This window comes from Streptomyces sp. NPDC107454, from assembly GCF_055582885.1.
On record NZ_JBVJPA010000001.1, the window covers coordinates 726495 to 928724 of the forward strand.

Sequence of the window (202230 nt, forward strand, 5' to 3'; positions counted from 1 at the left end):
AAGGTGACCGGATCGCCCAGGCCGACGACCGCAGCGCCCTGCTGACGGCGCTCGTCCAACTGCCGCCGCGCCAGCGCGAGGCGGTGGTCCTGCGGTACTGGGAGGACCTGAGCGAGAGCCAGGCGGCGGAGGCGATGGGCTGTTCGGTGGGCGCGGTGAAGAGCAACGCGGCGAAGGGGATCGCGAAGCTGCGCGCCATACCGGGTCTGGCGGACATGGTGACGCACGGAGGGCGGAAGTGATGAGCGCGGACCGGGAGACGAACCACGACATGGCAGACAGGGACATCGCCTTCCTGCTGGCCGACGCCGCGGACGAGGCGGAGATCGGCATAGCCCCCTACCAGGCGGTGGTCCGCGGTGGCCGCCGCCGCAAGGCCCGCCGCTGGGCACTGGCGGCAGCGGCGGCGCTGGTGATCGCCGGTTCGACGGGCACGCTGGCACTGGCCGGGGGGCTGGACGGCGAGGGGCACCGGGTGGTGCCGGTGACCACGCGGCCGCCGACGGCTGAGGAACGGCACGTGTTCACCGCTCAGCGGACCACGCTCGCGGTCGGATACGAGGACGGCAAGACGTGGGAGGTGTTCATCGATGTGTGGGGAGTCCCGCAGGACGAAGTGGAAGCGGAAGCCCAACTGGACGCCATGGGCGGGTACCAGGAGCGGCCGGCGGACGTGCGTCAGGCTTCCGACCTGATCGGTAAGACGACGTACTTCCTGCGCCGGAGCGTGAGCGGGCTTGGCACGGAGATCATGATGTTCAACACGGCGAAGGAGGAAGGTCTCTCGGGCACGGACCTCCAGTCCTTCGCGGGCCCGTTGCTGGGGACCGCCGCCCATAGCCCCGAGCGACTGGTGGCAGGTCAGGTCGGCAAGGCCGCCCAGCGCGTCACCTGCACATGGAAGGACGGCACGACGACCGATGTGCGCAGGGTGCCCGAGGGGTACGGCGTCAACAGCGACGAGATGGTGATCCGCCCGGCGGCCGGGTCCCGGGCGAACTGGTTCGTGTGCCTGGCGCCGAAGGGCACGACCTTCAAGTCGGTGGCGGTGACGAAGTGACGGGGAGCGCGGGACGGGAGCGGCATCGCGGGTTGTCGCCCCCTCGGTGACTACAGCCAGCCCTGCTGGCGGGCCTCCCGCATCGCCTCCATGCGGTTGCGGGTGCCCGTCTTGCCGATCGCGGAGGAGAGGTAGTTGCGGACGGTCGACTCGGAGAGGTGGAGCTTGGAGGCGATGTCGGCGACGGTGGCGCCGTCCACCGAGGCCTTCAGGACGTCGCACTCGCGGGCGGTGAGCGGATTGGGTCCGGCGCTCAACGCGGCTGCGGCGAGCGCCGGGTCGATGACGGTCTCGCCGGTCAGCACCCGCCGGATCGCCTCGGCCAGGTCCTCCACGGGGCCGTCCTTGACCAGGAACCCGGCGGCGCCCGCCTCCATCGCGCGCCGCAGATACCCGGGCCGGCCGAAGGTGGTGAGGATCAACACCCGGCAGCCCGGCGCCTCTTCGCGCAGTACGGCGGCGGCGTCCAGGCCGCTCATCCCGGGCAGCTCGATGTCCAGCAGGGCCACGTCCGGGCGGTGCATCAGCGCCGCGTCCACGATGGCGTCGCCCGCCGCGACCTGGGCGACGACCTCGATGTCCGGCTCCATCCCCAGCAACAGGGCGAGCGCGCCCCGCATCATTCCCTGATCCTCGGCAAGCAGGACACGCACGGACTTCGTGGGCCGGTGGTCCCGGGGCATCTCGTTCACGGGGCCAAGCGTAAGGCGGGGGAAGGCGCGTGCCCCGTTGTGGTGCGCACTTCGCCGGTCATTAAAAACTCTCCATGGTTCGACTCCGCGTGTCTTGACGGCCCTTGACTCCGGGCAAACAATCGCCTCGACATTCCGCGATCTCCTTTGCCGTTCCTGTGTCGGGCCGATATTCGCAAACGTTCGGCATTTCGACCGGGAATGGTTCGGTATTTCGATCGAACGATGTCCGGTATTTCGACCGGATACCCGCACTGTCCTACCAGGAACGGAAGAGGTGCATGGTGTTAACAAGATCGTCGCGCCCGAGAAGCGCCGTGCTGGCCGTGCTGTCGGTGCTGGCGGCCGTCGTCGCGCTCGCCGTCGGGACCCCGGCGGCCACCGCCGCGGGATCGCTGCCCTGTGACGTCTACGCCGCCGCGAGCACGCCCTGTGTCGCCGCGCACAGCCTCGTCAGAGCGCTCTACTCGTCGTACAACGGCTCGCTCTACCAGGTGCAGCGCGCCTCCGACAGCGCCACCGCGAACATCGGTCTCCTGGCGGCCGGCGGGTACGCGAACGCGGCGGCACAGGACTCCTTCTGCTCCGGCACCACCTGCATCATCACCAAGATCTACGACCAGTCCGCGCGCCACAACGACCTCACCGTCGAGGGCGCGGGCGGGGCGGGCGCGGCCGATGTCGGGGCACCCGCGGACGCGCTGCCGGTGACCGTCGGCGGCCACCAGGTCTACGGCCTGGAGATCTCGGCCGGCATGGGCTACCGGGACAACTCCACCTCGGGCGTGGCCACCAACGGGGCGGCCGAGGGGATGTACATGGTGACCTCCGGCACCCATGTGAACGGCAGCTGCTGCTTCGACTACGGCAACGCCGAGACCAACAACAAGGACACCGGCAACGGCCACATGGACGCGATCAACTTCGGCACCGAGTGCTGGTTCTCGCCCTGTTACGGCCAGGGCCCCTGGGTGCAGGCCGACCTGGAGAACGGCCTGTTCCAGTCGGACTCCGGCTACAGCAAGAACACGTCGAACACCGGCACCGGGGCGATGCCGTTCGTGACCGCTTTGCTGAAGAACAACGGTCAGGACCATTTCGCGCTGAAATACGGCAACGCCCAATCGGGGGGTCTCACGACCACTTATTCCGGGGGTGAACCCACCACCAGTGGTTACTCGCCCATGCATCAGGAGGGCGCGATCGTCCTGGGCACCGGCGGCGACAACAGCAACGGCTCCATCGGGTCCTTCTTCGAGGGCGTCATGACCTCGGGCATCCCGACGGACGCCGCCGACAACTCCGTCCAGGCCAACATCGTCTCCGTCGGCTACGGCGGCTCGACCGGCAGCACCGGCTCGCTGGCGGCAGGGTCGGAGATCTCGCTGCGCGCGACCACCTCGTGCTGCACGACCGACTACATCCGCCACCAGAACAACGCGGCGGTCATCTCGGCCATCACGTCGAGCAGTTCGGCGCTCGACAAGGGCGACGCCACCTGGATCGTCCGCAGGGGCCTCGCCGACAGCTCCTGCTACTCCTTCGAGTCACGGAACTACCCGGGCGACTTCCTGCGGCACTACAACTACCAGCTCTACCGACAACCCATGGTCGGCACCACCCAGTTCAGACAGGACGCCACGTTCTGCGCCGGGACCGGCAAGAGCGGGACGGGGAGTTCGTTCGCTTCGTACAACTACCCGACGAGATACCTCCGGCACTACAACTACAACGTCTACATAGCGAGTGACGGCGGTTCGAACACCTTCGACAGCGCCACCTCGTGGACGGACGACGTGAGCTGGGCGGTCACGGCTCCCTGGGCGCCGTAGCCACCGAAGAGGACGCCAGGTCCGCCGCCTCCACCGGGAGTTCGGCGGTCACCGCGAAGCCGCCGCGTGGCGACGGGCCGGCCCTGAGTGACCCGCCCGCCGCCGCGAGGCGTTCCGTCAGGCCCTTCAGGCCGGTCCCGCCGACACCCTCGGCGGGACCGGCCGGGGCGCCCGTGCCGGTGCCGTCGTCCGTGACGGTCAGGCGGACATGGCCGCCCGGTACGCCCTCGACGGTGATCTCGCAGCGGGTCGCGCCGCTGTGCCGTACGACGTTCGTCACCGCCTCCCGGACCACCCAGCCCAGCAGGGCCTCGTTCTGCGGGGTCAGCGGGGCGCCGGACTGGCGGACCACGGGGTCGACGCTCGCCGCGGACAGGGCGGAGCGTGCCCGGTCCAGTTCCGTGGTGAGGCTGCCCTCGCGGTAGCCGGTCACCGCCTCGCGGATCTCGGTCAGCGCCTGCCGGCCCACGGACTCGATGTCCGTGATCTGCGTGAGGGCCGCGTCCAGGTCGCGCGGGGCCAGTCGCCGGGCCGCCTCCGACTTCACCACGATGACGGAGAGCGTGTGGCCGAGCAGGTCGTGCAGATCGCGGGAGAAGCGCAGGCGTTCCTTCTCCACGGCACGGCGGGCCAGCTCCTCGCGGGCGGCGCGCAGCTCACGTACCGCCTCGGAGAGGGAGAGGATCGCCGCCGTCACCATGGTGGACAGGAAGGTGCCGTACGCGACGTTCACCGCGTCCCAGCCCGCCCGGACGAAGGAGACCACCGCCGCGAGCGCGGTCAGGCCGAGACCGATCTGACCGAGCCGCGGGCCCCGCAGCACCGCGCCGGTGGCCAGGCCGAGGAGCGGGAAGAAGTACAGCCAGCTGCCGCCGTATCCGAGGGCCAGCCCACAGGTGACCAGGCCCATCAAGGCGAGCGCCACCTTGGTGGAGCGGGCCTCGCGGGCCTCCTTCACGAAGGCGCGGAACGTCACGTAGATGTAGAGGGAGTTGAAGATGAACAGTCCCAGGCCGCCGATCCAGGGGTTCGCGGTCCTGCCCTGGAGGAGGTTGGAGAAGGCGCCCATCCCCATCAGCAGCCACGGCAGCAGCGCGAAGCCGGTGGGCGGCGGGCCCGGGTTCTCGGGCATCTTCCCGCCGCTCCTGCGGGCGGCCCGCTGCTCGGCCTTGAAGCGTTCCATGTCGGCTCGCCAGCGCGCCCGCGCCGCTCGCCACCCCTTCACCTGACAGCTGACCTCTCGTATCCAGGACATGTCCCCGCTCCCCCTTCGGACGGTCCGCTTCAGATGGTCCGCGCGGCCCTGCGGTACGAGACCACAGCGTACGAACCGAAGGCCAGTAGCCAAGCCGTGAGAACCGCCACCGCGCCGAGCGCCGGTGCGCCGCCCTCGGCGACGGACACGCCGAGCTGCGCGATGCGGTTCGTGGGGGTGAAGCCGGAAAGGGACTGGAGCCAGCCCGGGAAGAGCGTGAGCGGGAACCACAGACCGCCGACCACCGAGAGCCCCAGGTTGCACACCATGTTCGCGACACCGGTCGTCTGCGCGGTGAGCCGGTAGCCGTTGCCGAGGCCGAGCAGGGTGAAGGGTATCGAGCCGAGCCACAGCAGTACCGCGACGGCGGCCCACTGCCAGACCTCCAGCCGTACGCCGTTGACCAGGCCGCCCGCCGCCAGCACCGCGGCGATCGCGGGCAGCACCGTCACCGAGCCGGTCAGCGTCCGCCCGAGCACCACCTCGCGCGGGGTCATCGGGGTCACCCGCAGCTGCCGCAGCCAGCCGATCGACCTGTCCTCGGCGACCCCGCCGCCGGTGTTCAGGGCCGAGCCCACCGCCCCGTACGCGGCCATGCCGATCATCGAGCCGGTCTGCCAGCCGCCGTCACTGCCGCCACCGAGGTTGGTGAACAGGAGGTACATCATCACGGGCATCGCGATGCCGCCGATGACGAAGCCGGCGTCACGCAGCGTCCGGCGCACTTCGAGGCGCAGATAGTCCAGCATCACACCGTCTCCAGAACATGTGAGGTGAGCGTCATGAACGCGTCGTCCAGGGACGCGGGGACGACCTCCAGGCCGCGGACCGCACCGAGCTCCGCCAGCGCGAGCACCGTGGCGTCCGAGTCGTCCGTGCGCAGCCGGGCCCGGTCCCCGCGCACCTCCACCGACACCACACCGGGCAGCAGGGCCAGCCCCTCGGTGCCCCGGCCCGCGAGGTCGAAGGAGACCAGGTTGCCGCCCACCGACCGCTTGAGCTCCTCGCCGGTGCCGTCGGCGACGAGCCGGCCGCGGTCGATGACGAGGATCCGGTCGGCGTGCGCGTCGGCCTCCTCCAGGTAGTGCGTGGAGAACAGGACGGTGTGGCCACGCCGCGCGTAGGACCGCATCGAGTCCCAGAACGCGCGCCGCGCCTCCACGTCCAGCGCGGAGGTCGGCTCGTCGAGCACGATCAGGTCGGGGTTCCCGGCGAGCGCCACCGCGAACCGCACCCGCTGCACCTGTCCGCCGGAGAGCCGGTCGACGCGCCGTCCGGCCAGATCCGCGATCCCCGCGAGCTCCAGCGCGACGGCGACCGGAAGCGGCGCGGGATAGCGGCCGGCGACGAAGGAGACCAGCTCACGGACGGTCACGCGGGGCACCGGCCGGGCCTCCTGAAGCATCGCGCCGACCCGCCCGGCGCGCACCGCCGCCTCCGGGGGGCCGCCGAAGAGCGCGACCGTCCCCTCGTCCGGCTCGTTCAGACCGAGCAGCAGGGAGATCGTGGTCGACTTCCCCGCGCCGTTGCGCCCCAGCAGCGCCACCGTCTCGCCGCGGCGGATCTCCAGATCCACCCCGTCCACGGCGCGCACCGCGCCGAACGCCTTGACCGCCCCCGTGAAGGACACGGCACGCTCTGTCCCACCTGTCTGTGTCATGTCTGAGACGGTACGAATCCGCGGCCCCTGCCCGGCAGATGCGCTTGTACGGACTCCGGCAGGACAAATGTCACGGCCGGGCGGACGGACCGTTGACCTGACAGGGCGTCAGGAGCCTTCACAACTGCCGAGTGCTGGGCTATACAAGGGGCGCCGGACTGGAACGCGTTCTAGATCGGCCAGTGTCGACCTCGGTGCGGCCGACGGTGCGGACGGCCGCACCGAGGTCTTTCGCGCTACTGATCAGGAGCCCCATGCCCATCGACGCCGCCAAGGCCCTCGCCGCCGAACCCCGCAGCGGCGAGATCATCTGGGACCGCAAGGACGTCCAGCTCTACCACCTCGGCCTCGGAGCGGGCGTCCCGGCGACGGATCCCGACGAACTGCGCTACACCCTCGAATCGAAGCTGCACGTCCTGCCGAGCTTCGCCACCGTCGCGGGCGCCGGTTCCCCCGGAGTGATCAGCGGCCTGTCCATGCCCGGCGTCGACGTCGACCTCGCCCGCGTCCTGCACGGCGGCCAGACCGTCGAAGTGCACCGCCCGATCCCGGCCGAGGGCAAGGCCCTGGCCACCGGGCGGATCGCCGCCATATACGACAAGGGCAAGGCGGCCGTCCTGGTCATGCGCACCGAGGTCGCCGACGCCGAGGGACCGTTGTGGACGAACGACGCCCAGATCTTCGTACGGGGAGAGGGCGGCTGGGGCGGCGACCGCGGCCCCTCCACCCGCCTCGAGGAGCCCGCCGGTGCGCCGGACCGGACCGTCGAGCGCCCGGTCCGCGAGGAACAGGCGCTGCTCTACCGGCTGTCCGGCGACTGGAACCCGCTGCACGCCGACCCGGAGTTCGCCAAGCTCGCCGGGTTCGACCGGCCGATCCTGCACGGGCTGTGCACGTACGGGATGACGCTCAAGGCGGTCGTCGACACGCTGCTCGGCGGGGACGTGGCGCGCGTCCGCTCGTACACCACGCGCTTCGCCGGGGTCGTGTACCCGGGGGAGACCCTGCGCATCCGTATGTGGCGGCAGGAAGGCAGCGTCCGGGTGGCCGTGAGCGCCGCCGCGCGGGACGACGCGCCGGTCCTCGCCGACACCGTCGTCACGCACTCCTGAGCCCAGCCCGTCAGTGATCAGCCCGTTGTCGAGGGGAGCCGCACCATGCGCGCAGCCGTACAGCACGAGATAGGCCAGGACAAGCTGGAAGTCCTCGACGACATCGAGGCGGTGGGCTTCGGGCCGGGCAAGGTGCGGATCCGGGTGCGGGCCACCGGGCTGTGCCACTCCGACCTGTCCGCGATGAGCGGCGTACTGCCGCAGCCCGCGCCGTTCGTACCCGGTCACGAGGGCGCCGGGGAGATCGTCGAGGTCGGCGAGGGCGTCACCCATCTCAAGCCCGGCGACCGGGTCGTCGTCTGCTGGCTGCCCGCCTGCGGCGTCTGTCCCGCCTGCAAGCGCGGCCAGAGCCAGCTGTGCCTGGCCGGCTTCATGAACGCCGGCACGCCCAACTTCAGGCGCCCCGGCGGAGACGTCTTCGGCTTCGCCGGGACCGGCACCTTCACCGAGGAGGTCGTGGTCGACGCGGGCTCCGCCGTACCGATCCCCGACGACGTGCCGTTCGACATCGCGGCCCTCATCGGCTGCGGAGTGACGACCGGCCTCGGCGCCGCCCTCAACACCGCTGACGTGGCCGCCGGTTCCTCGGTCGCCGTGATCGGCTGCGGGGGCGTCGGCATCTCCGCGATCCAGGGCGCGCGCCTCAAGGGCGCCGCCGAGATCGTCGCCGTCGACCCGGTCGCCTCACGCCGGGAGGCCGCGCTGCGGTTCGGCGCGACGAAGGCGGTCTCGCCCGACGAACTCCCGGGCGCGAAGCAGTCGGTGACCGGCGGCGAGGGCTTCGACTACGTCTTCGAGGTCGTCGGCCGCTCCGCCACCGCTCGCACCGCGTACGAGAACACCCGCCGCGGCGGCACCCTCGTCATCGTCGGCGCGGGCGCCATGGACGACTTCCTGCAGCTCAACATGTTCGAGCTGTTCTTCGACGAGAAGCGGATCCTGCCGTCCATGTACGGCGGCGGAGACGTCCTGCGGTCGTACGAGCGGACGGTCGCCCTGTGGCGCGCGGGCCGCATCGACCTGGAGAGCCTGATCACCCACCGGGTGCCGCTGGCCGGGATCAACGAGGCGCTGGACCAGATGCGGACGGGAACCGCGCTGCGTACGTGCATCGAGATCTGACCCCCACGGCCGCTTCCGGCTGACCCCCACGACCGCCCCCACGACCGCCGCCACGATTGCTGAGGACTTCGATGCCACTGCCACTTGAAGGGCTTGCCGCGATCGTCACCGGCGCGGGGCGCGGGCTCGGCCGGACCGAAGCGCTGGAACTGGCCCGCCTGGGTGCCGCCGTCGTCGTCAACGACTACGGGCAGCCCGGACGGGACGGCTCCGGCGCGGCCTCGGCCACCCCCGCCGAGGAGGTCGCCGCCGAGATCCGCGCCGCGGGCGGCCACGCCCTCGCCCACACCGGGGACGTCTCCGACCGTGAAGAGGCTCGCGCGCTGGTCGACCTGGCGATCGGCGAGTTCGGGCAGCTGGACATCGTCGTCAACAACGCGGGCATCCTGCGCGACCGGATGGTCTTCTCGATGTCCGAGGACGAGTGGGACTCCGTCATCCGCGTGCATCTGAAGGGGCACTTCAACACGACCCACTTCGCGTCCGCGCACTGGCGGGCGCGGTCCAAGGCGGCGGACGGGCCGGTGTACGGGCGGATCGTGAACACCTCCTCGGAGGCGTTCCTCGCGGGCTCGGCGGGACAGCCCAACTACGCGGCGGCCAAGGGCGGGATCGTCGGGCTGACGACCTCGACCGCGCTGGCGCTCGCGAAGTACGGCGTGACGGCCAACGTCATCTGCCCGCGCGCCAGGACCCGGATGACCGAGGACGTGTTCCACGGGTTCGAGGTGCCCGAGCAGGGCCTCGATCCCCTCGCCCCCGAGCATGTCGCCCCCCTCGTCGGCTACTTGGCCTCGCCCGCCGCCGCGCACGTCAACGGACAGCTGCTCGTCGTGCACGGCGGCATGGTCGCCGTCGTCGAACGGCCGCGGGTGGCCGTCAAGTTCGACACCAAGCAGGACGCCTTCACCTACGACGAACTCGACGCACTGCTCGGCCCGTACTACGCGGAGCGGCCACCGGGGGAGACGTTCGCGGCGGCGGAGGTACTGGGACTCAAGCACCTCTAGTTCCCGCAGTTCCCCCTGCTTCCCCCGGCCTGTCCGCCCCGCACGAAAGGGCCCCGCTCGCGCCGAGCGCGAGCGGGGCCGTATCGCTGGTCCTGCTTACCGTCAGGCCGATGTGTTCTGCTGGTCGGACGGCTTGCGGTGGCGGCCGTGGGGGGTCGCCTCGTCGTCCCGGCCGGAGACCGGGCCGCGGTGCTTGCCGTGGCCTTCGTCCTGGACCGTCGCCTCGTGGGCGTCGGTGGCCGGCGGTTCCATGGTGCTGGTTTCGCTCATGTGGAAGTGTTCACCCCGTCAACAAGATCCTTCTTTGCAGCCGGGGGATTCTAACCGGTCGCTCACGCGGGAACGGGGGCGGGTGACCTGTTCTCTCCTCCGGGCCCCCCTTCGGCCCGGACGGCCTCGTCCTCGGGTGCGGGGCGGGCGGAGAGGGCCCGCCTCTTCACGGGGGACCGCCCGCTCAGCGGTGCCTGTTGGAGGGGGACCGGGCGCGCCGCGGGCCGTTCCGGCGGAGGGGGTGTCTCCGCCGTCATCGCGGCGGAGGGTGCCGTCACCTTCGTCACCCCGCACTGCACCGACCCCGTCGCGTACGGCAGTTGGAGGACCCCCTCCCTGGTCCACAGGCCCGCGCCCGCCAGCCAGCCCTCCGGGGCCGCGAGATGGTGGACCTGGCGTTCGACGGGCCGCCACACACCCACCCAGCTGCCGGCCGGCCCGTCGATGCACAGGGCCACCGCGCAGCGCTCCGGCGTCAGTACCTGCCCCGGCTGGATCGCGAACGGCGTCACCGTGCAGTCGGTGGCGCGCAGACAGTCGGGGAAGCGGATCGGCAGGGTGCTGCCGAGGACGCCCCAGCCGAGGCGGTCGTGGCCCGGGGACGGCGCGTCGGAGCGGACCAGCAGCAGTCCGCTGTCGGCGTCCGCGAGCAGCAACCGGTCGTCGCTGTCCTCGGCGATCTGCAGCAGTGGCGTTACTTCACCGCCGCGCCCCAGGTCGACGACCACCGTCTTGGTGCGGCCGTCCTGGTGGCGGTCCAGGGCCAGCAGGCGCCCCGTGCCGTCCAGCCAGACCCCGCCCGAACAGCGGCCCGGCACCTCGGTCAGGTGCTCGGGCCCGAACGCCCCGCCCACCACCAGCCACACCGCCGTGGAGTCGCGGCCCGTGGCGAGGGCGTACGCGTGCTCCCCGTCCGGCGCGGGCGGCAGCAGCCGCAGCCGGGTGCCCTCGTCGTGGCACTCCACCGCGCCGAGGAGCAGCTCCCCGGTGCCGGGCCCGGTCGGGTACAGCAGCGAGAACGTGTGCCGCCCGTCCGCGACGCGGTGGATCAGCACCCGCCCGTCGGACATCGGCAGCACCTCGGTGCCGGGCTCCTCCGGCTGATGGGACGGCAGCGGTACGGCGTAGGGCTCGGGGCCGTCCAGCGTCCAGCGCTCCGGGAACCAGCATTCGCCGTCGAGGGCGAGGCGGGCCGCGTAGGTTCCGTCCGCGGCGATCACACAGGTGGGGCGGGCGGTCGCGTCCGCGGGGCGGGCGATCGCATCCATGGGGCAGGCGGTCGCGTCCGCGGGGTGGGCGGTCGCATCCGTGGGGCGAGTGGCCCGCTCGTCCCCGGGTTCCGCCGCAGGCTCGGTGGCACAGGCCGTCATCGTTCGGTCACCTCCGGCGACGAAGCTAGTTTTCGCACGCACAGACGTGGGACCGGCGGGCGGGCGCTTCACACATAAGGGTGGCCGTGCCGCGATTCGCCTGAGGGAACGGGGACGCGTGTGCTGAACGGTGCGGGGAGAAGGGGGTGGAGCCCGGATCACCGGGGGCCGCCCGCCGCCGGGATCCCTGGTCGCGCATCCCGGGACCGGCCCGCGACCGGTGGGACACCGGCCCGAGCCAGGTAGCCTTTTCCCCGTGCCCCGTCTGTCTGAAGTCATCGCCGCGCTCGACACCCTCTGGCCCCCCGAGAGGGCCGAGGGATGGGACGCGGTCGGCACTGTGTGCGGCGAGCCGGACCAGGAGATCACCCGCGTCCTGTTCGCCGTCGACCCCGTTCGGGAAATCGTCGACGAAGCGGTGAAGCTGGGCGCGAACCTGCTGGTCACCCACCATCCGCTCTATCTGCGCGGGACGACGACGGTCGCGGCCGACACCTTCAAGGGCCGGGTCGTGCACACCCTCATCAAGAACGACATCGCGCTGCACGTCGCCCACACCAACGCCGACCGCGCCGACCCGGGAGTCAGCGACGCCCTCGCCGGGGCGCTCGACCTCCGGGTCGTACGGCCGCTCGTGCCGGACCCCACCGACCCCGAGGGCCGCCGCGGCCTCGGCCGTGTCTGTGAGCTGGACCACCCGCTGACCGTCCGTGAACTCGCCGCGCGCGCCGCCGGGCGACTGCCCGCCACCGCGCAGGGCATCCGCGTCGCCGGTGACCCGGAAGCGGTCGTACGGACCGTCGCGGTCAGCGGCGGCTCCGGCGACAGCCTCTTCGACGACGTGCGCGCCGCGGGCGTCGACGCCTTCCTCACCGCGGACCTGCGCCACCACCCGGCATCGGAGGCCCGCGCCCACAGTCCTCTCGCGCTGCTCGACGCGGCGCACTGGGCCACCGAGTGGCCCTGGTGCGAGCTGGCCGCCGCCCAGCTCGACGAGATCTCCGACCGCGAGGGATGGGGCCTGCGGGTCCACGTCTCCAAGACGGTCACCGACCCCTGGACCGCCCACGCGGCGTCCACCGAAACACCTAACGCAATGGGAGCCCCCAACTGAACGCCGCGCCCGCCGACCAGATCCGACTTCTCGACGTCCAGGCCCTCGACGTACGCCTGCAGCAGCTCGCGCACAAGCGGAGGTCCCTTGCCGAGCACGCCGAGATCGAGTCGCTGAACAAGGACCTCACGCAGCTGCGCGACCTGCTCGTCGCCGCGCAGACCGAGGAGAGCGACTGCGCCCGCGAGCAGACCAAGGCCGAGCAGGACGTGGACCAGGTGCGCCAGCGCGCGGGCCGCGACCAGCAGCGCCTGGACTCCGGTGCCGTCACCTCCCCCAAGGACCTGGAGAACCTCCAGCGCGAGATCACCTCCCTCGCCAAGCGGCAGGGCGACCTGGAGGACGTCGTCCTCGAGGTCATGGAGCGCCGCGAGTCCGCGCAGGAGCGGGTCGCCGAGCTGACCGAGCGGACCTCCTCCGTGCAGTCGAAGATCGACGACGCGACCGGCCGCCGGGACGCCGCCTTCGAGTCCCTCGACGGCGAGAGCGCCTCGGTGACCAAGGAGCGCGAGGTCGTCGCAACGTCCATCCCCGCCGACCTGCTGAAGCTCTACGACAAGCTGCGCCAGCAGCAGGGCGGCGTCGGCGCCGCGCGGCTCTACCAGCGCCGTTGCGAGGGCTGCCGCCTGGAGCTCAACATCACCGAGGTCAACGACGTGAAGGCGGCGTCCCCGGACACCGTGCTGCGCTGCGAGAACTGCCGCCGCATCCTGGTGCGTACGTCCGAGTCCGGTCTGTAAGGGGCGCGGGGCGTGCGGGAGTTCATCGTCGAGGCCGACGGCGGTTCCCGGGGCAACCCGGGACCCGCGGGGTACGGCGCGGTGGTCATCGACGCGGTCACGGGGGAGACGCTGGCGGAGCGTGCCGAGTACATCGGCATCGCCACCAACAACGTCGCCGAGTACCGGGGCCTGGTGGCGGGCCTGCGCGCCGCCCACGAACTGGACCCGGCCGCGCGCGTCCGGGTCCGGATGGACTCCAAGCTCGTCGTCGAGCAGCTGTCCGGCCGCTGGAAGATCAAGCACCCGGACATGAAGCCCCTGGCCGCGGAGGCGGCCCGCGTCTTCCCGCCCGACCGCATCACCTACGAGTGGATGCCGCGCGAACAGAACAAGCACGCGGACCGACTGGCCAACGAGGCGATGGACGCGGGCAGGCGGGGCGAGCAGTGGTCGCCGGCGGGATCGACGGCGGAACTGCTGAGGCAGGGTTCTGCAGCGCCCCGAGAGGGGCGCGGGGAACTGCGCGACCAGCCACACGCGGCCCGCACTTCCACGACTTCCGTCTCCACCCCGTCACCCCGCGGCGAAGCCGCGAAGCCCGAGGACGACGCGCGGGCCGCGCGCAACGTGGCCACACCGGCACCGTCGACCGGCTGGGGCGCGGCCCCCGACATGGGCGCCCCCACCACCTTCGTACTGCTGCGCCACGGCGAGACCCCCCTCACCCCCCAGAAGCGTTTCTCCGGCAGCGGCGGCACCGACCCGTCGCTCTCGGACGTGGGCCGGGAACAGGCCGAGCGCGTCGCCGCCGCGCTGGCCGCACGCGGCACCATCGAGGCGATCGTGGCGTCGCCACTCACCCGTACCCGCCAGACCGCCGCCGCCGTCGCCGCCCGCCTGGGACTGGACGTCGCCATCGAGGACGGCCTGCGCGAGACGGACTTCGGCGCCTGGGAAGGCCTGACCTTCGCCGAGGTGCAGGAGCGCCATCCCGAGGACCTGAAGACCTGGCTCGCCTCCCCGAAGGCCGAACCGACCGGCGGCGGCGAGAGCTTCGCGGCGACCGCCCGCCGTATCGCCACCACCCGCGACAAGCTCATCGCCTCCTACGCGGGCCGCACCGTCCTGCTCGTCAGCCACGTCACCCCGATCAAGAGCCTCGTCCGGCTCGCGATCGGCGCCCCGCCGGAGTCCCTGTACCGGATGGAGCTGTCCGCGGCCTCCCTGTCGGCGGTGGCCTACTACGCGGACGGCAACGCCAGCCTGCGCCTCTTCAACGACACCTCTCATCTGCGCTGAGCGGCACGGGCCCGGAGGTCACCCGCGCCGGGCGGCCCGGGCCCGCAGGATCTCGGCGGTCCGACGGTCCGCCGGCAAGAACGCCTCCAGGTGGAGCTCGGCGAGCGTCACGTCGACCGCGGTCGCGAACGACGTCAGCGTGGTGAGCAGTCTCAACTCGCCCTCCGCGCACCGCAGTCGCAGCGGCACGGCGAAGCCGAGATAGTCGGCGCCGGGCTCACTCGCCGGTACGTAGTGCGCCAACTCCTCGACCAGGGAGGCGAGCCGGGGATCGGGACTGCGCACGGCACGGCCCCGCAGGTTCTCCACGATGTGCTGCCCCCACGCGTCCAGGTTCACCACCCGCGAGCCCATCCCGCGCGGATGCAACGCGAGCCGCAGCACATTGACGGGCGGCGCGAGCAGCGCGGGGTCCGCGCCCTCGGTGAGCACGTCGAACGCCTCGTTCGCCGCGACGAGTTCACCCCGCGGCCCCGCCACCACCGCCGGATACGGCAGATGCCCTTCGAGGATGCTGTCCAACGCCTCCCGTACGGGCTTCAGCGCGACCGCGTCGAGCGGTGACTCCGCGAACGCGGGCGCGTAACCGGCCGCCAGCAGCAGCGAGTTGCGCTCCCGCAGCGTCAGGCCGAGCGACTCGGCGAGCCGTATCACGATCTCCCTGCCGGGCACCGACCGCCCGCGCTCGATGAAACTGACGTACCGCTGGGTCGTCCCCGCCCGCGAGGCGAGCTCCAGCTGACTGACCCGGCGCGCGGTGCGCCAACGCAGCAACTCACGGGCGAAGGGCGGGGGTTCGGTCACCGAGGCGGCGGTGCTGATGGTCATGGCTCAGTTGTACGTCACGGGTACGACAGTCCGGCCATACCTCACGGGGAATTGAGCGGCGTACCCCGTCCGAGCAGCATGGACGCATCCACGGAGCACACGCCAGGGAGCCGACATGCGCGCCTACCACCTCGAAACGCCCGGCACGGTCGACGGCATCGCCGCGCGCGAGACGGACCGCCCCGAGCCCGGCCCCCGCGACATCCTCGTCCGCGTCCGCGCCGTCTCCCTCAACAAGCGCGATCTGCTGATCCTGAACGGTACCTATCCGCTGAAGGCCGTGCCGGACGTGATCCCGCTGAGTGACGGAGCGGGCGAAGTCGTCGCGGTGGGCGCGGAGGTTTCCCGGTTCGCGGTCGGGGACCGGGTGGCGAGCACGTACTTCCCGCAGTGGATCGACGGCAGGATCACGCCCGCGCTGATCGACCAGCCCGGCGCCACCCTGCCCGGCATGCTCACCGAGCACGCGCGCCTCGACGAGAACGCGGCGGTGCGGGTGCCCGGCCACCTCGGCTGGGAGGAGGCCGCCTGCCTGCCCTGCGCGGGCGTCACGGCCTGGCACGCGCTGACCGGCGGCGAGGCGGTGGTCCCCGGCGAGACGGTGCTGACACTCGGAACGGGCGCGCTCTCGCTGTTCGCCGTGCAGTTCGCGAAGCTGCTGGGCGCCGAGGTCGTCGCCACGACATCGAGCCCGGAGAAGGCCGAGCGGCTCAAGGCCCTGGGCGCCGACCACATCGTGCGGTACGCCGACCACCCCGCGTGGGGACAGACGGTCCGCGACCTCACGGGCGGGCGCGGCGTGGACCTCGTCGTCGAGACCGTGGGCCCGGAGACGATCGAGCAGTCGGTCCGCGCCTCGGCGCTCCACGGCAGGATCGTCCTGGTCAGCGCCAACAGCCCCCGCAAGGCCTCCCTGGAGATCACGACGGACGCCCTCGCGTCGAGCCTGGTGACGATGCGGCGGCTCTTCGTCGGCAGCCGCACCCACTTCGAGTCCATGAACCGGGCCCTCACCCTGCACGGCACCCGCCCGGTCGTCGACCGGGTCTTCGGCTTCGACGAGGTCCACGAGGCGTTTTGCCACTACGCGTCCGGCGTGGCCTTCGGCAAGGTCGTCATCCGCGTGGCCTGAGCGCGGCCGCCTCGCGCGCCAGGCTCTCCACACGCCCCCAGTCCTTCGCCGTGATCGCGTCCTCGGGAAGCATCCACGTCCCGCCCACGCAGCCGACGTTGGGGAGGGCGAGGTAGTCCGGCGCGTAGGTGGGGCCGATACCGCCGGTCGGGCAGAACCTGGCCTGCGGCAGCGGTCCGGCGAGCGACCTGAGGTACGCCGTGCCGCCCGCCGCCTGCGCCGGGAAGAACTTCATCTCCCGCACCCCGCGCTCCAGCAGCGCCACCACCTCCGAGGTCGTGGACACCCCCGGCAGGAACGGCACCCCGGACGCCTTCATGGCACCGAGCAGTACGTCGGTCCAGCCGGGACTGACCAGGAAGCGGGCGCCCGCGGCCACGCACTGCGTCACCTGCGCCGGCGTGATGACGGTGCCCGCGCCGACCACCGCGCCCGGCACCCCGTCCGCGATCGCCCGGATGGCGTCGAGCGCGCACGGCGTCCGCAGGGTCACCTCTATCGCGGGCAGCCCACCCGCGACGAGTGCCGTGGCCAGGGGTACGGCGTCCGCGATCTCGTTCACCACGACGACGGGAACCACGGGGGCGAGATCCAGCACGGAGACGGCGGGAACCGAGGGCAGCGGTGAGCTCATGCGCTCATCGTGCCCTCGTCGTGCAACATGCGCAAAGAGCGTTGCGCATGTTGCAACGAACATCCAGGGGACTGCTAGTGCACCTCGTTCACCAGCACATCCAGCGCCCAGGCCGTCCCCGCCCGCGCGGGCGCCTGCACCTCCACCTCGTACCCCAGGTCCCGCAAGGTCTCCACCAGCTCCGCCGGACCGGCGGGCGCGGCCCCCGCCGAAAGCAGACTCCGTACGATCCGCCCCTTCGTCGCCTTGTTGAAGTGGCTGACCACCTTCCGGGTGGGCGCGTGCAGCACCCGGACCGTCGCCGTCCGCCCGGCCACCTCGCCCTTCGGCTTCCACGCGCCCGTGTACGCCGAGGACCGCAGGTCGAGCACCAGCCCGTCGCCGGCCGCCTCGGGGAGCGCGGCGGCCATCGGCGTACGCCAGTGCGCGCCCAGCGCCCCGAGCCCCGGCAGCCGCACCCCCATCGAGCAGCGGTACGACGGGATCCTGTCCGTCACCCGGACCGCGCCCCACAGCCCGGAGAAGACCAGCAGCGAGCGGCTCGCGCGCCGCTTGGCCGCCGTGTCCAGCGAGGCCAGGTCCAGGGCGTCGTACAGCACCCCCGTGTAGATCTCCCCGGCCGGGCGCGCCCCCGCGCTGCGCAGCTCCGTGTTCTTGGCGATCTCGCCGCGCAGGCCCTCGCTCAGTCCGAGCACCTCGCGGGCCTTCTCCTCGTCGCCGGCGCACAGCTCGGCCAGCTCGTCGAGGACCGCCCGACGCGCCTCGGTGAGCCCGGGCAGGGACAGCGACTCCAGCTTCAGCGCGGTTCCCCGGCGGGAGGGTGCCTTGCCCTCGGAAGGCGGCAGCAGCACGAGCACGGTGGTGTTCTCCTAACGGTGGGTGTGGCCCGGCGCCAGCCTAAGGGGTGCGGTCGGGGTGCCCGCCGCGTGCGCGCGACCTACGCTCGACCCATGCCGTGCCGCCACATCCGCGCCACCTGCGTAGCGGGGGCTCCTCTGCAGGCCGCCCTGTCCGCCCTGCGGACCGGTCTCGGTGTGCCCGGGAGCTTCCCGCCCGGTGTACTGAAGGAGGCCGGCCGGCCACCCCGCCTGCCTCCCCACGACGCGACGGACATCCCCTTCCTCACCATCGACCCGCCGACGTCCGCCGACCTCGACCAGGCGATGCACCTGTCCCGCCGCGAGAACGGCCACGGCTACCGCGTCCGGTACGCGATCGCCGACGTCGCCGCCTTCGTCGCCCCCGGCGGCGCCCTGGACGCCGAGGCGCACCGCCGCGTGACGACGCTCTACTTCCCGGACGAGAAGGTCCCCCTCCATCCGACCCGGCTCTCCGAAGGCACCGCGAGCCTCCTGCCCGACCAGACCTGCCCGGCCGCGCTCTGGACGATCGACCTGGACGCGGACGGCCGCACGGAGAGCGTCGACGTACGCCGCGCCCTCGTCCGCAGCCGCGCCAAGCTCGACTACGCGCACGTGCAGAAGCGGATCGACGACGGTACGGCGGAGGAGCCGCTCGCCCTTCTCAAGGAGATCGGGACGCTGCGCGAGCGTCTGGAGGTGGAGCGCGGCGGGATCTCCCTCAACGTCCCCGAGCAGGAGATCGTCGAGAAGGACGGGACGTACGAACTCGTCTACCGCGCCCCGCTTCCCGCCGACGCCTGGAACGCGCAGATCTCCCTGCTCACCGGGATGGCGGCGGCCGACCTGATGCTCGCGCACGGCACCGGCGTCCTGCGCACGCTGCCCGCCGCCCCCGACGGCGCGGTCGGCCGCCTCCGCCGCACGGCCAGGGCCCTGCACATCGACTGGCCGCACCACGTCTCGTACGCGCGGCTCGTCCGCTCCCTCGACCCGCACCTGCCGCGCCACGCGGCCTTCCTCCAGGAGTGCACGACGCTGCTGCGCGGCGCGGGCTACACGGTGTTCCGGGGCGGCGCCCTCCCGGACGTCACCTCGCACGCCGCGGTGGCCGCGCCCTACGCCCACTGCACGGCCCCCCTGCGCCGTCTCGTCGACCGCTACACCTCGGAACTCTGCCTGGCCGCCGCCGCGGACGAACCACCCCCCGACTGGGTGCTCACCGCCCTCGACATCCTCCCCAAGGAGATGGCCGAGGGCTCCCGGCGCGCGGGCACCGTGGAACGCGAGTGCGTCGACATCGTCGAGGCCGCGCTCCTCAAGGACCGGGTCGGGGACATCTTCGACGGATGTGTCGTGGACGTGATGGAGCGTCAACCCACGGTCGGTACCGTCCAGTTGGAGTCCCCCGCGGTCGTCGCCCGCATCGAGGGCGGCACCGGGACGCTGCCGCTGGGGGAGCGGTTGCGGGTCCGCCTCACCCAGGCCGACCCGGGGACGGCGAAGGTACGGTTCGCGCCCGCGTGAGGGTCCGTGCGAGTGCGTCGGGGTCGTCCGCGTGCAGCCGTACGAGACGGACCCGACGTTCCCGTCCCAGGAGGGTGAAGTGCGCTACCGGGGCGGCCAGTTCGATGGTCACGTCGGTCTGGGCGCCCACGGCGAGGTTCAGTTCGCCCCCGGCGCGCTCGTGTGTGGTGCGCAGCTCGCGGCGCACCGCCGCGATGTCCGCCAGGGGTATCCGCAGATCCACGTGCGCGCCGTTGCGGACGCGCAGGTGCGTGGAGTCGAGGACGTGCGGGCGCGTCGCACCGGCCGCGTGCAAGCCGACGACCATCAGCACGGTGTAGACGTCGAGGACGAGGACGACCGCGTGGACGAGCGGCCACCCGCGCAGCAGCACCGCCATCCCGGCCGTCTCGACGACGCACACGAAGGCGAACCCCCACATCATGGCGCCCTGGCCCCGCGCGTAACCGAAGGGGCGGCCCTCGCGCGTGCCGTGCGTCCGCCGGGTCACCCACAGCAACAGGCTCGCGAACAGGCGCAGTTCATGCCGTACGACGCCGCGCACGATCCTCATCGCCCGCCCTCCGTGACCATCCGCATCGCCCGCCGGATCGCCTCCGCCTGGGCAGGCGCGACGTCGGCGTACAGGGCACGCAGAAAGCTGTCGTCGAGGCCGGGAGCGAGGTCGGCCTCCGCGAGCAGGGAATCGGGCAGGCAGCCGGCGAGTGCCCGGGCCGCCTCGTCCACGCGCGGGTCGGCGGGGTCGTCCGGATCGGCGTCGGCGAGCGCGTCGAGCAGCGCGTACACCTCGTGCGCCCGCGCCACGGCGGCGGGCGTCTCGAAGGCGCTGCCCAGCGCCGCCATCAGCCGCTTCCGGTGCTCGGGCGAGGCCACGGTGTCGATCAGAGCGAGCACCTCGCGGTCCCTGACGGCCATGGGGGACTCGGGGCCGTGCGCCATCCCCGTGAGCAGCGCGGCCAGTTCGGGGGAGACGGGACCCTCGGCGGGCAGGTTCCCGTCCCGGTCCAGCAGGGCGCGCAGCCGCTCCCGCCGCTCCCGGATCGCCGCCTCCTGCCGGGCGAGATCGGCGTCGAGCTCCGCGAGCACCTCGGCGAGATCGCGCCCCGCGTCGTCCGCGAGCACGTCGCGCACCTCGGCGAGCCCGAGTCCCAGCTCGGTCAGCCGCCGGATCCGGGCGAGCACGACGGCGTGCCGCAGCGTGTAGTCCCGGTAGCCGTTGGGGCGCCGCTCGGGCTCCGGCAACAGCCCGAGATGGTGGTAGTGCCGTACCGTCCGCGTGGTGACACCGACGGTGACGGCGAGTTCTCCGATCCGCATGCCCTCAGTAGAAACGTTGACGTTGCGGCAAGGTCAAGCGAGGAGGCCCCCGGCGGCATGAAAACGCGGGCCGCCGGCGTTGCACCCCTGAGGGGACGACCGGGGAGGTGGCCATGGGGGCACGACGTGAAGAGGCCCGCTGGACCCGGGCCGCTCTCGGCCATGACGGTCCGCCCCTCGACCTGCTGACCGCACACTTCGACCAGCACCGCTACGCACCGCACGCCCACGACGAGTACACCGTCGGAGTCTGCGTCGGCGGCTCCGAGATCATCGACTACCGGGGCGGCCGCATCCACACCGGCCCCGGCTCGATCGTCGTCCTGGCTCCGGGCGAGATGCACACCGGCGGCCCGGCCGCTTCCGACGGCTACGCCTACCGGGCGCTGTACGCCGAACCCGCCCTGCTCACCGAGGGAATTCTGGGCAGCCCCCCGCACTTCCGGGACCCCGTCCTCGACGACCCCGAACTGGCCGCCGCGCTGCGCACCGCCCACGCGGACCTGAGCGCCTGCCCCGACCCCCTGGAGACCGAGTCCCGCCTCCCCTGGCTGCTGGCCGCCCTCGCCCGTCGCCACTCCACGGCCCGCCCGGTGTGCGACACGGTCCCGGGAGCGGCCCCCATAGCCCACGCCGTACGCGACCGCCTCGCCGACGAACTCCAGGCTCCCCCGTCACTCGCCTCCCTCGCCACCGACCTGGGCCTCTCCCGCTACCAGCTCCTGCGCGCCTTCCGTACGACGATGGGGATACCGCCGTACGCCTGGCTGGCCCAGTACCGCGTGAACCGGGCCCGCGCCCTGCTGGAGACCGGCCTGCGCCCCGCCGAGGTCGCCCCGCTCGTGGGCTTCGCGGACCAGGCACACCTGACGCGCTGGTTCCGCAGGGTGCTCGGGGTGACACCGGCGGCGTACCGGACAAGCGTGTCGCCGACGGCGTAGCGCAACAGCGTTCAAGACACCTGACCCCGCGGCGGCCGAAACTCCCCCCATGACTGCACGCGGCTGGTTCCTGTTCTCCCTGATGGGAGTGGTCTGGGGCATCCCCTACCTGATGATCAAAGTGGCGGTGGACGGTGTGTCCCCGTCGACGGTGGTGTTCACGCGCTGCGCGGTGGGCGCGGCGCTGCTGCTCCCCTTCGCGATCCGTCAAGGGGGCCTTACCCGGACGGTACGAACGTACTGGCGCCCGATGCTGGCCTTCGCGTGCGTCGAGATAATGATCCCTTGGTGGACCCTCACGGACGCCGAGCGTCACCTCTCCAGCTCCACGGCGGGCCTGCTGATCGCCGGGGTGCCGATCGTCGGCGTGGCCGTGGCCCGCCTCTTCGGCGACGCGGAGCGCCTCGGCGCCCGCCGCGTGTCGGGCCTGGCCCTCGGCCTGTCCGGCGTCGCGGTCCTCACCGTCCCGCACCTGACCGGCGGCGACGCCCGCTCGCTGGCCGAGGTACTGCTGACGGTGATCGGATACGCGACCGCCCCCGTCATAGCCGCCCGCCACCTCAAGAACGTCCCCTCGCTCCACCTCACGGCCGCCTGCCTGACCCTGGCGGCCCTGGTCTACGCCCCCGCGGCGGCCGCCACCCGCCCCTCCGGGCTCCCCTCCCCGCAGATCCTGGCCGCCCTCGCCGGCCTCGGCGTCATCTGCACCGCGGTCGCCTTCGTGGCCTTCCTGGAACTGATCAAGGAGGCGGGCCCGACACGGGCGACGGTGATCACGTACGTCAACCCGGCCGTCGCGGTGGCGGCGGGAGCCGCCTTCCTGGACGAGAGCCTGACCCCCGGCGTCCTCGCCGCCTTCGCCCTCATCCTGGCCGGCTCGGTCCTGGCGACGGCGACGGCGGGCCCGAGGCGCACCACACGCCCGGTACCATGGTCCACACGGCAGACGAGCCGGGCGGACGGCCGCGTGGAGGTCCTTGCGGACCTTCCCGAGGAACGTCCGGGCTCCACAGGGCAAGGTGGTGGCTAACGGCCACCCGGGGTGACCCGCGGGACAGTGCCACAGAAAACAGACCGCCGGGAACTTCGGTTCCCGGTAAGGGTGAAACGGTGGTGTAAGAGACCACCAGTGCTCAGGGTGACCTGGGCAGCTAGGTAAACCCCACCTGGAGCAAGGTCAAAAGGAAACACCCCGGTGTTTCTGCGCGGACGTTCGAGGGCTGCCCGCCCGAGTCCGCGGGTAGACCGCACGAGACCGGCGGCAACGCCGGTCCTAGATGGATGGCCGTCTCCCCGGCCGCCGCGAGGCGCCCGGGCGACAGAACCCGGCGTACAGCCCGACTCGTCTGCCGGCTGGGCCCTGACTCGTATCCATGGTGCGGTCGGGGCCTTTTCGCCCAGGTCGCCGTCCGTGCCGTGCAGCGGTTGGCGCGGCACGCCGAAGGGCTCGGTCCTCATGTGCGACGTACGTATTCGCCCCCCGGGCCGGCCGGCCGGTACCGGTAGCTCCTGGCCAGCAGGGCCGTGGACGTCAGGTGCAGCACGTTGACCACGAGGATCGCCGGCGCGACGATCGCCACGGCGGCGGGCAGCCCGGGCTCCAGGAGGAGCGCCAGGATGATCGCCGTGATGCCGTTCTGCTGGCTCAGACAGAGCGCGGCCCGGTCGCGGCTCGAGAACCCGAGGCCGACCACGGCGGCCACGAGCATCTGCGCCACGAAGGTGGCGACCCCCAGCACCGCACCTACGGCGAGGTCGGCACCCCCGGCCAGCAACATGCCCAGCAGGAAAGTGGCCACGACCAGCGCGGTGTTGGTCGCCCGCCCCAGCCACGCGCCGAGTGCGGGCCGGAAGAACAGCGCGGACAGCGCGAGCCCGAGCATGAGGAACTGCCAAGTGGCCGCGGCGAGCAGGGCCGCCAGGGCCGCGTACTGGAGGATCCGCCGGACCTGCCGGGGCCTGCGCAGGGCGGGGAACGGCACGGCGTCGGCCGGTCCGTGCTCCCGCAGTGCCGCCCACACCGTCGCCGCCACCACCAGGAAGACGAGGTTGCCGATCAGTGTCGTCGCGTAGTCCTGGGTGCCGGAGGCGACGCTCACGGTGTTCTCCAGGACCAGCGACCCCAGGATCACCACCAGGACGGTGGTCACCGGGTCGTCGAACGAGGCCCAGGCCGCGAGCAGGGACTTCGCGCGCGGAGACATGTCACGGCTCGCCAGCATCGCGGACACGGACAGCGGATCGATCTGTGCCATGGCCACCGCGAGGACGAGGTACTCAGGACGGTCGGGGAACGCGAGCCACAGCGCCCCCGCGATGAACGCGGCCTTGACCACCACACCGAAGGTGATCGCGACGACGATCCGGTAGAGGTCACCCCGCGCCTGCGGTCGGCTGATTCCCTGGGCGCTGCCGTACAGCCCGACCGCGAGGAGGCCCGAGCTGAGCCAGCCGTACCATCCGCCGTGCGCCCGGACGTCGAGCGTCAGCCACTGGCCGGCCAGACAGCCGACGCCCGCGAGGCACAGCGGCAGGAAGAGCGGGCGCAGGAGCGCCCTCAGGAAGGCGCGCGCCGCTCCCGGATCACTGTTCTGGGGTGCCACGACCGCGTCATCACAGTTCTGGGGTGCCACGACCGCGTCCCTCCGGGCCTGCTGCACGCCCTGTCAGCCCTCGGCCAACTCGCTCCCGAGCCGTGCGACCTGCTGATCCGCCTCCGTGACCCTCGACTGGTCAAGCGTCACCCCCATGAGGAAGCGCCGGCCGGGAAGGGCGTGGAAGTACACGGCGCCCTGCTCCACGTCGAGCACCACCTGGATCAGCTCGCCCTGCAGGATCGCCCGCAGGGACAGGTTCATGCGCTGCGTGACGCCGGGCAGTAGCTGGCCCATCCGGCCGTACCGGCTACGGCGTCGGTCCGGGGTCTGCACCCGGAAGAAGTTCCCGAGCCCCGGATGATCGAAGATGTCGTACCCCCAGGCGGTCGTCGGCGACTGGTGGTAAGCGATGTAGTGCAGGCCCTGGACATCGAGCGCCGACCGCAGGGCGTCCTCGATACCGGGCGCCGGAGCCCGGGTCGCGGGCCGATTCTCGGCCACATAGGGGCCGGCCGGAAGAGACGCGTCGGGGGAGGGCAATGGATCGGGGGCCGAGGTCGAGGGCACGGCGACAGGTTTGCTCACCCATGGCTCGTCGTTGAACCAGGAGCCGTAGTTCAACGGGCTGTACCGCGCGGGCAGCCGCAGACCATTGACGCATTCGGCCATCCTGGCGTCCAGTTCGTCGAGGCGGTCCATGGCCGCGGTGGCGCCGTAGAGATGGAATCCCGGCTCGACGAGGTAATAGAGGACGGCGCCCGTCGGCACGCGCAATACGGTGCGAATGAGTGCGCCGGTGCGCAGCGCCGTGAAATCCGGTTCGAGTTCTTCGAGAATGTAATACAGCTGGCGCCCGGTGCGTTCATGGGAGACGGATTCCGGGGAAAGCGCGAATTCTCCGGCGGACGGTGCCACGGACGCGTCGAGGACGACCTTCGCCGTGTCGCCGTCGTAGAGCACCAAGTGCGCCAGCCCCTCGGAGTGGAGCAACCCATGTAACTGTGCCGCCAGTTGAGCCATCTGTGGCGTCTCCCCGTCCGGAAATCGAGCCGCGGCGCGCGCGGTGGCGCCCTGGGGGTCAGACATTCTGCACCTCCAGGTCCGCGCCCACCCTCTGATACGAATCGACCGGCAGCGCGGCGGCGAGGGGGTGCCCGGCAGGGAGATATTCGGAGACCCGCTGCCGGAGGATTGCCCGCAGCTCGACCTGGTCGTCCGATCCGGAGGCCAGCCGGTTGGCCAGCGCGGTCAGCGTCACCGGATGCCGCTCCCCCCATGCCGTGGCCTGCTCGCAGTCCTCGTGGATCCCTATGTCCTCCGTGCTGGTGTCCTTCCCCAACACGGATTGGCAGTTGATCTGGTTCATGCGCGCGACCAGCGTGTAGCGATGACCGGACCCGAACGAATTTTCGAGCTGGTACACCGCCTTCCGTGCGTGGGAGAGTGCCTGGTCGGGAGCCCCGGCCGCCAGTAGGTACAGAGCCATATTGCTGAGGCAGATGCTCGTGAAGGGATGCGTGGGACCGAACACCTCGACATAGCGGTCGTGCAGGTCCGGCATGCTGTCCGCCGCGTCGGCCAGTCGGCCGGAGGCGTGCAGGCCGATCGCGATGGACAGGTCGCAGGCCATGGTGCTCGGATGCCGGTCACCCCACTGCCGGCTGAAGCCCGCCCGCGCGTCCTGCAACCTTTTCAGACCCTCGTCGGTGTCCCCCTTGCGCACCATGGTCATGCCCAGGCTGGCCAGCACGCCCAGGTAGCGGTGGGAGTCCTTCCCGGTGAGGGTGAGGAACCGCTCGCAGCTTCGGACCAAGTACCGCTCGGAGTCGCCCAGTTCACCGAGCTCCCGGAAGTACGTGCCGAGATTGGCGTACGAGATCCAGGGCCGGAAGTCGTTCTCGCCGTACTGCCGCCTACGGATCGCGTAGGTGTCCCGGTCCAGATCGACGGCGGCCTTGACCGTCTCCATGTAGAACTTGGACAGCGCCAGGTTGATGGAGGCGTCGAGCGTCGCGTTGTGCTCCTGGCCGATCGCCCTGACCAGGCCCTGATAGGTGCGGCTGTCCTCGTCGAAGGCCTCCCGGAAGCGGCCGGTGGCGCGCAGGTCGGCGGCGTAGCCGCGGGCCGTCATCAGGGTGTACACGTCGTTGCTGTTGCGCTCGCGCTGGATCTGGACCGAGTGCTGGGACAGCTCGAGCGCGCGCTCGTACTGGCCGAGGGCCCGGCAGGCCGCCGCCACCTCGGATTCCAGAAGCAGCACCATGGTGTGGCTGTCGCCCATGGCCGGATCCGCGCGCCAACGGTCCAGGATGCGGTTGCCCAGGGCGCGTGCCTCGTCCCACAGCCCCGACGTCCGCCGGTGGTAGACCTGGCTGACGAGCCAGCGGTGCACCTGGCGGTCGGAGCTCTCCAGGGCGCCGGAGGGTTCCAGATGCCGGTCGAGTTCGGCGAAGTCGGACCAGTGCCGCTGCTCATGCCGCTGGAGGTCCGAGGGCACCATCGCGGCCAGTACGGCCAGGAGCTCCGCGCGGGTCTCCTCCCGCGCCTCGGGGGTCATCCAGCTCCGTACCAGGTCCTGGAGGATCCGGTGCACCTTCAGCCGCCCGGCCTTCTGGTCCACCACGGCGAGCGTCGCGCGCGAGAGCTGGTTGACCACGTTCCGCAGGCGCAGGGTGTCCTCGAGGCTCTCGTCGAACCGGACCAGCCGCTCGATCATGCCCGGTGACTCGATGACCCGCATGCCCACGCCGTCCGCCGACAGGAAGGAGCACAGTTCCAGCAGCCGGGCCGCGGCGGGGAACCGCTGACGCAGTCCTTCGTAGATCCCCCGGTAGATCGTGTCCATCGTCCGGTACTGCGGGAGCACCCCGTCCGGGGCGTCGGACTCCCGCCGGTCGATGAGGGCGATGTAGTCGTCCGTGTGCGCGGGATAGGAACTCAGCTCGGCCACAGCCGCGTTGAGCATGAGCGGGTGGTCCCCGAGCCGCTCGGCCAGCCGGTCCAGGGCGTCGGTGTCCGCTCCTCGGAGCCCGCTTCGGAGAAGGTGCAGGCTCTCCTCACGGGTGAACGAGTCGATCTGCTGGGTCTCGTACCCGGGAGACCACACGGGGTTGAGCGAGGTGATCAGCACATGGCCGGGTCCGGTGGTCGGCAGGAAAGGCTCGAGGGCCTCGCTGTCCTTCGCACCGTCGAAGACGAGCAGCCAGCGCGAGCAGTACCGCCCGGTCCGCAGGTCCGCCAGCAGGGCGTCCGGGTCGTCGCCGCTGCGCGCGCCGCCCTTGGCGCCGTTGAGCTCCCGAGCCAGTTCACGCAGCGCGGCCCGGATGGCGTCGTCGCTGCCGGCCGGGATCCACCACACCAGGTCGTACTGGGAGGCGAAACGGTGTGCGTACTCCAGGGCCACCTGGCGTTTGCCGGTTCCCTTCATGCCCCACAGGACGCGTGGAGCGCTGTAGTCGGCCGTAGAGAAGCTCAACAGCCGCCGCAATTCGGCGAGTTGGCGGGTGCGTCCGATGAAGTGGACGTCGCGCATCGGCAGGGACACCACCTCCGGCTGCCGGCCCGGGAAGCGCGTCCGGTCCGCCGGGCAGAACGGGGCGCCGGCGACCTCCGGGGAGAAGCGGGAGAGCAGGGCCTGGTGGGCCGCGCGTTCCTGCTGTCCGGCGAGGTTGACCGCGTCCGGCCAATCGAAGTGCGGGGCGAGTCGCGCGGTGCTGATCCGCAGGCCCACGACCTTCGGCGGCTGGGCGCCCCCCACGGGCGCCCCCACCGCGAGGCTCGCGATCGTCTGGCCCGCCGCGGTGTCCTCCAGGCGTCGGGAGAGCAGGGCGACGACGTAGTCGGAGTCGGGGCCGCAGTCCAGATCGCGGTCCTCGTCGGCGTCCAGGCCGCCGGGGAACGGATCGGTCTCCGGCTGGGCCAGCTGCGCCTTGATGCCGGCAGCGCCGAGCTGTTCGCCGATCCAGTCGGCCCACAGCTGGTCGTCGGGGGCGTTCAGCACCGTCACGGTCGGCGGAGTGACGTCCCGATCCGCATGGCCGTTCCAGTTGACATAGTCCTCGCGCAGATCCCTCGGCGCCTGTTCGAACACGGCCACGGCACCGTCCGTGATGCGCTGGGCGGCCTTGACGCAGGCGTGCAGCAGGCTGCGGGTCTGGAGCGGGTTCTCGATCATGACAGCGAGTTCCTCGCTGAAGGAGAACCGGGGCTGATGGGGGATCAGCACTTCGTTCCAGTAGGCGTTCAGTGCCTCCTCCCCGGTGATGCCCAGATACGGGTCGAGTGTCGTGCGGGCCTCGGCGAGGGCGCGTTCGAAACGGGTCGGCTCGGTGGTGGTGTCGACGCGCATGGGCACCACATGGAACGCGATGGGTCTTGGCTGTGCCTCGATCCGCCGCGCGATGTCCCGGGCCCCCTCGACGGCCTGCCGGTTCAGACTGAGGCCGATGACCACGGTGTCCGGCAGGGCCAGCGTGCAGATACCGGCATCCGCGGAGAACCCGGCGCGGCTGTCGATGAGGATGTAGTCGTACTCGCTCTCGCGCATCCGGGCCCGCAGCGCGGCCAGGAACTCCTTGCCGTCGTCGGTGCCCTGGAACCGGTCCCAGTCGAAGGCGCGCAGCCGGTCGCGGTACCGGTCGTCCTGCCGTCCGGGCCCCAGGTAGTACAGGTGGCCGCCGTTCGGGAACGGATAGTGGACGTCGACGTCGTAGCGCTTGAAGTCGGTGTGCTGGAGGTGCAGTCCGCGCAGATGCTCCGAACCCCGCTCCTGGCTGGTCGCCGTGGCAGCGAAGGTGGAGAACATGTCCAGGATTCCGTCGCTCGTGCTCAGGTCACGGTTCGGGAGGTACTTGGAGTAGTACAGGTGCAGGGCGGGATCCTCCAGATCCCAGTCGACGGTGAGCACCGACTTGCCGTGACTGGCCATGATCCAGGCGATGTTCGCCAAGGTCATGGTGCGGCCCGCGCCCGCCTTGTGCGAGTAGAACGTGATGATCTTCGTCTGTCGACCGGGTGTGCTCATCCCCCGCCCCACGATTCCCTGGGTGTTCCACTGACCAACGGCGGCCAGGGCCCTCGGTGCCTGAGCCAGCCGGCCCGTTCGCGCTCCTTGCGCACGATCCGCTCCGCCGCGTTCTCCAGAGGCGGCTCATTCGCTCTGCCCGGCAGCGGGCCCTCCTCCCCGACGTCGGTGAAGGCATCGGCGATCACCGCCGCCATGGCGTGCGTGAGTGAGCCGGGCGTGCCCGCCTCGTGGTGTGCGGCGCCCAGTTGTCTTGCCGGAGTGCGGGCCAGCGCCTCGCGCAGCTCGCCCGCGTTGCGATGGCTCTCCTCGTCGAACTGCGGCAGTACGGTGATGACCGCCGCGACGCGCGCCCCCGAACGCGCCAGTCGCTCCCAGAGCACCGACAGGGACGAGTCGCCCGTCATCCACGGGTCGACCAGCATCACAACCACGGCGGACGCGTCGACCTCGCGCAGCGGGTCCGTGCCGGTGTCGTCCAGGGCGACGACGGTCAGCCGCTCGATGCCGCAGGCATGTGCCGCCCGGCCGGCGATGGCAGCCGCGGTCTCGTCGCTGTGGGGGCGAAAGGGGCGCCATTCCGTGGCGGTCTCCGCGTAGGTGTCGACGGACCGGCGCAGCCCCTCCATCCCGGCTCGGGTGCCGGCCAGCAGGGCCAGGACCAGATGGCGTTCACCGGGCCGGCGCGGCGGGGGCGGGGGTGCGGTGCGGGAGGCGCGCTGCTCGTGCGCAGGCCCGAAGTACGGTTCCACGGCGCCGCTGTCGGTCGTGGCCATGGCGGGCAGCGGGGTCCGCGCGGCACGGGTGAGGCGCTCGGCGACCCGGCGCACCAGCCTGCGGTACCGCTCCCAGGCGCTCGGGTCGCGTTGCAGCCCGGCCACGCCCGGTCCCTGGTAGCCCTCCCCGAGGTCGTCCAGCAGCTGGCCCGTCTTCGCCACCGCGCGCGGCAGCACCAGGGAGTCGGCCCGCCACAACACGCCGACCAGGGCGTCCGCGGGCTCCCCGGTCCGCCACAGGCGGCGCTGCATGCGCTCACGGAAGACGGACCATTCCAGCGCGCACTGGGAGTCGGTCAGGTAGTCGGCGGAGTAGAGCACCAGCAGGGAACGACAGATGAGGACGGCCGGGTCGGGGCCGAGCGCGGGTTCCGCACGCTGCAGGCTGCCTTCGTTGCGGGGGTGACGGCCGAGCACGCTGTAGATCTCGTTCTGGACGTCCGCGTGGAACCGCTGGACCGGTCCTCTGTCACCGGTCGAACCGGCGTAACTGGTGTAGAACAACGGCCCCACAGCAACCCCCCAAGGGACCAGCCTCCCGTACGACGATGGCCTGTCACCGCCCCATTGCCCCACATCGGCGTCGGCTCGCGCGTCGGTCTGCCCGAGCCTGTCCATCGACGCCAATTCAGGTCTATGATAGGCAATTTTGCCCTCATGGGGGCTGGTTTGAAACCGAGCCATCTCTCGGATTCCTTTGAAGTGGCTAAAAATTTCGGATATCTGGACGGGTTGACACGCGATTTCGGGCGCATGTTCAAGCTCGGTTCACCGGTGCTGTTCGGCGGCCGATGTGCTGGATGAGCCGAGTGAGGTCCAGACAGTACACCGACGGATTGGCGAAACCCTGTTCCTTGCCATAGCGATGAGCACGGAGTCCGCCGCCGCAGATGTCGACCAGGGCGCAGGACCGGCAGGTGGCGCACAGTGATCCGACTCCGTGCTCCGGAGCGCCGGGCAGTGCCAGTACGCCGTCGAAGGAATGGCTGAATATGTTCGCACCGGTGTGTGAGGCGCCATCGGCAACGACGTTGAGCGAGTCCGTCCACACGAGGGCCCCGTCCGTCTCGATCACCGCGACGGCGGCGGGCAGGGTGCCGAGCGTCTCGGCGCTGCTGCCGGTGTGGTCCCGGCACAGACCGATGACCGACTCGAACAACCGCACCCGCACCGGACGTCCGGTGTCGTCCCACCGGTCGAACACCTCGCACAGCCAGTCCCCGTACGGCGCCCGGGTGCCCCCTGCGCCCACCGGTGGGGCGTCCCAGGTCCCGTGCGGCAGCAGGAAGTCGACGGCCGGCGGGCGGTACGACACCAGGGCGTCGTAGGTCTCCCGGGGCGGGTTGGCCAGGTCCACCGTGCACAGCAGGCCGCCGAACAGTCCCCGGTGGCGAGGGGCGTCGAGCCGGGCGAGAGCCGCGTCCACCTGGGCGTGACTGCCGTGCCGTACACCGCTGTCGGTCCCGCGCCGGCCCCGGTGGCGGTCGTGGGCCTGCGCGTCGCCGTCGAGGCTGACGCCTACGCATATCCCGTGCCCCAGCAGCACCTCCAGCATGGCGTCGGTGAGCAGGGTGCCGTTGGTCTGGACGGCCAGCTCCACACGTGCGCCCGTGGCCGCGAGGGCCCGGCGCACGGAACCGGCGAACTCGTCGATCACCGCCGCGCCGGCGAGGAGTGGTTCACCCCCGTGCAGAATCACTCTGATCCGGCGCAGACCGTGCCGGCGTACGTGCTCGGATATTCGGTGCACGACCCGCTCCCGAACGGCCGACGGCATCGTACGCGGACGCTTGCGCCAGCCGGTGTCCCGCAATTCGAAGACGTAGCAGTAGTCGCATGCGAGATTGCATCGGCTGTGCAGCTTGACGACGAATTGGTCGAATGCCGTCAGTGTGGTGCGCCCGTCCCGTGTCACGGAAACGCGAGGCATTGGCCAATGCCCGGTCGGCGGGCAGTTCTGTTCGAAAGTGGGTCCTTGCCATCGGTGCGGAAGGACCGTGCGTGTCGTACTGTCGGTGAGTGTCCGGTCGGGCGGGAGTGGAGTGTCCGAAACCGAAGTCGGTTTCCCTGGAGGAAGGTTCCCTGAACTCTTCATCTCTGCCCCCGATCGACCCGTTGGGGCACGCGCATCTCTCGCCGAAATGATCGACAACACGGTGATGAGAGTCCCCCTTTCAGTTTAGGGATGACTCTTCGATCGCGGTGAGGCGTCAACTGGCCAACGTTCAGGGCTCCCAGGCGTAAGAGGGGGCGCTCGTGGACAAAGGGGAGTGAAGGGGGTTGTCCATGGCAAGCTGCTTCGTCACGAGTTTCGCCGCCGCCGAGAATCCCTCGTACGCGGCGCGCTTCCACGACGACCTGGCGAGGGAGGTGGCCCGGCAGTTGGGCAAGAAGGTCGACGCCCGCAGGTGCGACCCCAATGTGTCGGCCGAGGAGCGCCGCCTGCTCGTCGCCCGTACGGATGTGCTGGTCGTGCTGTGGTCGCCGGACTACTTCGAGGACGGCGGTTGCGTCGGCGACTGGACGCTGTTCGAGCACCGCTTGGCCCACGTTCCCGCCCAGCGGCGCCCGAGCTGCTCGCCGACGCGGGTGTTGGTCCGCTGGCGGACCGTCGACAGCCCCCCGCCCGATCTGCCCCGGCCTCCCATGATCCCCGGGGACGTGATGGCCGATTACAACAAGGACGGGTTGTACAAGGTTGTACGCAAGAACCCCGGCTCCTCCGCCTATCAGTACGCCCTGAGGCAACTGGCCGAACGTGTCCGCGTCGGAATGGCGGCCTCCCTCCCGTCGCTGGCGGCCGACGACATGCCCCTGCCGAACGCGGTCTTCCCCAGGCCCCGACCCACAGGATCCACCGTGCCCCAGCCGAAGGCATCCCACCCGGCCAAGCCGCCGGCCCCCGCACCGCGCGTGCTGATCTCCTACGCGCACGACGAGAATGACCCCGCCCACGCCAAGGAGGTCAAGTCCTTGTCCGAGTTACTGAAGCGCCAGGACATCAACGTGCGGCTGGACCAGGACGTGGACGACGAACCGCAGAACTGGCTGCGCTGGATGCACGACGAGCTGAAGGCGGCTGACTACATCCTGACCGTGGCTTCCCCCACCTACAAGCGCCGGGTTGAGCACCGGGAGAGGCCCGGGACGGGCCGGGGCGCGACATGGGAGGGCGGTTACATTCTCGACGAGGTCTACGAGAATTGGGGCACCTGGCAGAAGCGCATCCTCCGGGTCGTCTTCCCGAGGTTCGACGTGGGCGACCTGCCCACCTTCCCCGGCTCCGCCTCCGTCTCCGTCTATGAGATCGACCCCGACACGGGGGACGGGCACCTGGACCGTCTGCTGAGGTACCTGAGAAAGGGCCCGACGGCGCCCTGACGCCCGGGCCGCCGTGTCGTCAGGACGCCAGACGTCCCAGCCCCAGGGTCACCAGCTCGGCGACTTCGCCGGGGGAGCGGGAAGCGGCCAGACGCCGGTTCTTCTCCTGCGTCAGGCCGTTGGGCGGCAAGGAGGCCGCCGCGCGGGCGCGCAGCCGCTCCAGCCCCGAAAGCAGCCGGGGATCGTCCGGGGCCGCGTCCGGGTCGCCGGGCAGCCAGGCACAGTCGTCGATCCCGAGGGCGCGCACGATGTCGACGGTCACACCGCCGAATCCGGCCGCCGGATAGAGGGGCCGGGGATCGCCGGGGTCCAGCGAGAGGAGCGCTTCCTCCAGCAGACCCGGAAGCTCGCCCTGGAAACCCGCGCGCCGTCCGCCGACCAGGAGCCGGCCGTCGGTGTGGTCCCGCATGTAACGGCGCATGCCGGTGAGCGACGTACGAGCCAGGTCGGGGTCGACCGGCTCGGCCGGCTCCCCGCGCCCGGCGGCCGGGTCGGTCTCACGACCGGCCGGATCGAGGCAGACGACGCGACCCGCCCGGCCGAGAACGAGGTGGGCCCGCAGTTCCGACAGGGGCACCCTGCGGTGTTCCGGCCAGGCCAGGCACACCAGCAGAGGCTGGTCACCGCGGCCGTGCCGAGCCGCCTCGGCGGTGAGCACCGGGGTGTAGCCACCGGGGCCGAGGTGCCCGCCGTAGGCGAGGTGCCCGCCCGCGCCCAGGACCAGCCGGGTGATCTCCCCGAGCGTCAGACGCAGTTGTTCCTCGCTCAGCCCGAGGCGGGCCAGATCAGGGCTTTGCGAGACCGACAGGGCGAGGGTGCGGCCCTTGAGTGTGTCAGGAGGAAGTGAAGTCGCCATACCTCATCCTCACAGGCCGGTGTCCCCGTCGTCGTCACCCTTCCCGAGCGGCGTCAACCACCCTGGGGAAATGGGGATTTCACGGCTAGACTCCTCGGAGTGATCTTCGGATTCTCTGGTAGTCGTGCGGTTCGCGTCCTCGTCGCGGCCGTCGGGGGTGGTGTCGCCGGAACCGCCCTGTACGGGCTGCGCAGCGTCGGTGGCGTCTACGCGTTCGGAGCCGTCGGCGCCGTGCTGGGTGTCCTGGCCGTGCTGGGTGCCCAGTTCTACCGCAGGACGGCCAGCCTCACCGAGGTACGGATCACCGTGCCACAACTGAGCGAGCTGACCTTTGTCGTCAACGACCACACCCGGGCAGTCTCCTGGCAGCTCTTCGTCGAGTCGGTCACCCGTATCTCCACCCAGCGCCTCGACGACGACGAGGGGTTCCTCCGCGAGGCCCTCACCTCGCTGTACGGACTGTTCGCCACGACCCGCGACATCCTCAAGGCCGCACGGCCGACCTCGCACAGGGACGGTGTCACGGTCGAATACTTGGCGGTGAACCTGCTCAACCGCGAGTTGAGGCCGTTCCTGTCCAAGTGGCACCCGCGGCTGCGGGAGTTCGAGAACGCGCACCCCGAACTGAACGAGTCCGCCTGGACGGAGGCGGCGGAGTGCCGCCGTGAACTGGCCCTGCTGCAGGTCAACACCAGGGAATACGTGCTGAGTTTCGCCCGTCTGGCGGGTGTGAGTGATCCCGATCTGATGGTGGGTGGCGCCCACGCCTCCTCCGGATAGGCGTCACCGGCTTCAGCCCGAGGTGCCCCGGTCGGCCTCCTGGCCCCCCGCCGCCCAGGACGCGAGGAAGCGCAGGCCCTCCTGGGTGGGGGTGTCCCATTCGAGGACGAGGGTGCCGGTGTTGTGGGCCGCCTCCCTGTGGAGTTGGGCGACCGCTGCGCGGGCCGTGCTCTCTCAGTCCGCGTACAGCTTTCGCATGGCGGGGGAGAAGATCATGCGGGCGTAGTTGCGTTCCTCGGCCGGGATCTGGGCGAAGTCGCCCATCAGGGCGGCGGCCAGGGGGTTCCACGCCAGTACATCCATCTGGCAGCCCAGGACCATGGCGGGGAGGGAGCCGAGGTCGTCGAGCAGCCGCCGTAACTGCGCCTGGACCGTCTGTACGGCCTGCGGGCGCGGGCGACGGCGCCCAGGACGGGCTCGGACGCCTGGATGCGGCCCTGTTCCAGGCGCGTGTAGTGGTCGGTGCTGATCGCGGCCAGCGTGGCGACTTCCTCCCGGCGCAGACCCGGCACCCGCCGGATGGTCCCGCCGGGCAGCCCCACGGAACGAGGGGTGAGCTCCGCGCGCCGGGCCCTGAGGAATTCGCCCAGTTCGGTGGATGCGTTGGGCGTCATGGCCCCGATTTTTCGCAACTTTCCCAGGAACCCGGGCGGCGACCCCGGAGGGGGCTTCAGGAGCGGTGTTCGGACAGCACGTGTGTCGCCGTGGTCAGGAAGTCGTGCACATGCCCGTCGCGGCGGCCTTCGAGTACGGCGAGGCAGATCTCGGTCGGTGGGACGTCGGTCACCGGGCGGTGTACGAGGTCGGGGCGGGAGTAGGAGCGGGCGACGCTGCGTGGGAGCAGGGCGATGCCCTGGCCGGCCGCGATGAGTTCGAGTTTCTCCTCCACCGTCGCGGTGCGGCGCGCGTGGAAGTCCAGGATGGTTTCGCCGTCGAGGGCGGCCAGGGTCAGTCGGCGGCGGGGCGCCAGGGGGTGCGTGGTGGGCAGGCAGACGACCTTCGGTTCGCTGCCGAGCGGGACGGTGTGGAGCCCGTCCGTGTCGAAGGGCTGGCGCAGGAAGCCGATGTCGGCCCGGCCGTCCCGGAGTGCCTCGCCCTTCTCGTACCAGTTCAGGTGGAGCAGTTCGATCTCGATGCCGGGGTGGGTCCGGGTGAACGCGAGGACCGCGGGGGAGACGCTCAGGCCGGGGGCGAAGCCGATGACCAGACGGTCGACGCGGGCGGCGCCGTGCACCCGGCGGGTGGCGGCCTGCGCGGCGGCGAGTACGCCCGGCGCGTCCTCGTAGAGTTGCCGGCCGGCCGGGGTCAGACGCACGCTGCGGGTCGTACGCACCAGCAGCGTGCAGCCCAACTCCTGTTCCAGCGCGCGGATCTGACGGCTCAGCACTGGCTGTGCGATGTGCAGTTGCGCGGCGGCGCGGCCGAAGTGCTCGTGCTGCGCGACGGCCGTGAAGTACCGCAGTTTGCGCAGGTCCAGATCCATGCCCTGAGGGTATCAATGTGCCCGAAGAGGTATTGGACGCGTGATGTGCGGCGAGCGCAGAGTGACGGGGTGTGGTGTTCGGGCAGCCCGTTCGCCGTTCCTCAGGAGGTTCCTTTTCGTGATCGTCATTACTGCGCCCACCGGACAGATCGGCCGCCAGGTCCTCGACATCGTCCTGGGCGACGTCCTCGACGGCGGGGAGTCGGTTCGGGTGATCGCGCGCGATCCCTCCCGGCTCTTGCCGCGGGTACGCGAGCGGGTCGAGGTCGTGACCGGCTCGCACGGCGACCCCGACGTCGTCGAGTCGGCGTTCGCCGGTGCGGACAGCGTCTTCTGGCTGGCGCCGCCCAACCCGCGGGCCGAGCGGGTCGAGGACGTCTATGTGGAGTTCAGCCGGCCCGCGTGCGAGGCATTCAAGAGGCAGGGGGTCCAGCGGGTCGTGGGAATCTCGGCGCTGGGGCGCGGGGTGCCCGGGAACGCCGGGCTGGTGTCGGCGTCCCTGGCGATGGACGACCTGATCGCGGGCACGGGCGTGGGTTACCGGGCGCTGACGCTGCCCTCGTTCATGGACAACCTGCTGCGTCAGGTCGAGTCCATCAAGAACCAGGGTGTGTTCTTCCAGCCTGTCGCCGGGGACCTCAAGGCGCCGACCTGTGCCACCCGTGACATCGCCGCCGTGGCTGCCGGGCTGTTGCTCGACCACTCCTGGAGCGGGCAGGGCGAGGTCCCGGTGCTCGGGCCCGAAGACCTGTCCTTCGAGGACATGGCGCGGATCATGTCCGAGGTGCTGGGGAAGCCGGTGCGCTTCCAGTACGTCCCGGTCGAGTCGTTCAGGGACACGCTGACGCAGCGTGGGATGTCCGAGGCGATGGCGCAGGGCATGGCCGACATGGCGACGGCCAAGGACCGCGGGCTCGACAACGCCGAGCCGCGCACCCCGGGGGCCACCACCCCCACCACCTTCCACCAGTGGTGCGAGGAGGTCCTCAAGCCGGCTGCGGCTGTTCTCGCCTGACGGCGGCGACGCGCGACGGCCGCACCGCACGAGGGCCTGACGGCGGCACCGTATGAGGGGCTGACGGCGGCACCGCACGAGGGCGGACGGCGCGACCGGAGACTCGGGCGCGCCGTCCGGCCCTGCTGCGTCCGGTGGTCAGGCCTCGCGTACCTCCTCCAGGCGTACGGGGCGGTGCTCGGCCAGTGAAAGGGCGCAGGCCTCGGCGATCCAGCCGGCCTCGATGGCGTCGGCGACCGTGCACGGCGAGGTGGCGCGGCCCGCGACGACCTCTGTGAAGGCGGTGAGTTCGGCGCGGTAGGCGGGCGCGAACCGGTCCATGAAGAAGTCGTGCGGCGGGCCTGCAGGGAAGGTGGCGCCCGGCTCGACGGAACGCAGCGGCAGCTTGTCCTCCAGGCCCACGGCGATGCTGTCGCGCATGCCGTGCAGCTCCAGGCGGACGTCGTAACCCCGCGCGTTGTGGCGGGAGTTGGAGACCAGGGCGATGGTGCCGTCGTCGAGGGTGAGGATCGCGGACGCGGTGTCGACGTCACCCGCCTCGGCGATGTACTCGGCACCCCGGTTGCCACCGGCCGCGTACACCTCGACCACCTCGCGGCCCGTGACCCACCGCACGATGTCGAAGTCGTGCACGCTGCAGTCGCGGAAGATGCCCCCGGAGACCGCGACGTACGCGGCGGGCGGCGGCGCCGGGTCCAGCGTGGTGGACCGTACGGTGTGCAGCTTGCCGAGTTCGCCGCTCACCACGGCCTTGCGGGCGGCCACACAGCCCGCGTCGAAACGCCGGTTGTAGCCGATCTGCACCTCGACACCGCTGTCCCGGACGCTTTCCAGCACGTCGAGGCTCTCCTCGACGGTCCGCGCCACCGGCTTCTCGCAGAAGACCGGGATACCCGCCTTGACCGCGGCGAGGATGAGCGCGGGGTGCGCGTCGGTGGCGGCCGCGATGACGATGCCGTCGACCCCGGCGGCGAGCACCGCTTCGGGGGAGTCCACCGCCGTCGCCCCGAACCGCTCCACCGCCGCCGCGGTGGCCGCCGCCACCGGGTCGCTGACGACCAGGGTGTCCACCGCGTCGAGCCCGGCGAGGGTCGCCGCGTGGAAGGCGCCGATCCGGCCCAGTCCCAGGATGCCGATACGCATGAGATTGCTCCTAAAGCCAGTGAGGGTGTGCCCGCCGAGGGAGGGGCGAGGGGGAGGAGGGGAGGGGGGAGAGAGGAGAGGAGGGGGAGTGCGGTGAGGGGCAGATGGGGTCAGCGGGTCAGGGGATCAGGGGATCAGTCGAGGCCGCCGAAGACGATCTGGTCCCAGTCGATGACCGAGCCCGTGACCACGCCACTGCGGTCGGAGAGCAGGAAGACGACGAAGTCGGCGATCTCGTCGACCTGGCCCAGCTTGCCCATCGGCTGGGTCTTCGCCGCCTTCTCCCGCCAGTCGTCGCCCGCGCCGTGGAAGGCGCGCTGGATCTCCTCCTCGCCCTCGGTGTCCGTCCAGCCGATGTTGAGGCCGTTGATCCGGACCCGGTCCCAGCGGTGCGCGTGGGCGGCGTTGCGGGTGAGGCCCATGAGCCCGGCCTTGGCGGCGACGTACGGGGCGAGGAAGGACTGCCCGCCGTGCGCGGAGGACGTGATGATGTTGACGACGGTGCCCGGCGCCCCGCGGTCCACCAGATGCTGGACGGCGGCCTGCATCGCGAAGAACGGCGCCCGCAGGTTGACCGCCATGTGCGCGTCGAACAGTTCCGGTGTGGTGTCCAGGAGCGTGCCGCGTGACGTCAGCCCGGCCGCGTTCACCAGGCAGTCGATCCGCCCGTGGGCGGCCACGACCTGCTCGACACTGCCACGCGCCTGCGCGGGATCGGTCAGATCCGCCCGTACGAACGTGGCGCCGGTCTGAGCGGCGAACTTCTCGCCGAGCTCGGCGCGGCGCCCCGTGAAGGCGACCGTGGCGCCCTCGCGCAGCGCCGCGCGCACGATGCCCGCGCCGACGCCCTGGCTGCCGCCGTTGACGAGGACGACCTTGTCCTCGAGCAGTTGGTTCATGAGAGTGCTGCCGCCTTCCGGCGCGGTGACATTTCTGCCAGTCTCATGAGACCTGGACCGTCAATCAATCCGCAGAGAACCATCAAAAACCCCTCATTGATCTCCGCGATCACACGATCACGGGACGCAGCGAAGGAAGCCATGGGACATCCGTACACGATCCGCGAGATCGCCCGGCAGGCCGGCCTGAGCGAGGCGACGGTCGACCGGGTCCTCAACCATCGCGGCGGTGTGCGCGAGAGCACGGCGCGGGAGGTGCAGCAGGCCATCAAGGACCTGGACCGGCAGCGCACCCAGGTCCGCATCGGCGGCCGCACCTTCATGATCGACATCGTGATGCAGACCCCGGAGCGGTTCTCCTCGGCGGTACGCGACGCCCTGGAGGCCGAACTGCCGTCCCTGCACCCGGCGATCGTCCGCTCACGGTTCCACTTCCGCGAGACGGACCCCGCGGCGGAGCTGGTGAAGGACCTCGACAGGATCACCGCGCGCGGTTCCCAGGGAGTGATCCTCAAGGCCCCGGAGGTCCCCGAGGTCACCGCCGCGGTCGGCCGGCTGGTGGCGGCCGGCATCCCGGTGGTCACGCTGGTGACGGATCTGCCCAGCAGCCCGCGGCTGGCGTACGTCGGCATCGACAACCGGGCCGCCGGAGCCACCGCCGCCTACCTGATACGCCAGTGGCTCGCCGACCGTCCGGGGCATGTGCTCGTCACGATCAGCCGGGGGTCCTTCCGTAACGAGGAGGAGCGCGAGATGGGGTTCCGCAGCGGGATGCGCGGCGGCGGGCCCGTACGCCGACTGGTCGAGGTCACGGACAGCGACGGGCTGGACTCCACCCAGCGGGCCCTGGTCCTGGCCGCTCTGGAGCGGGATCCGGAGATCAACGCCGTCTACTCCATCGGCGGCGGCAACACCGCGACCATCGACGCCTTCGCGGCGCTCGGCCGGGGGGTGCTGGCCTTCGTCGCGCACGACCTGGACCACGACAACACCCGGTTGCTGGCGGAGGGGAAGCTGTCCGCGGTGCTCCACCACGACCTGCGTCAGGACATGCGGCGCGCCTGCCAGACCATCATGCGGGCCCAGCAGGCGCTGCCGGACGAGGGTCCGTTCCTGCCGTCGGCGATCCAGGTGGTGACGCCGTACAACATGCCGCCGTACAACGTGCCGTCGGTGTGAGAATCCCGCCTCCGCGGGGACGGATTCCCGTACCCGCAGGGGACACGCGGGCGTCTACGCGGTCGGGGGGCCCAGCGGCTGTCCCGCGGGGCCGCTCTCCCGCGCGTGCGCCGCGCCGCCGATGTCCGTGCCCGCCCAGGACAGCGCCGTCCAGCCCTCCTCGGGGGAGCCCTCCAGGATCACGATGTCGGTGTTGTCCAGCCGGTGCTGGGTCGCGAAGGACATGTCGACGTTGTGCGCCCGAGCCGCCGTCCACACCCGGATCGCGGCGCCGTGGCTGACCATGGCGACGCTGCCCGCGCCGGTCGCCGCGGCCTCCGCGACCACCGCGTCGAACCGGCCCAGCGCCTCGGTGCCGTTCTCGCCGCCCGGCATCCGCAGCCCGGTGTCCCCGGCCACCCAGGCGAACGCCGTCGTGAAGTACGTCCTGGCCGCCTCGGTGTCGCCGCGCATCATCTCCAGGTCGCCTGCCTCCAGCTCACGGATGCCGTCGCGTACGACCACCTCGAGGCCGCGGGCGGCCGCCAGCGGGGCGGCCGTCAGCTGGGTGCGGGTCAGCGTGGAGACGTACAGCAGGTCGATGTCCACGTCCGCGAGCGTCTGGGGCAGCGCGGCGGCCTGCTTCTCGCCGAGGTCGGTCAGACCCGGCCCGGGGACGGCGGTGTCCAGGAGGAAGGCCACGTTGGACGGGGTCTGGCCATGGCGGATGAGGATCAGGCGCATACGGTCACCTTCTCAGACGGCGCTACGACGGACGCGGCGGCCCGGGCGGTCGGGCCGCCCCCTGCGGGGAGGAGCCGCCCCCCCCGCGGGGCAGACCCCCCCGCGGGGCAGACCCCCCCGCGGGGCAGACCCCCCGCGGGGCAGAGCCGCCCCCGCCGGGGGGCCGCCCGCGCGGGGCAGGGCCGCGCCCGCGGGGCAGGGCCGCCCCCGCCGGGGGGAGCCGCGCCCGCGGGGCAGAGCCGCGCCCGCGGGGCAGAGCCGCCCCCGCCGGGGGGAGCCGCCCCTGCAGGGCAGACCCGCGCCCGCGGGGCAGAGCCGCGCCCGCAGGGCAGAGCCGCGCCCGGGGGGGGCAGACCCGCCCCCGCAGGACGGAGCCGCGCCCGCAGTGCGGAGTGGCCCCGTGCCCCGGTCGCCCGCCCCGGTCTCAGTTGCCGATCGTGAACCAGGTCGCCCGGGACTTCTTCCACTCGGGGTGGGTGAGGTCCTTGGCCTCTGTGCCGTCGCCGTACAGGTCGGCGGAGCCGTCGTCGGTGATCAGCTGGGCGCGGGCGCCGGGAACGGTGAGATCCGGGACGTCGACGACCGACTCCCAGCCGCCCGGGTCCGAGGTGGGCAGGTCGAGCCGCTTGACCGGGGCGTGCGCCGGGTCGCCGTCCCAGGAGTACAGGGCGTACGGGTCGGAGTTGTCGTCGGCGGCCCAGGAACCCGCGACGATCAGGTACTGGTTCGCGGCGTTCTTGCGCAGGTCGCGCACGGAGAGGCCGCCGAGGTCCAGCTCGACCGGCGTCCCGAAGACGGCCTTGGCGCCGCTGCCGACCACCTTGTCCATGTTCGTGACGGGCACGAGGAGCGCCTTGCCGCCGGCGACCGCCGGGGCGAGCGGCGCGCGGAAGCCCAGGTACGCGGTCGTCGTCGACCCCGGCGCGAACTCCAGCCCCTCCACGTTGAACCCGTCGATCTGCTTGGGGACCTGGCCGTCGGCGGTGCCCGCCGCGAAGCCGTAGCGGTCGCCGTGGGCCTCGTCCCAGGCCACGAGGTCGTCGCGGAGCTTGCCGTACGAGCCGCCGTACGACAGCACGGTCGCCGCGCCCGAACCGCTGACCTTGGTGGTGAAGACGGTGTTGCGGGCGGACTTGTACACGCCGTCCTTGTTGTTGCCCAGCGAGCCCGTCCAGTAGATCGTGTCGCCGACGCGCGTGCCGCCCTCGATGTCGATCTCCTTCGAGACACCGATGTTCGAGCTGAAGTCCCAGGTCTTCACGGGCGCGCCCGAGGCCGAACGGTCGTACAGCCGCAGGGTGTTGGACTCGTCGTCCGCCACCACCGCATAGCCGCCCCCGGCGTCCACGGCGGCGGAGGCGTCGCTGGACCCCGTGAAGTACCTGCTGTCCGCGGCCTGTTGGACGGCGGCCGACGCGGCGTAGTGCAGGGTCTTGGTCGCGGTGGTGCCGTCCACGCCGGTGACCTTCACGGTCAGGTCGGTGTAGCCCCGGCCGCGCGCGGCGATGGCGACCTGGCGGGTGGCGCCGGTGCCGGTGACCGTGACGTCGGCGGTGGTCGCCACCGAGGTCTTGCTGCTCTTGGTCACCGTGACCGTGAGCGCTCCGGCGTCCGCGCCGCTCTGTGCGACCGTCACCTTCACGACCGGATCCCCGCTCGCCCCCACCGCGCCGGACAGATAGGACGCCGACAGCGACAGTGTCGGAGTCCCGTAACTCGCCGCTCGGGCCTGGCTTCCCAGCCCCAGGACGGCGAGCGCGAGCACCCCACTGGCGACGGCGAGCGTCCTGCGGCCACGGGGGAGAAGGTAGTCCTGCACGGGGACCCTTTCGTCGGCGTGATGTCGACGAGAAGGCTCGGCCGTCCCCACCAACTGCCGACGGCCCGCACACGTCCACGGGGTGAACAAGTGCGGGCGCGGCTCACGGAGTTGGATCCGTCCCGAGCGACCGCTGCGTGACGCCCGTCAGATGGGCCATGAAGACCTCGCGCGCGTCCGGCGTCAGCGTGCGCAGCGCGATCAGCGCCGTGATGACGACGTCGCAGAGCTCGGACCGTACGTCGTCCCAGGTGTGGCTGGCGCCCTTGCGCGGGTTCTGGCCGGTCGCGCCGATCACCGCCTCGGCGACCTCGCCGACCTCCTCCGACAGTTTCAGGATGCGCAGCAGCAGGCCCTCCTGGCCGCCGTGCGCGCGGTGTGCGTCCAGCCAGGAGTGCAGGCGGTCGATGGATTCCCAGACGTCGTCATCAGCCATGGGGCAAGCTTCCCGCACCGGCCGTGCGCCCCGGCCCACGTACCCACGCTCCTGCGCCTACTCCTCGAACAGGGCCTCCTGCTTGCCCTCGGCCGCCTGACGCACCCTCTTGTTCCGGGCGCCCACCACGGCCAGCGTGGCCGCCGCCGTCACGCCGAGCGCCACGGGGACCATCCAGCCGCGGTTCACGGTGTGGCCGAGCGCGTGGTCCAGCGAGAGGCGGCCGGGGCCCGCCACCGCGAGGCCCGCCGCCGTCAGGGCCAGCTGCGCCGCGTGCTCGTAGCCGCCGTTCATCGCGAAGAACCCGTTGGGCAGATGCACCGCGGCCGCGCCCACCATCCCCCCGGCCGCCGCCGCACCCGCCGCGGGGGTCGCGAGGCCCAGCGCCAGCAAGGTGCCTCCGCCGGCCTCGGCCAGCCCCGCCGCCACCGCGCTCGCCTTGCCGGGCGTGTAGCCCATGGCCTCCATGGCGGTCCCGGTCCCCTCGAGGCCGCCCCCGCCGAACCAGCCGAACAGCTTTTGCGTCCCGTGCGCGGCCAGCACGCCGCCCGTGCCCAGACGGAGCAACAGCAGTCCCAGATCACTTCGGTCGTAACAGGTCACGGTGGCTCCCAGAGCAGACGGACGGCGGCAGTGGTCAACGCTCCCTCCCGTCGCTCCACCGTCGCACCGATGGCGCGTGAGCGACGTGTTCGGGGTGTCGTTCGGGTGGCGGGCGCGCGGGACCGGTGTGAGGGTGACTCCCATGACGATTCAGGTAGCGAAACTCAGCGACCCGGCCGTCCGGGCCTTCGTCACCGCTGTGAACGCCCATGACCGTGACGCCTTCCAGGCCCTCCTCGCACCCGGCGCGACCATGTCCGACGACGGTGCCGACCGGGACCTCGCCGACTGGACCGATCGGGAGATCTTCTCCTCCCGCGGCCACATGGAGGTCGACAACGAGTCGAACGGCGGCCGTGCCCTCATCGCCCGCTACAGCAACGACACTTGGGGCGAGATGAAGACGAGGTGGAGCTTCGTCGTCGACGACGGCGGCAGGATCATCCGGTTCGAGACCGGCCAGGCGTAGCCCGACCGCCCGGGTCGACGCCCTCAGGGGCATCCTCACCAGCGGCGGCGCGAACGCGCGACGGCCACTCACCGCCGCGCGGCCGGCCGAGACCGACCGCGTGCTGGGACGGTGAGCGGCCCCGGGATGTGCCTACGCGCCTACTGCTGGACGTACTGCTGGGACAGGGGGCGCCGGCCCCCCTGCTCGGTCAGGGTGATCTGCCCGGCCTTGATGGTCGCGAGGCGCGGCGCCCGGCGGGCGATCGACGAGTCGTGGGTGACCATGATGAAGGTCAGCCCGTACTCGTGCCACAGCCCTTCCAGCAGGCCCATGATGTCGTCGCGGGTGCCCTCGTCGAGGTTTCCGGTCGGCTCGTCCGCGAGGAGCACCTTCGGCTTCTTGACCAGCGCGCGGGCGATGGCGACACGCTGCTGCTGACCGCCCGACAGCTCGGACGGCGCATGCGTCAGCCGCTCGCCGAGACCGACCGAACGCAGCGCCTCGGCGGCCCGCTCGCGCCGCTCCGCGGGCTTCACCCCGAGCGGTACGAGCGCGGTCTCGACGTTCTCCTGCGCGGTCAGCGTCGGGATGAGGTTGAACGACTGGAAGATGATGCCGATCTTCTCGGCGCGCAGCCGGGTCAGCTTGGCCTCGCTGATGGAGGCGAGGTCGACGCCGTCCAGCTCGACGCTGCCGGCGGAGGGACGGTCCAGGCCGCCGATCATCTGGAGCAGGGTGGACTTGCCGCCGCCTGTGGGGCCCTGGATGACGAGCTGGTCGCCGTCCTCGATGGTGAGGTCGATGCCACGCAGCGCCTCCACCGTGTCCTTGCCCCGCGTGTAGCGCTTGGTGACGCCGGTGAGCTTGTACATGAGGTTCTCCGAAGATGAAGCAGGCGTTGAAGTGGGAGAGGAGAAGAGAAGAGAGGAGAAGAGGAGAAGAGAAGGCGAGAGGGAAGGGGGTCGCCCGCGGGGACTACGAGACGCTGCGCAGCGCGTCCGCCGGACGCATCCGCGAGGCGCGCCAGCCGCCCATCGCACCGGCGATCAGACCGCCCGCGATGGCCAGGCCCGCGGCGAGCGCGATGGTGGTCACCGAGACCGGCGCGGAGAGCGCGATCTCCATGGTGTTCTTGACCGCCTGCTGCCCGGGACCGCCGCCGCCGGGACCGCCGCCCATGCCGCCACCGCCGCCACCGGTGTTGCCGAGCTCAGCGGTCAGCTTCGGGCTGATCGCCGTCACCGCGTACGCCGCGCCGAGGCCGATGGCGATGCCGAGCGCGCCGCCGATCAGGCCGTTCACGATGGACTCGCCGACTACCTGCCGGGTGACCTTGCGGGAGGGCCAGCCGAGCGCCTTGAGGGTGCCGAACTCACGCACCCGGCGGGACACGGCGGAGGAGGTCAGCAGCGCCGCCACCAGGAACGCGGCCACGAGCACCGCGATGGACAGCCACTTGCCGACGCTGGTCGCCAGGTTCGAGGCGGTCGACAGGGAGCCGGAGACGGTGGAGGCGAGGTCCGCGGAGGTGGTGACCGTCGTACCCGAGATGTTCTTCTGGATGGTCGTCTTGACCGTGGTGATCTGCTTGGAGTCGGTCGCCTTGACGTAGATCGTGGTGACCTTGTTCTTCGCGTCGCCCAGCGTCTGCGCCTGCTTCAGCGGCAGGTAGACGTCGGTCGTCGACTCACTGCTGTCCGGCGTCGCGATCCCGATGACCGTGTACTTGGTGCCGGAGATCTTGAAGGTCTTGCCGACCGTGTACTTGTTCTCCTTGGCGTACGACTTGCTGACCACCGCGACCTTCGCGTCGGTCTGCGCCGCCGTGAAGGTCTTGCCCGAGGTGATCTTCGAGGTGGCGAGCGGGCCGAGGTCCTGGTTGGTGACGTCGACGCCCGCGACGGAGTAGGAGTTCACGTCGAAGGAGGCGCCGCCGCCCTGCACCTGGGGCGCTCCCGTGCTGCCGCCGCCCTGGCCGCCGCCGGGGCCGCCCTGCTGGGAGGAGCCGCCGGACCCCGAGGACGTCGTGGACTTCGCGGTGCCCTGGGTGAAGGAGCCGTCGACCTTGGTGACGTTCAGGCTCAGCGCGCCCACCGCGCTCGCCACGCCCTTCTGCGCGGAGACCTTGGTGACCAGGGAGGAGGCCAGGGACTGTCCGCCCTGCGTCATCACGCGGTCCGAGCTCTGCTTGGTGGAGCTGCTCGACTTGGCGTTGAAGTCGAACTTCGGTCTGCCGGACGAGTTGCTCGAAGGCGCCGTCTGGGCCTTGGTCACCGTCATGTCGGTGCCGAGCCCGTACAGCGACTTCAGGACCTTGTCCTGTGCCTGCTGCATGCCGGCCGACACCGAGTTGACGGTGATGACCAGCGCGATACCGAGCGCCAGACCCATGGCGATCACCAGGGCCGCCTTCTTGCGCCGGCTCAGCTCACGCTTGAGATAGATGCCAAACATCCCGTTCCCCAAAGGTTCTTGGCGCCCGCTGTGGGCGCGGCCACAAGCTATGGAGAAACCTTTGAGCGGGGCTGAGTAAGAGATGTGTGAGAGCTGAGAAAGTAGGGTCCGGAATCAATATTCCGTAAGACAGCTGATTCCTAAGGTCCGGAGGGGCTATTGCCAGGAAACCCCTGTTGGGTGGGGTGCTGAGGGCAGGAGTCGGCCGGATGTGGGGGCGGGGGTGTTCCTTCGCGCTGCCTTGGGGTGCGCTGTGGCCTTTCTTTGAGACCCCGACGCATGGCGACTTCGAGACCCCGGCGTACAGACGAGCGAACTTCTTTTGTACGGTCCCGGGATGCGCGATTCCTCTCCCGTCCCCCCGCGTGACGCTCGGCTGTCCCGCCGTGCCGCCCTCGGCCTCGCCGCGGCCGTCCCGCTGGCCGCGGCCTCCCCGGCGTCGGCCGCCACGCCCGTGATCGGCGGTGAGCGGCTCGCCCGCGCCGGCGTCCAGGTGAGCGACGCCACGGGGCTGCCCAAGCGGCTCACCGCCCGCTCCTGGCTCGTCGCCGACCACCAGAGCGGCGAGGTGCTCGCCTCGTACCACGCGCACACGCACCTGGCGCCCGCCTCCACGCTGAAGATGCTCTTCGCGGACACCGTGCTGAAGAACTTCGAGCGGACCGAGCGACACCGGGTGACCGACGCTGACCTCGCCGACATCCCCTCGGGCTCCAGCATGGTCGGCGTCAAGCCCGGCATCACCTACACCGTCGAGCAGTTGTGGCTCGGCGTCTTCCTGCGCTCCGGCAACGACGCGGTGCACGTCCTCAGCCACATGAACGGCGGCCTCGCCAGGACGGTCGCCCAGATGCAGGCCAAGGCCCAGGACCTACAGGCCCTGGACACCCATGTGGTCAGCCCCGACGGCTTCGACCACAAGGGGCAGGTGTCGTCCGCCTACGACCTGACGCTCTTCGCCCGCCACGGCCTCGCCGACGCCGACTTCCGCGCCTACTGCCACACGAAGACCGCGAACTTCCCGGCGGGCGGCAAGAAGACCTTCCAGATCCAGAACACCGACCGCCTGCTGACGGGCGCGTGGGGTGTGCCGACGTACGACGGACTCATCGGTGTGAAGAACGGCTACACCAGCAACGCCGGCAACACCTTCACCGGCGCCGCGACCCGTGGCGGGCGGACCCTTCTCGTCACCGTGATGCACCCCAAGAGCGGCGGCAGCGGCGTCTACGAGGAGACGGCCGCGCTGCTCGACTGGGGGTTCAAGGAGGGCGCGAAGGCCCGGTCCGTGGGCGCCCTCGTCGATCCGCTCAGCGAGGGCGGCGCCTCCGCGGCTCCCAGCCGGAAGGCGGGCAAGGCGGCGGCCGGAGCTCCCGCGACGGCGGCGGGCGACGGCGGCTCGTCGTCGTGGGAGCTGGTCGGCGGGGCCGGGGGAGCGATCGCGCTGCTCGCGGGCGGGGCGTACGCGTGGCGCAGGCGGCGGCGTGTGGTGGGGGACGAGGCCCCGGAGGGACGCCAGGACGGTCACGAACGTCAGGACGGTCAGGAACGTCACCAGGGCTGACCGCGGTGGCCGCTGGGGGCCGGCCGTTGTTGGGGCAGCCGTTCCGAGGCCCGGAGCTCACCTCGCGGTCCCGCGCGAGGTCCGCCCCCCACCCGGGCCGCGGAACGGCTGCCACCACCCCCCTCGGTGTGGACCGTGGTCGTACCGAAGTCCTCCACTCCAAGTGTGAAGCTCTGGTGGAGAAGCCACGAGCATAAGCCCGCCACCGGCCGGAACGGTACGGACGTTCAGCTTCCGTTTGTGTAGGTTGAGCCGTTGACGAGCCGTCGACGAGCTGTCCGGGGCCCGTCAGCCACGCCCGACATACGGCATCGCGGTGGCCAGTACCGTCGCGAACTGCACATTCGCCTCCAGCGGCAGCTCGGCCATGTGCCGCACCGTGCGTGCCACGTCCGCCACGTCCATCACCGGCTCGACCGCCGTTTCCCCGTTCGCCTGCAACGCTCCCGTCCGCATGCGCTCGGTCATGTCGGTCGCCGCGTTGCCGATGTCGATCTGACCGCAGGCGATCCGGTACGGACGCCCGTCCAGGGACAGCGACTTGGTCAGCCCCGTCAGCGCGTGCTTGGTCGCCGTGTACGCCACCGACAGCGGGCGGGGCGTGTGCGCCGAGATCGAGCCGTTGTTGATGATCCGGCCGCCCTGCGGGTCCTGCTCCTTCATCTGCCGGTACGCGGCCTGCGCGCACAGGAACGCGCCGTTGAGGTTCGTGTTCACGACGTGCAGCCATGCCTCGTACGGCAGTTCCTCGACCGGGACGCCGCCGGGCCCGAACGTCCCCGCGTTGTTGAAGAGCAGGTCCAGCCGCCCGAAGCGCTCGCGCGCCGCGTCGAACAGGGCCGCCACGTCGTCGGGGCGCGAGACGTCGGTGCGTACGACGAGGGAGACCGCCCCGGGGACGAGGGCGGCCGTCTCCTCCAGCGTCTGCGGCTTGCGTCCGGCGAGCGCCACCGACCAGCCGGTGCGCAGCAGTTCGACGGCCACCGCACGGCCGATGCCGGAGCCCGCGCCGGTCACCACCGCGATCTTCGTCTGCGGGGCGGGCAGGGCGTTCGAGTCGTTGAGGGCATTCATGGGCCCGCAGCGTAATCGGGAGGACTGCCGTGCGGTGTCGGCGTCCTGGCCGGCGGTCCTGGCCGGACTGTTCACGCCAGACCGTTCTGGCCGGACGGTTCTAGTCGGTCTCTCCGGGGTAGCGGACGCCGATCTGGGCGCGGATCGTGTCGAGCGTGCGCATCACGGCGAGGCTGCCGTCCAGGGGGACGAGCCGTGACTCCCTCTCGCCGGCCCGCAGGGCGCGCATCACCTCGGCGGCCTCGTGCTTGAGGCTGGTGCGCGGGCCGTGCGCCGGGTCGGCCGTGAACTCCTCGGGGTCGCGGCCGTCGCGGTGCAGCACGAGCCGGTCCGGGAAGAAGAAACCGCCCGGGATGTCGATGCGGCCCTGGGAACCGGTGACGGAGGCCGAGACAGGGGTGCCGCCGTTGACGGAGCAGTGCACCGAAGCGAGAGCGCCGCTCTCCCAGGTGAGCAGTGCTCCGGTCTGGAGATCGACGCCCTCGTCGGAGAGCACCGCTCTCGCGGTGATGCCCGAGGGCTCCCCCAGCAACAACTGCGCGAACGACACCGGATAGACACCGAGATCGAGCAGCGCGCCACCACCCTGCGCGGGGTCCCGCAGCCGGTGCGACGGCGGGAACGGGCCATTGATCCCGAAGTCGGCCTGAATCGTGCGGACTTCACCGATCACACCGTCGTCGACGAGACCCTTGAGCCGCCGGACCAGCGGATTGCAGTACATCCACATGGCCTCCATCAGGAAGCGGTCGTGCTCCTTGGCGAGCGCGACCAGTTCCTCCGCCTCGCGCACGTTCAGCGTGAGCGCCTTCTCGCACAGCACATGGCGCCCCGCCTCCAGACACATCCCGGCGGCGGCCCGGTGCGCCGAGTGCGGAGTGGCGACGTACACGACGTCGACGTCCTCGTCCGCCGCGAGCGAGGCCCAGTCCCCGTACGCCCTCGGAATCCCGAACCGCTCGGCGAACGCCTTCGCCGAGGCGTCCGTCCGCGAGGCCACGGCCACGACCTCGGCGTCCGGCATGTCCACCAGATCCGCCGTGAAGGCCGCCGCGATCCCGCCGGTCGCCAGAATCCCCCACCGCACCCGCTCGCCCACGCCCGTCATTCCCGGCCCTTCGCTCTGCCACGCGCTCTGCCACTTGAAGTTCTGTGACCCCGAACACTCCGTTCGAACTGAGAGCATAGGTGGCGGATTACTCGAAGAGGGAGGGGCTCATGCCCGAGCGCGGGCACACCAGGCGGGACCCGAAGGGCCCGGAAGCCCCGCAGGGGCACATACCGAACACGGCGGTGGCCGACGCACCAGCGGTGGCCGACGCACCCGCGGCGCCCGAAGCGCCGGCCCCCGGTGCCCTCCGCCGCACCGGACTCCTCGTCACCCTGATCCTCGGCGGACTCACCGCCACGCCCCCGCTGTCGATGGACATGTACCTCCCGGCCCTGCCGGAGGTCACCCGCGCACTGCACGCCCCCGCCGCCACCGTCCAGCTCACGCTGACCGCCTGCCTCGCCGGGATGGCGCTCGGCCAGCTCGTCGTCGGACCGATGAGCGACAAGTGGGGCCGCAGACGCCCGCTCCTCGTCGGCCTCGTCGTCTACGTCCTCGCCACCGCCCTGTGCGCCCTCGCCCCGAACGTCGAACTCCTCGTCGCCTTCCGCCTCGCCCAGGGCCTCGCGGGCGCGGCCGGCATCGTGATCGCGCGAGCCGTCGTACGCGACCTGTACGACGGCATGGCCATGGCCCGATTCTTCTCCACCCTCATGCTGATCTCCGGCGTCGCCCCCGTCGTCGCGCCCCTCATCGGCGGCCAGATCCTGCGCGCCACCGACTGGCGGGGTGTGTTCGTCCTCCTCACGGCGGTCGGCATCGCACTCACCGCGCTCGTCTGGACGAAGCTCCCCGAGACCCTCGAGCCCGCGCAGCGCCACGGCGGCGGCGTCGGTGAGGCGCTGCGCGCCATGCGCGGACTGCTCGCCGACCGCGTCTTCACCGGCTACACGCTGGCGGGCGGCTTCGCCTTCGCGGCACTGTTCGCCTACATCAGTGCCTCGCCTTTTGTGATCCAGGAGATCTACGGCGCGTCCCCGCAGACCTTCAGCCTGCTCTTCGGGATCAACTCCGTCGGCCTGGTGGTCGTCGGCCAGATCAACGGCAAGATCCTCGTCGGCCGGGTCAGCCTCGACAAGGTCCTCGCGCTCGGCCTCGGCCTCATCGCCCTCGCCGCGACGGCGCTGCTCCTGCTCGCCACCGGCGTCTTCGGCAAGGCAGGCCTGGTCCCGGTGGCCGCGGCCCTCTTCGTCCTCATGTCCGCCATGGGCCTCGCCATGCCCAACACCCAGGCACTGGCCCTGATGCGGGTACGGCACGCGGCCGGTTCCGCGTCCGCGCTGCTCGGCACCTCCTCCTTCCTCATCGGCGCGATCGCCTCCCCGCTCGTCGGCATCGCCGGGGAGCACACCGCCGTCCCGATGGCCGTCGTCCAACTGGCGGCGGTACTGGTGGCCATCGCCTTCTTCGTGGGACTGTGCCGTCCCTGGCAGACGGGACACACCGTGGACGGAAAGGCGGCGGACAGCTGAGCGCACCGAGACTGCGCGTGGACACCCCGGAACGGGCCGGGCTCGACCCGACGGAACTGCGCCACCTCGTACGGGACGTCCGCACCCTCACCCGTGGGCCGCGCCCCTGGACGGCGGGCCTCGTGCTGGTCGCCGGCCGCGGCCCCGTCATCGCCGTCGAGGAAGCGGCGGGCTGGGCTGTGCGCTACTCCTCGTACGACGAGAAGACCGACACCGGGGTCGAACTGCCGCCCGGGGACCGGCGGCCGATGACCGTCGACACCCCCTTCGACCTGGCCTCCCTCACCAAGCTGTTCACGGCGGTCGCCGCGGTGCAGCAGCTGGAGCGGGGCACGCTGGGGATCGACGCGCGGGTGGGGGCGTATCTGCCGGAGTTCCGCGCGGCCTCCGCCCACGACATCACCGTACGACAGCTGCTCACGCACACCTCCGGGCTGCGCCCCGAACTCCCGCTGTACGACTGCCCGGACGACGCGGCGCGCCTCGCCCTGCTGCGGGCCGAGGCCCCTTCGTCCCCGCCGGGGGAGTACGTGTACTCCGACCTGAACCTGCTCCTCCTCCAACACGTCCTGGAACGCGTCACCGGCCGCACGCTCGACGTCCTCGTCCGCGACGGGATCACCCGGCCGCTCGGGATGACGGCCACGTCCTTCGGGCCGTGCGCGGGGGCGGCGGCGACCGAGGACCAGCGGCGGCCGTGGGGCAAGGTGGACCGGGGGATGCTGCGGGGGGTCGTGCACGACGAGAACGCGTGGGCGCTCGGTGGGGTGGCCGGGCATGCGGGCCTCTTCTCCACGGCTCACGACCTGGCGATCTTCTGCCGGACCCTCCTCGCGGGCGGTTCCTACGGGCCCGCCCGCATCCTCGGCCCCGACTTCGTCGAGCTGATGCTCACCCCGCCGGGCCTCGGCTTCGCCGTCGACCAGCCCTGGTTCATGGGTGCGCTCGCCGGGCGGGGTGCCGCGGGGCACACCGGTTTCACCGGTACGTCCCTTGTACTGGACCCCGCGACGGACACGTTCCTGGTGCTCCTCGCGAACACGGTGCATCCCCGCCGCCGCCCGCCGGACAGCGCGTCCCGGGCAGAGGCGGCGACGCGGCTCGCGCGGGCGGTACGGGGCGCGTGAGCCGGGCGTCTTGTTCACTGCGGGTGAGTGGGGGCTGGTCGGCAGTCGTTCGGCCGCGGCCCGGTGGGGGCTGGTCGCGCAGTTCCCCGCGCTCCTGAAGGGGCGCAGCGCCCCTGGCGGGGGCGAGGGACCCGTTGCGGCGACCGTAGAATCGGCGGGTGAACGTCCCCGTACATCCCGCCGAGACCCTGCGTACCGCCCTCGCCGGACTCCTCGACGGCCTCCCGCCGAAGGCGGCCACACAGGCGGTCGACCGGCTGATCGCGAACTACCGGGGAACGACCCCCACCCACACCCCGGTCCTCCGCGACCGCTCCGACGTGGTCGCGTACGCCGCCTACCGCATGCCGGCGACATTCGAGGCGGTGCGATCGGCGCTGGAGGCGTTCGCGGACGCGGTCGGGCAGTGGACGCCGGCGAGCCACGTGGACGTCGGCGGCGGCACGGGCGCCGCGACCTGGGCGGTGAACGCGACCTGGGCGGGCACCCGCCCCGTGACCGTGCTCGACTGGGCCGAGCCCGCCCTCGCGCTGGGCCGCGAGATCGCCGCGGCGAACCCGGAGCTGAAGTCCGCCGCATGGCACCGCTCTCGTATCGGATCGGCGCTCACCATCGAGAGCACTGATCTCGTCACCGTCTCCTACGTCCTCGGCGAGCTCACCGACGCCGACCGCGCCTCCGTCGTGACCGCCGCCGCGACCGCCGCCCAGGCCGTCGTGATCATCGAGCCCGGTACGCCCGACGGCTACGCGCGTGTCATCGAGGCGCGGGACCGTCTGATCGCCGCCGGGTTCCACGTCGCCGCCCCCTGCCCGCACAGCGCGGCCTGCCCGATCGTCCCCGGCGAGGACTGGTGCCACTTCTCCGCCCGGGTCGCGCGTTCCTCCCTGCACCGTCAGGTCAAGGGCGGCTCCCTGCCCTACGAGGACGAGAAGTTCAGCTACGTCGCCGCCACCCGCTTCCCGCCGGCCCCGGCCCCCTCCCGCGTCGTACGCAAGCCGCAGATCCGCAAGGGCCAGGTACTCCTGGACCTGTGCGGCCCCGGCGAGGCCCTGCACCGCGAGACGGTGACCAAGCGTCACGGACCGCTGTACCGGGCGGCCCGCGACGCGGACTGGGGCGACGCCTGGCCACCGCCGCCCACGGAGGACTAGCAACCGGGGCTCAGCTCCTCAGCACCGCAGCTCCTGTGTGCAGCACTTCACGCTGCCGCCGCCCTTGAGGAGCTCGCTCAGGTCGATGCCGACGGGCTCGAAGCCACGTTCCCGCAGCGGACCGAGGAGCCCCGTCGCGGCCTGCGGCAGCAGCACGTGCAGACCGTCCGAGACCGCGTTGAGGCCGAACACGGCGGCATCCTCGCCGCCGGCGATCAGCGCGTCGGGGAACAGCCGCCGCAGCACCTCCCGGCTGCCGGGCGAGAAGGCGGGCGGGTAGTACATGACCTCGTCCGTCGTGTCGTCGAGGACGGCGAGGGCGGTGTCGAGGTGGTAGTAGCGGGGGTCGACCAGGTCGAGCCCGATCACCGGTCGCGCGAAGAACTCCTGGGCCTCGCCGTGCGAGAGGGGGCTCGCGCGAAAGCCCCGGCCCGCGAGTACGTAGGAGGCGGTGACCGCGAAGTCGCCCTCGCCCTCGTTGACGTGGACCGGCTCGTGGATGTCCGGGAAGCCGTGCGCGCGGAACCACTCCAGGTGGGCCGCCGCCTCCGGTTCGCGCTCGCGGTGCGCGAACCGGGCGGCCAGTACCCGGCCGTCGACGACCGTCGCCCCGTTCGCGGCGAAGACCATGTCCGGCAGGCCGGGGCGCGGGGTGAGTTCCTCGACGGTGTGGCCGAGCGCGAGGTAACGGCTGCGCAGGTCCTCCCACTGGGCGACGGCGAGCGGCACGTCGACCGGCTTGGCGGGGTTCATCCACGGGTTGATGGCGTAGGTGACGTCGAAGTGTGCGGGTGGGCACATCAGATAGCGCCGGGGTGTGGCGCGGCGGGGAGGCTGCAAGGAGGGCTCCTCACGTACCGCAGGGGCAGGTGATGCCCATGGTGCGGTCCGCGGGCCTTGTCGGCCGCCTGGCGAACGGGTGGTCTTCGCCGAGGCCGCCCGCCCACGCCCGCGGACGCCGGACGACGTGAGGCTTTCAGGGGTGCGGGGAACTGCGCGATCAGCCCCCACCGGCCCCCACCGGCAGCCAGCCGGTCACGAGACGCCTCGTCTTGTCAGCCTGTTAAATTCGCCCCATGGCCCACACGCCCCGCCCCTCCGCCAATCCCACCTCCGCCAAACCCACCCCCGACTCCACCCGCCGCAGCGAGAAGTCCCGGCGTGCGATCTTCGACGCCGCCCTCGCCCTCGTCGGCGAGGTCGGCTACCCCAAGACCACGATCGAGGGCATCGCCGCCCGCGCGGGCGTCGGCAAGCAGACGATCTACCGGTGGTGGCCCTCGAAGGCCGCGGTGCTCCTGGACGCCTTCATGGACCTCGGCGAGCGGACCGCGTGTGAGGCGGGCCACGAGTCGTACGACATCCCCGACACCGGCGACCTCGCGGCCGACCTCAAGCAGGTCCTGCGCGCCACCGTCGACGAACTGCTGGACCCCAGGTTCGAGATCCCCGCCCGCGCCCTGGCCGCCGAAGGCCTCGTCAACGAACCGCTCGGTGCCGAGTTCGTGGCGGGGCTCCTCGAACCCCAGCTCCAGCTCTACGTGAAGCGGCTGCGGTCCGCCCAGGACAAGGGCGACCTGCGGCCCGACATCGACCCCCGCATCGCCCTGGAACTCTTCGTCTCCCCGCTCGCGCAGCGCTGGCTCCAGCACACCGGCCCCATCTCGTACGCGTATACGGACACCCTCGTCGACTACGCGCTGTACGGCCTCGCTCCACGGGGATGAATCATGCCAAAGCGCCCCGGATGGGGGGCTCTGTCCATTCGGGGCGCGGGAGAGTGGGACCATAGAGGTTGTCGAAGGCGTTCGTCGGCACGATTGACTGACGTGAACGTGAGCGTGAACGACGTGAACGTGACGGTCGTGAACGTGATGGACGTGGACGCCGCGACACGACCGCTGTCGGCACAACTGCTTGGCGAGGGGATTGATGAGCGCAGAGTTCGGCCGCCGCTCCGGCGCGCAGGGCAGGATCTCCCAGTGGCTGCGTGGTCGCCGTCCGAAGGGCGCGACGGAGATCGCTGCCGACGGCGGGCGCGAGGCCCTGCTGATCGCCGCTGCCGCCGCGGGGCTGCCGCTCGCGCAGGCCGCGTACCCCTCCGGCTACCGCTGTTCCTGTGACCGCGTCGGCTGCCCCACCCCCGCGCGCCACCCCGTCTCCTTCGCCTGGCAGACCCAGTCCACGACCGACCGCGCCCAGATCGAGCGGTGGGTCCGGCACCAGCCGCAGGCCAACTTCATCACCGCGACCGGCATGGTGCACGACGTCCTCGACGTGCCCGTCGACGCGGGCCGCGAGGCGCTGGAGCGGCTGCTCGCCTCCGGTGTGGAGGTGGGGCCCGTCGCACAGAGCGGCGACGGCCGCATGTTCTTCTTCACACTCACCCGCGGTACGCCCGAGGACGAGGACGAGTGGTGGCCGTGCGAGCTGGACTCGCACCCCGAGACGACGGACGAGCACCCCGGTCTGCGCTGGCACTGCCGAGGCTCGTACGTCCTCGTGCCGCCGGCCCAGCTCCCCGGTGGCCTGACGGTCGACTGGGTACGGGGCCCGGAACACGCCCTCCCCGACCCCCTGAGCCTGCTCGAGGCCCTGACGGACGCCTGCGCCCGTTACGCGGGCGAGAACGAGTCGGACGACCAGCTGGCGGCCTGGCCCCACCGCAACTAGGGCCTGTCCGGCGGAACCGGCCGAGCCCCCGGCTACCCGCCCTTCGCCCCCGTCAGCCCCTCGATCCGCCCCAGCACCGCCACCTGCTGCTTCTGCGCGCTCTTCCCGGGGTCCAGGACCGCCTGGTTGGAGACGAACTCCAGGGTGAGGGACTGCTTGATGTCACCGGTCGTCAGAGCCTTGACGTCCGCGCTGGGGGCCGGGATCTCGGTGCCCTGCGCGGCGGTCTGCTTCTCGAAGCGGCGGGTGGTGAAGAAGACCAGCGCGCCGCCGTCCGCGGTGCGCAGCCCCACCGGGGCGTAGTCGCCGGAGGTCAGCGGCTCGTCGATGTACTGCCGGGCGAGACCGGGCTTGGTGGCGTTCTTGGCGCGCTGGGTCCGCCACTGCGAGGTGTGCAGGCCCGGTGCGAAGGTGTCGCCGCCGCTCTTCAGATACGTGGTGTACGACTGGCTCAGCCTGTCCGGCGCGACGGCGAGCGCCGTGTCGTTCCCGGTGACGGGCTGCGCCCAACCGTCCTTGTCCTGCTGGAACTTCGGCACGTCGGCGGCTGCGAGGACCGTCAGATACGAGGCCTGCCACACGTCGTTCGCGCTGCCCCGGGTGAAGACGAGCAGCCAACGGTAGCCCGCCACACCCTTGTTGGCCTCGGCGTCGGCCACGAACCAGCGCGGCCAGCCCGCCTTCGCCGGTATCGAGAACTTCGCGTCGCTCAGCGACAGCGGCGAATAGGACGGGTTGCCGCCCGGATTGTTCTTCTGCCCGGCCGTCAGCTTCGCCCCGTCGATGGCGCCCAGGGCGCCGGTGACGCGATCCGCGTCCAGGGAGCTGTCGTTCGCCTTGTCCGCCTTGTTGTAGGCGGCGGTGAAGTCCTTGAGCGCACGGGCGGCCTCGGTCCGGGTCGCCGTCGGTACGACCTCCCGCTCCCCGTGCACCACCACGCAGCCGCTCGCCGTCAAGGACAGAACGGTCACCGCCCCCGTTGTCAGGGCGAACCGGTTGAGACTACGAAGCCTTCGTGGGCTGCGACCCGCGCGATCCCTGCTCATCAGGTACCTTCACCTTCCCCTTCCCGGAGGCGAACCCTACCGGGGCGAGGAAGATCGCGAGTGTCGGGACCAGGTACAGCGCCCACACCGTGACCTGAAGGACCGTCGGGTCGGGCTGGAAGTTCAACACGCCCTTGAGGAGCGTGCCGTACCAGCTGTCCGGCGGGATCGTGCCACTGATGTCGAAGGCGAGATTCCGCAGCCCCGGGATCCAGTCGGCCTCCTGCAGGTCGTGGACGCCGTACGCGAGCACACCCGCCGCGACCACGACCAGCATGCCGCCGGTCCAGGTGAAGAACTTCGCGAGGTTGATCTTCAGGGCGCCCCGGTAGAAGAGCCAGCCGAGGAAGACCGCGGTGGCCAGGCCCAGGGCGACACCGATCAGCGGGCGCGGGGTGCCGTCGCTCGCCGCGTGCACGGACGCCCACACGAACAGCGCGGTCTCCAGACCCTCCCGGCCGACGGCCAGGAACGCGGTCGCGACCAGCGCGCCCGTACCCATCGCCAGCGCCGCGTCCAGCTTGCCGTGCAGTTCGGACTTCAGGTGCCGGGCGGTGCGCCGCATCCAGAAGACCATCCACGTCACCAGGCCGACCGCGACGATCGACAGCGAACCGCCGAGCGCCTCCTGCGCCTCGAACGTCAGCTCCTGGGAGCCGAACTCGAGCGCGCAGCCGAAGCCGAGCGCGATCGCGATCGCGACGCCGATGCCCATCCAGATGGGCTTCAGGGCGTCCTTGCGGTCGGTCTTCACCAGGTAGGCGATGAGGATGCAGACGACGAGACTGGCTTCCAGTCCCTCGCGCAGGCCGATCAGATAGTTGCCGAACACGGGCTACGCCTCCTTGGAGAACAGCGCGCGCCCCCACCAGTCGTCCTTGTCGAGGACGCCGGGCGGGACGGCGAAGACCGCCGAACTCACGTGCTGGATGTACTCGTTGAGCGCGTCGGAGCGCGCGAGGCTGCGCTGCACCGGGATGAACCCCTTGCGCACGTCACGCTGGTAGGCGAGGAAGAACAGCCCGGCCTCCAGCCTGCCGAGGCCGTCCGTGCCGTCCGTGAAGGAGTAGCCGCGGCGCAGCAGGGTGATCCCGTCGTTGGAGTCGGGATGCGCGAGCCGTACGTGCGCGTCGGGCTTCATCGCCTTCAGGAACGGCTCGTCGCGCTCCTTGGCCTTGCCGACCGGCGCGCCCTCGCCCTTGTCCCGGCCGAAGACGTCCTCCTGCTCCTGCAGCGAGGTCCGGTCCCAGGTCTCGATGTTCATCCGGATGCGGCGCGCCACGAGGTACGAGCCGCCGGTCATCCAGGCGGGACCCTCGTCCTCGCCCACCCACACGAACTTCTTCAGGCGGTCCGGCTCGGTGCCCGCGATGTTGCGGGTGCCGTCCTTGAACCCCATGAGGTTGCGGGGGGTCTGGGCGTCGGGGGTCGTCGAGGAGGTCTTGCCGAAGCCGAGCTGCGACCAGCGGATGGCGACCTTGCCGAAGCCGATCCGGGCCAGGTTGCGGATCGCGTGCACCGCGACCTGCGGGTCGTCCGCGCAGGCCTGGACGCACAGGTCACCGTCGCTGCGCGTCCTCTCCAGGTTGTCACCGGGGAACGACGGCAGGTCGACGAGGGCCTCCGGCCGCTGCCCCGTCAGCCCGAACTTCTCGCCGTACTTCTCGAACAGCGAGGGCCCGAAACCGATGGTCAGCGTCAGCCGGGACGGCTTGAGGCCCAGGGCCTCGCCGGTGTCGTCCGGCGGTGCCTCGGCCAGTCCGCCGTACGCGCCCTCGCCGACCGCGTGTCCCGCGGTCATCCGGCGCGCGGCGGCCGTCCAGTCCTTCAGCATCTGGACGAACTCGGCGCGGTCCTCCGTCTTCACGTCGAACGAGGCGAAGTGCAGCCGGTCCTGCACCGGTGTCGCGATGCCCGCCTGGTGCGCGCCGTGGAAGGCGATCGCGGCGCCGGTCTCGGCACCCGCCGGGTCCACGTCGTTGCCGGTGCGGGTCATCGCCACCGCGCCGCCGGCCGCGGCGGCCCCGAGCGCGAGCCCGGCACCGCCCCAGCCGATCAGCGAACGCCGGGAGGGCGAAGGTCCGCCCGCTGCCTGTGTGGTGTCGTTCGTCATGATGCGCCCCGCCTACTTCACAACAACCGCGGCGAGCTTGGACAGCGGCTCGGCGAGCGCGTTCACCGCGTCCGAGAGCTCCTTGCGCTGGTCCTTGGTGACCTTGTCGTACGACACGAAGCCGTCTGAGGTCTTGTCCGTGCGGTACTTGTCGAGCAGCGTGTTCAGCGCCGAGAACTGCTTGTCGAGCTCCGTGGTCAGCGCCTTGTCGTTCTGCTGTGCGACCGGCTTGAGCAGCTCGTACGACTTCTGCGCGCCCTCGACGTTGCCCTTGAAGTCGCTGAGGTCGGTGTGCGAGTAGCGGTCCTCCTCGCCGGTGACCTTGCCGGTGGCGACCTCGTCGAGCAGTTCCTTGGCGCCGTTGGCCATGGAGGTCGGGGTGATCTCGGCCTTGCCGACCCGCTTCTGCCAGTCCTTCAGGTCGGTGACCAGCTCATCGGCGAGGGTCTTCTGCTCCGCGCCGATCTTCTTGTCCTGCCAGAGGGCCTTCTCCAGCGCGTGCCAGCCGGTCCACTTCTGGCCCTTCTCCAGGTCGTTGACGCGGGTGTCGGTCTTGGGGTCGATGTCCCCGAAGGACTCGGCGATCGGCTCGGTGCTCTCCCAGCCGAAACGGGAGGGGGCGTAGGCCTTCTTGGCGGCCTCGATGTCGCCGGCCTTGATGGCGTCGGCGAACGTCTCCACCTTCGGGATCGTCGCGTCGGCCTGCTCCTGCGCGTACTCGCGGTAGGCGGCGACGGCCTTGTCGAGGCGCGGGTCGCGCTTGGCGACCGTGCCACCGGTCACGGCGAGCTTCTGGCGGACGCCGAGGCCCTTCATGCCGGGGCGGCAGGCTATCTCGTACGAACCGGCCTTGACCTCGGCGGTCAGCGTGTACTTGGTGCCCGGGCCGATGTTCTCCTTCTCGGAGACGATCCGGTCGTCCGGGAAGAGGATCTCGACCTCGGTGGCCTTCGAGCCCTTGTTCTCGATGTTCAGGGTGACCTGGCCGGCCGGGACGGACTTCGAGGAGGTCTCGCACTTGGAGTCGGCGGCGGTCACCTGAATCGCGTCGCCGGACCCGGCGTCGCTCTTCTCGGTGCAGCCCGTGACGGCGGCCAGAGCGGCCGCGGTCGCGGCGGCGGTGACAACTGAGAGTCGGACGGCTCGCATTCAGGCTCCAAGAGAACGACGGACAAACCAGGCGGAAGATCCGCGCTGGCATGGTGAGGCTGCCCTAACTTACCTGAGGCTTACCTCAGTCTTACCCACCCCTACGGTGATTCAGCTCTCACGGTTGACGCACAGGCACGGCCTGATCACGGTGGCTCAAACTGAACCCCAAGGGAAGGTCAAGTAATGGTCAAGTATCTCGTTCGGCGGTCACGGCGCCCCGTTCGGGAGTCACCAGGACGGCACCCGTCCGGGGGTGCGGGGGACACTTCAACGGGCCGGCGGTAGACCTCAGTCGGCAACGCGCCCGTGAAAACCTCGGCCGGCGGCCCCTCGGCGGCGACACGACCGGCGCACAGAATCGCCACCCGGTGCGCGTACACGGCCGCGAGCCCCAGATCGTGCAACATGACGACCACCGCGTCACCGGCGTGCGCCCTTGCCCGGCACACCCGCAGCATCAACTCCTGGTGCCTGAGGTCGAGGGCGGCGGTCGGCTCGTCGAGCAGCAGCAGAGGAGCGCGCTGGGCGAGCACCCGGGCGAACGCGACCCGCGCTCACCGCCGCTGAGCGCGGAGAAGGGGCGCGGTGCGAACCCGGTGACCTTCGCGGGCGCCGTGAACTTCAAGGGCCATGAGGACAACCGCAGTTACGGCCTCTACCTCACTCCCAGCGACCTCAAGGCCGACTCCATGGCGGCACGGGGACGACCGGATCCACCACGGGCGGTGTGGGCGGGGCACTCGCCTCCACCGGCTCGGAGGTACCGCTCGGTGCGGCGGCCGCGGGTGTGGTGGTCGCGGTACGCAGGCGGCGCACGGCGTGGAACGGGTGATGTTTGAATGCTCGGGTGACTGATTTCGACGTACTGCGCGTCTTCTGCGGGCCCGGTGGTGGACACGGCAACGAGCTCGGTGTGGTGCGCGAGGGTTCGGTGATGCCGGATCCGGAGGAGCGGCAGGCGTTCGCCGCGAAGCTCGGGTTCAGCGAGACCGTGTTCGTCGACGACCCCGAGCGCGGGGTCGTCGACATCTACACCCCGACCCTGCGGCTGCCGTTCGCCGGGCATCCCTGTGTCGGGGTGGGGTGGCTGCTCGACATACCCGAACTGGTCACGCCCGCCGGGGTGGTGGGGGTACGGCTGGACGGGGAGTTCAGCTGGATCGAGGCACGGGCGGAGTGGGCGCCGGGGCGTACGTTGCGGCAGTACGGGTCCGCCGACGAGGTCGACGCGCTGGCCGTGCCGGAGCCGGGGGAGTGGGTGTACGCCTGGGCCTGGGAGGACGAGTTGGCCGGGCGCGTGCGGGCCCGGGGCTTTCCCGGACGGGACGACGGCATCGTGGAGGACGAGGCGACGGGGGCGGCGGCGCTGCTGCTCACCGAGCGGCTGGGCCGGGCCCTGAACATCGTCCAGGGCGCCGGCTCCCAGATCCTCACCGCGCCGCAGCCGGGTGGGTGGGTGGAGGTGGGGGGTCGCGTACGACTGCTCCGAGCGTGAACGCCTCCGGCTGCGGTTGCCGGCTGCGGGCCGGTGGGGGCTGGTCGCGCAGTTCCCCGCGCCCCTGAGACGGGGGCTTCGCCCCGCGTCCCCCGGCCGCCCGGTTCGTTTGGCTGTGGGCCGGTGGGGGGCTGGTCGCGCCGTTCCCCGCGCCCCTGAAGGCCTTCAGCCTGTCCGGCGTCTGAGGACGCGGCCGGTCGGGGGGTTTGGGGGCGGAGCCCCCGAGTTGGGATGGGGCGGCGGGGGCGGAAGAAGTCGTCGGGTGGTGGGTCAGGCGGTGAGGGGGAACTCCTCGGCCAGGGCGTGGAAGACCGCCGTGTTGAGGGCGAACGCCCGCCTGCACTCGGCGACGATCCGCTGTCGCTCCAGCTCGTCCGCCCGCACCCCGTCCAGCAACGCGCGATACCCCCGCTTGAACGCGGCCGGATTCCCGATGTCCTCGAAGACATAGAAGCGGACGCCGTCACCCTTCCGAGCGAAGCCCCAGGTCTGTTCCGCCTTGCCCCGGATGATCTGACCGCCGGAGAGGTCGCCGAGGTAACGGGTGTAGTGGTGGGCGACGTACCCGCCGGGCCACTCGCGCGCACACTCGGCGACCCGCGCCGCGTACGCCCCGGTGGCGGGCAGCGCGGTGAGCGTCGCCCGCCAGTCCGCACCCCGCAGATGCGTGAGGTCACGCTCCAGCGCGCCGCGACGCAGCAACTCCCGCCGGATGAACGGCCCGGCCACCGGATCGGACGCCAACCGCCCGGCGTCCGCCTCCAGCGCCTCGTACACGAACCACAACTGCTCGGTGTAGCGCGCGTACGCCTCGACACCGAGCCTGCCGCCGAGCAGGTCGCCCATGAACGTCGAGGTCTCGGCCTCCATGTGCTGCTCGTGCGACGCGGTGCGGATCAGCGTCGAGAACGCCGTATTCATGGGACCTCCGGTGCCGAAGAGGACGAGAACCAGTCAGAATCTTGTATGGTTAGGCTTACCTAAGTCAATGGGTTCTCGGCAGGTTACCGACATCCTGTCGGTAAAAACGTACCCCGTCGGGCGACAAAAAATGCCCGCCCTGTGATCAGGGCGGGCGAGGTGTGAGCTACGAGCGCGCGGCTACGGCAGCGTGAGGATCTCCGCACCGGTCTCCGTGACGACCAGCGTGTGCTCGAACTGCGCCGTCCGCCTGCGGTCCTTCGTCACGACGGTCCACCCGTCGTCCCACATGTCGTAGTCGTGCGAACCGAGCGTGAGCATCGGCTCGATCGTGAAGGTCATCCCGGGCTGGATGACGGTCGTCGCGTGCGGGCTGTCGTAGTGCGGGATGATCAGTCCTGAGTGGAACGAGGAGTTGATCCCGTGCCCCGTGAAGTCCCGCACGACCCCGTATCCGAACCGCTTGGCGTACGACTCGATCACGCGCCCGATGATGTTGATCTGGCGGCCCGGCTTGACCGCCTTGATCGCACGGTCGAGGGACTCACGGGTCCGCTCGACGAGGAGCCTCGACTCGTCGTCCACGTCCCCGACCAGGTACGTCGCGTTGTTGTCGCCGTGGACGCCACCGATGTACGCCGTCACGTCGAGGTTGATGATGTCGCCGTCCCGCAGCACCGTGGAGTCGGGGATGCCGTGGCAGATGACCTCGTTGACCGAGGTGCACAGGGACTTGGGGAAACCGCGGTAACCGAGGGTGGACGGATAGGCGCCGTGGTCGCACATGTACGCGTGCGCGACCCGGTCCAGCTCGTCCGTCGTCACGCCCGGCGCGATGAGCTTCGCAGCCTCGGCCATCGCCTGCGCGGCGATCCGCCCGGCGATCCGCATCGCCTCGATGGTCTCGGGGGTCTGTACCTCCGGACCGGTGTACGGCGTGGGGGCGGGCTTGCCCACGTACTCGGGGCGCCTGATGTTTCCCGGAACGGGACGGGTGGGAGAGAGCTCTCCTGGTACGAGCAGCGACTGGCCAGACATGCCAGCGAGTCTAACCAGCGGGCATGGGGGCACTATGTCCGTGGCGAAAGGAGCAGGTCATGGCCCTCTTCAAGAAGCGGACCGTAGGGAAGCCGGGCGAGTGGTACTACTGCCTCGTCCACCAGAAGGTGGAGGAGGGTCCCGAGTGCCCCGCGAAGGACCGCTTCGGCCCGTACACCACCCGTGAGGAGGCCGAACACGCGATGGAGACCGCCCAGGAGCGCAACCTCGAGTGGGAAACGGACCCCAAGTGGCACGACGCAACGGGTCCGGCCCCAGAAGACGACTGACAAGCCCCGAGCCACCGGGACGCCGGGCGGCCGAGCCATGTGGGGGCGCGCGGACCCGCGGGCGCCGACGGTGGCCGGCCCCCGCGGGCGACCCGCACCGTCCGAGCGACCGTCACGGGTGGTGCGGGTGGGAGAGTGCTGCCCGGCCCCGAGCGGAGCGCATCCGGACCGCGTGTTCATTCGTCCGTACGTCGTACTTCATCAGCTGCGGCAGGCACCACGCCAACACCCCCACCGCTCCCACGCAGATCACACCCCCGGCCCAGATCGACGCCCGTACCCCCGTCCAGGCCGCCATCCCGCCCGCCCGTACCTGCCCCAGCTGGGGCCCGACGGAGTACGAGAGCAGCTCGATCCCGGCGAGTCGCCCCCGTAGCTCGTCCGGAATCGTCTGGTCCCACATCGCGCCCCGGAAGATCCCGCTCACCATGTCGCAACAGCCGCCGAGGACCAGGAACAGCAGCACCAGCCACACGTTGTGCACGGCCCCCGCCCCCACCATCGCAAGTCCCCAGCACGCCGCCGCGAACGCCACCGTCCGTCCGTGCCGGTGCACACGCGAGGTCCACCCGCTGGTCAGCGTCACCAGCATCGCCCCGGCGGGCAGCGCCGCGTACATCAGTCCGAGCGACCACGCGGCGTGGAGCTCGTCGGCGAGGAACGGCAGCACCGCGAGCGGCATCGCGAAGAACATCGCGGCCAGGTCGATCACATACGTACCGAGGAGCTCCTTGCGGTTCCAGGCGTACCGCGCTCCCTCCGCGATGGAGGCGAGCGACGGCTTCGCGGCCTCGTGCGCGGCGGGTGACGCGGCGAGTCCGACGATCAGTACGACCGAGACCACGAAGGTCACCAGGTCCACGGCGTAGGCCCAGCCGAGCCCGGCGTACGCCACCACGACGCCCGCGAGGGCCGGTCCCGCGACCCCGCCGACCGACCAGCGCAGGGAGTTGAGGGAGGCCGCGGCGGGCAGGTGCTCGTGCGCCACGATCCGGGGGACGAGCGAGTCCAGCGCGGGCCGCTGCACCGACCCGAGCGCGGAGGACAGCGCGGCGACCACGTACAGCGGCCACACCGCCGGACGCGGCATCAGCGCGTTGACCAGCAGTCCGCCGCACAGCAGCCCCTGCCCGGCCTCCGTGTAGAGGATCAGTTTCCGCTTGTCGAGGGCGTCGGCCAGCGCCCCGCCGTACAGCCCGAACACGATCAGCGGTACGAGTTCCACGGCCCCGATCGCCCCCACGGCGACCGCCGACCCGGTCAGCACCTTCATCTGCACCGGCAGCGCGACGAAGGTCAGGAAGCTGCCGAAGTTGGTGATCAGCCCGGCCAGCCACAGCCGCCGGAAGTCGGCCGACGCCCGCCAGGGCGCGAGATCGGGCAACAGCGACCGCGATCGCGCACCGGCACCGGCGGCGGATTCGGCGTGCGCGGGCAGCGTGGCGGGGGATACGGGGGCGTCGTCGGTCACGACGGCTCATGCTGAGCGGCCGCCCACCACGGCGGCAACTGCTTTTCCGCCGCTCAGCCGCCCCTCCGCCCGCCGCGGTCTACCACCGCGCCGCGGGCGGAGCCGTCAGCTGGTCCGCGAGGCGGGAGAGCCGGTCTCGGAACCGGCGCCGCCCCCGCGGTGAGGGCAGGGAGTTCTCCCCGGCCGCCGCGCTGACGAGGTGCTGCACGGTGTCGAGGTCGAGTTCCTGATCCGGCGGCACGGTCAGCGACTCGTGCGCCATCGCCCCCAGCTCCCGGTCACCGGCGTCGAGCGCGAGCACGGTAGCCCCGGCCCGCCGCGCGTCGTGGACCCGCTCCAGGAGCGGCGCCCCGGGTGCGGCGGGCGACACCACGAGCAGCGTCTCGCCGCGCCGCGCCGCCTCGATACGGCCGAGGCCCACGGCGAGATGTGCCGGGTCCGAAGCCCGCGCCCCGTGCCGCACCAGCGTCGGCGACAGCTCCGGCGTCCCCGACCAGGCCGCCTCGTCCACCAGATGTGCGGCCAGGTGCCACGGCTCGTACTCCGCCGTGCCCACGAGGAGCAGCCCGCCCCCGTACGACACCACGGACCCTCGCAGGCCCTCCGCGAACCGGCGCGTGGCACCCAACCACTCGGTCCCGGCGAGGACTTCGCGCAGCAACGCGACCCGTACGGCATCCATGCGCACGCATCCTGCCCCAATCGGCAACTGATCAGGCGGAGTTCACCATGATTTCGCCCAAGTGGGGCAGATCCCGCCGCATGACGGAAACAACCGGAACCACCACGGCAACAACCGCGGTCACCAGCACCCCCTTCCACGCGGGCCGCGAAGGCTACGCGAGCTTCCGGATCCCCGCTGTCGTCACCACCCGTACACCCACCCTGCTCGCCTTCTGCGAGGGCCGGGTCGACTCCGCCGCCGACCACGGCCGCATCGACATCGTCCTGAAGCGGTCGACGGACGGCGGCCGCACCTGGGGTCCGCTCCAGGCCGTCGCCCGGAACGGGAACGACCTCGCGGGCAACCCCGCCCCCGTCGTCCTCGACACCGGCCGGATCCTGCTCGTGCACGTCCGCGCCGCCGCCGGCGCGACCGAGGACGCCATCCTGCGCGGCAGGGTGAAGCCCGCCGACGGGCGCCGTGTCTGGGTGCAGCACAGCGACGACGACGGTGTCACCTGGTCCGCCCCGGAGGAGATCACCGGGCAGGTGAAGAAGGCGGACTGGCGGTGGTACGCGACCACGCCCGGGCACGCCATCCAGCTCGGCACCGGCCGGGTCGTCGTCCCCGGCAACCACACCCTGCCGCCCACCGGCACGGACACCGGCACCGAGGCGAAGTACCACAGCGGCCACTGTCTGCTCAGCGACGACCGTGGTGAGACCTGGTCCCTCGGGTACGTCGACGAGAACACCGACGGATACGTCAACGCCAACGAGACGACCGCCGCCGAACTCCCCGACGGGCGCGTCTACTTCAACACCCGCAACGAACGGCGAAGTTCCCGCCCGTCCGCCCCGTCCGCCCCGTCCGCCCCGTCCGCCCCGTCCGCCGGCAACCGTGCCGACGCCCACTCCACGGACGGCGGCAGGACCCTGGCCGAACCCTTCCGGCCGCAGACGGGCCTGGTCACCCCCGTCGTCCAGGGCAGCGTGCTCCAGCTCCGCGATCCGGACCTGCTGCTGTACTCGGGGCCCGCCGACCCCGCCGCCCGCGCCCTCATGACCGTCCGGGCCTCCGCCGACGGCGGCACCACCTGGCGGCCCGCGCACACCGTCGACGCACTGCCCGCCGCCTACTCCGACCTCGTCCGTGTCGACGGGGCGACCGTGGGGCTCCTCTACGAGACGGGCGACTTCGGGCCGTACGAGACGATCACCTTCCGCCGAATCCCCGTGACGGCCCTCACCTGAGCCCCCGAAGCCCCCGAGGCGGGAACCGTGACACGTAAAGTCGGCCCATGACCTCTACTGACAGTGCACAGAAGGCCCCGGTGAAGGACCCCTGGGACCTTCCCGACGTGTCCGGGCTCGTCGTCGGCGTGCTCGGCGGCACCGGCCCCCAGGGCAAGGGCCTGGCCTACCGGCTCGCCAGGGCCGGCCAGAAGGTGATCATCGGCTCGCGTGCCGCGGAACGCGCGCAGACCGCCGCCGAGGAGCTGGGCCACGGTGTCGAGGGCGCCGACAACGCCGAGTGCGCGCGGCGCAGCGACATCGTGATCGTCGCCGTACCGTGGGAGGGGCACGGCAAGACGCTGGAATCACTGCGCGAGGAGCTGGCCGGCAAGCTCGTCGTCGACTGTGTCAACCCGCTCGGATTCGACAAGAAGGGCGCCTACGCCCTGAAGCCGGAGGAGGGCAGCGCCGCCGAGCAGGCCGCCGCCCTGCTGCCGGACTCCCGGGTTGCGGCCGCCTTCCACCACCTGTCGGCCGTTCTCCTCCAGGACCCGGAGGTCGACGAGATCGACACCGACGTGATGGTCCTCGGCGAGGAGCGCGCGGACGTCGAGATCGTGCAGGCGCTGGCCGGCCGCATCCCCGGCATGCGCGGTGTCTTCGCCGGCCGGCTGCGCAACGCCCACCAGGTCGAGGCACTGGTGGCGAACCTGATCTCCGTGAACCGCCGCTACAAGGCCCACGCCGGCCTCCGGGTGACGGACGTATAGCGGGCGTACGGGCATGGGGGACATGAGGGACACTGGACGCCGTACGACCTTGTCCGAACCGTCCCGACAGGAGCCAGCCCCCATGCCCCGCCTCGCCCTCTACGCCCTGGCCGTCTGCGTCCTCTCCGTCGCCGCGGCCGTCGTCTCCTTCGTCCAGGGCAGCTGGCTGGGGATCGTGTGGGTGCTGCTGGCCGGACTGTCGTCCAACATGACGTGGTACTACGCGCGGCGCGGCAGGTCCGTCAGCTGACCGAGCAGAACTCGTTGGTGCCCTGCCAGAAGCGGTAGAACTCCTGACCGCAGTACGTCTGGATCTCGTTGATCCCCAGGCTGTTGAGGATCGAGTGGATCACGTCGAAGAAAGCCGTGTTCACCGACGGGATCCACAGCACCGCGAACACGAACAGCAGGCCGAACGGGGCGAACGGCTCCACCTGGCGCTTGACGTTGTACGACAGCCAGGGCTCGATCACGCCATAGCCGTCCAGGCCCGGGACCGGCAGGAAGTTCAGGATCGCGGCCGTGACCTGGAGCAGCGCGAGGAACGCCAGCGCGAACTGGAAGTCCCGTGGCACGCCGTCCAGGGCGTGCAGCCAGAACGGCGCCGTGCACACGACGGCGAACAGCACGTTCGTCAGCGGGCCCGCCGCCGAGATCAGGCTGTGCTTCCAGCGGCCCCGGATCCTGTTGCGCTCGATGAAGACCGCCCCGCCCGGCAGACCGATCCCACCCATGATCACGAAGATCACCGGCAGCACGATGCTCAGCAGCGCATGCGTGTACTTCAGCGGGTTGAGCGTCAGATAGCCCTTCGCGCCGATCGAGATGTCGCCGCTGTGCAGGGCGGTGCGCGCGTGCGCGTACTCGTGCAGGCACAGGGAGACGATCCAGGCGGCCGTCACGAAGAGGAACACGGCCACACCGGGCTCCTCGGCGAACCCGGTCCATGTCGCCCACCCGGTCACCGCCATCACGGCCACGATCCCGACGAAGACGGGGCTGATCCTCCGGTCGCTGCTGCGACGGGAAGCGGCGGTGGTCATGGGGCTCCTCGAACTGGTACGCATGGTGCTGGGCCTGCCCGACCGTACCGGGCTCACGGAGAAAACGTCTCGCGGTCGGTCATTGGTTCCGGAGAAGGCAGGGGCTGAGATCGTCACGTCACCGGAGACAATGGACCCCGTGCGCTACCGGATCCTTGGCACCACCCAGGCACTGCGCCCCGACGGCACGCCCGTCGTGCTCGGCGGGGCGCGGCTGCGCGCCCTCCTGACCGTGCTCGCGCTGCGGCCCGGACGGACCCTGCCCGCGGCCGTCCTGGTGGACGAGGTGTGGGACGGCGATCCGCCCGCCGACGCACCGGGCGCGCTCCAGGCCCTGGTGGGACGGCTGCGCAGGGCGCTCGGGCCGCAGGCGGTGGACTCGGGGGACGGCGGCTACCGGCTGGCCGCGGGCGCCGACGACATCGACCTGCACCGTTTCGAGCGGCTCGCGGGGGAGGGCGTACGCGCGCTCGCCGACGGCGACCCCACGAAGGCGGCCGAAGCCCTCGACGACGCCCTCGCCCTGTGGCGCGGGCCGGCCCTCGCGGACCTCCCGGACCGGGCCGCCGAGTCGGCCCGCTGGGAGACCCGCCGTCTCGACGTACGGCGCGCCCGGTTCGCGGCGGCCCTCGCCCTCGGCCACGCCGAACAGTCCCTGCCCGAGCTCACCGCCCTGTGTGACCTCCACCCCCTGGACGAGCCCCTGCACGTCCTGCGTCTGCGCGCCCTGCGCGACGCCGGCCGGCCCGCCGAGGCCCTCGCCGCCTACGAGTCCGTACGGGAGCTGCTGGCCGACCGCCTCGGCTCCGACCCCGGCCCCGAACTGCGCGCCCTGCACGAGGAGTTGCTCAGCCCGGCCGGCGACGGCGGCAGGGCGCACGCCCAGGGCCTACGACCCCGCTCCACGGACCGGACCGAGAACCGGACCGAGCGCCGGACCGCCCCGGCCGGGCGTGGCCGCTCCGCGTCCCCGCCGCCCGGCAACCTCCGCGCCCGGCTGACCTCCTTCGTCGGGCGGGCGGCGGACATCGACACGATCCGGGAGGATCTGGCGACGGCCCGGCTCGTGACATTGCTCGGGCCCGGTGGGGCCGGCAAGACGCGGCTGTCGCAGGAGGCGGCGGAGGCCGTGGCGGACACCGCGCCGGACGGGGTGTGGCTGGCCGAACTCGCGCCGGTCGAGGACCCGAAGGCCGTGCCCGAGGCGGTGCTCACCGCCGTCGGAGCCCGCGAGACCGTGCTGCGCGGAGCCGGCGCGGAGGAGTTGCGGGCCGTCGCCGACCGGCACGACGACCTCCATCGGCTCGCCGAGTACTGCGCCAAGCGCCGCATGCTGATCGTCCTCGACAACTGCGAGCACGTCGTGGACGCCGCCGCGCGTCTCGTCGAGGAGCTGCTCGAGCGGTGCCCGGGCCTGACGGTGCTGGCCACCAGCCGCGAACCCCTCGGTGTACCGGGGGAGTTGCTGCGCCCCGTGGAGCCGCTGCCGGAGCCGTTCGCGCTGCGGCTGCTGGCCGACCGGGGGGCCGCCGCCCGCCCGGGTTTCCGGGTCGAGGACGACCCCGCGGCCACCGCCGAGATCTGCCGCCGCCTCGACGGACTGCCGCTCGCCATCGAACTCGCCGCCGCCCGGCTGCGGATGCTCACTCCGCGTCAGATCGCCGACCGGCTCGACGACCGGTTCCGGCTGCTGACCTCCGGCAGCCGTACGGTCCTGCCGCGCCAGCAGACCCTGCGCGCCGTGGTCGACTGGTCCTGGGACCTCCTCGACGAGGACGAACGGGACGTGCTGCGGCGGCTGTCCGTCTTCGCGGGCGGCTGCGACCTCGCCGCCGCCGAGGCCGTCTGCGGACCGGCCGCCCTGGAAACGCTCGGCTCGCTCGTCGACAAGTCCCTCGTCGTGGCCGCCCCTTGGGGGGACGGCGAGATGCGCTACCGGCTCCTGGAGACCGTCGGCGAGTACGCGGGCGAGCGGCTCGACGAGTCGGGGCAGCGCCCCGCCGCCGAGCGCGCCCACCTCACGCACTACCGCGAAGTGGCCCGCACCACCGACCCCCGGCTGCGCGGCCCGGGCCAGCGCGCCGCCATCGCACGGCTGGAGACCGAGTCGGAGAACATCCGCGCCGCCCTCCAGCACGCCGTCGGCGCCCGCGACGAGCAGGAGGCGCTCTGCCTGGTCCTCTCCCTGGCCTGGTACTGGCAGATGCGCGATCTGCGGCAGATGGCCCGCCACTGGTCCCGCGAGGTCATGGCCCTTGGCCCCGACCCCTTCGCCGAGCCTGCGCGGCCGGCCGCCCCGCTGCTGGAGAGCTGCACCGACACCCCGCCGCCGATGCGCCCCGAGGTCCTCGAAGAGGCCCGCCGCGGTGTCCACCTCGTCCATCTCTCCTGCATGGACATGGACATGGGGGCCTGGGACACCCCGCAGGCCAAGCAGAAACTGCGCGTCATCAGCGAGACCTACCGCCCGGGTCAGCCGCAGACCTGCCGCAGCCCCGGCAACCTCTGGTTCTACGCCGTGATCCTGACCGGTGACATCGAGCGGATGCGCTCCGTCATCGACGCGACCGTCCAGACCTGCCGCGAACTCGGCTACGAGTGGGAACTCGCCGTCGCCCTCCAGATGCGTGCCAACATCCTCGCCAACCGGGCCACCTGGGCGGGCGACGCGACCCGGGACGCCGACGAGGCACTGGAACTCTTCATCCGGCTCGGGGACGCCTGGGGCGCCGCCGAGGCGCTCTCCGCACGCGGTGAGGCCCACGAGCGCCGGGGTGAGTTCTCGCTCGCCGCCGCGGACTACACGGAGGCCATGACCCACGCCGAAGGGCTCGGCGCGCACGCCCAGACGGCCGTCCTCAACACCCGGCTCGGCGGTGTGCTCATCGAGTCCGGCGACACCGAACGCGGCGAGCGGTTGCTGCGGGAGGTTCTGGAGAGCGGCGACGGCGCCTACAACGAGGCCATGCCCGCCTCCCGGCTGTTCCTGGCGATGTGGCTGGCCCGCAGCGGCCGGGTCGCCGAGGCACGCGAACACATGCGGATACTGCGCGAGAACTTCGAAGCGGTCACCTTCGTGGTCTTCGACGGGTTCGTGGTGGGCGTCGAGGCCTGGCTGGACGCGCTCGAGGGGCTGCACGAGTCCGCCCTGGAGAAGGTGCGGGAGGCGCTGGTGCGGGCGGGCGATCCGTTGTCGCAGATCATCGCCCCGCACATGCCCTCCGCGCATCTGACCACCGCCGCCATCGCCCTCACGGGCCTGGACGGCGGCCGCCGCGTCCGCGACGCGGCCGTGCTGCTCGGGGCCGCCGACCATCTGCTGCCGCCCGGGCACTTCGTGGGCCCGATGGAGGAGCAGGTGCGCACACGGGCGGAGGCCGACCTACGGGCCGTGCTGGACGACGCGACGTACGAGGCCGCGTACGCCGAGGGCGGCGGGCTCTCCCTGGAGGAGGCCGCCGCCCTCGTGTGACGCGGACCGGGGTTTCCGTGGTCCCGTGCGCGAACGTCAGCTCTTGGTGCGGAACTTGTGGATCGCGATCGGCGCCATGACCAGGGTGAGCCCTGCCGTCCAGGCGAGGGTCACCCACAGGCTGTGCGCGACCGGGCCGCCCACCATCAGGCCGCGCGTGCTGTCCGCGAGCGCGGACAGCGGGTTGTAGTCGGTGAAGGCCTGCAGCCAGCCGGGCATGGTCCCGGTCGGCGAGAAGATCGACGAACCGAACTGCAGGGGCATCAGCACCAGGAAGCCCATCGCCTGCACGGACTGCGCGTTCTTCATCGTCACCCCGAGGACCAGGAAGATCCACATCAGGGACGAGCCGAAGAGGACGGAGAGCCCGACGGAGGCGAACAGACCCGGCCAGTTCGTGATGTCGAAGCCGACCAGCACTCCTACGATCAGGAGGATCGTCGTCGCGACCAGCATCCGCATCAGCTCCACCACGATCTTGGCGAAGAGCACGGAGCCCTGGCCGATCGGCAGGGTGCGGAAGCGGTCCATCACTCCCTTCTGGAAGTCCTCGTTGAAGCCGGTGCCGACGGCTGTGGCGATGTTCATCGCCGTCATCGCCATCAGACCGGGCACCACGTACTGGACGTAGGCGTCCTGTCCGCCGCCCAGCGACTGGCCGATGGAGCCGCCGAAGACGTACACGAACAGCAGGGTGAAGACGACCGGCATCAGGACGGCGTCGAACATCGACTCCGGGTCCTGGCGGATCCACAGCAGGTTGCGGCGGACGAGCGCGCCGATGTGGCGCGCGTGCGCGCGGGGCGAGATACGCGGGTCGCCCTTCGCGGCGAGGGGGGCTTCGACAACGGCGGTACTCATGCGGAGACCTCCTCGTAGGCGCGGGCGGGGGCGGCGTCCTGCGGGACACCGGCCTTGTGGCCGGTGAGGGACAGGAACACCTCGTCCAGGCTGGGCAGTTCGGTGGAGATGGAGCCGATCGTGATGCCGCGCGCGGTGACCGCGCCGACCACGGCGGTGAGCTGTTCGTCGCTGAGGACCGGGACCAGCACGGTGCCGGTCTCGGTGTCCACGACCGAGGCGGCCAGTCCGGTGAGCCCCAGCTCGTCGAAGAGGGAGGCCAGCGGGCGCAGCTCCAGCGGGTCCACCGGGCGGATGCGCAGCGTGCGGCCGCCGACCCGGGCCTTCAGCTCGTCGATCCGGCCGCTGGCGATGACCTTGCCGCGGTCGATGACGGTCAGCTCGGAGGCCAGCTGCTCCGCCTCCTCCATGTACTGGGTGGTGAGCAGCACGGTGGCGCCGTCCGCGACCATCCGCTTGACCTCCTTCCACACCTCGTTGCGGGTGCGCGGGTCGAGCCCGGTGGTCGGCTCGTCCAGGTAGAGGACGGACGGGTGGCCGATCATGGAGGCGGCGAGGTCGAGACGGCGGCGCATACCGCCGGAGTACGTCGATGCCGGGCGCTTGGCCGCCTCGGTGAGCGAGAAGCGCTCCAGGAGCTCGTCGGCGCGTCGGCGGGCGTCCTTGCGGGGCAGGTCGAGCAGCCGCCCGATCATGTACAGGTTCTCCCAGCCGGGGAGCTTCTCGTCGACCGAGGCGTACTGACCGGTCAGGCCTATCACGCGGCGCAGCTGGCGGGGCTGGGTGAGCACGTCGTAGCCGGCGACGGTGGCCCGGCCGGCGTCGGGGGTGACGAGGGTGGAAAGGATACGGACGAGGGTGGTCTTGCCGGCACCGTTGGGACCGAGCACCCCGAGGACGGTTCCCTCGCGGACGTCCAGGTCCACGCCGTCCAGAGCCTTGGTCTCGCCGTAGTGCTTGACCAGCCCCCGCACGGAGACGGCGCTGCGGGCGCCGCTGTCGGGGTTCTTGTCGATTCGCGTCATGCCCATCAAGGTGCCAGCGCCCACCGACAAACCACCTACAGCTCGCCTACAGCGCCGTACGCTCACCGATATATCGCCGACAGACGTTAGCGCGGATCACCGTGGTGCGTGCCCTTCACGTACGGCGACAGCCCGCCGACGGGGGAAATCGGCGGGCTGTCCTGGTGCCGCAGTGGCTCAGTGGGTCCAGGTAGCCCTGGCCCCAGGTGGTCAGTGGACCGAGTGCTCCTCAAGAGGGAACGTTCCGCCGACGACGTCGTCCGCGAACGCGCGCACCGCGTTGCCCATGACCTCGCGCAGATCGGCGTACTTCTTCACGAACTTCGGCACCCTGCCGCCGGTGAGGCCGAGCATGTCGGTCCACACCAGGACCTGCGCGTCGGTCTCCGGACCCGCGCCGATGCCGACGGTCGGGATGTGCAGGGTGCGCGTGACCTCGGCGACGAGCTCCGCCGGGACCAGCTCCAGGACGACCGCGAACGCGCCCGCGTCCTGGATCGCCTTGGCGTCGCGCAGCAGCTGCTGGGCGGCCTCCTCGCCGCGGCCCTGGACGCGGTAGCCCATGGAGTTCACGGACTGCGGGGTCAGGCCGATGTGCGCCATCACGGGGATGCCGGACTCCACGAGCAGCTCGATCTGGCGGTGCGAGCGCTCACCGCCCTCCAGCTTCACCGCGCCGACCCCGGCCTCCTTGACCAGGCGGGTGGCGGAGCGCAGGGCCTGGACGGGGCCCTCCTGGTACGACCCGAAGGGCAGGTCGCCGACGATCAGGGCGCGGCTGGTGCCGCGCACGACCGCGGCGGACAGCATCGTCATCTCGTCGAGGGTGACGGGGACGGTCGTCTCGTACCCCAGGTGGCAGTTGCCCGCCGAGTCGCCGACGAGCATGACCGGGATGCCGGCCTCGTCGAAGACGGACGCGGTCATCGCGTCGTAGGCGGTGAGCATCGGCCACTTCTCGCCGCGCTCCTTGGCTGTGGTGATGTCGCGGACCGTGATGCGGCGGGTGCTCTTGCCTCCGTACAGCGCCTTGCTGCTGTCGGTGGTCGCCCGCGCACCCTCCGCGGGCTGCTTCGGGGCAGCCGAAAGCTGCGTCATCGCAACGGCTCCTTCTGTCATCTCGAGGCGCCCTGACGGCGTCCCCGGACCTCCTACATGGTGGCACCTCGTGCCACCGGGGGCCAGACCGGGTCGAGCGACGTACGTCTCGGGTCCCCCGCGATCCAGGTCGCGGGTGGACCGTAGACCCATCTCTTCGTAAGGTCTCTGTAAAGGATTTACGATACGAGACGGTCCCGTATCGAAAATCGCTAGGCTCGGCCCATGACAACTCCCGCAGCCCACGTCGAACGGCGCGTGCCCGAAGCGGTCCATCGGCGCCGCTGGGCCATTCTCGGCGTGCTCATGCTCAGCCTGTTGATAGTGGTGCTGGACAACTCCATCCTCAACGTCGCGATCAAGACGATCTCGACGCCGGCGCCCACCGGACTCGGCGCCACCCAGAGCGAGCTGGAGTGGGCCATCAACGCCTACACGCTCGTCTTCGCGGGGCTGCTGTTCACCGCGGGCCTCTTCGGCGACCGGTTCGGTCGCAAGAAGGTCCTGCTCGCCGGACTCGCCGTCTTCGGCACCGGCTCCGCGCTGGCCGCGGAGGCCGGCTCACCCGTCCAGCTCATCGTCTTCCGTGCGCTGATGGGCTTCGGCGCCGCCTTCGTGATGCCCGCCACCCTCGCCGTCCTCATGAACGTCTTCGAGCGCGAGGAGCAGCCCAAGGCCATCGGCATCTGGGCCGGCGGTGTCGGCATCGCCATCGCCATCGGCCCGATCACCGGCGGCGTGCTCCTCGCCCACTTCTGGTGGGGCTCGGTCTTCCTGATCAACGTGCCGATCGTGCTGCTGGCGCTCGGCCTGATGTTCTGGCTGGTCCCGGACTCCCGCGACCCGAACCCCGGCCGCATCGACCTCGTCGGCGTCGTCCTCTCGGTCATAGGGCTCGTCCTGCTCGTCTACGGCATCATCAAGGGCGGCCAGCTCGCCTCCTTCACCGACGCCGCGGTCCTCGCGACCATCGGCGCCGGAATCGCCGTCCTCGCCTGCTTCGTCATCTACGAGAAGCGCAGCGACCATCCGTCCATCGACATCACCTACTTCAAGAACAAGGTCTTCTCGGCCGCCATCGCCGCGATCGCACTCGTCTTCTTCGCGATGATGGGCGTGACCTTCTTCTCCGTCTTCTACACCCAGAGCGTGCGGGGCTACTCGCCGCTGAAGACCGGTGTGCTGCTGCTGCCGCTCGCCGCGGCCCAGCTCTTCTTCGCGCCGCGCGCCCGCCTCGTCGTCGACCGCTTCGGCAACCGGGCCACGTGCACCGCGGGCCTGGTGCTGCTCGGCGCGATGCTCGGTGCCTTCGCGACCCTGGACGCGGACACGCCGATCTGGCTCCTCGAGGTCATCTTCTTCCTCATGGGCACCGGCATGGCGCACATCATGACCCCGACGAGCGTCGTCATCATGCAGGCCCTGCCGCGCGAGAAGGCCGGCTCCGCCTCCGCCCTGAGCAACGTCTTCCGTCAGGTCGGCGGTGCCCTCGGCATCGCGGTCCTCGGCTCGGTCCTCTCCTCGGCCTACCGCAGCGGCATCGAGGACAAGCTCACCCTCCTGCCGGCCGGCCTGCGCCACACCGCGGGCGAGTCCATCGAGGCCACCCTCGGCGTCGCCGCCAAGCTCGGCCCCCGGGGCGACGCCCTCATCACTCCGGCCAACGACGCCTTCCTGCACGCCATGCACGTCACCGCCCTGTGCGGTGCGAGCATCGCGATGGTCGGCGCCGTGATCGTGGCCCTGTTCCTGCCGGGCCGCAGTTCGACCCCGCAACAGGGCAAGGAGGAGACGGAGTTGGTGGCCGCCGAGCACTGACGGGGCGCTGCAGGGAGAATTGCGCCAGCACCACCAAGGAAAGGAGCGACACGTGAGCCTCGCGGACAGCCGAGCCAGGCAAGAGGGGTCCCCCCGAGGGCGTCCCCGCAGCGAGGCCGTGGAGCGCTCCATCATCGAGGGCGCGATAAAACTCCTGGAGGACGGCGTCCCCCTCGCGGAGATCTCCATCGAACGTCTGGCCAGGACCGCGGGCGTCGGCAAGGCGACCATCTACCGCCGCTGGAGTGACAAGGAGGAACTCTTCGTCGACGTCATGCGCGCCACCGAGCCGCCGGACACCGAACTCCCGGGCACCTCGATGCGCGACGACCTGATAGCCCTTCTGGAGCCGCTGCGTCAGCGGGGCCTGGCCAGCCGCTCCTCGGCGCTTCTGCACAACGTCTACGCCCAGATCAAGTCCAGCCCCAAGATCTGGGCCGCGTACCAGGCGATCGTCATCGAACCGCGGCGCCTGACCACCTTCGAGGTCCTGCGCCGCGGACAGCGGGACGGCGAGCTCCGCGACGACGTGGACATCGAGGTCATCAACGACCTCTTCGTCGGCCCCATGCTGGTACGCGCCGTCATGCGCCCGGACGCCGAACTCCCCGAGGACCTGGCCCAACAGATCGTCGACACGGTACTCGCGGGACTGCGTCCCGACCGGCCCTAGTTCGTCCTCGTATTCGTCCTCACATTCATCCTCGCATTCATCCTCTCGGCCGATGCGCCGAATGTGCGCGTTTCGTCACAGAGGCCGCGCTCCGCCCCGTATTCGGAACTCCGAACGTCGAGTTGTTCGTCCTCGTGCCCGTACGGCCGTCCCCGGACGGCGAGATCGACGCCGATCATCCCCTAGGGTCGTAGCCGAGGGGCTGACGGTGTGCACGGCAGGTTGTGAGGCGACGGTATGGCGCAGGCGTACGTGACGGAGACGGGCAGCGACGGCTCGGGGCCCGAGCGTCGGGGTCCCCGGCTTCGGCGCCTGCTGGACAAGCTCAGGCGCGCGCTGGGTTCATGGCGCGGCGACCGCGGCGTCTGGCGCCGCGGACTGATCCTGGCCGCGCTCGCCCTGATCCTCGCCCTGGTGATGCTGCTGCACGCGCAGATCCCCAACAGGATCGGCAACCTCGGCAGTCTCACCGAGACGTTCCTGCCGTGGCTCGGCCTCCTCATCCCCGTCCTGCTGGTCCTCGGCCTCGTGCGGAAGTCCGCGACCGCCCTGATCGCCGTCGTGCTGCCCGCGACCGTCTGGCTGAACCTGTTCGGCGGACTGCTCACCGACCGGACCGGTGCCGGCGGCGACCTGACCGTCGCCACGCACAACGTCAACGCGGAGAACCCGGACCCTTCCGGTACCGCCCGTGACGTGGCCGCGTCCGGCGCCGACGTGGTGGCCCTGGAGGAGCTGAAGGCCACGGCGGTCCCGACGTACGAGAAGGCGCTCGCCCCGACGTACAAGTACCACTCCGTGGAGGGCACCGTCGGGCTGTGGAGCAAGTACCCGATGAGCGGCACCAAGCCCGTCGACATCAAGCTCGGCTGGATCCGCGCGATGCGCGCCACGGTGACGACCCCGAACGGCCGGGTCGCGGTGTACGTCGCCCATCTGCCCTCGGTCCGGGTGAAGCTGCAGGCCGGGTTCACCGCCCGCCAGCGCGACCGGAGCGCCGACGCGCTCGGCGAGGCGATCGCCGACGAGTCGCTGCAGCAGGTCATCCTGCTCGGCGACCTGAACGGCACGATGAACGACCGCGCGCTGAACGGCGTCACCTCGCAGATGCGCTCCACCCAGGGCGCGGCGGGCAGCGGCTTCGGGTTCAGCTGGCCCGCTTCGTTCCCGATGGCCCGGATCGACCAGATCATGGTCAAGGGCGTCGAGCCGGTGACCTCCTGGACCCTGCCCAGGACCGGCAGCGACCACCTCCCGATCGCAGCCCGGGTCAAGCTCGCGGCAACCGGATCTTAACCTCCTGGAATACTGGACCTGCGAGACTTTGTTCCACAGGTGAACTTACAGAGCCCGTGCACACCGGTGTGCGCGGGCGCGTCCGTGCGCGCAGGTGCCCCAGGCCACTGGGGTGCACGCCCACGAATCCGGGCCCGTCCCCGCCCGTCTGGTTCTCCCCTTTGCACTCCGCTCCTCTGAAAGGCCCCTCATGCCTCTGGCCCTGCTCGCCCTAGCCGTGGGCGCCTTCGGCATCGGTACCACCGAATTCGTGATGATGGGCCTGCTGCCCGACGTCGCGGACGACCTCCACATATCCATTCCCAGCGCCGGACACCTCGTCTCGGCCTACGCCCTCGGCGTGGTGATCGGCGCCCCGCTGCTCGCCGCGGCCACCGCCCGGATGTCCCGCCGCAAGGTCCTCATCGCCCTGATGGGGCTCTTCGTGGCCGGCAACGCGCTCTCCGCCTTCGCCCCCGACTACCACTGGCTGCTCGCCGCCCGCTTCGTCAGCGGTCTGCCGCACGGCGCCTTCTTCGGCGTCGGCGCCGTCGTCGCCACCAACCTCGTCGCCCCCGAGCGCAAGGCGCGCTCCGTCTCGCTGATGTTCCTCGGCCTGACCGTCGCGAACATCGCGGGCGTCCCCGTCGCCACCTTCATCGGCCAGCACTTCGGCTGGCGGGCCACCTTCCTCGGCGTGAGCGCGATCGGTCTGGCGGCGATAGCCTCGCTCGCGTTCCTCATCCCGCGCGACCACACGCACGGCCCCACGGGCGGTCTGCGCGGCGAGCTGGCCGCCCTGCGCTCGCTCCCCGTCTGGCTGGCCCTCGGTACGACGGTCGCGGGCTTCGGCGCCCTCTTCTCCGCGTACAGCTACATCACGCCGATGCTCACGGACGCCGCCGGGTACGCCGACTCCAGCGTCACGCTGCTGCTCGCGCTGTTCGGCGTCGGAGCGACGGTCGGCAACCTCGTGGGCGGCCGCCTCGCGGACCACTCCCTGCGTGGCACTCTCTTCGGCGGGCTCGTCTCGCTGGTCACGGTCCTCGCCCTCTTCCCCGTCCTCATGAGCGCCCAGTGGAGTGCGGCCGTCGCGGTCACCCTCCTCGGTGCGGCCGCCTTCATCACCGGCTCGCCCCTCCAGCTGATGGTCATGGAGAAGGCCTCCGCGGCGCCGTCCCTGGCGTCCTCCGCCAACCAGGCCGCGTTCAACCTCGCGAACGCCGGCGGTGCGTGGATCGGCGGCATCGCGCTGGCCGCGGGCTTCGGTACGACGTCGCCCGCGCTGGCGGGGGCTCTGCTCGCCGTCCTCGGCCTCGCGGTCGCCGCGACGGCGTACGCCGTGGACCGCCGTCGCGCCGAGGCCCCCGCCCCCACGCCGGGCCGCCTGATCGCAACCCACGTCCCCCCACACCCGGAACACGCCCACCACTGACGCAAGGCCCGCGCCCAGCCCCGTCGGCCGAGCGCCGACGGACGGGCGGCGGTTTTTGGGGGCGCGGGGAACCGCGCGCCCAGCCCCCGCGGTCCGTCGGCCGAGCGCCGACGAGGGGCGGTGGTTTTTGGGGGCGCGGGGAACTGCGCGCCCAGCCCCTGCGGTGCGTCGGCCGAGCGCCGACGAGGGGCGGTGGTTTTTGGGGGCGCGGGGAACTGCGCGCCCAGCCCCTGCGGTGCGTCGGCCGAGCGCCGACGGAGGGGCGGCGGTTTTGAGGGGCGCGGGGAACTGCGCGCCCAGCCCCCGCGGTGCGTCGGCCGATCGCCGACGGAGGGGCGGCGGCTTTTAGGGGCGCGAGGAACTGCGCGCCCAGCCCCCACCCACCCGCACAACCCCCCGCCGCCCCCCGGCAAGGTCACCCGTGCTCGCGCCACCGATTGGTGATCGGAAGCCGCCGGTCCTTCCCGAACCCCTTGGCGGAGATCTTGGTGCCCGGCGGATACTGCCGGCGCTTGTACTCCGCCGTGTCCACCATCCGCAGCGTCTTCACCACCAGCTCCCGGTCGAACCCCGCCGCGACGATCCCGTCCGCCCCCTCGTCCCGGTCCACGTACCGCTCGAGGATCGCGTCCAGCACGGGATAGTCGGGGAGGGAGTCCGTGTCGACCTGGCCGGGACGGAGCTCCGCGCTCGGCGGCTTGGTGATCGAGTTCTCGGGGATCGGCGGGGTCTGCCCCCGCTCGGCCGCCGCCCGGTTCCGCCACTGGGCCAGCCGGAAGATCGACGTCTTGTACACGTCCTTGATGGGCCCGTACGCGCCCACGGAGTCGCCGTACAGCGTCGAATACCCCACCGCCAGCTCGGACTTGTTCCCCGGCGCCAGCACGATGTGCCCCTCCTGGTTGGAGATGGCCATCAGCATCGTGCCCCGCAGACGCGACTGGAGGTTCTCCTCGGCCAGCCCGGTCAGCCCCAGCGACGACATATACGCGTCGAACATCGGCTCGATCGCCACCGTCCGGAAGTTCAGCCCCGTCCGCCGCGCCAGCTCCGCCGCGTCCCCCTTGGAGTGGTCGGAGGAGTACTTCGACGGCATCGACACCCCGTACACGTTCTGTGCGCCCAGCGCGTCGCACGCGATCGCCGCGACCAGCGCCGAGTCGATGCCGCCGGACAGTCCGATCAGTACGGAACGGAACCCGTTCTTCGCGACGTACGCCCGCAGTCCGACGACCAGCGCCGAGTAGACCTCCTCGTCGGCGTCGAGCCGCTCCGCGTACCCGCCGGCGAGCTCCGCCTCGTACGCGGGCAGCGGCTCCTGCGACAGCGTCAGCCGCTCGATGCGCAGCCCGTCGTCCACCACACCCGTCACCGGCTCGGCGGCGCCCGCCGGCAGCTCCAGGTCCAGTACGACGCACCCTTCCGCGAACTGCGGCGCGCGTGCGACGACCTCCCCGTCCCGGTCGACCACGATGGAGTCGCCGTCGAAGACCAGCTCGTCCTGCCCGCCGATCATGGCGAGGTAGGCGGTGGTGCAGCCGGCCTCCTGGGCCCGCTTGCGCACCAGTTCGAGGCGGGTGTCGTCCTTGTCGCGCTCGTACGGCGAGGCGTTGATGGACAGCAGCAGCCCGGCCCCGGCGGACCGGGCCGCCGGCACGCGCCCGCCGTCCTGCCAGAGGTCCTCGCAGATGGCGAGGGCCACGTCGACCCCGTGCACCCGTACGACCGGCATGGTGTCGCCGGGCACGAAGTAGCGGAACTCGTCGAACACGCCGTAGTTCGGGAGGTGGTGCTTGGCGAAGGTCAGCGCCACCCGGCCGCCGTGCAGCACGGCGGCGGCGTTCTGCGGGGCGCCGGCCGGCTGCCCGTACTTCGGCTGGGCGGTCTCGGACCGGTCGAGGTAGCCGACGATCACCGGCAGCTCCCCGAAGCCCTCGTCGGCCAGCCGCGCGGCCAGCGCGCGCAGCGCCGCGCGGGAGGCCTCGACGAAGGACGACCGCAGGGCCAGGTCCTCGACGGGATACCCGGTCAGCACCATCTCGGGGAACGCCACCAGATGCGCTCCCTGCTCGGCGGAGTGCCGGGTCCAACGGACGATCGCCTCGGCGTTGGCGGCGAGATCGCCGACGGTCGAGTCGATCTGATTCAGGGCGAGGCGTAGTTGAGGCACGGGCCCAGTGTAATCGTCAGAGCGACACAATGGGGTGTGGGGCGCCCCACCCGGGCAGCTTACCCCCACGGGGTATCCGGCACCGCTGGGCCGCCGGTCCGCCCGGAAACGCGGACGCCCGCCCCTCGACGAGGGGCGGGCGCGGCGGAGAGGTGACGGAGAACCGTCAGTGACCGTGGTGGGAGCTGTACGACTCGACGTAGCCCGAGGTGGGCGTGCCCACACCGGTGACGTCGTCGTAGCCGCGCACGGCCTTCAGGGAGCTGTCCTTGCCGAGGCTGCGGACGGAGGTGAGCAGACCGCCCGACGCGTCGAAGGAGTTGGCGAAGTCCACGCGCGCCACGGCGAGTTCGGAGCCCGTGGGGGTGTCCGTCACGTCGTGGTACGCCTTGGAGCCGTACTTCGCGTAGATCGACGGGTTGGCGAAACCGATCGCCTTGCCGCCACGCGCCTCCTGGGCCAGGGCCTGGACGGCCGCGATCACCGGCGCGGCGAGCGAGGTGCCGCCGATCCGGTACTCGCTGTACTGCTGGGACCCGTCCGGGAAGGTCTGCGTCTGGCCGACCTTGAAACCGGTGTTGGGGTCGGCGACCGCCGCGATGTCCGGCACGGTGCGCATGGCCGTCGTGCCGTTGGCCTTGGCGAGCGCGCCGGGCACGACACCCTTCTGGTAGAAGGGCTGTGCCACGGTCTTGCTGGTGCCGCCGCCCGCGCCCGAGGTGAACGCGCCCGGGAAGCCGGTCCAGCTCTTGCCGTCGGCCGCGAGGGCGGCCTTCTCGGTGCCCCAGCCGGTCTCGAACTGGTACTTGTCGCCCTTGCCGACCGCCAGCGACGTACCGCCGACCGCCGTCACCCACGCCGAGTTGGCCGGGGTGTCGACCTGCTTCGTGCCGGTGTTGGCGACCTCGTCACCGTTGTCACCGGAGGAGAAGTAGAAGCCGATGCCCTCGACCGCGCCGAACTGGAACGTCTGGTCGTAGGCGGCCGCGAGGTCCGGCGTCTGGTTGGCCTCGATGTCGCCCCACGAGTTGGAGACGATGTCGGCCAGGTGGTTGTCGACGATCTTGTTCAGCGAGTCGAGCAGATCGTTGTCGAGGCAGGACGCGGCACCCACGTACGTGATGTTCGCGTCCGGCGCGACGGCGTGCACGGCCTCGACGTCGAGGGTCTCCTCGCCGTACCAGCCGGCCGCCCCGCACTCCTCGGTCTGCGTGTAGGTGCCGGGCAGCACCTGACGCAGCTGGCTGCTGCTGTACGCCGAGTCACCGTGCTTCTTGGCGTACGTGGCCGCGTCGAACGCGATGGTCGGCGAGGCGTACGCGTCGGTGATGGCGACCCGCACGCCCTTGCCGGTGCGCTTGCCCGCGCCGTAGGCGGCGCGCAGCTGCTTGCCCGTGTAGCCCTCGACCGCGTACGGGATCTTCGTGCCGTACGCGTCCGGCAGGGTGCTCGCGATGTTCGAGCCGAAGTACGAGGAGAACGGCCCGGAGTTCTTGAACACGGCGTCCGGGGGCGGCAGCGTGTCGTCGTGCGTCGCCTTGTGCGGGGCGTTGTCCAGGCCGGTGACGGTCAGGACGGCGCCGTTGAGGGCGGCCGGCGCGGAAGCCGTCTTCGACGGCGCCCGGTAGGTCTTCTTGCCCTTGGCGTAGTTGTGCAGCTGGGTGCCGAACGCCTTCTCGGCGGCGGCCACGTCACCGGTGACGGAGACGTAGTGCTGCGTGGTGCCGGTGACCTTCAGGCCCGCCGACTTCAGCCATGAGGTCACCGCGGCGACCTGCGCCTTGGTGGCACCGAAGCGGGCCTGCGTCTGCTTGGCGCTGAGGTACTTGCCGTACGAGGCCGAGTTCGGGTCGGACACGGCCTTGGCGTACGCGGCCAGACCGGCAGCGTTCCGGCCGGCCAGGTAGACCCGGGCGGAGACCTGGGAGTTGTCGGACGCGGCCCCCTTGTCCGCCTTCGCCGTGGCCCACGCGGGCTTGGTGCCCGCGAGGGTGTCCCGGCTGGGACCGTCCGCGGCGTTGGCCGTGGGTATACCGAGCGCCAGCGCGCCGGCGAGCAGCGGCAGTGTCGCTGCCATGCTCACTCCGGCGCGCATGGTGGCGCGATTGGATCTCATAAAACCCCCTGCGATGCGGTTCGTCGCATGTGTGGTCGTTCGTGATGTGCGAAACCGTGTGCCGGAATTGCGGACACAGGGAATGGATCACGCTGGGGTCACTCTGGCGATGAACCGTTCATGCCAGGGGAATGAGAAGGCCAAGGAAACACCAAGTGGCCGCGAATGAAGGGTGTTTGGGACGGTATGGCGGCACCCTCGCCCCGGATGTAGGGATATCCCTCGTTTTCTTGTAAAGGGGTTCCCAACTTCTGTGAGCGTATTGCGACATCGGCAGGTTCGTGGTTCGCCCTGGCGACGGGAAGGCGCCCCGGGGCCGATCGCGTCATGACGGCCGGGTCGACGCCTGACGAGGGCGGCGCGGCCGCCCACCCGGCGGAGAGAGACGGACGGGTCCGGGATTCGATACCCCGGACCCGTTCACACGCAGTCGTTCACACGCAGTCGTTCACGCACAGCCGTTCAGACGCAGCCGTTCACACTCGGCCGTCCCCGGCCTAGGGCCTGTCGTTTGGATCAGGCCTGGGCCGCGAGGGCCGGCACGCACTCCTGATCAAGCCCCGTCGCCCGAAACGACCTGGTCCAAACGACAGGCCCTAGGCGCGGGCCTTCGCGCCCCGCTCCTTGAGCATGTCCGCCATCAGCTGGATCTCCGACTGCTGCGCGTCGACCATGCCCTGCGCGAGCTTCTTCTCCACGCCGACCGTGCACTTCGTGACGCAGCCCTCGGCCATGTGGATGCCGCCCTTGTGGTGGTCGGTCATCAACTGCAGGTAGAAGACCTCCGCCTGCTTGCCGCTCAGCGTGTTCAGCTTCTTCATCTCGGTGTTGGTCGCCATGCCGGGCATCAGCGCGCCGTCCTTGCCGGACGCCATGTCGCCCATGCCCATCCACGTCATGGGCGCGTCCGCCGACACCTTCGGCAGCTCCCACAGGTCGAGCCAGCCCAGCAGCATGCCGCGCTGATTGGCCTGCGTCTGCGCGATGTCGTACGCGAGCCGCCGTACCTCCACGTTGTCCGTACGGTCGCGCACGATGTACGACATCTCGACGGCCTGCTGGTGATGGACCGCCATGTCCCGCGCGAAACCCGCGTCCGCCGAGTCGGCCGACGGCACCTTCGTCGCCGAGGACCCCGAGCCGTCGCTCTCGGCGACCGCGTACGTGATCGCCCCGGCGGCCACCAGCACCGCCGCCGTGGTGCCCGCGATCCAGCCCACCTGGCGCATCTGGCTCACTGCGACAGACCGTTGGTGCAGGCGGCGCCCGGCTCGGGCGTCTGCTTGCCCTGCACGAACTCCGAGAAGAACTTGTCGACGTTCGGGTCGCTCGCGCTCGTCACCGTGCGCTGCTTGCCCCACGCGCTCAGCGTGATCGGGTCCTTCTGGTCCTCGACGGGGCTCATCAGGGTGTACGGCGTCTTCTTGACCTTCGCTTCGAGCGCCTTCACGTCGGCGTCGGAGGCCTTGCTGTTGTACGTCACCCACACCGCGCCGTGCTCCAGCGAGTGCACGGCGTTCATGTTGTTGATCGCCTTGCCGTAGACGTCGCCGTTGCAGTTCATCCACACGGGGTTGTGGTTGCCGCCGACCGGGGGCTCCATCGGGTACTTCACGGTCTTGGTGACGTGGTTGCGGGACAGCGTCCCCGACCAGGTCTCCACGCCGTCCTTGCCCGTGACGAAGTGCCCCGAGCCGCCCTTCGAGTCACTCGCCGAGGTGCTGCTGTCGTCGGACTGCGACTTGACCAGGACGACGCCGCCGACGACAAGACCGGCGACTATGACCGTGCTGGCCGTGATCGTGAGGATCCGGTTACGGCGCTCCCGGGCACGCTCGGCCTTGCGCATCTCTTCTATGCGCGCCTTGCGCTGCGCGGAGGTGGTGTTCTTGGCGGAACCCATGGCGAGTCCTTATGGGGATGGGACGGTCGGGTCCGCTGATGGTAATGGGACGAGGGTGCTCAGTACGAAGGGAGGTCACGGAATGTCCAAAGGAGACACCCTGTGGCGCAGCCCCGCAAAGGGGGGAGGCGGCTCTGTTCGGATGATCCGTGGATAATTTGAGCGACAGATGCGTATTAACTACGCTGGCGGTATGAGGCTGCTGCGCTCCACCGATCTGGCCCTGCGCGTTCTGATGCGGCTCGCCGTCGCCGACGGGTCGACCCCCACCACCCGCGAGGTCGCCGCGGACATGGACGTCCCCTATACCCATGCCGCGAAGGTCGTCGCCGAGCTCCAGCACCTGGGACTGCTCGCGGCCCGCCGCGGCCGGGGCGGCGGCCTCGGCCTCACCGAAGCGGGGCGTACGGCTTCGGTCGGCGCGATCGTCCGCACCTTCGAGGGCGACGGTGACGTGGTCGACTGCGAGGGGGCCACGCCGTGCCCGCTCCAATCCGGCTGCCGACTGCGGGGTGCGCTGCGGCGGGCCCAGGAGGCGTTCTTCGCCTCGCTGGACCCACTGACGGTGGCGGACGTGGTCGCCGCGCCTACGGGGCCGCTGCTCCTCGGCATCTCCAGCAGGCCCTAGGTGTACTCGGCCAAGAGGTTGGTGACTCGCGTCGGTATTTGATCAAGAGAAGACCTCCGGGCGTAGTGGAGATGCCTGTCTTCACCACAACCGGAGGTCTTGATGGCCCACGCTCATGCCCGGCTGGCCTTTCACGGGTGCGGGGTCCGGCACGCCCCGCCCCCGGTCCCGGCTTCGCTCGACCGGGGGTCCCATCGCGTCGACGCCCTCCGGGTCTCCCGTCGGCCTCAGTCCTGTGCGAGCCAGAGATCCGGCCCGAACACCTCGTAGTGAATGTCGGCCGGAGCCACCCCCTTGTCGATGAGCTGTCCCCGCACCGCCCGCATGAAGGGCAGCGGCCCGCACAGGTACGCGCGCGTGCCCGACGCGACGGCCACGCAGGAGAGGTCCGCGCGCCCGGGGCGGCCGGCGCCCTCGGCGTCCTGCTCGTACCAGAAGTGGACGGCCGCGTCCGCGAGCTTGCCCGCGTACGCCTCATGGTCGGCGCGCAGCGCGTGGTCGGCGGGGGAGCGGTCGGCGTGGACGACCGTGACGGGGGCGTGGTGTCCGGTGAGCGCGAGCTGTTCCAGCATGGCGATCATCGGGGTGACGCCGATGCCGGCGGAGGCGAGCAGCACCGGCGCGTCCGTGTCGTCGAGCACGAGATCGCCGTACGGAGCGGAGAGCTCGAGCGTGCTGCCGACGTGCACACGCGTGTGGAGGTGGTTGGACACCTCACCGTCGGGGCCCGAGGCCTCGCCCTGCACCCGCTTGACGCCGATCTGCCGTACGGGGGAGCCGGGGGCGCTGGAGAGGCTGTACTGGCGTATCTGGTGGGCGCCGTCCGGCAGCTCGACGCGTACGGACACGTACTGGCCCGCCCGGAAGTCCGGCAGCGGCCCCCCGTCGGCCGGGCGCAGCCGGAAGGTGGCGACGTCGGCGGTCTCCTCGACGCGCTCCACGACCTCCCAGACCCGCCAGCCGCCCGTGCCGTTGTGCTGCGCGTACAGCCGCCGCTCGATGGCGATCAGCGCGTTGGCCATCAGCCAGTAGACCTCGTCCCAGGCGGCCGCGACCTCGGGCGTGACCGCGTCGCCGAGGACTTCGACGATGGCGGCGAAGAGGTGCTCGTGCACGATCGCGTACTGCTCGGGGGCGATCCCCAGGGAGGCGTGTTTGTGCGCGATGCGGTTCAGCAGCACGTCGGGGCGCTCGTCCGGCCGCTCGACGAGGTGGGTGGCGAAGGCGGCGATGGATCCCGCGAGGGCCCGGCGCTGGGTGCCGGAGGCCTGGTTGCCGCGGTTGAAGAGGTCGCGGAGCAGTTCCGGGTGGGCGGCGAAAAGCCTTTCGTAGAAGCGGTCGGCGATCTCGCCGATGGCGGCGCCGACGGCGGGGAGGGTGGCGTGCACCGTGGCGGTGGACTGCTCGGACAGCATGGGGGCTCCTCAAATGCCTGGGGCGGAACGGGGGTTGCGGTCCCCGTTTCTGCCCCGCACAGTAATAAAACTTGCATCTAAGATGCAAATTAAAGCTCGCGGAGAGGGAGTCTGGGAGTCGGCCATTACAGACAGGCGGATGAGCAGGCAGTATGGGCACCAGAGCAGGACACCTGCCGTACGCGAGGCGTTCAGACCGTGGTCGCCCGGGCGATCATGGTCCGCAACGCGTACGAAATGGTGTTGTGGTGGGATGCTCAGGTGCCCCGACCGTCCCCGAGGCGTGGGAGCAGGCGGCCTGACCAGCAAGGATGGGTGGAAGCGGAAGATGGACAAGCAGCAGGAGTTCGTGCTCCGGACACTGGAGGAGCGGGACATCCGGTTCGTTCGGCTGTGGTTCACGGACGTGCTCGGCTTCCTCAAGTCGGTGGCTGTGGCTCCGGCCGAGCTGGAGCAGGCCTTCGACGAGGGCATCGGCTTCGACGGCTCGGCCATCGAGGGCTTCGCCCGTGTGTACGAGTCGGACATGATCGCCAAGCCGGACCCGTCGACGTTCCAGGTACTGCCGTGGCGTGCGGAGGCCCCCGGTACGGCCCGCATGTTCTGCGACATCCTGATGCCGGACGGCTCCCCGTCCTTCGCGGACCCGCGCTATGTCCTCAAGCGCGCCCTCGCGAAGACCTCCGACCTGGGCTTCACCTTCTACACCCACCCGGAGATCGAGTTCTTCCTGCTGAAGGACCGCCCGCTGGACGGCTCGCGCCCGACCCCGGCCGACAACTCCGGCTACTTCGACCACACCCCGCAGAACGTCGGCATGGACTTCCGCCGCCAGGCGATCACCATGCTGGAGTCGATGGGCATCTCGGTCGAGTTCTCCCACCACGAGGGCGCCCCCGGCCAGCAGGAGATCGACCTGCGCTACGCCGACGCGCTCTCCACGGCCGACAACATCATGACGTTCCGCCTGGTCATGAAGCAGGTCGCGCTGGAGCAGGGCGTCCAGGCGACGTTCATGCCCAAGCCCTTCTCCGAGCACCCCGGCTCCGGCATGCACACGCACCTCTCCCTCTTCGAGGGCGACCGCAACGCGTTCTACGAGTCGGGCTCGGAGTACCAGCTTTCGAAGGTCGGCCGTTCCTTCATCGCGGGCCTGCTGAAGCACGCGGCGGAGATCTCCGCCGTCACCAACCAGTGGGTCAACTCCTACAAGCGCATCTGGGGCGGCTCGGAGCGCACCGCGGGCGCCGGCGGCGAGGCCCCCTCGTACATCTGCTGGGGCCACAACAACCGCTCCGCGCTCGTCCGCGTCCCGATGTACAAGCCCGGCAAGACCGGCTCCGCACGCGTCGAGGTCCGCTCCATCGACTCGGGCGCCAACCCGTACCTGGCCTACGCCCTGCTCCTGGCCGCCGGCCTGAAGGGGATCGAGGAGGGCTACGAGCTCCCGCCCGGCGCCGACGACGACGTCTGGGCCCTCTCCGACGCCGAGCGCCGCGCGATGGGCATCGAGCCCCTGCCCCAGAACCTCGGTGAGGCCCTCACCCTCATGCAGCGCAGCGAACTGGTCGCCGAGACCCTCGGCGAACACGTCTTCGACTTCTTCCTGCGCAACAAGAAGTCGGAGTGGGAGGAGTACCGCTCCGAGGTCACCGCCTTCGAGCTCCGCAAGAACCTGCCGGTGCTGTAGGCGCAGGTCAGAGCGGCTTTCCCGGCAGAACAGCAGGTAGGGCCGACGGTCGCCGACCGTCGGCCCTACGGCGTTCGCGGCGCCGTACGGGAGATCTCGGCAGGTCGGGTTACGTGCGAGGTGAGAAATCAGACCGGGACGGCGGGGAGGGGCTGTTCGGTCCAGATGGACTTGCCGGTGCAGGTGTGGCGGGTGCCCCAGCGCTGGCAGAGTGCGGAGATGAGCTGCAGGCCGCGGCCGCCCTCGTCGGTGGCGGAGGTGTGACGGATGTGCGGCGTGGTCAGGCTGGCGTCGGCGACCTCGCAGATCAGTGCGCGGCTGCGGAGCATGCGCAGCCGGATGGGGCCGCACGCGTGCCGGATGACGTTCCCGACCAGCTCGCTGACCACGAGTTCAGTGGTCATGATCAGGTCCTCATCGGCCAGGTCCCACTCGGCGAGCTGGGCGCGGACCAGGCCGCGGGCCTCGCCCGCCGCCACCGGGTCCTCCGGCAACGACCACTCGGCGACGTTCTCCGCGTCCAGCGGGTGGGTGCGGGCCAGCAGCAGGGCGGCGTCGTCGATCAGCGCGCCGTGGGCGGGGAGGAGAGCGGAGGTGATGGTGGCGCAGAGGGCGTCCAGGTCGGACGCGTCCGCCGGTGAGGTCGGCATGGCGTTCACCGACTGGGAGAGGAGCTCGGCGAGGCGGTTCATGCCGGTGGTGACATCCCTGTCCTTGCTCTCGACCAGGCCGTCGCTGTAGAGGGCGAGCAGGCTGTCGGCGGGCAGGAGGGTCTCGAGGGTTTCGAAGGGGGGAGTGGCCACCCCCAGCGGCGGGTCCGGGGTCATGGACAGGAAGGTGACTGTGCCATCGGGGTGGGCCACTGCCGGGGGCGGCTGACCGGCACTGGCGTACGACAGCTGCCGGGTCACCGGGTCGTAGATGCCGTACAGGCAGGTCGCGAAGGCATCGGTGCCCGGCTCGCCGACGATGTCGTTGAGGTGGCCGAGGATTTCGTCGGGCGGCAGCTCCAGCTCCGAGAGGGTGCGGACAGCCGTGCGGAGTCCGCCCATGGTGGCGGCCTCGGCCATGCCGTGGCCCATGACGTCGCCGATCACGAGCGCCACCCGGGCGGCGGAGAGCGGGATCACGTCGTACCAGTCGCCGCCGACGTCGGCTCCCTGCTTGGCCGGCTGGTAACGCGCTGCCACCGTCACCTCGGGCAGCTTGGGAAGTGCCTGCGGCAGCAGGCTGCGTTGGAGGGTACGGGCCCGGGTCGTCGCCTCGTCGTAGAGCCCGGCCCGCTCCAGGGCCTGCGCGATCAGCCCGCTGAGCGCGGTCAGCAGCGTCTGTTCGTCATCGTCCAGCACCCGCGGTCGGCCGAAGCAGATCACCGCCGCGCCGATCCCCCGTCCCGATACCGCCAGCGGCAGAAAGGTCCACGCCTGCTTGCCGCCTTCCCGGACCAAGGTCTCGGTCCCCGGGTAACGCTTCAGGAACTCCTCCGGGGAGGAGATGTGGAGGGGGGCGCGGGTGCGCAGGGCGTCCCCCACGGGGTTCGTGGTGTCCCTGACCGTCCACTCCCCGTCCAGCAGTCGGGTGAGGCGCTCCGAATATCCCCGGGAGCCGACCACTGTCAGCCGGTCGCCGACCACGCCGAGCATGATGAGTCCGGTGGACCCGAGGGGTGTCATCACGCCGTCGGCCACCGCCGCCATCACATCCTGGGGCGTGACAGCCTCGGCCAGCTCCCGCGTGATCCGCTGCACCAGGGCCGCCCGCTCCGCGGCCGCCCGCTCCGCGGCGGCGCGCTCGGCCTCCCGCAGATGCCGCTCGGTGGTGTCGGTGATGTAGAGCGTGAGGCCTTCCGGCACCGGCACCAGCCGCAGGTGGTACCAGGACGCCCCGTCCGGCCACGGCACGTCGAATCCGGCCGGCCGGCCCTCGGCCGCCGTGGCCCGGCACCGTTGCTCCAGCCCCGGCACGGCACGTACCGCGGGAACGTTCCAGAGCAGGGCTCCGGCCACATCTCCCGCGGCGCCGAAGAGCCGCTCGGCGGCCTGATTGAGAAATCCGATGCGCCAGTCCGTGTCCAGGGAGACGAAGCCGTCGCTCATGTGTTGCAGCGCCCGCCCCACCGACTCGGCGGCGGTGTGCGTTTCGCTGCTGTCCTGGAGGGCGCCGATCACCTTCACCGGTGTCCCCTCTTCGTCCGTGATCGTCCGGGCACGGGCCTCGATCCAGAGGTATGTGCCGTCCTGGCGGCGGATCCGGTACTCGTTCTGGAAGCCGCCGCGCAGCCGGATGCCCGTGTCGAAGCCGGCTACCGCGCCTGGCAGGTCGTCCGGGTGGATCAGCGCTGCCCACGCCTCGATGCCGCCGCTCATCACCTCCGGATCGATGCCGGCCAGCACCTCTTCGACGGGTCCGTCGGAGGTCAGCTCGCCGGTGCGCAGGTCCCAGGTGTACGTGATGGAGGGCACCCCTTTCACGTCCCACGGAGGGGCCTCCTGCGGTCCTGGCCCGTGCTCCAGGGCGCGCAGCAAAGTGAGGGACGGATTGAGGATCCCGGACGACCTGAGCCTCTCGGACATCCAGGCCGCCACCTCGCTCAGAAACGCGCGCTCCGCCGCGCCGGGCTCGGCGCCCGGGGCGAAGAGGACGGAGAGCGCGCCGCGTCGCCGGCCATCGCCCGGAATGGGCGCGGCCAGGTGACCGATACCGACGGGGAGCCGGGAAGGCCACAGGGAGGCGGGGTCCCGCCCGGGCACCGGGTCAGGCGGGGCCAGGTCGGGCTGCCAGGCGATGGTGTCGGTGCGGGCGGCGCTGCTGGGCGGCGCCGCGCCCCGTGCCGGGATGATCAGCCAGGGTCGGGTCATCGACTCCGGCAGACCACTGCTGGCGACCATGTAGAGGATGCCGCTCATGCCGCCGCCCGGGAGATGCACCATGCCGCCCAGCCCGTGCACCTCGGCTACCGCCTGCTGGAGCGCGGTCAGCAACACCTCGACATCGTGCCGGTCCTCGTCCACGGCATCCAGCAGCAGCATCCGCACGCGGTGGCCCTCCAAGGGCTGCACGGTCTGCACGGTCCGCAGCCCCTGCCGCTGGTGCAGCGGATGGAGGGCGCGAGGCATGGCCGTACCGCTGCTGTCGGCATCGCCGCCTCTGGAATTAACCACGGCCGACTGTCGCCTCCGCTCACCGCTTGGGTACCCGCTGGGCCGCATGTGGTCGGGACCTGCGGCGATCTGCATCCCTCCACCCACTCTAATCCGAATAATCTAGGCCATTTCATCCGTTTTGGGGAATCTTTCGCGTCCGATCTTTCCTCAGGCTCTGGCACTCACGCCGAGCGGCTCGCCACCGAATCTCGCCACCGAATAGAGATGCCGTGCCGGGCGTCGCGAGCGTCAAAGGTCCTCGACCTGTGATCATGGAGCGTTCATTGAAAGTGGTCGACGAGGAGCTCCAGGCCGCGGGGCCGATGCGCCGCCGCCGTGTGGCGCTCGCGGGAACGCGCTGTAGGTGATGTGGTGAACTGGTTGACCTCGCTGCCGGCGGTGGTGCTGGTTGTGGGCGGACTCGTCCTTGCCCTACTGGTCGCGGCCGTGGCGCGGGTCGGTGTCCGGGCGCTCGTACCGGTCGGGGAACAGGACCGGGTGCCGCAGATCGCCACGCCCCTGATGCCGACACTCGGCGCTGCCTTCGCGATCTTCGCGGCACTCTCACTGGCCAGCGAGGCCGGCTACCTGCGCGCAGCAGAGGGATTGGTGAGCGACGAGGCGGCCGCGGCCTCCCGCCTGGCATGGGCGGCGACAAGTCCGCGAGTCCAGTCGGAGCCGATCCATGCGGCACTGCTGGACTACTTGCAGACCACGCGTGCCAGAGAGTGGGAAGGTGCAGCGGCGGCGTCCGGTGACGACCCGGCCACCGCTCGCGCGATCGCACGGCTGGAGCGGAATGTGCGCGCCGAGGCGGCCCGGCCCGATGTGGGAACCCCGACAGGCACGGAGCTGGTGGTTTCCCTGGACGGTGTCACCAGCAGTCGTCGCGCCCGCGTCGCGGCCGCCTCGCGCGACGTTCCCGCGCTCTACGTCGTCACGCTTGCCGTCAGCGGATTGGCCTTGATCGTGAACTCCGGCGCACTGGTATTCCGCAGCAGTCCGCGAACGTCGCTGCTCATCGTAGGGGTTGCGAGTGTGGTCGGACTGAGCCTGGCGTTGTTCTTCGCACTCAGCGCGCCCTGGAGCGGACCGTTCATCGTCAGTGGGCATCCGCTCGACGCCATCATCGGGGACCTGAAGTCCGGCTTCTTCCACAGCGGGCCGTAGGCGGCGGGCGCGATCAGTATGCCGACGACTGATCACCGGCTGCCGTGACTCCCGCACGGTGCGCGCGTGTGAATGTGTGGACTTGTGGACTTGTGGACTTCGGACGTCGGGCAGCGGCGGAACGGTTTGGTGTCCGCCGGCGTCGTCCCTCTCCGGGGCACGATGGCCGTGTCCGGGAGAGGGGGACCGGGTGCGTACGGGCGGCTTCGCCAAGTGGACAAGACGGTTCGAGGACGAGCGGGAGCGCAGGCGCGCCCTGGGTGACCCGGACTGGGGGCAAGGTGCGACGCTGCATCCGGCGGTGTGGGCCAGCATCCAGCGCTTCCAGGTCGGCGAGGACGGTGACGGCGCCAACCTCGTCGGCAAAGCGGACCAGGCCGGCGACGTCGACTACACGCAGGCGGTCCGGCTCTTCATCGCCGAAGAACAGAACCACGCCCGTCTCCTTGCTCGGCTCCTGGCTGCGGGTGGCATACCGACGTTGAACGGCCACTGGACCGACACGGTCTTCGTACGGCTGCGGCGTCTGATGGGCCTGCGCATGGAACTGCTGGTGCTGATGATCGCGGAAGTGGTGGCGCTGCGTTATTACCGGGCCCTGCGCGATGGCACAGACGACTCACTCACTTCGGATGTGGCGGGGCGGATCCTGTCGGACGAGCAGCGCCACGTCCCGTTCCACTGCGAGCGACTGCACGCCTCTCTGGCGGAGCTGCCCCGCGCCACGCGCCGCCCGGTGATGACCCTGTGGCGGCTTCTTCTGCTCGCGGTCACCCTCGTCGTCGCCGCCGACCACGGTCCGGCACTGCGCCGACTCGCCATCGGACGCCTGCGATTCGTGGTCGATGTCATGACCTCGTCCGGCGCGGTGGTCTCCGAGGTGCTGGCGCCCCGCCCAGACGTGTCTTCGTCCCAGCTGCGACTCGGTCCATGACTACGCCGTCCACGTCGAACTCGACGTCTGGGTCCGCACTACCTCTGACGGGTCAGCATCCTCGGTCGTAGATCGCCCGCAGCCACGGTTCCCTGACGGCGGGTGTCCGCGCGAGCGTGTACCGGAACGCCTTCTTGGACGGCTGAAACGGGTACCACGGGTGCGGCGGCAGCGGGTCGTCCCGCTCCACGCCCGCCGGCAGCCCGCCGACCACCGGAAGCCGGGTCCGATGTGGCGGGAAGGCGAGCTCGGCCCAGAGCGCGGCATCCATAGGTACCGGCACCGCCCCGGTGCGCGGCTGCCACATGTCTCCGGTCTGCGGATGGACCGGCACCAGCACCAGGTCAGCGGTCGGCTCGCCGAACCCCGGTCCCGCGAGGTCCAGCCGCTTCGCCCCTTCCCCGGCGGGCAGCAGCGCGCCGAGTGCCCGGCCGAGGAGCCGCGCGACCGGCCCGGATGCCACCTCGACCGGCTCGCCCTCGGCGGCCACCACCACCTGGGCGAGAGCCACGCCCGCAGGGATGTCCCGGTACTTGCTCAGCCGGTGCCACAGCGCGCCGGTGGCCAGCAGCTCTGCCCAGCCCATGACCGGCCGCTCCGGCGGGCCGGGCAGCCGCACCACTGCCTGCGGGACGAGCCGGACGACCTGCCAGCACCCGCAGTCGTCCATCCTCGTTCCGACCGGCAGATCGCAGCCGAGGCAGGCGAGGTTCGGCCCGTCCCTCCCGTCGATCCCCATGCAGTAGCCCCCGGCCCGCTCGAGGATCAGCTTGGTGCCGCGCACGTCGCCGGGTGCGAGGAGGACGGTGTCCGACGGTCCGTCGGACAGCGCGCCGAACGGTGCGAAGCGCCCCCGCTCCGCCGCCTCGCGCGCCCCGACCTCGTCCTGCTGCCACCACGGCGGCCCGTACGGTGCGGGGTCGACGGCGTAGGATCCGGCCTCCAGCAGTGGCGGGTGCAGCGTCTCCCAGTGCGTATCCGCCAGGTGGATCGGCAATGTCACCTCCGACACCGCCGTCGTCAGGACCGCACCGCAGCCCGCACACCCGAACACCGCCAAGTTGTCCCCTCCCGCCGTCGAAGCCCCTGCATCCCACCAAGCAGGCGGACCGGGGGCAAGGGGTTTTCAGACGACGCCGAACGCCCCACGGGAGCCATCTGCATGCGCCTGAGGCTGCGGCTGCGCGTGGTCGTTGATGTCAGCGTTGGATGTCAGCGGAACAGTTCCGGCACCGGGCAGATCTCCAACGGCTCGTCCGGCCGATCCGCCCAGCTCCACCAGACGTGCCGACTGGCCCGCTCTGGACCGAAAGCCCTCGCACAGCCCAGGGACAACCTGAACGTACTCACCTGAGCGCCGTCCCTGACTCGTGCAGCATCGACCCGGATGAAGACGCCCAAGGGCCGGCGCCCGATCACCTCTCCTGCCGAGGAGCCTGCGACCGGGTTCGGTGAGGGCCCAGCTCGGCGGTGCGTCTCGTCAGTTGGCGACCGGCTCGCGCGGTTCGGTCTCCGGCAGGCGAGGCGGCGAAACTGCCACTGTTCGCCCGCCGGGCGGCTCCTGCCGCAGCCACCGCTGCGGCGTGTGCCGCCGCCACCACTTCTCCGCGGGCTCCTCCACCGCGGAGTACAACGCCCAGGCCAGCACGATGACGACCACGCCCATGCCGACCAGCGCGAACAGCGTGCCGTTGTTGTCGGGCATGCGGCCCCACTGGTAGATGGCCAGCCGGCTGATCGAGTGGTGCAGGAGGTAGAAGCAGTACGACCACAGCCCGAGCTGAACCATCAGCTTGGCGTTGAGTACGCCGCGCAGTCCGCGGACCTCGCGCTGGACGAAGGCGAGGATGATCAGTGCGGCCAGGACCGCGACCACCGGCCGCACCAGATAGTCGAGCTGCGCGGCGGCCCCGGCCGGCAATCGGGCCTGGCCCTGGTAGTAGGAGTAGACGCAGGCCGCCAGCAGCACCACTGGCAGCGAGGGGTGAAGCGGCAGCCGCCAGCCGCGTTTGACCGCGAGCGCGAGCGTCATGCCGAGCAGGAACTCCGGCAGGTAGACCACAGGGTGGCGCATCACCCAGGCCGCGTGGGCGGGCGAGTAGTGGGTGGTGGCGAACCAGTCGACGGCCCACATTCCCACCAGTCCGCCTGCCGTGATGGACCCGAGCCAGCGGGTGCGCAGCCTGACCGCGATCCGGCCCAGCAGCGGGAAGAGGGCGTAGAAGAGCAGTTCGACGCTGAGCGTCCAGGTGACCTCGTTCCCGGGGAGGGCCGGGGTGACGTTCGGGGACCAGGTCTGCACCAGGAAGGCGGAGGAGATCAGGCTGGGCCAGCTGATCGCGAGGTTCGCCGCCGTGTAGTAGGCGTAGGTGCCCAGCAGCAGGGCGACCAGGTGGGCGGGCCATATCCGGCCTACGCGGCGCCAGTAGAAGGCGCCTGGGTGCTCGTTCGGTTTGAAGACCCAGGTCATCAGGAAGCCGGACAGAACGAAGAAGAGGCTGACGCCGTTTCCGCCGAACTGTGCGTAAGGGAAGATCAACGGCGCCCGTCCCAGTCCGGTCTTGCCGCCGTTCCCGGTGAAGTGGGTGGTGAAGACCGCGCAGGCCGCGAAGAAGCGCAGGCTCGTGAGGGAGTCGAGGCGTTTGGGGAGAGGTGTCACCACCGCCCGTATGCCTGGCAAAGACATGGGGTTTCGCCGTAGCCCTTCGAGGGTCCGCCAGTATCCGGCGCATTATATGACCACTAACGTAAGGCTCAGTAAGCGACAGGCTTCGGCAGGCAGCGATGGAGTGTCGTGTCTTTCCCTGACCGGGCGGAGCCGAGCTGACGAGCTCCCCGCGCACGCCACTACAGGCCTGCACTCGCAAACGGATCCCCCTCCGTCCCGGAGCCTGAGCGCCCCCGCCGGAGGCATGCCTTGGCCCGCGGGGTGACTGCCTCGCCTCTGCCCGCGCAGGTAGCGCGCCGTACCCGTGTGTGAAGGTCGGGTCAGGGCGCTGTTTTGGTGGTGACCCGGGCGCGTAGTGTCTCGCGGACGGTCGGCCATTCTTCGGCGAGCAGGCTGTAGTACAGGGAGTCGCGGCGGGTGCCGTCCGGGCGGCGCATGTGGCTGCGCAGGGTTCCTTCGTGGACCAGGCCGAGGTGGGACAGGGCCTGCTGGGAGCGCACGTTGAGGTTGTCGGTGCGCAGGGCCAGCCGGGCCAGGCGCAGGTCTTCGAAGGCGTGGGTGAACAGCAGCAGTTTGGACTCGACGTTGTAGGGGCCGCCCCAGCAGGAACGGTCGAACCAGGTCGCGCCGATCTCGGTGCGGCTCTCGGCGAGGTCGAGGTCGTACATGCTGGTTGAACCGATCACGGTGCCGTCGTCACGGCGCTGCACCGCGAAGCAGCGCCGCGTCGGGTCGGCGGTCATCTCGCCGAGCCACTCGCGCAGTTGGTCCACGGTCTCGGGTCGTGCCCGGGGCATCCACCGCCAGACCTCGGGGTCGGACGCCGACGGGAAGAGGGCCTCGGCGTGGTCGGGGGACAGGCGGACGAGGCGGACGACGGTGCCCTCAAGCGGCTGGTTGGTCACCGGAGCAGAATAGGACCGGTGGCCGGTGGCGATCTTCTGCGCCTGGGCCTATTCGCGGGCCCCCTTGCGGGCCTTCTCGCTGGAGCGCGCCAGGGGTCGTACGGCGTCAAGCCGTCACCTTCGTGAGGAACGCCGCCAGGTTCGTCACCGTCCGTTGGATCTTTTCCTCCAGTGTGAGTGACTCGTGGAGGCGGGCGCCGGGGCCCGCGTCCTTCTTGCCTCGTACATACAGGGAGCAGGAGAGGTCGGTGCATATGTAGGCGCCGACCGAGTTGCCCTGCTGTCCGGCCTTGCCCGCCTTCGGGGCGACCATCAGGGAGACGCCGCCGGTGTGGGTGGTCAGGCACATCGAGCACATGCTGCGCCGGTTCTGCCAGGAGGCGGGGCCGGGGCTGCGCAGGACCAGGGCCTTCGGGTGGCCGTTCAGTTCGAGGACGAGACAGGCGCGTTCCGGGGACTGGGGGTCTCGCCAGCCGAGATAGTCCAGGTCGTCCCAGGGGTGGTCGGCCAGGTCGCGTGGGACGGACAGGCGCTTCGCCTCGCCCTTGGTGCAGTTCACGAACGCGGCGCGGATCTCTTGTTCGGTCAGCGGCTTCATGGGTGGCATGGTAAATTGCCTAAAGGTGTTAGGCAAATGAATTAGATGTTGTGGTGAATTGGAGCAAGGTTATGGCGCGCGTCGGGCTGACCACGGAACGTCTGGTCCTCGCGGGGGCGGAGCTGGCCGACGAGGTCGGCTTCGATCAGGTGACCGTCTCGGAGCTCGCCCGACGCTTCGACGTGAAGGTCGCGAGCCTGTACTCGCACGTGAAGAACTCCCAGGACCTCAAGACCCGGATCGCCCTGCTCGCCCTGGAGGAACTCGCCGACCGGGGCGCCGCCGCGCTGGCCGGACGGGCCGGCAAGGACGCCCTGGCCGCTCTCGCGAACGTCTACCGCGACTACGCCCGGGAGCACCCCGGCCGGTATGCCGCCGCCCAGTTCAGGCTCGATCCGGCAACGGCCGCCGCCAGCGCCGGCGGGCGGCACGCGCAGATGACGCGGGCGATCCTGCGTGGCTACGCGCTGACGGAGCCGGACCAGACACACGCCGTTCGGCTGCTGGGCAGCTTCTTCCACGGCTACGTCAGTCTGGAGATGGGGGGAGGGTTCAGCCACAGCGCCCCCGACACGCAGGAGACCTGGGTGCGGATGCTGGACGCCCTCGACGCGCTGCTGCGGAACTGGCCCGCGGGTGCGACAGAGACAGCTACCGCGCCCGCATCCACATCCACATCCGCCCCCTGACCGTCCCGCCGGAATCGTCCCGCCGGTCGATTCCGGCGCCCGAGAGTTCTGAGGGAGACCCCGAGGCCATGACCACCGACCACGACTGGATCACCACACCCGTCACCACACCCATCACCGCCGGCCTCCTGCGCGGTGCCCTCGACCTGGAGCCCACCGAACACGGTCTCCTCCCGCACCGGCTGCCCGCCCGGGCCCGCAGGCAGATCCCCGACGGACAGCTCACGATGGCCGAGGCCCAGCCCTCCGGTGTACGGCTGGTCTTCCGTACCCGGGCCACCGCCGTCGAACTGGACACGTTGCCCACCAAGCTCGTCTACGTGGGTGCGCCGCCGCGTCCGGACGGGGTGTACGAGTTGGTCGTCGACGGCCGGCCGGCCGGGCGGGGGAGAGTCGCCGGTGGCAACGCGAAGGTCGTCGACATGACCTCCGGAGCTGTCGAGACCCGATCCGGGGCGGTCGGGACCCTCCGTTTCGACGGTCTGTCCGACGGCGTCAAGGACGTCGAGATCTGGCTGCCGCACAACGAGATCACCGAACTCGTCGCCCTGCGCACCGACGCCCCCGTCGAGCCCGCGCCGGACCGGGGACGCAAGGTGTGGCTGCATCACGGCAGCTCGATCAGTCACGGTTCCGACGCCGCCGGGCCCACCTCCACCTGGCCCGCGCTCGCCGCCTCCCTCGCCGGTGTGGAACTGATCAACCTGGGGCTGGGCGGGAGCGCTCTGCTCGATCCGTTCACCGCGCGGGCCATGAGGGACACCGCCGCCGATCTGATCAGCGTCAAGATCGGGATCAACCTGGTCAACGCCGACGCGATGCGGTTGCGTGCCTTCGGCCCGGCGGTGCACGGCTTTCTCGACACCGTCCGTGACGGGCATCCCACCACGCCGCTGTTGGTCGTCTCGCCTCTTCTCTGTCCCATCCATGAGGACACGCCCGGGCCCACCGCCCCGGACTTCTCCGATCTCGGTGCGGGGCGGCTGCGGTTCGTGGCCATGGGGGATCCGGCGGAGCGCGCGAGCGGGAAACTGACGTTGCGTGTCATCCGCGACGAGCTGGCCCGGATCGTGGAGCAGCGGGCGGCCGAGGATCCGCACCTGCACCACCTGGACGGCCGGGGCCTCTACGGCGAGGCAGACTTCGCCGAGTTGCCGCTGCCCGACCAGCTCCACCCGGACGCCGCCACCCACCGCCGAATCGGCGAACGCTTCGCCGAGCTGGCCTTCACCGCCCAGGGTGCCTTCGCCTAGTTCGCTTACGCCTTCGCCCGGTTCACGGACGTCGTCGCCCGGTTCACGTACGCCGTCGGCTAGTTCACGTACGCGGGCGACACCGCCGCGGTGCTGATGCGGCGCGGCTTTCCCGTGCCGTCGGACGGGACGGTGTAGAGGTCGGCTCCGTAGTCGCCGGGGAGGGCGTAGACGATCGTGCGGTCGTCGCGCCAGACCACCTGGTCGTCGACGCTGCGGGACTCGGCCAGCGGGGTTTCGCGCATCGTGCGCAGGTCGAGGACGTACAGGTGCCAGGGGGCGTCCTTCGACAGGCCCGGCACGCGCTTCTTGTAGGCGACGCGCGTGCCGTCGGGGGAGAGGGACGGGCATTCGACGTTGGTGTGGAGGGTCGTGAGGGTGCGGGCCCGGAGGTCTCCCCGGACCAGGTACGTCCTGCCCTTCGTCGCCAGCGTCGCGTAGAACGTGCGGTCGTCGGCGGCGAACGTGACGCCCCAGAAGTTGACGTCCGCCGCGTGGTACGTCCTGCCGTCCTTCACGACGCGGAACGCCTCCAAGGAGGGAGTCAGTTTCCCCGTTCTCGTGTCCACGATCGCCGCACGCGTGGAGAAGTTCGTACCCGCGTACGAGTCGCCGCCGACGAAGGCCGTCCACGCGGCGTACCGGCCGCTGGGGGAGACGCGGGCGCGGGACGGGATGCCGGGGACGTCGTAGCGGGCCGTCTCGCGCAGGCGTGTGTCGAGGATGACGGCCCGGTAGGTGTCCTGCACCGGGCCGTGCACCGACTGGAGGCAGACGCCGGTGCCCGCGGCCGCGTAGAAGCGGAGGCATTTGACCTTCGACGCCGTGCGGGGCCCCGAGGGGTTCGACGCCGGGACCGTCGTCAGCTCGTCGCGGTGCGGGCCCCAGGCCATGTTCCGGAAGATCATGCGGCTCCCGGACCCGGTGGCGAGCGCGACCGTGCCCGCGGTGATCCTCGGGCCGCCGGGCTGGGTCTGGTTCTTGCGGTCCGCGCGGGCCGAGGCGTGCAGGACGGAGGCCGTGGCCACGCCCGCCAGGACGGCCAGCGCCGAGATCAGGACCAGGATGCGGGTACGGAGGGTCATGCGAGGCCTTCTGAAGGGGCGGAGGGGGTGGGACGGCGGAGTGTCAGCGCGAACAGGGCGCAGAGCGCCAGCGCCACCGTCGACGCCGTGAGCGCCGTACGGTCGCCCCAAGCCGTCCATGCCGCGCCGAAGCCGAGCGAGCAGACGAAACGGGCCAGGGCCTGGCCCGTCTGGACGAGGGCGAGACCGGACGAGCGCAGTTCCTCGGGCACGCTCTCCGAGGCCACTGCCATCAGTACGCCGTCGGTGGCGGCGTAGAAGCAGCCGTGCAGGAGCAGGACGGCGTACGGCAGTGCCGTTCCGTGCCAGGAGGTGAGCAGGAGGGCGTACGCGAGGAGCAGGGCGCCGTGACCGGCCAGGAACACCCGCCAGCGGCCGACCCGGTCCGCGAGGCGGCCGAGCGGGACGGCCAGGAGCAGGAAGGCCGCCGCCGTGCCGAGGGGCAGCAGCGCGAACCAGCGGTCCGGTACGCCCAGGCGCCGCTGGAGGAGCAGGTAGACGAAGGAGTCGCTGACCGTCGCGAGGCCCAGCAGGAGCGCGCAGAGGGTGACGCGGCGCAGGTCGGGGCGGGCGAGGAGGGCGAGGGCCGCGCGCAGGGTGGGGCGGGGTGCGGTGTCCCCGGAGATTCCCTGCGGTGCCGTCCCTGCCGCTCGTGAACGAGCGCCGTCGGCACCGGACTTCGTACGTGCGCCGTCGGTACCGGACTTCGTACGTGCGCTGTCGGCACCGGACTTCGTGCGCGTGCCGTTCGGCACGAACAGCACCAGGACCAGTACGCCGACCACCGCCACGCAGAAGCTCACCGTGAACACCGCGTCGTACCCGTCGACCGTGGCCCGCAGGATCAGGAAGGCCACGAGGGGACCGAACAGCGCCCCCGCCGTGTCCATCGCCCGGTGCACGCCGAACGCGCGCCCCCGTGTCTCCGGCGTGCTCGACAGCGAGATCAGCGCGTCGCGCGGGGCCGTGCGCAGGCCCTTGCCGGTGCGGTCGGCGGCCAGGATCAGGCCGATCGGGGTGAGCGTGTGGGCCAGGAGCAGCAGGGGCTTGCAGGCCGCCGAGAGGGCGTAGCCGAAGCCCGCCACCCATTTGTGGCGGCCGCCGCCGCGGTCGGCCAGGTGGCCCCCGATCAGCCGGACGAGTGCCGAGAAGCCGTTGTAGATGCCGTCCAGGAGGCCGAAGCCCAGCGGGGACAGGCCGAGGCCCGTCACCAGGTACAGGGGCAGTACCGCCGTGACCATCTCCGAGGAGACGTCGGTGATGAGACTGACCGCGCCGAGCGCCAGCACCGTGGGCGCGACCGCGGCACGGCGCCGTCCGGCACGAGGCCGGACGGCGCCTTCCGCGGACGCCGCACTCGTGGAGGCGCGGCTGTCCGCCACGTACATCTCAGGACGTCCAGATGCCGGTGATGTCCTTGCCGGAGGCGGCGTTGCCCGCGTGTGTCGACAGGCCCTGCGAGTCCTCCAGGGTGCGCAGCAGGTCGTAGTGGTTGTAGGTGGTCGAGCTGGTGGATCCCGCGGTCACCTGCTGGCCGTAGAACACGGTCGGGATCTTGTTGCCGCTGAGCCGGTTGTCCTCGTCGAAGGTGACGACGAGCAGGCTGTTGTGGGTCTTGGCCCAGGTCGCGTACGCGCCCAGCTTGTTCTTCAGCCAGGTGTCACCGGTCGACACCGAGCAGTCGTGCATGTCGCTGCACAGGTTGGGGACCACGAAGGAGACCTGCGGAAGCGTCGTGTAGTCCGTCGGGAACTGGGTGAAGGTCTTCGCGGTCGACGTCGGTACGTTGCTGAAGCCGAACCACGGGTTGTGCTTCTGCGCGTAGTTGCCGCTGCTGCACGTCGTGGAGCCCTGGCTGGGCAGCGTCTCGTTGTAGCTCGCCCAGGTCCTGCCCGCCGCGATCACCTCGGAGGCGAGGTTCGCGGCGGAGGAGAAGCCGGGGGTGACACAGCTGTCGTCCGTGACGCCCTGGGTGGAGCCGGAGAAGAGGGCGTAGTAGTTGGGCTGGCTCGGGTGCGTCTCGGCGTACGACGAGGTGAGGTTGGCGCCGCCGGTCTTGAGCGAGTTGATGTACGGGGCGCTGGAGGAGCCGATCACCTGGCTGTACGCGTGGTTCTCGAAGACCACGACGACCACGTGGTCCGGGGTCGGTACCCCGGCCGCGGCGTGCGCGGTCGTGGAGCCGCCGAGGCCGGTCCACAGGCCCACCGCGGCTGCGGTGAAGGCGAGGGCGGACGCCACGACGGCACGACTGCGGCGGTACACGTTTCTGCCGGACACTTCAGACCTCCGGTGGGGGGAAGACGACGGTGGCGGTGCGGACAGAGCATGCACACGCCAACATTCCCCTGTGCCAAGCCACCCAACCGGCGGGGTGAAGACCTGATGAACTGCTCGCCTCCCGGCCTGCGCGGTCGTCGCCACCCCCCCTGCCTTCTTACTTTTCTTACCTTCCTCGCCGCTCGCACGGGCCACCTCCAAGGACACCTTCCACGGAAGCCGATTCCGGCGCGGGGCGCCACCGTGGGGACCGGGGTTAGGCTCGGGCTCGTACGACCTTGATCGGACCGGTCGTGCCACCTGATCCGACGGGAGGGCCCAGGATGATGGCGCCGGGGCGCAGGAGCAGTACCTTCACGCGGCTGCTGCGACACGGCTTCACCGATCCGTCGGCCGCCGAGCGGCTCCTGGACGGTGCGGAGCTCGAGCCCGTACGGTCCGATCCGGTGCTCCTCGACGCGCTCGGCGCCACCGCCGATCCCGATCTCGCGCTGCTCGGGCTCGTCCGGCTCGTCGAGGCGCAGGACGGCCACATCGCCGAGCGGGAACTCCTCGACACCCTGATCGCGGCCAAGCCGCTGCGTGACCGGCTGCTCGGCGTCCTCGGTGCCTCCGCCGCCCTCGCCGACCACCTCGCCCGGCACCCGCGCGACTGGCAGGAGCTCGTGACGTACGAGCCGCAGGACCTCCACCCCGGGGTACGGGAGTTCGAGCGGGGGCTGGCGCAGGCGACCGATCCCGTCGCCCTGCGCGTCGCCTACCGGCGCTGCCTGCTGTCCATCGCCGCACGCGACGTGTGCGGCACCACCGACCTCGCCCAGACCGCCGCCGAACTCGCCGACCTCGCCACGGCCACCCTGCGCGCCGCGCTCGCCATCGCCGGCAGAGCCGCGCCCGACGACGTCGCGCTGTGCCGGCTCGCGGTGGTCGCGATGGGGAAGTGCGGGGGCCACGAGCTGAACTACGTGTCCGACGTCGATGTCATCTTCGTGGGGGAGGCGGTGGAAGGGGCCGACGAGCGCAAGGCGCTGCAGGCCGCCACCCGGCTCGCCTCCCACATGATGCGGATCTGTTCCGAGACCACCGTCGAGGGCAGTATCTGGCCCGTCGACGCGAATCTGCGGCCCGAGGGGCGGAACGGGCCGCTGGTACGGACCCTGAGCAGCCACCTCGCCTACTACCAGCGGTGGGCCAAGACCTGGGAGTTCCAGGCCCTGTTGAAGGCGCGGCCGGTGGCCGGGGACCTCGGACTCGGAGAGGAGTACGTGGCCACGCTGGCGCCCCTGGTGTGGCACGCCGCAGAGCGGGAGAACTTCGTCGCCGACGTACAGAAGATGCGGCGGCGGGTCGTGGAGAACATCCCCGTCGCCGAGATCGACCGCGAGCTGAAGCTCGGACCGGGAGGACTGCGCGATGTCGAATTCGCGTTGCAGCTCCTCCAGTTGGTGCACGGGCGGGCCGACACCTCACTGCGCAGCGGGACCACGCTGGACGCGTTGAAGGCACTCGCGGCCGGTGGGTATGTCGGGCGGGCCGACGCCGTGCAGCTCGACGACGCCTATCGGTTCCTGCGGTCCATGGAGCACCGCATACAGCTCTACCGGCTGCGGCGGACTCATCTGGTGCCCGAGGACGATGCCGATCTGCGGCGCATCGGGCGGTCGCTCGGTCTTCGGGCCGATCCCGTCGTCGAGCTGAACCGTGAGTGGAAGCGGCACGCGGCTGTCGTACGGCGGCTGCACGAGAAGTTGTTCTACCGGCCGCTGCTCGACGCCGTGGCCCAACTCGCCCCGGGCGAGAGCCGGCTGAGTCCCAACGCGGCGCGGGAGCGGCTCGTCGCCCTCGGGTACGCCGATCCGGCCGCGGCGCTGCGGCATCTGGAGGCGCTGGCTTCCGGGGTCTCGCGGAAGGCCGCGATCCAGCGGACCCTGCTGCCCGTGCTGTTGGGGTGGTTCGCGGATTCCGCCGACCCCGACGCCGGGTTGCTGAACTTCCGCAAGGTGTCGGACGCCCTGGGCAAGACCCCTTGGTATCTGCGGCTGTTGAGGGACGAAGGGGCCGCGGCGGAGAACCTGGCGCGGGTGCTGTCGGCCGGGCGGCTCGCCCCGGACCTGCTGATGCGGGCGCCGGAGGCCGTCGCGCTGCTCGGCGACGGGGACGGGGGCGGGCTCGAACCGCGCAGCCGTGCGCATCTGGAACAGGAGATCCTCGCCGCGGTGAGGCGGGCCGACGGGGGCGAGCAGGCGGTGACCGCCGCGCGGGGTGTGCGGCGGCGGGAGCTGTTCCGTACGGCCGCCGCGGACATCGTCGCCTCGTACGGCACCGAGGAGACGCCGGCCGTCGCCGATCAGGGCGCGCTGGTGGATCAGGTGGGCGGTGCCGTGTCCGACCTGACGGCGGCGACGCTGGCGGGGACCCTGCGGGCCGTGGTGCGGGACAAGTGGGGGGACACGCTGCCCACGCGCTTCGCCGTCATCGGGATGGGGCGGTTCGGGGGGCACGAGCTCGGTTACGGGTCCGATGCGGATGTGCTGTTCGTGCATGAGCCCCGGGAAGGTGTCGACGAGCAGGAGGCATCCCGGGCGGCCAACGCGGTTGTCTCGGAGATGCGGCGGTTGCTTCAGGTGTCCAGCGCGGATCCGCCCTTGCTGATCGACGCCGATCTGCGGCCCGAGGGGAAGTCCGGGCCTTTGGTGCGGACGCTGAACTCCTACGAGGCCTACTACCGGCGATGGTCGTTGGTGTGGGAGTCGCAGGCACTCCTGCGGGCCGAGTTCGTCGCGGGGGACGAGGACCTGGGGCGGCGGTTCATCGAGCTGGTCGATCCGTTGCGGTATCCCGCGGAGGGGCTCGGTGACGACGCCGTACGGGAGATCCGGCGGCTGAAGGCCCGGATGGAGTCGGAGCGGATGCCCCGCGGGGCCGATCCGACGCTGCACACCAAGCTGGGGCGGGGCGGGCTGTCCGACGTGGAGTGGACCGTGCAGCTGTTCCAGTTGCAGCACGGGTGGGTGGAGCCGGGGCTGCGGACCACCCGGACCCGGGAGGCGCTGGGCGCGGCGTGCGCGGCGGGGCTGGTGTCCGGGGAGGACGCGGCCATCCTGGACGAGGCGTGGGTGCTGGCCACGCGGGTGCGCAACGCGGTGATGATGGTGCGGGGGCGGGCCGGGGACACGTTTCCCTCCGACGGGCGTGAACTCGCCGCGGTCGGGCGGTACTTGGGGTACGGGCCCGGTCATGTCGGCGACATGCTCGAGGACTACCGGCGGATCACTCGGCGGGCTCGGGCCGTGGTGGAGGTGCTGTTCTACGGGGCGTGAGCGTGGGGGGCCGGCGAACCGGCGCGGCCCCTTCCGTTCGGGGGCGAGTGCGAGTGCGAGTGCGGGTGCGGGTGCGGGTGGCTGCCACTCCGGCCAGGACCACCGCCATGCCCACCAGGGTGCGGGGGCCGATCGTCTCGTTCAGGACCAGGGCGCCGAGCGTCACCGAGACCACGGGGAGCAGGTAACCGACCGTGGCCGCGCTGGTGGGGCCCTCTTCGGCGATCATGCGGTAGTTGAGGTAGAAGGTCAGGCCGGTGGAGAAGACGCCGAGGACGGTGACCGCCAGCAGGGCCGTGCTGTCGGGGTGGCTGGGGGCCGCCGTGGGGAGGGCCAGGGTCGTCCACGCCGTCGCCATGAGGAGTTGGGCCGCCGATACGGCCAGGGGGGCGCCGCGGGGGGTGAGATGGCGGGCCATGTAGGTGAAGGCGATCGCATAGCTGGCCGCGGCGGCCAGGAGGGCCCCGGCGCCCCAGCCGGCCAGGCCGCCGTGCTGCCAGGGGGCGAAGATCAGCAGGACGCCCGCGAAGCCGAGGAGCAGGCCGGTCAGGCGGAGGGGGTGGAGAGCGCGGTCCGTGCCGAGAACCGCGCCCAGCAGGAGCGACCAGAGGGGAGTGGTCGCGTTCATGACGCCCGCGATCCCCGAGTCGACCGTCTGCTCGCCGAGCGCGAAGAGCGCGAAGGGGATCGCGTTGCAGAACAGCGCCGCGACGGTCACATGGAGCCAGAGGGCGCGGGAGCGAGGGAGGCGCTGGTGCGCCCCGCGGGCCAGGAGCAGGAGGACCGCCGTGCCCAGGGCGCAGCGCGCGAGGGTGAGGTGGGCGGGGGACAGGCCGTGGTCGAGGGCCACCTTGATCCAGAGGAAGCCGGAGCCCCAGAGGAGCGCCAGGGTGGCCATGCGGAGCGAGGAGCGGAGGGGGGAGCGGCGGGAGGAGGGCGAGGCGGTGACGGGGCTTGCCATGCGTCCTACCGTCCGTGGTTTTTGGATTGAGGACAAGTGAAGTGTTTTGCATGCACTGTTAAGGTGTGCTTCATGCTTGATGTGCGGCGTATGCAGGTGCTGCGGGCTGTGGTCAGCAGCGGGTCGGTGACGGCGGCCGCGGCGGATCTCGGGTACACGCCGTCCGCCGTCAGTCAGCAGATCGGGGCGCTGGAGAAGCAGGCGGGGACCGAGCTGCTGGAGCGGGTCGGGCGCGGGGTGCGGCCCACCGCGGCGGGGCTGCTGCTGACCGAGTACGCGGACGCCATCGGGCGGCAGGTCGCCGAGGCGGAGACCGCCCTCGCGGATCTGCGGGCGGGGCGGACGGGGCGGCTCGCGGTGCGGTACTTCGCCACGGCCGGGGCCGCGCTGGTCGCTCCCGCCGTTGCGCGGTTTCGGCGTGAGCACCCCGGCGTACGGGTGGAGTTGAAGCTGATCGACGTGGAGGATCCGCTGCCCGACGTGAAGGAGGGGCGGGCCGATCTCGCCCTGGTGGTGCGGGCCGACGGTACCGGTCCCGAGGGCATCCGGCTCGTACGTCTGCTCGATGATCCGTACCGGGTCGTGCTGCCCAGAGGGCATCGGCTCGCGGGGCGGCGGCTGCTCGAACTGGCGGAGCTGGCGGATGAGCCGTGGGTCGGGAGCGAGTGGCCGGGGCCCTGTCTCGACGCCCAGTTGGACGCCTGTGCGGCTGCCGGGTTCCGGCCCTCGTTCGCGGTGCAGAGCGAGGACTACGCCACCGCTCAGGGATTCGTGGCGGCAGGGCTCGGAGTGAGTCTGGTTCCCCGGCTCGGGCTGGGGAGCCGGCACCCCGGTGTGGTGGTGCGCAAGGTGCGCGCTCCTGAGCCGGTGCGGGTCCTCTACGCGGCGGTGCGGGAGGCGGGTCCCGGCGCGGCCGAACGGCCGGCGCTGAGTGGACTGCTGGACGCGCTCCGGGGCGCGGCCCACCCCGACCGGTGACGGCTCATGGCGGCTCCGGCTCCAGGCGCTGGAGGGTCGCGAGACGGGACGTATCGCTCCGGTGGACGGCGAACGGGCCCGTCGGTCACCGACGGGCCCGTTCGACGACAGCTCCGGGTGTCATGCCTCCAGTGGCACCAGGGGCGCGCCACGCGTCCCCGGAACCCAGCGGGGCAGGGCGTAGGGCAGAGCCCCGTACCAGAGGCGGGCGACCGTGAAGCCGAAGGCCAGGCACAGCATGCCGCCCACCGCGTCCAGCCAGAAGTGGTTGGCGGTGGAGACGATGACCAGCAGTGTGGCCGCCGGATACAGCAGACCCAGGACGCGCACCCACGGCACCGAGGCCAGGGCGAAGATGGTCAGACCGCACCACAGGGACCAGCCGATGTGCATCGACGGCATCGCGGCGTACTGGTTCGACATGTGCTTGAGGTCCCCGGAGGCCATGGAACCCCACGTGTGGTGGACGACCACCGTGTCGACGAAGTCGCCGCCGATCATCAGGCGGGGCGGGGCCAGCGGGAAGAAGTAGTAGCCGAGCAGGGCCACCGCAGTGGTGGCGAAGAGCGCGAGGCGCGCCGCCGCGTACCGGCCGGGGTGGCTGCGATAGAGCCACACCAGGACCCCGAGCGTCACGACGAAGTGCAGCGTCGCGTAGTAGTAGTTCATCCCGATGATCAGCCATGTCACCGAGTTCACGGCGTGGTTGACCGACTGCTCGACGGCGATCCCGAGGTGGTGCTCCATGCGCCACAGCCAGTCGGCGTTGCGCAGCGCCTCCTGCTTCTGCTCGGGCACGGCGTTGCGGATCAGTGAGTACGTCCAGTAACTCACGGCGATGAGCAGGATCTCGAACCAGAAGCGGGGGCGACGCGGGGTGCGCAGCCGGCGCAGGAACGCCTTCCCCGCGTTCTCCTCCGCGACGGGGCGTGGAGCGGCCCGGTCCTGGCCTTCCAGTGTCGTCACGGTCGTCTCACCCATAGGCACAAAGTCTGCCAGAAAAGCGTTCCGCGACCGATCATCCCTTGGTTGGGTCCTGGCCGCACGTTCTACGACAGGAGGAGTCCTCCGCGCAACGTATGCGCTCCTCCTTAGGGACGATTCCGGTCCCCAGGGGCCGAAGCGGTCGAACCGCGCACCACCAGCTCCGGCATGAACACGAATTCACTGTGCGGCGCCGGAGTTCCACCGATCTCCTCCAGCAACGTCCGCACGGCGGCCTGCCCCATGGCCGGGACCGGCTTGCGGATCGTCGTCAGGGGTGGGTCGGTGAAGGCGATCAGCGGGGAGTCGTCGAAGCCGACGACCGATATGTCCTTTGGCACCTCCAGGCCCCGCTGGCGCGCCGCCCTTATCGCGCCGAGGGCCATCATGTCGCTCGCGCAGACCACCGCCGTGCACCCCCGGTCCATGAGGGCGGTGGCCGCGGCCTGGCCGCCCTCCAGGGTGTACAACGAGTGCTGGACGAGTCGCTCCTCGATGTCGGCCGGGCTCAGCCCCAACTGCTCCTGCATCGTGCGCACAAAGCCCTCGATCTTCCGCTGCACGGGCACGAACCGCTTCGGACCCAGGGCGAGTCCGATGCTGGTGTGCCCGAGCGAGACGAGGTGCGTGACCGCGAGGGCCATCGCCGCGCGGTCGTCCGGGGAGATGAAGGGCGCCTGGACCTTCGGCGAGAAACCGTCGACCAGGACGAACGGGACGCCCTGGGCGCGCAGCTGCTCGTAGCGCTGCATGTCCGCCGAGGTGTCGGCGTGCAGACCGGAGACGAAGATGATGCCGGCGACGCCCCGGTCCACCAGCATCTCCGTCAGCTCGTCCTCGGTGGAGCCGCCCGGCGTCTGGGTGGCGAGGACCGGGGTGTAGCCCTGGCGGGTCAGGGCCTGGCCGATGACTTGCGCCAGGGCCGGAAATATGGGGTTCTCCAGCTCCGGGGTGATCAGGCCCACCAGGCCCTCGCTGCGCTGCCGCAACCGGACCGGGCGCTCGTAGCCCAGGACGTCGAGCGCGGCCAGGACGGACTGGCGGGTGGTCGCGGCGACGCCCGGCTTCCCGTTCAGGACGCGGCTGACAGTCGCCTCGCTGACCCCCGCCTGGGCTGCGATGTCGGCAAGCCGTGTGGTCACAGGATTGGACTGTACCGGTCGCATCTCAGACTGCCCACCAGACCGTTGAATCTGCGGGCAGTTCGGTCGTTTCGGTACCCGGCTCGACGTCCGCGCTGGCGAGCAGCAGGGTGCCCGGGGTGGGCAGCGGGAGGGGGGCCGCGGTGAGGTTCACCGTGCAGACGAAGGAGCCCTCGGCGGTGTCCCGGCGGAAGGCGAGGACCCCGTCGGGCGTCGGCAGCCAGGTCACCTGGCGGCCCGCGCCGAGCGCCGGGTGCTCGCGGCGCACGGCGAGCGCGCTGCGGTAGAACTCCAGCGTCGAGGTGGGGTCGCCCTCCTGCGCCTCGACCGTGAGGTTCTTCCAGGAGGCCGGCTGCGGCAGCCAGCTCGGGCCGCCCTCGACCGGGCCGAAGCCGAACGGCGCGACCTCGCCGGACCACGGCAGCGGCACCCGGCAGCCGTCGCGGGTGCCGTCCTGGCCCGCGCTGCGGAAGAACGCCGGGTCCTGGCGGACCTCGTCGGGCAGGTCGACGACCTCGGGCAGCCCGAGCTCCTCGCCCTGGTAGAGGTACGCCGAGCCGGGCAGCGCCAGCATGAGCAGGGTCGCCGCCCGGGCCCGGCGCAGACCACGCGCCTCGTCCCCTTCCGCGAGACGCGTGGAGTGCCGTACCACGTCGTGGTTGGAGAGGACCCAGGTCGCGGGCGCGTGCACGCTGTTCATGGCGCCGAGCGAGCGGTCGATGACCTCGCGCAGGTCCGCCGCGTTCCAACCGGTGGTCAGATAGGAGAAGTTGAAGGCCTGGTGCAGCTCGTCCGGGCGCAGGTAGAGGGCGCTGCGCTCGACGGTCGGCGTCCATGCCTCGGCGACCGCGATGCGCTCACCCGCGTACTCCTCCAGGATGCGCCGCCAGCTGCGGTAGATCTCGTGCACGCCGTCCTGGTCGAAGTACGGCACGGCCTCGGTGCCCAGCAGCTTGACCTGCTCGTCGTGGCCGATGTCCGGCAGACCCGCCGCCTTGACGAGGCCGTGGGCGACGTCGATGCGGAAGCCGTCGATGCCGAGGTCCAGCCAGAAGCGCAGGATGGAGCGGAACTCGTCGTGGACGGCCGGGTGGTCCCAGTTGAAGTCGGGCTGCTCGGGCGCGAACAGGTGCAGGTACCACTCGCCGTCCTCGACGCGGGTCCAGGCAGGCCCGCCGAAGATGGACTCCCAGTCGTTGGGGGGCAGTTCGCCGTTCTCCCCCTTGCCGGGACGGAAGTGGAAGCGCTCCCGGATCGGCGAACCCGGGCCCTCGCGCAGCGCCTGCTTGAACCACTCGTGCTGGTCCGAGCAGTGGTTGGGCACCACGTCGACGATCACCCGCAGCCCCAGCCCGTGCGCGTCCCGCACCAGGTCGTCGGCGTCCGTGAGGTTGCCGAACATCGGGTCCACCGCGCGGTAGTCGGCCACGTCGTAGCCCGCGTCCGCCTGTGGGGAGGCGTAGAAGGGGGACAGCCACACCGCGTCGACGCCGAGTTCCTTCAGGTACGGGAGCCGGGCCCGGACGCCCGGCAGGTCACCCATGCCGTCGCCGTTGCCGTCCGCGAAGCTGCGCGGATAGACCTGGTAGATGACCGCGTCGCGCCACCACTCCCGGCGCCCGGAGGCGGCGGAGGAGGCGTCGGTGGGGAGTGCGTCGGTGACGTGCTGGGTCATGGATTCCCTTAGGGGTGCGGGGGGAACGACGGAGGCGCTTGCTGAGTACGAGGGGGCCGCTAAGTGCGGGCGGGCCGTCAGGATTTCGTCCCTCCGGCCGTCAGTCCGGAGACCAGGCTGCGCTGCACCAGCATGAAGACGAGGGCCGCCGGAAGGGTGATGATGATCGCCGTGGCCGAGGTCCACGCCCAGTCGGGCCGCTGGTCCTGCGCGAAGGTGCGGATGCCGACGGCGAGCGTGTAGTGGTCGGACTGCATGAACTGCGTGGCGTACGCGACCTCGCCCCAGGCGGTGAGGAAGCTGTAGAACGCGGTCACTGCGAGGCCCGGCTTGGCCAGCGGCACGATCAGCCGCCAGAACGTGCCGAACGGGGTGAGCCCGTCGACCCGGCCCGCCTCGTCTATCTCCTTGGGGATGGTGTCGAAGTACCCCTTCATCATCCAGGCGCAGAACGGCACCGCCGTCGTCGCGTACGCCAGGATCAGACCGAGGTAGTTGTCCAGCAGGTTCAGCTCGGACATAAGCAGGTAAAGCGGCACGATCAGCACGATACTGGGGAACATCTGCGTGACCAGGAAGGTCCACATCAGCTGCCTGCTGCCGGGGAACTTCATCCGGGACACCGCGTATCCGGCGGTCGCCGCGAGGAAGACGCCGAGCACGGTGGTGCCGCCCGCCACGACGACGGTGTTCAGGAACCACTTCGGCAGGTCCGTCTGGGACAGCACGTCGCTGTAGTTGTGCAGGCTGAGGTGCGAGAACACCTCGCTCGGCTGCTGCCAGGCGTTCTTCGGGCCGAGCGAGATGAACAGGATCCACATCACCGGGAAGGCCGCGATCACCGTGGCGACGATCAGCGTGCCGTGCAGGGCGATCGAGGAGCCGAGGCTGCGTTCCTCGCGGCCGCGCACCTTGCGGGGGGCGGTCACGGCGGACCGGCCGGCGGTGGCGGTCGCGGAGGACTCGTGGGTTGCTGCGGTCATGGCGAGGGCTCCTTACGCCTGCTCGGACTTCAGGGTGCTGCGGCGGTAGAAGGTCGAGAAGGCCAGCAGGAGCGCGAGGATGATGATCCCGTACGTCGCCGCGCCCGCGTAGTCCGAGACGCCGGTGAACGCCTTGCGGAAGGCGAAGGTGACGAGGATGTCGGCGTCGCCGCTCGTGTTGTTGCCCAGCAGCAGGTAGATGATGTTGAACATGTTGAACGTCCAGATGCAGCCCAGCAGGATCACGGTGTTGGTCACCGGACGCAGGCCGGGCAATGTGACGTTCACGAAGCGCTGCCAGGGGGAGGCACCGTCCATCTCGGCGGCCTCGTACAGCTCCTTGGGGATGGACTGCAGACCGCCCAGGATCGCGACCATGTTGAAGGGGACGCCGACCCATACGTTCACCATGATGACGGCGACCTTCTGGGCGAGCGGGGTGCCGAGCCAGTCCTGGGCCGGCAGGCCGAACGCGGTGATGATCTCGTTGAAGACGCCGTACTGGGAGTTGAGCATCAGCCGCCAGGCGAAGACGCCGATGAACGACGGAACCGCCCACGGCAGGATCAGCATCGCGCGGTAGAAGCCCCGGAAGCGGACCTTGCGGTTGAGGAGCACGGCGAGGCCCATGCCGAGGCCGACCATCACCCCCACGCCGACCACGGTCCAGATGATCGTCCACCACAGGCGCGGGTAGAAGTCGCTGTCCGCGCCCGACAGCACGTGCCAGTAGTTGTCGAGGCCCACGAACTTGTACGTGGCCGGGCGGTGGAAGGCGCCGATGGTGGACGCCACGTTCGACTCGTTGGCGTCGGTCAGCGACTGGTAGAAGCCGTATCCGAGCGGATACAGGACGAGGACGGTGAGGACGATGGCGACCGGGGTCACCATGGCCCAGGCGTACCAGTACTTGTCCCAGGACCGCCGGAGCGCCGAAACGCGTGGGGGGCGCGCGGCGTTCTTGCCGGGCGCTGGCTGGTCGGTCTTCTCGGTGCTCGCTGCGGTCGTCATCCTCATCGGCTCTTTCGCGGCGGAAATGCGGAGGTCTGGGGCGGGGGAGATCTGGCGCCCCGGGGTCTGGAGGCCCCGGGGCCCGTGGTCCCGGTGGGCCCGGGGTCCGGTGGGCCCAGGGTCCGGGGGCCCGTGGATCGGTGGGCCCGGGGTCGGGTGGATCCGGGGTCCGGTGGGCCCAGGGTCCGTGGGCCGGTGGATCCGGGGGTCGGTGGGTCCGCGGGGCCGGGGGCCCGTGGGCCCGGGGCCGGTGGATCCGGGGTCTGGGGGCTGGTGGGCCCCGGGTCCAGGGATCCGGTGGGTCCTGGGTCCAGAGGCCTGGGGGTCAGGGTCTGGTGGTCTTGTGGATCAGGGGTCCAGGGGCGGGTCGACGCGGGATCCGGGGAGTCTGGGGGGCTGAGGGTCTGGGGGTCTGGTCAACCCGGGTCTAGGGCCCGGGATCCCGTGGGCCCGGGGGCCCGGGGGCCCGAAGTCCGCGGCCTGATGGATCCGGGATCCGGTGGGTCCGGGGTCCAGAGTCCTGGGCCTGCGGATCCGGGACTCGGCCGACCCGCGGGGCCAGGGCCTTGAGGGTCGGGTGGATCCGGGGTCCAGGGTCCGGTGGGTCCGGGACTCGGGGTCTGGTCAATCCCTGGGGCCAGTGCCCCGGGGGCCTGGTGGACCCGAGGTCCGGGGCCTGGTCGGTCCGGGATCCGGGTCCGGGGGTCCCGTGCCTGGTGGGCCCGGGGTCCGGTGGGTCCGGGATCCGGGACTCGGGGTCTGATTAACCCCGGGGGCCTGGTGGGCCCGGGTTCCGGGGATCCGGGTCCGGGGTTCCAAGGCCTGGTGGGCCCGGGGTCCGGTGGGTCCGGGGGCCAGGGCCTGGTCGGTCCGGGGCCCGGTGGGGTCGGTGATCCTGAGGGAAGCGGTGACCGCAGCCCCGGGGGAGCCCCGTTCGGGGCGGCAGCGGGGAAAACGTTCCCCGGGGCTGCGTGTTCTTCGGTTACCGGTGGATCAGGGGTTGCCCGGTCAGCCGATGGTGTAGCCGGGCAGGAGCTTCTGGAACTCCTTGGCGGTGGCGTCGAGACCGGTCTTGACGTCCTCGCCGCCCTGAAGGATCTTCACGTAGTTCTGCGCGAGCGGCGTGAAGAGCGAGCCGACCTGCGGCAGCGCGACGCGCGGACGGGCGGTCTGCTCCAGGATCGGCTTGAAGCCGGCGATCTTGGCGTCCGCCGTGACCTCGGCCGTGTACGCCGACTTGCGGGTCGGCAGCGTGCCGGTGCCCTTGGCGATCTCGACCTGGCTGTCGGTCGAGGTCATGAACTGGGTGAAGAGGTACCCGGCGTCCAGGTTCTTGGAGCCCTGGTAGACCGCGAGGTTGTGACCGCCGGTCGGCGCCTGGGCCTTGCCACCGGGGCCGGCCGGGACGGGCGCGTAGCCGAGGTTGGTCTCCTTGCCCTTGAAGGCGCTGCCGCTCAGGTCCTCGCTGACCGACCAGGGACCCTGGACCAGCATGGCGACCTTGCCGGTCTTGAACGCCGTCTGCATGTTCTGGTAGGCGTTGGCGTAGTCGACCTTCATCGACGCCTCGTCCTGGATCTTCTTCGCCGTGGTGATCGCGGTGACGGCGTTGGCGTCGGAGATGGTGATCTTCTTGGCCGAGGTGTCGGCCATGTCCGCGTTGTTGCTGTAGAGCAGCGGGAGCAGGAAGTACGAGTCCGGGTTGAGGTACGTGCCGTACGCCCCGGTCTTCTTCTTGATGGTCTTCGAGTCGGAGATGAACTCGTCCCAGGTGGTCGGCGGCTGCGCGATGCCGGCCTTCTTCAGGAGGTCCTTGTTGTAGAGGAGACCCAGGGTGTCGGTGACCGAGGGGACACCGTACGTCTTGCCGTTGTACTTGGTGGTGTTCAGCGGGCCCGAGTTGAAGTCCGAGGTGTCCTTCAGCGCGATCGTGCCGTCGAGGGGGGCGATGTAACCGAGCGAGGCGTACTCGGCCATCAGGCCGACGTCGGTGCGGACGACGTCCGGGGCACCCTTGCCACTCTTCGCCGCCGACTTGAACTTCTGCTCGACGTCGCTGAACGGGACGCTCTGGTAGTTCACCTTGATCTTCGGGTACTTGGCCTCGAACTTCTTGATGAGAGCCTTGTACGTCGGGGCTTCGGTCGCCGCGTCCGATGTGTCCCAGTACGTGATCGTCCCGGAAATGTCACCTGCGGCCTTCGGCTTGCTCGACGAGTTGCCGTCGGAACCACCACAGGCGGTCGCGGTCAGCGCGATGACGGTCACCGCGGCGGCGATCGATATGCCACGTCGCATATGAACTCCTAGAAGAGGGTTTGCCCGGATCTTCCCTTGGGAGGACCGCGGGTGCCGTCTGTCCCATCGACGGCCGCCGGGCTGGGGAGGAAACTAACAGCGCTGCAAGTCCTTGCGAAAGACGTTGCAAGGAAATTTCCGCAAGATCCCGCAAGCGTGACGTTCCCGTTACCGCAAGGTGTCGCAAAGAGGTCGCAAAGAGGAAAGCGCCGTATCGGGTATGTCCGATACGGCGCATTCGGTACGGGCTCCCTACGGCCTTCCGTACAGGCTTCCGCGCGGCTCGCGGAAGCCGCTCAGCAGCTGGTCCTGCCCGCGTAGAGCGCCAGCGCCGTGTTCGCGCCGAGAGTCGCCGTGAACTGCCCGGAGCCGTTCACCGTGACGCTGGTGTTGTTCTGGACATTGCAGTACGTCCCCGCCGCGAGGGAGGTCTGATAGGTCCGGGTCAGCGAGCCCGACTCGTGGTTGATGGCCACGTACCCCTTGGCACCGCGGCCGAAGGCGATCGCGTCGTTGCCGTCGTCCCACCAGTCGGTGACCGACTGGCCCCGGGTGGCGTTGCGGAAGGCGACCATCGACTTGATCTCCGGCCAGGCGTGCTGGCACTTCCAGCCGTCCTGCCAACAGGCGTTGACCGTGCCGCCGCCCGGCGGGCCGGCGTCCACGTCCGACCACTCGTAGCCGGAGTTGATGTCCGGGGCGCCGTACGGGTAGGCGAGCATGAAGACGTTGGCGAGGGTGTAGTTCGCCCCGTCCTTGTAGTTGAGCGTCGAGCCGTTGCGTTCGGTGTCGTGGTTGTCGACGAACACGCCCGCGACGGAGCTGCTCATATAGCCCCAGCCCTCGCCGTAGTTCTTCAGATAGGCGAGGTTCTCGTTGTTGAAGACCCGCTTGAGGTCGTAGGCGTACCGGAACTCCTGCACGTCGCCGTTGCCGGTGTACTCGGTCGGCTGGACCGCCTCCCCGGCGCCGTAGATGACCTCCTGCTTCCAGTACACCGACGGATTGGTCAGCCGCGACTTGATGTTGGCGAGGTCGGTCGCCGGGATGTGCTTGGCCGCGTCGATGCGGAAGCCGTCCACGCCGTACGCGAGCAGGCTGTTCATGTATCCGGCGATGGTCTTGCGGACGTACTCCTCGCCGGTGTCCAGGTCGGCGAGCCCGACGAGCTCGCAGTTCTGCACGTTGGCGCGGTTGGTGTAGTCGCTGACCGTCGCCGTGCAGTCGTCCATGTCGTACGAGGAGTACAGGCCCGGATAGTTGTACTTCGTGTACGAAGAGCCGCCGGTACCGGTGCCGGAACCCGCCGCCATGTGGTTGACGACCGTGTCCGCCACGACCTTCACGCCTGCCGCGTGACAGGTGTTGATCATGTTCTGGAAAGCGGTCGCGTCACCGAGCCGCCCGGCGATCCTGTAGCTCACCGGCTGGTACGAGGTCCACCACTGCGAGCCCTGTATGTGCTCGGCGGGTGGCGAGACCTGGACGTAGCCGTAACCGGCCGGGCCCAGCGTGTTGGTGCATTCCTTGGCGACCGAGTCGAACTTCCACTCGAACAGAACGGCGGTGACGTCCTTCGTGCCCGGCGGGGAAGCCGCCGCGACACCTGGGGGGAGGGCCACCGAGACCGCCAGGCCCGCCGCGAGGGCGAACGAGGCGGCAAGTGTCTTCCTGGCCATGTTTCTTGCCATGTGGGTGCTCCTGCACTTCGTCGTGCGGGTGGGGGGAACGGAAGCTATCCGTTGGTTCGGGTTTCAGCAAGATGTCGAAAGAACTTCCAACGCGTGTATTGACGCGGCCCCTTGACCGCGCCCACTCTCGCACCGCGGTCAACTTGCTTCCCCAGCAACCCAGTTGATCGCATTCCCGCACCTCCGACCCCCGCAAGGAGTTGCCGTCATGCGCTGGATCAGATCACGGGCGTTACCCCTGGCCGCAGCCGGACTGCTGGCCCTCGGCGGAGCCGCCGCGCTGCCCGCCCCGGCCGCCCACGCCGCCGTCTCCGACACCGGCATCCCCAACGGCGATGTGATCGCCAACCTCTGGGAGTGGAACTGGAAGTCGGTCGCCACCGAGTGCACGAACGTGCTCGACCCGGCCGGCTACGGGGCGGTCCAGGTCGCCCCGCCCGCGGAGTCGCTGAAGCAGACGAACTACTACTGGTGGGACGTCTACCAGCCCTACGCCTACAACCTGAACAGCCGCTTCGGTACCGCGGCCCAGTTCAAGACCATGGTCGACACGTGTCACGCGGCCGGCATCAAGGTCTACACGGACGCCGTGATCAACCACACCGCCGCCCAGACGGGCACCGGCTACAACGGCACGGTCATCACCAACAAGTACGACACCCCCGACTACGACCCCGCCGACAGTGACGACTGCACGAAAACCATCTCCAACTGGTCCGACCGGTACGAGGTCCAGCACTGCGAACTGCTCGGCCTGCCCGACCTGGACACCGCCGAGAGCGGCGTCCGCACGAAGATCATCGGCTTTCTCAACCAGCAGATCGACCTGGGTGTCGACGGCTTCCGTGTCGACGCGGCCAAGCACATCGACGCCGCCGACTTGAGCGCCATCGTCGCCGGACTGCACACCACGACCTCCGGTGCGGCGCCGTACATCACCCAGGAGATCTACCCCGGCACCCCGCCCGCGCAGGACGAGTACTACGGCACCGGTGACGTCCTCGACTTCACCTTCGCCGCGCAGATGAAGTCCCAGTTCCAGGGCGACATCGCCAACCTGTCCAGTTTCGGCAGCAGTTGGGGCCTGACGGCCGAGGCGAACTCCAACACCTTCGTCACCAACCACGACACCGAGCGCAACGGCTACTCGCTCAGCTACAAGGACGGCGACACCGCGGTCCTCGCCAACGTCTTCCAGCTGGCCCGGGGCTACGGCCGCCCGTCCGTCTACTCCGGCTGGACCTTCAGCCAGAGCGACGAGGCCCCGCCGAACTCCGCCGGCTTCGTCACCGACACCACGTGCGCGAGCGGCTGGTACTGCCTCGACCGCAACACCGCGGTCTCCGGCATGATCGGCTGGCACAACGCGGCGAGCGGCTACGCGGTCGCCAACTGGCAGTCCCCGTCCTCGAACGTCATCGGCTTCGGCAGGGGCGGCGCGGGCTTCGTCGCCATCAACAACAGCTCCGGCGCCAGCACGTACACGTACACGACGGGCCTGGCCGACGGGACGTACCCGAACGTGATCGACGGTGGCGCGACCACCGTCACCGTCACGGGCGGCAAGGCCTCCCTGACCGTACCCGCGAAGTCGGCGGTCGCCTTCTACGACCCGGACTACATCTGCACGGTGAACTGCGGCGGAGGCAGTGGGGGCGGAGGCGGCGGTGGTTCCACCAGCGTCACCGCGACCTTCGACGAGTACGCCTCCACCACCACCGGCACCGATGTGTACGTGGTCGGTTCGGTCGCCGCGCTCGGCAGCTGGAACACGGCGAACGCGGTGAAGCTGTCGTCGTCGGGCTACCCGATCTGGAAGGCCGACGTCTCCGTTCCGGCGAGCACGAGCATCGAGTACAAGTACATAAAGAAGGACTCGTCCGGAAACGTCACCTGGGAGTCCAACGCCAACCGGTCGCTCACGACGGGTACTTCGGCGGTGGAGGTCGACAACTCCTGGAACGTGGCCGACGCCGACGCCACGGACGTGACCTTCGGAGTCAACGCCACCACCGGCTACGGCACCAACGTGTACGTCGTCGGCTCCCTCCCCTCCCTCGGCTCCTGGAACACCGCCGACGCGATTCCGCTGTCCTCGGCGTCGTACCCGTACTGGGGCCGACTGGTCATCGTGCCCAAGTCGACGTCGTTCGCGTACAAGTACATCAAGAAGGACTCCTCCGGAAACGTGACGTGGGAGTCCGGCGCCAACCGCGCCTACAGCACCGGCTCGGGAACGGGTTACAGCGTCAGCGACACCTGGCACTGAAAGTTCTTGCTCAGAGTTTCAAGACTCTTGCTGTAAGGCTTGCGTGGGCGATACCGTCGCGCCGGTCGCCCGGCATCGAGGCCGTGTCTCGGCTTGAAGCCGGTCCGGACGAGCTGTTCGAGCCGTAGCCGTACTGAGCCGTATTCACTAGGAGTTCACGCCTGTGGCCCTGATACCGAGATGGCCGGCGCCCGGGGCGCGCCGCCGCACCCCACTCCGGCGAAGAATCGCCGCCGTCGCCGTGGCCGCCCTCGCGGCAGCGTTCCTCCAGCCGATGGCGGCGCGGGCGCAGACCCCGCCCGCGCCGCCCTCGGACGCGAAGCTCGCCGCCGAACCGGCCCGGCACGACGACACGCGCGAGCAGTTCTACTTCGTGATGCCGGATCGTTTCGCCAATGGCGACACGTCCAACGACCGGGGCGGGCTGACCGGTTCGCGCCTCGCCACCGGGTACGACCCCACGGACAAGGGCTTCTACCAGGGCGGCGACCTGAAGGGGCTGACCGGCAAGCTCGACTACATCAAGAAGCTCGGCACCACCGCCATCTGGATGGCGCCGATCTTCAAGAACCAGCCCGTGCAGGGCGAGGGCAGCAACGCCTCGGCCGGGTACCACGGTTACTGGATCACGGACTTCACCCAGGTCGACCCGCACTTCGGCACCAACAAGGACCTCGCGACCCTCATCTCCAAGGCGCACGCCAAGGGCATGAAGGTCTTCTTCGACGTCATCACCAACCACACCGCCGACGTCGTCGACTATGAGCAGAAGTCCTACGACTACCTCTCCAAGGGCGCCTTCCCGTATCTGACCAAGGACGGGAAGCCCTTCGACGACGCCGACTACGCGGCGGGCGGCGCCGGGTTCCCGTCCGTGGGCGCCGGGTCCTTCCCCCGTACGCCCGTCGTGCCCGCCGCCAAGAAGAACGCCAAGGTGCCGTCCTGGCTCAACGACCCGACGATGTACCACAACCGCGGCGACTCCACCTATGCGGGCGAGTCCACCACCTACGGCGACTTCTCCGGCCTGGACGACCTGTGGACCGAGCGTCCCGAGGTCGTCAGCGGCATGGAGAAGATCTACGAGAAGTGGGTCAGGGACTTCGGCGTCGACGGCTTCCGGATCGACACCGTGAAGCACGTGGACATGGAGTTCTGGACGCAGTGGGCCACCGCGCTCGACGCGTACGCGGCCGAGCGGGGCCACAAGAACTTCTTCATGTTCGGCGAGGTCTACTCCGCCGACACGTCGATCACCTCCCCGTACGTCACCCAGGGCAGGCTCGACGCCACCCTCGACTTCCCCTTCCAGGACGCGGCACGCTCGTACGCCTCCCAGGGCGGCAGCGCCAAGAAGCTCGCCTCGGTCTTCGGTGACGACTACAAGTACACGAGCGACAAGGCCAACGCGTACGAGCAGGTCACCTTCCTCGGCAACCACGACATGGGCCGCATCGGATACTTCCTGAACCAGGACAACCCGAAGGCGACCGACGCCGAGCTGGTGAAGAAGGACGAGCTCGCCAACGCACTGATGTTCCTCAGCCGCGGCAACCCGGTCGTCTACTACGGCGACGAGCAGGGCTTCACCGGCGCGGGCGGCGACAAGGACGCCCGCCAGACGATGTTCGCCTCCAAGGTCGCCGACTACCTCGACGACGACGAGCTCGGCACCGACCGCACGCACGCGAGCGACGCCTACGACACGAGTGCACCGCTCTACAAGGAGATCGCCGCTCTCTCGAAGCTGCGTAAGGACAACCCGGCCCTCGCGGACGGGGTGCAGACCGAGCGGTACGCGGCCGACGGGGCGGGCATCTACGCCTTCTCCCGTACGGGCGGCAACAAGACCGAGTACCTCGTCGCCCTCAACAACGCGGGCGAGGCGAAGACGGCGACCTTCCAGGCCGGCTCCGCCGACATGACCTTCCAGGGGATCTACGGGACCTCGTCCCGGCTGACGAGTGACGCCGGCAAGAACGTCACCGTCACCGTCCCGGCGGGTTCCGCCGTCGTCCTCAAGGCGGCCCGCCCGCTCGGCGCCCCCGCCGCGAAGCCCTCGCTCACCCTGAAGGCGCCGGACGCGGGCGCCACCGGCACCGTCGAGCTCGGCGCCGACGTCACCGGCGGCTCGCTCGACCGTGTCGTCTTCGCCGCCCAGGTCGGAGGCGGGAAGTGGCAGACGCTCGGCTCCGCCGACCACGCCCCGTACAAGGTCACCCAGGTCATCGGCAAGGACGTACCCGCCGGCACCGCCCTGCGCTACAAGGCGGTGGTCGTCGACTCGGCCGGGCGGACCGCGAGTGCGACGGCCACGAGCACCAGCGGGACCCCGCCCGCCCCCGAAGTCCCCACCGCCTCCTCGCGCGACTACGCGATCGTCCACTACAAGCGCACCGACGGCGACTACACCGACTGGCGGCTGTACGCCTGGGGCGACCTCGCCGACGGCGAGTCGACGACCTGGCCCGCGGGCCACGACTTCATCGGCCGGGACGCCTACGGGGCTTTCGCCTACGTCAAGTTGAAGCCCGGCGCCTCCAGTGTCGGCTTCCTCGTCATCGACAAGGACGGCAACAAGGACGTCGCCACCGACCGCACGATCGACGTCACCAGGACGGGCGAGGTATGGGTCGAGCAGGGCAAGGAAGCCGTACAGACCCAGCGGCCCGACTACCCCGCGCAGGACACGGCCAAGGCCGTACTGCACTACCACCGCGCCGACGGCGACTACGCCGGCTGGGGACTGCACGTCTGGACCGGGGCCGCGACGCCCACGGACTGGTCCAAGCCCCTGGAGCCGGTCAGGACCGACACCTATGGCGCCGTCTTCGAGGTGCCGCTCGCCGCGGGTGCCACCAGCCTCAGTTACATCCTCCACAAGGGCGACGAGAAGGACCTCCCGACCGACCAGTCGCTCGACCTCACCGCGAACGGCCACGAGGTGTGGCTGGTGAACGGGCAGGAGAAATACCTGCTCCCGCAGCCCGTGGGCAGCGCGGCCGCGCTCGACCTGACCACCTCCAAGGCGGTCTGGATCGACCGGAACACGGTCGCCTGGAACGGCTCCGAGGCCGCGGCCTCCACCCAGTTGCTGTACTCCCACGACGGCTCGATCGCGGTCAAGGACGGGACGCTGACCAGCGACGACGAGCGCTGGCTCCGGCTTTCCAGGACGACCCTCACCGACGCGCAGAAGGTCGCGTTCCCGCACCTCAAGGACTACACCGCCTGGTCCGTCGACCCGCGCGACCGGGGCCGGGTGAAGGAGGCCCTGAACGGTCAGATCGTCGCCTCCCAGCGGGCCGCGAACGGCGCCGTGCTCGCGGCGACCGGCGTCCAGATCGCCGGCGCACTGGACGATCTGTACGACGCGACCAAGGCACAGCTGGGCCCGACGTTCCGTGACGGCCGTCCCACGCTGGCCGTGTGGGCACCGACCGCGCAGAGCGTGGCGCTGGAGCTCGACGGCTCCACGGTCGCCATGAAGAGGAACGACACGACCGGCGTCTGGTCCGTCACCGGCGCGAAGTCCTGGCGGAACAAGCCCTACCGGTACGTCGTGAAGGTGTGGGCGCCCACCGTCCGCAAGATCGTCACCAACAAGGTCACCGACCCGTACTCGCTCGCTCTCACCGCCGACTCCGAGCGCAGTCTCGTCGTCGACCTGAAGGACAGGTCCCTCGCCCCGAGCGGCTGGTCCTCACTGAAGAAGCCCAAGGCCGTGCCGCTGCGGGACGCCCAGATCCAGGAGCTGCACATCCGGGACTTCTCGGTGGCGGACAAGACCGTCCCCGCGAAGGACCAGGGCACCTACCTCGCCTTCACCGACAAGAACAGCGACGGGTCCAGGCACCTGCGGGCCCTCGCCGCGTCCGGCACCTCGTACGTCCACCTGCTGCCCGCCTTCGACATCGCCACCGTCCCCGAGAAGAAGTCGGAGCAGGCGACCACCGGCTGCGACCTCGCCTCCTACCCCGCCGACTCCCAGAAGCAGCAGGAGTGCGTCGCCGCGATCGCCGCGAAGGACGCCTACAACTGGGGCTACGACCCGTACCACTACACGGTCCCGGAGGGCTCGTACGCGAGCGACCCGGACGGCACCGGCCGTACGGTCGAGTTCCGTCAGATGGTCAAGTCGCTGAACGAGGACGGCCTGCGGGTCGTCATGGACGTGGTCTACAACCACACGGCCGCCAGTGGCCAGGCGGACACCTCCGTGCTCGACAGGATCGTGCCCGGCTACTACCAGCGGCTCCTCGCCGACGGGTCCGTCGCCACCTCCACCTGCTGTGCGAACACGGCCACCGAGAACGCCATGATGGGCAAGCTGGTGGTGGACTCGATCGTCACCTGGGCCAAGGAGTACAAGGTCGACGGCTTCCGCTTCGACCTCATGGGGCACCACCCCAAGGCCAACATCCTGGCTGTCCGCAAGGCCCTCGACGCGCTGACCCTCGCGAAGGACGGGGTCGACGGAAAGAAGATCATCCTGTACGGGGAGGGCTGGAACTTCGGCGAGGTCGCCGACGACGCCCGCTTTGTGCAGGCCACCCAGAAGAACATGGCCGGCACGGGCATCGCGACCTTCTCCGACCGGGCGCGTGACGCGGTGCGCGGCGGCAGCCCCTTCGACTCCGACCCCGGCGTCCAGGGCTTCGCCTCGGGGCTGTACACCGACCCCAACTCCTCCACGGCCAACGGCACTTCGGCCGAGCAGAAGGCCCGGCTGCTGCACTACCAGGACCTCATCAAGATCGGGCTCAGCGGCAACCTCGCCACCTACCGTTTCACCGACACCGACGGCAAGGAGGTCAAGGGCTCCGAGGTCGACTACAACGGCCGGCCCGCCGGATACGCGGCGGCACCGGGTGACGCCCTCGCGTACGCCGACGCGCACGACAACGAGTCCCTGTACGACGCCCTCACCTACAAGCTGCCCGCCACGACCGGCGCGGACGACCGGGCGCGGATGCAGGTCCTCGCCATGGCGACCGCCGCCCTCTCCCAGGGCCCGTCGCTCTCCCAGGCGGGCTCCGACCTGCTGCGCTCCAAGTCCCTCGACCGCAACTCGTTCGACAGCGGCGACTGGTTCAACGCCATCCACTGGGACTGCCGGGACGGCAACGGCTTCGGACGCGGACTGCCGATGGCGGCCGACAACGCGTCCAAGTGGCCCTACGCCACACCCCTGTTGAGCACCGTCAAGGTGGGATGCCCGCAGATCGAGGGCAGTTCGGCCGCGTACCAGGACCTGGAGCGGATCCGTACGACCGAGAGCGTCTTCTCGCTGTCCACCGCCGGGCAGGTGCAGTCGAAGCTCTCCTTCCCGCTGTCCGGCAAGGACGAGACGCCCGGCGTGATCACGATGGAACTCGGCGACCTCGTCGTCGTCTTCAACGCGACTCCCAAGGCACAGGAGCAGACGGTCGGCGCCCTGGCCGGGGCGGCGTACGCGCTGCACCCGGTGCAGGCGGCGGGCGCCGACCCTATCGTCAAATCCTCCTCTTACGAGGGGAAAACGGGCACGTTCGCCGTTCCGGGGCGCACTGTGGCGGTATTCTCCCGGACCTCCTGAAAGGGCATTACCTTGGTGGGGCAGACCTCGAACCCGGTCTGCCCCACCGGCGTGTCCAAGGGCTGGCAGATGGAAGTCAACGGCAAGCGGACCGACACGACCGTGCTGGTCGTGGACGATGTGGCGGCCAGTCGGTACGCCATGAGCGCCGTGCTGCGCCGCGCCGGTCATCAGGTCGTCCCGGTCGCCAGCGGCTCCGAGGCGCTCGTCGAACTCGACGTACGGCTGCGCAAGGGCACCCTGCCCGACGTGGCGCTCGTCGATGTGGACCTGCCGGACATGAGCGGCTTCGAACTGTGCCGTCGGCTCAAGGCCCGGCCCCACATGGCCGGCCTGCCCGTCGTGCACTTCTCGGCCGCCGCCGTGGACGCGGGTGACCGCTGCCGGGGCCTCGACGTGGGCGGCGAGGCGTATCTGACGGTGCCCGCCGAGCCCGAGGAGATCGACGCGGTGGTCCGGGCCGCGGTGCGCGCAGCCCGTCTCAGGGCCGACGACCAGGCGCTGGCGCGGCGGCTGACCCGGCTGGCGGAGACGGTCGTCGCCATCCAGACGGCGCGCTCCCCGCAGGAACTCGCCGACGCCGCCGCCGACGGCGCCGCGCGGCTCACCGGCTCGCCCGCCGCCGTCTTCGTCCTCGGCCCGGACGACGAGTTGTACCGCGGCACGTCACGGGACCGCACCTCGCTCGCGATGCCCGACGAGGGCGCCCACCGGGCCGTGGCCGGACTGCTCCGACGGCTCACCCGGGGGCAGTCGGGCGTCCAGATCACCACGGTGCCCGCGCCGCTGTGGCCGGCCGGGTTCTTCCGGCCGGGCGTGCAGCACGACGCCCGCCTGGCGCTGATCCCCATCCAGGAAGGCCGGGCCTCGGTGTGCCTCGCCACGCCCACCCGCGGGGTGCGCCGGGTCAGTCCCGAGGACGAGGCCCTGCTGGCCCGGCTCGCCGAGGCCACCGCGCTCGCCGCCGAACCGCTGCTCATGTACCAGGTCGAACGGCACGTCGCCCTCACCCTCCAGCACAGCTTCCTGCCCCAGCCGCACCGGCTGCCCGAACTGCCGGGCGTCGACGTCGTGGTCCGGTACGTGCCCGCGTCCGCCGAGACCGAGATCGGCGGCGACTTCTACGCGGCCCTGCGCACCGGCGAGGGCGTGCTCACCGCGGTCGGCGACGTCGTCGGGCACTCGCTGGAGGCGGCCACCGTCATGGTCGAGATCAGGCACGCGCTGCGTGCCTACAGCGTCGAGGAGAGCGACCCGGCCGTGCTCGCCGAGCGCCTCGACCGGATGCTCCAGCGCTACCACCCCGGCATCACCACGACCGTCTGCCTGGTCCTGGTCGACCCTGCCACCGGACGCACCCGCATCGCCAACGCCGGCCACATCCCGCCGCTGATCATCCGGGACAACGGGGGCGCCGACTACTCCAAGGCCGCCGGCCCGCTGCTCGGTGTGGGCCTGCCCCACCCGTCGCCCACGGAGCTGTTCCTCGAACCCACCGACCGGCTCCTCATGGTCACCGACGGCCTGATCGAGACCCGGGGCACCGATCTGGAGGTCTCGATGGAGCACCTGCGCGCCGCCGCCACCGGCGCCCTGCCCGGCCTGGACGCCCTCTGCGACACCCTGCTCGACTGCTTCGGCCGGGACCGCGAGGACGACATCGCACTCCTGGCGCTGCGGCTAGGGTGACCGGGAAACCCTAGAACAGGAGTGCCCATGCCGAACATCACCGTCGAGCATTCCCCGGCTCTCGACCACGTCGACTGGCGCGCCTTCGCCCTCGCGCTGCACCCGGTGGTCGTCGAGACCGCCGCCGCGAAGATCGAGGCGTGCAAGACGCGGACGCTGCGCACCGAGGACGAGGTGGTGGGTGCGGAGGCGGACCCGGACGCGCACGCCATCGTGCATGTCACGCTCGCCCTGCTGGCCGGCCGCACCGAGGAGACCAAGGCGAAGCTCACCGAGGCCACCCTTGAGCTGCTGCGCAAGCACGTCGAACCCACCGACGGGCGCACGCTGCACGTGTCCGCCGAGGTGCGCGAGCTCGACCCGTCGTACCGGAAGTACGTGCAGTAACCGCTACGCGGCGGCCGGGGGTGAGGCCAGCGCGATCAACCGGACGGCGAGGTCGGTGAACGGCCCGTCGCCCGGGTCGCCCTTGAGCGCCCGGCGCAGCAGCGCGCTCAGCTCCTCGTCCTGCGTGGCGCTCACCGCGGCCAGCGCCGCGAAGTCCTGCACGAGCTGCACCTCCAGCTCGGCGCGCGGAATCCGCCGCCCGTCCAGCCAGATCAGCGCCGTCGACTCGACGAGCGAGATCCAGGAGCGGATCACCAGCTCCAGGCGGGCGGGCGGGTCCTCGACCTTCAGATGCGACAGGATCTGGACGTAGGCGGCCTGCCGCACCGCGTCGACGAGCGCGTTGGTCTTGGAAGAGCCGACCGCGGGACCGCCGCGCATCAACGCCGAGAAACCGGGCCCGTGGTCGTCCACGAAGTCGAAGAAGCGGCGCATGACCCGCAGCAGCCGCGAGCCCAGGGGGCCCTCGTGCGGCTCCACGAAACGGCTCGCGAGATCGTCCGAGGCGCGCTGCAACGCCGCCTCGTACAGGCTGAGTTTGCCCGGGAAGTAGTGGTAGACCAACGGCCGTGAGATACCCGCGGCCGAGGCTATCTCGTCGATGGAGACCTCGTCGGGTGAGCGTCGGCTGAAGAGGTCGAGGGCGACGCCGATCAACTGCTGCCGCCGCTCCTCGACACCCATCCTGCGGCGTACCCCGGTTGTCATACGAACACCTTACCGATCGGATCCGGCCCCGAACGGGCCGGTCCGGCCATGGTCGTTCACATGTCCAACACGAGGCGATCACCGAGCGCCCGCGACACACAGATCAGCATCGAGTCACCACGCTCCGTGTCGGTGAGCAGTTCGTCGCGGTGCTCGATCTCCCCTTCCAGCACGCGCTGTTGGCAGGTTCCGCAGAATCCCTGCTCGCAGGAGTAGGCGGTGTCGGGCAGTTCGGCGCGTACGGCGGCGAGCACGGTGGTGTCGGCGGCGACGCTCACCGTACGTCCGCTGCGGCGCAGTTCGACCTCGAAGGCGCCGTTGCCCTCGGCGGAGGTGCCCGGCGTGAACCGCTCCAGGTGCAGCGCCGCACCGTCGGGCAGCCGGCGTCCGACCGCCTCCATCAGCCCCTCGGGGCCACAGCAGTGGACGGCCGCGCCCGCCTGCACGTCCGCGAACAGCGCGTCGAGATCCGGCCGTCCGTCCTCGTCCTCGGCCACGACGGTGACCCGGCCGCCGCGCAGCTTCCCGATCTCCTCCAGGAACGGCATCGACGCGCGCGACCGGCCGCCGTACAGCAGCCGCCACTCCGCGTGGTCCTGGACTGCCCGCAGCATCGGCAGGATCGGTGTGATCCCGATGCCGCCCGCGACGAAGACGTACGCGGGCGCCGGCGCGAGGGGGAACCGGTTGCGCGGCCCCCGCACCTCGACCTCCATGCCTTCCCGGAGCTGTTCGTGGACCTCGCGCGACCCGCCCCGCCCGTCCTCGACCAGCCGGGTCGCGACGGTGTACGACGAGGTGTCCTCCGGGTCCCCGCACAGCGAGTACTGCCGTACGAGCCCCGAGGGCAGGACGAGGTCGAGGTGGGCGCCGGGCTCCCAGCGCGGCAGGCCGTCCCCTTCCAGGCGCAGTTGTACGACCCCGTCGGCGACCCGCTCGTGCCGGGTGACCAGCAGCCGCAGCGCCCGGGAGCGCGGCCGGCCGGAGATCGGCTCCTCCAGGGCGGGCAGCGGCCACAGCGGCGAGACCTCGATCCGGCGGCGCAGCGCCCGCCGGACGAGCAGGGCCGCACCGGCGACGGCGACGACGGTCCGCAGCCGGGGCGTCATCCGGCTCTCCTCTCGGCAGCCGTCGCCGCCGGTGACGAGGCGAGGTAGGCGACCGCCTGCTCCGTCGAACCCTCCTGGGAGGGGTGGTAGGTGCGGCTGAGGTAGCGGGGAATGGACTTGAGCATGTCGCCGGTCGACGGCAGTACACCCCGCTTCCCGCTCAGGTAGAAGTCCTTGAAGCTCGCCCTGCCCGCCGTGAGGGTCGGGTCGTTCTCCATGAAGAACCGCGCCCCGCGCTGCCACAGGAAGACCAGGGCGGTGAAGGCCGTGGCCCAGGTCCTGGCGCGGCGCCGGTAGCTCCCGTCGACGTGCAGGAACAGTTCGAAGGCCACGGACCGGTGCTCGACCTCCTCCGCGCCGTGCCAGCGCATCAGGTCCAGCATGGTGGGATCGGCGCCGCGCCGGTCCAGCTCCTCGGCGTTCAGGATCCAGTCGCCGAGGAAGGCGGTGTAGTGCTCGATCGCCGCGATGATCGCGACGCGCTCCATCAGCCACCATCTGCGGGCCCTGCCCGGCGGCAGGGTGCGGTCGCCGAGCAGTTTCTCGAAGAACCAGTCGACCTGTGCGGTGTACGGCGTCGGGTCGAGCCCGAGTTCCCTGAGGTGGGGGAGTACCTCGTCGTGGGCCTGCGAGTGCATCGCCTCCTGCCCGATGAACCCGATGACGTCCGCGCGCAGCCGCTCGTCCCGGATGTAGGGCAGTACCTGCTTGTACACGTGCACGAACCAGCGCTCACCGGCCGGCAGCAGCAGGTGCAGCACGTTCATGGTGTGCGTGGCGAACGGCTCCCCCGGCACCCAGTGCAGCGGTGTGTCCTCCCAGGAGAACGACACCTTCCGCGCCTTGAGCGGTATCCGCTCGGACTCGACCGGCCGGGGCAGCCGGGCGGCATGCTTGTTAGACATGCCGTCAATGTACTGACGGGTAGGTGCCGGGAGAACCCCCGTGCGCCCACTTGTTGACGCGAGGGCCGGCCGTGACACCCGAGGAGGGGCCGGACAGGACCTGAGCGGGTCGAACGAAGTCCGCCGCGGTTCGTCGGCGCCCGACGGCGCATCCCGGCACTTCCGGCGGAGCGCTCAGCGCAGTCCGTCGACCGCTCGTCCGTCCGTCAGAGTGCCCTTCAGTCCGGCCTGATCCCCCTGCTTCGTCCGTACGGCGAGCAGCGCGCCCCGGGCCGACCCGCTCACCCCGCCCGTCGTGCTGATCGAGGCGGTGTCCTTGCTGCCCGCGGCGAGGAGGTACCAGTCGCCCCTGCCCGACTTCCACAGCACGCCCGCCAGCACATGGGGGTCACGGCTGCCGCACGCGGGCGAGTTCTCGGCCTTCGCCGCGATGGCACCGTACGCCCCGTCCGGGGTGTGGAACTGGGCCAGGACACGGGTGCCGTCGCCCCGCCAGGTGTCGGCCCGGGTGCACACCCAGGCCGCCTGCCCGCTCGCGTCGGGCAGCGGCTGCTGCGCGTACTGCCAGGCGTTCACGGACCGCACGCCCTGGGAGCGCACGGCGGCCAGGGAGCAGGCGAACGGCGCCCAGTTCCGCAGCGCCGCCGGGCCCGCGGCCTCGTGGGGTGCCGCAGGCGGCCCCGAGGTGAGATGGGCCGGGATCAGCTCGCCGAGATCGGTCAGCAGGTGCGGGCCCGAGGTGTCGGTCACCTCCATGACGTTCCACGAGGTGCAGGTGCCGGCCGGGGCGGAGCCGGCCAGCGGCGTGCTGACACCCTCGGCCGAGAGGGTGAGGGGCGTCGGGCTCGCGGTCGGCTTCATCAGGTCGCGCTCGGCGGCCCTGGTCACCCAGGGGGCGGTCAGATAGCGGACGTTGCCGTCGGCCCGGTCCAGGACCAGCGCCTCCGCCTCGGCCCCGGTCGCGCCGTCGACCCGGGCGAAGTCGAGGGCCGCGCCGCCCGTGCCGCCGCGCGGCTCGGCGTACCGGGCGATGCGCAGTCCGTCGTAGAAGAGCACCACGCGCGCCTGATCCACATCACCGGCGTACAGCAGTTGCGGCGGTCCGGCCGGGGCACCCGAGGGAGTGCCGGGCGTCGCCGAGACCTGCACGGACTCGCCGGGCCTGGCCCAGACGGCGAGCGCGCGGCGCAGCAGCGCGGTGTCCCCGGCGAGGCTGCCGCGCGCGGGCCACACGGAGAAGTCGGTGCGCGCGGACGACCGCCACGCCGCCGGGGCGACCCGCGTCACCTTCCCGGGGTCGAGTGCGGCCTCGGCGGCCGGGTTCCGCGCGTACGACGGGGCGGCGGCGCCGTCGGGTCCCCAGCCGCCGCTGGGCAGGGCGAGCAGCGCGCCGCAGACGGCCGCCGCGACGCCGGCGGCGAGCGCGGCCTTCATGTGCTGTCTGCGCCGCATCAGGTCGGTGGGCCGGGCGTGCAGCGAACAGGGGTCGAACTCGGGGGACAGGAGCAGGGCGTCCCTGGCCTCGACACCGCCCGCCTCCTTGAGCGCCGCGCCCGGGTCGTCGACGCCCGCCGCCGTCAGCACCTTGCGCACCTCGGGGTCGGGCAGCTTCTCCAGGCCGCGCAGGACATACGCCGCGCGGGCGGGACTGGACAGGGCCGACAGCCGCTGGTCCAGGGCGAGTTCGTCGGCGCCGCCCGAGCGCGGGAAGAGCCTCAGGCCCCACACCTGGGGCAGCAACGGGGGCAGTTGGGACCGCGTGGGCCAGGCCGCGCGCCGCAGCGGCACCCCCGCCTCCAGCGCCGTACGCACGACCTTGAGGCGGACGAGGGCGTAGCCGGGGTCGCCGTCGCGGCCGGTGGCCTGCGCCGGGATCAGGGCGGCGGTCGTGCGCCCCCGGGGCAGGGCGCGCTGGGCGAGGGCGTGCGCGGTCAGCACCCGCCGGTTGCGGCCGAGGCTCGGCGGCAGCACCAGATAGGCGAGCCGGACGAGCCGCGGGTAGTGCTCGACGAGAGCGGCCTCGGCCTGCTCGACGTCGACGACCGGTCCTGGGGAGGCTGCGGAGCGCTGGGCTACATCCTGTGACTGCACGTTCAGCAAAACGAGCGAATCGGTGGATGGTCACCTGGCTCCGGAGAGTTACTCCCCGGGTTGTACGAGCAGCCGCGCGTAGTTCGCCATGGACCGCTGGTAGCGGGGAAGATGGGGCGCGAGGGCGGCGATCACCAGCGAGAGGCCCTCGCGTTCGCGGCCCAGGTCGGCGAGACAGAGCGCGAGAGTGGCGCGCACGGCATCGTCCAACTCGTCGGAAGGTGCGTCGAGTTCGGGAGTGAGGAGCTTGACGCCCTCCTCGGCCTGCCCGATGTTCCGCAGGGAACTGGAGAGTTGGATCTTGGTGCGGCGGGCGCGGTAGCCGCCGAGGCCGCGGGCGAGCGCCTCCCGGTACAGCGGTACCGCCTGGTCCGAGTGACCGGTGGAGTCCCAGGCGCAGGCCCGCTCGAAGGGGCCGACGGGGCTGTCCGCGGGCAGTTCGGCGACCAGCGCGTCGATCACCGCCCGGAAGTCCGCCGCGTCATTTTCCTCATAGTCGTCGAACGTGGCCCAGGCCGCCGCCGTACGCTCTTCCCAGTCTTCGGTCACGGCCACACCCTCGCACACACGTGCCCGTTGCGGCATCGGCATTCCCACTGGATGCCTTTCCGTCCGTAACGGGGGAGATTGAGCACTTGGCGCGTCACAGCCGTATCGAAGACCAGGGCCCTCGCCGGGGCTCTCGACGGCGTGGGCGCCGACAGGCACCGGAGGAACGTATGAGGTTGACACGCGAAAAGCTGAGCGGGCACGGCCTTGCGGTCGTCGCGGCCGCGGCCCTGCTGGCGCTGACCGGCTGCGGCGGGTCGGGCGGGGGAGGAACCAAGAGCGACTCGGCCGGCCAAGTACCGGCCACCGCGACGGGCAGTCTGGAGGATCTGGCGGCCGAGGTGAAGTGCAAGCCGGACATACAGACGGATGCCGACGAGATCCGTCAGGCGATCTGCAAGAACACCGACGGCAAGTTCGTCCTCGCGACCTTCGCCACCGACCGCGGCCAGCGCGAGTGGATCAATGACGCGAAGGACTACGGCGGGTTCTACCTCGTCGGTGCCAAGTGGGTCGCCGTCGCCGACCAGAAGGTGGTCACGGCGCTGCGCGGCACGCTCGGCGGTGACATGGAGGTCGGGACCGACCACCACCAGCATTCCCACAGCGGCTGAGCCGCACGTACGGCACACACGCAGAAGGCCGGTGGCGGGATCTCCCGCCACCGGCCTTCTCCGTGCCGTGCCAATTCTTCGGCGAAGCGACTACCGCTTCGCCGAAGGGGCTGCTACCTGCACTGCTTACCGGTGTTGATGCAGTTGGCGATCTTGTTCGCCAGGCCACCGGTGGTGACGCTGATGAAGTCGTCGTGGTCGGTCGCCGACTTGTGGAGCTGCTCCGGGAAGCCGTCCACCGCGTACGCGTTCTTCACCACGCCGTTCTGGAGGGCCGGCGGCGCGATCTTGTAGACCAGGCGCATCGTCAGCTGCGGGATCGCCTTGAAGCCGTTGCCGCAGACACCGCTCGCCGGATCGGCGAAGGCCACGTGCGTGCGGTGGTTGGCGCTGTCGATGTTCTGGCCGTCCCAGCAGCTCTGGAAGGCGAAGGTGCGGACCACGTTGCTGCCCTGCGGGCAGATCGGGTACTGCGTCGTCAGCTGGACCTTGTTCTCGAAGCCGGTGCAGCTCCAGTGCGCGTTGGCGTTCGCCAGACCGTTGGTGGTGGTCTTGGCGTCACCGGTGATGATGCGCAGGAACTGCGGCATCGCGACGACCTTGCTGGCCGGGCTGCCGACGTACTTGATCTGCGCCTGTACGGGCGTCAGGATCTTGCCGACGTTGCCTTCCTTGCCACCGCCGTCCGCGTTCTGGTCGAAGTCCTGCGTGCCGTTCTGGAGACGGACGACCGGCCAGTAGTACGACGAGAGGTCGCTCTTGTTCTGGCAGCTGGTCCCGCCCTGCAGGAACGTCTGGTTGCTGGAGAACGCGTTGACCTTCTGGTTGCCGACGTAGTCGTGCAGGTGGTGCGCGCCGTTGGTCACACCGGGCGCCACGATCACGTTGTCGGTGTTGTGGTTCTTGTTCGCGTTCACGCCGCACTGGGTGGTGAACGTACCGCTCGAGGCGTTGGCGCCCTTCTGCGGCTTGCCCTGGACGTTGGCCGCGACCTTCGTGATGTCCACGAAGTCGGCGGCGACGGGACCGTTTCCGGCCTGACCGCCGATGTTGGCCGGCGCGCTCGCGCTCGGAGCCGCACTGGCCCCGGCGCCGCCGTTGTTCTGCTGGCCGCCGTTCTGCTGGCCACCGTTGTTCTGACCGTTGTTCTGGCCGCCGTTGTTCTGGCCGCCGTTGTTCTGCTGGCCGTTGTTCTGGCCACCGGCGGTGGTCTGGGCCTGGTCGGCGGTGGTGCCGGTGCAGGCGGCGAGACCGTCCAGCGTGGTCGGCGCGGCGGCGCCCACCCGAGTGAAGTCGATCTTGATTCGGCCGATGACCGCGGTCCGCTTGTCCTTGAGGGGCGACAGGATCGCGTTCTGGACGAAGCCCGCGTCATTGGCCTGAGCCTGACGCGACGAGGCCAGCCGGGCGTAAGCCTCGGTGATCTGCTTGTCGAGCGTGGCCAGCTCCGTGTCGACGTTCGACTTGGCGTTGGCGGGCACGCTGGTCAGCTTCTGCCCGACATCGGGGCAGGAGATGGTGGCGACCTGGGCGGCGGCGGCCTTGGTGGTGTTCGGGCTCGAGTTGGTCTCGTGCGCCGAGGCGTAGAAATTCGCCCAGATCAGTCCGCCTCCACCGATCGCGAGAGCCGCGGATGCGGCAACGGCGCGAACAGCCAGCGGCGAACGTCGTTTACGAATGTTGCGTCCCATGGAACTCCTCTGACTTCCTTGCGGGGCATCGAGGCGCCCGACAGGAGTGAAGCGGCGTCCATCAGTACGCAGGTGACTCCTGAGGCGTTCAGAAACCCCGGAAAATCTTAGAAGTTCGTGAGGTCATTTCCGGCACAATGGGCTCAGAAGCGCATGTTTTTCCGGGAGTTGATCTCGAGAAACAGGTTTGAATGATATTCAACGGCGTCGGCGGGTCCTTCTTCATCCCTGGCTGCCGTGATCCAAATACGCCAGTACGGCGAGTACGCGCCGGTTGTCATCGTCGGAGACCTCCAGCCCCAGTTTGGTGAAGATGTTGGAGGTGTGCTTGGCGATCGCCCGTTCTGTGACCACGAGTTGGGCCGCGATCGCCGCGTTCGAGCGCCCCTGGGCCATCAGTTCGAGCACCTCCAGCTCACGTGAGGTCAGCCGCCCGAGGGGCTGCGCGGTGTGTGAACGCCGCGCCAGCAACTGCTGGATCACCTGCGGATCCATCGCGGTCCCACCCGCGGCGACCCGCCGTACGGCGTCGATGAACTGCTCCGCGTCGAACACCCGGTCCTTGAGCAGATAACCGACCCCACCCGTGCCGTCCGCGAGTAACTCCCGTGCGTACAGCTGCTCCACGTGCTGGGAGAGCACGAGCACCGGCAGCCCCGGCCGCTCCCGACGGGCCTGGAGCGCGCACTGCAGCCCCTCGTCCGTGTGCGAAGGCGGCAGACGTACGTCGACCACGGCGACGTCCGGCGCCAACTCGGCCAGCGCCCGGGTGAGTTCGGGCCCGCTCTCGACGGCGGCGGCGATCTCGAAGTCGTACGCCTCGAGCATCCGGACCAGCCCGTCGCGCAGCAGGAACAGGTCTTCGGCTAGGACAACGCGCAAGGGATCTCCATGGTGACCATGGTGGGACCGCCCGCGGGGCTGCTGACGGCCAGGACGCCGTCGAATGTACCGAGCCGCCGCTCGACGCCGGTGAGCCCCGAGCCCGCGCCGACCCGGGCGCCGCCCGCTCCGTCGTCGGTGACGGTGATGCGGAGCGTTCCGTCCCTGTGCTGGAGGTCGACCCAGAGGCGCTCGGCTCCGGAGTGCTTGACCGCGTTGGTCAGTACCTCGCTGACGGCGAAGTACGCGGCGGACTCGACGGGGGCGTCGGCGCGGCCGTCCATGTCGATGTCCACCTCGCTCACGAGAGGCAGCCGCAGCGCCAACGCCCGTACCGCGTCGCCGAGTCCACGCTCGGCGAGCACGGGGGGATGAATACCCCGTACGAGGTCGCGCAGCTCGGTGAGCGCCTCGGCGGAGGACCGGCGGGCCTGGGCGAGCAGCTGTCGGGCCTTGGCCGGGTCCTTCTCGATGAGGACCTCGACGGTCCCCAGGTCCATCCCCATGGCGACCAGTCGCGCCTGCGCCCCGTCGTGCAAGTCCCTCTCGATACGGCGGAGTTCGGCCGCCGACGTGTCCACGGCGGTACGCCGGGTCTCGGTGAGGACGCGGACCCGTTCGGCGAGTTCGCCGTCGCCGGAGGCGAGGACGGAGCGGGTGAGGAGGAAATGGACCCGCAGGAGGGCGGGGGAGAGGGCGTAGGAGGCGACGAGGAGCGCCGCGCCCAGTGCCCCCGCGAGGAGGGCGGTGCCCTGCCCCGACACCGGCACGAAGCCGTACCACCAGCCCGCGTGCGTGCCGTCCGTGAAGACGCGCCACAGGCCGGCCGCCAGCGCGAAGCCCTCCAGGGGGTAGAAGAGGAGGGCGGCGGGCAGCAGCGCGGTCACGAACCCGGCGGTCATGTCGACCACCAGCCAGCCGAGGTCGCGCCAGGTCGCCGGGTCCCCCAGCATGCGGAAGCAGCGCGTCCACGGGGTCGTGTCCGGCGGCAGGCTCCGGTACGTGGACGGAATCCGTATCCCGCACCACTCGGCGGCGATGATCCGTCGCCGGTCCGCGAAGGCCCGTACGGCGGTCAGGACCCACGGGGTCGTGACGATCCCCACCCCCACCGGGACGAGCAGGACAGACACGACGGACAGCACGAACAGAACAACCGCTCCGCTGAACCCCCCGACGGCCAGCATCAGCCCTCGTCCCCCGGCGACCAGTACCTCCGGCCCGCGCGTCCGTATACCCCTGCCGCTCCGCATCTCCATACCGCCAGTCTCACCGACCCGCCCCGCGCGGTCACTGGGCCGAGCACCAGGGTGGGGGTGGTGCCAGGTGCACCCCGGGGGCTTTCGGCCGCGGACCGGTGGCGGCGAGAACAAGGGGCGGCGCTACCGGCTGAGCACCTTGTCCTCCAGGTCCGGCGGGAGGCCCACCGGGGGGCGGCCCGGACGTTGGGGGGCCACGCCGCCGATGCCCCGGAGCCAGGTCCACGTGTCCGCGACCGTCTCCGAGACGGGCCGGCACCGCAGACCCGCCGCCACCGCCCGCGACACGTCCGCCCGATGAAGAGCGTCATGCATGTCGGACCCCACCGGCACCCACACCGGCAACTGCGTCCACGGCTGAATCCCGGCGTCGAGGACCACGGAAGGCTCCGTCCAACGGAGTTCCGCCCGCGCCCCGGTGACCCGGACGCACGCGTCGAGCAGCTCCCCCATCGTCGTGTGCCCCTGCGGACTCATCAGGTTGTACGCCCCGCTCACCCCCGCGTCCGCCGCCCCGAGGATCCACTCCGCGAGATCACGCACATCGACGTACTGGAGGGGGAGGGACCGAGGGCCGGGGGCGAGTACGGGACCGCCCCGGGCGATCCGGTTCAACCACCACGGCAGGCGCCCGATGTTCTCGTACGGCCCGAGGATCAGCCCGGACCGCACGAGCACCGAGCGCTCCGCGCCGAACGCGGACACGGCGGCCAGCTCGCCGCCCAGTTTGTCCTGCGCGTAGTCGGTCTGTTCCGCGTCCTCGGACGCCCCTTCCACGAGCGGCGCGTCCTCGGCGTAGTCGGCGGGCGGAGCCCACGCGTAGACCGAGCAGCTCGACACGTACACATACCGCCCGGCCCGCCCGGCCAACAGCCGTGCCGTGTCCCGAACGGCCCGCGGTGCCGCCGACCAGGTGTCGACGACGACATCCCACTCACCGTCGGTGGACGCGTCGGCGAGCGCCGCGAGCCCGTCGGGGGCGGTGCGGTCACCCAGCAGGGACCGCACCCCGGCGGGCGGCTCGCGGCGCCCGCGGTGGAAGACGGTCACCTCCCAGCCACGGCCGAGCGCCGCCTCCACCACGCCCCGCCCCGCGAAGTCCGTACCGCCCAGCATCAGCAGTTTCTTGGGTGTCATACGGAGGACTCTGCCCGCACGGTCCGCCGGACGGAACGGGAATCTGCTGACAGAAGATTTCCTGAGCCGCGTGCTGGGTCAACGCCCCGTCGGGGGCGCGTACTTGTACCCCACCCGCCGTACCGTCTGGATCGCCTGCCGGTGCTGCGTCCCCAGCTTGCGCCGCAACCGCGCGACGTGGACGTCGACGGTCCGCCCGTCGCCCACGTGCCCGTAGCCCCACACGGTGGTGACCAGCTGGTCGCGGGTGTGCACCCGGTGCGGATGCGAGACGAGGTGCGCGAGCAGCTCGAACTCCAGGTAGGTGAGGTCGAGCGGCCGCCCGTCGACCTCGGCGGTGCGCTGCACGGAGTCGATGCGCACGAGCAGGTCGTCCCCCACGGCGGCGTCGGCGAGGGCCGGGGAGTCCGGGACGGCGACCGGCAGCAGGGGCTGCTGGTCGGCCGGTACGAGGACCAGGTAGCCGATCATCGGCGGCTGGCCGGGGAGTACGGGCAGGGTGTGCGGGGGAGCGGGCAGCCAGGTGGCGCCGGGCGGCAGGAAGTCCGCGACGTCGACCACCTCGTCCCGGTGGACGGCACGGAGTCGGTGCCGCGCCGGGACGGGGACGGGGGTGGGTGCCGGTGCGGACGTGGTCGCGACGGACGAGAAGGAACGAGTGGTCGCCATGAGAGGTCAGCTCTTTCGCGCGAGAAGTTCGTCGGGAAGGTCGACGACCGCGAGTTCGTGGTCGGGGCCGTCGAGGACGTACGTCGTGCGCGCTGGCCGAAGGCCGGGGTGTACGGCTTTAGAGGGCCGGCGCGTTCGTCGCGCGGCAACACACCCGGTCGAAGTCGTGATGCTGACGGGAAGGCCAGAAGGGCTCCAGGTCGGGGCGACCCGTCGCGGTGTACTTCTGGAAGCCGGCCATGCCCCCATTGAAGCAGAAGCCGGAGCCGCGCAGGAGACTCCTCTCACAGGTCGGACGCGCCCTTGGCGTGAACTTGACGCCGTACGAGGCCGATGTCGCGCAACGCGAGGAGGCGCCCACCACGACGGTGGGCGCCTCCTCGCGTTGCGTGCGGGGCGGATCAGACCTGGCCGGCCTTCTCCAGGGCGGTGCAGCAGGTGTCGACGAGCAGGCGCGTGACGACGTACGGGTCGACGTTGGCGTTCGGGCGGCGGTCCTCGATGTAGCCCTTGCCGTCCTTCTCGACCTGCCACGGGATGCGGACCGAGGCGCCACGGTTGGAGACACCGTAGGAGTACTCGTTCCACGGGGCGGTCTCGTGCAGACCGGTCAGGCGGTCGTCGATGCCGGCGCCGTAGTTCTTGACGTGGTCGAGCGGCTTGGAGCCCTCGCCCAGCGACTCGCACGCGGTGATGATCGCGTCGTAGCCCTCGCGCATCGCCTTGGTGGAGAAGTTGGTGTGCGCGCCGGCGCCGTTCCAGTCGCCCTTGACCGGCTTGGGGTCGAGGGTCGCGGAGATGTTGAAGTCCTCGGCGGTGCGGTAGAGCAGCCAGCGGGCCACCCACAGCTGGTCGGAGACCTCCAGCGGCGCCAGCGGGCCGACCTGGAACTCCCACTGGCCGGGCATGACCTCGGCGTTGATGCCGGAGATGCCGAGGCCCGCCTTGAGGCAGTTCTCGAGGTGCGCCTCGACGACGTCACGGCCGAAGATCTCGTCCGCGCCGACGCCGCAGTAGTAGCCGCCCTGCGGGGCCGGGAAGCCGCCGACGGGGAAGCCGAGCGGGCGCTCTCCGTCGAAGAAGGTGTACTCCTGCTCGATACCGAAGATCGGCTCCTGCGCGGCGAACTTCTCCGCCACCTCGGCCAGCGCGGCACGGGTGTTGGACTCGTGCGGCGTCATGTCGATGTTCAGGACCTCGCACATCACGAGGACGTCGTCGCCGCCGCGGATCGGGTCCGGGAAGGTGGCGACGGGCTTGAGTACGCGGTCCGAGGCGTGACCCTCGGCCTGGTTCGTGGAAGACCCGTCGAAGCCCCAGATCGGCAGCTCGGCGCCCTTGGCGTCGTCGCCCAGTATCTTCGTCTTGGAACGGAGCTTGGCCGTCGGCTCGGTGCCGTCGATCCAGATGTACTCAGCCTTGAAGGTCACGGGCCACATCCTTCGGGGTGTGTCTACGGGCGCACTGCGGGTGCTGCGGCGCTGCGGCACTGGGGCGCCGCGGTACTGCCCGGCAGCCTGTCAACAGGCGATTTCCCGATCATTGCTCGAATGTGAACCCCGTGTTACCGGGTGTCTCTGTGCTGCGACTCACTCGCCGAGAGCGACGCGCGGCCGCTGTCGGCGGCCCGCTCGCGAAGCCTGCCGGCACATGCGTCGGGCCACCGTGGTCCTCGCGGTCCCGGTGGCGGCGGCTCGTATGCGATGGGTTTGCGGGCGCGCACCGGGCTCTGCGCCCGGCGAACCCGCTCTGCCGAACCCGCTCTGCGTGCCGGTCCTGCTGTTCGTGGCCGCGAACAGCAGGACGCACGACCCGCACCGGGCGGCGGTCCGGGCCGCGGGGCTGCTGCCGTACGCGGCCCGGCCGGTACCGCCGTCCGATCGGCGGAGTTCCTCAGTCGTCAGGTGCAGGCGCTCACCCCACCTTCTCGATCCGGGCCCGGCGGATCAGGAACTTGCCCGGCTCCCGGACCTGCTCGAACGCCGCGTTGTTGAGCAGCACGCAGCTGCCCGACACCGAGGTGACCTGCACGGTCGTGGACTTGTTGTTGTCCAGGTTCGTGACCTTGAGCTTGGTCCCGGCCGGGAACTGGTTGCTGGAGGCGGCCGGGGCGCCCGCCTCGCCCGAGAGGGTGACGGTCGAACCGTTGCAGACCTGCTGCCCGGCGGCGGCACCACCACCACCCGTCCCCTGCGCGGGTGCGGTGGTCTGCTGCTGCGCGGGTGTGGTCGTCGCCGGCTGGGCGGACTGCGCGGGCTGCGTGGTCTGGGAGCCCTGAGCCGACTCCCCAACCGCGCAACCGGACGCCTTCTGCTGCACCTTGATCTGAGCGATGACCGCCTCGCGGTTGGCGATCCGCGCCGCCGACTGTGCGTCGGGATTGGCCCGCTGGCCGTCGATGAACTTCTGGTTGTTGCCGAGGGCGGTGGTGAGTCCCTGGCAGACCGTCGAGTCCGCGGCGGACAGCGTCCGGCCGTTCTCGGTCTGCGCCGCGTTCGAGGTGGCCGCCATGGCGAACGCGCCACCTCCGGCTACGGCGGTGGCACTGACCAGCAGTGCGAGCTTCTTCTTGGGACTGAGAGTCCTTCTACGCGACATGCACGCCTCCTGTCCGTGGCCGCCGCGTGCGGCGACCGGATGCGATCCGTGTGCCGCTATGTACGAGATCCCGAACAGGGTTACTCAATGGTTAACACGAGTCAGCGAAGTGGTCTGGGTCACATGCGGGTCAAGGCGTCCCGAACCGCTTCCTCCGTGCGTCCCACGACGGCCGTTCCGTCCTCCGCCGTGATGATCGGACGCTGGATGAGCTTCGGGTGCTCGGCCAGCGCCTTGATCCACCGCCCGCGCGAACCGTCGTCCCGCGCCCACGACTTCAGGTCGAGCTCCTTGGCGACGGCCTCCTGTGTCCGGGTGATGTCCCACGGCTCGAGGCCCAGCCGCTCCAGTACGTCCCGGATCTCGTCCTCCGTGGGGACGTCCTCGAGGTAGCGGCGGACGGTGTACTGCGCGCCCTCCGCGTCGAGCAGGCTGATGGCGCTGCGGCACTTCGAACAGGCCGGATTGATCCAGATCTCCATGCCGCACACGTTACGTGAGCCCTCTTGTTCCGCCCGGCGTCACGCCACCCCTGAAAGCCCTGTGGCCAGGGGCCGGGTCATCACAAGATCATCACCCCATCTCCATGCCTCTGTCATATGCCAAGACCAGGAACTACCGTCATCCCACCCGAAAGCGCAACCAGGGGGGACGAGATGACTGCCCGTACACGAGGCCGCCTGTTCCACGACCGCCGGACACGCGGCCTTGGCGCAAGCGCAAGCGCGTGTGGGCGGCCGGGATCCTGCTGTTCGGTCTGGGGGCCATGGGGGGCACCCAGAGCGCGCAGGACGAGGTGAACGCGGCGAAGGCCGCGGCCGTCCGCCCCCGTCCGACGGTCACGGTGACTGCCACTGCCACTGCCACTGCCACCGTCACCGCGACGCCGAAGCCGCGGGCGACCGTCACCAAGACGGTGCGGACGCCGGGCCCGACCAGAACGGTCACCGAGGCCGCGCGGGACGCTGGGGCGGACACGAGCGGGAGCAGCGACACCGGCACCTGCTCGATCGTCTCCAACTCGGGCAACTGTTATGAGGCGGGGCAGTACTGCCGGAACAGGGACCACGGCGCTTCGACGACGGACGCCGGCGGTACGGGCATCACGTGCGCCTATCGCAACGGGTGGCGCTGGACGTACTCCTGACGGCGCGAGCCGTGTCCTTCCCGGTGGGTGACGGGTGGGTCCACGTCGTGCCACCGGAGGGTCTGTTCGAATTTGCCGCCGCCTCACGCACCCCTCGCGGAACTGCTGTGACACGGCGGCAATTCCCTTGCTCACCTGGAGGTTTGCTGGACTCTGTGGACTCCCTGGATGTCAGTGCCGGGCAGTAAACTGGAGACAGTGTTCGAGGGTGTCGCCGGGGGGTCCGGATGGCGCCCTGACCGCGACAGGAGGATGCCTGTGCCCGCTGCCGCACTGAAGCCGCTGCCCACTCAGTCCACGTCCAAGAGGGCGGTCCTGATGGACCTGCCGTACGAGCCCGTGGCGAAGCGCCCGTTGCCGCCGGGGCGGCCTCGCGAGTGGTACGTCACGCACAACCGCCGGCTCAAGGCGATGCGTCTCGCGATCGCCCTGCTCGACTCCGGTGTGTACGTTCCGAATCAGGCCCGCAACGAGAAGATCCGCAGTACTGCGGAGGCGATCGGTGTTCATCCGCCGTCGGACACCACGTGCCACATGGTGCGGGCGCTGATGCGTTACGCGCGTTGAGCGCAGGGGGCGGCCGGGGCAGGGTCTCTCGCCCCCGCCGCCCCGACCCGTCCCATCCTGGCGGCTCCGCCCCCAACCCCCCTTCGGCCTGAACGACCTCGTCCTCAAACGCCGGACGGGCTGAAAGAAGCCGGCCGGGCTGGGGCCCCGGGCCCCGGGCCCCGGGCCTCGTCCTTGGCCGCCGGACGGGCCGAAAGACGCGAGCTGGGGTGGGTGGGGTGTGACCTCCGGCCTCGTCCTGAGACGCCGTGGGCCGGGGTGGGTGGGGTGCGGGCTGCGGGGTCGTTCTGGAACGCCGGACGACCCCGGGCCTTTAGGGGCGCGGGGAACTGCGCGCCCAGCCCCCACCGGGCCCGCAGCCAAACGAAATGGGGCGGTCGGGGGATGCGGGGCGAAGCCCCGCTTCGGGGGCGCGGGGAACTGCGCGATCCGCTCCCACCCACCCGCGGCCGGGACGGCAGCGCCCCGTCCCCCCGTCACTACCCCGCCGTCAGTTCCTTCTCCAGGGGGGTTCGGAAGCGTGGCGTGATCCGGGTCGCGCCCAGCCAGGCCCGTAGGCGCGCGGCCTCCGTCTCGATGGCCGCCTGTGCCTCCCGCCCCACCCCGGCAGGGTCCAGCACCCGCCACACCAGAGCCCCATCGCCCCGCTGCGCCCACCCCCCGACCACCCGCCCGTCCCACCACACCGTCGGCCCGACATTCCCACTGCCGTCGAAGAGGGCGGGGCGCAGGGAGGGGGAGAGGTACCAGTCCCGTTCCTGCCATCCCATGGCCGTGGGATCGAGCCCGGGAAGGAGCGCGGCCCACGGCGCGGCGGGGCCGGGGACGGGGGCGACGTCGTCGGCGGTCACATATCCGGTGGCTCCGTCGTCGAGCGACACGGCCACCGCCCCGATCGCGGCCAGCGCCCGCCGCACATCGGTGACCTTCCACCCCGTCCACCACTTGAGGTCGGCCTCGGTGGCGGGCCCGCACACCGCGAGCCAGCGGCGCAGCAGCTCGGGCTGGGCCTCGGCAGGCGGGAGTTCGGGATGCGGCGGCGCCACGGCCCAGCGGAACTGGGTCGACGTCCAGGACCCCAGCGGGCGCCCCCGCACCACCCGCCCCTCGACCCCGAGCACCCGCATCAGCCGGGACGACACGGCCTGCGCGCTCTCGTAACTCCGCCCCGCGCCGTACGTGAACTGCTCCCTCAACCGCGGTTCGTCCTGGACGAGTTCGTTCACCGTCGCCTGCCCGCGCCGCGCCAGCGCGGCGAGCGCGGACGCCTCCACCTCGGCGAGCCACTCCTCGGTCAGCCGCCCGTCGCTGCCGCTCACCATGTCCTTGATCAGCCCGGCCCGGGCCTTCGCCGCGATCGCGAGCCCCGTCGAGGCGTGCACCACCGCGGCCAGCTCGGTGGGGAACACGAACACGGTGTGCCGCATGCCGTGCATCCGCACCAGCGTCCGGTCCTCGTACAGCGCCCGGTCGAGCTCCGTCACCGTCTTCCCGGAGTCCGCGAGCCGCGCGCCCACCGCCAGGTACACCGTCGCCGGATCGGTCCCGTGCAGTGCGACCAGGGACCCGGCGACCTCCTCGGGACTCGCCGCGCGCGCCGTCCCCGTGAGCCGGTGCCGCAGGGCGAGCCGGGCCCGCCGCTCCGCCCCTGCGATGTGCCGCCGCTCCTCGCCCACGCCGCCGCCCTCTCGTAGCTGCCGTCCCCGCATCCTCTCGCGTCTCACCCGATCGGCGCCCCCTGTCATGCGTACGCCCTGCTTCACGGCCTTGACTGAAGCGGGAATCCGCAGCGGAACGTCGGGAGACGACATGGCGCGGCACGCGCGGCAAGGGATACGTGGGATGCGCGGGACAGGCAGGGCGCACGGGGTGCGTGGGGTGCGCGGGATACGAGCTCCCGGCGTACGACGGACCGGCCCGCGGGCCGTGGCTGCCGTGCTCCTGCTGACCCTCGGCGCCTGCCTGGCCGGCTGTTCCGACGACACCAGCCCGTCCGACGTGGCCTCCGCCGCCTCCTCCCTCGCGTCCCAGGCCGGCGACTCGCTCGCCTCCGCGACCGCCGAGGCCGGGCGGAAGTTCGACGAGTTCAAGAACGGTCTGAACGCCAAGGACGAGGTGAAGCTCGGCGACCGGGTGACCATCGACTCCGAGGGCCGGGCCACCGTCAAGGCCACCGCCACCAACCCGACGTCCGCAGCGAAGACGTACGCGGTTCAGGTCGACTTCCGCGACAAGGGCGGCAACCTCCTCGACACGGTCGTCGTCACCCTGAACGACGTCCCGGCGGGCGCCGCCAAGGACGCCACCGCCCGCAGTCACCGCACCCTCTCCGGAGACGTCACCGCCGACGTGGCCCGCGCCGTACGGGCCTGACACCCGCGAACGCGCCTCCCGCGACGGCGACCATCCCGCCGTCGCCTCAGCCGTACAGCTCGAACAGCCCGGTCACATACGCCGTCAGCCGTTCGCCCAGCAGTTCGGGGGTCAGGTCGGCGCGCCCCAGTTCCCGCCACGGCACCGCGAGCTTCTCGGCGTCGGGGCAGTAGGCAAGCGCGTCCAGCAGCCGCCAGTACAAGTGCTCCTCGGCGCCGGCCGGTCGGCGTCCGCCGTGTGCCTCGTACCGCGCGCGGAACCCCAGGCCGTACGCCTCCCCGTGGAGCAGCGCGAGAGCCGTGGAGCAGTGGGCCACGTCCAGGTCGGCGGGCCCCCACGAGGTCTCCACCCAGTCGACCACCCCGCTGATCCGCAGTGTGTCGCCCGCGCCGGTGAAGAGCACGTTGCCGGGATGGAAGTCCCGGTGCAGGAAACATCCTTCGTACGCCGGGGGTTCGCGCCGGATCACGTCCACGGCCCGCTCCCACAGCGCGCCCCGGGACGCACGGACGCGTTCGGGCGAGGTCCACGCCTGGTACGGGCGCGGCCGGTCGGCCGGAACCACCGCGTGGATACGGGCCAGTTGGCGGGCCAGCAGGTCGATCCGCCGGTCCAGGTCCTCCTCGTCGACCCGTACCCCGCCCGGCAGCGCGGACATCAACAGGGAGGGGTGGTCGCAGTGTTCGGCGGTGGCGTCGACGGCGTGGAGCTCGGGCGTGGGTACGTCCTCGTACGGGGCGAGCAGGGTGAGGACGGACGCCTCGCGGGCCAGCAGACCGGCCGCGTGACGGCGGTAGAAGGGCTTCACGAACGACCGCAGCACCAGACCCGTACCGTCGTCGAGGGTGAGCCGGCGCATCTGGGAGCTCCAGCCGCCGCGCAGGGCCGTGGACTCCCGTACGTTCCTGCCGGCCGGAAGCTGTTTGGCCACCCAGCCGCGGGTCGCGGTCCACCCCCGCTCGCCCAGTCCCACGAGTACGGCGTCCACGAACCGCGCCCGGTCGGCGGGATGTTCGCGCAGCCACAGGCCGAGCATGTGGTCGGCGTCGGGGAATTCGAGCCGGGTGAACTGGGCGCGGGCGGTGAGCGCGTCCGTCACGGCCTCGGTGACGGCGGGCGGGATGACGGCGTCCGTACCGGGTACGGCGAGGACCGCACGGCCGTCGTACCCGCGCAGCACGTCGAGCGCGGGGGCCTGCCGCCAGCTGTCCGGCGCCCGGATGATCTCGCTGAAGCGCCCGTCGCCCTTCCCGAAAGGAACCTGCCAGGCCGCGGCGCCGTACACAGCGGGCGCGCACAGGCCCAGGGCCACCACGCGCCGCCCGTAGTGCCCGGCGAGATCGGCCACCGTCTGGCCGCTCATGCTGAACCCGACGAGGATCAGCGGACCCTCCGCCGGGACCGACGCGTCGATGACGGAGACGGCCTGCTCGAAACGTCGGCCAAGGCTCAGGTCCCTGAGTTCGCCCGAGCTCTCCCCGTGTCCGGAGAAGTCGAGGGCGAGGCCTCGGCAGCCGCGTGCCACGAACTCCTCCAGCAGCGGGAGCAGGCGCTCCTTGTTGCCGAGGCCCGCGCCGTGCAGCAGGACGACGGTGGCCGCGGCGCCGGGGCCGTCGTCACCGCCGCCGCTGACGCAGCTCAGTCGTTCACCGTCATGGTCGTGTGCGAAGGAGGCGAGCATCCCCCCATTTACCCACGCCCGCTTTTCCCCTCACTACGTACCGATCTACGTACCGACGGCCCCCGGCCAGGTCACAGACCCGGGGCGCCCCAGATCGGGAACCAGCGGCTGAGGTCCTGCTCGATCCGTAGATCGTCCGCGAGCGCGGCCTTGACCTGCAGTTCCAGCGCGTTGTCGCGCCGTTGGGCCTCGCCGGCCAGCGGCGCGAAGGGATAGAAGGTGCCGCGCTTGTAGAGGTAGACGAGTCCGAGCCGTCGCTGCCCGGTGTCCTGGAAGCCGGCGACGGAGCAGAGCAGCTGCGGTCCGAAGCCGCTGCCCTCCAGCGCGCTGTTGACCGCGTGCAGATCACTGACCAGTGCGGGCAGATCGTCCGGTTCCCGCCGTGAGACCAGCCACGAGTATCCGTACTCGTCCCGGCTGACCTCCACCGGCGGACCCGTGCGTTCGGCATCCGCGTCGAGCAGTTCCTGCACCTCCTGGTGCGCCTGGGCGAAGGCCCCGCCCTCGACGCTCGCGAAACACACCGCTCCCGTCCCGGTCGGGGTGAACCCGGCGGCGGCCTGCAAGGTCAGGGCGGCCGACGGCAGCCCGAAGAGCTGGTCGAGATCGGGCGCGACGGCCTTGGTGCGCCCGAGCAGGATGTCCAGGAACCCCATGCAGTCGGCTGCCTTTCCGGAAGGGACGAAGGGCCACGGCCCAGGATGAGCGGGGCGGGTGGGAAAAGGACGGGAAGAAGAGTCAGACGCTGCTCTCCGGAGTCGCCGCCTCACCCAGCTCCGCCGAGATCCTGCCCAGCTGTTCGAGCCGCTGCTCCAGGCTGGGGTGGGTCGAGAAGAGCTTCGCGATCCCCGGTTCGGCACCGAAGGCCGGCGTGAAGTAGAACGCGTTGAACGCCTGTGCCGTCCGCAGGTCCTTGGTCGGGATCCGCGCGATGTCCCCGGAGACCTTCGTCAGCGCGGACGCCAGCGCCGAGGGCCGGCCGGTGAGCAGGGCGGCGGACCGGTCGGCGGCCAGCTCGCGGTACCGGGACAGGGCCCGGATGAGCAGGAAGCTGATCGCGTACACGGCCGCGGAGACGGCCATCACCGCCATGAAGATCGCTACGGTGTTCTGGTCCTTGCGGCCGCGCCCGCCGAAGAGCTGGGAGTAGAAGGCGAACCGCACGATCAGCCCGGCGATCACCCCGAGGAACGAGGCCACGGTGATCACGGCGACGTCCTTGTGCGCCACGTGCGACAGCTCGTGCGCGAGCACGCCCTCCAGCTCGTCGGGCTCCAGCCGCCGCAGCAGCCCGGTGGTCACGCAGAGGACCGCGTGATCGGCGTTCCGCCCGGTCGCGAACGCGTTCGGCATGTCGATGTCCGACACGGCGACCAGCGGCTTCGGCATGTCGGCGACGGCACACAGCCGGTCGACGACCCCGTGCAGCTGCGGATACTCCTCGCGCTCCACGATCCGGCCGTGCATCGCGTAGAGCGCGATCCGGTCCGAGAACCAGTACTGCGCGCCGAGCAGCAGGGCCGCGAGGACCACGACCAGCACCCAGGACTTCAGCAGCACGATCAACGCGGCGACGAAGGCCACGTACAGCAATCCGAGCAGGAACAGCGTGACCGTCATACGTACGGTCAATCGCGGATCGCTCCGGAACCGGCTCTGCATCTGCATCACCCCCGCAGTAAGGCACTCGTCCCGCTGTCCAGTGTGCACCTGCGGACGCCCATGAAGCGGTTCCGAACAGCCCTAGGAGGTGCAAAGGCGACCTGTGGGATTCCGGGCGGGATCTGAGGGATTCCGTCCAAGATGCTGAGTGGTCGATCGCCGACTAGCCTTTACTCGCGAGCAGCTCTTCATGAAAAGAGCCGCCATCGGAGTACGCCCGCTGCACGCGTCGGCGGTCTGAACGTACTCCCTGTACTCGGGCGAGCATCGCGCCGGACCCGCTCCGCCGCGGTCACGGCCATCTGCCATCCGTCTCGTGCCTCCGAAAGACCGCACGAGGGGTGCAAGGAGGATTCATCCATGAAGGCACAACGTGCGAGGCGCATCTTCGCGGTATCCGCCATCGGCGTTCTGATGGCCGGAGGCGCGGCGATCGGCGCAGCAGGTACGGCCTCGGCAGCTGCCCCGGCCCAGGCCCAGGCCCAGACCCAAGCCATCACCCACGGCTGTTCCAACTGGGGTGGCCGAGGATTCGGCAACTGCGGGTTCGGCTTCAACAACGGCTTCAACAGTGGCTTCAACCGTTTCGGCTTCAACAGCGGCTTCGGCTTCAACAACGGTTTCGGCTTCAACAACGGTTTCGGCAACGGCTTCGGCAACGGCTTCGGTGGTGGAGTCGTAGTCGTCGTGGTGCCCTGACGGACCACGGCCGAGGGCCGCCACCTGTACGCACAGGTGGCGGCCCTCAGTTTTTCGGGCGTCGTGATCTTTAGACGTCGTAGTACAGCTCGAACTCGTGCGGGTGCGGACGCAGCTGCAGCGGCGCGATCTCGTTCGTGCGCTTGTAGTCGATCCACGTCTCGATCAGGTCGGACGTGAAGACGTCGCCCGCGAGCAGGAACTCGTGGTCGGCCTCGAGGCGGTCGAGGACGGCCGGGAGGGAGGTCGGGACCTGGGCGACGCCCGCGTGCTCCTCGGGGGCGAGCTCGTAGAGGTCCTTGTCGATCGGCTCGGCCGGCTCGACCTTGTTCTTGATGCCGTCGAGGCCCGCGAGCAGCAGCGCCGAGAAGGCCAGGTACGGGTTGCCGGAGGAGTCGGGCGCACGGAACTCGACGCGCTTGGCCTTCGGGTTCGAACCCGTGATCGGGATACGCATGGCCGCGGAGCGGTTGCGCTGCGAGTACACCAGGTTGACCGGGGCCTCGAAGCCGGGGACCAGACGGTGGTACGAGTTCACCGTCGGGTTGGTGAAGGCGAGGAGCGACGGGGCGTGCTTGAGGATGCCGCCGATGTAGTAGCGGGCGGTGTCCGAGAGGCCCGCGTAACCGGCCTCGTCGTAGAACAGCGGGTCGCCGTTGGCCCACAGTGACTGGTGGACGTGCATGCCCGAGCCGTTGTCGCCGAAGATCGGCTTCGGCATGAAGGTCGCGGTCTTGCCGTTGCGCCAGGCGACGTTCTTCACGATGTACTTGAAGAGCTGGAGGTCGTCGGCCGCGGCGAGCAGCGTGTTGAACTTGTAGTTGATCTCGGCCTGGCCGGCGGTGCCCACCTCGTGGTGCTGGCGCTCGACCTGGAGGCCGGACTTGGCCAGCTCCAGGGAGATCTCGGCACGCAGGTCGGCGAAGTGGTCGACCGGCGGGGTCGGGAAGTAGCCGCCCTTGTAGCGGACCTTGTAACCACGGTTGTCCTCGAGGGCACCGGTGTTCCAGGCGCCGGCCTCGGAGTCGATGTGGTAGAAGGCCTCGTTCGACTTGGTGTCGAAGCGCACGCTGTCGAACACGTAGAACTCGGCCTCGGGGCCGAAGAACGCGGTGTCGGCGATGCCGGTGGACGCGAGGTAGGCCTCGGCCTTCTTCGCCACGTTGCGCGGGTCACGGGAGTACTGCTCGCCCGTGATCGGGTCGTGGATGAAGAAGTTGATGTTGACCGTCTTGTCGCGGCGGAAGGGGTCGACGCGCGCGGTGGACAGGTCGGCGCGGAGCGCCATGTCGGACTCGTGGATGGCCTGGAAACCGCGGATCGAGGAACCGTCGAACGCGAGCTCCTCGGCCGGGTCGAAGGCCTCGGCCGGGATCGTGAAGTGCTGCATCACGCCCGGCAGGTCGCAGAAGCGGACGTCGACGAACTTGACGTCCTCGTCCGCGATGAACTTCTTGGCCTCGTCGGCGTTCTGGAACATCCAGCTCCTCCTACTCCCGCCCACAGTGGACCGGGGTGGTAGTTCGTTCGTGCGGCCAGTGCGGTGGCACACGCTGGAGCCGACCATAGGGATGGGGGATTTCTCCAGCGTGACCCATTTGTTTCGCCCAAGTTAACCGACCCGGGGTCGCCAGGCCCCTCGTGTCCGCATGCCAAAACGGGCGCAGTACCGTGGACGGGTGGACAACAGGCAAGCAATCGGATCGTGGCTCTCCGGACCTCGCGCGGCCCTGGAGGACGCCGGTGCCGACCTCGGATACCGGGGTGAACAGCTGGGTCTGCCGGAACAGGGCCCCGGCTCCATCGCCCGCCCCGGCCGCAGGCTGGGCGCCCTCGCCATCGACTGGGCCCTGTGCCTGTTGATCGCATACGGACTGCTCACCCACGGCTACAAGCCGGGGTCGACGGGCAACTGGGCCCTGCTCGTCTTCTTCGTCCTGGGCGTCCTGACCGTCGGCACGGTCGGCTTCACCCCGGGCAAGCGCCTGCTGGGCCTGCGGATCGTCCCCGAGGGCGGCGGCCGTCTCAACCCGCTGCGCGTCCTGCTGCGCACCGCCCTGCTGTGCGTGGCCATCCCCGCCCTGATCTGGGACCGCGACGGCCGCGGCCTGCACGACCGCATGGCCCGCACGATCGAGGTCCGGGCCTAGCACCGGGCACCAGGCCGTACGACGGCCTCAGCGCGTACGACGATGGGGGCGCCCGGAGTGATCCGGGCGCCCCCATCGTCGTAACTCTGCTCAGAGGAGTGTCAGCGGGCCTTCGGTCCGCCGCGCGGCATCCGCATGCCCTTGGGCATCGGACCCTTCGGAAGGGGCATGTTGCTCATCAGGTCGCCCATCGCGCGCAGCCGGTCGTTGGTCGCCGTCACCTGGGGGCCGGTCAGGACGCGGGGGAACTTCAGCATCGTCGTGCGGAGCTTCTTGAGCCCCACCTGACCCTCGCCGGAGCCCACGAGCACGTCGTGCACGGGCACATCGGCGACGATTCGCGCCATCTTCTTCTTCTCGGCCGCCAGCAGGCTCTTCACCCGGTTCGGGTTGCCCTCGGCCACCAGCACGATGCCGGCCTTGCCGACCGCGCGGTGCACCACGTCCTGGCTGCGGTTCATCGCCACCGCCGGAGTCGTGGTCCAGCCCCGGCCGATGTTGTCCAGTACGGCCGCTGCTGCGCCGGGCTGGCCCTCCATCTGTCCGAACGCGGCTCGCTCGGCCCTGCGCCCGAAGACGATCGCCGTCGCGAGGAAGGCGAGCAGAAGGCCGAGAATGCCCAGGTAGTACGGGTGGTCGATCAAGAGGCCGATCGCGAGGAAGACACCGAAGGTGACGATTCCGACTGCCGCGAGTACAAGACCGATCTTGGAGTCGGCCTTGCGAGTCATCTTGTAGGTCAGGGCGATCTGCTTGAGTCGCCCGGGGTTAGCAGCGTCCGCTGCAGTTTCCTTCCTCGCCATGCCACGAAGTCTACGTGGCCCGGCAAGCGCCGACGACGGCAGTGTCCGGGCAGGCGGCGGCAGCGCCCGCACGGGGAGTCCGGCGACGGCTAGGAACGCGTCGACACGGACTCCAGCACGCGCTGCGCCTCGACCCGGTCCTTGGCGCGGCGGCGGTCCTCCAGGACGGAGGTCCAGGCGTTGCGGCGGGCGGTGCGCTGGCCACTGCTCATGAGCAGCGACTCGACGGCACGGAGTGCATCGGTGAACGACGGGATGGCTGTGGCGCGTACGGGCGCGGCCTGCATGATGGAGGTCCCCCCTCGGGATGGCGGCTCTGGACGGGGCGGTACGTGGAGTAAGACCAGGGTCACTGATTGGTGTTACCAGGGCGTGACCGACCGGTCAAACACCAATGAAGCCTTGATGCGGCGGGCCTCCAGCATGACGCCGTCCTGACGCCTGTCCCCATCTGCGCGGACGGTCCGCAGCGCGGTGAATTGGCCACATTGTGGGGGGAGTTGCTTGTGCGCCGATTCACACGCGAGCGGTGGCACTGAGTGCCACCGCTCGCCTTGTACGGCGTTTCAAATTGTGTCGCCCGCATTGCTCCGTACGGGTGTTCAGACCGCCTGCGAGGCGATGTACGCGCCACGCTTCTCGATGGCCATCTGGTACAGCCGACCCGCGCGGTACGAGGAGCGCACGAGCGGGCCCGACATGACACCGGAGAAGCCGATCTGCTCGGCCTCCTCCTTCAGCTCCACGAACTCGTGCGGCTTGACCCAGCGCTCCACGGGGTGGTGGCGCACGGAGGGACGCAGGTACTGAGTGATGGTCACCAGCTCGCAGCCCGCCTCGTGCAGCTGCGTGAGAGCCTCGCTGACCTCCTCGCGGGTCTCGCCCATGCCGAGGATGAGGTTCGACTTCGTGACCAGACCGTAGTCGCGCGCCTCGGTGATGACCTTCAGCGAGCGCTCGTAGCGGAAGCCCGGGCGGATGCGCTTGAAGATCCGGGGGACCGTCTCGACGTTGTGCGCGAAGACCTCGGGGCGGGACGAGAAGACCTCGGCCAGCTGGGCGGGCTCGGCGTTGAAGTCGGGGGCGAGGAGCTCGACCTTGGTACGGCCGGCCTCACGCTCCGCGGTCTGCTGGTGGATCTGGCGGACCGTCTCGGCGTACAGCCAGGCCCCGCCGTCCTCCAGGTCGTCGCGGGCGACGCCGGTGATGGTGGCGTAGTTCAGGTCCATCGTGACCACGGACTCGCCCACGCGACGGGGCTCGTCGCGGTCGAGTGCCTCCGGCTTGCCCGTGTCGATCTGGCAGAAGTCGCAGCGCCGGGTGCACTGGTCGCCACCGATCAGGAACGTGGCCTCGCGGTCTTCCCAGCACTCGTAGATGTTGGGGCAGCCCGCCTCCTGGCAGACCGTGTGCAGGCCCTCGCTCTTCACGAGGTTCTGCATCTTCGTGTACTCGGGGCCCATTTTCGCCCGGGTCTTGATCCACTCGGGCTTGCGCTCGATGGGGGTCTGGGCGTTCCGGACCTCCAGGCGCAGCATTTTGCGTCCGTCGGGTGCGACTGCGGACACATCGGCTCCCTGTAGCTTCGATTCTTCGGCGTACACCAGGGTACGCCCGTACGGTTCTCGGCCCCCGGGGTGGGCAACCTTGCGGACCGGGGGTGCATTCCCGAGGGTTTCCTCGCCCCCGCCGCCCCTACCCGCCCCATCCCCAGCCTGGGGACTCCGCCCCCAGCCCCCCCATCGGCCTGAACGGCCTCGTCCTCAAACGCCGGACAGGCTGAAAGACACCCGCCAGCGCCCTCAAGAGGCACGGGGGATGCGGGGCGCAGCCCCCGCTTTGGGGGCGCGGGGAACTGCGCGCCCAGCCCCCACGGGCCCGCGGCCAAAGGCTTCGGGCGGCCGGGGGATGCGGGGCGCAGCCCCGATCCCGTAGGGGCGCGGGGAACTGCGCGGGCAACCCCCACGCGCCCGCGGCCGAACGAGCCGAGCGGGGCGCAGCCCCTCCGTCAGGCCGAGGCCCGTTCGACCTCGCGGGGGCGCAGGTCGGCGTTCTCCAGGACGTCGCGGAGATGCTTCTCCGCAACCGGCAGCACCTCGGCGATGGTGACCTCGCGCCCCAGCTCGTACGCCAGGGACGTCACCCCCGCGTCCCGGATCCCGCACGGGATGATCTTGTCGAAGGAGGATGTGTCCGGATTCACGTTCAGGGCGAAGCCGTGCATCGTGACGCCCTTGGCGACCCGGATCCCCATGGCGCAGATCTTCCGGTCCTCGCGCCGCTGTCCGGCGTTGGAGGGCGCGTACTCGGGCCCGTTCAGACGCGGGTCGAACTCCTCGTCCGTCAGCCGCGGGTCGAAGTCGAGGGAGAGCCCGCCGAGGGAGGGGCGTGAGGCGACGGGGTCACCCAGGACCCAGACGCCCGCCCGGCCCTCCACCCGGCTGGTCTCGACGCCGAACTCGGCGCAGACCCGGATCATGACCTCTTCGAGCCGCCGCAGGTGCGCCACCACGTCCACCGGACGCGGCAGCTTCTGGATCGGGTAGCCCACGAGCTGCCCGGGCCCGTGCCAGGTGATCTTGCCGCCACGGTCCACGTCGACCACGGGCGTGCCGTCGAGGGGCCGTTCGCTGTCCGCCGTACGCCGGCCCGCCGTGTAGACCGGCGGGTGCTCCAGGAGCAGACAGGTGTCGGGGACCTCGTCCAGGAAACGGGCGGCATGCACGCGGCGCTGCTCGTCCCAGGCCTCTTGGTACTCCACGGCCTCGGCACCGAATCCCATGCGGACGAACCGCAACTCACTCACGGCAAGCGCCTCCCTAGAAGCCTCAGAACCTTCAGAACCGGTGGTGTGGCAACCGGCGGGCCCGTTGCGCGGCAGGCGAAAGAACCTTTCGTCAGGTACGTAACGCGCCCACGCCACTGTACGTCCGGGGCGCGCGCGTCAGCCCAGCGGTCAATCCTCACACGATCGGATGAATGTAGGTCGATGCGCGCGATCAGGTGCTTACTCTCCGCTACATTCGCGCCGTCCATGAGGCCATAAGGGCTGCTCACAGGCAATCCGGGCACCGAGTGATGCCCGGAAGGCAGGAGACCGCACCGCAGATGACGGAACGACCCGCGCAGCGCACTCCCAATCGCCAGCTCGCCGCGCTCATCGCAGAAGCGGGGTTCTCCAACGCAGGTCTCGCCCGTCGCGTGGACCAGCTCGGCCTCGAACACGGACTTGACCTGAGATATGACAAGACATCGGTGACACGGTGGCTGCGCGGGCAGCAGCCCCGCGGCACCACACCCGCCCTCATCGCCGAGGTGTTCACACGGCGCCTCGGCCGCCGCCTCACCGCGCAGGACCTCGGGCTCGACGCCTGCGCACCCGTCTACGCGGGCCTGGAGTTCGCCGCGACCCCCGAGGAGGCCGTCGACATCGTCAGCGGCCTGTGGCGTAAGGACTCCGGCAGCCATGCCGAGCTCCGCAAGATCGCCTTCACCCCGGCGGGACTCGTCGTCCCCAGCCGCGACTGGCTGATCGGACGGGCCGACGACCGGGTGAGCCGCGGCGACCCGGCCGCCACGCGCATCCCCGCCCAGGGGCGCCCCGCGGTCCCCCGCCAGCGCAGCCAGACCGAACGCGGCCCCGGCCAGAAGGTCACCGGCGGGGACATCGCCGCCCTGCGCTCGGTGGGCGAACTGTTCCGCGCCCTCGACCACGCCTACGGCGGCGGCCACGCCCGCCAGGCCCTGGTCCGCTACCTGGAGCACGAGGCCGAGCCCATGCTGCGCGGCGCGTACGGCGAGCAGACCGGGCGGCGCCTGTTCGCCGCCGCCGCCGACCTCACCCGCCTCGCCGGCTGGACCTCGTACGACATCGGAGCGCACGGGCTCGCGCAGCGCTACTTCGTGCAGGCGCTGCGGCTGTCGCAGGCGGCCGGCGACCGGGCGTACGGCTCGTACGTCCTGGTCACCATGAGCCGGCAGGCGGTCTACCTCGGCCACGGGCGCGAGGCCGTGCAGCTCGCCCGGGTCGCTCAGCAGGGCGTCGGCTCGTCCGTGCCGCCCGTCGTCCAGGCGCTGCTGCACTCCGTGGAGGCGCGCGGGCACGGCGTACTCGGGGAGGTGCGGGCCTGCACGGCGTCGCTGGTGCGCGCCGAGCGGGCCCTCGAATCCGTCCGGCCGGGGGACGAGGCCCCGCACTGGGCGCGGTTCTTCGACGAGGCGCAGCTCGCCGACGAGTTCGGGCACTGCCACCGGGACCTGCAGCAGTACCGGGCCGCGGCGCAGCACGCCGAGCGCTCGCTGCAGTTGCGGGCGCCCGGCTTCGCGCGCAGCCGGCTGTTCTGCCGGGTGGTGCTCGCCTCGGCACGGCTCGGGCTCGGGGAGCTCGACCAGGCCTGCCAGTTGGGCGCCGAGGCCGCGGGGCAGGCGGCGGAGATGCGGTCGGTCCGGGCCGTCGAGTACGTACGGGACTTCGAGCGGCGGCTCGAACCGTACCGGGACGCGGCACCCGTACGGGGCTACCGGGATCGGGTGGCGGCCCTGGGCTGACTAGGCCGCCGTTTCCAGACGCTCCTCCGTCGCGGCCGGACGGGCGCCCAGGTCCGTCAGGAGGGCGTGGGCGGCCCGGCGGCCCGAATGCAGGGCGCCCTGGACCGTGCCGGTGTCCCGGTGGTCCCCGCAGACGTACAGGCCCGCCAGGAGGCGTACAGGGCGACGCAGGTCGTGCGGCGGGGGCATCGCGGGGACCGCGTCACGGGTGTGGTGGACCGCGAGGAGTTCCCAGCGGGTCGTCGACGTGCCGTAGAGGCGGGCCAGTTGGGCGCGGACCGTGGTGTCCAGATGGGCGGCGGCCGGGGGAGTGCCCAGCACCATCGAGGAGACGAGCGCCCGTCCGGCGGGGGCACGGGACGGGTCGACCTGGCTGATGACCGCGGTCTGCGCCACCGGGCCGCTCCGGTCGGCGTCCAGCAGCAGGGCCGGGTCGGCCAACGGGGGCTCGTCCGTGGTGTGGTGCAGGACCGTCACCGGATGGAAGGCGGGGACGCGCAGACCGGGCAGCAGCCGGGCCGCGGCGCGGGCTCCGGTCGCCAGCAGGATGGCCCGGCAGCTGAGTTCGCCGTGGTCCTTCGTCGTCACGGTGGTCGTGGAGACCGCGGTGACCTCGACGCCGGTGTGGACGGTGCCCGGCGGCAGGGAGGCCGCCAGGAGCTCCGGCAGGGTGTCCGCGCCGCCCTCCGGCAGACACAGCCGGCCCGACGCGAACGAATGCAGGGCCAGGTCGGCGGCGCGGCTGGAGGTGGTGAGGTCCGGGTCGCACAGGAGTGCGGCGAGCAGGGGGCGCAGAAAGCCGTTGACCGTACGGGGCGGCAGACCACGGGTGGTCAGCGCCTGTGCGGTGGGGAGGTCGGGGCGGGTGAGGAGACCTTCGGGTGGTGTGGCGGCGAGGCGGGCGAGCGCGGTGGCCAGGCGGGTCTGGTCGAGGTGGCCGCCGAGGGGGCCGGGGCGGGAGGACTGGCTCCGGGGGAGCCGGGGGGCGCTTGCGAGGGCGCGTGCGGCGGTGAGTGCGCCCCTTGCGCTCCGAGGGGTGGGGGCGGCAGCGCGATGGTGGCGGCCGTCGCTGTGCAGCAGCACGCCCGGGGAGAACGGGCGCAGGGCCAGGGTGTTCAGGCCCGGGGTGCGGTGCAGTTCGGGGTACGAGGTGGACAGGAGCCGGCCGATGCGGTCGAGCCGGAAGCCGTCCACCTTCTCCGTCGTCATGCGGCCGCCCACGGTGGGGGCAGCCTCCAGAACCTTCGTCGTGAGGCCCGCCCTGGTCAGGTGCTGGGCGGCCGCGAGTCCCGCGGCTCCGGCCCCGACGATGACGACGTCCACATCCGCCTTGCATACGGGCTCTAGCACGTACCCCTCCTCGAGGTTGCGCGGCCGGTGGGAACGTCATGCCCCCAACGTGCCCTGGGGATACCCGAGTTCGGGTCGAGGGTAGGTGCGTCCGGAGCCGTGGACAGTCGCGCGTCGGGCGTGCACGGTCGCATGGGGGTGCACGGTTTCTTCGTCTGCGGGTGCGTGGGGGTTGCTCGCGCAGTTCCCCGCGCCCCTCAGGCGGGGGCTTCGCCCCGCGTTCCCCGGCCGCCCGATTCGTTCGGCTGCGGGCTGGTGGGGGTTGCTCGCGCAGTTCCCCGCGCCCCTAAATGCTTTTAGCCCGTCCGGCGTTTGAGGACGAGGCCGTTCAGGCCGGTCGGGGGTTTGGGGGCGGCCGCCCCCAGGGATGGGACGGGTAGGGGCGGCGGGGGCGAGGGACGCTTGTCAGCGCAGGGCCGCTCGCAACGCGCCCTCGATCGACGGGAAGGCGAAGGCGAAGCCGGAGGACAGCAGGCGGGTGGGGTGGACGCGTTGGCTGTCCAGGATGTCGCCGGACATGTCGCCGAGGGCCAGGCGCAGGAGGGGGGCGGGGGTGGGGAAGAGAGTGGGCCGGTGCAGGACGCGCCCCATCGCCTCGGTGATCTCCCGGTTGGTGAGGGGCGTCGGCGCGGTGAGGTTCACCGGCCCGGACAGCGACGACGTGTCGATGAGATGCCGGATCGCGGCCACCTCGTCCTGCAGCGAGATGTAGCTCCAGTACTGGCGGCCGTCCCCCATCCGCCCGCCGAGCCCCGCCTTGAAGAGCGGGAACAGCTTCCCCCACGCCCCACCCTCACGGGCCACCACCAGCCCCGTACGGGCGAGGACGGTACGGACGCCCGCCTCCCGCGCCGGCTCCGCCGCCCCTTCCCACGCCACGCACACGGAGGGAAGGAAGCCCTCCCCGGGCGGCGCCGACTCGTCCACCACCCGGTCGCCCGTCTCGCCGTAGAACCCGATCGCACTCCCGTTGACGAACACCCCCGGCCGCTCGTCGAGAGAGGCCACCGCCGCGGCCAGGGTCGCCGTCCCCCGCACCCGGCTGTCCAGGATCTTCCGCTTGTACGCCTCCGTCCACCGCCGCGAAGCGACCCCCGCCCCCGCGAGATTGACGACCGCCGTGCACCCGGCGAGGCCCGCGGCGTCCATCCGCTGCCCGTCCGGATCCCACCGCACCTCGTCCCGCCTGCGGGGCGCACGCCGTACGAGGCGGACCACCTCGTGTCCGTCCGCGGTCAGGGAGCGCGTCAGCGCCGAGCCGATCAGGCCGGACGCGCCGGCGATCGCGATACGGGACCTGCGGGAATCCGGAGCGAGCGGTGAGTCGTTCATGCGCCCATCCTGCCGCGCGCGTCGGGAAAGCACGGGACGGGACCGCGCGCGGCCGCCGTAAAGTGACCTTCATGCCGGTACCGCACATACGCATCGCCACCCTCGGCGACGAGGACGCGCTCGGCCGTCTCGACCGTGTCACCTGGTCGACCCTGCACGCCGTCATGCCGCGCCCCCAGCCGCCGTACGAACCCTTCTACAACGAGCGGTTCGGCCCCCGGGACCATCACGTCGCCGAACTCGACGGCGTCCTCGTCGGCTACATCCGGCTGGGCTATCCCACGCCCCTCGCCTGCAACTCCCACGTCCGGCAGATCCAGGGACTTGTCGTCGCCGAGGAGGCGCGCCGCGCGGGCGTCGGACGAGGGCTGCTGCGGGCCGTGCTGGACGGGGCCCGACGGCAGGGCGCCCGGCGGATCACGCTGCGCGTCCTCGGGCACAACGCCCCGGCACGGAAGCTGTACGAGTCCGAGGGCTTCGAGGTGGAGGGCGTCCTGCCCGAGGAGTTCCTGCTCGACGGCCATTACGTCGACGACGTGTTCATGGGCCGCTTTCTCTGAGCTACGAGGTGATCAGGGCTACGAGGTGATCAGGTCGCCCGTGTCCACCGGTGTCGTCGCGGCCGCGGCGCGCTGGGCGTCGCCCGCGACCTCGTCGGCCGTCAGGACGTAACCCGTCTCGTTGTCCGAGGTCGAGCGGGCGAACACGACGCCGTACACCCTGCCGCCGGTGGTGAGGAGCGGGCCGCCGGAGTTGCCGGGGCGGACGGTGGAGCGGATCGAGTAGATCTCCCGGGTGACCATGCTCGAGCTGTAGATGTTCTGGCCCCGCGCGTTGATCCGGCTTGCGACCGTGGCCGCCTGGAGATCCAGACCGCCGTCCTGCGGATAGCCCGCGACGACCGCCGAGTCGCCGCGCTTGGCGCTGTCGTCGAAACGCAGGAGGGGGACCTTGAGGTCCGGTACGTACAGGACCGCGACGTCCTTGCGCGGGTCGAAGAACACCACCCGCGCCGAGTACATCCGGCCCACACCGCCCACCCGCACGGTCGGGTTGTCGATGCCCGCCACCACGTGGGCGTTGGTCATCACGTGCTGCGCCGCGTACGCGAACCCGCTGCCCTCCCGGCCCTGGTTGCCCGCGGCGCCCTCGATCTTCACCGTGCTGCGCTTGGCGGCACTCGTCGCCGCCGCGGTGACGCTGTCCCCGGAGGGCTTCGCGACACCCGCCGTCGGCTCGTTCTCGAACGGGTTGAAGACCTGTGGGAAGCCCGCATCCGTCAGCGCCGAGGTGGCCCGCGAGAACCAGGTGGGCGTGGTGTCCGGCATCGCCGTCTGTACGGCGCCCAGCAGCGCGGAGTTGCGGATCGACTGGGTGATGAGGGTGGACGAGGAGGCTCCCAGGACGCTCGCGGCGACCCAGGCCACCAGCAGCACCGCCACCGTGTTCGCCGCCGCCCCGCCGACCCCGTCGGCCACCCTCAGCGGTCCCTGGTCCAGCTCGCGGCGCAGCTTCAGCGCCAGCCGGCCCGCCAGCTCGTGGCCCACCACCGCGGGCACCAGCACCGTCAGCACGGCCGTCACCGTCGCCGCCGACGTCCCCGCCGTCACCAGGTCCATCATCCACGGCAGCACCCATACGCCGATGACGGCGCCGCCCACGAACCCGGCCAGCGAGACACAGCCGGCGACCAGACCGCGCCGGTAGCCGGACGCCGCGTAAGCAAGGATCACCAGCAACAGCAGGAAGTCGAGCAGGTCCACGGAGCCGCCTTTCTCTTGGGCCCCTTAGTACGCGTGGGGCAGGCCCAGTGATCAGGCACGCGCGCGTGGAGCCGGGAAACGGCCACGCGTGCGTGGACCTGTAAAAACGTCCCGGACCAGGACGATGGTTCCACCAGGTGGCACAGCACACATCGCGGGGGGATCGGAACCGGGTCAGGGTGGCCCCATGCGTGTCTTCCGAACGGCGCGAGGGGCATCGACGCGGCTCGCACGGAGGCTGTGGACGCGGCGTGCCGCCGTCGTCGTGCTCGGGTGCGTGCCCGGTCTGCTCGCCGTGCTCGCGCTGGTGGTGTGTGCGGTGGGGGTCGACCGGAGGGTCGTCGAGCGCGAGCGGCCGGTGGCCGCGCCGCTGCCCGCGGGTCCGCATCGCGCGGCGCGGCCGGTCATCGTGCCGCGGTCGCGGTGGCTGGACGCCGGGAGCACACACACGCAGCCGCCGGCCCGCTACGACGATCACGTCGTCGCGGTCTTCGTGCACCACACCGACTCGCCGAACGCGTACGAGTGCGCCGACGTGCCCCGCATCATCCGCTCCCTGTACGCCGGTCAGACGGATGTCCGGCGGTGGGACGACATCGGGTACAACTTCCTCGTCGACCGCTGCGGCACGATCTACGAGGGGCGGGCGGGCGGGGTCGACCGGGCCGTCACCGGAGCGCATACGCAGGGGTTCAACCATGGCACCGCGGGGATCGCGGCCATTGGTACGTTCGGGGCGGGGACGCCGGTGCCGCGGGCGATGACCGAGGCGATCGCCGCGTTGGTGGCGTGGAAACTGGGGCTGTCCGACGTGGATCCCCGTGCCGAGGTGCGGCTCGTCTCCAGCAACGACCTCAGCCGTTACACCGCCGGTACGAGTGCGGTGCTGCCCACGCTGGCCGGCCACGACGCGGGCTTCATGACCACCTGCCCCGGCGCCGCGCTGACGTCCCAACTCCCCCGAATCCGCTCCCGAGCCGCCCACCTCCAGGGCCGCTGACCGGCGCGGAACGCGTTCACAGACAGCCCACAGTCGAGTCAACGGTGTCTCAGATCGCCGCTCTCTAGTGTCCTTCTCGTAACAGCCGACTGGAGGTGGGGAAGATGAGCAGCAGGCGTACCGAGAAGACGGGCAAGGCGAACAAGGCGGCCGGCGCGGGGGGTTGGAACACCGCTTTGCGGACCCCGTGGACCGTGGCCTGCGCCGTGGTGACGGTCCTCGTGGGACCCGCCGCGGCCACCGCCTCGGCACTGGACCGAGCCAACGCCGCACCCCCGTACCACGCCCACGAGAACCACGAACACCACAAGAACCACGAGGCACACCTCCCGTACGTCACCCCGTACGCCACGTTGCCTCAGTCCCTGAAGCGCTCCCACAGCTTGGGATAGCGCTCGGCCAGCACGGACTCGTTCTCGAAGTCGAGCGGCGTCCCCTCCGGCTCGGGCGACGCGGGCGGAATGCCCAGGTCGGGCGCGACGACCCCGGTCAGCTGCTCGTACGCCTCGTCCGCGGCGTACCCGAGCTCCTCACCGTCCCCGTCGAGGTCCTCGTCGAAGTCGTCCAGGAGGTCGGCGAGCGTGTCGGGATCATGCATCGCGCCCTCGAAGACCTCCCGGCCCTGGCCGATCAGCCAGCACCGGAAGAAGTCGAAGGCGTCGTCGCTCACCCCGTCGAGCAGGACCCACGCCGCGCCCCACAGATCCCAGCGGTAGGCGCGGTTGTAGCGGGCCTCGAAATGACGGGCGAAGTCGAGCACGGCGTCCGGGTCCAGCTGGACGAGCCGTTCGACGAGCAGATCGGCGTGGTCCTCGGGGTCGCCCTCGACGGCCTCGCGGGTCGTGTCCACCAGCTCCCAGAACTCCGTCTCGTCCATCACGGGTCCAGCATCGGGCCTGAACGGGAGTGACGCACGCGGAGTGCCGCAGATTGTTATGCGCGCACATGCCGACGGTAAAACCGCCAGCTACGAGGCGTCTTCCCGGTCACCGGTACAGCGCCGCCAGCCGCGCCGCGTCCCCCGCGAACCGGTCCCGCAGCCCCGCGGGGGAGAGCACCTCCACCTCGGGCCCGAGCCCCGTCAGTTGCCCATGGGCGACCTCCTCGGACTCGACGGGGAGGGTGACCGTCACCCAGCCCCGCCCGTCGGGGTCACCGCACCCGCCCAGCGCCACTCTCGCGGACGCGGGGTCGACGACGTACGCGAGTCTCCGCACGCCCTCCGGAGACAGCCGTACGACGGCCTCCGCCCGCAGGATGGAGCGCGCGAACTGCTCGGCCCGCTCCGCCCAGAACCCGGGCAGGTCGAACCCGACCTCGCGGGTGAAGCACTCCGTGGCGGGCCGCACCTGCGTGAAGCGGTCGATCCGGTAGACCCGGAAGGGGCCGGATCCCCCCGCCCCGGGCTCGGGCACCCGCGCGCACAGGTACCAGACGCCCGCCTTCAGTACGAGCCCGTACGGTTCGAGGACCCGCTCCACCTCGGCCGTCCCGCGCCGGTACCCCGCGGTGATCCGACGGTCGTCCCAGACCGCCTCCGCGACCGCGGGCAGCAGCTCGGGCGTCTCGGGCTCGTTGAACCACGCGGGCGCGTCCAGATGGAACCGCTGTCCCGCCGCCCGCGAGGCGTCCCGCAGCGAGGGGAGGAGGGCGGCGGAGACCTTCAGACGCGCGGCGGAGGCGGCGTCCTGCATACCCATGTCCCGCAGGGCCACCGGCACCCCGCTCAGGAACAGCGCCTCCGCCTCCGTACGCGCCAGGCCCGTCAGCCGGGTGCGGTACCCGCCGATCAGGCGGTAGCCCCCGGCCCTGCCCCGGTCCGCGTACACCGGAACGCCCGCCTCCGAAAGCGCCTGCGCGTCCCGCGTGATCGTCCGTTCGGACACCTCGAGCTCCCGCGCCAGCTCGGCGGCGGTCATCGACGGCCGCGACTGGAGCAGCAGCACCATCTTGATCAGGCGGGCAGCACGCATACGGCCATGATGCCGGGCCCCACTGACAGCGAAGGGGTGCGCGGGAACGCCGAGGGGCGCGGCGGCCGTAGCCACCGCGCCCCTCGCGAAACACCGGAATCAGGCGGACCGTCAGAGTCCGTAGCGCTCCCGCGCTTCCTTCACCGCGGAGGCCTTGACCTCGCCCCGCCGTGCCAGCTGCGCCAGCGCCGCGACGACGATCGACTGCGCGTCGACGCCGAAGTGACGACGGGCCGCCTCACGGGTGTCGGAGAGGCCGAAGCCGTCGGCACCGAGCGAGGAGTAGTCCTGCTCGACCCACTGCGCGATCTGGTCCGGGACCTGGCGCATGTAGTCGGAGACCGCGAGGACCGGACCCTCGGCGCCCTGCAGCGCCTGGCGGACGAACGGCACCCGCTCCTCGCCGCGCAGCAGGGCCGCGTCGGCCTCCAGCGCGTCGCGCCGCAGCTCCGTCCAGGAGGTCGCGGACCACACGTCGGCGGCCACGCCCCACTCCTCGGCGAGCAGCTTCTGCGCCTGGAGGGTCCAGTGGATCGCCGTGCCGGAGCCGAGGAGCTGGATGCGCGGGGCGTTGGCGACCGGGGACAGGCCCGCCGCCTCGGCCGTGTTGAAGCGGTAGAGGCCCTTGACGATGCCCTCGTCGATACCGAGGCCGCCCGGCTTGGCGGGCTGCGGCATCGGCTCGTTGTAGACCGTCAGGTAGTAGAAGACGTTCGAGTCCTCGCCCGGAGCCGCCTCGCCGTACATCCGGCGCAGACCCTCCTTGACGATCGTCGCGATCTCGTACGCGAACGCCGGGTCGTAGGACAGCGCGGCCGGGTTGGTGGCCGCGATGACCGGGGAGTGGCCGTCGGCGTGCTGAAGGCCCTCGCCCGTCAGCGTCGTACGGCCGGCCGTGGCGCCGACGAGGAAGCCGCGGCCGAGCTGGTCGCCGAGCTGCCACATCTGGTCGGCCGTGCGCTGCCAGCCGAACATCGAGTAGAAGATGTAGAAGGGGATCATCGCCTCGCCGTGCGTGGCGTACGCGGTGGACGCGGCGATGAAGTCCGCCATGGAGCCGGCCTCAGTGATCCCCTCGTTGAGGATCTGGCCGTCCTTGGCCTCCTTGTAGTACATCAGCTGGTCGCGGTCGACCGGCTCGTACGTCTGGCCCTTGGGCGAGTAGATGCCGAGGGAGGGGAAGAGGCTCTCCATGCCGAAGGTGCGCGCCTCGTCGGGGACGATCGGCACCCAGCGCTTCCCGGTCTCCTTGTCGCGGACGAGGTCCTTGACCAGGCGGACGAAGGCCATCGTGGTCGCCAGGTTCTGCGAGCCGGAGCCCTTGTCGAAGGACGCGAACGCCTTGTCGGCGGGGGCGGGCAGCGGGGCGAGCGCGTGCGTACGGCGGGCCGGGGCCGGGCCGCCGAGGGCCGCGCGGCGCTCCTGGAGGTAACGGACCTCGGGGGAGTCGGCGCCCGGGTGGCCGTAGGGGACCTGGCCGTCGACGAACTGGCTGTCGGAGATGGGCAGCTCGAGCAGGTCACGCATCTGCTTGAACTCGTCCGTCGACAGCTTCTTCATCTGGTGGTTGGCGTTCTTGGACGCGAAGCCCTCGCCGAGCGTGAAGCCCTTGACCGTCTGGGCCAGGATCACCGTCGGCGCGCCCTTGTGGGCGAGGGCGGCGCGGTAGGCCGCGTACACCTTGCGGGACTCGTGACCGCCGCGGGAGAGGTGGAAGCACTCGGTGATCTTGTCGTCGCTGAGCAGCTTCGCCATCTCGACGAGCGCCGGGTCGGCGCCGAAGAAGTCCTGACGGATGTAGGCGGCGTCGCGGGTCTGGTACGTCTGCACCTGCGCGTCGGGTACCTCGCGCAGGCGGCGTACGAGCGCGCCCGTGGTGTCGAGCTGGAACAGCTCGTCCCAGGCCGAGCCCCACAGCGACTTCACGACGTTCCAGCCGGCGCCGCGGAACTGGGCCTCCAGCTCCTGCACGATCTTGAAGTTGGCGCGGACCGGGCCGTCGAGGCGCTGCAGGTTGCAGTTGATGACGAAGGTCAGGTTGTCCAGGCCCTCGCGGGAGGCGAGTGCGAGTGCCGCGGTCGACTCGGGCTCGTCCATCTCGCCGTCACCGAGGAACGCCCACACGTGGGACTGCGAGACGTCCTTGATGCCGCGGCTGGTCAGATAGCGGTTGAAGCGCGCCTGGTAGATCGCCGACAGCGGGCCGAGGCCCATGGAGACGGTCGGGAACTCCCAGAGCCAGGGCAGGCGCCGCGGGTGCGGGTACGACGGGAGGCCGTTGCCGCCCGCCTCCTGGCGGAAGTTGTCGAGGTGCTGCTCGGTGAGCCGGCCGTCGAGGAAGGCACGGGCGTAGATGCCGGGGGAGGCGTGGCCCTGGATGTAGAGCTGGTCACCGGAGCCGGGAGCCTCCTGGGACTCCTTGCCCTTGAAGAAGTGGTTGAAGCCGGTCTCGTAGAGCCAGGCCGCGGAGGCGAAAGTGGCGATGTGGCCGCCGACGCCGTGCTTCGCGCCCCGGGTCACCATCGCGGCCGCGTTCCAGCGGTTCCAGGCGGTGATCCGGGCTTCCATCGCCTCGTCGCCGTCCACGGCGGGCTCGGCGGCGGTGGGGATGGTGTTGACGTAGTCGGTCTCAAGCAGCTTGGGCAGCGCGAGACCGTTGCCCTCGGCGCGCTCCAGCGTGCGGCGCATCAGGTACGCGGCACGGTGCGGCCCGGCCGCCTGGGTGACGGCGTCCAGGGAGGCCTGCCATTCGGCGGTCTCCTCGGGGTCGCGGTCCGGGAGCTGGTCGAGCTCGCTCGGCTGGATTGCGGTGGGGTCGGTCATTGCGCCGCCTTCCGGATGCGGAGGGGGGTTCCCTCATCGGCAAGGGGTTTTCGGGGGTGCCCTTATGTCTTTGGCAGGACAGGGCGGCGGGCTCTGGTGGGAGCCCAGCGATGACTGTAACTCCCTGATCGATGATCGATCAAAGGGTTGAAGGCGAAAACCTCTTCGTATCGCAAAAGTCGGCACGGGGTGCCTTGACAACAGGCACGGGGTGCCTTGGATTCCCAGGGATTCCCCAGGTGAGCGTGGGTGCGCTCGGCTGTGTCACGGGCGCGGCGCGCAGCCCAGCACATGCGCCTTCACCAGGTCGGCGATCAGCGGATCCCGGCGCCGGAAGGCGTCCACGAGTGCCTCGTGCTCCTCCGCGTACGACTGCTGGACGGTTCCCAGCCAGCGGATGGACAGGGCGGTGAAGACCTCGATGCCCAGGCCCTCCCAGGTGTGCAGGAGGACGGAGTTGCCCGCGGCGCGCACGAGTTCGCGGTGGAAGGCGACGGTGTGGCGGACCTGGCCGGTGCCGTCAGACAGCCGGTCGGCCTCGTACAGCGCCGTGACATGCGGCTCCAGGGCCGAGCAGTCGTGGGCGAGCCGCTCGGCCGCCAGCTCGGCCGCGATGGCCTCAAGACCGGCCCGTACGGGGTAGCTCTCCTCCAGGTCGGCGGCCGTCAGGTTGCGCACGCGCACACCCTTGTTGGGCGCCGACTCGATCAGCCGCAGCGACTCCAGTTCGCGCAGTGCCTCCCGCACCGGGGTCTGGCTGACCTCCAGCTCGGTCGCGATCCGCCGCTCGACGATCCGCTCACCCGGCTTCCAGCGCCCGCTGACGATCCCCTCCACGATGTGCTCGCGGATCTGTTCGCGCAGCGAGTGGACGACGGGCGCGGTCATGAGGGGCTCCTTCGCGGGGGGCGGGCCGGACCCAAGGCGTTTGACCTTTAGACAATAAGGCCGCAGCGCCGTCGGAGAGAGGCGTACGGGGGCGCTTTCATGCAGGTGAGACGAGACTTACACGCTGTCAGAGCGGGCGCGGACGTAAAGACCCGTACCGAGTGGGGTCCGGAGGCGTCACGTCCGTGTCACCCGGAGAACCCGCGGGCCCCGCACGGTGTGTGGATCGGCACAGGGGTTTCGGCGCGGGGGTTTCCACGGGGGCTCCGGCGAACGCCAGGGGGTCGGCATGGGCGGACGGGGACGGAAGCGGGGGCTGCGCTGGGCTGCGGCGGCCGGGGCGGTCGCGGCCGTGGCGGCCTGCGGGCCCGTGGACACGGGGGCGGCCGTGCGGCCGAGTGCGACGCGGGCCCACGGCACCTCGGTAGCCTCCGGCGGGGCGTGTGTCTTCGTCAAGCCGGACGGCGCGCAGAAGTTCGGGCACGTCGGCTGGGGCTTCCGGATCACCGGCACCGGCCGCTGGGTGTACGGCGCGGTGGAGAACCCGTCGAACGCGCTCTACACCCCGCCCGGCGGCGACATCGGCGCCTGGCACGCGGAGGGCACGTACGCGCGGATGCTCAGCGACATGTCCCGGGACGCGCACTATCCGGGCAGGTCCACCCATCCGTACAGCCGCTACCGCTGCACCGACTCGCCGACCGGTGACGTGAACTCCGCCCGCGCCATGATCCGTACGGTCGAGAAGCGGGGCTTCCTCGTCGGCGTCGACCCGCAGACGGGGGATCTCGGCTCGCGCGACTGCCTGGACGCCACGTACGACGTCCTCAGGGCGTACCGGACGCGGCACCTGACACCCGCGTACCCGACGGAGATCCCGAACCTGTGGGTGGAGACGCTGGTGCTGTGGTCGGACAATGTGCTGAAGCCGCGGTGACCTGCGCCGGAAACGCGAAGCCCCCGTCCGGAAGGTTCCGGACGGGGGCTTCGCGCGAGCGGGGGTGGTTACAGGCCGAGCTCGACCTCGAACTCGCCCGCCTCCAGGATCGCCTTGACCGCGGTCAGGTAACGGGCCGCGTCGGCGCCGTCCACCAGACGGTGGTCGTAGGAGAGCGTCAGGTAGGTCATGTCGCGGACGCCGATGACCGTACCCTCCTCCGTCTCGATGACGGCCGGACGCTTGACCGTGGCACCGATGCCGAGGATCGCGACCTGGTTCGGCGGCACGATGATCGTGTCGAAGAGCGCGCCGCGCGAGCCGGTGTTGGAGATGGTGAAGGTCCCGCCGGACAGCTCGTCCGGAGTGATCTTGTTCGCCCGGACCTTGCCCGCCAGCTCGGCGGTGGCCTTGGCGATGCCGGCGATGTTCAGGTCGCCCGCGTGCTTGATGACCGGGGTCATCAGGCCCTTCTCCGAGTCCACCGCGATACCGATGTTCTCGGTGTCGAAGTAGGTGATCGTGCCCTCGTCCACGTTGATCCGGGCGTTGACGGCCGGGTGGGCCTTCAGCGCCTGGGCCGCGGCCTTCACGAAGAACGGCATCGGGGAGAGCTTGACGCCCTCACGTGCCGCGAAGGAGTCCTTCGCCTGCGCGCGCAGGCGCATCAGGCGGGTGACGTCGACCTCGACGACCGAGGACAGCTGGGCCTGCTCGTGCAGGGCCTTCACCATGTTGTCGCCGATGACCTTGCGGATGCGGGGCATCTTGACGGTCTGACCGCGCAGCGGGGAGACCTCCAGGGCCGGCGCCTTCTTGGCCGCCGGGGCGGCGGCAGCGGCCGGAGCCGGGGCAGCGGCGGCGGCCTTCGCGGCCTCGGCGGCGGCGAGGACGTCCTGCTTGCGGATACGGCCGCCGACGCCGGTGCCCTTGACGGAGGCCAGGTCGACGTGGTTCTCCGCGGCGAGCTTGCGCACCAGCGGGGTCACGTACGCGCCGTCGTCACCGGCGAGCGCGGCGGGCGCGGGAGCCGGGGCGACGGGAGCGGCAACCGGCGCGGGGGCCGGAGCAGGCGCGGCGGGCGTGACCGGGGCGGCGGCCTGGACCGGAGCCGGGGGCGCGACCGGGGCGGCCGGAGCCACCGGGGCCGGGGCGGGCGCCGGAGCCGCGGGGGCGACCGGGGCCGGAGCCGGGGCGGCAGCGGCGGGGGCCGGAGCCGCGGGAGCCGGAGCGGCGGCCGGAGCCGCGCCCGGGGCACCGATGACGGCGAGCTTCGCGCCGACCTCGGCGGTCTCGTCCTCGGCGACCACGATCTCCAGCAGCACGCCGGCGACCGGCGCGGGGATCTCGGTGTCGACCTTGTCCGTGGAGACCTCGAGCAGCGGCTCGTCCTCCGCGACCTCCTCGCCGACCTCCTTCAGCCAGCGGGTGACGGTGCCCTCGGTGACCGACTCGCCCAGCGCGGGCAGCACGACGTCGGTACCGGTGGCGCCACCTGCCGGAGCGGAGGGAGCGGCGGCGGGGGCCGGGGCGGCCGGGGCCGCGGGGGCCTCGGCGACCGGGGCGGGAGCTGCCGGAGCCGGGGCGGCCACGGGCTCGGCGGCCGGAACGGGGGCGGCGGCGGGCGCGCCCGTGCCGTCGTCGATGACGGCCAGTTCGGCGCCGACCTCGACCGTCTCGTCCTCGGCGACCTTGATGGAGGCGAGGACACCGGCGGCGGGGGAGGGGATCTCGGTGTCGACCTTGTCGGTCGACACCTCGAGCAGCGGCTCGTCGGCCTCGACGCGCTCGCCCTCGGCCTTCAGCCAGCGAGTGACAGTGCCCTCGGTGACGCTCTCACCGAGCGCCGGAAGGGTTACGGAAACCGCCATGGTTTCTGTTGCTCCTTACGAATGGTGCGGAAGTCTGTGGTCGTCGTCGCGCCCAGGGGCGACGCGGTGACTGAAAACAGCCGGAAACCGGCCGGGCGTATCAGTCGTGCGAGTGCAGCGGCTTGCCCGCGAGGGCCAGGTGGGCCTCGCCCATTGCCTCGTTCTGCGTCGGGTGGGCGTGGATGAGCTGGGCGACCTCGGCGGGCAGCGCCTCCCAGTTGTAGATCAGCTGGGCTTCGCCGACCTGCTCACCCATGCGGTCGCCGACCATGTGGACGCCGACCACGGCACCGTCCTTCACCTGGACGAGCTTGATCTCGCCCGCGGTGTTGAGGATCTTGCTCTTGCCGTTGCCCGCGAGGTTGTACTTCAGGGCGACGACCTTGTCCGCGCCGTAGATCTCCTTGGCCCTGGCCTCGGTGATGCCCACGGAGGCGACCTCGGGGTGGCAGTACGTCACCCGGGGGACACCGTCGTAATCGATCGGAACGGTCTTGAGACCGGCCAGACGCTCCGCCACCAGGATGCCCTCGGCGAAGCCGACGTGCGCGAGCTGGAGCGTCGGGACCAGGTCACCGACGGCGGAGATGGTCGGGACGTTCGTCCGCATGTACTCGTCGACCAGGACATAGCCGCGGTCCATCGCGACGCCCTGCTCCTCGTAGCCGAGACCGGCCGAGACCGGGCCGCGGCCGACGGCGACGAGCAGGACCTCGGCCTCGAACTCCTTGCCGTCGGCGAGGGTGACCTTGACACCGTTCTGGGTGTACTCGGCCTTCGAGAAGAAGGTGCCCAGGTTGAACTTGATGCCGCGCTTGCGGAACGCGCGCTCAAGAAGCTTGGAGGAGTTCTCGTCCTCGACCGGGACGAGGTGCTTGAGGCCCTCGATCACCGTCACGTCGGTGCCGAAGGACTTCCACGCGGAGGCGAACTCGACGCCGATGACGCCGCCGCCGAGCACGATCGCGGACTGCGGGACGCGGTCCAGGACCAGCGCGTGGTCGGAGGAGATGATCCGGTCGCCGTCGATCACCAGGCCCGGCAGCGACTTCGGCACGGAGCCGGTCGCGAGCAGCACGTGGCGGCCCTGGATGCGCTGGCCGTTCACGTCGACCGAGGTGGGGGAGGACAGCCGGCCCTCACCCTCGATGTACGTCACCTTGCGGGACGCGATGAGACCCTGCAGGCCCTTGTACAGGCCCGAGATGACCCCGTCCTTGTACTTGTGGACGGCCGGGACGTCGATGCCCTCGAAGGTGGCCTTGACGCCGAACTGCTCGCTCTCGCGGGCCTGGTCGGCGATCTCGCCCGCGTGCAGCAGGGCCTTGGTGGGGATGCATCCCCGGTGCAGGCAGGTGCCTCCGACCTTGTCCTTCTCGATCAGGGCGACGTCCAGGCCCAGCTGCGCCCCGCGGAGCGCCGCGGCGTAACCGCCACTGCCACCGCCGAGGATCACTAGGTCGAAAACGGTGCTGGCGTCGTTCGCCACGTCACGTCCTCCATGCATGTGCGCCACGCCGGTCTCCAGTGACCGGTCGGCGGCTGGTGTCCGGCCGCTCTTCTTCGGCCCTGTGGTGGGGGCCCTGTCCTGCCGAGAACCCATCTTCGCACTTGTCCGGAGCGTTCGAGACGCCGGGCCGGTGTGTGAGAAGTCGCACTGTCCGAATACGGGGGGTACCTCCGCGCCCCGACAAGGGGCGCGGAGGTACCCCGCGACCGGCCGCGCATCAGCCGCGGCCGTGGAACACCTCTAGCCGAGATCGCCCGCGGCGGTCAGCTCGGCGAGCCGCACCAGCGTCCGCACCGCCGAGCCCGTGCCACCCTTCGGCGTGTAGCCGAACGGGCCGGACTCGTTGAACGCGGGCCCGGCGATGTCCAGGTGCGCCCACGTGATGCCCTCGCCCACGAACTCCTTCAGGAACAGACCGGCGACCAGCCCGCCGCCCATCCGCTCACCCATGTTGGCGATGTCGGCGGTCGGGGAGTCCATCCCCTTGCGCAGGTGCTCCGGCATCGGCATCGGCCAGGACTCCTCGCCGACCTCCTCCGCGGCCTCGACGATCGCCGTACGGAACGCGTCGTCGTTGGCCATCACGCCGAAGGTGCGGTTGCCGAGTGCGAGCACCATCGCGCCGGTCAGCGTCGCCACGTCGATGATCGCGTCCGGCTTGTCCTCGGACGCCTTCCACAGCGCGTCGGCGAGCACCAGGCGGCCCTCGGCGTCAGTGTTGAGGACCTCGACGGTCTTGCCGCTGTACATGCGCAGCACGTCACCGGGGCGGGTGGCGGAACCGGAGGGCATGTTCTCGGCGAGCGCCAGCCAGCCGGTGACGTTGACCTCGAGGCCGAGGCGCGCCGCGGCGACCACGGCGGCGAAGACCGCCGCCGCGCCGCTCATGTCGCACTTCATCGTCTCGTTGTGCCCGGCGGGCTTGAGGGAGATGCCGCCCGAGTCGTAGGTGATGCCCTTGCCGACGAACGCGAGGTGCTTGGTCGCCTTCGGCGAGGTGTACGACAGCTTCACCAGGCGGGGAGCGGCGGCCGAGCCCGCGCCGACACCGAGGATGCCGCCGTAGCCGCCCTTCGCCAGGGCCTTCTCGTCGAGCACCTGCACCTTGATGCCGTGCTCCTTGCCGGCGGCGGTGGCGACGGCGGCGAAGGCCTCGGGGTAGAGGTCGTTCGGCGGGGTGTTGATGAGGTCGCGGGCGCGGTTGAGCTCCTCGGTCACGGCGGTGGCGCGCGCGAGGGCCGCCTTGTACGCCGCGTCCCGGGGCTTGCCGCCGAGCAGCGTGACCTCGGCGAGCGGGGCCTTGCCGTTCTTCGCGTCCTTGCCGTTCTTGCCGTTCTCCTTGTAGGCGTCGAAGGCGTACGCGCCGAGCGCCGCGCCCTCCGCCAGGACGCCCGCGTCGGCGGCGTCGGTGATCGGCAGGGCGAAGACGGCCTTCTTGGCACCGGCGAGCGCACGGGCCGCGGCACCGGCCGCGCGGCGCAGCGCCTCGGCACTGAAGGTGTCGTCCTTCTCCGGGGCGGCTCCCAGTCCGACGGCCACGACGACGGGCGCCTTGAAGCCGGTCGGCGCGGGCAGCTTCGTCACCTCGCCCTCGCCGCCGGATGCGCCGAGGGTCTCCAGGATCCCGGCGAGTGCGCCGTCGTACGCCTTGTCCACGGCCTCGGCACCCGGTGCGACGACCGGGCCCTTGGCGCCCTTCGCGACACCGACGACGATCGCGTCGGCCCGCAGGCCGGACGCCGCGGCGGTGCTGAGAGTCAGAGCAGTCACTGTGGTGAGATCTCGCTTCCATTGTTTTGCTGCGGCCGAGTAGGGATGGGTCGACCGGGCCCTGACGAATGACCCTAGATCCGGCCTCAGGGAGTGTCGTTACCTGGGTGGCACATACTCGGGACGAGCCTACGCGCGCCGCCGGGTTTCGCTCATTCCTACGCTCGCTGGAAGTTCAGCCGAGGGAGAGCGCCACGAGGGCGGTGGTCGCCGCCGTCTCGGCGAGGCCGCCGAAGACATCGCCCGTGATGCCGCCGAAGCGGCGTGTGCAGTGGCGCAGGAGCAGTTCGGCACTCGCGCAGGCGGCGAGGACGGCCAGGGGGGCGCGTACGAGGTCGTACGTGCCCAGGAGCGCGCCGGCGCCGGCCGCCGCGACGGTCACGGCGAGGGTCACCAGCAGGGCGCCGCGCACGGGCACGGTGCCCGCGACCGCGGCACCCAGGCCCTCGGGGCGGGCCGGGGGTACCCCGGTGCGCGCGGCCAGGGTGAGGGCGAGCCGGGCCGCGGTCGCCGAGACGACGGCCGCGAGCACACCCCGCGCCCACGAGGCCTCGTAGGCCTGGAAGAGCGCGGCGACCTGCGCCAGCAGCACGAAGAGCAGGGTGACCACGCCGAACGGGCCGATGTCGGACTGCTTCATGATGCGCAGCGCGTCCTCGGCGGGCTTGCCGCTGCCGAGTCCGTCCGCGGTGTCGGCGAGTCCGTCGAGATGCAGACCACGGGTGAGCGCGGCCGGTACGGCGGCGGTGGCGACGGCGGCCAGCAGCGGGCCCGCGCCCATCGCGAGCAGTGTCACGCCCACCAGGGCCGCGCCCGCCCCGACGACCAGCCCGGCGACGGGAGCGCACAGCATTCCGCCGCGCGCCGCCTCACGGTCCCAGCGGGTGACCGTGACCGGGAGCACGGTCAGGGTGCCGAAGGCGAAGCGGAGGCCGTGGGGGAGAGGGGTCCTGGACACCGGCGCAGGGTACCCGGGGAGGTGGCGGGCCGGCCGAGGACGGGTGCGGCGGCCGGGCGCGAGAGCCGTGGATAAAGTGCACATTATGGGTCATTGGTTGGACAGGAACATCATCGAACCGGGAAAGTTGCCGCTTCTGCTGGCACTTGCCTCCTTCGTGCTGACCTTTGTGATCACCCGTGTCGTCGTCCGCCTCATCCGCGCGGGCAAGGGTCCGTTCGGCAACGTCAAGGCGGGCGGTCTGCACATCCACCATGTCGTGCCCGGTGTCGTCCTGACGGTGATCGGCGGCTTCGGCGCGGTGGCCAGTTCCCGGCACGGCTTCGGCGCCGCGCTGTTCGCGGTGGTGTTCGGGGCGGGCGCCGGGCTGGTGCTCGACGAGTTCGCGCTGATCCTGCACCTCGACGACGTGTACTGGAGCGAGGAGGGTCGCAAGAGCGTCGAGGTCGTCCTGGTCACGGCGGCCCTCGTCGGCCTGGTGCTCGGCGGGTTCCTGCCGTTCGGGGTCAACGACATGACCCAGGAGGAACTCCACGACCGGGGCGGGGTCATCCTGAGCGTCGCCGTGAACTTCCTCTTCGCCCTGGTCGCCCTGAGCAAGGGCAAGGCCCGCATGGCGATCTTCGGCGTGATCGTCCCGTTCGTCGCGCTCATCGGCGCCGTCCGGCTGGCCCGCCCCTTCTCTCCGTGGGCCAGGCGCTTCTACCGCCGCAGGCCGCGCGCCCGGGCCAGGTCGATGCTGCGCGCCTACCACCGCGACCGCCGCTGGTTCGGCCCGCGCCGCAGGCTTCAGGACTGGATCGGCGGAAAACCGGATCCCGTCCGGCCCCTGCCCGGCCGCCGGTGAAAGCGGCGGCGGTGGCGGTAGCGGTAGCGGTGACGCAGGATCGAGATCCCGTACAGCACGAAGACCGCGGCGAGCGCGGCGATGTGCTCCTTGCCCGCGAGGTTCCCCTTGAACGCCACCTCGATCACCATCGCCGCGACCACCCCCCACCCCGTCCAGTAGGCGCGATAGCGCCAGGCGACGAAGATGGCGAGCCCGACCACGGCCGCCGAGGGCCCGGTGTCCACGACCTGTGCGTCCGTCACGGGCAGCCCCAGCGGGTTGCCCGGGCTCAGTGAGATCGCCATGCGCGCGTAGAGCGTGCCGGCCAGCGTGGCGGCGTACGCGATGACGAGCATCCGCCACCAGCCCAGACAGATCTCGGCGATCCCGAACACGACGAGAAGCTGCAGCAGCGCGCCCCACACCGGCAGGTCGAGGGCCGGCACGAACAGGGAGAGCGGGGTGCGCAGCAGGGCCAGCCACAGTGGCTCCTCGGCCCGCACGGAGCCGATGTCCTGCACGAACTGGAAGCCCCAGGGCTGGTTCTGCACGAACTGGAGGACGGCCGTCAGACAGACGGCCCCGAGCGTCACCGGCATCGCCCGCCATCGCTGTCTCGCGAGTGCCTCGCGCACGGTGACGTACAGCAGTCCCCATTCGGCGCGGGCGAGGCGGGCGAGGGTGTTCATGCAGCGGTCCCCATCCGTCCTGCGGTCCCGGTCCCGGGCCGGCAGGCCTTCCCTGTCTGTCCGGCTGTCCTCATCGGTGCGACTCCAGGTGCCTGCGGTGCAGCCACTTCGGCAGTCCGGGCGCTTCGAGAAACCCCTCGGCGCGCGCGGCCGCGAGGCCGATGCGCAGCAGGTCCGCGCTCTTCTCGAAGAGCAGGAACCGGGGTTCCCAGATCGGCCGGTACTTGGCGTTGGCCCGGTACAGCGACTCGATCTGCCACCAGCGCGAGAAGAAGCTGAGCAGCGAACGCCACAGCCTCAGCACCGGCCCGGCACCGAGGCGTCCACCTCGTTCGAAGACGGAACGGAACATGGCGAAGTTGAGTGAGACCTGAGTGATCCCGATCTCCTGGGCGCGGCGCAGGAGATCGATCACCATGAACTCCATCAGCCCGTTCTCGGCGTCCCGGTCACGCCGCATCAGATCGAGCGAGAGCCCCTGCGGCCCCCACGGCACGAAGGACAGCAGCGCCCGCAACTCCCCTTCTCCGTCGGTGCATTCCAGCATCACGCACCGCCCGTCGTCCGGGTCGCCGAGCCGTCCGAGCGCCATGCTGAACCCGCGCTCGGTGGCCCCGTCCCGCCAGTCGTCGGCACGCTTCAGGAGGTACGCCATCTCGTCGGCCGGGATGTCCTCGTGCCGCCGGATGCGCACCTCGTACCCGGCCCGCTTGACCCGGTTGTAGGCCTGCCTGACCGTGCGCATGGCGCGTCCCTCGAGGGTGAACTCGGCGGTCTCGACGATCGCCTCGTCACCGAGTTCGAGGGCGTCGAGCCCGTGCCGTGAGTAGACGGTCCCCGCCTCCTCGCTCGCTCCCATCACCGCCGGGATCCAGCCGTGCGCGCGGGCCTCGGCGAGCCAGGGCTCGATGGCGCCGGGCCACGCCTCCGGGTCGCCGATCGGGTCGCCGGAGGCCAGGGAGACCCCGCCGACGACGCGGTACGCGACCGCGGCCTTGCCGGTCGGCGACCAGATCACGCTCTTCTCCGGGCGCAGCGCGAAGTAGCCCAGCGAGTCGCGGTCGCCGTGCCGGTCGAGCAGGGTGCGCAGCCGTTTCTCGTCGTCCTCGGTGAGCGGGTCGACGGCGCGGCGGGAGCGGAAGGCGGCGTAGAACACGGCGAGGACCAGCAGGGTGCTGAGCACGTTGATGGTGACGTTGACCCAGTTGGCGATCTCCAGGCCGTGGAAGCGGGAGTCGTCGGCCGCGACGGAGACCAGTCGCAGGGCGCCGTAGCGCCAGCGGTCCCAGAAGGTCGAACGGTAGGCGTCCGGCGCGCTGTTGGTGACCGTCACCAGCAGCGCGGCGAGCAGGGAGGCGACGAGCAGTCCGCCGACGGCGACGGCCGCGGCGAGCTTGGGGTTCGACCGGTCGCCCTTCGCGTAGAACTCGCGGCGGCCGACGACGAGCGAGACGACGAAGGCGGCGGTCAGGACGATCGAGACCCAGTTCTGGGCGTACTGGCGGATCTCCGGGAACGTCATCGCGACGGCGAACAGCATCAGGAACAGTCCGCTGAGCACGAAGTTCAGGATCCACGCGGCCCGCTTGCGGCGACGCATCGTGATGGCCAGGAACATGGTGAACACACCCGACGCGAATCCTGCCGTCAGCAGGTACGGGGTGAAGAAGTTCTCGGTGTTGTGGCGCCGTACGTCCTGCCCGAGCGACACCCACGCGGCGCTCAGGAAGTTGATGAACGCGACGGCCCGCAGGTACCAGACCGCGAAGGCGGCGGCTCTGCGCGACGCGCCCGTGGACAGGTGGTCCCCTTCACCCCGACGGGCCGGGACCCGCTCCTGGTCAGCGGCAATTCGGGCATCTCCCATAAAGGGCGATGATATGGGGCGGGGCGCGTCGTGCGGGGGAGGGGCGGTACGGGTGATGCGGGCCGGGGTTTTGTTGCGGGGTGGGTTTTCGCCCGTAGTTCTTCGGCCGCGGGCCGGAGGTTGCCCCACCCGCCGCGGCCCGCGTCCTTCAGCCCGTCTTCAGCCCGTCCTGCGTTCGTGGGTGAGGCCGTTCACTCGTTCTGGTCGGAGACCTCGGGCTCGGGGTCGGGCTCGGGGGCCGGAGCTTCCGGGAGGTCGGCGGAGAGGGCGGCGGCGGCCTGGACGAGGGGAAGGGCGAGGAGGGCTCCCGCGCCCTCGCCGACCGTGACGCCGTGGTCGAGAAGGGGTTCGAGGGCCATGCGGTCCAGGGCCTTCGCCTGGGCCGGCTCGCCGCTGTTCTGGCCCGCCAGCCACCAGTCCGGCGCCCGGAAGGCGACCCGCTGCCCCACGAGGGCGCACGCGGCCGAGACGACCCCGTCGAGAATCACCGGCATCTTCCGCACCGCGCTCTGCAACAAGAACCCCGTCATCGCCGCGAGATCGGCGCCGCCCACCACCGCGAGCAGCTGCAGCTGATCCCCGAGCACCGGCCGGGCCCGCCGCAAGGCGTCCCGCACGGCCGCGCACTTGCGCATCCACGCGAGGTCGTCGATGGGCCGCCCGCCCCGCCCGGTGACCACGGACGCGTCGGTCCCGCACAGCGCCGCGACCAGCACGGCCGCCGCGGTGGTCCCGCCGACGCTCACATCGCCGAGCACCACCAGATCCGTACCGGAGTCCGCCTCCTCGTCCGCGACGGCGACCCCCGCCCGGAACGCGGCCTCGGCCTCCTCCAGGGTCAGCGCGTCCTCGATGTCGATCCGCCCCGACCCGCGCCGTACCCGGTGCCCTGCGACCTCCGCGGGCAGCTCCTGCGGATCGCAGTCCAGCGCCATGTCGACGACCCGTACCGGCACGCCGAGCCGGCGCGCCAGCACCGCCGCGGGGCTCGCGCCCTCCAGGACCGCCCGCACCAACCGGTCGGCGGTGCCCGCGGGCCGCGCCGACACACCGAGTCCGGCGACCCCGTGGTCGCCCGCGAACAGCACCACACGCGGGTGCTCGATCGGCCGCACCGGCACCGCGGACTGCGCCGCCGCCAGCCACTCACCCAGTTCGTCGAGGCGGCCGAGCGCCCCGGGCGGCACGACCTGGCGCTCCCGGCGCGCCTCGGCGTCCCGGCGCACGCCGCCGTCGGGGCGCTCGATCAGATCGGTGAAGTCGTCGAGATTAAGCGAGCTCATTCGCCGAACAGTACCGGCAGCGATCGAACACGTCCGCGCCACGTCGTTGCGCCCCGGATCACGATCCGCTACGTACCGTTTGTGTCGGATTGTCGTACGGCTCGCTCGCGCGCCCCGCCGTCCCCCCACCCTGCCGTCCCCAGGAGCGTCCATGCCCCCCACGCCACCCCCGAGCGCCGAGCGCCGCGCCGCCTACGCGGCCGAACTCGCCCAAGGCACCGACCGGTTCCACGAACCGCGCCGGGAAGACTGTCCCTGGTGCGGCTCGAAGCGGCTGCGCACCCGGCTGCGGACGCCGGACCAGGTGCAGCGCAAGCCCGGCACGTTCGTCGTCGACGAGTGCGCCGACTGCTCCCACGCCTTCCAGAACCCCCGGCTCAGCGCGGAGGGGCTGGCCTTCTACCACCGGGACTTCCACGAGGGACTCGACGGCCTCACCGACCGGCTCCTGGGCGCCCGCGGCAGCAGGGGGCGCCACCGGGCCGCCGCCCGCGCGCTGCTGCGCCACGCCGAGCCGGAGAGCTGGCTCGACGTCGGCACCGGGCACGGGCACTTCCCGGCCGTCGCCCGGGAGGTCCACCCGTACACGTCCTTCGACGGCCTCGACCCCACCCGGCGGGTCGAGAAGGCGCGGGCGGCCGGGCACATCGAGGAGGCCCACCGCGGCCGGCTCACCGACCCCCGGATCATCGGGCGGCTGAGCGCCCGCTACGACGTCGTGAGCATGTTCCACCATCTGGAGCACACCCGCGACCCGCGCGAGGAACTGCGCGCCGCCCTGACGGTCCTGCGGCCCGGCGGTCACCTCCTCGTCGAAGTGCCCGACCCCGACTGCGCGTTCGGCGCGCTGCTGGGCAGGTGGTGGGTGTCGTACGGCCAGCCGCGCCATCTGCACCTGATGCCGCTGTCCAACCTGCTGGGCGAACTGGAGACCCTCGGCTGCGAGATCGTCGCGACGGACCGCCGTGAACCGCACATCCCGTACGACCTCGCCGGCGCCCTCGCGCTGGCCCTCGGCCGCGTCCTGCCCGACCTCGACGCGCCCTGGCGCCCCACCCCGCCGACCTCGCTCCAGCGCACCCTGCACACGGTCCTGGCCCGGGCGAGCGTCCCGCTGCTCGCCTCGGCCTCCGCCCTGGACCACGCGATGGCCCCGGTCTTCCGCCGCACCCGCTTCTCGAACGCCTTCCGGATCATCGCCCGCAGACAATCCTGAGCCCCGGTCAGCACTGGTCAGCTGTGTTCGGCCCCGGTCAGCCCCGCAATGCCAGCGCCTGCCCCGCCACCACCAGCAGCACGTGCTCGCACTCCGCCGCGAACCCCGCGTTCAGGCGGCCGAGTTCGTCGCGGTAGCGGCGCCCGGAGGCGGTGGCGGGGACGATGCCGGAGCCGACCTCGTTGGAGACGGCGACGACGGTGCGGCGCGTGGTGCGGACGGCGGAGGTGAGTTCCTCGACGCGGGCGCGCAGCGCGCGTTCGCCGCCACCGGCCCACTCCGCGTCGTCCCACGCGTTCACGGAGTCCATCGCGTCCGTGAGCCAGAGGGAGAGGCAGTCGACGAGGAGGGGAGGCCCGGAGTCCTCCAGGAGCGGCACCAGGTCGCACGTCTCCACCGTGCGCCAGGAGCCGGGCCGCCGCTCACGATGGGCGTGCACGCGCGACGCCCACTCGTTGTCCCCGTTGCGGGACCCGCCCGTCGCCACATACAGCACCCCGGGGAAGGACTCCAGGCGCCGTTCCGCCTCCACCGACTTGCCCGAGCGCGCCCCGCCGAGCACGAGGGTGCGGCGCGGTACGTCGGGCACGTCCTCGTAGACGCCCACGTCCAGCGTCGTCCCGTCCGGCACCGCCCGCGCGCCCGCCGCCGCCAGCTGCCGCCGCAGTTCGGGGCCCGGCGGCACGTCGTGGTCGAGGTGGACCGCGATCACGTCCGTCGTCGGCCCGACGGCCCCGACCGCGCGCAGCTTCGCCAGGGCGTCCGGCCGCCCCACCACATCGGCGACCACCATGGCGTACGCGTCGCCGTTCTCGTCGAGTCCCGCGGGCGCCGCGCCCGGCGGCAGATACAGCAGCCGCTGTCCGTCGGGTCCGGTCACCGCGTACCCCGTGCCGGGCGAGTCCATCGGCACCGCCCGCACCCGGTGTCCGGTCAGCAGCGCGAGTTCGCCGCCGTCGGGAACCCGTACGGGCTGCGGGAGTCCGGCCGGCACCTCGACGGCGGGCCCGTCGTGCGGATGCGAGAGCAGGACCTGCCGTACGCCGCCCAGCGAGTGCCCGGCGCGGGCGGCGGCGAACGCGGCGCCGGGCGTGAGGTCGAGCAGCAGGGTGCCGTCCACGAGCAGCGCGGTGGCCGCCCGCGCGTCCTCGCCGAGCGCACTCGCACAGGCCGCACAGGGACAGTCGGGACGGGGCAGGCCCTCGGGGGAGCCGGTGCCGAGCAGAGTCAGTTCCACGCCCTGATTTTCCCGTGTCACCGTGGGCGGCGCGCGTTCGGGTACGGCCCCTGTAGGCGCGCGGGGCCGTTCACGACCCGCGACGCGTGCCGCGACTCGCGATCTTCTGTTCCGTACCCGGCTCAGCGCCTAGGCTTCGGACGGGAGCCGGATCTTGTGCGGCTTCCGCTGTGCAGTGTGCTCACACCTGGGAGGCGTACATGGCGGCATGGACGTGGCGGTTCGAGAAGTCCGACGGGACAGAGGTCCAACCCGCGGTGCAGCCCGAGGAGTTCACCACGCAGGGGGATGCGGAGTCCTGGATCGGCGAGGTCTGGAAGGACCTCCTGGAGGGCGGCGCGGACCAGGTGTTCCTCTTCGAGGACAGCACGAAGATCTACGGGCCGATGAGCCTGCACGCCGAACCGGAGTAGGCCGGCCGGGGTTGCCGGGACCGCTCCCGGCAGCCCCGTTCGCCGTACGTCAACCCCTCGCCGCCGCCTTCACCCCGTACCTACTGCTCCCCCAGCCGCACACTGACCGTCCGCTCGGCCCCGTCCCGGACGAACGTCACCCGCGTCCGCCGGCCCGGCTTGTCGGAGGCGAGCGCCTCGGCGAGCGAGGTGAGGGTGGTGATGTCGCTCGTGCCGATCCGGGTGACGATGTCGCCGGGCCGGATGCCCGCCGTGTCGGCCGCGCTGCCGGGCTTCACCTCGACCACGGCGACACCCACGGGCGTATAGGTCTCGTCGAGCACGGTACGGCCGGTGATGCCGAGCGCGGCCCGTCCCGAGTCGGTGACCTTGCCGGTCCTGATGATCTGGTCGGCGATTGTCCGCACCATCGAGGCGGGGATCGCGAAGCCGATACCGGGCGCCGTGCCGCCCCCGAGGCTCGGGTCCGTCGCGGCCAGCGTGGGAATGCCGATGACCTGTCCGTTCAGGCCGACGAGTGCGCCGCCGCTGTTGCCCGGGTTGATCGCGGCCGACGTCTGCACCATGTTGGCGATGGTGGCCCCCGTCCCGCCGTCGGTGCTGTTCTCGCTGACGGTGCGCCCGGTCGCCGACACGATGCCCTGGGTCACGCTGGACGACAGCCCGAGCGGCGAGCCCATCGCCAGCACGATCTGGCCGACCTCGACCTTCTCCGAGTTCCCGAGAGTGGCCGCCTTCAGCCCGCTCGGCACCTTGTCCAGCTTGATGACGGCGAGGTCCTGGCCCGGGTAGGTGTACACGAGCTTGGCGGTCAGCACGTTCTGGCTGTTGGCCGTCGTCACCCTGAACGTCCGCTCGTTCCCGACCACGTGCGCGTTGGTGACGATGTGTCCCTTGTCGTCGTACACCACCCCCGAGCCCAGTTCGTCACTCGCCTGGATCTGCACCACCGAGGGCAGGACGTTCTTGATCACCTTCAGATACGCGTTCTGCAGGTCGTCGGCCGCGAGCGGGACGACGGCCTGCGTCGTCCCGTCCTTCGTCCCGTCCTTCTTGGCGGGCGGCCCGGGGTCGGAACAGCCGGAGAGCAGGGCGGTGGCGCAGGCGGTGATGGCGACGGCGGTTATGGAGAGCAGCGGACGCGGCACGGGGGCACGGGTGGCAGCCATGTCCCGAGTGTCCCTTTCGCGGCTCCGCTCCGGCTCGCGGTGCAGGGCCGAACAGGGGGCGACCGGGCAGCGATCGGTCTCGCAGGCCTCAGGGATCGATCAGCCGCGTACGCCGCAGAGATGCAGCAGGGCCGCCACCTGGCGATAGGGGTCCGTCCGCCCGGCCCGCTCCTCCGCGGCCAGGAGAGTCTCCATGTCCTCGGGGACGGGGGTCCCGTCGGGCGCCGTGTCCGTGAAGACCCGCACGCCGTACCAGGCGTGCAACGCCGCCCCGATCCCCGCGAGCGTCGACGTCAGCGTGGCGAGCCGGTCCGCGCGGACGGCGAGGCCGAGCCGATTGACGTAGGCGTCCGTGTCGAACGCGGCCAGGGCCGCCGTCCAGTCGCCGGACAGGCCCGGGCGCATGGCCAGCGCGTCGGCGTTGCGCACCAGCAGCGAGAGCAGCCCGCCCGGGGCCAGCATCCGCGCCAGCCCCGCGAGGAGCGGGTCCGGCTCCTCGACGTACATGAGTACGCCGTGGCACAGCACCACGTCGAAACTGCCGGGCAGGAAGTGCACGCCCGTCTCGCGGCCGTCGCCCTCGATGAGCCGCACCCGGCTCCGGATGCCCTCGGGCTCGGCGGCCAGCGCCTCCCGGGCCACCGCGAGCATCTTCGCGTCCTGCTCGAGGCCGGTCACCTGATGCCCGGCCCTGGCCAGCCGCAGCGCCTGCGTGCCCTGGCCCATACCGACGTCGAGCACCCGCAACCGCTGTCCGACCGGGAACCGGCCGGCTATCTGCTCGTCGAGCTGCCGGGCCACCAGCTCCTGTCGTACGACATCACGCAGCCCGCCCAGCTTGCTCAGCCAGGCATCCGCCGCGCCCCCGGAGAACGATGTCGCGCTCAGGGCCGCTCTCCGCGCTTGACCTGCGGCTTCGGCAGCCGGAGGCGACGCATCTGGAGAGTACGCATCAGGGCGTAGGCGACCGCGCCCTTCTTGGGCACGTCGGGGAAGCGGGCGGCCAGCTGCTTCTTCAGGCGGATCGCGATGCCGATCGAGTCGACCACGATCATCACGATCACCACGAGCCACAGCAGCAGCGCGATGTTCTGCAGCGAGCCCACCCGCACCATGCTCAGCACGAGGATGACCACGGCCATCGGCAGGAAGAACTCCGCGACACAGAAGCGCGAGTCCACGAAGTCGCGTGCGAACTTCCGCACCGGCCCCTTGTCACGGGCGGGCAGATAGCGCTCGTCGCCGTTGGCCAGGGCCTGGCGCTGCTTCTCCATCTGGACACGACGATCGTCACGCTGCCGCTTGGCCGCCTCCTTACGCGTCGATGGCGTCTGGGCGACGCTGCGACGCTGGGTCTGGGCCTCACTGCGCTTGGGCGTGGGGCGGCCCTTGGGGGCCTGCGGGTCACGGGTCTGCTTGGAGTCGGTCACCTGCGCCTTGTCGGCGGGGGCCTTCTCTTCCTTGGCACGGCTACGGAACACAAAACCCAAGGGTACGGGGTGCGGCGGCATGGACGTCGTTCGAGTGGGGAACGATCCGGCAACACCGTGCGTCTGTAGGGGGACAGAGGGGACGTTGTGTACGGGTGGACCCCGAGTCCCACCTACTCCCTACGCCGGAGCGGTGCCGTACGCAGTCGTCCTTGGGGATGAGCGCATCAGTCCCCGAACAGTGCGGTAATGGATGCAGGGCCCGTACTGTGGGTTCTGTTGCAGTACCTGGAGCTGGAGTCCGTCAGAAGGGGGCGCGCGAAGCCCATGAGCGGTGTCATGAAGCGTATGGGGATGATCTTCCGCGCGAAGGCGAACAAGGCCCTTGACCGGGCCGAGGACCCGCGCGAAACCCTCGATTACTCGTACCAGAAGCAGCTGGAGCTGCTGCAGAAGGTGCGCCGCGGCGTCGCGGACGTGGCGACCAGCCGCAAGCGCCTCGAACTTCAGCTGAACCAGCTCCAGAACCAGTCCACCAAGCTGGAGGACCAGGGCCGCAAGGCGCTCGCGCTCGGCCGGGAGGACCTGGCCCGCGAGGCGCTCTCCCGCCGTGCCGCGCTCCAGCAGCAGGTGACGGATCTGGAGACGCAGCACCAGACCCTCCAGGGCGAGGAGGAGAAGCTCACCCTCGCGGCGCAGCGGCTCCAGGCCAAGGTGGACGCCTTCCGCACCAAGAAGGAGACCATCAAGGCGACCTACACGGCGGCCCAGGCGCAGACCCGCATCGGCGAGGCCTTCTCCGGCATCTCCGAGGAGATGGGCGACGTCGGCATGGCGATCCAGCGCGCCGAGGACAAGACCGCGCAGCTGCAGGCCCGCGCCGGCGCCATCGACGAGCTGCTCGCCTCCGGTGCGCTCGACGACCAGTCCGGTCTGGCCAAGGACGACATCCAGAGCGAGCTGGACCGGCTCTCCGGTGGTACGGATGTAGAGCTGGAACTGCAGCGCATGAAGGCCGAGCTCGCCGGTGGTTCGCCGCAGCAGGCGATCGAGGGCGGCACGGGACAGTCCACGTCGCAGTCCCAGCCGCAGGACACCCCGCGCTTCGACAAGCAGTGACCCACACCTAGGGCGCCTGAGGAGGGCGACATGATCGTACGGATCATGGGGGAGGGGCAGGTGAGGTTGGACGACAGCCACCTCACCGAACTGAACAAGCTGGACGACGAGCTGCTCGCCGAGATGGAGAGCGGTGACGAGGCCGGCTTCCGCCGTACCCTGACCACTCTTCTGGACCAGGTCCGCCGCCTCGGCGCTCCGCTTCCCGACGACGCCCTCGAACCCTCCGACCTCATCCTGCCGTCCCCCGACGCGACCCTCGAAGAGGTCCGCGCCATGCTGACCGACGAGGGCCTGATCCCCGGCTGACGGTTCCCTCCGGGGGTGAGCGGGGGAGCTGCTCAGCTCAGCGGAAGTGCTTTGTGCGCGGGCCGGTGGGGGCTGATCGCGCAGTCGCCCGCGCCCCCAAGGCGGGGCTTCGCCCCGACAGCCCCCAGGGACGGGACCAGAAACGCCGGGGTCCGGTGGTGACCGTTCCGCCCCCTGCGAGGGCGCCGTACCGTAAACCGGGTGAGCACCCTAGAGCGCACGAGGTACAGACTCCGCGCGCACCCGATGGCCCTGGACGCCACCCTGGCGACCGGCGTACTCGTGACGATGATGGCCAGCTCCTTCATCGACCCCCACGGGGAGAACGGAGCGGCCTGGGGCACGCACACCCCGAACGTCCTCAGCCTCACCCTCATGGTGCTCAGCGCCGCCGCCCTCGTGTTCCGCCGCCGCGCCCCCAGAACGATCCTCGCCGCGACCGGCGCCTTCTCCGCCGTGGAACTGGTGGCCAGCGATCCCAGAGCCCCGGTGGTGATGTCCGCAGTCGTCGCCCTCTTCACCGTCGCGTCGGCCACGGACCGCCCCACCACCTGGCGCGTCGGCCTGCTCACGATGACGGTGCTGACGGCCTGCGCGATGCTGGTCGGTCCCCTGCCCTGGTACGCGCAGGAGAACCTCGCGATCTTCGCCTGGACGGGCATGGCCGCCGCCGCGGGCGACGCCGTACGCAGCCGCCTCGCCTTCGTGCACGCCATCCGCGAACGCGCCGACCGCGCCGAGCGCACCCGCGACGAGGAGGCCCGCCGCCGGGTCGCCGAGGAGCGGCTGCGCATCGCCCGCGACCTGCACGACGTCGTCGCCCACCACATCGCCCTCGTCAACGTGCAGGCCGGCGTCGCGGCCCATGTGATGGACAAGCGCCCCGACCAGGCCAAGGAGGCCCTCGCGCACGTCCGCGAGGCCAGCCGCTCGGCCCTCAACGAACTGCGCGCCACCGTCGGCCTGCTGCGCCAGTCCGGCGACCCCGAGGCCCCCACGGAACCCGCCCCGGGCCTCGCCCGCCTCGACGAACTCGCCGACACCTTCCGCAACGCCGGACTCCCCGTCGAAGTCGCCCGCGCCGACCACGGCACCACCCTCCCCGCCGCCGTCGACCTCGCCGCGTACCGCGTCATCCAGGAAGCCCTCACCAATGTGCAGAAACACGCGGGCCCGGGGGCGAAGGCCGAGATCAGCGTCGTACGCGTGGGACCGAACGTGGAAGTGACCGTCCTCGACAACGGACCCGGGCAGGACGACGGCCCCGAGGAGGGCGGCGGACACGGGCTGCTCGGGATGCGCGAGCGGGTCACCGCGCTCGGCGGCACCTGCACGACCGGTCCCCGCTACGGAGGCGGCTTCCGGGTCCATGCGATCCTTCCGGTCAAGAACCGCACCGCGCCCGCCCTGGGGGACTCCGCATGACCATCCGTGTCCTGCTCGCCGACGACCAGGCGCTGCTGCGCAGCGCGTTCCGTGTCCTCGTCGACTCCGAGCCCGACATGGAGGTGGTCGGCGAGGCGTCCGACGGCGCGGAGGCGCTGCGGCTCACCCGGGAGGTCCGCGCCGACGTGGTGCTGATGGACATCCGGATGCCGGGCACCGACGGCCTCGCCGCCACCCGGCTGATCAGCGCCGACCCGGGACTCGCGCACGTACGGGTGGTCATGCTGACGACCTTCGAGGTCGACGAGTACGTGGTGCAGTCGCTGCGGGCCGGCGCCTCCGGCTTCCTCGGCAAGGGCGCGGAGCCGGAGGAGCTGCTGAACGCCATCCGGATCGCGGCGGGCGGCGAGGCACTGCTGTCCCCGGCGGCCACCAAGGGGCTGATCGCCAAGTTCCTCGCCCAGGGGGACGGTTCGGACGAGGGCCGGGACTCCGCCCGGGCGGAGCGGCTCGCGGCGCTCACCGGGCGCGAGCGCGAGGTGCTCGTCCAGGTCGCGGGAGGCCACTCCAACGACGAGATCGCCGAGCGGCTGGAGGTCAGCCCGCTCACCGTGAAGACACACGTCAACCGGGCCATGGCCAAGCTCGGCGCCCGCGACCGGGCCCAACTCGTCGTCATCGCCTACGAGTCGGGCCTGGTACGCCCGAGGGTGGAGTGATCTCCGCGTTACGGCAGCGCCAGCATCCGCTTCAGCGCCAGCTTCGCGAACGCCTCCGTCTCCTTGTCCACCTCGATGCGGTTGACCAGGTTGCCCTCGGCGAGGGACTCCAGGGTCCACACCAGGTGGGGGAGGTCGATGCGGTTCATGGTGGAGCAGAAGCAGACCGTCTTGTCGAGGAAGACGATCTCCTTGTCCTCGGCCGCGAAACGGTTCGCCAGGCGGCGGACCAGATTCAGCTCCGTGCCGATCGCCCACTTGGAGCCGGCCGGGGCGGCCTCCAGGGCCTTGATGATGTACTCCGTGGAGCCGACGTAGTCCGCCGCCGACACGACCTCGTGCTTGCACTCGGGGTGGACGAGGACGTTCACGCCGGGGATGCGCTCGCGGACGTCGTTCACCGAGTCCAGCGAGAAGCGGCCGTGGACCGAGCAGTGACCGCGCCACAGGATCATCTTGGCGTCGCGCAACTGCTCCGCGGTGAGGCCGCCGTTGGGCTTGTGGGGGTTGTAGAGGACGCAGTCCTCCAGGCTCATCCCCATGTCGCGGACGGCGGTGTTGCGGCCGAGGTGCTGGTCGGGGAGGAAGAGGACCTTCTCACCCTGCTCGAACGCCCACTCCAGGGCCCGCTGGGCGTTGGAGGAGGTGCAGATCGTGCCGCCGTGCTTGCCGGTGAACGCCTTGATGTCGGCGGACGAGTTCATGTACGAGACGGGCACGACCTGCTCGGCTATCCCGGCCTCGGTCAGCACGTCCCAGCACTCGGCGACCTGCTCGGCCGTCGCCATGTCGGCCATGGAGCAGCCGGCCGCGAGGTCGGGGAGGACCACCTTCTGGTCGTCGCCCGTCAGGATGTCCGCGGACTCCGCCATGAAGTGCACACCGCAGAAGACGATGTACTCGGCCTCCGGGCGCGCGGCGGCGTCGCGGGCCAGCTTGAAGGAGTCGCCCGTGACGTCGGCGAACTGGATGACCTCGTCGCGCTGGTAGTGGTGGCCGAGCACGAAGACCTTGTCCCCGAGTTTCTCCTTGGCCGCGCGGGCCCGCTCCACGAGGTCCGGGTCGGAGGGCGAGGGCAGGTCTCCGGGACACTCCACGCCGCGCTCGCTCCTCGGGTCGGCCTCACGGCCGAGCAGCAGCAGGGCGAGGGGCGTCGGCTGTACGTCGAGCTCCTGGGTCTGGGCGGTGGTCACGACACGCACCCTTTCTGTTCTGCGGCTCGCTTGGATCACGGGGGGCGATCCAGCGGGACATTCGGACTAGCCTTTTCGTCGAAATGACGCTATCTATCATAACCGCTTCACGTCATGTTGACGATGCCCATAGTGTCGATGTGACGTGAATCCCGGAGGTTGTCCACAGGCCGCTGTCCGCTCTCCGGCGCGTGTGCGAGCATGGGAGGCGAGAACGGAAAGACCACGGAAAAGGCAGACTCTCGGCCCGGAATGAATCCGCGGCCCCGACGGTTGCAGACGTCGGCAAGCAGTCTCCGTACAACCCGGGAGAGAAGCAGATGTCCGTATCGGACGAGAAGACCACCGTGAGCGACGGCATCGTACTGTCCGACTCCGCCGCGTCCAAGGTCAAGGCCCTGCTCGACCAGGAAGGCCGCGACGATCTGGCGCTTCGCGTCGCCGTTCAGCCCGGTGGCTGCTCCGGTCTGCGCTACCAGCTCTTCTTCGACGAGCGTTCCCTCGACGGCGATGTCGTCAAGGACTTCGGTGGCGTCAAGGTCGTCACCGACCGCATGAGCGCTCCGTACCTGGGCGGCGCGTCCATCGACTTCGTGGACACCATCGAGAAGCAGGGCTTCACGATCGACAACCCGAACGCGACGGGTTCCTGCGCCTGCGGCGACTCCTTCAGCTGAGCCCCGGCCGACTGCCGGACGCGTCACGCGTACGAAGGCGGCGTCCCCCTCCGACAGGGACGCCGCCTTCGCGTATCCGGGGCCATGAGCGCAGCCGCCCCGACCGCTCCCGTGGCTACCGCGCCCGGGGCGTCTTCACCGAGGCGCCGGCCGCCTTGCCCTCCGGGATCGGCGTGCCGTCGGACCCGACGACCTTCCGGTCGCCGAGCGGCTGGTCGAGGTGCACCGTCTTCTCGAACACCTTGGCGATGAGGATGCAGATCTTCCCCTGCCACGGTGTCTCGGTCACCTTGACGGTCACCTTGTCCGTGCTCTCGCTCGCGGAGGTGGAGTAGTCCGCGCACACCCCGCCCGTGAAGCTCACGGTCAGGTCCTTGCCGTCGGCCGTGTAGCCCTGCACCTTGACGTCACGGGACGTCGGCGCCGCGGTCGGCCGCGGGCTGGGGGTCGCCGTCGGCGTCGGTGCCGCGGTCGGCTCCGGCGAGGTCAGGTACTTCGGGTCGACCGCCGGATGCGTCACCGTGAAGGCGGAGTCCGTGCCCGTCGGCCGTACCTCGAACAGCCAGGACGGCACCAGTGTCCGGTGCCCGGACACGAAGTGCGAGGCCAGCCCGAAGACGGCCTTCTCGACGGCCACCGGCTCCCGCTTCGGCACCGCCGTCGACGCGCGGCACGGCGTCTCGTCACGGTCCTTCAGCGGTACGGCACTGGCGCAGCCGCCGGGCCCCATGCGCCCGCCGTCCCGCTTCGGGAGAGAGGCCGGGCCGTTCATCAGATCCAGGGCCCTGCTCGCGCTGATCACGGGATACGTGTCCCCCTTGACCGGTGTCTTCACCTGGCCGTTGCCGCCGACCACCTGGCCGTCCGGGCCGACCTGGACGCCGGTCGTCCAGCCGTACGTGGGCAGGCCCCCGACCTTCGGGTCCGCGTTCACCACCCGTTTGGCGCCCATGAGCTCGCTCGCGTCCAGCTTGGCGTCGTCCTGGCCCAGCGCCTTCAGCACGGGCACCGCGGCCTTCTTCGCGGCGGCCTCGGTCACCGCGTGGCTGCTCGGGGAGCCGGGGTCGCTCGTGCACACGGCTCCCTTGCAGTTGTCGGTGCCGGGCGCGTACCGGCTGAACGTCCAGGTCCCGGGGGCCCGCTGGTCGACCTGGAGGCTGGGTCCCGAGCCGTCCTTGTCCTGGCCGACCTTCCAGGTCTCGCCGGTGAGCGTCGGGGTGCCCACGATGTCCAGGGCCTTCGCGAGGCGGGCCACCTCGGCCGCCGTGACCTCGCCCTTCGCCGCGTAGACGGGCGCGGAGTCCGGGCCGGCGGGCAGGGTGCCGTCCGCGTGGTAGGTCACGCCGTAGGGATTGGGCTCACCGGGCGCGATATCACCCGTACCGCCCGTGCCACCCGTACCGCCCTCGGTGTAGCCGTCGAGGACCAGCGGCGGGGGAGTGCCGTCGGCGCCGGGGGCCGCGGAGTGGTCGCGGTCGTTCCCGCCGCCGGACGCGGTCGCGGCGAAATAGGCTCCGCCGCCGCCGACGAGCAGCACCGCGGCCGCGACGGAGGCGACGGCCGCCGGGGAATGGCGGCGGCGCGGCTTCGCCGGCTCGCTGCCGTCCTCGGGGGGCTCGGGCGCTTCGGTCTCGGGTCGCTCGGTGCTCACCGCATCGCTCCTTCTGGTCGTACACCGCATCCCCTTTACGGGGGACAGCGATGGGACGCAGCGGGGGAGCGCACGGTTCCCTGCGGGCGCCGTCCGGGGCCGCCCTTTTCGAGGACCCTTCGGGTCCTGTCAGTCGCCGTAGTCGGACATCGCGTCCAGCAGGCGGGCGGACGCGGGAGGCACGGTCACCCCGTGGATGCGCGACGGGGACACGGGAACGTCGGGGCGGGAGAGGACCGGGTCCGGTACCGCCCAGTGCCGGGCCACAGCGCCGTCGCCGCGCAGCGACGCCAGATCGCCTTCGAGGTCGTGGGGGGCGGAGCCGTGGACCTTGAGGTTCGTCATAACGGAACCGTATGCATGTCGGCGTCACGAAGAAAGATCTACTATCGGGTAGTTTTGACCGCTTCTGAGGGCACGTGCCGACCGGGTAGCGTGAACTGTCAATCCCCTTCCGTCGCAGGAGCGTGTCCTCGCCGTGCGTATCGCAGTCACCGGCTCCATCGCCACTGACCACCTCATGACCTTCCCCGGCCGTTTCGCCGACCAGTTCGTCGCGGACCAGCTGCACACGGTCTCCCTGTCCTTCCTGGTCGACAACCTCGACGTACGCCGGGGTGGCGTCGGCGCGAACATCGCCTTCGGCATGGGACAGCTGGGCACCCGGCCGATCCTGGTCGGGGCCGCGGGCTCCGACTTCGACGAGTACCGGGCGTGGCTCGACCGCCACGGCGTCGACACCGACTCGGTCCGGATCTCCGAGGTGCTGCACACCGCGCGCTTCGTGTGCACCACGGACTCCGACCACAACCAGATCGGCTCCTTCTACACGGGCGCGATGAGCGAGGCCCGGCTGATCGAGCTCAAGGCGGTCGCGGACCGGGTCGGCGGCCTCGACCTCGTCCTGATCGGCGCCGACGACCCGGAGGCGATGCTCCGTCACACGGAGGAGTGCCGCTCCCGCACGATCGCCTTCGCCGCCGACTTCTCGCAGCAGATCGCCCGTATGAACGGCGACGAGATCCGGATACTGCTGGACGGTGCGACCTACCTCTTCTCCAACGAGTACGAGAAGGGGCTCATCGAGTCCAAGACCGGCTGGAGCGACGAGGAGATCCTGTCGAAGGTCGGTCACCGTGTGACGACCCTCGGCGCACGGGGCGTACGCATCGAGCGGGCCGGTGAGGACCCGATCGAGGTCGGCTGCCCGGACGAGGAGCGCAAGGCGGACCCGACGGGCGTCGGCGACGCGTTCCGCGCCGGCTTCCTCTCCGGCCTCGCCTGGGGAGTCTCCCTGGAGCGCGCCGCCCAGGTCGGCTGCATGCTCGCGACGCTGGTCATCGAGACGGTCGGCACCCAGGAGTACCAGCTCCGCCGCGGCCACTTCATGGACCGCTTCACCAAGGCGTACGGAGACGACGCGGCCATCGAGGTCAGGGCCCACCTGGCCTGATCAGGACACTCCTCCGGACACTCCTCCGGCCGACCGTCTAGGACACCCGGCGGACCACATAGGCGAACCCGTGGTCCGCCGGCTCCTCCCCGACGTACTCCTGCCCCCGCATCTCGCACCAGGCCGGGATGTCCAGCCGGGCGGCCTCGTCGTCGGAGAGGACGCGCACCGTGCCGCCCACCGGTACGTCCCCGATGACCTTGGCCAGTTCGATGACCGGGATGGGGCAGAGCTTGCCGAGGGAGTCCACCACGAGCGCGTCGGAGGCGGCGGGGGACGGGGAGGGCGGCGCCGACGCCGTCGGGGCGCCGAGTTTCTCGCGTACGTCCGCGACCGCGTCCGGCAGCACCGACAGGAACCGGTCGACGTCCTCGGACGGCGTACCCGGTGGCAGCGAGATCCGGACGTTGCCCTCGCTCAGGACGCCCATCGCCTTCAGGACATGGCTCGGGGTCAGCGTGCTGCTCGTGCAGGAGGAGCCGGAGGAGACGGAGAAACCCGCCCGGTCCAGTTCGTGCAGGAGCGTCTCCCCGTCGACGTACAGGCAGGAGAAGGTGACGATCCCCGGGAGACGGTGCACCGCGTCCCCGACCACCTCGACGTCCGGGACCAGTTCGGGCACCCGTACGCGGATCCGTTCCGTCAGTTCCCGCAGGCGCGCGGCCTCCGCGACCGCCTCCGCCCGTACCGCGCGCAGCGACGCCGCCGCGGCCACGACGGCCGGGATGTTCTCGAAGCCCGCCGCCCGCCCCGACTCCCGCTCGTCCACGGGCCCTTGGGGAGCGAACCGCACCCCCTTGCGCACGACGAGCAGTCCGACCCCCGAAGGGCCGCCCCATTTGTGGGCACTTGCCGTCAGTAGGGACCAGTCGCCCTCCACCCGGCGCCAGGGCAGTGACTGCGCCGCGTCCACCAACAGCGGCACCCCCGCCGCCCGGCACGCCTCCGCGACCTCCCGCACCGGCTGCTCCGTGCCCACCTCGTGGTTGGCGGACTGGAGGCACGCGAGCGCGGTGTCGGGGCGCAGGGCGGCGGCGTAGGAAGAAGGGGAGACGGTGCCCGCGCGGTCGACGGGCACCGTCGTCACCGAGCCGCCCGCCGCCTCGTGGACCTCCGCCGAATGGAGTACCGACGAGTGTTCGACAGCTGACACGATCAGGTGGCGTCCGACGCGCCGGCGGCCCGCCGACGCACCCTCGATCCCGGAGTGCACCGCCCGGGTGCCGGACGAGGTGAAGGTCAGCTCGTCCGGGCGGCACCCCACCGCCTCGGCCGCCGCCTCGCGCGCCGCGTCGAGCAACAGCCGGGCCCGCCGACCCTCCCGGTAGAGCCGCGCGGGATCGGCCCACCCCTCGTCGAGCGAGGCCTGCAGGGCCTGCCGGGCGACGGGATGAAGGGGAGCAGCGGAAGCAGCATCGAAGTAGGCCACCCCTCAACGCTAAGGCCCCGGTCAGGGCAGCGCCCCAAGGGGGCGCGAGGAACGGCGCGACAAGCCACAACGAGCCCGCAGCCGCCGTGATGTCCCCCCGTCCCGAGCTCCTGGGCGCCCCAAACCTCCGTCAGAAGTAGCCCGGAGCAGGGCAACCCACCCCCTTCGGCTGACCCGGCGGCGCGTTGGGCACCCTCCCCGCGCGACCCCAAATAGCGTCCAGTAGGGTTTGGTCCGCATAAACATCCAAACCCCTGCCCGACGCAGGGCGGCGACCGACCAGCGAGAAGGCCGCAGCCAACAGCGCGGGCGAGACTCTCGGGAAGGCGCTACGTGAGTCCCAACGGCTCCGACCGCTCGCCGCGGCGCCCGATGCGGCGGAAGCTGCTGCAGGCACTGACTGCGGGCCTGGTCCTGGCGACCGCCACCGGTTGCACATACAAGGACTTCCCCCGCCTTGGTATGCCCACCCCGACCACGGAGGAGGGTCCGCGGATCCTCTCCCTGTGGCAGGGGTCCTGGGCGGCCGCGCTCGCCGTCGGCGTGCTGGTGTGGGGCCTGATCCTGTGGAGTGTGTTCTTCCACCGGCGCAGTCGCACCAAGGTCGAAGTTCCTCCGCAGACCCGGTACAACATGCCCATCGAGGCGCTGTACACGGTGGTCCCGCTCATCATCGTCTCGGTGCTGTTCTACTTCACCGCCCGCGACGAGACGAAGCTCCTCAGCCTCAAGCAGAAGCCGGACGTCACGGTCAACGTGGTCGGCTATCAGTGGAGCTGGGGCTTCAACTACATCGAGGACGTTCCCGGTGTCACCGGCAACGCCAAGATCGACCCGAACCTGGCCGCCATTCCGGACCGGTTCAAGAAGGACTTCCCGGCGAACGCCGGCGGTGTCTACGAGGTCGGTACGCCGGGTGAGCGGAACCCGCAGACGGGCAACCCCGGTCCGACCCTCTGGCTGCCCAAGGGCAAGACGGTCCGCTTCGTCCTCACTTCACGCGACGTCATCCACTCCTTCTGGGTGGTGCCGTTCCTGATGAAGATGGACGTCATCCCGGGCCACACCAACTCCTTCCAGGTGACCCCCAACAAGGAGGGCACCTTCCTGGGCAAGTGCGCCGAGCTGTGCGGCGTCGACCACTCCCGGATGCTCTTCAACGTGAAGGTCGTCTCCCCCGAGCGCTATGAGGCCCACCTCAAGCAGCTCGCGGCGCAGGGACAGACCGGTTACGTCCCGGCCGGCATTGAGCAGACGGGCCACGAGAAGAACCGGGAGACGAACAACCTGTGAGCATCCTCAACGAACCTCAGGGTGCCGGGGCAGCCGAAGACTCGTACGCGAACGAGCTGCCCGTGCGGCGCAAGCAGCCGGGCAACGTCGTGATCAAGTGGCTCACCACCACTGACCACAAGACGATCGGCACGCTCTACCTCGTCACGTCGTTCGCGTTCTTCTGCATCGGTGGCGTCATGGCGCTGCTGATGCGCGCCGAACTGGCGCGCCCCGGCACGCAGATCATGTCGAACGAGCAGTTCAACCAGGCGTTCACGATGCACGGCACGATCATGCTGCTGATGTTCGCGACGCCGCTGTTCGCCGGCTTCACGAACTGGATCATGCCGCTGCAGATCGGCGCGCCCGACGTGGCGTTCCCGCGGCTGAACATGTTCGCCTACTGGCTCTACCTGTTCGGCTCGCTCATCGCGGTCGGTGGCTTCCTCACCCCGCAGGGCGCGGCCGACTTCGGCTGGTTCGCCTACAGCCCGCTGTCGGACGCGGTCCGCTCGCCGGGTGTCGGCGCCGACATGTGGATCATGGGTCTGGCCTTCTCCGGCTTCGGCACGATCCTCGGTGCGGTCAACTTCATCACCACCATCATCTGCATGCGCGCCCCCGGTATGACGATGTTCCGCATGCCGATCTTCGTGTGGAACGTGCTGCTCACCGCGGTGCTGGTGCTGCTGGCCTTCCCCGTGCTCGCGGCGGCGCTGTTCGCGCTGGAGGCGGACCGAAAATTCGGTGCGCATGTGTTTGACGCCGCCAATGGCGGAGCCTTGCTATGGCAACACCTCTTCTGGTTCTT

Annotated in this window: 175 protein-coding genes, 1 other RNA gene and 2 pseudogenes (1 of these 178 cut by a window edge); 69 read left to right on the forward strand and 109 right to left on the reverse strand. The window is 70.9% G+C overall.

The window, feature by feature from the left end:
• Both ACZ69M_RS03195 and ACZ69M_RS03200 read left to right on the forward strand, forming a co-directional pair.
• Window positions 1-242, forward strand: the end of a protein-coding gene (locus ACZ69M_RS03195) for a SigE family RNA polymerase sigma factor (protein WP_054230928.1). It extends 298 nt beyond the left edge of the window; the window shows 242 of its 540 coding nt (coding positions 299-540); its start codon lies beyond the left edge, outside the window; its stop codon occupies window positions 240-242.
• A 29-nt stretch (window positions 243-271) separates the two neighbouring features.
• Complete coding sequence (locus ACZ69M_RS03200; RefSeq protein ID WP_470046174.1) at window positions 272-1060, forward strand: hypothetical protein; 789 nt, start codon at window positions 272-274, stop codon at window positions 1058-1060.
• 50 nt (window positions 1061-1110) lie between these two features.
• Here the strand turns inward: ACZ69M_RS03200 and ACZ69M_RS03205 are convergent, their stop codons facing one another.
• Window positions 1111-1743, reverse strand: coding sequence for a response regulator (locus ACZ69M_RS03205; RefSeq protein ID WP_470046383.1), 633 nt, complete (start codon window positions 1741-1743; stop codon window positions 1111-1113).
• A 290-nt stretch (window positions 1744-2033) separates the two neighbouring features.
• On the opposite strand from ACZ69M_RS03205, the gene ACZ69M_RS03210 reads away from it, so the two are divergent.
• The gene (locus ACZ69M_RS03210; RefSeq protein WP_470046175.1) at window positions 2034-3584 is read left to right on the forward strand and encodes an alpha-L-arabinofuranosidase B; all 1551 of its coding nucleotides are present in this window, start codon (window positions 2034-2036) and stop codon (window positions 3582-3584) included.
• Here ACZ69M_RS03210 and ACZ69M_RS03215 read toward each other — a convergent pair.
• From ACZ69M_RS03215 to ACZ69M_RS03225, 3 genes are read right to left on the reverse strand one after another with little or no spacing between them, the layout of a single operon-like run.
• Window positions 3562-4839 carry a sensor histidine kinase gene (locus ACZ69M_RS03215; protein WP_470046176.1) on the reverse strand — a complete coding sequence of 426 codons (1278 nt, stop codon included), beginning with the start codon at window positions 4837-4839 and terminating at the stop codon, window positions 3562-3564. The two genes, ACZ69M_RS03210 and ACZ69M_RS03215, sit on opposite strands and share 23 nt — an antisense overlap.
• A 29-nt stretch (window positions 4840-4868) precedes the next feature.
• Window positions 4869-5588, reverse strand: a complete 720-nt coding sequence (locus ACZ69M_RS03220; protein WP_470046177.1) for an ABC transporter permease — start codon at window positions 5586-5588, stop codon at window positions 4869-4871.
• On the reverse strand, window positions 5588-6499 hold the full coding sequence (locus ACZ69M_RS03225) for an ABC transporter ATP-binding protein (protein WP_470046178.1): 912 nt from the start codon (window positions 6497-6499) through the stop codon (window positions 5588-5590). Before ACZ69M_RS03225 ends, ACZ69M_RS03220 begins: the two co-directional genes overlap by 1 nt.
• 254 nt (window positions 6500-6753) lie before the next feature.
• Here ACZ69M_RS03225 and ACZ69M_RS03230 point away from each other — a divergent pair, with 254 nt between their 5' ends.
• From ACZ69M_RS03230 to ACZ69M_RS03240, 3 genes are all read left to right on the forward strand, one after another.
• Window positions 6754-7611 carry a MaoC/PaaZ C-terminal domain-containing protein gene (locus ACZ69M_RS03230; RefSeq protein ID WP_470046179.1) on the forward strand — a complete coding sequence of 286 codons (858 nt, stop codon included), beginning with the start codon at window positions 6754-6756 and terminating at the stop codon, window positions 7609-7611.
• 45 nt (window positions 7612-7656) lie between these two features.
• Window positions 7657-8733 (forward strand): Zn-dependent alcohol dehydrogenase, encoded by a 1077-nt coding sequence (locus ACZ69M_RS03235; RefSeq protein ID WP_403687627.1) that lies wholly within the window; start codon window positions 7657-7659, stop codon window positions 8731-8733.
• A gap of 71 nt (window positions 8734-8804) precedes the next feature.
• The gene (locus ACZ69M_RS03240) at window positions 8805-9743 is read left to right on the forward strand and encodes a 3-oxoacyl-ACP reductase (protein WP_470046180.1); all 939 of its coding nucleotides are present in this window, start codon (window positions 8805-8807) and stop codon (window positions 9741-9743) included.
• 102 nt (window positions 9744-9845) lie between these two features.
• On the opposite strand, the gene ACZ69M_RS03245 is transcribed toward ACZ69M_RS03240, so the two are convergent.
• Together ACZ69M_RS03245 and ACZ69M_RS03250 are read right to left on the reverse strand one after the other, a co-directional pair.
• Entirely contained in the window at window positions 9846-10013 is a 168-nt protein-coding gene (locus tag ACZ69M_RS03245) for a hypothetical protein (RefSeq protein ID WP_165854109.1), read from the reverse strand.
• A 62-nt stretch (window positions 10014-10075) separates the two neighbouring features.
• Window positions 10076-11383 (reverse strand): hypothetical protein, encoded by a 1308-nt coding sequence (locus tag ACZ69M_RS03250; RefSeq protein WP_470046181.1) that lies wholly within the window; start codon window positions 11381-11383, stop codon window positions 10076-10078.
• 256 nt (window positions 11384-11639) lie between these two features.
• Between ACZ69M_RS03250 and ACZ69M_RS03255 the strand changes: the two genes are divergently transcribed.
• Genes ACZ69M_RS03255 through ACZ69M_RS03265 form a run of 3 tightly spaced genes read left to right on the forward strand, consistent with a single transcriptional unit; the run spans window position 11640 to window position 14518 of the window.
• Window positions 11640-12497, forward strand: a complete 858-nt coding sequence (locus ACZ69M_RS03255) for a Nif3-like dinuclear metal center hexameric protein (protein WP_352045636.1) — start codon at window positions 11640-11642, stop codon at window positions 12495-12497.
• A complete protein-coding gene (locus ACZ69M_RS03260) occupies window positions 12494-13237 on the forward strand; it encodes a zinc ribbon domain-containing protein (protein WP_470046384.1) in 744 nt (247 codons plus the stop codon). Before ACZ69M_RS03255 ends, ACZ69M_RS03260 begins: the two co-directional genes overlap by 4 nt.
• 12 nt (window positions 13238-13249) lie before the next feature.
• Window positions 13250-14518, forward strand: coding sequence for a bifunctional RNase H/acid phosphatase (locus tag ACZ69M_RS03265; RefSeq protein ID WP_470046182.1), 1269 nt, complete (start codon window positions 13250-13252; stop codon window positions 14516-14518).
• 18 nt (window positions 14519-14536) lie between these two features.
• Here the strand turns inward: ACZ69M_RS03265 and ACZ69M_RS03270 are convergent, their stop codons facing one another.
• Window positions 14537-15346, reverse strand: a complete 810-nt coding sequence (locus ACZ69M_RS03270) for a helix-turn-helix domain-containing protein (RefSeq protein ID WP_470046183.1) — start codon at window positions 15344-15346, stop codon at window positions 14537-14539.
• 115 nt (window positions 15347-15461) lie between these two features.
• Here ACZ69M_RS03270 and ACZ69M_RS03275 point away from each other — a divergent pair, with 115 nt between their 5' ends.
• A complete protein-coding gene (locus ACZ69M_RS03275) occupies window positions 15462-16478 on the forward strand; it encodes a zinc-dependent alcohol dehydrogenase family protein (protein ID WP_470046184.1) in 1017 nt (338 codons plus the stop codon).
• On the opposite strand, the gene eda is transcribed toward ACZ69M_RS03275, so the two are convergent.
• Both eda and yaaA read right to left on the reverse strand, forming a co-directional pair.
• Complete coding sequence (gene eda, locus ACZ69M_RS03280; protein WP_470046185.1) at window positions 16462-17112, reverse strand: bifunctional 4-hydroxy-2-oxoglutarate aldolase/2-dehydro-3-deoxy-phosphogluconate aldolase; 651 nt, start codon at window positions 17110-17112, stop codon at window positions 16462-16464. The two genes, ACZ69M_RS03275 and eda, sit on opposite strands and share 17 nt — an antisense overlap.
• 74 nt (window positions 17113-17186) lie before the next feature.
• The gene (gene yaaA / locus ACZ69M_RS03285) at window positions 17187-17969 is read right to left on the reverse strand and encodes a peroxide stress protein YaaA (protein WP_470046186.1); all 783 of its coding nucleotides are present in this window, start codon (window positions 17967-17969) and stop codon (window positions 17187-17189) included.
• 93 nt (window positions 17970-18062) lie between these two features.
• On the opposite strand from yaaA, the gene ACZ69M_RS03290 reads away from it, so the two are divergent.
• Complete coding sequence (locus ACZ69M_RS03290; RefSeq protein WP_470046187.1) at window positions 18063-19499, forward strand: RNB domain-containing ribonuclease; 1437 nt, start codon at window positions 18063-18065, stop codon at window positions 19497-19499.
• Here ACZ69M_RS03290 and ACZ69M_RS03295 read toward each other — a convergent pair.
• Together ACZ69M_RS03295 and ACZ69M_RS03300 are read right to left on the reverse strand one after the other, a co-directional pair.
• Window positions 19450-20052 (reverse strand): hypothetical protein, encoded by a 603-nt coding sequence (locus ACZ69M_RS03295; protein WP_470046188.1) that lies wholly within the window; start codon window positions 20050-20052, stop codon window positions 19450-19452. The two genes, ACZ69M_RS03290 and ACZ69M_RS03295, sit on opposite strands and share 50 nt — an antisense overlap.
• The gene (locus ACZ69M_RS03300) at window positions 20049-20816 is read right to left on the reverse strand and encodes a MerR family transcriptional regulator (protein WP_470046189.1); all 768 of its coding nucleotides are present in this window, start codon (window positions 20814-20816) and stop codon (window positions 20049-20051) included. Before ACZ69M_RS03300 ends, ACZ69M_RS03295 begins: the two co-directional genes overlap by 4 nt.
• 113 nt (window positions 20817-20929) lie before the next feature.
• Here ACZ69M_RS03300 and ACZ69M_RS03305 point away from each other — a divergent pair, with 113 nt between their 5' ends.
• The 3 genes and pseudogenes from ACZ69M_RS03305 to rnpB all read left to right on the forward strand — a co-directional run bounded on the left by ACZ69M_RS03305 (window position 20930) and on the right by rnpB (window position 23106).
• Window positions 20930-21757, forward strand: a complete 828-nt coding sequence (locus ACZ69M_RS03305) for an AraC family transcriptional regulator (protein ID WP_470046190.1) — start codon at window positions 20930-20932, stop codon at window positions 21755-21757.
• A gap of 49 nt (window positions 21758-21806) precedes the next feature.
• Window positions 21807-22586 (forward strand): annotated as a pseudogene (locus tag ACZ69M_RS03310) (DMT family transporter); the annotation flags it as partial.
• A gap of 118 nt (window positions 22587-22704) precedes the next feature.
• An RNA gene (rnpB, locus tag ACZ69M_RS03315) (RNase P RNA component class A) lies at window positions 22705-23106 on the forward strand.
• A 105-nt stretch (window positions 23107-23211) separates the two neighbouring features.
• Here the strand turns inward: rnpB and ACZ69M_RS03320 are convergent.
• From ACZ69M_RS03320 to ACZ69M_RS03340, 5 genes are all read right to left on the reverse strand, one after another.
• Entirely contained in the window at window positions 23212-24390 is a 1179-nt protein-coding gene (locus ACZ69M_RS03320; protein WP_470046191.1) for a cation:proton antiporter, read from the reverse strand.
• A gap of 33 nt (window positions 24391-24423) precedes the next feature.
• Window positions 24424-25440, reverse strand: coding sequence for a hypothetical protein (locus ACZ69M_RS03325; RefSeq protein ID WP_470046192.1), 1017 nt, complete (start codon window positions 25438-25440; stop codon window positions 24424-24426).
• Entirely contained in the window at window positions 25433-29377 is a 3945-nt protein-coding gene (fxsT, locus tag ACZ69M_RS03330) for an FxSxx-COOH system tetratricopeptide repeat protein (RefSeq protein ID WP_470046193.1), read from the reverse strand. The genes ACZ69M_RS03325 and fxsT overlap by 8 nt, the downstream gene beginning before the upstream one ends.
• Entirely contained in the window at window positions 29374-30657 is a 1284-nt protein-coding gene (fsxC, locus tag ACZ69M_RS03335; RefSeq protein WP_470046194.1) for an FxsC protein, read from the reverse strand. Before fsxC ends, fxsT begins: the two co-directional genes overlap by 4 nt.
• Before the next feature lie 253 nt (window positions 30658-30910).
• Window positions 30911-32083, reverse strand: coding sequence for an FxsB family cyclophane-forming radical SAM/SPASM peptide maturase (locus ACZ69M_RS03340; RefSeq protein ID WP_470046195.1), 1173 nt, complete (start codon window positions 32081-32083; stop codon window positions 30911-30913).
• Between the two features lie 356 nt (window positions 32084-32439).
• Between ACZ69M_RS03340 and ACZ69M_RS03345 the strand changes: the two genes are divergently transcribed.
• Window positions 32440-33534 carry a TIR domain-containing protein gene (locus ACZ69M_RS03345; RefSeq protein ID WP_470046196.1) on the forward strand — a complete coding sequence of 365 codons (1095 nt, stop codon included), beginning with the start codon at window positions 32440-32442 and terminating at the stop codon, window positions 33532-33534.
• A 19-nt stretch (window positions 33535-33553) separates the two neighbouring features.
• Here the strand turns inward: ACZ69M_RS03345 and ACZ69M_RS03350 are convergent, their stop codons facing one another.
• Window positions 33554-34390, reverse strand: a complete 837-nt coding sequence (locus tag ACZ69M_RS03350; protein WP_470046197.1) for a hypothetical protein — start codon at window positions 34388-34390, stop codon at window positions 33554-33556.
• A 99-nt stretch (window positions 34391-34489) separates the two neighbouring features.
• Here ACZ69M_RS03350 and ACZ69M_RS03355 point away from each other — a divergent pair, with 99 nt between their 5' ends.
• A complete protein-coding gene (locus ACZ69M_RS03355) occupies window positions 34490-35170 on the forward strand; it encodes a hypothetical protein (protein ID WP_470046198.1) in 681 nt (226 codons plus the stop codon).
• Window positions 35171-35344: 174 nt separating this feature from the next.
• Here ACZ69M_RS03355 and ACZ69M_RS03360 read toward each other — a convergent pair whose 3' ends face one another.
• From ACZ69M_RS03360 to ACZ69M_RS03370, 3 genes are read right to left on the reverse strand one after another with little or no spacing between them, the layout of a single operon-like run.
• Window positions 35345-35491, reverse strand: a complete 147-nt coding sequence (locus ACZ69M_RS03360) for an MmyB family transcriptional regulator (protein WP_470046199.1) — start codon at window positions 35489-35491, stop codon at window positions 35345-35347.
• Window positions 35434-35784 carry a helix-turn-helix domain-containing protein gene (locus ACZ69M_RS03365; protein WP_470046200.1) on the reverse strand — a complete coding sequence of 117 codons (351 nt, stop codon included), beginning with the start codon at window positions 35782-35784 and terminating at the stop codon, window positions 35434-35436. Before ACZ69M_RS03365 ends, ACZ69M_RS03360 begins: the two co-directional genes overlap by 58 nt.
• 56 nt (window positions 35785-35840) lie before the next feature.
• On the reverse strand, window positions 35841-36653 hold the full coding sequence (locus ACZ69M_RS03370; RefSeq protein WP_470046201.1) for a LysR family transcriptional regulator: 813 nt from the start codon (window positions 36651-36653) through the stop codon (window positions 35841-35843).
• A gap of 118 nt (window positions 36654-36771) precedes the next feature.
• Between ACZ69M_RS03370 and ACZ69M_RS03375 the strand changes: the two genes are divergently transcribed.
• Window positions 36772-37668 carry an NmrA family NAD(P)-binding protein gene (locus ACZ69M_RS03375; protein ID WP_470046202.1) on the forward strand — a complete coding sequence of 299 codons (897 nt, stop codon included), beginning with the start codon at window positions 36772-36774 and terminating at the stop codon, window positions 37666-37668.
• Between the two features lie 138 nt (window positions 37669-37806).
• Here ACZ69M_RS03375 and ACZ69M_RS03380 read toward each other — a convergent pair whose 3' ends face one another.
• Window positions 37807-38811 (reverse strand): Gfo/Idh/MocA family protein, encoded by a 1005-nt coding sequence (locus tag ACZ69M_RS03380; protein WP_060897193.1) that lies wholly within the window; start codon window positions 38809-38811, stop codon window positions 37807-37809.
• Between the two features lie 134 nt (window positions 38812-38945).
• Window positions 38946-39710, reverse strand: a complete 765-nt coding sequence (locus tag ACZ69M_RS03385; protein WP_470046203.1) for an SDR family oxidoreductase — start codon at window positions 39708-39710, stop codon at window positions 38946-38948.
• A 141-nt stretch (window positions 39711-39851) separates the two neighbouring features.
• Between ACZ69M_RS03385 and ACZ69M_RS03390 the strand changes: the two genes are divergently transcribed.
• Window positions 39852-40889, forward strand: a complete 1038-nt coding sequence (locus ACZ69M_RS03390; RefSeq protein WP_470046204.1) for a LacI family DNA-binding transcriptional regulator — start codon at window positions 39852-39854, stop codon at window positions 40887-40889.
• 54 nt (window positions 40890-40943) lie between these two features.
• On the opposite strand, the gene ACZ69M_RS03395 is transcribed toward ACZ69M_RS03390, so the two are convergent.
• From ACZ69M_RS03395 to ACZ69M_RS03410, 4 genes are all read right to left on the reverse strand, one after another.
• A complete protein-coding gene (locus ACZ69M_RS03395) occupies window positions 40944-41612 on the reverse strand; it encodes a histidine phosphatase family protein (RefSeq protein WP_470046205.1) in 669 nt (222 codons plus the stop codon).
• Window positions 41613-42036: 424 nt separating this feature from the next.
• On the reverse strand, window positions 42037-43431 hold the full coding sequence (locus tag ACZ69M_RS03400; protein ID WP_470046206.1) for a hypothetical protein: 1395 nt from the start codon (window positions 43429-43431) through the stop codon (window positions 42037-42039).
• Between the two features lie 103 nt (window positions 43432-43534).
• Window positions 43535-43867, reverse strand: a complete 333-nt coding sequence (locus tag ACZ69M_RS03405; protein WP_470046207.1) for a MazG-like family protein — start codon at window positions 43865-43867, stop codon at window positions 43535-43537.
• A 57-nt stretch (window positions 43868-43924) separates the two neighbouring features.
• Window positions 43925-44470 carry a DoxX family protein gene (locus ACZ69M_RS03410; RefSeq protein ID WP_470046208.1) on the reverse strand — a complete coding sequence of 182 codons (546 nt, stop codon included), beginning with the start codon at window positions 44468-44470 and terminating at the stop codon, window positions 43925-43927.
• 142 nt (window positions 44471-44612) lie between these two features.
• On the opposite strand from ACZ69M_RS03410, the gene ACZ69M_RS03415 reads away from it, so the two are divergent.
• Window positions 44613-44939, forward strand: coding sequence for a nuclear transport factor 2 family protein (locus ACZ69M_RS03415; protein ID WP_470046209.1), 327 nt, complete (start codon window positions 44613-44615; stop codon window positions 44937-44939).
• 140 nt (window positions 44940-45079) lie between these two features.
• Here ACZ69M_RS03415 and ACZ69M_RS03420 read toward each other — a convergent pair whose 3' ends face one another.
• Window positions 45080-45793 carry an ABC transporter ATP-binding protein gene (locus ACZ69M_RS03420; RefSeq protein ID WP_054230873.1) on the reverse strand — a complete coding sequence of 238 codons (714 nt, stop codon included), beginning with the start codon at window positions 45791-45793 and terminating at the stop codon, window positions 45080-45082.
• A 103-nt stretch (window positions 45794-45896) separates the two neighbouring features.
• Window positions 45897-47375, reverse strand: a complete 1479-nt coding sequence (locus ACZ69M_RS03425) for an ABC transporter permease (protein ID WP_470046210.1) — start codon at window positions 47373-47375, stop codon at window positions 45897-45899.
• A gap of 337 nt (window positions 47376-47712) precedes the next feature.
• Between ACZ69M_RS03425 and ACZ69M_RS03430 the strand changes: the two genes are divergently transcribed.
• Window positions 47713-48939, forward strand: coding sequence for a D-alanyl-D-alanine carboxypeptidase family protein (locus ACZ69M_RS03430; protein ID WP_470046211.1), 1227 nt, complete (start codon window positions 47713-47715; stop codon window positions 48937-48939).
• A 288-nt stretch (window positions 48940-49227) separates the two neighbouring features.
• On the opposite strand, the gene ACZ69M_RS03435 is transcribed toward ACZ69M_RS03430, so the two are convergent.
• Together ACZ69M_RS03435 and ACZ69M_RS03440 are read right to left on the reverse strand one after the other, a co-directional pair.
• Complete coding sequence (locus ACZ69M_RS03435) at window positions 49228-50013, reverse strand: SDR family oxidoreductase (protein ID WP_470046212.1); 786 nt, start codon at window positions 50011-50013, stop codon at window positions 49228-49230.
• Between the two features lie 100 nt (window positions 50014-50113).
• Complete coding sequence (locus ACZ69M_RS03440) at window positions 50114-51121, reverse strand: Gfo/Idh/MocA family protein (RefSeq protein ID WP_470046213.1); 1008 nt, start codon at window positions 51119-51121, stop codon at window positions 50114-50116.
• Between the two features lie 110 nt (window positions 51122-51231).
• On the opposite strand from ACZ69M_RS03440, the gene ACZ69M_RS03445 reads away from it, so the two are divergent.
• From ACZ69M_RS03445 to ACZ69M_RS03455, 3 genes are all read left to right on the forward strand, one after another.
• Complete coding sequence (locus tag ACZ69M_RS03445) at window positions 51232-52596, forward strand: multidrug effflux MFS transporter (protein ID WP_470046214.1); 1365 nt, start codon at window positions 51232-51234, stop codon at window positions 52594-52596.
• Window positions 52551-53723, forward strand: a complete 1173-nt coding sequence (locus ACZ69M_RS03450; RefSeq protein WP_470046386.1) for a serine hydrolase domain-containing protein — start codon at window positions 52551-52553, stop codon at window positions 53721-53723. The genes ACZ69M_RS03445 and ACZ69M_RS03450 overlap by 46 nt, the downstream gene beginning before the upstream one ends.
• A gap of 158 nt (window positions 53724-53881) precedes the next feature.
• Window positions 53882-54877: a small ribosomal subunit Rsm22 family protein gene (locus tag ACZ69M_RS03455; protein ID WP_470046215.1), complete on the forward strand. Its 996-nt coding sequence runs from the start codon at window positions 53882-53884 to the stop codon at window positions 54875-54877.
• 18 nt (window positions 54878-54895) lie between these two features.
• Here the strand turns inward: ACZ69M_RS03455 and ddaH are convergent, their stop codons facing one another.
• Entirely contained in the window at window positions 54896-55717 is an 822-nt protein-coding gene (gene ddaH, locus ACZ69M_RS03460) for a dimethylargininase (RefSeq protein WP_470046216.1), read from the reverse strand.
• A gap of 236 nt (window positions 55718-55953) precedes the next feature.
• Between ddaH and ACZ69M_RS03465 the strand changes: the two genes are divergently transcribed.
• On the forward strand, window positions 55954-56604 hold the full coding sequence (locus tag ACZ69M_RS03465; protein ID WP_470046217.1) for a TetR/AcrR family transcriptional regulator: 651 nt from the start codon (window positions 55954-55956) through the stop codon (window positions 56602-56604).
• Window positions 56605-56809: 205 nt separating this feature from the next.
• Window positions 56810-57550, forward strand: a complete 741-nt coding sequence (locus ACZ69M_RS03470) for a bifunctional DNA primase/polymerase (protein ID WP_470046218.1) — start codon at window positions 56810-56812, stop codon at window positions 57548-57550.
• 32 nt (window positions 57551-57582) lie between these two features.
• Here ACZ69M_RS03470 and ACZ69M_RS03475 read toward each other — a convergent pair whose 3' ends face one another.
• The 5 genes and pseudogenes from ACZ69M_RS03475 to ACZ69M_RS03495 all read right to left on the reverse strand — a co-directional run.
• Complete coding sequence (locus ACZ69M_RS03475; protein WP_470046219.1) at window positions 57583-58596, reverse strand: SCO2278 family lipoprotein; 1014 nt, start codon at window positions 58594-58596, stop codon at window positions 57583-57585.
• A complete protein-coding gene (gene efeU, locus ACZ69M_RS03480; RefSeq protein WP_470046220.1) occupies window positions 58553-59428 on the reverse strand; it encodes an iron uptake transporter permease EfeU in 876 nt (291 codons plus the stop codon). The genes ACZ69M_RS03475 and efeU overlap by 44 nt, the downstream gene beginning before the upstream one ends.
• 3 nt (window positions 59429-59431) lie before the next feature.
• Window positions 59432-60709: an iron uptake transporter deferrochelatase/peroxidase subunit gene (gene efeB / locus ACZ69M_RS03485; RefSeq protein ID WP_470046221.1), complete on the reverse strand. Its 1278-nt coding sequence runs from the start codon at window positions 60707-60709 to the stop codon at window positions 59432-59434.
• 12 nt (window positions 60710-60721) lie between these two features.
• The gene (gene efeO / locus ACZ69M_RS03490; RefSeq protein WP_470046222.1) at window positions 60722-61858 is read right to left on the reverse strand and encodes an iron uptake system protein EfeO; all 1137 of its coding nucleotides are present in this window, start codon (window positions 61856-61858) and stop codon (window positions 60722-60724) included.
• 190 nt (window positions 61859-62048) lie between these two features.
• Window positions 62049-62465: pseudogene (locus tag ACZ69M_RS03495) on the reverse strand (ATP-binding cassette domain-containing protein); the annotation flags it as partial.
• 243 nt (window positions 62466-62708) lie between these two features.
• On the opposite strand from ACZ69M_RS03495, the gene ACZ69M_RS03500 reads away from it, so the two are divergent.
• A complete protein-coding gene (locus ACZ69M_RS03500; RefSeq protein WP_470046223.1) occupies window positions 62709-63356 on the forward strand; it encodes a PhzF family phenazine biosynthesis protein in 648 nt (215 codons plus the stop codon).
• A gap of 270 nt (window positions 63357-63626) precedes the next feature.
• Here the strand turns inward: ACZ69M_RS03500 and ACZ69M_RS03505 are convergent, their stop codons facing one another.
• Window positions 63627-64277 (reverse strand): biliverdin-producing heme oxygenase, encoded by a 651-nt coding sequence (locus ACZ69M_RS03505; RefSeq protein WP_470046224.1) that lies wholly within the window; start codon window positions 64275-64277, stop codon window positions 63627-63629.
• 180 nt (window positions 64278-64457) lie between these two features.
• Entirely contained in the window at window positions 64458-65315 is an 858-nt protein-coding gene (map, locus tag ACZ69M_RS03510) for a type I methionyl aminopeptidase (protein WP_470046225.1), read from the reverse strand.
• Window positions 65316-65374: 59 nt separating this feature from the next.
• Here map and ACZ69M_RS03515 point away from each other — a divergent pair, with 59 nt between their 5' ends.
• The gene (locus ACZ69M_RS03515; protein ID WP_067363304.1) at window positions 65375-65605 is read left to right on the forward strand and encodes a hypothetical protein; all 231 of its coding nucleotides are present in this window, start codon (window positions 65375-65377) and stop codon (window positions 65603-65605) included.
• 112 nt (window positions 65606-65717) lie between these two features.
• On the opposite strand, the gene ACZ69M_RS03520 is transcribed toward ACZ69M_RS03515, so the two are convergent.
• Both ACZ69M_RS03520 and ACZ69M_RS03525 read right to left on the reverse strand, forming a co-directional pair.
• Window positions 65718-67076 (reverse strand): MFS transporter, encoded by a 1359-nt coding sequence (locus tag ACZ69M_RS03520; RefSeq protein ID WP_470046226.1) that lies wholly within the window; start codon window positions 67074-67076, stop codon window positions 65718-65720.
• A 79-nt stretch (window positions 67077-67155) separates the two neighbouring features.
• Window positions 67156-67758, reverse strand: coding sequence for a hypothetical protein (locus tag ACZ69M_RS03525; RefSeq protein WP_067363306.1), 603 nt, complete (start codon window positions 67756-67758; stop codon window positions 67156-67158).
• Window positions 67759-67838: 80 nt separating this feature from the next.
• On the opposite strand from ACZ69M_RS03525, the gene ACZ69M_RS03530 reads away from it, so the two are divergent.
• From ACZ69M_RS03530 to ACZ69M_RS03540, 3 genes are read left to right on the forward strand one after another with little or no spacing between them, the layout of a single operon-like run.
• Window positions 67839-68993, forward strand: coding sequence for a sialidase family protein (locus ACZ69M_RS03530; protein ID WP_470046227.1), 1155 nt, complete (start codon window positions 67839-67841; stop codon window positions 68991-68993).
• A gap of 47 nt (window positions 68994-69040) precedes the next feature.
• Window positions 69041-69745: an NADPH-dependent F420 reductase gene (gene npdG / locus ACZ69M_RS03535; RefSeq protein WP_470046228.1), complete on the forward strand. Its 705-nt coding sequence runs from the start codon at window positions 69041-69043 to the stop codon at window positions 69743-69745.
• Between the two features lie 22 nt (window positions 69746-69767).
• Window positions 69768-69995 carry a hypothetical protein gene (locus ACZ69M_RS03540; protein WP_470046229.1) on the forward strand — a complete coding sequence of 76 codons (228 nt, stop codon included), beginning with the start codon at window positions 69768-69770 and terminating at the stop codon, window positions 69993-69995.
• Here ACZ69M_RS03540 and ACZ69M_RS03545 read toward each other — a convergent pair.
• Complete coding sequence (locus ACZ69M_RS03545) at window positions 69988-70788, reverse strand: site-2 protease family protein (RefSeq protein WP_470046230.1); 801 nt, start codon at window positions 70786-70788, stop codon at window positions 69988-69990. The genes ACZ69M_RS03540 and ACZ69M_RS03545 overlap by 8 nt on opposite strands.
• A gap of 130 nt (window positions 70789-70918) precedes the next feature.
• Here ACZ69M_RS03545 and ACZ69M_RS03550 point away from each other — a divergent pair, with 130 nt between their 5' ends.
• Window positions 70919-74260, forward strand: a complete 3342-nt coding sequence (locus tag ACZ69M_RS03550; RefSeq protein ID WP_470046231.1) for an AfsR/SARP family transcriptional regulator — start codon at window positions 70919-70921, stop codon at window positions 74258-74260.
• Between the two features lie 36 nt (window positions 74261-74296).
• Here ACZ69M_RS03550 and ACZ69M_RS03555 read toward each other — a convergent pair whose 3' ends face one another.
• The 3 genes from ACZ69M_RS03555 to panB form a co-directional block, all read right to left on the reverse strand.
• Window positions 74297-75121 (reverse strand): ABC transporter permease, encoded by an 825-nt coding sequence (locus ACZ69M_RS03555; RefSeq protein ID WP_470046232.1) that lies wholly within the window; start codon window positions 75119-75121, stop codon window positions 74297-74299.
• The gene (locus tag ACZ69M_RS03560) at window positions 75118-76146 is read right to left on the reverse strand and encodes an ATP-binding cassette domain-containing protein (protein WP_470046233.1); all 1029 of its coding nucleotides are present in this window, start codon (window positions 76144-76146) and stop codon (window positions 75118-75120) included. Before ACZ69M_RS03560 ends, ACZ69M_RS03555 begins: the two co-directional genes overlap by 4 nt.
• A gap of 210 nt (window positions 76147-76356) precedes the next feature.
• Entirely contained in the window at window positions 76357-77244 is an 888-nt protein-coding gene (gene panB, locus ACZ69M_RS03565) for a 3-methyl-2-oxobutanoate hydroxymethyltransferase (protein ID WP_470046234.1), read from the reverse strand.
• A gap of 225 nt (window positions 77245-77469) precedes the next feature.
• On the opposite strand from panB, the gene ACZ69M_RS03570 reads away from it, so the two are divergent.
• The 4 genes from ACZ69M_RS03570 to ACZ69M_RS03585 all read left to right on the forward strand — a co-directional run bounded on the left by ACZ69M_RS03570 (window position 77470) and on the right by ACZ69M_RS03585 (window position 82445).
• A complete protein-coding gene (locus tag ACZ69M_RS03570; protein ID WP_470046235.1) occupies window positions 77470-79062 on the forward strand; it encodes an MFS transporter in 1593 nt (530 codons plus the stop codon).
• A 52-nt stretch (window positions 79063-79114) separates the two neighbouring features.
• Entirely contained in the window at window positions 79115-79735 is a 621-nt protein-coding gene (locus ACZ69M_RS03575) for a TetR/AcrR family transcriptional regulator (protein WP_470046236.1), read from the forward strand.
• A gap of 237 nt (window positions 79736-79972) precedes the next feature.
• Complete coding sequence (locus ACZ69M_RS03580) at window positions 79973-81031, forward strand: endonuclease/exonuclease/phosphatase family protein (protein WP_470046237.1); 1059 nt, start codon at window positions 79973-79975, stop codon at window positions 81029-81031.
• A gap of 190 nt (window positions 81032-81221) precedes the next feature.
• On the forward strand, window positions 81222-82445 hold the full coding sequence (locus ACZ69M_RS03585; protein ID WP_470046238.1) for an MFS transporter: 1224 nt from the start codon (window positions 81222-81224) through the stop codon (window positions 82443-82445).
• Window positions 82446-82860: 415 nt separating this feature from the next.
• Here the strand turns inward: ACZ69M_RS03585 and ACZ69M_RS03590 are convergent, their stop codons facing one another.
• The 4 genes from ACZ69M_RS03590 to ACZ69M_RS03605 form a co-directional block, all read right to left on the reverse strand.
• Window positions 82861-84615 (reverse strand): NAD+ synthase, encoded by a 1755-nt coding sequence (locus tag ACZ69M_RS03590; protein ID WP_470046239.1) that lies wholly within the window; start codon window positions 84613-84615, stop codon window positions 82861-82863.
• 166 nt (window positions 84616-84781) lie between these two features.
• Window positions 84782-86692: a S53 family peptidase gene (locus ACZ69M_RS03595; RefSeq protein ID WP_470046240.1), complete on the reverse strand. Its 1911-nt coding sequence runs from the start codon at window positions 86690-86692 to the stop codon at window positions 84782-84784.
• A gap of 635 nt (window positions 86693-87327) precedes the next feature.
• Window positions 87328-87960 carry a DUF305 domain-containing protein gene (locus ACZ69M_RS03600; protein WP_470046388.1) on the reverse strand — a complete coding sequence of 211 codons (633 nt, stop codon included), beginning with the start codon at window positions 87958-87960 and terminating at the stop codon, window positions 87328-87330.
• Between the two features lie 5 nt (window positions 87961-87965).
• Window positions 87966-88634: a DUF3105 domain-containing protein gene (locus ACZ69M_RS03605; RefSeq protein ID WP_470046241.1), complete on the reverse strand. Its 669-nt coding sequence runs from the start codon at window positions 88632-88634 to the stop codon at window positions 87966-87968.
• A gap of 193 nt (window positions 88635-88827) precedes the next feature.
• Between ACZ69M_RS03605 and ACZ69M_RS03610 the strand changes: the two genes are divergently transcribed.
• Window positions 88828-89262: an Rrf2 family transcriptional regulator gene (locus ACZ69M_RS03610; RefSeq protein ID WP_470046242.1), complete on the forward strand. Its 435-nt coding sequence runs from the start codon at window positions 88828-88830 to the stop codon at window positions 89260-89262.
• A 227-nt stretch (window positions 89263-89489) separates the two neighbouring features.
• Here ACZ69M_RS03610 and ACZ69M_RS03615 read toward each other — a convergent pair whose 3' ends face one another.
• Window positions 89490-90677: a globin domain-containing protein gene (locus tag ACZ69M_RS03615; protein ID WP_470046243.1), complete on the reverse strand. Its 1188-nt coding sequence runs from the start codon at window positions 90675-90677 to the stop codon at window positions 89490-89492.
• Window positions 90678-91005: 328 nt separating this feature from the next.
• Here ACZ69M_RS03615 and glnA (ACZ69M_RS03620) point away from each other — a divergent pair, with 328 nt between their 5' ends.
• Window positions 91006-92367, forward strand: a complete 1362-nt coding sequence (glnA, locus tag ACZ69M_RS03620; protein WP_054230834.1) for a type I glutamate--ammonia ligase — start codon at window positions 91006-91008, stop codon at window positions 92365-92367.
• 128 nt (window positions 92368-92495) lie between these two features.
• Here glnA (ACZ69M_RS03620) and ACZ69M_RS03625 read toward each other — a convergent pair whose 3' ends face one another.
• Entirely contained in the window at window positions 92496-95528 is a 3033-nt protein-coding gene (locus tag ACZ69M_RS03625) for a SpoIIE family protein phosphatase (RefSeq protein ID WP_470046244.1), read from the reverse strand.
• Window positions 95529-95882: 354 nt separating this feature from the next.
• On the opposite strand from ACZ69M_RS03625, the gene ACZ69M_RS03630 reads away from it, so the two are divergent.
• Window positions 95883-96680, forward strand: coding sequence for a bestrophin-like domain (locus ACZ69M_RS03630; RefSeq protein WP_470046245.1), 798 nt, complete (start codon window positions 95883-95885; stop codon window positions 96678-96680).
• Between the two features lie 190 nt (window positions 96681-96870).
• Window positions 96871-97614 (forward strand): ferritin-like domain-containing protein, encoded by a 744-nt coding sequence (locus ACZ69M_RS03635; RefSeq protein ID WP_470046246.1) that lies wholly within the window; start codon window positions 96871-96873, stop codon window positions 97612-97614.
• A 52-nt stretch (window positions 97615-97666) separates the two neighbouring features.
• Here the strand turns inward: ACZ69M_RS03635 and ACZ69M_RS03640 are convergent, their stop codons facing one another.
• From ACZ69M_RS03640 to ACZ69M_RS03655, 4 genes are all read right to left on the reverse strand, one after another.
• Window positions 97667-98617 carry a hypothetical protein gene (locus ACZ69M_RS03640; RefSeq protein WP_470046247.1) on the reverse strand — a complete coding sequence of 317 codons (951 nt, stop codon included), beginning with the start codon at window positions 98615-98617 and terminating at the stop codon, window positions 97667-97669.
• A gap of 477 nt (window positions 98618-99094) precedes the next feature.
• Window positions 99095-100300 carry an acyltransferase family protein gene (locus ACZ69M_RS03645; RefSeq protein WP_470046248.1) on the reverse strand — a complete coding sequence of 402 codons (1206 nt, stop codon included), beginning with the start codon at window positions 100298-100300 and terminating at the stop codon, window positions 99095-99097.
• Window positions 100301-100602: 302 nt separating this feature from the next.
• The gene (locus ACZ69M_RS03650) at window positions 100603-101187 is read right to left on the reverse strand and encodes a GNAT family N-acetyltransferase (protein ID WP_470046249.1); all 585 of its coding nucleotides are present in this window, start codon (window positions 101185-101187) and stop codon (window positions 100603-100605) included.
• Window positions 101188-101293: 106 nt separating this feature from the next.
• Entirely contained in the window at window positions 101294-101785 is a 492-nt protein-coding gene (locus ACZ69M_RS03655; protein WP_470046250.1) for an FBP domain-containing protein, read from the reverse strand.
• A gap of 71 nt (window positions 101786-101856) precedes the next feature.
• On the opposite strand from ACZ69M_RS03655, the gene ACZ69M_RS03660 reads away from it, so the two are divergent.
• Together ACZ69M_RS03660 and ACZ69M_RS03665 are read left to right on the forward strand one after the other, a co-directional pair.
• A complete protein-coding gene (locus tag ACZ69M_RS03660) occupies window positions 101857-102474 on the forward strand; it encodes a TetR/AcrR family transcriptional regulator (protein ID WP_470046251.1) in 618 nt (205 codons plus the stop codon).
• 68 nt (window positions 102475-102542) lie between these two features.
• On the forward strand, window positions 102543-103727 hold the full coding sequence (locus ACZ69M_RS03665) for a GDSL-type esterase/lipase family protein (RefSeq protein ID WP_470046252.1): 1185 nt from the start codon (window positions 102543-102545) through the stop codon (window positions 103725-103727).
• Window positions 103728-103786: 59 nt separating this feature from the next.
• On the opposite strand, the gene ACZ69M_RS03670 is transcribed toward ACZ69M_RS03665, so the two are convergent.
• Genes ACZ69M_RS03670 through ACZ69M_RS03680 form a run of 3 tightly spaced genes read right to left on the reverse strand, consistent with a single transcriptional unit; the run spans window position 103787 to window position 107092 of the window.
• Window positions 103787-104812: a TolB family protein gene (locus ACZ69M_RS03670; RefSeq protein WP_470046253.1), complete on the reverse strand. Its 1026-nt coding sequence runs from the start codon at window positions 104810-104812 to the stop codon at window positions 103787-103789.
• Window positions 104809-106200, reverse strand: a complete 1392-nt coding sequence (locus ACZ69M_RS03675) for an MFS transporter (protein ID WP_470046254.1) — start codon at window positions 106198-106200, stop codon at window positions 104809-104811. Before ACZ69M_RS03675 ends, ACZ69M_RS03670 begins: the two co-directional genes overlap by 4 nt.
• Before the next feature lies 1 nt (window position 106201).
• On the reverse strand, window positions 106202-107092 hold the full coding sequence (locus ACZ69M_RS03680; protein WP_075026496.1) for an alkaline phosphatase family protein: 891 nt from the start codon (window positions 107090-107092) through the stop codon (window positions 106202-106204).
• Between the two features lie 323 nt (window positions 107093-107415).
• Between ACZ69M_RS03680 and ACZ69M_RS03685 the strand changes: the two genes are divergently transcribed.
• A complete protein-coding gene (locus tag ACZ69M_RS03685; RefSeq protein ID WP_470046255.1) occupies window positions 107416-110412 on the forward strand; it encodes a bifunctional [glutamine synthetase] adenylyltransferase/[glutamine synthetase]-adenylyl-L-tyrosine phosphorylase in 2997 nt (998 codons plus the stop codon).
• On the opposite strand, the gene ACZ69M_RS03690 is transcribed toward ACZ69M_RS03685, so the two are convergent.
• Window positions 110363-111373 carry a DMT family transporter gene (locus tag ACZ69M_RS03690; protein ID WP_470046256.1) on the reverse strand — a complete coding sequence of 337 codons (1011 nt, stop codon included), beginning with the start codon at window positions 111371-111373 and terminating at the stop codon, window positions 110363-110365. The two genes, ACZ69M_RS03685 and ACZ69M_RS03690, sit on opposite strands and share 50 nt — an antisense overlap.
• 90 nt (window positions 111374-111463) lie before the next feature.
• Here ACZ69M_RS03690 and ACZ69M_RS03695 point away from each other — a divergent pair, with 90 nt between their 5' ends.
• Window positions 111464-112351 (forward strand): LysR family transcriptional regulator, encoded by an 888-nt coding sequence (locus ACZ69M_RS03695; protein WP_470046390.1) that lies wholly within the window; start codon window positions 111464-111466, stop codon window positions 112349-112351.
• Between the two features lie 120 nt (window positions 112352-112471).
• Here ACZ69M_RS03695 and ACZ69M_RS03700 read toward each other — a convergent pair whose 3' ends face one another.
• The 7 genes from ACZ69M_RS03700 to ACZ69M_RS03730 form a co-directional block, all read right to left on the reverse strand.
• Entirely contained in the window at window positions 112472-113332 is an 861-nt protein-coding gene (locus tag ACZ69M_RS03700; RefSeq protein WP_470046257.1) for a phosphatase PAP2 family protein, read from the reverse strand.
• Window positions 113333-113442: 110 nt separating this feature from the next.
• Entirely contained in the window at window positions 113443-114477 is a 1035-nt protein-coding gene (locus tag ACZ69M_RS03705; RefSeq protein ID WP_352051959.1) for a LacI family DNA-binding transcriptional regulator, read from the reverse strand.
• A 25-nt stretch (window positions 114478-114502) separates the two neighbouring features.
• Window positions 114503-116152, reverse strand: coding sequence for a glycoside hydrolase family 13 protein (locus tag ACZ69M_RS03710; RefSeq protein ID WP_470046258.1), 1650 nt, complete (start codon window positions 116150-116152; stop codon window positions 114503-114505).
• A gap of 77 nt (window positions 116153-116229) precedes the next feature.
• A complete protein-coding gene (locus ACZ69M_RS03715) occupies window positions 116230-117135 on the reverse strand; it encodes a sugar ABC transporter permease (RefSeq protein WP_470046259.1) in 906 nt (301 codons plus the stop codon).
• Between the two features lie 12 nt (window positions 117136-117147).
• Window positions 117148-118146, reverse strand: a complete 999-nt coding sequence (locus tag ACZ69M_RS03720; RefSeq protein WP_470046260.1) for a carbohydrate ABC transporter permease — start codon at window positions 118144-118146, stop codon at window positions 117148-117150.
• A 1008-nt stretch (window positions 118147-119154) separates the two neighbouring features.
• Window positions 119155-120444, reverse strand: coding sequence for an extracellular solute-binding protein (locus ACZ69M_RS03725; protein ID WP_470046261.1), 1290 nt, complete (start codon window positions 120442-120444; stop codon window positions 119155-119157).
• A gap of 296 nt (window positions 120445-120740) precedes the next feature.
• The gene (locus ACZ69M_RS03730) at window positions 120741-122123 is read right to left on the reverse strand and encodes an alpha-amylase (protein ID WP_470046392.1); all 1383 of its coding nucleotides are present in this window, start codon (window positions 122121-122123) and stop codon (window positions 120741-120743) included.
• A 220-nt stretch (window positions 122124-122343) separates the two neighbouring features.
• Here ACZ69M_RS03730 and ACZ69M_RS03735 point away from each other — a divergent pair, with 220 nt between their 5' ends.
• The 4 genes from ACZ69M_RS03735 to ACZ69M_RS03750 all read left to right on the forward strand — a co-directional run bounded on the left by ACZ69M_RS03735 (window position 122344) and on the right by ACZ69M_RS03750 (window position 132058).
• The gene (locus ACZ69M_RS03735; RefSeq protein WP_470046262.1) at window positions 122344-124404 is read left to right on the forward strand and encodes a carbohydrate-binding module family 20 domain-containing protein; all 2061 of its coding nucleotides are present in this window, start codon (window positions 122344-122346) and stop codon (window positions 124402-124404) included.
• 169 nt (window positions 124405-124573) lie between these two features.
• The gene (gene pulA, locus ACZ69M_RS03740) at window positions 124574-129982 is read left to right on the forward strand and encodes a pullulanase-type alpha-1,6-glucosidase (RefSeq protein WP_470046394.1); all 5409 of its coding nucleotides are present in this window, start codon (window positions 124574-124576) and stop codon (window positions 129980-129982) included.
• Window positions 129983-130051: 69 nt separating this feature from the next.
• A complete protein-coding gene (locus ACZ69M_RS03745) occupies window positions 130052-131671 on the forward strand; it encodes a SpoIIE family protein phosphatase (protein WP_470046396.1) in 1620 nt (539 codons plus the stop codon).
• Between the two features lie 27 nt (window positions 131672-131698).
• On the forward strand, window positions 131699-132058 hold the full coding sequence (locus ACZ69M_RS03750; protein WP_403687439.1) for a 5-carboxymethyl-2-hydroxymuconate Delta-isomerase: 360 nt from the start codon (window positions 131699-131701) through the stop codon (window positions 132056-132058).
• Window positions 132059-132061: 3 nt separating this feature from the next.
• On the opposite strand, the gene ACZ69M_RS03755 is transcribed toward ACZ69M_RS03750, so the two are convergent.
• The 5 genes from ACZ69M_RS03755 to ACZ69M_RS03775 all read right to left on the reverse strand — a co-directional run bounded on the left by ACZ69M_RS03755 (window position 132062) and on the right by ACZ69M_RS03775 (window position 137456).
• Window positions 132062-132766 carry a TetR/AcrR family transcriptional regulator gene (locus ACZ69M_RS03755; RefSeq protein ID WP_470046263.1) on the reverse strand — a complete coding sequence of 235 codons (705 nt, stop codon included), beginning with the start codon at window positions 132764-132766 and terminating at the stop codon, window positions 132062-132064.
• Window positions 132767-132822: 56 nt separating this feature from the next.
• The gene (locus ACZ69M_RS03760) at window positions 132823-133875 is read right to left on the reverse strand and encodes a PDR/VanB family oxidoreductase (RefSeq protein WP_470046264.1); all 1053 of its coding nucleotides are present in this window, start codon (window positions 133873-133875) and stop codon (window positions 132823-132825) included.
• Window positions 133872-134780, reverse strand: a complete 909-nt coding sequence (locus tag ACZ69M_RS03765) for a metal-dependent hydrolase (protein ID WP_060900739.1) — start codon at window positions 134778-134780, stop codon at window positions 133872-133874. The genes ACZ69M_RS03760 and ACZ69M_RS03765 overlap by 4 nt, the downstream gene beginning before the upstream one ends.
• Window positions 134781-134954: 174 nt before the next feature.
• Window positions 134955-136871, reverse strand: a complete 1917-nt coding sequence (locus tag ACZ69M_RS03770) for a hypothetical protein (RefSeq protein ID WP_470046265.1) — start codon at window positions 136869-136871, stop codon at window positions 134955-134957.
• A 48-nt stretch (window positions 136872-136919) separates the two neighbouring features.
• Complete coding sequence (locus ACZ69M_RS03775) at window positions 136920-137456, reverse strand: tetratricopeptide repeat protein (protein WP_470046398.1); 537 nt, start codon at window positions 137454-137456, stop codon at window positions 136920-136922.
• Window positions 137457-137590: 134 nt separating this feature from the next.
• On the opposite strand from ACZ69M_RS03775, the gene ACZ69M_RS03780 reads away from it, so the two are divergent.
• On the forward strand, window positions 137591-138034 hold the full coding sequence (locus tag ACZ69M_RS03780; protein WP_101405546.1) for a hypothetical protein: 444 nt from the start codon (window positions 137591-137593) through the stop codon (window positions 138032-138034).
• Between the two features lie 113 nt (window positions 138035-138147).
• Here the strand turns inward: ACZ69M_RS03780 and ACZ69M_RS03785 are convergent, their stop codons facing one another.
• The 8 genes from ACZ69M_RS03785 to ACZ69M_RS03820 form a co-directional block, all read right to left on the reverse strand.
• Entirely contained in the window at window positions 138148-139725 is a 1578-nt protein-coding gene (locus tag ACZ69M_RS03785) for a DUF1996 domain-containing protein (protein WP_470046266.1), read from the reverse strand.
• 222 nt (window positions 139726-139947) lie between these two features.
• On the reverse strand, window positions 139948-140607 hold the full coding sequence (locus ACZ69M_RS03790; protein ID WP_470046267.1) for a LuxR C-terminal-related transcriptional regulator: 660 nt from the start codon (window positions 140605-140607) through the stop codon (window positions 139948-139950).
• Window positions 140592-141866, reverse strand: coding sequence for a sensor histidine kinase (locus ACZ69M_RS03795; RefSeq protein ID WP_470046268.1), 1275 nt, complete (start codon window positions 141864-141866; stop codon window positions 140592-140594). Before ACZ69M_RS03795 ends, ACZ69M_RS03790 begins: the two co-directional genes overlap by 16 nt.
• A 123-nt stretch (window positions 141867-141989) precedes the next feature.
• Window positions 141990-142982, reverse strand: coding sequence for an NAD-dependent epimerase/dehydratase family protein (locus tag ACZ69M_RS03800; RefSeq protein ID WP_470046400.1), 993 nt, complete (start codon window positions 142980-142982; stop codon window positions 141990-141992).
• 99 nt (window positions 142983-143081) lie between these two features.
• Window positions 143082-143672 (reverse strand): winged helix-turn-helix domain-containing protein, encoded by a 591-nt coding sequence (locus ACZ69M_RS03805; RefSeq protein ID WP_470046269.1) that lies wholly within the window; start codon window positions 143670-143672, stop codon window positions 143082-143084.
• Between the two features lie 401 nt (window positions 143673-144073).
• A complete protein-coding gene (gene glnII, locus ACZ69M_RS03810) occupies window positions 144074-145102 on the reverse strand; it encodes a glutamine synthetase (RefSeq protein WP_075026477.1) in 1029 nt (342 codons plus the stop codon).
• Between the two features lie 484 nt (window positions 145103-145586).
• The gene (locus tag ACZ69M_RS03815) at window positions 145587-146270 is read right to left on the reverse strand and encodes an RlpA-like double-psi beta-barrel domain-containing protein (protein WP_470046270.1); all 684 of its coding nucleotides are present in this window, start codon (window positions 146268-146270) and stop codon (window positions 145587-145589) included.
• A gap of 119 nt (window positions 146271-146389) precedes the next feature.
• The gene (locus tag ACZ69M_RS03820) at window positions 146390-146752 is read right to left on the reverse strand and encodes an arsenate reductase family protein (protein ID WP_470046271.1); all 363 of its coding nucleotides are present in this window, start codon (window positions 146750-146752) and stop codon (window positions 146390-146392) included.
• A gap of 245 nt (window positions 146753-146997) precedes the next feature.
• Here ACZ69M_RS03820 and ACZ69M_RS03825 point away from each other — a divergent pair, with 245 nt between their 5' ends.
• Both ACZ69M_RS03825 and ACZ69M_RS03830 read left to right on the forward strand, forming a co-directional pair.
• On the forward strand, window positions 146998-147417 hold the full coding sequence (locus tag ACZ69M_RS03825; RefSeq protein WP_470046272.1) for a hypothetical protein: 420 nt from the start codon (window positions 146998-147000) through the stop codon (window positions 147415-147417).
• Between the two features lie 258 nt (window positions 147418-147675).
• A complete protein-coding gene (locus tag ACZ69M_RS03830; RefSeq protein WP_054230803.1) occupies window positions 147676-147984 on the forward strand; it encodes a hypothetical protein in 309 nt (102 codons plus the stop codon).
• A gap of 479 nt (window positions 147985-148463) precedes the next feature.
• Here ACZ69M_RS03830 and ACZ69M_RS03835 read toward each other — a convergent pair whose 3' ends face one another.
• Window positions 148464-149693, reverse strand: a complete 1230-nt coding sequence (locus ACZ69M_RS03835; protein WP_470046402.1) for a winged helix DNA-binding domain-containing protein — start codon at window positions 149691-149693, stop codon at window positions 148464-148466.
• A 178-nt stretch (window positions 149694-149871) separates the two neighbouring features.
• Between ACZ69M_RS03835 and ACZ69M_RS03840 the strand changes: the two genes are divergently transcribed.
• Window positions 149872-150357 (forward strand): FxLYD domain-containing protein, encoded by a 486-nt coding sequence (locus ACZ69M_RS03840; protein ID WP_470046404.1) that lies wholly within the window; start codon window positions 149872-149874, stop codon window positions 150355-150357.
• Between the two features lie 46 nt (window positions 150358-150403).
• On the opposite strand, the gene ACZ69M_RS03845 is transcribed toward ACZ69M_RS03840, so the two are convergent.
• From ACZ69M_RS03845 to htpX, 3 genes are all read right to left on the reverse strand, one after another.
• A complete protein-coding gene (locus tag ACZ69M_RS03845) occupies window positions 150404-152038 on the reverse strand; it encodes an alpha/beta fold hydrolase (RefSeq protein ID WP_470046273.1) in 1635 nt (544 codons plus the stop codon).
• 71 nt (window positions 152039-152109) lie between these two features.
• Window positions 152110-152694: a PspA-associated protein PspAB gene (pspAB, locus tag ACZ69M_RS03850; protein WP_095855073.1), complete on the reverse strand. Its 585-nt coding sequence runs from the start codon at window positions 152692-152694 to the stop codon at window positions 152110-152112.
• Window positions 152695-152776: 82 nt separating this feature from the next.
• A complete protein-coding gene (gene htpX / locus ACZ69M_RS03855) occupies window positions 152777-153700 on the reverse strand; it encodes a zinc metalloprotease HtpX (protein WP_470046274.1) in 924 nt (307 codons plus the stop codon).
• Window positions 153701-154060: 360 nt separating this feature from the next.
• On the opposite strand from htpX, the gene ACZ69M_RS03860 reads away from it, so the two are divergent.
• Window positions 154061-154399, forward strand: a complete 339-nt coding sequence (locus ACZ69M_RS03860) for a hypothetical protein (protein WP_470046275.1) — start codon at window positions 154061-154063, stop codon at window positions 154397-154399.
• A 70-nt stretch (window positions 154400-154469) separates the two neighbouring features.
• Here the strand turns inward: ACZ69M_RS03860 and glnA (ACZ69M_RS03865) are convergent, their stop codons facing one another.
• Complete coding sequence (glnA, locus tag ACZ69M_RS03865; protein WP_054229275.1) at window positions 154470-155879, reverse strand: type I glutamate--ammonia ligase; 1410 nt, start codon at window positions 155877-155879, stop codon at window positions 154470-154472.
• A 199-nt stretch (window positions 155880-156078) separates the two neighbouring features.
• On the opposite strand from glnA (ACZ69M_RS03865), the gene ACZ69M_RS03870 reads away from it, so the two are divergent.
• Window positions 156079-156549, forward strand: coding sequence for an RDD family protein (locus ACZ69M_RS03870; RefSeq protein ID WP_168508260.1), 471 nt, complete (start codon window positions 156079-156081; stop codon window positions 156547-156549).
• A gap of 101 nt (window positions 156550-156650) precedes the next feature.
• Here ACZ69M_RS03870 and ACZ69M_RS03875 read toward each other — a convergent pair whose 3' ends face one another.
• The 4 genes from ACZ69M_RS03875 to lipB all read right to left on the reverse strand — a co-directional run bounded on the left by ACZ69M_RS03875 (window position 156651) and on the right by lipB (window position 160158).
• Entirely contained in the window at window positions 156651-157352 is a 702-nt protein-coding gene (locus ACZ69M_RS03875) for a DUF4191 domain-containing protein (protein WP_095855076.1), read from the reverse strand.
• A gap of 89 nt (window positions 157353-157441) precedes the next feature.
• Window positions 157442-157639 (reverse strand): SCO2195 family GlnR-regulated protein, encoded by a 198-nt coding sequence (locus ACZ69M_RS03880; protein WP_266757923.1) that lies wholly within the window; start codon window positions 157637-157639, stop codon window positions 157442-157444.
• 315 nt (window positions 157640-157954) lie between these two features.
• On the reverse strand, window positions 157955-158920 hold the full coding sequence (gene lipA / locus ACZ69M_RS03885) for a lipoyl synthase (RefSeq protein ID WP_470046276.1): 966 nt from the start codon (window positions 158918-158920) through the stop codon (window positions 157955-157957).
• A 440-nt stretch (window positions 158921-159360) separates the two neighbouring features.
• Window positions 159361-160158: a lipoyl(octanoyl) transferase LipB gene (lipB, locus tag ACZ69M_RS03890; RefSeq protein WP_470046277.1), complete on the reverse strand. Its 798-nt coding sequence runs from the start codon at window positions 160156-160158 to the stop codon at window positions 159361-159363.
• Between the two features lie 302 nt (window positions 160159-160460).
• Here lipB and ACZ69M_RS03895 point away from each other — a divergent pair, with 302 nt between their 5' ends.
• On the forward strand, window positions 160461-161900 hold the full coding sequence (locus tag ACZ69M_RS03895; protein WP_470046278.1) for a regulator: 1440 nt from the start codon (window positions 160461-160463) through the stop codon (window positions 161898-161900).
• Here ACZ69M_RS03895 and ACZ69M_RS03900 read toward each other — a convergent pair whose 3' ends face one another.
• Together ACZ69M_RS03900 and ACZ69M_RS03905 are read right to left on the reverse strand one after the other, a co-directional pair.
• Window positions 161901-163250, reverse strand: coding sequence for an NAD(P)/FAD-dependent oxidoreductase (locus ACZ69M_RS03900; RefSeq protein WP_470046279.1), 1350 nt, complete (start codon window positions 163248-163250; stop codon window positions 161901-161903).
• A 405-nt stretch (window positions 163251-163655) separates the two neighbouring features.
• A complete protein-coding gene (locus ACZ69M_RS03905; RefSeq protein WP_470046280.1) occupies window positions 163656-164582 on the reverse strand; it encodes a TIGR01777 family oxidoreductase in 927 nt (308 codons plus the stop codon).
• Window positions 164583-164653: 71 nt separating this feature from the next.
• On the opposite strand from ACZ69M_RS03905, the gene ACZ69M_RS03910 reads away from it, so the two are divergent.
• Complete coding sequence (locus ACZ69M_RS03910; protein WP_470046281.1) at window positions 164654-165142, forward strand: GNAT family N-acetyltransferase; 489 nt, start codon at window positions 164654-164656, stop codon at window positions 165140-165142.
• Window positions 165143-165160: 18 nt separating this feature from the next.
• Here the strand turns inward: ACZ69M_RS03910 and ACZ69M_RS03915 are convergent, their stop codons facing one another.
• Window positions 165161-166345: a MarP family serine protease gene (locus ACZ69M_RS03915; protein ID WP_470046282.1), complete on the reverse strand. Its 1185-nt coding sequence runs from the start codon at window positions 166343-166345 to the stop codon at window positions 165161-165163.
• A gap of 187 nt (window positions 166346-166532) precedes the next feature.
• Between ACZ69M_RS03915 and ACZ69M_RS03920 the strand changes: the two genes are divergently transcribed.
• Both ACZ69M_RS03920 and ACZ69M_RS03925 read left to right on the forward strand, forming a co-directional pair.
• Window positions 166533-167345: a peptidoglycan recognition protein family protein gene (locus ACZ69M_RS03920; RefSeq protein ID WP_470046283.1), complete on the forward strand. Its 813-nt coding sequence runs from the start codon at window positions 166533-166535 to the stop codon at window positions 167343-167345.
• Between the two features lie 104 nt (window positions 167346-167449).
• Window positions 167450-167737: a hypothetical protein gene (locus ACZ69M_RS03925; RefSeq protein ID WP_403687379.1), complete on the forward strand. Its 288-nt coding sequence runs from the start codon at window positions 167450-167452 to the stop codon at window positions 167735-167737.
• Here the strand turns inward: ACZ69M_RS03925 and ACZ69M_RS03930 are convergent.
• From ACZ69M_RS03930 to ACZ69M_RS03945, 4 genes are all read right to left on the reverse strand, one after another.
• Window positions 167704-168222, reverse strand: a complete 519-nt coding sequence (locus ACZ69M_RS03930; protein WP_352052182.1) for a DUF4240 domain-containing protein — start codon at window positions 168220-168222, stop codon at window positions 167704-167706. The two genes, ACZ69M_RS03925 and ACZ69M_RS03930, sit on opposite strands and share 34 nt — an antisense overlap.
• Before the next feature lie 109 nt (window positions 168223-168331).
• Window positions 168332-169318: a helix-turn-helix transcriptional regulator gene (locus ACZ69M_RS03935; protein WP_470046284.1), complete on the reverse strand. Its 987-nt coding sequence runs from the start codon at window positions 169316-169318 to the stop codon at window positions 168332-168334.
• Between the two features lie 111 nt (window positions 169319-169429).
• Complete coding sequence (gene aceE, locus ACZ69M_RS03940; RefSeq protein WP_470046285.1) at window positions 169430-172141, reverse strand: pyruvate dehydrogenase (acetyl-transferring), homodimeric type; 2712 nt, start codon at window positions 172139-172141, stop codon at window positions 169430-169432.
• 264 nt (window positions 172142-172405) lie between these two features.
• Window positions 172406-173029 (reverse strand): GntR family transcriptional regulator, encoded by a 624-nt coding sequence (locus tag ACZ69M_RS03945; protein ID WP_352052164.1) that lies wholly within the window; start codon window positions 173027-173029, stop codon window positions 172406-172408.
• A gap of 289 nt (window positions 173030-173318) precedes the next feature.
• Between ACZ69M_RS03945 and ACZ69M_RS03950 the strand changes: the two genes are divergently transcribed.
• The gene (locus ACZ69M_RS03950) at window positions 173319-173966 is read left to right on the forward strand and encodes a hypothetical protein (protein WP_470046286.1); all 648 of its coding nucleotides are present in this window, start codon (window positions 173319-173321) and stop codon (window positions 173964-173966) included.
• Between the two features lie 68 nt (window positions 173967-174034).
• On the opposite strand, the gene sucB is transcribed toward ACZ69M_RS03950, so the two are convergent.
• The 4 genes from sucB to ACZ69M_RS03970 form a co-directional block, all read right to left on the reverse strand.
• Window positions 174035-175837 carry a 2-oxoglutarate dehydrogenase, E2 component, dihydrolipoamide succinyltransferase gene (gene sucB, locus ACZ69M_RS03955; RefSeq protein WP_470046287.1) on the reverse strand — a complete coding sequence of 601 codons (1803 nt, stop codon included), beginning with the start codon at window positions 175835-175837 and terminating at the stop codon, window positions 174035-174037.
• 100 nt (window positions 175838-175937) lie between these two features.
• Window positions 175938-177326, reverse strand: a complete 1389-nt coding sequence (lpdA, locus tag ACZ69M_RS03960) for a dihydrolipoyl dehydrogenase (protein ID WP_470046288.1) — start codon at window positions 177324-177326, stop codon at window positions 175938-175940.
• Window positions 177327-177587: 261 nt separating this feature from the next.
• Entirely contained in the window at window positions 177588-179117 is a 1530-nt protein-coding gene (locus tag ACZ69M_RS03965; RefSeq protein WP_470046289.1) for a leucyl aminopeptidase, read from the reverse strand.
• A gap of 175 nt (window positions 179118-179292) precedes the next feature.
• On the reverse strand, window positions 179293-180075 hold the full coding sequence (locus ACZ69M_RS03970; RefSeq protein ID WP_470046290.1) for an adenosylcobinamide-GDP ribazoletransferase: 783 nt from the start codon (window positions 180073-180075) through the stop codon (window positions 179293-179295).
• A gap of 85 nt (window positions 180076-180160) precedes the next feature.
• Here ACZ69M_RS03970 and ACZ69M_RS03975 point away from each other — a divergent pair, with 85 nt between their 5' ends.
• A complete protein-coding gene (locus tag ACZ69M_RS03975) occupies window positions 180161-180922 on the forward strand; it encodes a hypothetical protein (RefSeq protein WP_470046291.1) in 762 nt (253 codons plus the stop codon).
• On the opposite strand, the gene ACZ69M_RS03980 is transcribed toward ACZ69M_RS03975, so the two are convergent.
• From ACZ69M_RS03980 to cobT, 3 genes are all read right to left on the reverse strand, one after another.
• Entirely contained in the window at window positions 180865-181593 is a 729-nt protein-coding gene (locus ACZ69M_RS03980; RefSeq protein WP_470046292.1) for a hypothetical protein, read from the reverse strand. The two genes, ACZ69M_RS03975 and ACZ69M_RS03980, sit on opposite strands and share 58 nt — an antisense overlap.
• Window positions 181594-181663: 70 nt before the next feature.
• Window positions 181664-183460 (reverse strand): phosphatidylglycerol lysyltransferase domain-containing protein, encoded by a 1797-nt coding sequence (locus ACZ69M_RS03985; RefSeq protein ID WP_470046293.1) that lies wholly within the window; start codon window positions 183458-183460, stop codon window positions 181664-181666.
• Between the two features lie 191 nt (window positions 183461-183651).
• On the reverse strand, window positions 183652-184743 hold the full coding sequence (gene cobT / locus ACZ69M_RS03990; RefSeq protein ID WP_470046294.1) for a nicotinate-nucleotide--dimethylbenzimidazole phosphoribosyltransferase: 1092 nt from the start codon (window positions 184741-184743) through the stop codon (window positions 183652-183654).
• Between the two features lie 151 nt (window positions 184744-184894).
• Here cobT and ACZ69M_RS03995 point away from each other — a divergent pair, with 151 nt between their 5' ends.
• Window positions 184895-185959 (forward strand): class I SAM-dependent methyltransferase, encoded by a 1065-nt coding sequence (locus ACZ69M_RS03995; RefSeq protein WP_470046295.1) that lies wholly within the window; start codon window positions 184895-184897, stop codon window positions 185957-185959.
• A gap of 37 nt (window positions 185960-185996) precedes the next feature.
• On the opposite strand, the gene ACZ69M_RS04000 is transcribed toward ACZ69M_RS03995, so the two are convergent.
• The gene (locus ACZ69M_RS04000; RefSeq protein WP_470046296.1) at window positions 185997-187196 is read right to left on the reverse strand and encodes a bifunctional adenosylcobinamide kinase/adenosylcobinamide-phosphate guanylyltransferase; all 1200 of its coding nucleotides are present in this window, start codon (window positions 187194-187196) and stop codon (window positions 185997-185999) included.
• A 200-nt stretch (window positions 187197-187396) separates the two neighbouring features.
• Between ACZ69M_RS04000 and ACZ69M_RS04005 the strand changes: the two genes are divergently transcribed.
• Window positions 187397-187609, forward strand: a complete 213-nt coding sequence (locus ACZ69M_RS04005; protein WP_054231569.1) for a hypothetical protein — start codon at window positions 187397-187399, stop codon at window positions 187607-187609.
• An 80-nt stretch (window positions 187610-187689) separates the two neighbouring features.
• Here the strand turns inward: ACZ69M_RS04005 and ACZ69M_RS04010 are convergent, their stop codons facing one another.
• The 3 genes from ACZ69M_RS04010 to ACZ69M_RS04020 all read right to left on the reverse strand — a co-directional run bounded on the left by ACZ69M_RS04010 (window position 187690) and on the right by ACZ69M_RS04020 (window position 190289).
• Window positions 187690-188778, reverse strand: coding sequence for a S1C family serine protease (locus tag ACZ69M_RS04010; protein WP_470046297.1), 1089 nt, complete (start codon window positions 188776-188778; stop codon window positions 187690-187692).
• Window positions 188779-188877: 99 nt separating this feature from the next.
• On the reverse strand, window positions 188878-189579 hold the full coding sequence (locus tag ACZ69M_RS04015; RefSeq protein WP_470046298.1) for a class I SAM-dependent methyltransferase: 702 nt from the start codon (window positions 189577-189579) through the stop codon (window positions 188878-188880).
• 83 nt (window positions 189580-189662) lie between these two features.
• On the reverse strand, window positions 189663-190289 hold the full coding sequence (locus ACZ69M_RS04020; protein ID WP_351701006.1) for a DUF3043 domain-containing protein: 627 nt from the start codon (window positions 190287-190289) through the stop codon (window positions 189663-189665).
• Window positions 190290-190535: 246 nt separating this feature from the next.
• On the opposite strand from ACZ69M_RS04020, the gene ACZ69M_RS04025 reads away from it, so the two are divergent.
• The 4 genes from ACZ69M_RS04025 to ACZ69M_RS04040 all read left to right on the forward strand — a co-directional run bounded on the left by ACZ69M_RS04025 (window position 190536) and on the right by ACZ69M_RS04040 (window position 193741).
• On the forward strand, window positions 190536-191327 hold the full coding sequence (locus tag ACZ69M_RS04025) for a PspA/IM30 family protein (RefSeq protein ID WP_054231594.1): 792 nt from the start codon (window positions 190536-190538) through the stop codon (window positions 191325-191327).
• Between the two features lie 30 nt (window positions 191328-191357).
• Window positions 191358-191636 carry a PspA-associated protein PspAA gene (gene pspAA / locus ACZ69M_RS04030; RefSeq protein WP_054231565.1) on the forward strand — a complete coding sequence of 93 codons (279 nt, stop codon included), beginning with the start codon at window positions 191358-191360 and terminating at the stop codon, window positions 191634-191636.
• 201 nt (window positions 191637-191837) lie between these two features.
• Entirely contained in the window at window positions 191838-193061 is a 1224-nt protein-coding gene (locus tag ACZ69M_RS04035; protein WP_470046299.1) for a sensor histidine kinase, read from the forward strand.
• Entirely contained in the window at window positions 193058-193741 is a 684-nt protein-coding gene (locus ACZ69M_RS04040) for a response regulator (RefSeq protein WP_470046300.1), read from the forward strand. Before ACZ69M_RS04035 ends, ACZ69M_RS04040 begins: the two co-directional genes overlap by 4 nt.
• An 8-nt stretch (window positions 193742-193749) precedes the next feature.
• Here the strand turns inward: ACZ69M_RS04040 and nadA are convergent, their stop codons facing one another.
• Window positions 193750-194934: a quinolinate synthase NadA gene (gene nadA / locus ACZ69M_RS04045; RefSeq protein ID WP_470046301.1), complete on the reverse strand. Its 1185-nt coding sequence runs from the start codon at window positions 194932-194934 to the stop codon at window positions 193750-193752.
• Between the two features lie 320 nt (window positions 194935-195254).
• Here nadA and ACZ69M_RS04050 point away from each other — a divergent pair, with 320 nt between their 5' ends.
• Complete coding sequence (locus ACZ69M_RS04050; protein ID WP_352052147.1) at window positions 195255-195611, forward strand: HesB/IscA family protein; 357 nt, start codon at window positions 195255-195257, stop codon at window positions 195609-195611.
• A gap of 115 nt (window positions 195612-195726) precedes the next feature.
• On the opposite strand, the gene ACZ69M_RS04055 is transcribed toward ACZ69M_RS04050, so the two are convergent.
• Complete coding sequence (locus tag ACZ69M_RS04055; RefSeq protein WP_470046302.1) at window positions 195727-197292, reverse strand: hypothetical protein; 1566 nt, start codon at window positions 197290-197292, stop codon at window positions 195727-195729.
• A gap of 99 nt (window positions 197293-197391) precedes the next feature.
• Window positions 197392-197607 carry a hypothetical protein gene (locus ACZ69M_RS04060; protein ID WP_470046303.1) on the reverse strand — a complete coding sequence of 72 codons (216 nt, stop codon included), beginning with the start codon at window positions 197605-197607 and terminating at the stop codon, window positions 197392-197394.
• Window positions 197608-197740: 133 nt separating this feature from the next.
• Between ACZ69M_RS04060 and ACZ69M_RS04065 the strand changes: the two genes are divergently transcribed.
• Window positions 197741-198715 (forward strand): carbohydrate kinase family protein, encoded by a 975-nt coding sequence (locus ACZ69M_RS04065; protein WP_470046304.1) that lies wholly within the window; start codon window positions 197741-197743, stop codon window positions 198713-198715.
• 37 nt (window positions 198716-198752) lie between these two features.
• On the opposite strand, the gene ACZ69M_RS04070 is transcribed toward ACZ69M_RS04065, so the two are convergent.
• A complete protein-coding gene (locus ACZ69M_RS04070) occupies window positions 198753-200144 on the reverse strand; it encodes an aminotransferase class V-fold PLP-dependent enzyme (RefSeq protein WP_470046305.1) in 1392 nt (463 codons plus the stop codon).
• 333 nt (window positions 200145-200477) lie between these two features.
• Here ACZ69M_RS04070 and ctaC point away from each other — a divergent pair, with 333 nt between their 5' ends.
• Together ctaC and ACZ69M_RS04080 are read left to right on the forward strand one after the other, a co-directional pair.
• The gene (gene ctaC, locus ACZ69M_RS04075; protein WP_067363563.1) at window positions 200478-201437 is read left to right on the forward strand and encodes an aa3-type cytochrome oxidase subunit II; all 960 of its coding nucleotides are present in this window, start codon (window positions 200478-200480) and stop codon (window positions 201435-201437) included.
• Window positions 201434-202230, forward strand: a 797-nt coding sequence (locus ACZ69M_RS04080; RefSeq protein WP_470046306.1) for a cytochrome c oxidase subunit I, incomplete at its 3' end; no start/stop codon positions are given. The genes ctaC and ACZ69M_RS04080, both read left to right, overlap by 4 nt.

Excerpts from the sequence above, each read along its gene's own strand:
- ACZ69M_RS04050 (WP_352052147.1), top strand. The coding sequence starts at position 195,255 with ATGTCCGTATCGGACGAGAAGACCACCGTGAGCGACGGCATCGTACTG.
- ACZ69M_RS03950 (WP_470046286.1), top strand. The coding sequence starts at position 173,319 with ATGGGCGGACGGGGACGGAAGCGGGGGCTGCGCTGGGCTGCGGCGGCC.
- eda (WP_470046185.1), bottom strand. The coding sequence starts at position 17,112 with ATGAGCTCACCGCTGCCCTCGGTTCCCGCCGTCTCCGTGCTGGATCTC.
- ACZ69M_RS03720 (WP_470046260.1), bottom strand. The coding sequence starts at position 118,146 with ATGACGACCGCAGCGAGCACCGAGAAGACCGACCAGCCAGCGCCCGGC.
- ACZ69M_RS03905 (WP_470046280.1), bottom strand. The coding sequence starts at position 164,582 with ATGAACGACTCACCGCTCGCTCCGGATTCCCGCAGGTCCCGTATCGCG.
- aceE (WP_470046285.1), bottom strand. The coding sequence starts at position 172,141 with ATGACCGACCCCACCGCAATCCAGCCGAGCGAGCTCGACCAGCTCCCG.
- ACZ69M_RS03420 (WP_054230873.1), bottom strand. The coding sequence starts at position 45,793 with ATGTACAAGCTCACCGGCGTCACCAAGCGCTACACGCGGGGCAAGGAC.
- ACZ69M_RS03930 (WP_352052182.1), bottom strand. The coding sequence starts at position 168,222 with ATGGACGAGACGGAGTTCTGGGAGCTGGTGGACACGACCCGCGAGGCC.
- ACZ69M_RS03665 (WP_470046252.1), top strand. The coding sequence starts at position 102,543 with ATGACCACCGACCACGACTGGATCACCACACCCGTCACCACACCCATC.
- ACZ69M_RS03230 (WP_470046179.1), top strand. The coding sequence starts at position 6,754 with ATGCCCATCGACGCCGCCAAGGCCCTCGCCGCCGAACCCCGCAGCGGC.
- ACZ69M_RS03675 (WP_470046254.1), bottom strand. The coding sequence starts at position 106,200 with ATGTACGTGGCGGACAGCCGCGCCTCCACGAGTGCGGCGTCCGCGGAA.
- ACZ69M_RS03845 (WP_470046273.1), bottom strand. The coding sequence starts at position 152,038 with ATGCTCGCCTCCTTCGCACACGACCATGACGGTGAACGACTGAGCTGC.
- ACZ69M_RS03750 (WP_403687439.1), top strand. The coding sequence starts at position 131,699 with ATGCCGAACATCACCGTCGAGCATTCCCCGGCTCTCGACCACGTCGAC.
- ACZ69M_RS03525 (WP_067363306.1), bottom strand. The coding sequence starts at position 67,758 with ATGGATGCCGTACGGGTCGCGTTGCTGCGCGAAGTCCTCGCCGGGACC.
- ACZ69M_RS03430 (WP_470046211.1), top strand. The coding sequence starts at position 47,713 with ATGCGCGATTCCTCTCCCGTCCCCCCGCGTGACGCTCGGCTGTCCCGC.
- map (WP_470046225.1), bottom strand. The coding sequence starts at position 65,315 with ATGTCTGGCCAGTCGCTGCTCGTACCAGGAGAGCTCTCTCCCACCCGT.
- ACZ69M_RS03305 (WP_470046190.1), top strand. The coding sequence starts at position 20,930 with ATGGGGGCACGACGTGAAGAGGCCCGCTGGACCCGGGCCGCTCTCGGC.
- ACZ69M_RS03710 (WP_470046258.1), bottom strand. The coding sequence starts at position 116,152 with ATGACCCAGCACGTCACCGACGCACTCCCCACCGACGCCTCCTCCGCC.
- ACZ69M_RS03805 (WP_470046269.1), bottom strand. The coding sequence starts at position 143,672 with ATGGCGACCACTCGTTCCTTCTCGTCCGTCGCGACCACGTCCGCACCG.
- ACZ69M_RS03435 (WP_470046212.1), bottom strand. The coding sequence starts at position 50,013 with ATGAATGCCCTCAACGACTCGAACGCCCTGCCCGCCCCGCAGACGAAG.
- ACZ69M_RS03580 (WP_470046237.1), top strand. The coding sequence starts at position 79,973 with ATGGCGCAGGCGTACGTGACGGAGACGGGCAGCGACGGCTCGGGGCCC.
- ACZ69M_RS03780 (WP_101405546.1), top strand. The coding sequence starts at position 137,591 with ATGAGGTTGACACGCGAAAAGCTGAGCGGGCACGGCCTTGCGGTCGTC.
- ACZ69M_RS03440 (WP_470046213.1), bottom strand. The coding sequence starts at position 51,121 with ATGACGGGCGTGGGCGAGCGGGTGCGGTGGGGGATTCTGGCGACCGGC.
- glnA (WP_054230834.1), top strand. The coding sequence starts at position 91,006 with ATGGACAAGCAGCAGGAGTTCGTGCTCCGGACACTGGAGGAGCGGGAC.
- ACZ69M_RS03945 (WP_352052164.1), bottom strand. The coding sequence starts at position 173,029 with ATGACCGCGCCCGTCGTCCACTCGCTGCGCGAACAGATCCGCGAGCAC.
- ACZ69M_RS03975 (WP_470046291.1), top strand. The coding sequence starts at position 180,161 with ATGGGTCATTGGTTGGACAGGAACATCATCGAACCGGGAAAGTTGCCG.
- ACZ69M_RS03405 (WP_470046207.1), bottom strand. The coding sequence starts at position 43,867 with ATGGCTGATGACGACGTCTGGGAATCCATCGACCGCCTGCACTCCTGG.
- ACZ69M_RS03610 (WP_470046242.1), top strand. The coding sequence starts at position 88,828 with ATGAGGCTGCTGCGCTCCACCGATCTGGCCCTGCGCGTTCTGATGCGG.
- htpX (WP_470046274.1), bottom strand. The coding sequence starts at position 153,700 with ATGCAGAGCCGGTTCCGGAGCGATCCGCGATTGACCGTACGTATGACG.
- ACZ69M_RS04025 (WP_054231594.1), top strand. The coding sequence starts at position 190,536 with ATGAGCGGTGTCATGAAGCGTATGGGGATGATCTTCCGCGCGAAGGCG.
- pspAB (WP_095855073.1), bottom strand. The coding sequence starts at position 152,694 with ATGGGGTTCCTGGACATCCTGCTCGGGCGCACCAAGGCCGTCGCGCCC.
- ACZ69M_RS03275 (WP_470046184.1), top strand. The coding sequence starts at position 15,462 with ATGCGCGCCTACCACCTCGAAACGCCCGGCACGGTCGACGGCATCGCC.
- glnA (WP_054229275.1), bottom strand. The coding sequence starts at position 155,879 with ATGTTCCAGAACGCCGACGAGGCCAAGAAGTTCATCGCGGACGAGGAC.
- ACZ69M_RS03615 (WP_470046243.1), bottom strand. The coding sequence starts at position 90,677 with ATGCTGTCCGAGCAGTCCACCGCCACGGTGCACGCCACCCTCCCCGCC.
- ACZ69M_RS03775 (WP_470046398.1), bottom strand. The coding sequence starts at position 137,456 with ATGCCGCAACGGGCACGTGTGTGCGAGGGTGTGGCCGTGACCGAAGAC.
- ACZ69M_RS03700 (WP_470046257.1), bottom strand. The coding sequence starts at position 113,332 with ATGGGTGAGACGACCGTGACGACACTGGAAGGCCAGGACCGGGCCGCT.
- ACZ69M_RS03370 (WP_470046201.1), bottom strand. The coding sequence starts at position 36,653 with ATGGATCTGGACCTGCGCAAACTGCGGTACTTCACGGCCGTCGCGCAG.
- ACZ69M_RS03880 (WP_266757923.1), bottom strand. The coding sequence starts at position 157,639 with ATGCAGGCCGCGCCCGTACGCGCCACAGCCATCCCGTCGTTCACCGAT.
- ACZ69M_RS03685 (WP_470046255.1), top strand. The coding sequence starts at position 107,416 with ATGATGGCGCCGGGGCGCAGGAGCAGTACCTTCACGCGGCTGCTGCGA.
- ACZ69M_RS03760 (WP_470046264.1), bottom strand. The coding sequence starts at position 133,875 with ATGACGCCCCGGCTGCGGACCGTCGTCGCCGTCGCCGGTGCGGCCCTG.
- ACZ69M_RS03325 (WP_470046192.1), bottom strand. The coding sequence starts at position 25,440 with ATGTCTGACCCCCAGGGCGCCACCGCGCGCGCCGCGGCTCGATTTCCG.
- ACZ69M_RS03380 (WP_060897193.1), bottom strand. The coding sequence starts at position 38,811 with ATGCGTATCGGCATCCTGGGACTGGGCCGGATCGGCGCCTTCCACGCG.
- ACZ69M_RS03725 (WP_470046261.1), bottom strand. The coding sequence starts at position 120,444 with ATGCGACGTGGCATATCGATCGCCGCCGCGGTGACCGTCATCGCGCTG.
- efeO (WP_470046222.1), bottom strand. The coding sequence starts at position 61,858 with ATGCGAGCCGTCCGACTCTCAGTTGTCACCGCCGCCGCGACCGCGGCC.
- ACZ69M_RS03225 (WP_470046178.1), bottom strand. The coding sequence starts at position 6,499 with ATGACACAGACAGGTGGGACAGAGCGTGCCGTGTCCTTCACGGGGGCG.
- ACZ69M_RS03205 (WP_470046383.1), bottom strand. The coding sequence starts at position 1,743 with ATGCCCCGGGACCACCGGCCCACGAAGTCCGTGCGTGTCCTGCTTGCC.
- ACZ69M_RS03600 (WP_470046388.1), bottom strand. The coding sequence starts at position 87,960 with ATGCGCCAGGTGGGCTGGATCGCGGGCACCACGGCGGCGGTGCTGGTG.
- ACZ69M_RS03250 (WP_470046181.1), bottom strand. The coding sequence starts at position 11,383 with ATGACGGCCTGTGCCACCGAGCCTGCGGCGGAACCCGGGGACGAGCGG.
- ACZ69M_RS04010 (WP_470046297.1), bottom strand. The coding sequence starts at position 188,778 with ATGGCTGCCACCCGTGCCCCCGTGCCGCGTCCGCTGCTCTCCATAACC.
- ACZ69M_RS03365 (WP_470046200.1), bottom strand. The coding sequence starts at position 35,784 with ATGACGCCCAACGCATCCACCGAACTGGGCGAATTCCTCAGGGCCCGG.
- ACZ69M_RS03815 (WP_470046270.1), bottom strand. The coding sequence starts at position 146,270 with ATGTCGCGTAGAAGGACTCTCAGTCCCAAGAAGAAGCTCGCACTGCTG.
- ACZ69M_RS03390 (WP_470046204.1), top strand. The coding sequence starts at position 39,852 with ATGGGACATCCGTACACGATCCGCGAGATCGCCCGGCAGGCCGGCCTG.
- ACZ69M_RS03860 (WP_470046275.1), top strand. The coding sequence starts at position 154,061 with ATGAAGGCACAACGTGCGAGGCGCATCTTCGCGGTATCCGCCATCGGC.
- ACZ69M_RS03795 (WP_470046268.1), bottom strand. The coding sequence starts at position 141,866 with ATGGAGATGCGGAGCGGCAGGGGTATACGGACGCGCGGGCCGGAGGTA.
- npdG (WP_470046228.1), top strand. The coding sequence starts at position 69,041 with ATGACCTCTACTGACAGTGCACAGAAGGCCCCGGTGAAGGACCCCTGG.
- ACZ69M_RS03235 (WP_403687627.1), top strand. The coding sequence starts at position 7,657 with ATGCGCGCAGCCGTACAGCACGAGATAGGCCAGGACAAGCTGGAAGTC.
- ACZ69M_RS03445 (WP_470046214.1), top strand. The coding sequence starts at position 51,232 with ATGCCCGAGCGCGGGCACACCAGGCGGGACCCGAAGGGCCCGGAAGCC.
- ACZ69M_RS03385 (WP_470046203.1), bottom strand. The coding sequence starts at position 39,710 with ATGAACCAACTGCTCGAGGACAAGGTCGTCCTCGTCAACGGCGGCAGC.
- ACZ69M_RS03550 (WP_470046231.1), top strand. The coding sequence starts at position 70,919 with ATGGACCCCGTGCGCTACCGGATCCTTGGCACCACCCAGGCACTGCGC.
- ACZ69M_RS03730 (WP_470046392.1), bottom strand. The coding sequence starts at position 122,123 with ATGGCCAGGAAGACACTTGCCGCCTCGTTCGCCCTCGCGGCGGGCCTG.
- ACZ69M_RS03925 (WP_403687379.1), top strand. The coding sequence starts at position 167,450 with ATGAGCAGCAGGCGTACCGAGAAGACGGGCAAGGCGAACAAGGCGGCC.
- efeB (WP_470046221.1), bottom strand. The coding sequence starts at position 60,709 with ATGACGAACGACACCACACAGGCAGCGGGCGGACCTTCGCCCTCCCGG.
- ACZ69M_RS03875 (WP_095855076.1), bottom strand. The coding sequence starts at position 157,352 with ATGGCGAGGAAGGAAACTGCAGCGGACGCTGCTAACCCCGGGCGACTC.
- ACZ69M_RS03645 (WP_470046248.1), bottom strand. The coding sequence starts at position 100,300 with ATGTCTTTGCCAGGCATACGGGCGGTGGTGACACCTCTCCCCAAACGC.
- cobT (WP_470046294.1), bottom strand. The coding sequence starts at position 184,743 with ATGAGCTCGCTTAATCTCGACGACTTCACCGATCTGATCGAGCGCCCC.
- ACZ69M_RS03530 (WP_470046227.1), top strand. The coding sequence starts at position 67,839 with ATGACGGAAACAACCGGAACCACCACGGCAACAACCGCGGTCACCAGC.
- ACZ69M_RS03570 (WP_470046235.1), top strand. The coding sequence starts at position 77,470 with ATGACAACTCCCGCAGCCCACGTCGAACGGCGCGTGCCCGAAGCGGTC.
- ACZ69M_RS03660 (WP_470046251.1), top strand. The coding sequence starts at position 101,857 with ATGGCGCGCGTCGGGCTGACCACGGAACGTCTGGTCCTCGCGGGGGCG.
- ACZ69M_RS03585 (WP_470046238.1), top strand. The coding sequence starts at position 81,222 with ATGCCTCTGGCCCTGCTCGCCCTAGCCGTGGGCGCCTTCGGCATCGGT.
- ACZ69M_RS03695 (WP_470046390.1), top strand. The coding sequence starts at position 111,464 with ATGCAGGTGCTGCGGGCTGTGGTCAGCAGCGGGTCGGTGACGGCGGCC.
- ACZ69M_RS03910 (WP_470046281.1), top strand. The coding sequence starts at position 164,654 with ATGCCGGTACCGCACATACGCATCGCCACCCTCGGCGACGAGGACGCG.
- ACZ69M_RS03505 (WP_470046224.1), bottom strand. The coding sequence starts at position 64,277 with ATGAATACGGCGTTCTCGACGCTGATCCGCACCGCGTCGCACGAGCAG.
- panB (WP_470046234.1), bottom strand. The coding sequence starts at position 77,244 with ATGACGCAGCTTTCGGCTGCCCCGAAGCAGCCCGCGGAGGGTGCGCGG.
- ACZ69M_RS03735 (WP_470046262.1), top strand. The coding sequence starts at position 122,344 with ATGCGCTGGATCAGATCACGGGCGTTACCCCTGGCCGCAGCCGGACTG.
- ACZ69M_RS03240 (WP_470046180.1), top strand. The coding sequence starts at position 8,805 with ATGCCACTGCCACTTGAAGGGCTTGCCGCGATCGTCACCGGCGCGGGG.
- ACZ69M_RS03465 (WP_470046217.1), top strand. The coding sequence starts at position 55,954 with ATGGCCCACACGCCCCGCCCCTCCGCCAATCCCACCTCCGCCAAACCC.
- ACZ69M_RS04060 (WP_470046303.1), bottom strand. The coding sequence starts at position 197,607 with ATGACGAACCTCAAGGTCCACGGCTCCGCCCCCCACGACCTCGAAGGC.
- sucB (WP_470046287.1), bottom strand. The coding sequence starts at position 175,837 with ATGGCGGTTTCCGTAACCCTTCCGGCGCTCGGTGAGAGCGTCACCGAG.
- ACZ69M_RS03340 (WP_470046195.1), bottom strand. The coding sequence starts at position 32,083 with ATGCCTCGCGTTTCCGTGACACGGGACGGGCGCACCACACTGACGGCA.
- ACZ69M_RS03655 (WP_470046250.1), bottom strand. The coding sequence starts at position 101,785 with ATGAAGCCGCTGACCGAACAAGAGATCCGCGCCGCGTTCGTGAACTGC.
- ACZ69M_RS04055 (WP_470046302.1), bottom strand. The coding sequence starts at position 197,292 with ATGCGGTGTACGACCAGAAGGAGCGATGCGGTGAGCACCGAGCGACCC.
- ACZ69M_RS03415 (WP_470046209.1), top strand. The coding sequence starts at position 44,613 with ATGACGATTCAGGTAGCGAAACTCAGCGACCCGGCCGTCCGGGCCTTC.
- ACZ69M_RS03245 (WP_165854109.1), bottom strand. The coding sequence starts at position 10,013 with ATGAGCGAAACCAGCACCATGGAACCGCCGGCCACCGACGCCCACGAG.
- ACZ69M_RS03995 (WP_470046295.1), top strand. The coding sequence starts at position 184,895 with ATGCCCCCCACGCCACCCCCGAGCGCCGAGCGCCGCGCCGCCTACGCG.
- ACZ69M_RS03835 (WP_470046402.1), bottom strand. The coding sequence starts at position 149,693 with ATGCGGGGACGGCAGCTACGAGAGGGCGGCGGCGTGGGCGAGGAGCGG.
- ACZ69M_RS03345 (WP_470046196.1), top strand. The coding sequence starts at position 32,440 with ATGGCAAGCTGCTTCGTCACGAGTTTCGCCGCCGCCGAGAATCCCTCG.
- ACZ69M_RS03555 (WP_470046232.1), bottom strand. The coding sequence starts at position 75,121 with ATGAGTACCGCCGTTGTCGAAGCCCCCCTCGCCGCGAAGGGCGACCCG.
- ACZ69M_RS03595 (WP_470046240.1), bottom strand. The coding sequence starts at position 86,692 with ATGGCAGCGACACTGCCGCTGCTCGCCGGCGCGCTGGCGCTCGGTATA.
- ACZ69M_RS03290 (WP_470046187.1), top strand. The coding sequence starts at position 18,063 with ATGCCGTGCCGCCACATCCGCGCCACCTGCGTAGCGGGGGCTCCTCTG.
- ACZ69M_RS03935 (WP_470046284.1), bottom strand. The coding sequence starts at position 169,318 with ATGCGTGCTGCCCGCCTGATCAAGATGGTGCTGCTGCTCCAGTCGCGG.
- ACZ69M_RS03220 (WP_470046177.1), bottom strand. The coding sequence starts at position 5,588 with ATGCTGGACTATCTGCGCCTCGAAGTGCGCCGGACGCTGCGTGACGCC.
- pspAA (WP_054231565.1), top strand. The coding sequence starts at position 191,358 with ATGATCGTACGGATCATGGGGGAGGGGCAGGTGAGGTTGGACGACAGC.
- ACZ69M_RS03545 (WP_470046230.1), bottom strand. The coding sequence starts at position 70,788 with ATGACCACCGCCGCTTCCCGTCGCAGCAGCGACCGGAGGATCAGCCCC.
- ACZ69M_RS03605 (WP_470046241.1), bottom strand. The coding sequence starts at position 88,634 with ATGGGTTCCGCCAAGAACACCACCTCCGCGCAGCGCAAGGCGCGCATA.
- ACZ69M_RS04005 (WP_054231569.1), top strand. The coding sequence starts at position 187,397 with ATGGCGGCATGGACGTGGCGGTTCGAGAAGTCCGACGGGACAGAGGTC.
- ACZ69M_RS03200 (WP_470046174.1), top strand. The coding sequence starts at position 272 with ATGGCAGACAGGGACATCGCCTTCCTGCTGGCCGACGCCGCGGACGAG.
- ACZ69M_RS03295 (WP_470046188.1), bottom strand. The coding sequence starts at position 20,052 with ATGAGGATCGTGCGCGGCGTCGTACGGCATGAACTGCGCCTGTTCGCG.
- ACZ69M_RS03425 (WP_470046210.1), bottom strand. The coding sequence starts at position 47,375 with ATGTTTGGCATCTATCTCAAGCGTGAGCTGAGCCGGCGCAAGAAGGCG.
- ACZ69M_RS03540 (WP_470046229.1), top strand. The coding sequence starts at position 69,768 with ATGAGGGACACTGGACGCCGTACGACCTTGTCCGAACCGTCCCGACAG.
- ACZ69M_RS03395 (WP_470046205.1), bottom strand. The coding sequence starts at position 41,612 with ATGCGCCTGATCCTCATCCGCCATGGCCAGACCCCGTCCAACGTGGCC.
- ACZ69M_RS03515 (WP_067363304.1), top strand. The coding sequence starts at position 65,375 with ATGGCCCTCTTCAAGAAGCGGACCGTAGGGAAGCCGGGCGAGTGGTAC.
- ACZ69M_RS03920 (WP_470046283.1), top strand. The coding sequence starts at position 166,533 with ATGCGTGTCTTCCGAACGGCGCGAGGGGCATCGACGCGGCTCGCACGG.
- ACZ69M_RS03985 (WP_470046293.1), bottom strand. The coding sequence starts at position 183,460 with ATGGGAGATGCCCGAATTGCCGCTGACCAGGAGCGGGTCCCGGCCCGT.
- ACZ69M_RS03560 (WP_470046233.1), bottom strand. The coding sequence starts at position 76,146 with ATGACGCGAATCGACAAGAACCCCGACAGCGGCGCCCGCAGCGCCGTC.
- ACZ69M_RS03215 (WP_470046176.1), bottom strand. The coding sequence starts at position 4,839 with ATGTCCTGGATACGAGAGGTCAGCTGTCAGGTGAAGGGGTGGCGAGCG.
- ACZ69M_RS03270 (WP_470046183.1), bottom strand. The coding sequence starts at position 15,346 with ATGACCATCAGCACCGCCGCCTCGGTGACCGAACCCCCGCCCTTCGCC.
- ACZ69M_RS03360 (WP_470046199.1), bottom strand. The coding sequence starts at position 35,491 with ATGGTCCTGGGCTGCCAGATGGATGTACTGGCGTGGAACCCCCTGGCC.
- ACZ69M_RS03670 (WP_470046253.1), bottom strand. The coding sequence starts at position 104,812 with ATGACCCTCCGTACCCGCATCCTGGTCCTGATCTCGGCGCTGGCCGTC.
- ACZ69M_RS03475 (WP_470046219.1), bottom strand. The coding sequence starts at position 58,596 with ATGAGCAGGGATCGCGCGGGTCGCAGCCCACGAAGGCTTCGTAGTCTC.
- ACZ69M_RS03765 (WP_060900739.1), bottom strand. The coding sequence starts at position 134,780 with ATGTCTAACAAGCATGCCGCCCGGCTGCCCCGGCCGGTCGAGTCCGAG.
- ACZ69M_RS03895 (WP_470046278.1), top strand. The coding sequence starts at position 160,461 with ATGACGGAACGACCCGCGCAGCGCACTCCCAATCGCCAGCTCGCCGCG.
- fxsT (WP_470046193.1), bottom strand. The coding sequence starts at position 29,377 with ATGAGCACACCCGGTCGACAGACGAAGATCATCACGTTCTACTCGCAC.
- ACZ69M_RS03745 (WP_470046396.1), top strand. The coding sequence starts at position 130,052 with ATGGAAGTCAACGGCAAGCGGACCGACACGACCGTGCTGGTCGTGGAC.
- ACZ69M_RS03470 (WP_470046218.1), top strand. The coding sequence starts at position 56,810 with ATGAGCGCAGAGTTCGGCCGCCGCTCCGGCGCGCAGGGCAGGATCTCC.
- ACZ69M_RS03715 (WP_470046259.1), bottom strand. The coding sequence starts at position 117,135 with ATGACCGCAGCAACCCACGAGTCCTCCGCGACCGCCACCGCCGGCCGG.
- ACZ69M_RS03350 (WP_470046197.1), bottom strand. The coding sequence starts at position 34,390 with ATGGCGACTTCACTTCCTCCTGACACACTCAAGGGCCGCACCCTCGCC.
- ACZ69M_RS03755 (WP_470046263.1), bottom strand. The coding sequence starts at position 132,766 with ATGACAACCGGGGTACGCCGCAGGATGGGTGTCGAGGAGCGGCGGCAG.
- ACZ69M_RS04020 (WP_351701006.1), bottom strand. The coding sequence starts at position 190,289 with ATGCCGCCGCACCCCGTACCCTTGGGTTTTGTGTTCCGTAGCCGTGCC.
- ACZ69M_RS03980 (WP_470046292.1), bottom strand. The coding sequence starts at position 181,593 with ATGAACACCCTCGCCCGCCTCGCCCGCGCCGAATGGGGACTGCTGTAC.
- ACZ69M_RS03820 (WP_470046271.1), bottom strand. The coding sequence starts at position 146,752 with ATGGAGATCTGGATCAATCCGGCCTGTTCGAAGTGCCGCAGCGCCATC.
- ACZ69M_RS03800 (WP_470046400.1), bottom strand. The coding sequence starts at position 142,982 with ATGCTGGGCGGTACGGACTTCGCGGGGCGGGGCGTGGTGGAGGCGGCG.
- ACZ69M_RS04040 (WP_470046300.1), top strand. The coding sequence starts at position 193,058 with ATGACCATCCGTGTCCTGCTCGCCGACGACCAGGCGCTGCTGCGCAGC.
- ACZ69M_RS03690 (WP_470046256.1), bottom strand. The coding sequence starts at position 111,373 with ATGGCAAGCCCCGTCACCGCCTCGCCCTCCTCCCGCCGCTCCCCCCTC.
- ACZ69M_RS03300 (WP_470046189.1), bottom strand. The coding sequence starts at position 20,816 with ATGCGGATCGGAGAACTCGCCGTCACCGTCGGTGTCACCACGCGGACG.
- ACZ69M_RS03785 (WP_470046266.1), bottom strand. The coding sequence starts at position 139,725 with ATGGGACGCAACATTCGTAAACGACGTTCGCCGCTGGCTGTTCGCGCC.
- ACZ69M_RS03210 (WP_470046175.1), top strand. The coding sequence starts at position 2,034 with ATGGTGTTAACAAGATCGTCGCGCCCGAGAAGCGCCGTGCTGGCCGTG.